The organism is Xanthomonas sp. F14, assembly GCF_014199865.1.
The window spans coordinates 1,163,185-1,393,870 of the sequence record NZ_JACHOM010000001.1; the positions used below are offsets into that span (position 1 = coordinate 1,163,185).

Sequence of the window (230,686 nt, forward strand, 5' to 3'; positions counted from 1 at the left end):
AGCAGCCAGATCACGCCGACCAGCAGATACAGCCCGGTCAGGGTCCACAGACCTTGTTGCAGGCGCTCGGCGAGGCGAAGACGGGACACGGGAGCGGACGAAAACGCGGGCGCGGCGACAGGATGAGGCATGGGTCCGCGGACGACCTTTGGTGCTGGCGATGCAACCATCTTAGCCGCAACTCGTCCCGGTTCGGTCGAGCCCGAAACACACGCCTCAACTAATCGGAGAAACGGCCGTTATCCATTGCGACTCCGAAGGCCGGGGTCGATTCTTCGGAGTGTTCCAGAGTGGACTCAGGCGTCATTGCAAGCATGCTGCAGCACCCGCTGACCTCGGCGGTGGTGTTGTTGGATGCGCATGGTCAGCCTCTGGCGGCCAACCGCGTTGCGCAATCGTTGGGATTGCCGGCCACCCTTGGCGCCTATGCCGAAGTCCTGGAGAGCAGTCGGGCCCAGGTGGCCAACAGCGGCGGCATGACCGCCTGCGTGCTGCCGGGTACCGGTGGCGGGCGTCTGGAGGGCTGGCTGCGCGCGGTCAGCGACGAACACGGCCAGGTCATGGCCTTCACCCTGAGCATTCCCGAGCCGATGGGCGCCGACGGTACCAGCCGCTGGGAAATTGGCCTGGACAGCGCCGATCACGGACTGTGGGACTGGGACATTCCAGCCGATGTGGTCTACCGCTCCGAGCGCTGGACCCGCATGCTCGGATATTCCGAACAGCCGCTGCCGAACAATCTCACCGCGTTGTCCGGGCTGATCCATCCCGACGACCACGCGCTGGTCAGTGCGGCCGTGCAGGCGCACCTGGACGGCCGTACTGATACCTATACCGCCGAATTCCGCCTGCGTCAGCACGACGGCCAATGGCGCTGGATCCTGGATCGCGGCCGCGTGGTGTCGCGAACCGCCGACGGCCGCCCGTTGCGCATGGTCGGCACGCATACCGATGTGCACCACCACAAGTTGCTCGAGCAGCAGCTGCGCGAGCAGCAGGCCCAGCTCGAAGAGGCCCAGCGCATCGCCAGCATGGGCAGCTGGAGCTGGGACACGCTCAAGGACACGCTGTGGGTGTCGCCGGATTTCCTGCAACAGCTCGGCATGACCCAGCAGCGCCTGCAGGGTATTCGCGACATCCTGCGCCTGCTGGGCCGGCCGTCGGTCGCGCATCTGCGCAGTGCCTGGCGCAAGATCAAGCACGAAGGCCTGCCGGTGCATTTCGAGCTGGAGATCAACGGGCTTGCCGGCGTCAATCCGCATCACCTGCGGGTCTGGGCACAGCCGGTGTTCGACGGCAATGGCGGCATGGTGCGTCTGCTCGGCCAGCTGCAGAACGTCACCGAGCAGCGCCAGACCGATGCATTGATTCGCTGGCGCACTGAGCTGCTCAACCGCGTGTCTGCGCTGGGCAAGATCGGCGGCTGCGAGATCGAGGTCGACACCCGGCGCATGCAGTGGACCGAGGAGTGCTACCGCATCCATGGCCTGCGCAAGGAAAACATCACCCTGGAGCAGGCGCTGTCGCTGTACACGCAGGATTCGCGCGACGCCTTCGAGGCGGCGCTGCTGCGTATCTCCGACGGCGGCCTGCCCGAACAGCTGGAGCTGTGCTTCTACCGCAATTCCGGCCAGCGGATCTGGGTACAGGTGCTGATCGAGCTGGACCGTCGTGAAGGCCTGCCGCCGCGCTTCGTCGCCTTGTTCCGCGACGTCACCCGCGAACGCGAAGCCAACGAGCGCATCGAGCTGCTGGCCCACTACGATCGCCTGACCGGTCTGCCGAACCGCTTCCTGCTGCGCGAGCAGGCAGAGAACGCGATCCGCGAAGCGCACGAGCGCGGCCAGGTACTGGCGATGCTGCTGATCGATTTGGATGGCTTCAAGAGCATCAACGATTCGTTCGGTCACGCCACCGGCGACAATCTGCTCAAGCTGGCCTCCGCACGCCTGCACCAGCATCTGCGCAACAGCGACCTGTTCGGCCGCTTCAGCGACGACGAATTCATCGTGCTGCTGCGTGATCTCTCCGAACCGGAAGACGCCGGCCATGTTGCGCGCAAGCTGATCAGCGCGCTGGGCGAACCGCTGCGCAAGGATCACGTCACCCTCAAGCTCGGTGCCAGCATCGGTATCGCGCTGCAAGGTGAAGGCCTGTCGGATTTCGACAGCCTGCTGCGCGCCGCCGATGCGGCGATGTATGCAGCCAAGGAATCGGGCCGCAACACTTTCCATTACTACAGCCAGGACGTGCTGATGCGCGCCCAGCGCCGCCTGGAGCTGGAACACGCGCTGCAAGGTGCGCTGGAACGCGAAGAGTTCACCCTGGTCTATCAGCCGCTGGTCAATACGGTGGGCGAATCCTCGCCGGCGATCGAAGCGCTGATGCGCTGGAATCGCCCCGGCCATGGCCAGTGCAGCCCGGTCGAGTTCATTCCGATTGCCGAGGAGTGTGGCGAGATCGTGCGCCTGGGCGAATGGGTGATCGGCGAGGCCTGCCGTCAGGCCGTGGTCTGGGACCGCGCCGGGCTCAATTTCAGCCGCATCGCGGTCAACGTCTCTGCGGTGCAATTGCGCGAGCGCGGCTTTGCCGAGCGCGTACTGGAAATCTGCCGCGACAACGGCTGGTCGCCATCGCGCCTGGAACTGGAATTGACCGAATCGGCCTTGATCCGCGATTCCGACTCGCTGCGCCGCTGCTTCGAGCTGTTCGAACAGAATGGTGTGCTGTTGGCGGTGGACGACTTCGGTACCGGTTTCTCCAACCTGCATTACCTCAACCGCTTCCCGGTGCAGCGTCTGAAGATCGACCGCAGCTTCGTGCAAGGCATGCTCGACGACGCCAACACCGCCGAAGTGACCCAGGCCATCGTGCATCTGGGCCATGCGCTGGGTATGCAGGTGGTGGCCGAAGGCGTGGAAACGGTGCAGGAAGACGCATTGCTGCGCCAGCAGGGCTGCGACGAAATCCAGGGCTACTTCTACTCGCGGCCGCTGTCGCCGCGCGACATGGCGCAGTGGCTGCGTGAAGCCGAAGCCGGCATGCGCCTCGGCGCACGTCTGGTCCTTGCCAACTGACGCAAGCTGTCGCAGCGGCAGGCGTCGCCCGCCGCCTATTGAAATGCGCCGCTCGAAAGCTCAGCGAGTCGAGGGCGCGATGCCCTCGCCACTTGCGGGACACGCCGTGAATCCATCCCTGGAGGCTCCTCGGGTTCCAGCAACCGGCAGGAGCACCGCACCAGAGAGTTGGTCGGTGGCCAGACAAAAACACACATATTGCAAGGCCTTGAGACTTTGAGAAGTCCATAGCCTGCCTGTCGAAAGCCTGCCTGTTATTCGGCTTGCGTGAGGAAGATTTTCGGACGCAAGGTGATCCGAACAATGCACCTCGTGCTCTGCTTGCAACCACACACACCGACTATCTCGACAGGTCCTTGCCCGCCTACCGTCGCGGGACCTTACGCGGCATGGATGCCGCGTAAGAGCCTACAAGGACGTACTTGCGGCGTGTCCCGCGATGGTGGGCGGACAAGGGCCCTGCAGCCACCTGCAAGCTGGGTGCTCTACACCTGATCCATCACCCGCCAGACGACCGAAAAGGTACACGCCGCGATTCTGAGCAGAAGTAGCGTCGTGCCGGCGCAGCCCGCTCATCATCGCGGGACCTTGTGCGGCATCGATGCCGCAGTAAGAGCATCGAGGGACGGATTCACGGCGTGTCCCGCAACGGTGGGCAGGCAAGGGCCCTGCTGCCAAGCTACAGAGCTAGGCGCTCTACACCCGACATGGTGTCGTGGAAGTCGACAGGCAGGGGAGACCTCACCCTGGTGCTGCAATCGCACGGCATTGCCTGTTCGGCACCACGCCGGGTGGCATGGCCTGATGCACAAGCGCCAAGGGTCGGGCAGTGGATACAGCCAGCGGGGCGCCTGCCGAGGCACGCCCCGCTGTCGCACAGAAACGTCAGCGTCCGGATACGTCCACAGCGGCGCCATCCAGCCCCAGGTCCCAGGCCACGGTCGCGAACAGCAGTTCTTCTTCGCTGCAGCTGCGGCGCGGGTGCTGCATTGCCTGCACTTCCGCACGGGCGGCACGCTCCAGCCGTTCCAGCGCGGCCGGCATGCGCACGCTGCGCAGCGCGGGCCGGGCAGCGTCGCTTTGTGCGATGCGCTGGGCGTGTGCAGCTGCCAGCGCGGCTGATTCCAGCACGGCCGTGGGTGTATCGGTGGGCGGGGCAAGGAGCGTCATCAGCGGAATACCAGGTTGTTGCGGAACGACAAATCCCCGGAAGGCCGGGGAATGTCGGAAATCAGACAGTGCGTGGCATCGGTCTTAGAACAGCTCGACCGTACCGGCGCCCATGCCTTGCTGCGCCACCGGCTTGTGCGGCGGGCGTTCCCATTCCACACGCATGTCGCGCAGGCGGTTGGACACCTTGGCCAGCGCGGCGACCAGATCGCTGTCGTACACGCCGCCATTGCGATGCAGCAGTTCCTGCAGCGCCACCGCTTCGCGGTTGATCGCGGTGAGGCGATCGAGGTGGGTGTGGATACCGCTCAGCGTCTGCGTGGCGATGTCCTCGAACTGCAGAGCACGCACCGCTTCGGCCACGCTACCGTCGATGGAGCGCGCGCATTCGGAGATTTCGCGCATGCCGTCGCCCAGCGAGGCGTTGATCTGCGCGACGTTCTCCAGCATCGCCGCCGATTCGTGACGGGCTTCGCGGGAGCGATCCATGTGACGCGAGGCCAGCTGCGAGACCGTTTCCCGCACCTTGGCGATCGATTCCTTGGAGCTGTGCGCCAGCTTGCGGATCTGTTCGTTGAAGGTGGTGGAACGCTCGGACAGGTTGCGCACCTCGTCGGCGACCACCGCGAAGCCGCGACCGGCTTCACCGGCACGGGCTGCTTCGATGGCGGCATTCAAGGCCAGCAGGTTGGTCTGGTCGGCGATCGACTTGACGTCTTCCAGCAGCGCGAAGATGCCATCCAGGTGCTGGGCCATCTCGTCAATGTGGTGCACCGTGTTGGTACTCTGGCCGCTCACCTGTTCCAGCGCTTCCACCAACTGCTCCATGCGGGAGCTGGCGTGCTGGGCGAAGCGGGCGACGTCGACACCGGCGCTGCCGTCGTCACCGGCACGGTCGACGATGCGGGCCAATGCCTGGCTTTGCTGACGCGACTTGCGATTCATCGCTTCGAAGCTGCCACCAAGACCGGACACGGCCTGGCGGATCAGTTCGCGGGCACGCTCGACTTCCGAGCGTGATCCGTCGACTTCGTTGCTGACGAACGTACGCAGTTCGTTGAGCAGTTGGTCCTGCTCGCGCAGGATGCGGGTCTGGTCCGGATGACGCCGGAACTGGGAGTAGGTCACCCAGGCAGCGAAACCGAGCCAGCTGAGCGTCATGGTCGCCAGGATCGCCCAGCGCACCGAAGCGGGCCAGTCGAATCCGACAGCGAAGGGAAACAGCAAGGTCAGGGCCAAAGGGGCGGCCAGACGGATAAGTGGACGTGAATACATGGGCGTTCTCGGCAGAGTCACGGTTGCTGTATCGGCCGTCCCCCCTGCGTCTTTAGCGACGATCGCCACATCGTCTCGCCCGTTCAAGCTTCGTTGACACGCGCCAGCGACCGCCAGCGCGTGTAGCACACCGGAATCGCCAGTGATTTAGCGCAGCGCGCGGTCCACCGCCTCGATCATTGCGCGCTTGGCGAATAGGAAATCCCACAGGCTGCCGCCCATCTGCCGCCACAACACGGCCGAGCGGACCGCGGCCAGCAGCAGCGCGCGGATTTCCGCGACCACGCCGGCCTGGCCCAGGTAATGCGGATTGCCCTGCACCATGACCTTGGGGCGCAGGTGGCTGATGGTCTGCGCATACAGCCCGCCCAGCGAACTCAGCACATCCGGGTGGCCGCTGTCGCCCAGGCTGTGTGCCTGCCGTGCCGCCGCCTCGATACCATTGGAGACCGTGGCGACGGTGGCGGTGTCGCGCACGAAGCGGCGCTCCAGCTGCAGCACTGCCAGCGCCAGCCGCGGCAGGACCTCGTCCTGGCCCTGGTTGTGGAAATAGTTGTGCAGCACCCGCAGGCCCTGCGCCACATCCGCGGCCGAGCCGTACACGGCCTCCGGCGAGGACGCATCCACCCGGAACACGCTGTCCATGGCGGTACGCACCGTCGCAGCCTCCGAATGCCCGGTTTCGGCGATCCGCCGCACCTGTTGCAGGGCCTGGGCGACGCCGGCAAGCGCCAGCACGCGGTGATCCATGGAAGAACTCATCAAGCCACTACCTCAGGTGAAAAAGAAGATCCCGCCAGTTGGCGTTCCAGCGGCGCATCGGTGGCGGCGATGACCGCGCCGCCCAGGCATTCCTCGCCGTCGTACAGCACCAGCGACTGCCCGGGCGTCACCGCCCGCTGCGGCCGCTCGAAACGTACCTGCACGCTGCCATCGTCCTGCACTTCCACCGTGCACGGCTCGTCGGGCTGCCGGTAACGTGTCTGTGCGGTGCAGCCGAAGCTGCGCGCGGGCGGCGCCCCGGTGACCCAATGGGCCTGCTCGGACTGCAGCCAGCGCGATTGCAGCAGCGGGCTGTCGCGATCCTGGTCCACATACAGCACGTTGCTCGCCACATCCTTGCCGACCACGTACCACGGCGCGGCGGCACGCCCTCGCACGCCACCGATGTTCAGGCCTTCGCGCTGACCCAGGGTGAAATAGAACACCCCCGGATGCTCGGCGATGCGCTGCCCCTGGGGGTCGCGGATCTCGCCGCTGCGCGCGGGCAGGTAACGGCCCAGAAACTCGCGGAAATCGCGATCGCCGATGAAGCAGATGCCGGTGGAATCCTTCTTGGCATGGGTCGGCAGACCGGCGTCCTGGGCGACCCGGCGCAGCGTGCTTTTTTCCATATCGCCGATCGGAAACAGCGTCGCGGCCAGCTGGGTCTGGCCCAGCTGATGCAGGAAATAGCTCTGGTCCTTGCTGCGGTCGGCGCCGCGCAGCAGGCGCCAGTGCCCGCCGCTGTGCGCCACCCGCGCGTAGTGGCCAGTGGCGATGCGCTCGGCGCCCAGCGCCTGGGCCGCATCCAGAAAATGCTTGAACTTGACCTCGCGGTTGCACAGCACGTCCGGGTTCGGCGTGCGTCCGGCCGCGTATTCGGCCAGGAAGTGTTCGAACACGCCGCTCCAGTATTCGCCGGAAAAATCGCGGAAATGGAACGGGATGCCCAGCACCCCGCATACCGCCACCGCATCGCGGCGGTCGTCCTCGGCGCGGCAATCGCCGCTGCCGTCGTCGGCCCAGTTCTGCATGAACAGCCCGGCGATCGACTCACCCTGCTGGGCCAGCCGCCAGGCCGCCACCGACGAATCCACACCGCCGGAGACACCGACAACGATCCGCGGCGTACTCATGCGACGTGCCGCACCAAGGCCAAGGGATGGCGCTGGCCGGCCAGATAGTCGGCCACCACCTCCCACACCAGCGGGCTGCGCAGGCGCTCGCTCGCGCTGCGCAATTCGTCCGGCGTCATCCACAACGCGCGCACCACGCCGGTATCCAGGCTGCGCTCGGGATGGTGGGTCACGGCCTCGGCGACAAACGCAAACCGCAGGAAGCACTGGCCAGTCGGGGCGACCCACTGATAGGTGCCGATGAAATGGGTCAGGCGGACATCCCAGCCGGTCTCTTCCAGCGTCTCGCGCACCGCCGCATCGAGCAGGCTCTCGTCCGGTTCCAGATGCCCGGCAGGCTGGTTCAACAACAGCTTGCCGCCGATGGTCTCTTCCACCTGCAGGAAGCGCCCGTCGCGCACCACCACGGTGGCTACGGTGACATCCGGATGCCAGCGTTGGTCGGAAGCGCTCATCGCTGCGGGTCCTGCGTGATCGGGGCCGCGCTCGCGCTCGCGGCGAACCGTACGGTTTGAAGCCGGGTCAAGCGGCGCTGCGACCCGGCAAGGTGCACGGAGCTGGACAAGTCGGCAGTGAACGACGGCGCCAGCAACCGCGCGGTCAGGGAATCGGTCATCAAGGGCCAGCCATGGAATCGGAGACAAATTGTGCGGGGCGCGGCGTAAATCGTCCAATGCGTGCGGCGATGAACCGTATAATGCCCGGATGCCTCGTAAGACCTCACACGAACACGATCACGGCCTCACCGTCGAAGCCAGCAAGCCTGAAGTGGCGCCACCGCCGCGCTATCAGGTGCTTTTGCTGAACGACGACTACACCCCGATGGACTTCGTGGTGACGGTGCTGCAGCAGTTTTTCAACCTCGATCTGGAGCGGGCCACGCAGGTCATGCTGCATGTCCATACCCGTGGACGCGGCGTCTGCGGGGTCTACAGCCGCGAAGTCGCCGAGTCCAAGGTGGCGCAGGTCAACGAATTCTCGCGCATGAACCAGCACCCGCTGCTGTGCACGATGGAACAGACCTGAGGCGTCAATCTGATCATTCCAGCAGCGCAACACTGTGGCTGCAATCACATGCTAACGCCGTCTGAACATGCCTATCCGATAGGGTTGTGGTAAATCCCAACAAAAGCCGCATATTGTTGGCAACAGCCGTTCGGAGTTACCAATGTTCAGCAAAGACCTAGAGCAAACCATCGGCCAGTGCTACAAGCGAGCACGCGAGGCGCGTCATGAGTTCATGACCGTCGAGCACCTGCTGCTCTCGCTGCTGGACAACCCGTCCGCCCAGGCCGTCCTCAAGGCCTGCGGTGCCGATCAGGTGCGTTTGCACAACGATCTGGAGCAGGCGATCGAGGCCTCGGTCTCGCGCCTGGCCGAAGACGATGGCCGCGACACCCAGCCCACCCTGGGCTTCCAGCGTGTGCTGCAGCGTGCGGTCTATCACGTGCAATCCTCGGGCAAGAAGGAAGTCACCGGCGCCAACGTGCTGGTCGCGATCTTCGGTGAGAAGGATTCGCACGCGGTGTACTTCCTGAACCAGCAGGACATCACCCGTCTGGATATCGTCAATTACCTCTCCCACGGCATCGCCAAGCTGGGTGAAGACGGCGAGCAGCCGTCCGCTTCCGATGGCGAGCCCAAGAGCGAGGGCGGGGAGGGCGAGGCCAAAGGCGATGCGCTGGCCGAGTTCGCCACCAATCTCAACGAGCAGGCCCGCAACGGCAAGATCGACCCGTTGGTCGGCCGTGGCGACGAAATCGAGCGCACCATCCAGGTGCTGTGCCGCCGCCGCAAGAACAACCCGCTCTACGTGGGCGAGGCCGGCGTGGGCAAGACCGCGATCGCCGAAGGTCTGGCCAAGCGCATCGTCGACAACGACGTGCCGGAGGTACTGGCCGATGCAGTGATCTTCTCGCTGGACCTGGGCGCGCTGGTGGCCGGCACCAAGTACCGCGGCGACTTCGAAAAGCGCCTCAAGGGCGTGCTGGCGGCGCTGAAGAAGGTGCCCAACGCGGTGCTGTTCATCGACGAGATCCATACCATCATCGGTGCCGGGTCGGCGTCGGGTGGCACTATGGATGCGTCCAATCTGATCAAGCCGGCGCTGTCGTCGGGCGAGCTGCGCTGCATCGGCTCGACCACGTTCCAGGAATACCGCGGCATCTTCGAAAAGGACCGTGCACTGGCACGTCGCTTCCAGAAGATCGACATCGTCGAGCCGACCGTGGGCGAGACCTTCGAAATCCTGCAGGGCCTCAAGCCCAAGTACGAGGCGCATCACGGCGTGACCTATGCCGATGACGCGCTGCAGGCGGCCGTAGACCTGTCGGTCAAGCACATCGGCGACCGCCTGCTGCCGGACAAGGCGATCGATGTGATCGACGAGGCCGGTGCGCGTCAGCGTCTGCTGCCGGAAGGCAAGCGCAAGGAACTGATCGATATCGAGGAGATCGAGACCATCGTCGCCAAGATGGCGCGGATTCCGGCCAAGCAGGTCAGCGCGACCGACAAGGACGTGCTGCAGCATCTGGAGCGCAACCTGAAGATGGTGATCTTCGGGCAGAACCCGGCGATCGAGACGCTGGCCGGTTCGATCAAGCTGGCGCGCTCGGGCCTGGCCAATCCGGAAAAGCCGATCGGCAACTTCCTGTTTGCCGGCCCTACCGGCGTCGGCAAGACCGAGGTCACCAAGCAGCTTGCGCTGCAGCTGGGGATCGAACTGGTGCGCTTCGACATGTCCGAGTACATGGAAGCGCATTCGATCAGCCGCCTGATCGGTGCGCCTCCAGGTTATGTGGGCTTCGATCAAGGCGGTCTGTTGACCGAGAAAATCGTCAAGACGCCGCACTGCGTGCTGCTGCTGGACGAGGTGGAGAAGGCGCATCCGGACATCTTCAACATCCTGTTGCAGGTCATGGATCGCGGCATCCTGACCGACACCAACGGGCGCGAGGCGAACTTCAAGAACGTGATCCTGGTGATGACGACCAATGCCGGTGCCACCCAGGCGTCGCGGCGGTCGATCGGCTTCACCAAGCAGGATCACTCCACCGATGCGATGGAGTCGATCCGTCGCGGCTTCACGCCCGAGTTCCGCAACCGCCTGGATGCGATCGTGCAGTTCCAGCCACTGGGCTTCGACCACATCCTGCGGGTGGTGGACAAATTCATCATCGAGCTGGAAATGCTGTTGCAGGAAAAGCACGTCTCGCTGTCGGCCACCCCGACTGCGCGCGACTGGCTGGCCCAGCACGGCTTCGATCCATTGATGGGCGCGCGCCCGATGTCGCGCGTGATCCAGGAGAAGATCAAGCGTCCGCTGGCCGACGAACTGTTGTTCGGCAAGCTGGTGGAAGGCGGTCGGGTCAGTATCGACGTCAAGGATGGCGAACTGGTGGTGGAAGCGCACCCGGAACCGGAGCGTCTGCTGCCGGCAACGGTCGACTGATCGCCTTGCGGTCCTGAAACGCAAGAACCGCTCGAAAGAGCGGTTTTTTTATGCCCTCAGAGCTTGTGGCCCGAGTGAGGGGCGCGTAGAAGCCGAGCGGCTGTCGCGGCTCGCGAGGATCAACGACAGCGCGCTCCGGAGCTTGGGCGGGGTAGCGATCGAGGCGCAAGCGCCGGAGGCAAGGTGCAAGCGAAGACAGAAGCAAGCCGACACTGCCGAATCACCGCTGCCAACCCGATACGCAAATCTCAGGCACGACAAAAAGCGGCCATTGGCCGCCTCGCGTCTCACACCAGAACCGCTTACTTCATGCGGTAGGTAATACGACCCTTGGTCAGGTCGTAGGGAGTCATCTCAACTTTGACCCGGTCGCCGGTCAGGATGCGGATGTAGTTCTTGCGCATGCGGCCGGAGATGTGGGCGATGATTTCATGCCCGTTTTCCAGCTTGACCCGGAACGTGGTGTTGGGGAGCGTCTCGCTGACGCTGCCTTCGAATTCAATGGAGTCGTCTTTCGACATGTAATCCTGTGCAATCACGGCTGGCCCGGAAGGGCCGTAAGGGACGGCATTTTACGCCCCATCTCCCCGCGGTGCAAATTTTATGTTAAGCGGACTTCAGCGAGCGCGCTGGCAGGCCGCTCGCCGTAGCGCTCGGACCAACTGCCGGGTGCCGCCGCCTGGACGACCTGCAGCTGAACCTGCTGCAGGAACTCTGCACGTGGCAGGCGTTGCGCACCCAGGCGCATCAGGTGCGGATTCTCTACCTGCGCATCGAGCAACGGCCACCCGCGGGAGTGCAGGTGCGCGGCCAGCGCCGCCAGCGCCACCTTGGAGCCGCCGCTGTCGACACTGAACATGCTCTCGCCGAAGAACATCCGGCCGACCGCCACGCCGTAGATGCCGCCGACCAGGCGCGTGCCATCGAATACTTCCAGCGAATGCGCATGGCCCAGCCGATGCAGTTCGAGATAGGCCTGCTGCATCGGCGTGGTGATCCAGGTGCCATCCTGGCCGGCACGCGGAATCGACGCGCAGGCATCGATCACCTGCGCGAAGGCGGTATCGGCGCGCACGGTCCAGTGGCTGCTACGCAGCTGGCGACGGAAGCGCGAGGACAGGCGCACGCCATCGGTGCGAAACACCGTGCGTGGGTCCGGGCTCCACCACAGGATCGGCTGGCCTTCCGAGAACCACGGGAACACGCCACTGGCATAGGCGTTGAGCAGGCGCTGCGGCGACAGGTCGCCACCGATGGCGAGCAGGCCGTCCGGCTCGCGCAACGCGGACTCGGCCGGCGGAAACGGGGCGGCCGGATCGGCCGCCAGCAGGTAGGGAAGGGCGCGGGACATGCGCGCAGTGTAGAGCGTGTCGTACATGCTGCACCCAGGGCAACGACCATCGCCGGCGCGACGAACCGCGTGTGTGGTCGACACACTTTGCGGCATGCGCCCGCGAGCACCGCGGTGCCGGGCGCGTAGTTCGCACTCGCCAGACGAGTGTTCTCTAGGTGGATTTGGCTGCCTTGCTCCGACGTCCCCAATACGCCCGGCCGGCGATCAGCTGCGACTGTGCCCTGCGTTGCCGCCGCCGGGGTCAGTCGCGAAACGGGCTGTGCTCGGACAGCTCGCGTGCATGCCGTGCCACCGCCTGGCGCTCGTCGGCACACCATTGCGCCAGCGGCTCGCGGAAGCCGGGGTCGGCGATCCAGTGGCGGCTGCGGACCAGGGTCGGCAGAAAGCCGCGCGCGATCTTGTGCTCGCCTTGCGCGCCGGGCTCGAAGCGGGCCAGGCCCTCGCGCAGGCAGTATTCGATGCCCTGGTAGTAGCAGGTTTCAAAATGCAGCCCCGGAAGGGCTTCACCGCCCCAGTAACGCCCGTACAGGGTGTCGCGCCCGCGCAGACAGAGCGCGCCGGCGATCGGTTTCCCGTCCAGCTCGGCCAGAAACATCACCAGCTGGCGCGGCAGGTGCCGGGCCAGGTGATGCAGGAACTCCGGCGTCAGCGCAGGCGAGTTGCCGTATTCGTTGAAGGTCTTGAGATAGAAGCCGTACATCGCTTCCAGGTCGGCGTCGCTGGCTTCATCGCCATGCACCACGCGCAACTGCACGCCGGCTCGCTGCACCTTGGCGCGCTCCTGGCGGATGTTTTTGCGCCGTTTGTGGTCCATCGCCGCCAGGAAGCTTTCGAAATCGCTCCAGCCGCTGGCGTTGTGCCAGTGGTACTGCAGATCGTTGCGCTCCAGCCAGTCGGCGTCGAAGGCGCTGTCTTCGTCGGCCGGATGGAAGTTGACGTGCGCCGACGACAGCCCGCTGCGCTCCACCAGCGTGCGCATCGCCGCGAGCAACTGCGGGCGCCAGCGCGCTGCGCCCAGCAGGCGCGGTCCGGTCACCGGCGAGTAGGGCACCCCGCACAGCCACTTGGGGAAGTACTCCTGCCCGTAGCGCGCGTAGGCGTTCGCCCAGGCGTGGTCGAACACGAACTCGCCATGCGAGTTGTTCTTCAGGTATCCCGGTGCGGCGGCGACCAGCGTGTCGCCATCCCATAGCGTCAGGTGCAGCGGGTTCCAGCCCCAGTCCGGTCGCAGGCAGCCCTCCTGCTCCAGGCCTTCCAGGAACGCATAAGAAATGAATGGGTGCGCGCCGTCGTGCAGCGTGTCCCAGGCACCGGCCGGAAGCTCGTCCAGCCGGCGGCACCAGCGGGCCGTGACGCTCACGCGCACGGTCCGCTGGTTTCGGCACTGCCCGCACGGCGCGGCCGGCGGTCAGCAGCCACCTCAGGCGCTCTTGTCGAGGTAGCGCTCGGCATCCAGCGCAGCCATGCAGCCGAAGCCAGCCGAGGTGATCGCCTGGCGGTAGTGCTGGTCGGCGACGTCGCCGGCGGCGAACACACCGGCCACCGAGGTCTCGGTCGCCGCGCCGTTGAGGCCGGAGCGGATTTCCAGGTAGCCGTTGTTCATCGCCAGCTGGCCGTCGAACAATTGCGTGTTGGGGTGATGGCCGATGGCAACGAAGAAGCCGTGCGCGACGATCTCGCGGGTGCTGCCGTCGAGGGTGGACTTGACCCGCACGCCGGTGACGCCGGCATCGTTGCCCAGCACTTCATCGATGGCGTGGTGCCAGACGGTTTCGATCTTGCCGGCGGCGACCTTGGCGAACAGCTTGTCCTGCATGATCTTTTCGGCGCGCAGCGTGTCGCGGCGATGCACCAGGTAGACCTTGCGGGCGATGTTTGACAGGTACAGCGCTTCTTCGACTGCGGTATTGCCGCCGCCGACCACCACCACGTCCTGGTCCTTGTAGAAGAAGCCGTCGCAGGTGGCGCAGGCGGACACGCCGCGGCCCTTGAAGGCTTCCTCGCTGGGGATGCCCAGGTACTTGGCGGTGGCGCCGGTGGAGATGATCAGTGCGTCGCAGGTGTATTCGGCACCGTCGCCGGTCAGACGGAACGGGCGCTGCGACAGGTCGGCGGTGTGGATGTGGTCGAAGATCACCTCGGTCTCGAAGCGCTCGGCATGCGCCTGCATGCGGCTCATCAGGTCCGGGCCCATCAGGCCGTGGGGGTCGCCCGGCCAGTTGTCGACTTCGGTGGTGGTCATCAGCTGGCCGCCTTGCTGCAGGCCGGTGATCACCACTGGCTTGAGGTTGGCGCGGGCGGCGTAGACCGCGGCGGTCCAGCCGGCCGGGCCGGAGCCCAGGATCAGCAGACGGGAATGCTTGGCGGGACTGGCAGAAGAGGCGCTCATGTATACTCGCGATCTAGGAATTGGCAGGGCAGGCGGGTGAATTCGCGCCCCTGTGGCGGCATAGAGTGGCGGTCCCCACCCGGTGAATCAAGGCGGCGCGATGGAACTGCTTGAACCGCAGATGGCATGGTCCACCCAGTACGCGTAATCAACGCCGCCCCGTGCGGCGTTTTTTGTTGACCATCGCATGCCCGCGCAGGCGATGCGCATGCAACAGCTGAAACCGTGGCCTCAGTCGTTTATTATCAACCACTAACAGCATTTTTCTAAGGTCTGGCTACAGGTGGCAAAGCAGGTTCCCGAACGCAGCAAGCCCGCTGAGGGCAAGACGTCCTCGCGCAAGACAGCGGCGGCGGACAATCCGCGTCGGCAAAAGCTCTGGCGCGATCTGGCATTGATCGCGGTGGCGCCGCTGCTGCTGTATCTGCTGGCCAGCCTGTTCACCTATTCCAGCGCCGATCCCGGCTGGTCGCAGACCGGCAGCGTGGTCGCGCCGGTGCACAACATGGGCGGCCGCGTCGGCGCCTGGACGGCCGACGTGCTGCTGCAGCTGTTCGGTTATGTGGCCTTCCTGCTGCCGGTGGTGCTGGGCGCGGTGGCCTGGATCGCCTTATTCGGCATGGACAAGGAAGGGCAGGCCGAGGCCGACCTGGGGCCGGCATTGCGGCTGGTCGGCATGGTGGGTTTCCTGATCGCCTCGACCGGCTTCCTGCATCTGCGCCTGTTCAACGGCGACGTGGCCGCCGCTGGCGGGATCCTGGGGCGGTTGGTCAGCAATTCGCTGAGCGCCGGGTTCGGAGCCTTGGGCGCCAACCTGTTCGTGCTGGTGCTGCTGCTGGTGTCGATCACCCTGGCCACCGGCCTGTCGTGGTTTGCGGTGATGGAGCGCATCGGCACCTGGGTGCTGGCGCTGGGGCCGCTGATGCAGCGCAAGACCCACCAGGCCACCGAGTGGCAGCAGACCCGCGTGATGCGCGAAGAGCGCGAGGAAGTGCGCAAGGTCGATGCGGTCAAGCAGGCCAAGCGCGAGCCGGTCAAGATCGAGCCGCCGCCGGCACCGGTGGTGGAAAAGAGCGAGCGCGCCAAGCGCGATACCCAGATCCCGATGTTCCAGGGCGTGAGCACCGACGGCTCCGACCTGCCGCCGCTGGCCCTGCTGGACGACCCCAAGCCGCAGGCCAAGGGCTATTCGGAAGAGACGCTGGAGACGCTGTCGCGGCAGATCGAGTTCAAGCTCAAGGATTTCCGCATCGAGGCGCAGGTGGTCGGGGCCTATCCGGGTCCGGTGATCACCCGCTTCGAGATCGAGCCGGCACCGGGCATCAAGGTCAGCCAGATCAGCTCGCTGGACAAGGACATCGCGCGCGGGCTGTCGGTCAAGTCAGTGCGTGTGGTCGACGTGATCCCGGGCAAGTCGGTGATCGGCCTGGAGATCCCCAACGTCAGCCGCGAGATGATCTTCCTGTCCGAGCTGCTGCGCTCCAAGGAATACGACAAGTCGGCCAGCCCGCTGACCCTGGCCCTGGGCAAGGACATTGCCGGGCGCCCGACGGTGGCCGACCTGGCGCGCATGCCGCACTTGTTGGTGGCCGGTACCACCGGCTCGGGCAAGTCGGTGGCGGTCAATGCGATGGTGCTGAGCCTGCTGTTCAAGGCCTCGCACAAGGAACTGCGCATGCTGATGATCGACCCGAAGATGCTCGAATTGAGCGTCTATCAGGGCATCCCGCATCTGCTGGCGCCGGTGGTCACCGACATGAAGGAGGCCGCCAACGGCCTGCGTTGGTGCGTGGCCGAGATGGAGCGCCGCTACAAGCTGATGAGCGCGGTGGGCGTGCGCAACCTGGCCGGCTTCAACAAGAAGATCAAGGACGCCATCGACGCCGGCCAGCCGATGATGGACCCGCTGTTCAAGCCCAACCCCGAGCTGGGCGAGGCGCCGCGGCCGCTGGAGACGCTGCCGTTCATCGTGATCTTCATCGACGAATTCGCCGACATGATGATGATCGTCGGCAAGAAGGTCGAAGAGTTGATCGCGCGCCTGGCGCAGAAGGCGCGTGCGGCCGGCATCCATCTGATCCTGGCCACGCAGCGGCCGTCGGTGGACGTGATCACCGGCCTGATCAAGGCCAATATCCCGACCCGCGTGGCGTTCCAGGTCAGCTCCAAGATCGACTCGCGCACCATCCTGGATCAGTCCGGCGCCGAAGCGCTGCTGGGCAATGGCGACATGCTGTATCTGCCGCCCGGCACCGCGCTGCCGGACCGCGTGCATGGTGCCTTCGTCAGCGACGAGGAAGTGCATCGGGTGGTCGAGCATCTCAAGGCCAGCGGGCCGGTGTCTTATGTCGAAGGCGTGCTGGACGAGGTTCAGACCATGGGCGATGGCACCGTGGTCGGTGCGACCGGTTTGCCGGAAAGCAGCGGCGGTGGCGGCGACGAGTCAGACCCCTTGTACGACGAAGCCTTGCGCATCGTCACCGAAACCCGGCGTGCCTCGATCTCCGGCGTGCAGCGGCGCTTGAAGATCGGCTACAACCGCGCCGCACGCCTGATCGAAGCGATGGAGGCGGCCGGCGTGGTCAGCCCGCCCGAGCACAATGGCGACCGCACCGTGCTGGCACCGCCGCCGCCCAAGTAATCGGCGGCCGGCAACGCGGCGCGTATCGGCCTGGTCGACGCCGCGTTCCGTGCTGATGCGGAGTGTGTGCGCGCATGCACATGCGCATGGATGCGGCAATGTTGGAAGCCGGTGCCTGACGCTGCGGCGCACACCCGCTACCCTGTTGCCCGAGGGCCGCTCCGGCCCGCCGCGATCGAGACCCATGCTGCGTCGTTCCGTGTTGCTGCTCCTGCTGCTGATCTCACTGCCATTGCTGGCCCAGGCCGAGCAACAGGCTGCGCCTGCTGCCGCTGCGGCGCGCATGCAGGCCGACACCAACTACAGCTTCGTGCGCTATCGCGCCGACTACGAAGTGCGTGCCGATGCCAGCAGCGTGGAAACCGACGAGTACGAGATCCTGCTCAAGACCAAGTCGGCGGTGGAACAGTTCAGCCAGGTGCGGCTGAGCTATAGCGAGAAGATGGAAACCCTGGAGGTGCTGCAGGCCTACACCGTCACCGCCGAAGGACTGCGCCAGGACGTGGCGCCCGACAAGATCTACACCCAGGAAAGCTATTCCAGCGCGGCGGCGGCGATGTATGCCGACCGCAAGGTCAAGGTGGTGGTGTTCCCGAATCTGGCCCCGGGCGCGCGCATCGTCTATCGCGTGCGGCGTGCGCAGAACACCCCGTACTTCCCCGGCTACTTCAGTCTGTGGGAGACCTTCAGCGTGTTCGCGCAATACGACGATGCGGTGGTCACGCTGGTGGCGCCGAAGGCATTGCCGATGCATTTGTCGGTGCGCGGCTTGCAGGGCGGGACCAGGCCGGTGGTGCGTGGCGATCAGGCGCGCTGGGAGTGGCGCTATCAGCGCACCACGCCGATGAAGAACCAGAACTGGAGCGCGGCGACCTGGGAGTTCAGCCCCACCTTGATGGCCAGCACCTTCGACAGCTGGGCGCAGATGGGCCTGGCCTATCACGTCAAGGGTGGCCGCGCCGCCGCGGTGACGCCGGCGATCCAGTCGCTGGCCGACGAGGTGACCCGCGGCATCGACGCGCCGCGGGCGCAGGCCGCTGCGCTGTACGCGTGGGTGGCGCGCAATATCCGCTACGTGGCGGTATACCTGGGCAACGGCGGGCTGGAGCCCAACAGCGCCGACAGCATCCTGTCCAACCACTATGGCGACTGCAAGGACCACACCGTGATCCTGGAAGCCTTGCTGGCGGCCAAGGGCATCGCCAGCACACCGGTGCTGATCGGTGCCGAGGGCGGGCCGACGCTGCCGCCGATCCCGGTGCTCGGCCGCTTCAATCACGCCATCACCTACATCCCGGCGTTCGATCTGTATGTCGATTCGACCAATCCGTACGCGCGCTTCGGCCAGTTGCCGGCCGGCGACCTCGGGGCGCCGGTGGTGCATACGCTGGACGGCAAGGTCACGCATACCCCGCCCAACGACCGCAAGGTCAACCGCTACGTCGCGCGTACCGAGTACCGCTTTACCCCGCAGGGCGGGCTGCACGGCCTGACCACGCTCGACAGCGGACAGACCGGCGAGGTGGGGCTGCGTGCGATGTTCGTGCAGCTCAATGCGCAGAACCGCAATCGCATCGAGGAGTCGATCATTGCGCAGTCCGGCTTCGACGGCACCGGCGATCTGTTGATCCAGGGCGACCCGCTGGATCTGGATGCGCCGTTCAACTATCGCTACTCCTTCCAGGCCGAGGATGCGGTGGATTTTTCGGTGGTCGGCGGCATGACCTTGCCCGATATGCCCGGTGCCGAATCCACCCGAGGCATCTATACGACCACCTCGGCCGACGACAACCTGACCCCGTTCTACTGCAACGACAGCGTGCGCGAAGAAACCTATGTGGTGAGCTTCCCGGCGACGGTGCCGATCATCGCGATTCCGCGCAGCAGCCGCTTTCGCAACGCTGCTGGCGAGTACGCGGTCGAGTGGACGCGCCAGGGCCAGACGGTGACGGCGGTGCATCGCTTGCAACGCGCGGCAGTACGTGGGCCGCAGGCGCTGTGTCAGCCGCAGGATTACCGCGCGTTTCGCGAGCTCTACCAGCAGGTGCGGCGCGGCTTTCGCGGGCAGATCGTGTACGGCGATCTGTCCAGGGTACAGACGGCGCAGTGAGATGAATCCACTGGCGGCGGCCGCGATCTGAACGCCTTGTGCGATAGCGCTCGCCCATTCATCCAGGAAGTATCAGAATTCCCGCATTCCCTTTCTGGAACACCGCGATGCATCGCCAGCTCCGTTATGCCGTTCTCGCCAGCGCCCTGTTCGCCGGCACCGCGTTTGCCGGTGCGCGTCAGGAGCTGGACACGTTCACACGCGGCCTGAAAGGCCTGGACGGGCAGTTCAGTCAGCAGGTCTCCGATGCCAACGGCCGGGTCAAGGAACGCGCGAGCGGGCGGGTGGCATTGTCGGCGCCGCGCCAGTTCCGTTGGGAATACGCCAAGCCCTACAAGCAGCTGATCGTGGCCGACGGCAAGAAGGTGTGGGTGTTCGACCCGGACCTGGAGCAGGTGACCGTGCGTGCGCAGGGCAGCGAAGAACAGAACAGCCCACTGGTTGCATTGATCGACCCGGCGCGCCTGGACAAGCAATACGACGTCAGCGAAGAAGCGGCGCCGCGTGACGGACTGCAATGGCTGTCGCTGACGCCCAAGGTCGACACCGAAGCCAGTTTCCAGATGGCCTCGCTGGGGTTCGGCAAGGATGGCCTGGCCAGGATGGAAGTGGTGGATGCCGTCGGCCAGCGCACCGCGATCAGCTTCAGCGGCTGGAAGCGCAATCCGGCATTCGCGGCCGACACCTTCCGCTACACGCCGGGCAAGGGCGTGGACGTGGTCGGCGACGCGCATTAAGCCGTTGCTTGCAGGAGTCGTGCAGCCAACGGCCGTGTTCGCAGAAGGTCGTTGGCTGACGCGATACAATGCCGCGTGGCACGAACCAAGCTCCCCATCACTCCCGAAGCCGATCTGCTTAGCGTAGACGGCGAGCACCTGCGCCCGCTGGCCGAGCGCATGCGTCCACGCACCCTCGACGAGATGGTCGGGCAGAAGCGACTGCTCGCGCCCGACAGCGCATTGCGACGCGCGGTGGAATCCGGCCGCGTGCATTCGATGATCCTGTGGGGCCCGCCCGGTTGCGGCAAGACCACCCTGGCGCTGCTGCTGGCGCATTACGCCGACGCCGAGTTCAAGGCCATCTCGGCAGTGTTGTCGGGTTTGCCCGAGGTGCGCCAGGTGCTGGCCGAGGCTGCGCAGCGCTTTGCCGGCGGGCGCCGCACGGTGTTGTTCGTCGATGAAGTGCACCGCTTCAACAAGGCGCAGCAGGACGCGTTCCTGCCGCATATCGAGCGTGGCACGATCCTGTTCGTCGGTGCGACGACCGAAAATCCCTCGTTCGAACTGAATTCGGCATTGTTGTCGCGCTGCCGCGTGCACGTGCTGGAAGGCGTTTCGCCGCAGGACATCGTCGAGGCCTTGCAACGTGCGCTGCACGATCCGGAGCGTGGGCTGGGGCAGGAGAGCATCCAGGTCAGCGATGCCTCGCTGCTGGAAATTGCCAGCGCGGCCGACGGCGACGTGCGCCGTGCATTGACCCTGCTGGAGATCGCCGCGGAACTGGCAGGCGGTGAGGGTGGCGAGATCACTCCGCAGACGCTGCTGCAGGTGCTGGCCGACCGCACGCGTCGCTTCGACAAGAACGGCGAGCAGTTCTACGACCAGATTTCGGCGCTGCACAAATCGGTGCGCAGCTCCAACCCCGATGCCGCGCTGTACTGGCTCACGCGCATGCTCGACGGCGGCTGCGACCCGGCCTATCTGGCGCGGCGGCTGACCCGCATGGCGATCGAGGATATCGGCCTGGCCGATCCGCGCGCGCAGAGCATGGCGCTGGAAGCCTGGGATATCTACGAGCGTCTGGGCAGCCCGGAGGGCGAGCTGGCGTTCGCGCAACTGGTGCTGTATCTGGCCAGCACCGCCAAGTCCAATGCCGGCTATGCCGCCTTCAACCAGGCCAAGGCCGAGGTGCGCGCCACCGGCACGCAGGAGGTGCCGCTGCATCTGCGCAACGCGCCGACCAAGCTGATGAAGACGCTGGGCTACGGGCAGGACTATCAGTACGACCACGACGCCGAAGGCGGGATCGCGCTGGACCAGACCGGCTTTCCGGATGCGATGGGCGAGCGGGTCTATTACAACCCGGTGCCGCGCGGGCTGGAGATCAAGCTCAAGGAAAAGCTCGACCGCCTGCGCGCCGCGCGCGAACAGGCGCGGGCTGACAAGGGCGGCAAGCCCACGGCATAATCGGCCGCACAGGAGATGGCATTCCTCCTTGAACCGCACGCACCCTGCGCGCTGATGATGCCTGCCCACCCCCGCCGGGGCGGCAGGTCTGTGCCCCGGCATCTTTTCTTGCTCAGAAAACGGATGATGCCGACATGCACGACACCTTGTTGAAACCCCCTTCGGCCGCCTGCGGAGTGCGCGCATGAACGCACCGGTGTGGTGGCAGCAATTGCTGCTGGCGATGACCGGCGGTGCGCTGGGCTCCGGCCTGCGCTTTGCCATCGGTGCCTCGTTGCTGCAGCGCTTCGGTAACGGATTTCCGTGGGGCACGCTGACGGTGAATCTGCTCGGCTCGTTCGTCGCCGGTGTGCTGCTGGTCTGGCTGGATGCGCGCGGCCCGGCGAGCTGGCCGTTGCGGGCCTTGCTGATCGTCGGCGTGATCGGCGGGCTGACCACGTTCTCGTCGTTGATGATGGAATGCCTGGTGTTCGCACGCACGGATCGGTCTGCGATGATCGGCGTGTATCTGGCCATCACGCTGGTGGCCGGACTGGCGCTGGTGTTTGCCGGTGCGCGTGCCGGTCAGTGGCTGGTGGCGCGTTAGGCGCAGCTCTGCCGTGTAATCTCGGCAGTGAAGCCAAGGCCGGGATGCGGCGACGTTGCGAGCGTAGATACACGCCGACGATTGAATGGCTGGCATGTGTTGGCGCCGCCGGGCAACGGTCAACGTGCCATCAGGAGCCATGCTCGGACGCGACGCCTGGCCGCGTGCCTGTCGGGCGCGCCGACGGATGCTTGGTGTCGCTGGCATTCGCTGGCGACCGTTTGCACTGGCGCATAAAAAAGGCGTGCTCGCGCACGCCCTGATTGACTGACAGCCTGGTCGGCGTTGCGGGATCGGCCCGACGGCCGATCCCGCAATGCATGACTTACAGCGCTTCGATGATGCCCGCCGCGCCCATGCCGGTGCCGATGCACATGGTGACCATGCCGTACTTCTGCTGACGACGGCGCAGGCCGTGTACCAGGGTGGCGGCACGGATCGCACCGGTTGCGCCCAGCGGGTGGCCCAGGGCGATGGCGCCGCCGAGCGGGTTGACCTTGGACGGATCCAGCTCGCTGTCGCGGATCACCGCCAACGCCTGTGCGGCGAAGGCTTCGTTGAGCTCGATCCAGTCGATCTGGTCCTTGGTCAGGCCGGCCTGCTTGAGCGCCTTGGGAATCGCCGCGATCGGGCCGATCCCCATCACCTCCGGACGCACGCCGGCCACCGAGAAGCTGACAAAGCGCGCCAGCGGGGTCAGCCCGTAATCCTTGATCGCCTGCTCGGAGGCCAGCAGCACTGCACCGGCGCCGTCGCTCATCTGCGAGGAGTTGCCGGCGGTGACGCTGCCGCCGAACTGGCCGTTGCGGAACACCGGACGCAGCTTGGCCAGGCCTTCGAGCGAGCTGTCGGGGCGCGGGCCTTCATCGGTGTCGACCAGCCGCTTGCGCAGCGCGATGACGTTGCCGGCCAGGTCGGGCTGGTGCGAGAGGATTTCGTAGGGAGTGATCTCGTCGCGGAATTCGCCGGCGGCAATGGCGGCAATCGCCTTCTGGTGCGAAGCGAGCGCGAATGCATCCTGATCCTCGCGCGAGACCTTCCATTCCTCGGCCACTTTCTCGGCGGTGATGCCCATGCCGTAGGCGATCGCGACGTGGTCGTCGGCAAAGACGTTCGGCGACATGGCGACCTTGTTGCCCATCATCGGCACCATCGACATCGACTCGGTACCGCCGGCCAGCATCAGGTCGGCATTGCCCAGACGGATCTGGTCGGCGGCCATCGCCACGGCCTGGATGCCGGACGAACAGAAACGATTGATGGTCTGGCCGGCCACGCTGTTGGGCAGGCCGGCGAGCAGCACGCCGATGCGCGCCACGTTCATGCCTTGCTCGCCCTCGGGCATCGCGCAGCCGATGATGGCATCGTCGATCCGCGACAGATCGATGCCCGGCGCCTGCGCCACCACCGCACGCAGCACGTGCGCCAGCATGTCGTCGGGACGGGTATTGCGGAACACGCCCTTCGGCGCCTTGCCGACCGGCGTACGGGTGGCGGCGACGATGTAGGCTTCTTGAATCTGCTTGCTCATGGCTATCTCCGATAGCCGGGATTGGGGAGTCGGGATTGGGGATTCGCAACTGCGGATCCTGATTCCTGAATGGTCCTGCCCGGCGGATGAATTTGGTGGAAGCGAGAATGTTGGAGGGCAGGGGAGCCGCTGTTACGAATCCCCAATCCCGAATCCCGAATCTCAGTTCCTCAACGGCTTACCCGTCTTGAGCATGTGCCCAATCCGCGCCTGGGTCTTTTCCTGCTGGGCCAGTTCGACGAAGTGCTTGCGCTCCAGCTTGAGCAGCCATTCCTCGTCGACCAGTGCGCCGCGATCGACTTCACCGCCACACATCACCGTGGCGATGCGGGTGGCGATTTCATAGTCGTAGTCGCTGATGAAGCGGCCCTCCAGCATGTTGACCAGCAGCATCTTGAAGGTGGCGATGCCGACGTCGCCGGCGACCTGGATGCGGCGTGCCGGCAGCGGGGCGCGGTAGCCGCCTTCAGCCAATGCGCGCGCTTCGGCCTTGGCGATGTGCAGCGCCTCGAAGCTGTTGAACACCACCTTGTCGGTGGCGCGCAGCAGGCCCAGCTCCTTGGCATTGACCGCCGAATTGGAGACCTTGGCCATCGCGATGGTTTCGAAGGTCTTCTTCAGCTCGGCGAACACATCGCCGCCCGGACCTGCGGCCTGCGAGGCGCGCACGGCGATTTCCTTCAGGCCACCGCCGGCCGGCAGCAGGCCGACGCCAGCTTCGACCAGGCCGATGTAGCTTTCCAGCGAGGCCACGGTCTTGGCGCTGTGCATCTGGAACTCGCAGCCGCCGCCCAGCGCCAGCCCGCGCACGGCCGAAATCACCGGCACCTGCGCGTACTTGATGCGCTGGCTGGTGGCCTGGAAGTTGGCGACCAGCGCTTCGAATGCATCGACCTTGCCGGCCTGCAGCAGACCCAGCGCGCCGGCCAGATCGGCGCCGGCGGAGAAGGGCTCCTTCTGCTGCCAGATCACCAGCCCGGCGAAGTCCTTCTCGGCGCGGCCGACGACCTCCTGCAGGCCATTGAGCACGTGATCGGAGACGGTGTTCATCTTGGTCTTGAAGCTGACCACGGCGATGTCGTCGCCGTCATGCCACATGCGTACGCCGTCGTTTTCGAACACCGTCTCGCCCGGCGAGAACTGCTCGCCCAGCAGCGGATCGGGGAAGCGCTGGCGCTTGTACACCGGCAGTGCCGAGCGCGGCAGCTTGGCATCGCGCGCCGGGCTGTACGAGCCTTCGGCCGCATGCACGCCGTCGCGGCCGTCGAACACCCAGTTCGGCAGTGGCGCGCTGCTCATGCTCTTGCCGTTGGAGATGTCTTCGGCAATCCACTGCGCTACCTGCTTCCAGCCGGCGGCCTGCCAGGTCTCGAACGGGCCGAGCGACCAGCCGTAGCCCCAGCGGATCGCCAGATCCACGTCGCGCGCGGTCTCGGCGATATCGGCCAGATGGTAGGCGCTGTAGTGGAACAGGTCGCGAAAGGTAGCCCACAGGAACTGCGCCTGCGGGTGCTGGCTCTCGCGCAGTTTGGCGAACTTCTCGGCCGGGTTCTTGATCTTGAGGATCTCGACCACTTCCGGCGCCGCGCTGCGATCGGCGGTTCTGTAATCCTGCTTCTCCAGGTCCAGCACCACGATGTCCTTGCCGACCTTGCGGAAGATGCCGGCACCGACCTTCTGGCCGAGCGCGCCCTTGCCGATCAGCGCCTCCAGCCACTTGGGCGACTTGAAGTACTGGTGCCACGGATCGTCGGGCAGGGTGTCGCCCATGGTCTTGATCACGTGCGCCATGGTGTCCAGGCCGACCACGTCCGAGGTGCGGTAGGTCGCCGACTTCGGGCGCCCGACCAGCGGGCCGGTCAGCGCATCGACTTCATCGAAGCCCAGCCCGAACTCGGCGGTGTGGTGGATGGTGGACAGGATCGAGAACACGCCGATGCGGTTGCCGATGAAGTTCGGGGTGTCCTTCGCGTACACCACGCCCTTGCCCAGCGTGGTGACCAGGAAGCTTTCCAGTCCTTCCAGTACGGCCTTGTCGGTGCCCTTGGCGGGAATCAGTTCGGCCAGGTGCATGTAGCGCGGCGGATTGAAGAAATGCACGCCGCAGAAGCGGTGGCGCAACTGCTCGGGCAGCACGTCGGAGAGCTTGTTGATGCCCAGGCCCGAGGTATTGGAGGCCAGCACGGCGTGATCGGCCACGAACGGGGCGATTTTCTTGTACAGGTCCTGCTTCCAGTCCATGCGCTCGGCGATCGCTTCGATGATCAGGTCGCAATCGCGCAGCTGCTCCAGGCCGCTTTCATAGTTGGCCGGCGTGATCGCCTCGGCCAGGGCCTTGCTGGCGAGCGGGGCAGGGCTGAGCTTGCCGAGGTTGGCGATGGCCTTGAGCACGATGCCGTCGGCAGGACCTTCCTTGGCAGGCAGGTCGAACAGCACGGTGTCGACACCGGCATTGGTGAGGTGCGCGGCGATCTGCGCGCCCATGACGCCGGCACCGAGCACGGCAGCACGACGGACTAGCAACGGATTGGACATAGCGATGAGCCTTTGGTGTGAGCGACTACGGTGTGGAATGGGTACGGAAACCGGGTTCCGCAAAACGAATCAGTTCGCGCGCGGCGCGCGCGCGGTGGTCGGCCTCGCTGACCCCGGCCGGGCGCTTGATCAGTCCGAAATCGGCCATCGCATAGGTGAGCGCACCGGCCAGGAAATCCAGGCGCCAGTACAGCTCTTCCTTGCTCAGGCCCGGCACGCAGGCAGCGATGGCCTTGCCGAACTCTCGCAGCACATGCCCGTAGTGATCGGACAGGAACTTGCGCAGGTTGTCGTTCTTTTCGGCGTAGGCGCGCGCAATTACCCGCACGAACGCGCCGCCGCTCTGGCGGTCCTGCGCCATTGCCAGCGCCGGCTCGACGAAGGCCGCCAGCACCGCGGTGAGCTCGCCCGGCTGTGACTTCCTGGCCGCCTCCAGTTGCTGCAGGCGCGCGGCGGTCATCTCGTCCATGCGGCGACGGAACACCTCGTTGACCAGGTTTTCCTTGGAACCGAAGTGGTAATTGACCGCCGCGATATTGACGTCGGCCTGGGTGGTCAGCTGGCGCAGCGAGGTTCCGGCGAAGCCATGCTGGGCGAACAGCTCCTCGGCCGCGCCGAGGATGCGGTCCTTGGTGGAGAAGTGGGCGGGCTTGGGCATGCGCGGGGCGGAACTCAATCAAACGATTGTTTGAGTCTACGGGCTGGACGCTGCAACGGTCATGCGGCAACGCAGCACGATTCAGGGGGCGGTGTGCAAATGCAGCGACGAAGGGATAGAATTGACCATCGCAAAGAAGCCTAAGCCCGCGTTTTGACGCGGGTTTTTTTCATGATAACCTCGGGCCTTCAGTGGCCCGCCCAACGGAGATCCTCCCATGGCGCTGGAGCGCACCCTGTCCATCATCAAGCCCGACGCCGTTGCCAAGAACGTCATCGGCGAAATCTACAGCCGTTTCGAGAAGGCCGGCCTGAAGATCGTGGCGTCCAAGTACAAGCAGCTGTCGCGTCGCGAAGCCGAAGGCTTCTATGCCGTGCACCGCGAGCGTCCGTTCTTCAACGCGCTGGTCGAGTTCATGATCTCCGGCCCGGTGATGATCCAGGCGCTGGAAGGCGAGAACGCCGTTGCCGCACACCGTGACCTGCTGGGCGCGACCAATCCCAAGGACGCTGCGCCGGGCACCATCCGCGCCGACTTCGCCGACTCGATCGATGCCAATGCCGCCCACGGCTCGGATTCGGTCGAGAACGCTGCCAACGAAGTCGCGTATTTCTTTGCCGCCACCGAAGTGGTCTCGCGCTGAGGCCGAGAGAGTCGAATCGTGAATGAGGTCGTGATCCCCTCCGTGCTGCAGGACGTTCCCGTCCGTACCCCGGAACTGCGCAAGCAGAACCTGCTCGACCTCGACCGCGAGGGACTGGAGCGCTTCTTCGCCGACACGCTCGGCGAAGCGCGCTACCGTGCCCATCAGGTGATGAAGTGGATCCACCATCGCTACGTCACCGATTTCGACCAGATGACGGACCTCGGCAAGGCGCTGCGTGCGAAGTTGCACCAGCACGCCGAGGTCCTCGTCCCGAATGTCGTGTTCGACAAGCCGTCCACCGACGGGACCCACAAGTGGCTGCTGGCCATGGGCACCGACGGCAAGAACGCGATCGAAACCGTCTACATCCCCGACAAGGGCCGCGGCACGCTGTGTGTGTCGTCCCAGGTCGGCTGCGGTCTGAACTGCACCTTCTGTTCGACTGCCACCCAGGGCTTCAACCGTAACCTCACCACCGCCGAGATCGTCGGGCAGGTGTGGGTGGCGGCGCGCCATCTGGGCAATGTGCCGCACCAGCAGCGCCGCCTCACCAATGTGGTGATGATGGGCATGGGCGAGCCGCTGATGAATTTTGACAACGTCGTGCGCGCGATGAGCGTGATGCGCGACGACCTGGGCTACGGCCTGGCCAGCAAGCGGGTGACGCTGTCGACCTCGGGCCTGGTGCCGATGATCGACCGGCTCTCAACCGAAAGCGATGTCTCGCTGGCGGTCTCGCTGCATGCGGCCAACGACACGCTGCGCGAAAGCCTGGTGCCGTTGAACAAGAAATACCCGATCGCCGAGCTGATGGAATCCTGCGCGCGCTATCTGCGCGGCAACAAGAAGCGCGATTCGGTCACCTTCGAATACACCTTGATGAAGGGCATCAACGACCAGCCCGAGCATGCGCGCCAGCTGGCCAGGTTGATGCGTCAGTTCGACAATGCGGTGCAGTCCAAGGACGCCGGCAAGGTCAACCTGATTCCGTTCAATCCATTCCCGGGCACGCGTTACGAGCGCTCGGGCGAGACCGAGATCCGCGCGTTTCAGAAGATCCTGCTTGACGCACAAGTGCTGACGATGGTGCGGCGGACCCGTGGCGACGATATCGACGCCGCCTGCGGGCAGCTCAAGGGGCAGGTCATGGACCGCACCCGTCGTCAGGCGGATTTCCTGCGCACCCTGGAAGGGCAGGCCGGTCGAGATGCGGCAGCGTGATCTAGCAGCCATGGCGGCTGTGGCGATCGCACTGTGCGCGGTCGGCTGCGGTGGTCGCAATGCCAAGGCCGGCTCGGTCCAGACGGTCGAGGAGGTCGCGCAGGTGCATTCGTTCCGCGACAGCACCGCGACAAAGAATCGTCTGGCGGTGCAGGAGAAGCTGGGCCTGGCCAATAACCGGCTGCAGACAGGCGACTACGTCGCTGCCGAAGAGCAGGTCCGTGCAGCCTTGAAGAAAGATCCCCAGTCGGTGGATGCCATTGGTCTGCTGGCGCTGATTCAAGGCGCCAAGGGCGATGTTGCCGGCTCCGGTGCGTCATACCGCCGGGCCGCCGAGCTTGCGCCGCAGCGCGGCGATGTCCTGAACAATTACGGCGCGTGGTTGTGCGCGAACGGCTCGCCGGCCGAATCGCTGATCTGGTTCGATCGCGCCCTGACCGACAGAAACTACGCATCGCCAGCCTCCGCGTTGGGCAATGCAGGTGGCTGCGCACTCAAGGCCGGGCAGCCGCAGCGGGCGGTCGGTGACTTGCGCAAGGCGCTGGAACTGGATCCGCGGAATCCATACGCACTCGAGTCGATGGCGCGCTCCGAGGTAACCAATCGCAATTATTTCGAAGCGCGTGCGTTTATTGAACGACGGCTTGCGGCTGCACCGGCAACCGCTTCCGTGTTACAACTCGCCATTCAGATTGAGCAAGGGCTAGGCGACAAGGTAGCTGCCAGCCGTTATCAACAGCGGTTGGTCAAGGAATTTCCTGACGCAGCGACCGCTAACCCCGGGGCCAATGCATTGTGATCAGTGATTCCAATCCGAACCCTTTCGAGCAGGAAAAGGGCTGCGGACAGCATTTGCGCGATGCGCGCGAAGCGGCAGGTCTGAGCGTGGACGAAGTCGCCGGCAAGCTGCGCATGCCGGCGCACGTGGTGCGCTCGCTGGAGCAGGAAGACTGGCAACGCCTGGGTGCGCCGGTCTTCGTGCGCGGTCAGTTGCGCAGCTATGCGCGCTTGCTGCATGTGGACCTGGAGCCGCTGCTGCAGCAGGCGGCGATTGCGCCGATCGAGCCGGTCAAGCTGGTCAGCCACACGCATACGCCGCGGGCGCGGCGCATCCTGGAAAGCACGGCGCGCAAGGCGATGTATGTGGTGATCACCGGTGTGTTCGCGGTTCCGGTGTGGTACGCGACCCGTTCGCATCTGGATGGCAAGGCGCCCAGCACGGTATCGCTGGACAGCATGCCGGAAGCGCCCGGGGCCGGCACCCCGGCCAACGCTGCCACGCAGCCGGCCAGCGCGCCGCGCGAGCAGCCGGCGCCGTACATCGCGTCGATGACGCCGGTGCCACGGGCCACGCCCGAGGTCGAGACCCCTGCAGCCTCGGCCGCCAGTGGTGGCAGTTTGTCGTTGAGTTTCAGCGGCGACAGCTGGGTGCAGATTCTGGCACCGGATGGCAGCGCGGTCGAAAAGGCACTGGTGCGTGCCGGCGAGCGTCGCAGTTATTCGCCAGGGCAGGTGGGCCGCATCGTGCTCGGTAATGCGTCGGCGGTAGAGGTTCAGCAAGGCGGCAGTATCGTCGATGTGAAACCGTTCCAGCGCGCTAACGTGGCCCGTTTTGCGGTATCCTCCGATGGCTCCGTGGTACCTGCTTCCGAGTGAAGCGGACTGCGGTTTTTCATTTTTCCCTATTGATGTTCCGCGCCTCCGGGATGACGGAGCGAGAGTACGCATGGCGATCGACGATCTGCTGGACGAACACGAACAAGGCGAACGCGTTCGTTCCTGGTTGAGAAAGAATGGCGCAGGGCTGGTAGGCGGCGTCGTGGTGGGCCTGGCCCTGATCCTGGGCTGGCAGTGGTGGCAGAAGCACACCGCCACCCAATCGGTGGAAGCCAATACCCGTTACGAAGCGGTGGTCAAGTCCATCCAGGGCAAGGACCTGGACAAGGCGGCCAAGGACATCGTGGCGCTCGATGACGGCAAGGGCGGTGTCTACGCCGAACTGGCTGCATTGCGTCTGGCCAAGGCCCAGGTGGATGCCGGCAAGCATGCCGAAGCGATCAAGACCCTGCGCGACGTGCCGGCCGAAGGCGAGCTCAAGCAGATCGTGCAGCAGCGCCTGGCGCGTGTGTTGACCGAAAGCGGCAAGCCGGACGAAGCGATCAAGCTGCTGGCCGATGCGCAGGACCACACCAGCCTGGAGATCCGCGCCGATGCGCTGGTCGTGCAGGGCAAGCCGGACGAAGCGCGTGCGCTCTACGCCAAGGCCCTGACCACGGTGGACGTGGCCTCGCCGCAGCGCCGTTTGCTGGAAACCAAGCTGATGGATGTGGGCGGCAAGGTGCCCGATCCGGCGGAGCCGATTTGATGAAGCAGGTTGATATGTACAAGCGCATTGCATTGATCGCCCTGATGGGCGTGTCGCTGGCTGGTTGCAGCACCGTCAAGGGCTGGTTTGCCGGTAAGGACGCTGCTGCCAAGAAGGCGCAGGAACCTGCCGAGCTGGTCAAGTTCGAGCCGTCGGTCAAGGTCGACAAGATCTGGTCCACCGGCGTGGGCAAGGGCGAAGGCCATATCGGCGTGCGCCAGCGTCCGGCGGTGGCCGATGGCAAGGTGTACGCCGCGGCGATTACCGGCGGCGTGCAGGCGCTGGACCTGCAGACCGGCAAGCGCGTGTGGGAATACAAGCCCAAGAAGGAAGAGCGTAACGATCGCAAGTTCAAGCAGCGCCTGTCCGGTGGCCCCGGCGTCGGCGAAGGCCTGGTGGTGATCGGCACGCTGTCTGGCGACGTGATTGCCTTGAACCAGGCCGATGGCACCGAAAAATGGCGTGCCAAGGTGCCGAACGAAGTCATCGCCGCACCGGCGATTGCACAGAACCTGGTGTTGGTGCGCAGCAACGATGGTCGCGTCAGCGCCTTCGACGCGGCCACCGGTGAGCGTCGCTGGTTCCATGCCGAAGAAGGCCCGACCCTGTCGGTGCGCGGCAATGCGCCGATCGTGACCGGCCCGGGCGTGCTGTTCGTCGGCAACGACAGCGGCACCTTGAGCGCCCTGGCGCTGCAGGACGGCCGCCCGTTGTGGGAGCAGGCGATCGGCGTGCCGGAAGGCCGCACCGAGCTGGAGCGCATGGCCGACGTGGACGGCGCCCCGGTGCTCGATGGCACCACGCTGTATGCGACCAGCTTCAAGAACGAAACCCTCGCACTGGAAGGCCCGAGCGGCCGTCCGCTGTGGACGCGCGATCACGGCGGCGCCGGTGGCGTTGGCGTGTCTTCGGCGGTGGTGGTGGTCTCCGACAACGCCGGCTCGGTGTGGGGCCTGGACAAGAGCAGCGGTGCGGCAATGTGGTCGCAGGCTGCGCTGGCGCGTCGCTCCCTGACCGGTGTGGCCATCCAGGGCGATTACGCTGTGGTCGGCGATTACAAGGGCTATCTGCACTGGCTGAAACTCAGCGACGGTGCACTGGCCGCGCGCGCTCGCGCTGGACGCGACACGCTGCTGGCGCAGCCGTTCGTCGTGGACGGCATTCTGTTGGTACAAAACACCGATGGCGATATCACCGCCTTCCGGTTGGCACAATAAGGACTTCGCGATGCTGCCCCTGGTCGCCCTGGTCGGACGGCCCAATGTCGGCAAGTCCACCATCTTCAATGCGCTGACGCGCACCCGTGACGCGCTGGTCCACGACCAGCCCGGCGTCACCCGCGACCGTAACTACGGGGTCTGTCGTCTCGACGAGGAACGCCCGTTCATCGTCGTCGATACCGGCGGTATTGCCGGTGACGAGGAAGGCCTGGCCGGCGCCACCGCGCGGCAGGCCCGCGCCGCTGCCGGCGAGGCCGATCTGGTGCTGTTCGTGGTCGACGGCCGCGAAGGCGCCTCCTCGCTGGACGACGAGATCCTGGCCTGGCTGCGCAAGCTGGCGCGGCCGACCGTGCTGGTCATCAACAAGATCGACGGCACCGACGAAGAGACCGTGCGCTCGGAATTCGCGCGCTACGGGTTCTCCGATGTGGTGGCGTTGTCTGCCGCGCATCGGCAGGGCATCGACGAACTGCTCGAGGAAGTCGGCGCACGTCTGCCCGAGGAAGGTGCCGGCGAGCTGCTGGATACCGACCCGGCGCGTGTGCGCATCGCCTTCGTCGGCCGCCCGAACGTGGGCAAGTCGACGCTGGTCAATCGCCTGCTCGGCGAAGAACGCATGATTGCCTCCGAAGTGCCGGGTACCACGCGCGATTCGATCGCCGTGGACATGGACCGTGACGGGCGCCAGTACCGCTTGATCGATACGGCCGGCCTGCGTCGCCGCGGCAAGGTCGAGGAGGCGGTGGAGAAGTTCAGCGCGTTCAAGACGCTGCAGGCGATCGAGCAATGCCAGGTTGCGGTGCTGATGCTCGATGCCGGCGAAGGCGTCACCGACCAGGACGCGACCATTCTGGGCGCCATCCTGGACGCTGGCCGCGCCCTGGTGGTGGCGATCAACAAGTGGGACGGGCAGAGCGACTACCAGCGTGCGCAGGCCGAAGACCTGCTGGCGCGCAAGCTGGGCTTTGTCAGCTGGGCCGAGGCGGTGCGGATTTCCGCGCTGCACGGCTCGGGCATGCGCGAGCTGTTCCAGGCGATTCACCGTGCACACGCGTCGGCCACGCACGAGTTCAGCACCAGCGAAGTCAATCAGGCGCTGGAAATCGCCTACGAGACCAATCCGCCGCCGAGCATCCGTGGCCACGTCTCCAAGCTGCGTTACGTGCATCCGGGTGGCGCAAATCCGCCGACCTTCATCGTGCACGGCACGCGCCTGAAGGTGCTGCCGGAGTCCTACAAGCGCTATCTGGAAAACTTCTTCCGCAAGCGCTTCAAGCTGGTCGGCACGCCGGTGCGTTTCATCTTCCGCGAAGGTGCCAATCCGTACGAGGGCAAGAAGAACACGCTCACCGAACGGCAGGTGGCGCGCAAAAGGCGGTTGATGAAGCACGTCAAGGGCAAGTAAGCAGGTAACGGCCCGTGCCCGGCCAATGATCGTCAGATGGAGTGGCCGCAGCGCCTGCACCTGCCGTGGTCCAGTGCCGCGAGCTACGCCAGGAAGGTGCAGTGATTCCTTCTGGCATCTGCACTGGCAGCGCCTGGCATTCTGAGTCGTCGTGGTGCACTGGTATCCTGCGTGCCATGACCGACTATCCCTCCCGCATTCCCTATGCACAGGCGCTGCAGATCCTGCAGGCCGTCGCCGCCAACAGCCGTCCGCCCGACGAGAACATCGCCACCTCGCGTGCCGACGGGCGGATCAGCGCTGCCGATCTGATCGCACCGATCGCGTTGCCGCCCTTTGCCAACAGCGCAATGGACGGCTTCGCGTTGCGGCATGCCGATGTCGCTGGCGGCGATGCGTCGTTGCAACTGGTCGGCGAACAGTTCGCTGGCGAGCGTTGGACCGGCACGCTGAGCGCCGGCCAATGCCTGCGCATCACCACCGGTGCGCCGCTGCCCGATGGCGCCGATACGGTGATCCCGAAAGAGGATGCGCAGGAACGCGATGGCGTGGTGCGTTTCCATAGCATGCCTGCGCCGGGTGAGGCGGTGCGCCAGGCCGGCAGTGACGTGCGCGCGGGCGATCTGGTGGTACAGAGTGGCCAAGTGTTGACGCCTGCGCGGATCGGACTGGCGGCTGCGCTCGGTCTGTCGCGGCTTGCGGTGGCGCCGCGGCCGACCATTGCGGTGCTGGCCACCGGCGATGAACTGGTGGAGCCGGGCATGCCGTTGGGGCCGGGACAGATCTACAACAGCAACCGCGACATGCTGATGGCGCAGCTGCGGGCACTGGGCTACGCGCCGACCGCATGGCCGACCCTGCCGGACGATCCGCAACGTATCCGCACCATGCTGGAGGACGCGGCTGCGGCCTTCGACGTGGTGATCACCTGCGGCGGCGTCTCGGCGGGGGAAAAGGATTATCTGCCGCAGCTGATCGGCGAACTGGGCCGCATCCACTTCTGGCGCGTGCGCATGCGCCCGGGTATGCCGGCGGTGCTGGGCCAGATCGGCCGCTGCCTGGTGCTGGGTCTGCCGGGCAATCCGGTCTCGGTGCTGGCGACGCTGATCGCCTACGGCGTGCCGCTGCTGGATGGCCTGCAGGGACGTAGCGAGCCGCGCCCGCTGTGGCATGCGGCCCTGGCCAGTCCGTGGGAAAAACGCCACGAGCGCCTGGAGTTCCTGCGCGGGCGGCTGGAGTGCGGCGAAGACGGGCGTCTGACGGCGTTGCCGCATCGGGGCGATGCATCGCACCTGCTGCGTGGCGCGGCCGACAGCAATGCCTTGATCGTGTTGCCCGAGCAGGCACGGCGTTTCGAGGCGGGCGAGAGCGTGCGGGTGATTCCTTACGCGCTTTGAGCGTTTGGTACAGCACGCGCGACAAACAGCAGGGCCGCGCTCGCCGTCAGGCGGGCGCTATCGGATGCAGGCCGGTCCTTCGCGGCTTCGGCACTGAACGCCGGCGGTGCGTGACGTGATGGCAGCCACGGAGGGCGCACGCAGTGGCGCACTGCCCCGTCCACGTCACGCGCAGGAACGTGGCGGCCTGATGCGAAGCGACAACCAGCGCCGATCGGTCGCGCTCAGCCGACGGCGCTGCCGCAGAAGGCGGCGTAATCGGCATATCCGGTGAATGCGACACCGGGAGCACACACCGGGCAATGCGGGTCGGGCGGCAGCCGGATTTCGCGAAAGCGCATTGCCAGCGCATCGAAGCTGAGCAGGCGCCCGGTGAGGGTCTCGCCGATGCCCAGCAGCAACTTGATCGCCTCGGTGGCCTGCAGCAATCCGATCACCCCGGGCAGCACGCCCAGCACGCCGGCCTCGGCGCAGCTTGGCGCAAATTCGGGCGGTGGCGGCTCGGGAAACAGGCAGCGATAGCACGGTGCATGGCCGCGCTTGCGGCCGGCATCGAACACGCTCAATTGCCCTTCGAACTGCTGTACCGCGCCGTAGACCAGCGGTTTGCCGAGTTTGACGCAGGCATCGTTGAGCAGATAGCGCGCAGGAAAATTGTCGGCGCCGTCGACCACGACATCCACGTCCTTCAGCAGGGCTTCGACATTGCCGGCAGTCACGCGTGCCTGCAGCGCCTCGACCTGCACGCGTGGATTGAGCGCAGCAATGCGCTGCGCGGCCGAGCTGACCTTGGCGACGCCGACGCTGTCTTCCACATGCAGGATTTGGCGCTGCAGATTGCTGCGGTCCACCACATCGTCATCGGCGATCCGCAGGTGGCCGACGCCGGCGGCAGCCAGATAGAACGCCGCCGGCGAGCCGAGCCCACCTGCACCGACCAGCAACACGCGCGACTGCGCCAGGCGCTGCTGGCCTTCCAGACCGACCTGCGGCAGGCGCAGATGGCGCGAGTAGCGCTCGAGAAAATCCTGCTCGTCCGGCGGCAGGGTAGGGCGCACCAAGGGAAGGCCGGCGCCGGTCCATGCGGCGGTGCCACCGAGCACCGAAGACACCTGCGTATAGCCGTGCGCGCGCAAGATCTCCGCCGTGTGTGCCGAGCGCTTGCCGCTCTGGCAGATCAGCACGATCTCGCGCGTCTGCTCCGACAGATGCTGTGCGGGTGCGGTTTCCAGATCGTGTTGCGCAATCGCCAACGCGCCTTCGGCCTGGCCGCCGGCACGCTCGTGCAACTGCCGGATGTCGATCAGCAAGGCGCCTTGCAGGGCGCGCAGGCGGGCGTCTGCAGGGGAGATATCGTGGCTGCTCATGGCTCCATTGTCGCGCAAACGCAGGCCGTGCGATGCACAGGACTGCCATGTTGGCATCAGGCTCACCAGCACGGCGGTAGCGTGGGCACACAAGGAGACCCTCAATGACCCCCGATATCGACGCGCAATTGAAACAACTTGCCGATGCACTGCCTGATATTCGTCGCCAGCATCCGGACGATTTCTGGGATGTATTCCACGCACGTGCAGAGAAGATCACCGCTGCCGCAGAGTCGCAGGAGCAGGCGGCGCAAATCGTCAAGCGCATCGACGACATCCTGTCAGCGCATCAGTTGGGCCCTGCGGATCCAGGCGCCTGACCCGGCGGGCCTTGCTACGTGCAGTCTTGCAAGTGCGCATTCGCAGTCCTGAATGCTGGATATTCCAAGGCAGCCGGACGGCTCGAGCCATGTTCCGTGGGAACGGGAGCCGGTTGCTCAGTGTGCCAGCACCGTCCTAAGTCGCCCAACACGGATGCCATGCCACCTTCACTCCATGTGAAGCGCACTGCGGTGCAGCACGGTTTCCTCTCCAGCTTTCGACGCCGGTACGACGATTAGGTCACGCAACCAGGTCCAGCATGCAGGCACACCTTCTGGCTGGAGATCCACATGAAAGTACGTCACCCGATGTTTGCGGCGCTGACCCTGTGTCTAGGTATCGCCACTGCTGCGCATGCGCAGAATGCAACACAGGCCGGCATGCCCGCCACTGCCCAGCAACAGGCGGGCACTAATTCCCCGAGCGCGAAGGAGCGTGAGGCGCTAGGCACCCTGAGCGCCATCAACACCAGTGAAATCGGTGCGGCCAATCTCGCGCTGCAGAAGCAGGTGCAAGGTGGCGTGCGCGACTATGCGATGCAGATGGTCAAGGAGCATACCGACAACAATCAGAAGCTAGCCAAGTGGTCGCCGGACCTGTCTGCTGCCGCTGCCAAGGCGCAGATGAGCAAGGGCAAGACCGAACTGGCGATGTTGCAGAAGCTCGATACCAAGGCCTTCGAGGCTGCGTACGTCACGGCAATGGTCAAGGACCACACCGATGCGCTGGCGGCGCTGGACAAGCAACTGATTCCTGCGGCCAAGACGGCACAGGTGCTGGCGCATCTGCAGACCACGCGCAGCCATGTCGCCGAGCATCTGGCGGCTGCCAAGACGCTGCAGGCCAGCAGCAAGGGTGCTGGGCGCTGAGGCATGTCTGGCTTACCGGCAACACCGGGTGCCGCTGTTGAAGACCCCATGAAGCGGATGCGTCGCCTGATCATCCGGGCCGAGCCGCACCAGATCCTGGATGCGTGGTGCGATGCCAATGTGCAGCGACGCATCCTGCGTGGAGTGGCGGAGCTGGTCGCTGGCGATGGGCATGCATCACGCTGGGCGCTGCAGGCCACCTGGTGTCGGCGCGGCGTTGTCGGGCTGCAGCGTGGTGAGGCGCGCCTGGGTGAATCGGTGCGTTACCAGGTTGATGGCGGTCGCGGCCTGCAGCTGGGCGTGTTGCTGCATGTGCAGACTGCGCCTGGATGCGAGGGCAGTTGTGTCACGTTGAGCCTGCAGGGTGCAGATGAGCGAGAGCGCGCTGGGCCATCGGTCGAGCGCATGCAGCGTGTCGGGCATCTGTGGATGGGCAAGGCGTTACGGCGCCTGCGTGACGGTATGGACGTGTGAGATCGTGTCCGCTCGTCCGCACCTTGTCGATGGACTTCGAATGCCTGGCCTCCCGATTGCAGTTGCTACGGCCGGCCAGGTCTTGAGGGTTCAGTCGGATGGGGTGCTTGCGTCGACCACCCCGGGGAGCGGTTCGGCATTGCCGAAGTGCGGCCGCAAGGCATCCACTCCGTGCTGCGGCCTGGCCAGCGGGGTCAGGTCCTGGCGATTGGCGCGACGTTGCGCGGTAGAGAACGTGGCCAGCTTGTCGCGCTGATCGATCAGCGGTTGCTGGACCTCGCCATCGCGATTGAACGACCAGGCCAGCATCGGCTCGCCCAGCGGCAATGCATCGCCCGCGGCGGTGCCGTTGCGCGAGTGCCAGGTGTGCCAGGTCTTGCCATAACTGTTGAGCTTGCTGCGCATCAGTTCTTTCTCCGCAACCAGCGGCAGGTTGGGCGCGGATAGCTGGCCCGACAGGATTTCGCCATTGTGCGGATGCCAGAAGCTGCGCTCGTGCTCTGGCAACTGTGCGAACAGTTGTTCGGAAATGATGTACTCGATACCGGTGAGGTTGGCCTGATCGGTGTTGCCGTCGTAGAGCGCGCATTGCGCCAGGTCTTCATTGACCTGATGGCAGTAGTGATGCGCTTCCATCTGTACATCCGGTGCGTCTTTCATCGGATGGAAACCCACCAGGTAGATGTCGAGCTTGCCGACCGGCCCGGTCGGTTGCAGGACCCTGGCGCCGGCTTCCAGCACATTGGTCTTGGCGCTTTCAGGCGCGCCCGGCGGGGTAACCGAAGGCGGGCTGCGCGAGCAGCCGGCGCACAGCAGGGCAATCCAGAGCGCGGACTGTCGCATGCGATCTCCAGCAATGAGTGGTGGGGCCAGCCTACGGAGGCTGATGGTTTGCGAGGCGTGAGCGCGTGCGCAGATATCCAACGGAGCTTCACCTCGCTTGAGCATCTGCTTAATGCCATGGCGGCGATGCTGCGCAGCTACGCATGCCTGGTCGCTCACCCATGTCCGCCACCACCCGCAAGATCGCGACATTCAACGTCAATGGCATCACTAGCCGGCTGCCGCATCTGCTGGAATGGTTGCAGCGCGAGCAACCGGATATCGTGGGCCTGCAGGAATTGAAAGCCACGCAGGACGCCTTTCCGGAACAGGCGATCCGCGATGCCGGCTATGGCGTCATCTGGCAAGGCGAGAAGTCGTGGAACGGTGTGGCATTGCTGGCGCACGGCGCCGATCCGGTCGAAATCCGTCGTGGGCTGCCGTGGGACCGCGGCGATACGCAGAGCCGTTATCTGGAAGCTGCAATTCACGGGGTAGTGGTGGCCTGCCTATATCTGCCCAATGGCAACCCGCAGCCCGGGCCGAAGTTCGACTACAAGCTGGCGTGGTTTCAACGTCTGATCCGGCACGCCAAGACGCTGGTGGACCTACCGCACCCGGTAGCACTGATCGGCGATTTCAACGTGGTGCCGACCGATGCCGACATCTACGACCCCAAGGGCTGGCGCAAGGATGCGTTGCTGCAGCCGGAGAGTCGTCAGGCGTACCAGACCCTGCTCGAGCAGGGCTGGACCGACACCCTGCTTGCATTGCATGGCGAAACGCCGATTTACACCTTCTGGGATTATTTTCGCCAGCATTTTGCGCGCGATCGTGGGTTGCGCATCGACCACCTGCTGCTCAACCGCACCCTGGCGCCTGGGCTGCAGGACGCCGGCGTGGACAAGTGGGTACGTGCACTGGAAAAGGCCAGCGATCATGCGCCTACCTGGATCAGCGTGCATGTGCCCGAAGCGGTAGCCGAGCCAGCAACGCAGGCCGAGGCCGTGCCCAGGCCACGAAAGCGTGCCGTGGCGAAGGCAAGCCCGGCACGCACGTCCACGACGAAGAAAACGCCCAAGACCGCGGCGAAAAAGGCCGCAACGCGGTCTGCCGCCAGCAAGTCAATCGTATCCGCCAAGCCGCGCAAGCTGGCGAAGAAAAGCACCAAATAACGCGGCAGCGCTAGCCGATACTGCCCGCGTGACGCTCCATCCGACGCTGCTTGATCCGGTGCAGCACATGCCCGGTGAGGGCGGTCAGCAGGATCAGCACGTTGCTGACGATAAACACGGCATTGCCGACCAGGTAGCTGTAGAGGATGAACAGCACCGAGGCGCTGATCTGGCCGATGAACAGCCAGCGCGAAACGCCCTGTGCCGCATCCGAGCGCCATTGCTTGTAGATCTGGCGGATCAAGGTGGCAATCAGGACTGCACTGGCGAGCCAGCCCACAAGGTCAACGAGTTGCATGCGGCATGAATACCGTGGGGGAACTGGGTGTCACTTTGCGATCTGCCGTGTAGGCGCGGCGTTCTAGCGGCTTCAAGCGACGTGCGCCCTGGTCGAGATGAGGGAATGCGTGCAGCAGGGTGCGGTGATGCCGCGATCGCTGCGCCTGTACCGGCCACGTCGGGGGCCGGTATCCTAGCCAGGTCATCCACCGGTCGACCGTGCCTTGCTCATGATCAGCTACGCCGACGCACTTGCGATTGTCCATCGGCAGATCGCCGTGCTTGCCGGCGAGTGGGTGGACAGTGCCGATGCCGAGGGGCGTGTGCTTGCGCAGGTGTTGTCGAGCCCGGCGGAGTTGCCGGCGTTCGACAACAGCGCGATGGATGGATTTGCGTTGGTCACCGCCGGCCGTGGCGCGATCGCCGGCAGCGAACATGTGATCGGTGGCAGCGTTGCCGCAGGCGAAGATGTAGGTGGCATCACGGCTGGCAGCGCGTGGGAAATCATGACCGGCGCCGGTTTGCCCGCGGGCGCCGATGCCGTGGTGCCGATCGAACAGGTGGACGTGCTGGCGCACGATGGCGCGCGGCCGGGCCGCATCCGGCTGCGCGCCGATATCCGCGCCGGTCAGCATATTCGTCGACGTGGGGAAGATGTGGCCTTGCACGACCGCGTGATCGAGGCCGGCACCGTCTTGCGCGCCGCACACCTGATGCTGCTGGCCGGGCTGGGCTGTGCGCGGGTGCAGGTGGTGCGGCGTCCGCGTGTGGCCTTGATTGCGACCGGCCGCGAGTTGATCGGCGATCCGGCGCAGCCGTTGCGGCCTGGCCAGATTCGCGATGGCACCAGCAGCTATCTGCTCAGCCAGCTGCGGGCAGCCGGTGCCGAACTGGTCTGGCATGGACAGGTGGGCGATGACGATGCCGGTTTCGATCTGGCGCTTGCGCAGGCGCGCGATGCGGGCGCCGAGGTGATTCTGAGCACTGGTGCGGTGTCGCGCGGTCGCTACGATTTCGTGCCCGATGCCTTGGCACGGCATGGCGCGGCGGTGCTGTTCCACAAGGTTGCGGTGCGGCCGGGCAAGCCGGTGCTGCTGGCGCGCTTCGCAGACGGTGCGCTGTATGTCGGTTTGCCGGGCAATCCGATGGCCAGCGCTGCCGGGCTGCGCTTTTTCGTGGAGCCGGCGCTGCGCGGTTTGCTTGGCATGCCGGCCGAGCGCGGCGTGCAGGTTGCGCTGGAAACCCCGATGCAGGCACGACCGCTGTGGCGGCAACACCTGCGCGCACGGTTGACCTGCAGCGCTGCCGGAGTGCTCTGCGTGCAGATCCTGCCCCAGCAGGAGTCGTTCCGCGTGGCGCCGTTGTTGCAGGCCAATGCGTGGGCGGTACTGGAGCCGCAGGACGAAGGCGCCGCGCCCGGTACGACAGCGCAGGTGTTCGGGCTGGGCCATCTGCAGCCGGCTGCACCGGCGATCGCGCCATGAGCCAGCACCTGCACGTCATGCGATGCCGTGCCGGCGAGCAGGCGGCATGAACGCGAGGCCTGCATGGACGGGCGTGGTGCTGGCCGGCGGTCGTTCCTCACGGATGGGGCAGGACAAGGCGCTGCTGCAGTGGCGCGAACGTCCATTGCTGGAGCACATGCAGGCGTTGCTGCGCGACGCCGGCGCGCACAATGTGGTGATCAGTGGCGATCGCCCGGACTACGCCGGGATTGCCGACGCGCAGCCGGACCTGGGGCCGCTTGGTGGCCTGGCCAGCGTGATCGATCAGCTAGCCGATGCAACGACACTGGTGGTGGTGCCGGTCGACATGCCGCTGCTGTCCCGGTCATTGCTGAATCGGCTGCTGGCGCCACCGCATCGGCGCTGCGTTACCTTTGAAGACCAGATGCTGCCGATGCGGCTATACGTAGATGACGTTGTGCGTGAGGCGCTCACTGCGCAGATGGCAGGAACTGGTTCGTCACGCTCGCTGCGCGCCCTGCAGGCTGCGCTGCAATGCCATCGCATCGCTGTCACCGCCAGCGAACGCGCCGCGTTCGTCAATTGCAATACGCCCGAGCAGTGGAGTCAGCTCATTCATGAAAATCCAGATTGAAGCTCAGCAGCTGCGCTTCCGCATCGACGAAGCCGAACTGGCCGACTTGCTTGCCGGGCGCACAATCGAGAATCTGAGCCGCTTGCCGAGCGGGCAGGGCGCGCGACTGCTGCGCCACAGCGTCAGCCTGAGCGATGGTGACGCGGCCTGCAATTGCACTGCCGAGCATTGGCAGTTGTCGGTGCCGCGCGATGCGCTGGAACAGCATGCACGGCAATTGCCCAGCCGCGAGGGGTTGCGCTTCAGCTTCGATGCCGGTGCTGGCCATGCCGAACCGACGGCGTTGCAGGTGACCTTCGATATCGATGTGCGCGACAGTGCGCGCAAGCGCTTTCCGAAAGCCTGACGTGCCGTAGACGCATACGCGCAGCGCTCATGCGTTGATTTCAAGACCCGCAGCAATGCCTGGCACCCGATCGCAGGCCAGGCCACGCGCCTTTAGCGCCGCTTCGATGGCCGCAGCATCGGCATCGCTGTAGCCGGCGCCACTGCGCAACGCGACCACATGCAGGCCTTCTGCGGCCAGTTGCAGCACCAGATGCTGTTGTGCGTCGGCCTGCCGCGGCAAGGCGCGGCGTGCGGCATCGCGTCTTGCCAGTTCCAGTACCGCGTCGGGGATGTCGTCGCCGATCAGCAGGACGTCGGCCAGATTCATCGCACGCAGCGCCTTGATGGTGAGCAGGCCGGGATCGCCCGGCCCGGTGCCGACCAGTTGCACGCTGCCGCGCGCCGGCACCGCGCCGGCATCGTCCAGTGCCGCGATAAAGGCGCCTTCGGCTGCGTCGTCGTTGCCGGCCTGCAGCAGCAGCGGCACGTCGCCGTCGATGACGCGATCGAACCAGCGCCGGCGGCGGTTCATGTCGGGGAACTGGCTGCGGATGCGCTCGCGGTGACGCGCGAACATGCCGGCGAAGCGGCCGACCGAGACATCCAGTTCGCGTTCCAGCCGTTCGCGCAGGCGGCGCGCCAGCATCGGTGCGGCACCGGCGGAGGAAATGGCGATGACCAGCGGGTCGCGATCCACGATGGCGGGCACCTGATAGGTCGACAACTCGGCATCGTCCACCACATTGACCAGGCGCTGACGCGCGCCTGCAGCAGCGGCGACACGTTGATTCAACTCGCCATCGTCGGTGGCGGCGACCACCAGCCACACGTCGTCGATCCAGGCGGGATCGAACTCGCCGTCCAGTTGTTCGAAACGGCCAGCCTGCATCAGTTCCGCCAGTTCGGGCGAGAGCGCATGCGCATACAGGCGGATCTGCGCACCCGCCTTGAGCAGCGCCAGCACCTTGCGCGTGGCGACCTCGCCACCACCGATGACCAGCACGGCGCGTGCTTGCAGGTTTGCGAACAGCGGGAACAACGGCATCAGACGTACTCCGAAAGGATGGCTCGCACCGACGGCATGTTGCATGGCACCATCAGGCCACGTCCACGCCTCGCTGCCGCCAATGCGTGTCTTGCTGGTCAACGATACCGAAAAGCCGATCGGCGAACTGCGTCAGGCACTGACGCGCGCCGGTTATACGGTGCTCGACGATGTGGCCTCGGTCGGTGCATTGCTGCACGCGGTACAGAGCCAGCAGCCGGATGTGGTGGTGATTGATGTCGACTCGCCCTCGCGCGATACCCTGGAGCAACTGTCGATGCTGCATGCACATGCGCCGCGGCCGGTGGTGATGTTTTCCGGCGATGGCGACGATGCGTTGATCCATGCGGCGGTCGGTGCCGGCGTCACCGCCTATGTGGTCGATGGCCTGGCGCCGGCACGGCTGGCGCCGATCGTGCAGGTGGCGCTTGCGCGGTTTGCGCAGGAGAGCAGCATGCGCAAGCGCCTGGACGATGTGCAGCAGGCGCTGCAGGACCGCAAGCTGATTGATCGCGCCAAGGGCCTGCTGATGGAAAAACGCGGCCTGAGCGAGGCCGATGCCTACGCGGCGCTGCGCCAGCAGGCGATGAAGCAGGGCGTCAAACTGGCCGAAGTGGCGCGACGCATCGTGGCCATGGCCGAGTTGCTGGGATGAACACATGAGCCAAGCCGACCTCCCCGTATTGCGCGTGGCCTACATGCCGCTGATCGATTGCGCGCCCCTGGTCGCGGCGCAGCGGCTGGGCCTGGATCGCGTCCATGGGCTGCAGTTGGACTTGCAGCGGCAGGCCTCCTGGGCCGGCGTGCGCGACCGTCTGCTGGCCGGCGAGGTCGATGCGGCACATGCGCTGGCCAGCCTGGTGTATGCGATCGACCTGGGCATTGCCGGGCCGCAATGCCCGATGGCGCTGTTGATGACGCTCAATCACAACGGCCAGGCGATCACGCTGGCACCTGCGCTTGCGCAGGCCCTGGAGGAGGGGCAGAGCTTGCCGCAGGCGCTGGCCAGCCTGGGCCGCCGCGCCGTGTTTGCGCAGACCTTCCCGACCGGCACGCATGCGCTGTGGCTCTATTACTGGCTGGCGGCACGTGGCGTGGACCCGATGCGCGACGTGGAGGTGCTCAGCATCCCGCCACCGCAGATGCCGGACGCCCTGGCCAGTGGACTGGTCGACGGCTATTGCTCCGGCGAGCCATGGGCTGCGGTTGCGCAGGCGCAGGGCAGCGGTCGCCGGGTAATCCGCAGTGGCGAGCTGTGGGCTGGCCATCCGGAAAAGGTGTTGGCCTGCCGACGCGAATTCGCCGCGCTGCAACCCGAGTTGACCGAACGCCTGACCGCCTGCGTACTGGATGCCTGTCGCTGGCTGGATGCGGACCCGGCAAATCGGGCGCAGTGTGCGCAATGGCTGGCCGAGCCGCAGCATATCGGGGTATCGGCCGCGCATCTGGCCGCTTGCCTGGATGCCGATGTCGAAGCAGAGGCACATGCGAAGGATGTGACAGCGCTGGCCTTCCATGGCGATGGCGCGGTCAACATGCCGTGGCTGTCGGACGGTGAGTGGTTCCTGACCCAGTTCCAGCGCTGGGGCTGGCATGACATCCAGGAAGACGACATCGCGCGGCTGCGCGACATCCATCGACTGGACAACTATCGGCGCGCTGCCGCGCGCGTGGGCGTGGTTTCCCCCGAGGACGACCACCGCAGCAATCGGTTGTTCGATACGCCCTGAGCCCGGATGCCGAGCGCATCAGGCGGCAAGTCAGGCTGGGGTGGGTTGGATGAGACTGGATGCATTGGATCTTGCGGACAGAAGCCGAGGCGACGGCAACGGCGCGAGGGATGTGGTCTGCGGCTTGGTTGCAGGGTCCTTGCCTGCCCAGCCTCGAAGGACACGCCGCAAATACGTCCCTGTAGGCTCTTACGCGGCATCCATGCCGCGTAAGGTCTCGCGACGGTGGGCGGGCAAGGACCCGTCGAGATGGTCGGTGTGCGTAGCTCTTCTCAAAGCAACCAGCAAAATCTCTGGTGCGATGTCCTCGCCGATTGCGGGACCGTGTGGCGGCATGGATGCTGCCACCGAGCCTCCACGGACGGATTCACGCCGTGTCCCGCGGGCGGCGAGGGCACCGCGCGCTCGACTGACACGGCTTTTGACCTAGATATTTGATCGGTATGCACGCGTCCTAGATGAGGCTTCCGAGCACAGCCGTGTATTAGCTCTGTTGGGCGCTGTTAGTCATGCCAAGCGACAGAGCCTGCGATACAGGGTGCACGCTGTTGGTGCAAGGCTGCACGAAAGACGGGACTGGTGAGCTGCGCTGGCGTGTCGGTAGGCTGTCGTGAAATCGGACGCGCTGCATCCAAAACGCTATTTTTCAATGACTTGTATCGTCGTGATGCTCAGGTGAGCAAGTTGGCACGTTGATTGCGTAGTGACTCCGTGCAGGTGCAACGGCGTACCTGCCACAACACGAACACGATGCCGCGGATCAACGGCGATCCGCACGCATCCAGGACAACGGCGTCCTTCCGGTTTTACCGGAGGGGCGCCGTTTTTTTTTGGCCATCGCATTCGAAGAGGTCTCTATGCAGCGCTCGTTCTGGCGATCCGGGCACACGCCCACCTTGTTCGCATCCTTCCTGTATTTCGACCTGAGCTTCATGGTGTGGTATCTGCTCGGTCCGCTGCAGGTACCGATTGCGCAGTCGCTGGGGCTCGATACGCAGCAGCGTGCCTTGATGGTGGCGGTGCCGATCCTGTGCGGCGCGGTGCTGCGGCTGGTGCTGGGCATGCTGGCCGACCGTATCGGTGCCAAGCGCGCGGGCGTTGTCGCACAAGTTGCGGTGATCGCTTCGTTGTTTGGTGCCTGGCAGTTCGGCGTGCACAGCATGGGGCAGGTGTTGTTGCTGGGCGTGTTGCTCGGCATTGCCGGCGCTTCGTTCGCGGTTGCGCTGCCGCTGGCCTCGCGCTGGTACCCGCCCGAGCATCAGGGCACCGCGATGGGGATTGCCGGGGCGGGCAATTCCGGCACCGTGCTGGCGGCGTTGTTCGCACCGATGCTGGCGTTGGCGTTCGGTTACCAGAACGTGTTCGGACTGGCATGCATTCCGCTGCTGCTGACGCTGGTCGTATTCGTCCTGATTGCGAAAGAAGCGCCAGTACCGGTCGCGCGCAAGCGCTGGTCCGACTATGGCCGCGTGTTGGTGGCCAACCGCGACGCGTGGCGCTTCATGTTTTTCTATTCGGTGACCTTTGGCGGTTTTTCCGGGTTTGCCAGTGCATTGCCGGGCTACTTCCACGACCAGTTCGGCTTCGATACGCGCACTGCAGGGTGGGCGACGGCTGCCTGCGTATTGGCGGGTTCGGTGATGCGTCCGTTGGGCGGTGTGATTGCGGACCGCATTGGCGGCACGCGCGCCTTGCTCACTGTCTATCTGCTGGTGGCTGCGCTGGTGGGCATCGCAGGCTTCGGCGCAGGCGGGGCAATGGTGACGCTGGCCTTGTTCGTACTGACCCTGCTGTGCCTGGGTGCCGGCAATGGCGCGGTGTTTCAGCTGGTGCCGCAGCGGTTTGCGCAGGACATCGGCGTGATGACCGGCTTGATCGGCATGGCCGGCGGCATCGGCGGGTTTGCGCTGGCTGCGGGTCTGGGCGTGCTCAAGCAGCACACCGGCAGTTATGCGATGGGCATGTGGATGTTCGCTGCGTTCGCACTCGGTGGTTGGGCGCTGCTGGCCGGGGTCAAGACACAGTGGCGTAGCGAATGGTCCAGCGCCGGCGCGGCGCGGGTCTGACATGTCGACAGGAATCCAGGCAATGAAGCAACCCAGACTGGTCGTCATCGGCAATGGCATGGCCGGCATCCGCACCGTGGAGGAACTGCTCAAGCTGATGCCGGGCATGTACCAGATCACCGTGTTCGGGGCCGAGCCGCATCCCAACTACAACCGCATCCTGCTGTCGCCGGTGTTGGCCGGCGAGCAGGAGTTCGACGACATCGTGCTCAATCCGTTGCAGTGGTATCAGGACAACGGCATCCGCTTGCATCTGAACAAGGAAGTCACCCGCATCGATCGGGTACGTCGCCGCGTGATCGCCGCCGATGGCACCGAGGCGGAATACGACCGCTTGTTGATCGCCACTGGTTCGGTGCCGTTCGTGTTGCCGATTCCCGGTAACGAATTGAAGGGCGTGATCGGCTACCGCGATATCCAGGACACCCGCACGATGATCGAGACCGCGCGCAGCAAGCGGCACGCGGTGGTGATCGGTGGCGGTCTGCTGGGGCTGGAAGCGGCCAATGGCCTGAAGCTGCGCGGGATGGACGTGACCGTGGTGCATCTGGCCGGGTGGTTGCTGGAGCGCCAGCTCGATCCGGTAGCCGGCAATCTGCTGCAGCAGGCCCTGCGCGCGCGCGGGCTGGAGTTCAGGCTGAGCACGGCGACCAGTGCAGTGCTGGGCAACGCGCAGGGCGAGGTAATTGGCGTGAAGTTCGCCGACGGCAGCGAGATCCCGGCCGATCTGGTGGTGATGGCAGCGGGCATCCGCCCGAATACGCGGCTGGCCGAAGAAGCCGGCATCCACTGCGCGCGCGGCATCGTGGTCAACGACAGCCTGCAGAGCTTCGACCCACGCGTGTACGCAGTGGGCGAGTGCGCAAACCATCGTGGCATTGCCTACGGCCTGGTGGCGCCGCTGTTCGAGCAGGCCAAGGTGTGCGCGAATCACCTGGCGCAGTTCGGTATCGGCATCTATCGCGGCTCGGTGGCGTCGACCAAGCTCAAGGTCACCGGGATCGATCTGTTTTCCGCCGGCGATTTCATGGGCGGCGATGGCTGCGAGGAGATCGTGCTGTCCGACCCGGCCGGCGGGGTCTACAAGAAGCTGGTGATCCGCGACGATGTGCTGGTCGGCGCCTGCCTGTACGGCGACACCAGCGATGGCGGCTGGTACTTCAAGCTGCTCAAGGACGGCACGCCGATCCGGGCGCAGCGCGATCAACTGATCTTCGGAGAAAGCGCGCTGGGCGATGCCGGCACCGGCGGACAGGACCGTGCCAGTGCGATGGCCGACAGCGACGAGGTCTGCGGCTGCAACGGCGTGTGCAAGGGCACCATCGTCAAAGCCATCAGCGAGCAGGGGTTGTTCACCGTCGACGAGGTGAAGAAGCACACCAAGGCCGCCAGTTCCTGCGGGTCGTGTACCGGCCTGGTCGAGCAGATCCTGATGAACTGCCTGGGCTCCAACTTCCAGGAAACACCGAAAACCAAGGCGGTCTGCGCCTGCACCGATCTGAGCCACGGCGATGTGCGGCGCGCCATTGCCGAACACAAGCTGCTGACCCATGCGCAGGCGTATGCCTTCATGGAATGGCGCACGCCCAACGGCTGCGCCACCTGCCGGCCGGCGATCAACTACTACATGTTGTCGAGCTGGCCGCATGAGGCCATCGACGATCCGCAATCGCGTTTCATCAACGAGCGTGCGCACGCCAACATCCAGAAGGACGGTACCTTCTCGGTGATTCCGCAGATGAAGGGCGGGGTGACCAATGCCGGCGAGCTGCGCCGTATTGCCGATGTCGCCGACAAATACGCGGTGCCGATGGTCAAGGTGACCGGCGGCCAGCGCATCGACCTGCTCGGGGTCAAGAAGGAAGATCTGGTCGATGTCTGGCGCGATCTGGGCATGCAGTCCGGGCATGCGTACGGCAAGTCGATCCGCACGGTGAAGACCTGCGTGGGCAGCGAGTTCTGCCGCTTCGGCACCCAGAACAGCACGCAGATGGGCATCGACCTGGAAACCATGCTGGCCAATATGTGGAGCCCGCACAAGGTCAAGCTGGCGGTGTCCGGCTGCCCGCGCAATTGCGCCGAATCCGGCATCAAGGACGTGGGCATCATTGCGGTGGATTCGGGGTGGGAGCTGCATGTTGGCGGTAATGGCGGCATCAAGACCGAGGTCGCCCGCTTCCTGGTCAAGGTGAGCACCGCCGAGGAAGTGCGCGAATACACCGGTGCGTTTCTGCAGCTGTATCGCGAGCAGGCGTATTACCTGGATCGCACCGTGCACTACATCGCACGGGTGGGGCTGGATTACATCCGCGCACAAGTGGTGGATGACGCGGCCAACCGGCGTGCCTTGTACGAACGCCTGCTGTACTCGCTGGAAGGCCTGGTCGACCCGTGGAAGGCGCGTATCGCCGGCGAACGGAAGCAGGAGTACCAACCCTTGCGCATCGCCGCGCCGGCCGCAACGGTGGAGGAATGAGCATGCAGCAGGCCGCGTGGATTCGCGTGTGTGCGCTGCAGGAGCTGCCTGCATTGGGTGCGCGCGTACTCGAGATCGAGGGCATTGCACCGATCGCCTTGTTCCGCACCGCCAGCGATCAGGTGTTTGCGTTGCGCGACCGTTGCCCGCACAAGGGCGGGCCGTTGTCGCAGGGTATCGTGGCCGGCGACACGGTGACCTGCCCGTTGCATGGCTGGGCGATCGCCTTGCAGAGCGGCCAGGCCTGCGCACCGGATGTGGGCTGCGCGCCGCGTTACCCGGTCAAGGTGGAAGCCGATGCGGTATGGATCGTGTTGCAGCCGGTATCGCTGCCGGATGCAGTCGCCGAGCCGGCCGCATGAGCGACGGCCAGCAGCTACCTTTGATCGCTGCGGCGGTACAGCCGCAGACGTCTGCGCCGATGCATCGCATCACCCGGTCGACCTGCTGCTACTGCGGGGTGGGCTGCGGGGTGCTGATCCACAGCGAGCACGACGCGCATGGCGAACGCATCGTCGGCATCGAAGGCGACCCGCTGCATCCGGCCAATCATGGCCGGTTGTGCAGCAAGGGCCTGGCCTTACCGCAGACCGCCGCCGGTACGCAGGGGCGCGTGCTCGCGCCGGAGCTGCGTCGTCATCGGCAGGCACCGCGGGCGGCGGTGAGCTGGGATCAGGCGCTCGATCACGTCACCGGCAAGCTGGCGGCGATCGTCGAGGAGCACGGCGCGGACGCGGTGGCGTTCTATCTCTCGGGGCAGCTGCTGACCGAGGACTATTACGTCTTCAACAAGCTCGCCAAGGGCTTGCTGGGCACCAACAACATCGACACCAACTCGCGCCTGTGCATGTCCAGCGCGGTTACCGCCTACAAGCTGGCGCTGGGCGCCGATGGCCCGCCCAGCTGTTACGAGGATCTGGAGCTGGCACAGACGGTAGTGTTTGCCGGCAGCAACATGGCGTATGCGCATCCGGTGCTGTTTCGCCGGCTGGAAGAGGCGCGGGCGAAAAATCCCGCCATTCGCTGGGTCGTGATCGATCCGCGCCGCACCGACACCGCGGCTATGGCCGACCTGCACCTGGCGATCGAACCCGGGACCGACGTCGCCCTGTTCAACGGCATGCTGCACCACCTGATCTGGGAGGGTCTGGTGGATGCGCGTTTCGTTGCGGCGCACACCGAGGATTTCGACGCCCTCAAGCACATGCTGCGCGAGTACACCCCGCGCATGAGCGCCGAGATCTGCGGTATCTCGCACGAGGACCTGGTGCAGGCGGCCGAGTGGTTTGGACGCAGCCCGGCGGCATTGTCGCTGTACTGCATGGGCCTGAACCAGTCCGCGCAGGGCACCGACAAGAATCTGGCCCTGATCAATCTGCATCTGGCGACGGGGCAGATCGGCAAGCCGGGCGCAGGGCCGTTTTCGCTGACCGGCCAGCCCAATGCGATGGGCGGGCGCGAGGTCGGCGGCATGGCGACGATGCTGGCAGCGCATCGCGAGATCGGCAATGCCGACGATCGTGCGGAACTGGAACGTCTGTGGCATTTGCCCGCCGGCCGTCTGAGTGCCACGGCCGGCACACCGGCCGTGCAGTTGTTCGAGCGTCTGCGTGCGGGCACGTTGAAGGCGGTGTGGATCGTCTGCACCAACCCCGTGCATTCGATGCCGGAGGTGGAGGGCATTCGCGCCGCACTGGAACAGGCCGAACTGGTGATCGTGCAGGATGCGTTTTCCGGCACCGACACCGTGCCGTATGCCGACGTGCTGTTGCCGGCCGCCAGTTGGGGCGAGAAGGACGGCACCGTGACCAATTCCGAGCGCCGCATCACCCGCGTGCGCAAGGCGGTGGACGCGCCGGGTCAGGCGCGCGCGGACTGGTGGATCGCCCGCGAAGTCGCACGCCGGCTCGAAGCGCGTCTGGCACCTGCCAGCGGGGCGGGGCTGTTCGGGTTCGACAGCACCGTGCAGATCTTCGACGAGCATCGCGCGTTGACGGTGGGGCGCGATCTGGACATCGGCGGGCTGGATTACCCGCTGCTGGATGACGCGCCGCAGCAGTGGCCGTTCCCTGCCGGTGCCGCACACGGGCAGGCGCGGCGCTATACCGATGGCGTGTTCGCCACCGGCAACGGGCGCGCGCGCTTCCACGCCACGCCGTATCGCAAGGTGGCCGAGCCGACTTCGGCCCGCTTTCCGATGCGCTTGCTGACCGGCCGCCTGCGCGATCAATGGCATGGCATGTCGCGCAGCGGACGCGTGCCGGCAGCGTTTGCGCATAGCCCCGAACCCGCGTTGCGCATGCATCCGGACGACGCAGCGCGGCGCGGCCTGGTCGCCGGCGAGCTGGTGCAGATCGCCGGCAAGCGCGGTGCGCTGGTGCTGCCGCTGGAACTGTCCGACGAACTGCGCTCGGGCAGCGTGTTCGCCGCAATGCATTGGAGCGGGCAGCACCTGTCCAGCGGCGGCATCAACGAAGTGAGCAGCCCGGCGGTGGATGCGCGCTCGCAGCAGCCCGAGCTCAAGCATGCGGCGGTGCGGGTGGAGAAGGCGGTGTTCGGCTGGCATCTGCTCGCTGCCCGGCGCGGCGATGCGTTGGCCTTGCAACAGGCACTGCAGCCGCTGTTGCGCGACTGCGGCTATGCATCGCTGCGGCTGCATGCCGAGCCGCTGGCCGAGGCCGGCGGGCACTGGGCGGTCCTGCATGCGGCCTGCGAACGCGCGCCGGATGCGCAATGGCTCGATCGCCTGATCGCCGCATTGCAGTTGCCGGCCGGCGCAGACGTGCTGGAGTACCGCGACCTGCGCCGCGGGCTGCTGCGTCGTGTGGGCTGGCGCATGCAGGACGGCCACAGCCATATCGACGGCCTGCTGCTCAGCGCGGCACAGCCCAGCGAGGCCAATCAGGCGTTGCTGCGCAGCGCATTGGCAGGCCGGCCCTGGCGCGGCCCGCGGCTGGCCGTGTTTGCGCAGACACAGGGCGCACCCTGCGACCCGATCGTCTGCAGCTGCATGCAGGTGTCGACTGCTGCGATCCATGCCGCCATCGACGACGGCGCCGACCTGCACCAGCTCAAGCAACGCCTGGGCTGCGGCACGGTCTGCGGCTCCTGTGTTCCGCAACTCACCCGGCTGTGCCGGCAACCCCGACACGCCTGAGTGCCTGTCCCGACCTCCACATATTGCGAGACCTGCTCATGTCAGTCATTCCGTCCTGCGCGCGTGATGTGGTGTTGTTGTCCGCCGGCCCCGGCGATCTGGATCTGCTCACCATCAAGGCGGTCAAGGCGCTGGCTGCCGCGCAGGTGGTGTTGCTGGACGATCTCGCCAACCCGCAGATCGTCGAACTCGCACCGCAGGCGCGGGTGATCCGGGTCGGCAAGCGCGGTGGCTGCCGCTCGACGCCGCAGGACTTCATCTGCCGGCTGATGCGGCGCTACGCCGTGCAGGGCTTGCGCGTGGTGCGCGTCAAAGGCGGCGAGGCGCTGCTGTTCGGGCGCGCGGGCGAGGAGATCAGCTTCCTGCGCCGCGCCGGTGTGGGCGTGCAGATCATCAACGGCGTCAGTGCCGCATTCGCCGCCGCATCCGCACTGGAAGTGTCGCTGACCCATCGCAGCCATTGCCACGGCATCACCTTCGTCACCGCGCATACGCACGATCACGGCGAGCCGAATTGGGGCGCACTGGCCGCCAGCGGCACCACGCTGGGCATCTACATGGGCCTGCGGCGTGCCGATGCCTTGGCTACCGCGTTGCTGGCGCATCTGCCGGCCAGCACGCCGGCGGCCATCGTGCAGGCCGCCACCCGGCCCGAGCAGCAACGCCGGCTGACCACCCTGGGCGAGCTGGGACTTACCGCCGCCGGCATGCTGCCGGGCTTGCCGACCTTGCTGCTGGTGGGCGCTGCCTTGTCCGAGGCGGCAGCGCAGTGCGACGACCGCTTCGGCATGGCGCTGGAGCAGGCAGCGGGGTGAGCGCGATCTGCTGAGCGCCGCGTGCGGCGATCCGCGCACCATCGTCGGCGCGTCTCAACGGGCAACGCGGTGTGCGAAGCACGCCCGCGCGGGTGTCGCTACGTGATGCGCACGCGCTACAGGCGAGAGGTCACACCGAGCAAGGCCGGCCTGCGGTGAGCAGTGCGCAGCATGTAGCCGCATCGCTTGCCGCTCCCGGTTCCGGTTTGCTGGCGTATTGGACAGCAGTGGACAGGGCAGGACAGTGATCGATCAGACCCATGCTGCATGCCCGGTGGAGCGGCGACGGCTGCACAGTCAGTTCGTCGGTATGGCCGCATTGGTAGCGCTACCGATGGATAAAACGCGGACCCTCTTGCGGCGCGTGGCAGGAGTGCAAGATTTGCACAGCGAGCGCAGCTGTTTTTTCCTGCATTGTGGCGCTTGGCGCCGTCTCGCATGGCTGCACGGCTTGGCACGATAGTTGCGTTACCCCTCCTACCAGTGGCGTGATCGACGCATCGAGAGGAGGCACAGTGGAAGACGGACAAAGCAGTACTCGTAGCCGGCGCGGTTTTGCCGCATTGGATCCTGAAAAGCGCCGCGTGTTGGCGAGCAGCGGCGGCAAGGCAGCACATGCCAGCGGGAACGCACACGAATTCACGAGCGACGAGGCACGCGAAGCTGGCCGCAAGGGCGGCCAGGCCGTGAGCCGCGATCGCGATCATATGTCGCGGATCGGCAGCAAGGGTGGGCGTTCCAAGCAAGCCAAACCTCAGGAAGAGGCCGTCTAGGCGAGCGTGCGGCGCGCATCCGGCGCGCCGTTCTCGCTGCAGCGGACCGCAGGCCCTGCACGTCACGTGCAGGGCCTGCGGCGTTTTTGCGGACACCTCCGCCGCGTCAGCAGATCGGCCTGAACAATCGATTGCAGTTGTGTGTGTTCTGCGAAGCATCTGCGTCTTGCCTTGCTCGGCCAAGCAGTGGCGCAGAGGTTGATGTGCAATGCATCGTCAGGACCTCGGAAGTTTTTTCACTCGTCCTCGCGCGCACGCGATCGATTGCAGGGAAATATCTGCCCATTCCCCGGCGGGCTTACCCAGGCGACTGCAGGATTTGCATCCATTGCAGAATTTTCGTGATCGGCGGCCCGGGCTGGCTCCCTGAGGGTTGATGGAAGGCTCGGGATGCCACTGCATGGCAGCGCGTCTGCGTTGGCCCTTGCGACCGACAAGCGTTGCAGCCGTGTCAGCGCACACGCAGCGTCAAGCCAACGACCGCCTCGTCACGACATTGCGCCTGCCGAAGATGACGCGCCCGTTGTCGCGGGACTTGTCGACGCGCACACTCGCAAAGTCGGCCCTAACCGGACTCGACCTTACGGGCGGTTGCCATCATCGGGTTCGTCGTCGAATGGACCGCCATGCACGGAGCGCTTACGCTGGCCGTCTTTCATTGGACGGCACCGGTAATGACACAGCGCATGGCGTATCCGATCGGCACACCACGGCAGCCCTGGGGCGCGGCAGAGCGCGCTGCATGGCGCGCACGCCAGCTGCGTCAGCGCAGTCATGCTGACGATGTGGTGCAAGTGATCGATGCACTGGATGCCAGTTATGAGCGCGTGCATTACGGAACGATCCCGGCGGCATCCGAGCAATATCCGTTGATCGCGCTGCGCAGCGTGGCGTGGGACGCCGCTTTGCCCTGCGCGCTGGTGACCGGTGGCGTGCATGGCTATGAAACCAGCGGCGTGCAGGGCGCGCTGCAGTTTCTGCAGCAACGCGCGGCGGCCTATGCAGGCAAGCTCAATCTGCTGGTGGTGCCTTGCGTCAATCCATGGGGCTACGAGCGGATCCAGCGCTGGAATGCCGATGCCATCGACCCCAATCGCGCGTTTCGCCAGGACAGCCCGGCCGCCGAGTCGGCGGCATTGATGCAGCTGGTCGCCCCAGTGGCCGGCCAGATGCTGGTGCATATCGATCTGCACGAAACCACCGACAGCGACGAGAGCGAATTTCGTCCGGCCCTGGCTGCGCGTGATGGCGTCGACTTCGTGCCCGGCAGCATTCCGGATGGGTTTTACCTGGTGGGCGATAGCGAAGATCCGCAACCGCAGTTTCAGCAGGCCATCGTTGCCGCTGTCGCCGAGGTCACCCATATCGCACCTGCCGATGCGAACGGCCAGATCATCGGCGCAGCGGTGGTCGCTCCTGGCGTCATCAACTACCCGGTGCGGCGTCTTGGCCTGTGCGCGGGCGTCACCGACGCGCGCTATCGCACCACTACCGAGGTGTATCCGGACAGCCCGCGCGCAACGCCCGCACAGTGCAACGCCGCGCAGGTGGCTGCGATCTGCGCGGCGCTGGACTACGCGCTCGCCCAGCGCTGACAGCATGGACTGGCGCCAGATCGACGCTGGCGTCGCGGCGATGTCAGCCATCTGCAGCACGGCCCACGCATGCATGCCCTGAGCCACCGCACGGCTAGACTATGCAGTTCTTCAAGCGCATGGACGATCCCGAATGACTCACGATGCGATAGACGGTGCACGCAGACGCCTGCTGGGCGGCGCGATGGGAATGGCCATCAGCGGCGACGTGCTTGCCAGGCAACCCAAGACGGAGAACACGATGGCGCAAGACACGCAGTGGCAGGACGGCAGCTGGCTCAATCGGCCACGGACCGTCGCAATCAGCGGCGGCACCTTGGACGTGGTTACCGACAAGGCCACCGACTTCTGGCGCAAGACGCATTACGGGTTCACGCGCGATAGCGGGCATTTTTTCGGTATCACCGCCGCAGCGCGCTTCACTGCGCAGTTGCGGGTGCGCGCGCAGTACGAGTCGCTCTACGATCAGGCCGGCATCATGGTGCGTGTGGACGAGCAGCATTGGGTCAAGGCGGGTATTGAACTGAGCGATGGCCGCGCGATGCTCAGTAGCGTGTTGACCAACCCGGTCTCGGACTGGGCGACCGGCCCTTACGAGGCCGACCCCAAGGACTTCTGGATACGCGCCACCGTTGCCGACGGCGTTCTGCGCCTGCAGGTGTCGGCCGATGGCCGGACCTGGCCGCTGGTGCGGCTTTGCCCGTTTCCTGTTGCCGATACGTACCAGGTCGGCCCGATGTGCTGCACGCCGGAGCGTGCCGGGCTGAAGGTGCGTTTTTCCGACTGGACGCTAGGTCCGCCGCTGGGCAAGGACTTGCACGATCTGAGTTGATGGCCGTGTGGCAACGCAGCGTGCACGCTGCGTTGCCACGCACATCACTGCAGGAGGCGAGGGCGGCGTAGTGTGGGTCGATCAAGGACGATGCACGCGCCGACTGCACGCGGGCAGCTCGGATCACGGCAAGCGCTGTTCTGCCACCGCGCTTGCCACATAGGCCGCCACCAGCTCCGCCTCCATCGGCCGGGCAAGCAGATAGCCCTGCGCTTCATCGCATCCCCAACTGCGCAGCAGCGCGATTTCGTCGGCGTGTTCGATGCCTTCTGCAACGGTGCGATATCCCAGCGCGCTGGCCAGGCGTACCACCGCCTCGGCGCGCAGCTGCATGCCGGTCTTGGTGGCGATGCCGGTCACCAGCGAGCGATCGAGCTTGAGCACGTTGACCGGCAGCTCGGTGAGGTAGCCGAAGTTGCTGTAGCCGGTGCCGAAGTCGTCGATGGCGACATTGACTCCGGCGTCACGCAGGGCGCGCAGCCGTGGCACGGCCTCCACATTGCTGCGCAGCCAGCGGCCCTCGGTGATCTCCAGCTCGATGCGCTGGGTGGGGATGGCCAGCTCCCTGCAGCGATGGATGACGTCTGCGGCGAGATTGCGGTTGCCAAAATCGCGCGAAGACAGATTGATCGACATGGAGAAGTCCAGCCCCTGCGCACGCCAGCTGGCCAACTGCACCAATGCGTTTTCGATCACCCAATTGGTGACGGTGCACATCAAGGCGGTCTTTTCGAACAAGGGGATGAATTCGTCCGGACCGATCGGGCCGAGGCTGGCATGCCGCCAGCGCAATAGTGCCTCGAAGCCGGTCACCGACAAGTCTTCAAGGTTGATCCGTGGCTGGAACACCAGCCGGAAATCGCCTGCTTCCAGCGCCTTTTCGGCATCCAGTGCCAACCGGTACGAACGCTGGATCGCGTCGTCGTGCGAGGCGCTATACCAGCATACGATGGCGTGATTGCTGATCGCATCACCCAGTGCCACCAGCCCCTTGCGCATGACGTCGTTGGTGTCCGGTTGTTGCGGTGCAAAGCGCACGACGCCAGCGTGAAAGGTCAACGACATCGGGATGCCGGCTGCGTCCATCGGCGCATGCAGCATGTCGCGCAGATCGAGCAACAGGTCTTCCATCTCGTCGGGCGCGGAATTCAACAGAAAAAACGCAAAGCGCATCGGTGCCACGTGATAGACGGTGGCCTTGCCGCGCAGCGCGCGCGTCAGTACATAGCTGGCGTGGCGCGCCAGTTCTTCCAGCGGCTGCATGCCCAGTGCCTGACGTGCTTCATTGGCTGCCTGGGTGTCGTAGACCTCGATGAAGGCAGCGATGGTCGGTACGCAGTGGCTGCCGAAGGCGAGGGCATCCAGGTCCGACTGCAACTGGCGTGCATTGAGCAGGCCGCTGTGCGGTTCGCGCCGCCCGGCGCCGAACTGCAGTTCCAGTTGCGCCGCGGCCACATTGGCGAACATCAGCAGCTGTTGGTGTTCCTGGCTGGCCAGGCGACGCTCACGCGTATCGATCACGCACAAGGTGCCGGAGACGCCGGTCTGCGGTGCACCGACCGGGACGCAGGCAATAAAGCGCGCCGGCAAGCCCGGGAAGGCGGCGTCGCCCAGTTGGATCGGGGCAAGGGCGGCAGGTTCGATCAGTTCCGTGACGCCATTGGGCGCCGCAGACGCATGCCGGCACATTTCAATGGCCTGCTCGACATGGGCGGCACTGATGCCGCGCGCCGCCAGCACGCGCACGCGGCCGCCCTCGACGATGGTCAGTGCGGCCGCAGGCGCAACCAGGGCATGGCACAGCAGACGCGCGATCTGATCGAGCGGCTCCATGCCACCCAGGTCGATCGGCACGCCCGACCAGTCGAACTGCTGTTGCTGCCGTTTGGTGTCCAAAGCGAGCGTCATGTCGTCAGTTTCCGTGTTGAAGATCACACACTGCCTGGCTACTACAAACAAACCGAGGTCGTTGACAGGTGACGATCATCGGGCACTAAAACCTTTTCGAATAAGCCGGCCTCTTCAATAAACTCCATCGCAGGATATCGAGCGCGACAATAAACTGGACGGGCGGAGTGGCTGCACACAAATACCGCAATCAATGAATGGCGTCGACAGTTGGTGGTGGTCTTAATGGTAAAAGCGGGCTCATTAAATCAAATGACGGCACTGCATTGATCAGGTTTTAACTCCTGCACCGCAACATTCAACACAAAAGTTGTAGTCGAAATGGTTCGGCTCGCTAATATCCGGGTGGCCGCATCAGATCGCTTTAAATCATTCGGACTCATCCGACCATATTCCGCTTTACCACTGAATTATGCCATGTTTTTATTTGAATTCTGCCGCACATGATCTGTGGCGCCTGCCGCATGAGGTAGGGCGATAACGCTGACGGGCACGAGTAAACCAGTCGACAGTTTGGGCGTGTTTCATGGATAGTTTCCTGGTTAGTGATATTCGGCACAGTTTCAGGCATGGCGCTTTCCCTATTAATCTCCCAATATTATTCACAGGGAATGGTATTAAACGTCCTCATCCGTAGGCGATACCGGTTGGTACGGCACAAGCTGTTTTAAACCGACTCGACAGTAAATCAACTTTCTGCTGTTGGAGAGCGCGTGTGTGTGTGCGTGAGTCTCTGCACGGCGATACAGGGGGAATAAAATGAATCGTGCATTTGCGCTGGTCTGGAACGCGGCGATTGGTAATTGGGTGGTGACGCACGAGCTGGTACGTCGGCGGCGCAAGCCCGGGGCAACCCGCCGCAGCGTGTCGAGCCTAGTCGTGCTGGCGGTGGGAGCCGCCGCACCGATGCTGGCCTGGGGGGCGTGCACACCTGCACTTCCAGCAGCGGGCGCCACCGTCACCTGCACGGGGTTGCCAATCACCAGCAACAGCTTCGCAAGCAGCGCAAACAACCTGACCATCAACGTTGCGGCAGGCACGCAGATGACCGCCGGGCTGCTGGGCGGCACCGCCATTGCGCTCACCGGCACCAATGCCACGCTCAACAACAGCGGTACGATCGACCCCTCGGCGCTCGGCCTGTTGTCGGTGTTGAGCACCGGCGTCAGCATGGGCAATGCCAGCTCCACCGCGGTGACCGCCAATAATCTCGCCACCGGCGCGATTTACGGCACCGGCGGCCTACTGGGGGCGAACCTGCTCAATCTCGATGGCATGGCGCTTGGCATCACCTCGGCCAGCAATGGCGTCGTGCAGATCAACAATGCCGGGCTGATCGATAGCCGTGCATTGTTGAACCTGTCGGTGCTGAGTGCGGATACGCCGGTGATAGCAGTCAGCGGCGGCGGTACCGTCAATGCGGTCAACACCGGCACCATCAACGGGCGCGTCGGCTTCCAGAGTTCGGCCACCGGCAACAGCTTCGTCAACGCCGGCACCATCAACGGCAGCGTGTCGATGGGGGCGGGCAGCACCAACAGCTTCACGGCGGTGACTGGCGGCAGCGTCAACAGCGGCGGCGGGCTGGCGCTGGAACTGCTTGGGCCGGGGGGCTTGCTGAGCTTCGCGCAGACCGGTGTGGTGGATGGCGGCGCAGGCGGCATCAATACGCTGATCCTGCAGAATTCGGCCACCGGCACTGGCAGCGGCAGCACCGGCGTCGGGACGCTCAGCACCGCGCAATACATCAATTTCGGCAGCCTGCGCGTCAATAGCGGCACCTGGTCGGTCGGGGGCGGAAGCAACTTCGGCAGCAGCGCGCTCAATGGCGGCGTACTGCAGTTCGCCAATCCTGCGCAGCTAGGCACTGCCATCACGGCCAATGGCGGTGCGCTGGAGGCGACAGCCGCCGGCCTGAGCCTGTCGCCTGCCGGCGGCATCACCTTGGGAGCAGGTGGCTTGACCCTGCAGGGCGCCAATGCCCTGACCATTGCCAGCCCCATCGTCGGCACCGGTGCGCTGACCAAGACCGGGACCGGTGCGTTGGGCCTGACCGGCAGCAATACCTTCAGCGGAGGCGTCAACCTGCTCGGCGGCTCAGTGACGGTGGGAACCAATGGCGCACTGGGAACGGGCGCCGTCAACGTGTCCGCCGGCAGCGTGCTTTCCAGTGCGGCGGTCGACTTGCCGAACGCGTTCGTGCTCAACGATTTCATCGGCATCGGCGGCGCCAACACCTTGCGGATTGGCGGCGGCATCAGCGGCGCCGGCGCGTTGAACAAGATCGGCACCGGCACGCTCACCCTGGGCGGCAGCAATACCTATGCAGGCGGCACGACGCTGGGCGCGGGGACGCTGCGGATCGAAACCAATACCGCGCTCGGAGCGGGCACGGTGACAGCCGCCGGTGGGCAGCTGGATACCAGCGCTCCACTGACCCTGGCCAACAATGTTGCCTTGACCAATACGCTGGGCCTGGGCGCCAGCGGCAACGCGCTGACCCTGACCGGCACGCTTGCCGGCGCGGGTGGTGTCAACAAGACCGGCACTGGCACGCTCGCGCTCAACGGCGCCAACACCTTCGCTGGCGGAACCACGCTGGCATCGGGCACCTTGCAACTGGGCAGTGCCTCGGCACTGGGAACCGGCGGCTTGAACGTCACCGGCGCGTCCAACCTCAGCAGCAGTGCGCCACTGACGGTGGCCAACGGCATCAGCCTTGGCGGACCCTTGAACTGGACCGGCGCGCAGGCGCTGACATTGAGCGGTGCCATCAACGGTGGCGGCAGCCTGATCAAGAGCGGTGCGGGCGACCTCACCCTAACCGCTAACAACGCCTACACCGGTGGCACCAGCTTGAGTACCGGGCGCCTGGTGGTGGGCTCGAACGCGGCCCTGGGCACCGGCACCCTGACCGCAAGCGGCGGCGAGCTGGATGCCACCGCTGCGGCAACCCTGGGCAACACGATTGCACTCACCGGTAGCTTGGGCGTGGGCAGCAGCGGCAATGCCTTGAACCTGACCGGCGCCATTGGCGGCACCGGTGCGTTGACCAAGCTCGGCACCGGCAGCTTGACCCTGGGCGGCCTGAACACCTATGCCGGCGGCACCAACCTCACTGCCGGCACCTTGCAGGTGGCCAGCGGCACCGCGCTGGGCACGGGTGCGTTGAACGTCACCGGCAATGCGGCCCTGCAAAACACGGCGGCCACCTCGTTGAGCAACGCGATCGCGTTGACTCCAGGTGCGCTGACACTGAGTGGGGCGCAAGCACTGACACTGAGTGGCGCGATCAGCGGCACCGGGAGCCTGATCAAATCCGGCAGTGGCGACCTCACGCTGAGCGGCAACAATCTGTACAGCGGCGGCACCACGCTCAGCGCCGGCACACTGACGGTGGGCAGTGACACCGCGCTCGGTGTTGGCGCGCTCAGCGCAGCAGCCGGTACCACCCTGGACAATGCAACCGTCAGCACGCTGGCCAATGCCATTGCCTTGGCCGGCCTGGTCAATCTGGGTGGCAGCAACGCGCTCACGCTTACCGGCGCCATCACCGGCGTGGGCAGCCTGGACAAGCTGGGCCCCGCCAGCCTGACCCTGGCCGGTAACAATAGTTACACCGGCGGCACGCGCCTGAGTGCAGGCAGCCTGATCCTGGACAGCGACACCGCCTTGGGTCTTGGCACCCTGACCGTCGGCGGCGGACTGCTCGACAGCACCGCCGCACGCGTGCTCGCCAACAACGTGGCGCTGGAAGCGGACCTGCAGCTCGGCGGCAGCCAGGATCTCACCCTCACCGGTGCGGTCAGTGGCGTGGGTGGCGTGGTCAAGGACGGCAATGCTGCATTGACGCTGGCTGGACCCAACAGTTTTGCCGGTGGCGTGGATCTCAATGCAGGCGCGCTGCTGATCGGCGACGGCGCAGCACTGGGCACCGGGGCGCTGACCGCTGCCGATGGCACGCAGCTGCAGGCCACTGCCGCGACCACGATCGGCAACGCTGTGGTGCTCAACGGTGCGCTTTCGCTCACCGGCAACAACGATCTGGGCGTCACCGGCATCGTCAGTGGCGCAGGCAGCCTGCTTAAGCAGGGCGCCGGTGCGTTGACCCTCACCGGCAACAATGCCTATACCGGCGGCACCTTGCTCGACACCGGCATCCTGTCGGTCGGTAGCGACAGCGCACTCGGCACCGGCGCGCTCACCGCTGCCGATGGCACGCAGCTCACTGCCAGCACGGCGGTGACCTTGCAGAACGCGGTCAATGTCGCCGGCCAACTCGCCATCGATGGCCAGAACCTCACCCTCGATGGCGTGGTCGACGGCGCCGGTCGCCTGATCAAGAACGGCACGCAAACGCTCACGCTCAATGGCAACAACACCTGGGCGGGCGGACTGCAACTGCAGGGCGGCGCAGTGGTGGTCGGTAGCGACACGGCACTGGGCTTGGGCACACTGAGCGCCGCCGCGGGCACCACACTGGATGCCAGCAGCGCGGTGACGCTGGGCAATGCACTTGCGTTGAATGGCGCACTCACCTTGCCTGGCACGCAGGACATCACGCTCAATGGCGTCGTCAGCGGCAGCGGCAGTCTCGACAAGCAAGGCGCTGCCACGCTGACCTTGGCCAATGCCAATACCTTCAGCGGCGGCGTTGCGCTGGATGCGGGGCGTGTGGTGCTCGGCAACGACGCCGCGCTGGGCGTGGGTGCGCTGCTGGTCGGCGGCCTTGCCGAACTGGATGCCGCTGCCGCGCTGACGCTGGGCAATGCGGTGCAGTTGAACGATCAGCTCACGCTGGTCGGCAGCAACGATCTCGGCTTGAACGGTGCCATCACCGGCAGCGGCAGCCTGATCAAGAATGGCGCCACCACGTTGTCGCTCAACGCGGGCAACAGCTATAGCGGTGGCACCACGTTGACGGCCGGCACCATTGCCGTCGGCGCCAACGACGCACTCGGCACTGGCAGCCTGTCGGTGGTCGGTAATGCAGCGCTGAGCAATGCGATTGCGGTGGCGCTGGGCAACGACATCGCGCTTGGCGCAGCGCTCACCGTGGATAACGGTGCGGACATGCTGGTCAGCGGCAGCATCAGCGGTACAGGCGACTTGATCAAGACCGGTGCCGGCACCCTGACCTTGAATGGCAGCAACACCTACACCGGCCCGCTGGCGATCCAGGCCGGCACGCTGGTTGCGAGCACCGCTGCGTCGCTTGGCAACGCCAGCAATGTCGATGTCGCTGCAGGTGCGGTGCTGAATCTCAGCAACGGCGGCCTGATCAGCGCGCTCAGCGGCGCCGGCAATGTCAACACCGATGCCGGCGGCACGCTGCAGTTGGGCGGTGGCGATTTTGGCGGCAGCCTTGGCGGTGGCGGTAATCTGGACAAGGTCGGCGCCGGCACGGTGCGCCTGCTCGGCAACAGCGCGATCGGCGGTGCCACCCAGGTCAGTGGCGGCACCCTGGATGTGATCGGCACCCTGGGCACCAGCGCATTGAATGTGGCGCTGGGCGGCACGCTGACCGGCACCGGCACCACCGGCAACGTGGGAAGCAATGTGACCATCGCCGACGGTGGCCGGCTTGCATTGACCAGTGGCTCCTCGCTCAGCGTGGGTGGCCTGACCCTGGCACCGGGTGCGTTTTTGGACGTCGCATTGGCAGCGCCGAGCAATACGCGGCTGCTCGCGGTCAATGGCGACCTCACCTTGGACGGCACGCTCAACATCACCGACATCGGTGGGTTCGGCACGGGTGTGTACCGGCTGATCGACTACACCGGCCTGCTCACCAACAACGGTCTGGCGATCGGCCTGTTTCCGGGCAGCGTGGATCTCAGCCAGCTCGCACTGCAGACCGCCATCGGCCAGCAACTCAACCTGGTGGTGACGGCACCGGGCAGCATCGTGCAGTTCTGGGATGGTGTCCAAACCACCGCCAACGGCACCGTCGACGGCGGTGCAGGAACCTGGGGTGCGGCGACCAACTGGACCAATCAGGACGGCAGCGCCAACAGCACCTGGCAAGGCGATTTTGCGGTCTTTGCCGGCAACGCAGCCGCCGTCGGCGTGGTGGGCACGCAGAGCATCGGCGGCCTGCAGTTCGTCACCGATGGCTATCAGCTGACCGATGCCGGCGCGGGTGGACTGGCTGTGACTGCGCCGTTGACCGCGATCCGTGTGGATCCGGGTGCAACCGCCAGCATCGATGTCGCCATTTCCGGCAGCGGTGGCGTGGAAAAGCTCGACACCGGCACGCTGGTGCTCGATGCGGCCAACAGCTATACCGGCGGCACCGCCCTCAGCGGCGGCACCCTGGTGTTGGGCGACGCGCAGGCGTTGGGCACCGGCACCCTGACCGCAGCAACCGGCACCAACCTCGATAGCAACCAGGCATTGGCGGTCGGCAATGCAGTGGTACTCGATGGCGCGCTCAACCTGGTCGGCAGCAACGACCTGCGCCTGTCCGGCCCGATCAGCGGCGCGGGCAGTGTGATCAAGAACGGCGCGTCCACGCTCACGCTCGACGGCGCCAACAGCTACGTCGGCGGCAGCGTGTTGAACGCAGGCACCCTGGCGGTTGGCAGCAACACCGCGCTCGGTGTCGGCAGCCTGTCGGTGCTGGGCAATGCCACCTTGAGCAACGCGATTGCGCTGGCACTGGGCAATGCGGTCAATCTCGGTGCCGATCTGACCATTGCCAGCGCGGACGATCTGGGCCTGACCGGGGTGCTGAGTGGCGCGGGTGCCTTGACCAAGACGGGCCTGGGCACCTTGACCTTGTCCGGCGGCAACACGTTTAGCGGCCCGGTGTCAGTGCAGGCCGGCGTGCTCGCCACCGCCGCCCCCGGCGCGTTGGGCAACACCAGCGTCGTGGATGTGGCCGCAGGTGCCGGGCTCTCGCTCGGCAGCAATGCGGCCCTGGGTGCAGTGACCGGGCAGGGCAATGTCGCCGTGCTGGGCGGCACCACGCTACAGCTTGGCGCCAACAACGTCGGCAGTACGTTTGCCGGCAGCCTGAGCGATGCAGGCAATCTGGACAAGGTCGGCACCGGCACCTTGCAGCTCACCGGCACCAGCGCGCTCGGCGGCACCACCCAGGTCACCGCCGGCACGCTGGACGTGGATGGCACGCTGGCCAGTGCAGGTGGCCTGACCGTGGGCAGCGGTGCCAGCTTGAGCGGCAGCGGCGTGGTCGATGCGGCGGTCACGGTGAATGACGGCGGCCGCCTGGTGGTGACCAGTGGCGTAGTGTTGACCACCGGCAGCCTGAGCCTGGCTCCCACTGCCACGCTGGACGCGTTCCTGGGCATCCCCAGCCAGACCGGCGTGTTGGCGGTCAATGGCGATCTCACCCTGGACGGCACGCTCAACATCACCGACATCGGCGGCTTCGGCACCGGTGTGTATCGCCTGATCGACTACACCGGTGGCTTGACCGACAACGGCCTGGGCATCGGCACGCTGCCAGGTACGATCGATCCCACCCAGCTGACGTTGCAGACCGCGCTGGCACAGCAGGTCAACGTGGTGCTGCTGGCGCCCGGCAGCAACGTGCAGTTCTGGGATGGTGCGCAGACCATTGCCAATGGCAGCATCGATGGCGGCGCAGGCGTCTGGGCCGCAGGCCCCACCAACTGGACCTCGATCGATGGGCTGAGCAACAGCGACTGGCAGAACAGTTTTGCCGTGTTCGCCGGCACCGCAGGCAATGTAGGCGTGCAGGGCACGCAAGGCATTACCGGCATGCAGTTCATCAGCGACGGGTATGTGCTGAGCGATGCCGGCGGCGGTGCATTGAGCGCCAATGCGGCCACCACCATCATCCGTGTCGACCCTGGCGTCACCGGCACCATCGATGTGGGCATCGGCGGCACCGGCACGCTGCAGAAACTCGACACCGGCACGCTGGTGCTGAGCGCCGCCAACACCTACACCGGCGGCACCGCGCTCGGCGGCGGCACGCTGGTGTTGGGCGATGCGCAGGCATTGGGCACCGGCACGCTGACCGCGGCAGCCGGCACCAGCCTCGATACCGATCAGGCATTGGCCGTGGGCAATGCGGTGGTGCTCGACGGTGCGGTGACGCTGCTAGGCAGCAACGATCTCGCCCTGACTGGCGCCATCAGCGGTGCCGGCAGCGTGATCAAGACCGGTGCATCCACGCTCACGCTCAGTGGCAACAACAGCTATGCCGGCGGGACCGCGCTGAGCGATGGCACCTTGTCGATCGGCAGCAACAACGCGCTGGGCACCGGCAGCCTGTCGGTGGTCGGCGCTGCGGTGCTGACCAACCCTGTTGCCGCAACCGTGGGCAATGCGGTCGTCCTCGGCGCTGCGCTGAGCGTCGACAATCCGGCAGACCTCACGCTTGCCGGCGATATCAGCGGCAGTGGCGCCTTGATCAAGACCAACACCGGCACGCTGACACTGGACGGCAGCAACAGCTACACCGGTGGCACGACGGTCAACGCTGGCACGCTGGTCGGCGAAAGCGCCAGCCTGCAGGGAGCCATCGTCGACAACGCGACGCTGGTGTTCAACCAGGTGGCCGATGGCGTGTTCACCGGCTCGATCACCGGCACCGGCAGCGTGATCAAGGATGGCGTCGGCGCACTATCGCTCAACGGTGCGAACGGGTACACCGGCGGCACCACGATCACGGCCGGTACCTTGATCGGCGACACCAGCAGCCTGCAGGGCGATATCGCCAACAACGCGGCACTGGTGTTCAACCAGAACACCGGCGGCGTGTATGCCGGCACGCTCAGCGGCACCGGCTCGCTGCAGAAGGCCGGCACCGGCGCGCTGCAACTGCTCGGACCCAACACCTATACCGGCGGTACCGTGATCAGCGCCGGCAGCCTGATCGGCAACACCACCAGCCTGCAAGGCAATATCGTCGACAACGCCACGCTGGTGTTCGATCAGGCCAGCGATGGTGTGTTCGCCGGCGCAGTCAGCGGCACCGGCAGTGTGGTCAAGCAGGGGACGGGTGCGTTGACGCTTGCCGAAGCCGGCAACTACAGCGGCGGTACCGTACTTGCCAGCGGTAGCTTGGTGCTGGGTGATGCACAGGCGCTGGGCACCGGAACGTTGACCGCCGCGACCGGCACCACGTTGGATACCGATCAGGCACTGACAGTGACCAACGCAGTCGAGCTGGCAGGTGCAGTCGCGTTTGCGGGCAGCAACGATCTCACCTTGACCGGTGCTGTGACCGGCACCGGTGGATTGATCAAGAATGGGGTTTCCACGCTGACACTGGACGGCAGCAACAGCTACACCGGTGGCACGACGGTCAACGCCGGCACGCTGGTCGGCGACAGCGCTAGCCTGCAGGGAGCCATCGTCGACAATGCGACGCTGGTGTTCAACCAGGTGGCCGATGGCGTGTTCACCGGCTCGATCACCGGCACCGGCAACGTGATCAAGGATGGCGCCGGCGCACTAGTGCTCAACGGTGCGAACGGGTACACCGGCGGCACCACGATCACGGCCGGTACCTTGATCGGCGATACCACCAGCCTGCAGGGCGATATCGCCAACAACGCGGCACTGGTGTTCAACCAGAACACCGGCGGCGTGTATGCCGGCACGCTCAGCGGCACCGGCTCGCTGCAGAAGGCCGGCACCGGCGCGCTGCAACTGCTCGGGCCCAACACCTATACCGGCGGCACCGTGATCAGCGCCGGCAGCCTGATCGGCAATACCACCAGCCTGCAAGGCAATATCGTCGACAACGCCACGTTGGTGTTCGATCAGGCCAGCGATGGTGTGTTCGCCGGCGCGGTCAGCGGCACCGGCAGTGTGGTCAAGCAGGGAGCGGGGGCGTTGACGCTGGTTGCGCCCAATACCTATAGCGGTGGCACCACCATTGCCAGCGGCAGCCTGATCGGCAACACCACCAGCCTGCAAGGCAACATCGTCGACAACGCGACACTGGTGTTCGACCAGGCAGGCGATGGCACGTTTGCCGGCAACATCACCGGCAGCGGTACGTTGATCAAGAACGGCGCGGGCGCGTTGACGCTGGATGGTGTCAACGCCTATCTCGGTGGCACCACGATCAATGCGGGCACATTGATTGGCGATACCGACAGCTTGCAAGGCAATATCGCCAATGCCGGCGCACTGGTGTTCCAGCAGACCGCCAATGGCACCTACGCAGGGATCCTGTCGGGTACCGGCAGTCTGCTCAAGGATGGTGTGGGCACCTTGCTGGTCACCGCAAACAGCAGTGGCTTCACCGGCCCGACCACCATCGTCGCGGGCACCCTGAGCGTGGGTAACCCGGCCAATCCGGGCGCCACGTTGGGCGGGCCGGTCACGGTGGGCCCGGGCGGCACGCTCACCGGCAGCGGCAGCATCGGCGGCCTGACCTCCGGTGGCACCGTGGCGATCGGCGGCAGTACGGGCACGATCAGCGTCGGCGGCAATGTCGCGCTTGCAAATGGCTCCACCCTGCAGGTCACGCCGGGTGCGGGCGGCACGGTGACACCGATCAGCGTGGGCGGGGCGGCCACGCTGGCACCTGGCAGCACCCTGCAACTGGTACGTGCGACGGACCTGCCGTTGTTCACCGAGATCCCGGTCATCAGCGCCGCTGGCGGGCTGACCGGGCAATTCACCAACGTCGTTTCCGACTACGCCTTCGTCACGCCGAATGTCAGCGCCAGTGCCACGGCGTTGTCGGTATCGTTTGGTCGCAACACCGTGGCCATGGTCGATGCAGTCACCGCGCCCAACCAGCAGGCCGCCGCAGCTGCGGTGGATGGCTTGCCGACCACCAGCCCGGTCTACCAAGCGGTAGTGCGTCTGCCCGACGACCCGCAAGCGATCAGCACGGCGTTTGCCTCGCTGTCGGGCGAAAGCCATGCCAGCACGGCGACCGCTTTGCTGGATAGCCGCTTCCTGCTGAGTGGCGTCGGCAATCATCTGCGTGGCGACAGTCAGGACGCGCAGGTAGGCGACACCACGGTCTGGATCACCGGCCGTAGCCTGCCCAATCGTGTCGATGGGGATGCCAACACCGCTTCGGTGCGGCGCGAGGACAACGGCGTCATGGCCGGTGCAGAACGGCGCATCGGCGAGCGCAGCGTGGTCGGTGTCGCGGTCGGTAATCAGGACATCGAAACCCTCTCGCGCGAATCCTTGGATCGTTCCGACATCGATGGCACCCATGCCGGCATCTACGCGCAGGCCGATTGGTCCGCGTTCGCTTTGCAGGCTGCGGTCGACTATGCGGACTACAGCGTGGACAGCAGCCGTCGGGTGATGCTGCCCGGCGTGCTCGAAGAGCGGCTGACCAGCAATTACGATGCAAAGGCCGTCACCGTGTCGCTGGAAGCGGCCTGGAACCTGCGCACCGGCAATGCGGTGTACAGCCCCTTCGTTGCGGCGGACTACACGCACCTGAAGACCGACGGCTTCGACGAGCGCGGCGGCATTGCCGGGCTGTCGGTGGACAGTGCCAAGGACGAGTACACCACCAGCACGGTGGGCGTACGCGGGCGTTGGCAGCTGGGTGCGGCGGCCGGGGTGTACGCCTCGGTGGGTTGGCGGCATGCGTTCGGCGACCGCGCCGTGGAGCGGTCGGCCGGCTTTGTCGGCAGCGGCTCGCAGTTCTCGGTGCAGAGCGTCACGCTGGCCAAGAACGCGGTGGTCGGCGAACTGGGCGTCAGCCTGATCACATCGCCCAACAGCCGCATGGCGTTGTCGTTGCAGGGACTCAACGGTGATGGCCAGACCGCATACGGCGGCCAGGTCACCTGGGGCTGGAGCTTCTGATTCACCGCAGACCAAAAAGCCCCGGCATTGCCGGGGCTTTTTTTTGCCTGATGCACAGTGCTGCATGGCATCGGTGGTTGCAGTGACCAAGTGCGGTCGGGTGCCGGTCGCGATCAGAACTGCCAGCGCAAGCCGACATTGGCATTGATGCTGTTGGCATCGGAACGACCGCGCTCGGCGCCCACGTTGCCGTAGATGGAGAAGGCATCGTTGAGCTGGTAGCGCACGCCCACCGAGGCACGTGCCGACTGCTTGGACACCGGCTCGCCGGCCACGTTGAAGCGCGCTTCCGGAAGACCGGTGAACCAGGCGGTGAAGTCCGAGTTCGGATTGCCGAGCAGCGAGCGGTAGGCGATCAAGCCATCAAAGCCCCACTTGCCGCGTACCAGATGACCGCGCACACCCACCTCGCCATAGCCGGCGCGCAGCGTGTCGCTGTTGGCGCTCAACCCCAGCCCGGTGGCCGAGGCTTCGCTGAAGGCATCCTGGGTCTGGCTGACCACACCTGCGGCAATGAACGGCGACAACCCTGCCTGCGGCATCAGGCCGACTTCGGCACGCAGCGACCAGTTGGTGTCGTGGCGGCGATCCTGCAGGCGTTCGCCGATGCTGCCGGCCTGCACCGTGCGTTCGGTGTCCACATTGCTCATGCCGTAGGAACCGATCCCGGACACATACGCCTGGCCGATCGGCTGATACAGATATGCGGTCATCGCGTAACGGTCCGAGCGCAGGCGGCTGGCCGATGCATCGATGTGCGCACGGTCCTGCCCTGAACTCAGCGCCGCACCCACGATGGTGCCGGCGTTGCCCATCGGCAGATCCACGCCGACGGTGGTGGCCTGCTGGGTGTAGTCGGCCGAGTCGAAACCCTTGCCGCCCAGCTCGCCGTCCAGATAGCTGCCCTGCATCCAGGTGGTCAGCGTGGTGGTGTCGGCCAGGTAGGGCAGGCGATCGGCCGCCACACGTGCATCGTTGAGTGCGGACTGGAAGCCCAGCGTGCGCTCGATGCCGTGTACCTGGCCGGCCAGGGTCGGCAGCGATGCGGCAACCTGCGCGTCGTTGGCCGCCAGCAGCGCGCCGGTAGCGCTGATCAGGCCACCCAGGTTATCCGTATCGCCGGAGGCCACACGCGTATCCAGCACCTTGACCAGCGTATCGGCCTGCGTGGCACCGTTGACCACCGACTGCGGCGCACCGGCCGCCTGCGCGCTGGCAGCGGAGGCATTGCGGGTCAACGTGGCGGTGACGGTGGTGGGGTCGTAGGCGAGCGAAGCAGTCCAGAAGAAGTTGTTGGCGTACTGCACGCGGTCGAAGCTGCCCTGCAGCGCGCCGGCCTTGACGATCTTCTCGCTGCTGCCGACGTTGTAGCCAGCCGCTTCCGGCAGCAACAGCAGGTTGCCCTTCAGGCTGGCCTGGCCGGTGACGGTCAAGCCCTTGCCCAATTCGATGGCGGTGGTGCCGGTGTTGTTGGCCAGGCTGTAGCCGCCGTTGATGACACCGCCGCGCGATTCGAACGTGGCCGAGTTGAGCACAATGACATCCGAACGCAGGCTGCCCGACAGTGCGAGCACGCCGTCGCTGACGCTGGTGCCGCCGGTGTAGGTGTTGTTGCCGCTGAGCGTGAGCCTGCCGGCGCCGTTCTTGGTCAGGCCGCCGGCGCCGGAGATGTCATTGCTGAAGGTGCTGTCGTAGCCGGAGGTCACATTTGCCGCCCAGTTGCTGGCGAACTGGCTCGGGCCCTTGATCGCCTTGGCCGCATTGACCAGGCCGAAGCCGTACAGCGCATCCACGCCGGGGGCGCCCAGGTCAGTGGCGGTGGTCAGCAGGGTCTGCTGCAGGTTGGAAGCGCTCATCCACGGATACACGCCCAGCACCTGCGCCGCGATGCCGCTTACAGCGGCCGTGGAGAACGAGGTGCCGGCGATCTGGCCCTGCAGCTCGGTGCCGGCCAGCGCGGGTGCGAAGTAGCTGCCCGGCGCCACCAGGCACCACTGTGCGGCGGCGCCGCAATGGTTGGAATAGCTGGTCAGGCCGGCGGCATTGCCGGCGCTGTCGATGTTGACCGCGCCCACGGCCAGCCAGTTGTTGCGCAGACTGGCTTCCTGCACCGGCGTCGCCGCCGGGTAGGAGGCTTCTGCCGCGCCTTCGTTGCCGGTGGCGGCCACGATCAGCGCATCGGCCTGCACCAGCGGGGTCAGCGCATACTTCCAGGCCAGTGCGGCATTGGCACTGCTGGCTGCATCTGCATACGAGGCGCCGATCGACAGATTGGCGATGCGCACGCCGGCTGCCGCCAGGTCCACCGCCGCGCGGCGGGTCTGCTGGGTACCGCAGGAGTTTTCGGCGCAGATGCGCGCATAGAACAGGTCCGCATCCGGCGCGACACCGCCGGCGAAGCCGTCCTGGGCGGTGCCCAGCACCAATGCCGAGACGACGGTGCCGTGGCCGCGCAACGCGTTCGATGCGGATTCCGGGGTGCCGGGGGTGTCGGTGTAATCGTTGGAGGTATCGACCTTGCCGCTGATCGGCGCGTAGCTGCCATAGAGGTTGTCGTCCAGCACCGCCAGCTTGACGCCCTGACCCTTGGCGCCGGCCTGTTGTGCCAGATCCGCATTGGTCGGCACCAGCAGGTTGCTGGCCAGGCCCTGGTAGCGGGCGGGGGCAGGTGCCGGCGTCGGCGCGGTGTTCGGCAGCGGGTCGGCCGCGGTGGTGTCCGGCGTCGTTGGAGTCGTTGGAGTCGTGGGCGTGGGCGTGGTGGGCGCTGGGGGAGTGGACGGCGTCGGGGCGACCACCGTGGTCTGCGGTGGGTCACTGCGGACATTGCCGCCACCGCCACCGCCGCCACAGGCAGTCAGGACAAGGCAGGAGGCGATCGTGGTTGCGAGTAGCGAGCGATTCATGGGTTGGTCGATTCCGGTAATTAGCGCGCCGCAACTGCAAAGATTCTAAAATTTGGCGCAGACGATTCCAGCACCGGGAAAAGCCGGTGTGGCGTTGGATTTCACGCGTTATTCACTTTATCCGCCGCGAATCTGTCCCCTCAGATAAGCGCTCCGGATAACACGGTGATGCGCCGATGCATCGAACCATGTGCTTGCGAGATTGTTTAACGGCGCTACCGGCAAACTCTAAAACATGAACGGACAGTTGCTATTCAGAGAAAAATGTCCTGCATAGGACTTCACGATTTAATCCATAGCCAAAACAGATTAAAAAGCGCCTTATCAGGCTCGACTGCAAGGAAATGTCAGAGCGAACGCGACAATAAGTCGTCACGAATCTCCGGGGGCGGCAATCCTAAATGCGATGACTATCGCAGGTAATCAGGAAATGCGTCGAAGATGTCGGTAAATTGCCCACACGGTGTAGCGGATTCGACTGTAAGTTAGCAACTCTAACGGACTCTTCTGTATCAGGCCTGATCGGATGAGTTTTATCGCAGCGACATCGAAGTTATATTAAATTTTCTGCTGCAGAACGAATATATCCACCGCATTTATATTGACCAAAAGCGAGCGAACCCTGCCGTTGTGCCCAATTCCCCGCTTTTCCTGCATGAAATGCGCAAAGGGACATGCTCGAAGAAACGCTGGATATTCAGTGCGCCGAGTGAAACATCGAGACAGGCACATCCTCGCTTCAGGCCATCAAGCTGAATGCTGGGAGCATATTCAAGCCGATCTTTTGGGGGAAGAACCCAACGTTCGGCGTTCCCCTAGAGCCGATTATTCTGATGCTGTTCTTATTGGCGCCGCTGCGTGTGCCGCGCAAGGTGCGACATCGGTGTCATCGCGGCATGGCCGAGCCTGTTCAGGCCGCAGCGGTTCTGTCGGGAGTGCGCCGCTGACGCTGCGCTAGCGTCTGCATAAATTGTTCAAGTTGCCGCGCCGCCAAATTTGGGCATCACAGCTATGCTCGAGCCCGATGAGTACCCACTGCACCGAAAGAATGTCCACGGAAGGCACCGACCAGGGCCTGCCGTACCGCGTGGTCGCTCGACAGCTCGGGCATCGGCGCATCGTGTTGGAGACCTTGCAGGTCTGTGGGCATCCCGTACCGCTGCCGGCCGCGCCCACCTTCGGCTCGCTGCAGACCGCGCTGGAGATCGGCACCAGGCTGGCCGAGCAATACATCGGCCAGTTGATCGTCAAGCAGGCCGGTGGGCGGCCGGGGCTGGCGGCTGGCCCGGCGCCGCTTTAGCGGGGCCCGATCGGTTTCGACGTGCTGCCGTGGGCAGCCGCATTCGCGCCGGCAGCACGCGCTGCGGTTGTCGAACCCCGCCGCAGGCTCATTGGGCCCTGGCTTTGGCCAGTGCCGCCTTGGCGCGTGTGCCGGCGGCCGCACCGACGCGCTTGTCCAGCACCTTGGCCAGTTCGTGCAGCTGCGCCTCGGTCACGCCGATGTTCAAGCCGATCTTCAAATGCGACTGCAGTTGCGCCTCCACGCCTTCCAGGGCGGCGAGCACGCTGATCGTGGCCAGTTCACGGCTCACCCAATCCAGGTTGTCGCGGGCAAAGATGTCGCCGAACAGATGCGTCTTGAGGTACTGATCGATTGCCGGCGCAAACGCAAACAACGGCCCGGTCACCGGCGCACCGGCCAGACGGGTCTGGTTGGCGGTGCCCAGCGCCAGCAGCGCATCGCCGCTCGGTACCGGGCCGGGCTCGTGTCCCGGCGCATCGGCGATGCCGCGCTGCTTGCGTGCATCGACGACCTGCATCAGCGCGGCCAGTGCATTGAGGCTGCGCGGAAACCCGGCATATGCATACAGTTGGACCAGTACCTCCTTGCAGTCGCTGATGCTCAAGCCAGCATCGAGGCCCGCCTCCAATGCGGTGTTCAAGCGGTCGATATCGCCGGTGGCCGCAAACGCGGCAATTGGCGCAATGGCCTGCTGGCTGGGCGACAAGGTGGCGTGTGTCGTCATGGACGTGATCTCCGAAGGATGTGCTGCCGCGGGGGAGGGGGCAACAGAGAGCAGGGCAACTGCGCCCAACAACAGCGCAGCCATGGAGGGGAGCGCGCGGCGCAGCGCGCTCGCGCATGGCATCGCATCTCTCCACCGATCTAGGGGCAAGGCAACGCGAATCCAAGCATCAACTGCCGGACCGTGCGATGCAGATGGCGCCCCAGCTGCGCGCACACCATGTCGAATCGAACGCACCACGCTTGCGTTTTTCATCGCCGTCTCCTTGCCATACGTACCGACAAGCAGCATGAGGCAGATGCAATGCCGCTCCATCCATCCAGCTTGCATGGTCCTATGAATGGCGCTCATCACTGCAAACGCGCATTGGAATTCAAGCCATCCTGGATGCGTACTGCTGACGAAACCGCCGGGGCAGGGAATCAGTGCTAGTCCTGGCCATGCAGCTCGTGCAATCGCATCGGTACGGTCCTATTCTGTGTCCCTGTTTGAAGCGGCGCTGGCCGGGCATGCTGGTCGTGTCGGTCATGGTCAACGCGGTTGCCAGCAACATCATTGCGAATGCTTTCATCTGCCTGCTCCTCCAGTGGATGGAGCCCAGCGTAGAGAGCGGCCTGGAGCACGCACATCTTTCTATGACCTGTGGTCATGGCAGCGGTCCAGCGGTCGCTCGGCAGGATGAGTGGTTTCGGTTTTGCTTGAGCAGCGCAGCCTTGGAAGGGGCTGGATGTCTCCATGCCCGCCACGCCAGAGCGCCTACATTCCACTATTCTGTCGTCGGCTTTTGCAGCGACAAATCCAGCAGGTTGAGAAGCCACATCAGCTGCCTGTGTCAAAGAGCGGGTGATTGCCTGCTCGGTTTGAGTTACAACCGTTCTTCTACCGGTAGTTGATTGATGAAAAATTCACGCGGCGATGGTGATGGGATTGGCCGCACCTTCCATGGCTGTCCAAGTGCGCAGTTTTGCGGCTGCTGCAGCACGACATTTGAGAGGCAACATGACAAGTAGCGGCAGGGAGCTCCTGAAATGGATTGCGCTTGTTTTTATGACCTTCGATCATGTAGTCAAGGCACTGCTGGATGGCTATGTACCGGTTCTATCTGAACTCGGACGCATAGCCTTCCCAGTTTTCGCTTTGATCATGGCCTTCAATCTCGCGCAACCTGGAACCGACTACGCGAAGTCGGTAAAGCGGCTGGCTGGCTGGGGGCTCATTGCACAGCCGTTCCACGTATGGGCATTTGGTTTCCTGCTGCCGGTCAACATCCTTTTCACCTTCGCACTTGCGACTTGTCTCGTCTGGTCAATACAAGATCGCCGCTGGCTGCTGGCCTCGTTTCTTGGACTGCTTGCGCCGCTGGCCGTCGACTATCAATGGATCGGAGTTTGGCTTGTAGGGGCGGCATGGAGCTGGTTTCGCACTGGCGGAACGCTGCAGTCACTTGTCGGCCTGGCTTCTACAAAACCGACTTTAGCCAAATTGCCGTGGAGGTTGTGGATCTGCATGGGACTGTTGTGTTGGAACAACGGCAATGGTTGGGCCTTGTTGGCACTTCCGCTGATGCAGCTCGGCAGGCTGCAATTACCGCTACCCCGGCTACGTTGGGCGTTTTATGGTTATTACGTTGCGCACTTGGCCGTGATCGGCCTCATCTGGACAGTAAGTTAGCCGCGCCCCGCGCTGTGGATGCTGTTTTGGACCGATAGTCTTGGGCCACGAGGTCTGAACCCGGGGCATGACGGATTCCGCGTCAGAGCAGCCATCGCGCAGAGAAGACCCAGCATCACCGCGCTCATCACGTGGCAGCTGGCAGCATCGGGGCACGTTTCACCAACGCGCCCAATGAGTCCGCCATGAATTCAACTGCCATGCCCGCCCGATCCTGGGCCATCCATCCGTTCCATGCAGCCGTGCTCGGCGGTGTGTGGCCGCTGTTTCTCGGTGCCTTGCTGAGCGACTACGCTTACTGGAGCAGTCATCAGATCCAGTGGGCCAACTTTGCTGCGTGGCTGCTGATCGGCGCGATGGTATTGACCACCATCGCCTTGCTGTGCGCGATCGTCGGCTTCGTTCGCGGAAGCCGCAACCTGATCTATGTGATTGCGCTCGGTGCCGCATGGATTGTCGGCTTCTTCGACGCCCTGCATCATGCACGCGATGCCTGGGCCATCATGCCGGCGGCACTGGTATTTTCTGCGATTGCGACCGCATTCGCGCTTGTTGCAACCTGGTCGGGGCTATCCAGCCTGCGCGTGGGAGGTGCCCGATGAAGCGTCATATCGTTACCGTCCTGTCGGTGTCCATTCTCGCCGCCGCACTCGCTTCCTGCGGCAAGGCGCCCGAGCTCAAACAACACGGCGCCAGTCCCGAGCTGCCTGCGCCGGATCGCGGCCTGCTGCCCGACATGACCATCGCCGAGCCGGCAGCCTGGGGCGAGCGCAAGCCCACCGTGCCCGCGGGTTACCGCATCGCTGCGATCGCCACCGGTCTGGGCATCCCGCGCCAGACGCTGGTGTTGCCCAATGGCGACATCCTGGTCGCCGAAGGCCGCGGCGGCAATGCACCCAACCTCAAGCCCAAGGACGTGATTGCCGGTGCGATCAAGGCCAAGGGCAACACCTCGGTCAAGAGCGGCAACCGGCTGACACTGTTGCGCGATGCCGATGGCGACGGCACCTATGAACTGAAGACCGTGTTTGCCGACAAGCTCAATGCGCCCTATGGCCTGGCGCTGATCGGCAACGCGCTGTACGTGGCAAATCAGGACGCGCTGGTGCGTTTTGATTATCAGCAAGGGCAGACCAAGGCCAGCGCTGCGCCCAGCAAGGTCACCGACTTGCCGTCGGCCATCAACCACCACTGGACCAAGGCCCTCACCGCCAGTGCCGATGGACGCTATCTGTATGTTGCGATCGGCTCCAACAGCAACATCACCGAGCGCGGCATGATTGCCGAAGTCGACCGCGCCCAGGTCTGGCAGGTGGATCCGGCAACCGGCGCCCACAAGAGCTATGCCACCGGGCTGCGCAATCCCACGGCACTGGCGATCCAGCCAGGTAGCGGTGCACTGTGGGCGGTGGTCAACGAGCGCGACGAGATCGGCCCGAATCTGGTGCCCGACTACCTCACCTCGGTACGTGAAGGCGGCTTCTACGGCTGGCCCTACAGCTACTGGGGCAAGAACGTGGACACGCGGGTCATGCCGCAGGATCCGCAGAAGGTCGCCTCGGCCATCGTGCCCGACTACGCGCTGGGCTCGCATGTCGCCGCACTCGGTGTCGCGTTTTCGGCGGCCACGATGGGAACGCAGTTTGCCGACGGTGTGTTCGTCGGTGAGCACGGCAGCTGGAATCGCGACCCGCCGGTGGGCTACAAGGTGGTGTTCGTGCCGTTCCGCGATGGCCGCCCGGCGGGCGACCCGATCGACTTCGTCTCCGGTTTCCATGGCGACGATGGCCTGACCCGCGGCCGCCCGGTCGGTGTCACGCTCGATCCACGTGGTGCGTTGATCGTCGCGGACGACCTGGCCAATACGATCTGGCGAGTGACACCCGATACAGCGCCTGTCGCGCCGCAAGCGGCTGCACAGTAAGCCTGCCTGTCTGCCCGGTTCTGCAAAGAACCGGGCAGTATTTGATGTGTTACCTGCGCCGGAGTGCGGGGCAGGGCTACCTGCAGGCCTTACCGGGAACAACCCAACTTTTCAGAGGCGCCGGTCTTCAAGGCACGAGCCTCTGTTGGCCGTCTATGAGCATCGCGATTGATCGGCCTCGAATGCAACTGTTAGGGATGTGCGTCAATGAATACCAAGCGCGGCACCGTCTTGGCGGACCAGCACAAGGGATAGGCATCGCCGTCCCGTTGACATACAGTGCCGGCCCCCCGCGTCGACCTGGACGACACAGGCATCAGTGCGATGGACCTCTGGTGAGCCAACCGGCTAGACGCAATCACCAAGGCAAGAACAGACGGACCACGCTCTGCCGATCACCCGAGGCTTGTTGTTGATGTTGTTCAGATGTTCGGTGGTTGTTGTCGTAGCGCTCTTCGCTTCACCTCTTATCGCAGCGGAGCTGGTCGGCCGGGCAACCGTGACGGATGGCGACACCATCACTGTCGCGCAGAAACGTATCCGCCTGTGGGGCATCGATGCACCGGAAAGCGCGCAGCAATGCACCAGCAACGCTGGCAGCGCATGGCCTTGCGGCCGACGTTCGGCTGCCGCACTGGATGGCTACCTGCTCGACAAGACGGTTCGCTGCCAACCCAAGGACACCGATCGCTATGGACGGATCGTGGCCGAATGCTATGTGCAGGGGCAGTCGGTCAACCGCTGGATGGTGCAAGCCGGTTGGGCGGTGGCCTACCGCGAGTACGCCACCGCGTTCGTTGCCGACGAGCGCAACGCGCAGCAACAACGGCGCAACCTCTGGGCCGGCAGCTTTCAGATGCCTGCTGATTACCGACGCGGCAAGCGCAGGCAATCGGCACAGCGGGCTCAGGCCGCAGTGCAGACGCAAACGCCTGCGCACTGCGCCATCAAGGGCAATATTTCCAGCAAGGGCAGCAAGATCTTCCATATGCCCGGGCAACGCGATTACACGCGGACCAGCATCTCACCTGCCAAGGGCGAGCGTTTTTTCTGCACAAGCCAGGAAGCAATCAATGCAGGCTGGCGACGCGCGGCGCGCTGATGGCTGGCAAGGTGTGCGATCCAGCGTCGAGCAGCTGATCGCGACGCCTGTCGATCCTGCTGGGGCATTTTGGTCAATCAACCCAGCGCGGCGCAATCACCACACCTGAAACATGCACATGCGCCGCAAGGTGTGAGCTGTGCTGACCGTCACGCCAAGAGCAGCTGACAAAACATAGCCAACGTTCGTCGGTGCTATGGACGAGGGACTCGGAACCCCAAGCGTAGGAGTGATGCCGATTCCGAGCACCGGGCGCGCCCGCCTGACGGCCGCGCAGTAGTTCTGTTGGCCGCTCTAATGCCCGACAAAAGCCTCGATATTCTGCACCAGGCTGCGGCGTGTGTAGGGCTTGCTTAAAAACGTCGTCCGGCTGGGTAACCCATTGGGGGAATGCCCCAGACCCGATGTCAGGATCGCCGGCAGATTGTTGCCATCCGCGCGCAGATACGAAATCAGGCCGTATCCATCCAATAGCCCCGGCATCTGCAGATCGGTAAAAACCAGCGCGATCGCCGGGTGCTTATCGATATGCTCCAGCGCGCCCTGCGCATCGGTTGCGGTGACGACCGCATAACCGCTCTCGGTCAGCAGCAGCGTGGCCAACTCGAGCGTGTCAGCATCGTCCTCGACGACAAGAATCAGTTTTTCGTTTGTAGAGCCCATAAAGCAGGTTTTCTGAGGATGCATGCATCACACTACGTTTCCCACGCGAAAAACACGTGATCGATTTGAGAACCATGAACAGCACGCAGGACTTTCCCGACCATCGCTACCGACAGGTCGTCGAGCTGTCACTGGATTCCATCAAGGAAATTGCCTTGGACGGACGCGTCAGGTTCGTCAACGCGCATGGTCTGGCGCGTGTGGCGTCTGTCGATGCCGCCTCTGTGGTGGGTCTGCCCTGGGTGTCGTTATGGCCGAAGCGATTCAGGCCGCGCGTGCGGCGGGCGCTCGCTGCTGCCGAGCGCGGCGAGTCGCAGCAGTTCGAAACCGAATGTACGAATGCAGACGGGCAGCTCCAGAGCTGGTTGGTGTCGACAAGCCCGCTGCGTAACGCGGATGGCCGGATCGAGGGCGTGCTGGCGGTCAATCGCGACATCACCGAACGCCGGCAGTCGCAACTGGCACTACGCACGCTCAACCAGACGCTGCAGGCCCGCACCGAGTCTGCAATCCATCACGTTGAGCCTGCTGCAGCGGCGACGCACGACCAAGTACGTGCAGAGGCGCAGTCTCCAAGCATCGAGGTCGAGCTGGATATTGCACGTGCTGCGCAGCGCCTGGCCGAGCGCGTGGCCGAGCGAGCGCAGGAGGGCGAGGCTGTGGGGCAACTGTTGGCCGGTGTCGTTCACGACCTGAACAACGTGCTGCAAACTGCGGGCGCTGCCATCGATGTGGTTCAGTCGCGCGGCGCCCTTGGCGAAGCGGATCAGAAGATTTTGCGCATGGCAGAGACCGCTCTGCAGCAGGGCTCGGTCATGGCGCAACGCCTGCTGGGCTTCGCGCGCAAGCATCCTTATGCTCCCGAACGCGTCGAGCTCAATGCGCTGGTCGCACGCCTGCTGCCCCTGCTTCAACAGGCGGCAGGCGCTGCGGTATCGGTCGAGTGGGAAACCACGACTTGCGACAGTGCCGTACTGGCGGATCCACACACGCTGGAACGGGCCTTGTTGAACCTGGTGATCAATGCGCGCGATGTCTGCGCGGTGCGTGGCAGGGTCTGCATCACGGTGGCGACGCGGACGCTAGCAGATGTGGATGCTGCCGGTCGTCGCGCCGGCGATTATGTCACCCTCTCTGTCCAGGACAATGGCAGCGGCATTGCACCGGAGATCCGCGATCAGCTGTTCGACGCCTACTTCACCACCAAACCGGCAGGCAAGGGCACCGGGCTGGGCTTGGCACAAGTGGATGGGGCGGTCAGGCAGGCCGACGGCTATATTGAAGTGCAGTCGATGCCAGGGCAGGGCGCCTGTTTCACGCTTGGCTTCCCGGCAGCGGAGCCGACTGGTTGCTGACATCAGAGATGCCGGCGACGCCTAGATACTTTCGAGAATACCTAGCGGCGTCACGGTGCATCTGCCCATCCATTGTCTGGCGTAGTGGTGCGCGGCAAGTTGCGTGTCGAATCGCATCTCGCGCCTGTGCCCATACAAGGTGATCCCATCGTCGAACGACACCAGAATCTCCGGGAAGAAGACGCCGTCCAACGGAACCGTATGTGCAGTCAATCGATAACGACCAATCTGCCGGAACATCGTGGAGTCCATCATGACCTCGGTAGCGGTAATGGCCGGCGTGAAGCGATTGCATGAAGTCGAGGAGCAATTGCACCTTGATCGCTATGTTTTCGATTTGCAAGCAGCGCGGATAATGATCTGCAGGTAGCCTTGAATCGGAAGAGCACAATCGCGGTGGTTTATGCACAGCCCGCTTATGCAAATAAATGCGAGCTCGAATGTCGTGATTGCTTGTCGCGCCGAAACGATCGAGCAACGGCAGTGGTGGGGTTATCTGCGATGTTTCCACGGGGCGTTCGTCTCCAGCACCGGCCATCACTACGTGTGCTTGTTGCTGGACACATCTGACGATGTACCCGATGGCTAGACCTGACGCTCCAGTACCGGCTCGCCAGCCAGGACGGTCATTTCCAGGCGGGCCAGATGATCGCTGAATCCGCCGCTCGCGCGGGCGATACGGCGAGCGCTGGTATTGACGACCGGCTTGACCAGGCGGGCAATCTGCATACCTGCGCGCTCCAGCGCCGAAACCAGCGCCACGTCTTCGCTGCACTTGAGCGCAGAAAAACCACCGGCGGCCACGTACGCAGCCACACTCATGCCGAGATTGGCACCATGCACATGCGGATGCCCGTCGCGGCGGATTTCCTTGGCCAGGAAGGCCTGCCGTGTTTCGGGACGGAAATCGTGCCAGTCGGTCACCTCCACCGCGCCGCAGAACACATCCGCCGCGCAATCGAGCTGTGCCGAAAGCCAGTCCGGCGGCACGCAGGTGTCGGCATCGGTAAACGCAAGCCAGCGTGCCCCGCGCGCAATCGCGGCCGATGCCGCCGCTGCACGGGCAATGCCGACACCGCCTGCGGTAGTGACGGTTCTTGCGCCGTGCGCGCGTGCAATTGCGCCGGTGCCGTCACTGCAGCGGTCGAGCGCGACATGGATTTCCACGCGCTCTCCCGCCAAATGCGGGTGCGCGGCTGCCACCAGAATGGACTGCAGGCACTTGCCGATCAGATCCGCTTCGTTATGCGCCGGAATGGTGACCGCGATCATCGCAGCTGCTCCTGTTGCGCAATCGACGGCCCGGACATCCAGGCCTGCAACACGAAGTCCGCATCCTGGTAACAGCACAGCGTGTCCATCGCCAATGCCTGGTTCAGCGCGCTGTGGACCTGCTCGGCGCTGCGCAACGCGCCATCGAAGTCGTGCCGCCAGTGACATGCCACAAGGCAGCCGTTGGCGGTGAGCGAGCGGGCGAACAACGCCACGGTTTTTTCGAAAGCCGCGGCGTCCAGGTAATAACCCACCTCACTGAAGACGATCAGGTCGAACAGCCCTTCCGGCCAGTCCGACGGATGCGCGGCCTGCTGCAGCGTGACCGCAGGCAGTGCCTGCAGCCGCACGCTCGCCAGCTCGACCGCCTGCTGCGACAGATCCGTCGCCAGCAGCGTGTCACAGCGCTGCGCCAGCTGCGCGGTTAGCTCGCCATTGGAACAGCCAAATTCCCAGCCACGCGCGAACCTCGGATAGGGCAGGGCACCGAGCAGGATGTCGCGCTTGCGCTGCTCGTACCAGCGCGAGCGATAACCGAACGGGTCTGCATCGGCGTACATCTGCTCAAAGTGCTCAACGCTCAGCGCGGTCATCGGATGAAGACCTCGAACGGCCGCGCAAAGCGCTCCAGCACCGGCGGCGGCAGAATCGGCTCTGCAACGGGTGGCGTGCAGTGGCCCAACTGGGTGGCAAAGCACGCAATGGCGCGCTGCTTGGCACTCAGCACCGCAGGCGATAGATCGAAGCGCACGGCAGTGCCATCGGCAAATACCCCGTCTTCCGGACGCGACCAATGCCACGCCCAGACCGGATATTGCAGACGCCGCGCCGACTGCGCCTTGCACGCGACATGGGTCGCGCGCGACGCCGCCTCATGATCCGGATGGCCATCGCGCTCCCAGGTCACCAGCACCGTGTCCTGCGCAGTGATCAGATCACCGAGGGCCTGTGCCATGCGCGCTTCGCATGCCGCCAGCGCGCCATCGCCCAGTGCGAGATGGGTCAATGCGCCAGGCACTACACCCAACTGCTGCACGGCGGCATCCAGTTCCAGGCGCCGCGCCGGGCCCAGCACCTGTGGCTGCCAGCCGGGTTCGTCGGGGTAGGCCTGCTCCCCATCGGTCAGCGCGACGATCAACACCGGTACGCCTGCGGCACGCGCGGCGGCAATCAACCCGCCACATCCAAGCACCTCGTCGTCCGGGTGCGGTGCCACCACCACCAGGCGCTGGCTACCTTGCATCAGTTGCGACAGCGTGACGCGTGGCAGCTCGCTCAGGTACGGCGCGTAGCGCCATGCTGTTTCCGGCGTGCCTGTGCCCTCGATGGGCTGCCCGGCTAGATCTTCCAAGGCAATGTCTCCTGTTGGCATAACTCGCCCAGGGCCTGCAGGTCGCGTTCTGCGTGATGCTGCCGAATAAACACCGACAGGTCGGCGCAACGCTGCGCATGTGCGCGGTTGCCGCACAGCGGGCCTGGCCCCAACGCACGCGCGACCCGATCCAGCGTGTCGCGCGCCACCGCTTCGACCACACTGCGTACCTGCAGGACGCCACGCAGATGTGCCTGTTCCGGCTGCGCGTCGATGCGCGTTGCCAGCTGACGCAACAACGCAGCTGCAGATGCCAGGCCTGTATCGATGGCGCCCAGATGCGCGGCGGCATGCGGATCCTTGCTCACACGCGCAGAGGCACGCAGCACATCGGCAACCGCAACGGTGGCGCCGAACCAGCACGCGGCGATGCCGGCACCGCCGTGCCAGAATCCAGGTCGGGTCAGGTACGCATCACCTGCGCCAATCTGCCGCGCTGGCGTATCGGAGAAGCGAACATTGGCCGTCTCGATGCCTTGCATGCCGACTGCCTGCCACGCACTGTTGTCGATCTGAATGCCGGGCTGATCCAGCGCCACGGCAAACAGGCAACTGGCGCCTGCATGGCGCGTCGTTACCAGCGCATGCGTCACTTGCGCCGCACCCGAACACCACGCCTTGGTGCCGTTGAGCACTTGTCCGGAAAAACGCATATCCGAGCCGGGCGGCTCGGCCGCCCACACCGCCCAACGCTGGGTCGGCGTGATGAGGTCCACCCCCAGATCGGCACAGATGGCTTGCGCGTCGTAATGCGCTTCCAGGAACTTGGCCGCGCACAGGTCGTCTGCCGCGATATCGGCAAGCGTCTGCCAGCGCCCCAGGGTGCGACCACGCCCGGGAAGTGGCAGCGTCGGATGTATGTGTAGCCACTTGTCCGCAATCGACTGCTTGAGTCCGTCGGTGCGGGCTGAGTCCGTGTGCGATGCAAAGGCAAGGGTGTGCGATGAAATACGTGCGCTCATCGGGCCACGCTAAGCAGCGCACGGTGCAAGGGGTGTGACGCGTGACAACGGTTCTCGACGTGAGAAGCGAACAGAAGCGCAAGGAAACCACTGCAACTTGCTGCGCAAATCGATATTCAGAAGGCAGCCGCGGCCCTGCCGCAGCCCGACGACGCGAGCGCATTCTCGGATCTGGATGGCGCTGCGCCCACCGCCGATTGGACGGTGCATGCCGGCGCGTCGATCCTGGTGCGGCCCGACGGCCGCATCGCCTTTTGCAGCCATGCCGATGCGCCGGAACGTCTGCACGCGGACTGCAGGCATGTCTTCGGCCAGGCGACAGAGGGCGCCGCATGTTGCGCCTGCCGTGATCGGTTTCTCCCACCGCACGATGGCGCTGCGCAGGCCGGCACACCGGGAACGCTGCTCCCGCTTTGCTAGGATGCGCGCACATGCTATCCAGGAGGCCAAGCGCATGACGCCCACAGTGTTTCCCGAGCCCGAGCTGTTCCTGCCGCAGCGCGGCGAGCCCGCGTTGCGGTGGGGAGTGCTGGGGCCTGGAGCGATCGCCTCCGCGTTCGTGAGCGCGCTGCGCCGCCATACCGGACAACAACCATTTGCAGTGGCCTCGCGCACGCGTGCGCGTGCCGAGGCCTTTGCGAGCACCTGGGCGATGCAGCGCGCCTATGACAGCTACGAGGCGCTGGTCGAAGACCACGATGTCGACATCGTCTATATCGCCACCCCGCACAGCGAACATCTGCAGCAGGGCTTGCTGGCGCTGCGCGCGGGCAAGCATGTGTTGATCGAAAAGCCCATGACCACCTGCGCCGACGATGCACGCGTGCTGGTGCAGGAGGCGCGGCAGCGCGGTCTGTTCCTGATGGAAGCCATGTGGAGCCGCTACCTGCCGCATACCTCGGTGCTGCGGAAACTGCTGGCCGATGGCGCGTTGGGCGAGCTTCGCCATGTGTTCGCCGATCTGAGCCAACGCGGCCCTGACGATGCGACGCACCGCCAGCGCAATCCTGCGCTCGGCGGCGGCGCGCTGCTGGACCTGGGCGTGTATGCGGTGCAGTTCTCTTCGATGATCCTGGGCGCACCGACCGCGATCACGACCACCGGCGCGCTGACCGACACCGGCGTGGATGCCTTCTCGACCATGGTGCTGTCGCATGGCGGCACCGCGCAATCCACACTGATCAGTTCCATCGTGGCCCGCAGCAGTTCCACCGCCTATGTCACCGGCAGCCAGGGCCGCATCGACCTTGCCGGCGAGTTCCACAACCCGACCGCGCTGAGCCTGGTCGGCAACGACCACGCCGGCACGCCCGTGGTGTGGATGGATCCGACCGGAATCAGCGGCTACGCGGGCCTGTCGTGGCAAGCGACAGCCGCGGCGCGTTACATCGGGGAAGGGCGCAAGGAATCTCCACTCCATCCGCTGGATGAAGTGATCCAGATCATGACCACCCTGGATGCGGCGCGGGCACAGCTGGGGTAGCGGGCGGGGCGTCTGCAGCAGCCAAGGCGCGTTGGCAGAAGCGGCGTACGATCATGCACCCTGTTCACCGCCGCATCGCCAATGCAGCAGGTATTGCAGCTGATGCGAGCCCGCCTGTCTGCCAAGCTGCGCAGGCGAGCGACGATCAACGCGTAGCGCGCAGCAATGCGGTTTTTCACTAACAGGAAGGGATCGACGCTCTTCAAGCGCCGCCCGACGCGCAGGGCCGGCCGCAGCAAAAACAAAACCCCGCGTCTGCGGGGCCTTGTGGTGATCTATGTGCTCGATGCGCGATGGACGCGCTCCGGCACTGCCAGGCGCATTTTGTTCGCCGCGCTTAGGGCAGATCGCATTTGATTTTCGCGTCCACATAATAGGGCTTTGGGACGTCCGGGTTCTTGCTGGTCCTCTCGAACACCACCTCGAACGAATCCAGATCCACGGTACCGTTGCGCGACTTGCAGGCGTCCTGCAATTTCTGCTTTACCGCCGCGATACCCGCGTCGCGATTGGCGCCATCGGCGCTATTGGTCAGATTGGCGATCTCGGCAAATGCAGGCGAACTCAGACCCAGCAGGCAACCGACAGCCATAAGCGTGTGCAGCTTCTTCATACAGTCTCCTTTGCGATGTCTATGATCTTCCGGGGGCATGGACGACAACGGCGATCGATATTCAGCGCAACAGAGCGCCGCGTGCGGTCCAGCCCGGCGCAGCATAGGCCGGGCGGGTTAAGGCCTCGTGCACGTGCTCGTACCTGCGGTAATGGAGCGCTTTGGCGCATGGGTCGGTTGCAGATGCGCTCAGCGCTCAAACGCAAACGGCCCGGACGAGCCGGGCCGTTTGCGATGCCGCAGATCAGAACTCCTGCCAGTCGCTTGCATCGTGCGAGGTACCTGCAGCCACTGCGCGTTTCGCTGCAGGTGCCTGGCGTGGCAAGCTTTTGACGGCGGCGGGCCGGCCGGCAATCTCGCTGAGCTTGGCCGCAACCGGCGGTGCCGGCCGCGTGGTGCGCGTGCTGCCCTCGCTGATCTTGAACACCGATACCGCCTGCGTCAGCTGCACGGCCTGCTCTTCCATCGAGCGTGCGGCGGCGGTGGCTTCTTCCACCAGTGCGGCGTTCTGCTGCGTGGTTTCGTCCATCTGCGTCACGGTGGTATTGACCTGCTCGATACCGGCCGACTGTTCCTGCGACGCTGCGGAAATCTCGCCCATGATGTCGGTCACGCGCTGCACGCTGGCTACGATCTCGGCCATCGTGGCGCCTGCGGTATGCACCAAGGTCGAGCCTTCGGCGACCCGCTCGACCGAATCGTCGATCAGGCTCTTGATCTCCTTCGCCGCAGCGGTGGAGCGCTGGGCCAGGGTGCGGACTTCCGATGCCACCACCGCAAAGCCGCGGCCCTGTTCGCCGGCACGTGCCGCTTCCACCGCCGCATTCAAGGCCAGGATGTTGGTCTGGAACGAGATCCCGTCGATGACGGAGATGATGTCGGCAATCTTCTTGGACGAGGCCTCGATACCGGCCATGGTGCCCACCACCTTGCTCACGATCTCGCCGCCCTGCGATGCCACGCCTGCCGCACCGATCGCCAGTTGATTGGCCTGACGGGCGTGTTCGGCATTCTGGCGCACGGTGGAGGTCAGCTCTTCCATCGACGCGGCGGTTTCTTCCAGATTGGCGGCCTGCTGTTCGGTACGCTGCGACAGGTCCTGATTGCCTGCAGCGATTTCGCTGGCGGCAGAATTGATCGACACGGCCGAGTGCTGGATACGGCCGACAATCTCGGCCAACTGCGCGGCAGTGGCGTTGGCATCATCACGCATCTGCGCGAACACGCCCTTGAAGTCGCCGGTCATCCGCGCGGTGAGGTCGCCTGCGGCGATGGACTGCAGCAGCGACGACAGCGATTGCAGGTTGCCGTCGGCAGTGGCCATCAACTGGTTGAGGCTATCGACCATCACATGGAAGTCGTACTGGAAACGCTCGGCATCGCCGCGTGCGCTGAAGTCGCCGTTGGCTGCGGATTGCGCCAGCTGCTTGATCTCGCGGTTCATCGCAGACAGGTTGGCCTTTACCTCGTCCATGGTCTGCGTCAGCACCGCTTTCTCGCCGGGCAGGCGGTCCATGCTCTCGCTGAGGTCGCCGATGGCGTAGCGCCCCATGATGCGTGCCAGGTTGGTCTGCACCGCCAGATGCGACGCCACCAGCGTATTGGTGTCCTTGGCCATGCGGCCGTAGTCGCCAGGAAACGCCGCAGCATCGATGCGGAAACTGGTCTGGCCATCATCGTGGCGCCTGGCCATGTCGCTCTGCGCGTCGAGCAAGGATTGCAACTGCTTCTGCATGCCACGCATGGCACGCAACAGGCGGCCGGTTTCATCCTTGGCGTCGCTTTCCACGTCGTTGTCCAGCTGGCCGTTGGCAATCGCCTCTGCGGCGTTGGTGGCGCGTGCAAGCGGCTGGGTCAGGCTGCGGGTGATGAGCCAGGCGAGCAGGCTGCTGATCACCACCACGGCAATGCCACCGAAGATGATCAGCAGCTTGCCGCGATTCATCGACGCCACCGCATCGGCATAGGCTTGCTGGCTCTGGCCTTCCTGACGGGTCACCAGTTCGCGGATCTTGTCCTGCCACGCCATCGTCGCCGGGCGTGCCTTTTCGCTGAGCAAGGCTTGCGCAGGCGCGTTGTCGTTTTGAGCGGCAAGCGCCATGACCTGGTCGTTGATCTTGCCCGAGATGGCGCGTCGCGCGTCCATCTCGGCGCGAATCTTGCGACCTTCCTCGGAGCTGGGCAGCGTATCGAGCTTGGCCCGCAGGTCGTTGTAGCGCTGGCGCTGCGCCTTGATGGTGGCCAGCGCTTCGTTGTTGAGTTCGTCGCTGGTGGCCATGGCATAGGTGCCCAGCGCGATCAGGATCGATGAGTTGGCATCCAGCATGCCGTTGCCGATCTGGATCTTGGCCATGCGGTCAAGCACGATGAAATCGAATTGCTGTCGTGCTTTGGCCATGGTGACCAGGCCGGTTGCCACCAGCAGGCTTGACAACAGAATCAGGATGCCGAAGGCGACGCCGAGACGGCGCCCGACGTTATAGCGTTGCAAATAGGCGGTCATGCGGGTCGTCCTGATGTCCAGTAGGTGGCACCGGCGGCAGGTCGCGTGATGTTCGCGTGAATGCCTCGGCAACGTGATAACGACGCAAGAATCGGAAACTTGAACCAATCATCTCGGCCCGTATTTAGCGTGCGTTTTTATTCACGCCGGTCAGGAAAAAACCGACTGGCAGCGCGACGACGTCAGCACGACACTGAAGACGTTGCTCACATCCGCGCCGCTCTTGATGTCTGCTCTGTGCCGATTGACAGGCAGCCGCTGCATGAATGACCCATCCAATCATTCCGTCGTCGGCGGCGCGCGATGCAGCGTCCAGCGCAAGCGTTGCTGGCGCGATGCGCATCGATCTGCCGCTGCGTCGCCTGGCCGCCATCTTGTGTCTGCACGCAGTGTCGGCAAAGGCGAACTCGCAAGGACGTCGGCAACGTTGCCGGCACGTCGGAAGAAACGTGCCAGTGCGGTTGCAACGGTTGGCACCATCGTCGCTGGTGTCAGGCATGCGCGCTGGCCGGTGTCTCGATACGTTGGTCAGTCGGCGCTTCCGCTCCGGATGTCATGTGGTGCCATCACCGGCTCACTCCGCCACCACGTCCCAAGCGCGATCATGGTCGGCATGAACAGCAGTCAGATCACCGCGCGAACGATCACGGTCACCCCGGCAAGCACCGCATCAGCCGGCAGCGAGGTGGTAGTGCAGTTGTCGGCCAGCCCGGACCCGCGCTGGCAGGCGTGTTTCCATTTCGTCGTGCAAGGCCGCGATGGCTTCTTCCTGCAGGGCAGGCCGGTGTTCGACAACGCAAGCTTTCACGGGATCTTGCAGGCCGGGCAAGCCGAGGCCTTCCGCCAGGAACTGCCGGATCTGCTGGTATCGGCCAGCGCGCTCGCACGCGCGCAGGTGAACAAGGACGCAGCGCGATAAGCGTGCTGCTCCAGCAGTAGGACGTGTCCAGAGAATCGTGTCCGGTGGCGGGCACTGGTGACCAGCCCGAAAAAGTGATGGGACGGCAAGGCTGCTTGTCTGCACGACCGCTCGCGCATCCATATGCCGTGAACAACATCGTCACTGCGCAGGTCAGCATCGCCCGCAGATAGCATGCAGCACTACAACTCGAGCGCCATATCCCATCGTTCCAGACCCGGCGCATAGCCATCCACCGTCACTTGCTGCACCACAAAGCCGAAGCGGGCATAGAACTGCCGGGTGTGTTGACTGGTATCCAAGATGACATGCCGGACATCCGGCATCTGGCGCAATGCTTCAAGCCGGGCCAGGAGCAACTGCGTCCCCACGCCGCAGCGGTGCAGGCGCGGGTGGACCATGCCCCAGCACAAGCTCGCCGTTGTGCCATCGGCGCCGATCGCGTAGCCGGCGCAGCCAGCGACAGCGTTGCCGCGCTCCAGTAGTTGGTAGTGCCACGCCGCGGCGTGATGGCTCAGGAAGCCGGCAAAGTCGGCACGTTCACCGGCGCTGAAGAACATCGGCACATTCGCATCGAAGAGCGCCATGCAGGCGTCGAAGTCCCGAGATTGATACGGCCGAATCGTGTCCATCTGCAAAGTCTGCCTCAGACGCGCAGGTGCCATGCAGCGGCATGACATCCTGCCCCGTGATCGCCACGCCTGCCGCGCCACCTGCGCTCAGGCCCGAGCCGTCGCCTCGCGCACAAAGTCTTCGTAGGTGCGCAGCGGACGCCCCAGCATGGCCTGCAGTTTTTCTACCGCGCCGTCGGCCGCCCGCATGCCGTGGGTCTGGATGCCGGCCATCATCAGGCGCATGTCATAGGCCAGCCAGGAGGGGCCGTAGGCTGCCATCTGCGCTTCGAAGGCAGCCACGTCATCGCCCGCATAGGCGATCTCGCGCCCAAGCGCCGCACTCCAGACCTTCGCGGCGGAGGGGCCTGTCACTGCATGCGGGCCGACCAGTTCGAGCGTGACACGCTCAAGTGCGGCGGGTGCGCGGTCGCGGCGCAGCAACTCGGCAACCGCGATGTCGGCGATGTCGCGCGCATCGATCATGGCCACACCTGCCGAGCCGATCGGCATCGGGTAGACAGCGTACTGTTGAATCGTCTGCTGGATCATCGCTTCGTTCTGCATGAAATACGCCGGGCGCAGAATCGTGGCAGCAATGTCGAGGCTTTCGATCATGCGCTCGACCGTGTGCTTGCCGGTGAAGTGCGGCACGTTGGTGAACCTGTCGGCATGGATCACCGACAGGTACACGATGCGCTCGATCCCTGCTTCCTTGGCAAGATTCAAGGCGATCAGCGCCTGCGTCACTTCGTCGGGAGTGACCGCATTCAACAGGAACAGTGTGCGCGCCGACGACAACGCGGCGCGCATCGACGCGACGTCGGTGAGGTCTGCGACCACCTCGGTGACACCGGTCGGGAAAGTGCGCTTGCCGGGTTGGCGAACCAGTGCCTTGACCTTGGCGCCTGCGTCGGCCAAGCCCTGGGTGATCAGAGAACCGATGGTGCCGGTGGCACCGGTAACGAGAATGCTCATGTGAATCTCCTGCTATGGATGGAAAGAGGCGTCATTGCGACATGTCCGCTGCGCTTGGCGTTGCGGTGACGAGACGATAGGCCGTTGCACCCACAATACGAAGACGCCAAGATGTAGACGCCTGGTTTCAAATCTGGAACACCATGGATCTCAATGCATTGATCGATTTCGCGCTGGTCGCAGCGAACCAAGGCCTGGGAAAGGCGAGCCGTGCCAGCGGTAGATCCAAGGCGACCCTGTCGCGTCGCGTCGCCGAGCTGGAGGAGCAGTTGGGAGTGCGACTGGTCGAGCGCAGCGCACGTGGCCTCAGGCTCACCGAGGCCGGGCAGCTGCTGATGGAGCGCACCGAAGTGCCGTTGAGCGAGGTGGCCGAGGCCATGGCAGCCGCACGCGAGGGGCTCTCGAGCCCGCGCGGACGCTTGCGGGTGGCATCGCCGGTGCTGTTCTCGCAACTGGCGATGGGGCGCATCGGCGCAGAGTTCTGCGCCGCCTATCCGGAGATCACGCTGGAGGTGGTGGCCGAGGACCGCACGGTCGATCTGGTGGAAGAGCAGTTCGATGTGGCCATCCGCATCAATCCCAGCCCGGACAGCAGCCTGGTCGGGCGCTGCTTCGCCAGGGATCGGCTGGTGGTCGTGGCTGCCCCCGGCATCGCCATGCCGACCGGCGGCGCGGTCACATCCATGCCCGCTGTGGTGATGTCGAGCTTCCAGCCGACCACGTGGACGCTCGATGACGGGCGTCTGGTCCTGGAACCCATTCCACGACTGCGGTTTTCCTCGTTCCTGATGGTCCGCGACGCGGCGATGGCAGGCGGTGGCATCGCGCTCATTCCGCAGTCGATCGCCTGGAACCAGCTCGCGCGTGGCGAACTGGTGCAGTGGGGCACCATCGCTGGCGCGGAGCCGGCGCTGTGGGTGTTGCACACGTCCAGGCGCCTGGCTGCCCCGAAGGTGCGCGCCTTCGTGGACTTCATGTGCGAGAGGTATCCGGACGCCTCGCTTGTGCTCAAGGGGTAGGGCGCTGCCTCCAGCTTGCGCGCGGCAGCCTGCGCGCCGGCCAGCGTGGACGCGTTATCGCCTGGAAAGATCCATCACCGAGGTGCAGACAGCGCTGCGAAAGTGCTGATCGATAAACCGATCAACACATGGATGGCAGGCGCGGTTGCGCGTCCTGGAACACGCCGGTGCGGGCACGCGCCGCCGCGTCATGACGTCGGCAGAACCGCCCCGCGCTCAGGGATGCATGCCGCGATGAGGCAAGCCCTCCCTTGCACAGCTGACGACTGCAGATGCCCAGCCAGCCGCGCGCCGAGCACCCGGTTCCCTCACACGCGCAAGAGCCGCCTGGCCAGGCTGCGGCCGGGCGCGGCGTCGGCGTGGTTGCCGCCAGCGCCCAGGATCGGGCGGCGCAGATGGGGCGGCGGCAGGCAGATCAGCACGCACGGCGTCTTTGCCAGTGCCGACTGCAGCGAGGAACGCCAGACGCCACGGCGGACGACGGCATCGTGTTCGACCACCAGCACATCGGCGCAGGCGCGTTTGAGCAGGCCGGCGATCTCGCGCCGCGGATTGCCGACGGCCACGTGGACGCGCACGCGCAGGTCCTCGTCGGGCAGTTGCTGGACCAGGTCGCCGAGCCAGCTGGCAGCCGCGTCTTCGCTCAGCGGCTTGTCGTTGAACAGGCTGTCCACCAGCAGGCCTTCGCTGACTTCCGGCACGACGTGCAGCAGATGCAGGTCGGCGCCGCGGCGACGCGCCAGGGCGGCAGCATCGCGCAGCGATTCCAGGCTGGTTTCGCGGCCGGTGATCCAGCAGGCGACGTGGCCGCCGACGGCGCCATCGCGCGGGATCGCATCGGCGTAGGGCAGGGTGAGCATGGGCGTGGCCACGCGCTGCAGCACGCGCGCGCGCAGCGACACATGCAGCGGGCGCGGCAGGCCGGTGCGCTCGGACGGCGGCATGATCAACAGCGCGTCGTCGTGGCTGCGGCAGAACGAGACGATGCCGGCGGCGGCCGGGCCGCCGGCAAGTGCACGCTCGCAGCCCGGGTAATTGGAAGCCTCGGCAAAGAACGCATCCAGCGACTGCTGGGCCTGCGCACGCTTGCCCTTGGCATGCACGTGCAGGATCGTCAGGCGCGCGCGCAGGCGGTCCACCAGTTGCGCCACGGTCGGGATGGCGGCATGGCAGGTCTCGGAAAAATTGGTGGCAAAGATCAGGTGGGTGGGGGTGGTCTGCATGGCTGGCTCCGTGGTCAGTAGATGAAACCGTCGATGGCGCGCACTTCGCGCAGCGGTACGCGCTGGCCCAGCATTTCGCGCAGGGTGAGTTCGATGCCGCGCGACAGCGCGGTCATCGGGGTGTCGTGCACGGTGTTCTCGAACGGGTCTTCGATGGCGCTGCTGGCGCTGTCGATGGCGATCAGGGTGAAGCTGATCAGCACCGAGGCGATCGGCATGGCCAGGCCCATGCCGGCGATCAGGCCCAGCGGCACCAGCCAGCAATACATGTTCACCAGCGTGCGCGGCAGCGAGGAGAACTGCCGCGGCAGCGGGGTGTTCTTGATGCGTTCGCAGGCGCCCTGGATATTGGCCAGCGTGGTGAGGTTGGCGTCCAGCGACGACCAGCGCAGGCTGTCGAGCATGCCCCAGTCGCGCGCCTGCTGCAGTTGCTGGCCCAGCCGCAGGGTCAGCGCGTTGGGGATGTTGGCGTAGCCGCGCAGGTCGTCGGCGCGTGCCTGGCCGAGCAGCCCGGCCAGCTCGGGAAACGGGTTCTGCCGGCGCAGATGGCAGCGCAAGGCGTGCACGAAGGCGACCTGGTGCACCACGATATCGTCGCGCAGTGCGGCCTGGCGCGGGTCGGCCGGATCCACATCCAGCGCGGTCAGGGCCTGGCGTGCGATGGCGCGCGAGGTGTTCACCAGCGCGCCCCAGAGTTGGCGCGCTTCCCACCAGCGGCCATAGGCCGCATTGGCGCGGAACGCCAGGAAGATGGTGAGCGCCGAGCCGAGCTGGGCCAGCGGCAAGGCTTCGATCGACAGCCACTGCCAGCCGAAGAAGGTGTAGAGCACGGCCACGGCGCAGTCGAACGCCAGCAACACCAGCAGGCGCTTGTAGGTCTTGGGCCAGATGCGTCGCAACGGAAACGTATCGCGGGTGATCATGGGAGAGGCAACATCGACGTGGGGTGGATGCATTACACCCAGCCTCCACGGTCGTGTCTGCCATCCTTGCGCCAGCGTTGGACAGTGCGCGCACCGTCCGAACGATGCGGCCGGCCTATCTTTCGATAGGTGAAATCCGCAGCCCTGGCCACGATGCTGTGGCATCAACCACCGCAACAGAGGAGCGGCATTGCAGCGCAGGGGCATGGGTAGGCAATGGACAGACTGAGACTGCCATTCAAGTGGCGCGGACAGGTGGTCAAGCTCAATCGCGGCCCGACGCTATGGGCGTCGCTGGCGATGCTGGCCTCGCTGGTGTGGGCGGAGTGGTACTCGCACCTGGGCGTATCGCTGGGGCTGCTGTACATCCTGCCGGTGGTGCTGGCGGCCACGGTGCTATCGCGGCGCGACATCGTCATCGCGGCGATTGCCTGTGCGGTGCTGCGCGGCCTGTTCGTCACCGACGAAACCCTGGTCGAACAGGCACTGCGCTTTTTCATGGCGACGGTTGCCTATGCCGGCTGCGGGTTGCTCGTGGCTGAAATCAGCCGCACCCGCCGGGTGATCCTGGCCCATTACGTGCAGCTGCGCGCCGAACAGCGGCTGCGCCGGCGGCTGGAGCGGCAATTGCGGCTGCTTGCCGAGAGCAGCCCGGCGGCGTTGCTGACCGTGGCCGGCGACGGCCGCATCGTGGCGGCCAACCGCGCCGCGCACGAGATCCTGGACATGGCCGAGGAGGGCGGGCTGGAAGGCCGCGCGGTGCGCGAGTTCCTGCCGCTGCTGGACGACGCGCTGAGCATGAGCGCCAACCTGGATGGCATGCGCACCTCCGCCAGCACCTGGGGCTGCCGCAGCGACGGCACCCGCTTCCCGGCCACCACCTGGTTCTCGGTCTACGAAGACAGCGCCGAGCGCCACCTGGCCGCGATCCTGGTCGACACCAGCGAGGAAGTGCGCGCGCGCGAATCGGCGCACTTCGACGATGTGCTGAAGAACAATCGCCTGCTGGCCGGCGCGGTGTCGCACGAGATCCGCAACCTGTGTTCGGCGGCGGGCGTGGTCACTTCCAACCTGGCGCGGCATCCTGCGATTGGCGCTGATCCGGATCTGGCCGCGTTGCGAAGCCTGGTGGCGGCACTGATGGAGCTGGCGTCCTTCAACCTGCGGCGGCAGCTGCCCGACGACGCGCATGAAACGCGGCTGCAGACGCTGTGCAGCGAGCTGGATGTGATCATCCGTTCGGACTGGGAGGATGTCGAGGGCCAACTGGTGATCCAGATCGCGGCCGACTTCCCCTCGGTGCACGGCGACCGCCACGCGCTGTTGCAGGTATTGCTCAATCTGGCGCGCAATTCGCTGCGCGCGGTGCAGGCGCTGCCACCGCAACGCCGCCAGTTGATCGTCAGTGCGCGCCTGGAGCAGGAGCGTGCGGTGCTGAGCGTGCGCGACACCGGGCCCGGCATCGCCGAGCCGGGCCGCCTGTTCCAGCCGTTCCGCAGCGACAGCGACGGCTCCGGGCTGGGGCTGTACATCTCGCGTGCGCTGATGGCCAACCAGGGTGGTCTGCTGCGTTACGCGCCTGGCGGCGAAGGCGCCTGTTTCGAGCTGCATCTGCCGCTGGCGCACGCAGCATATGCGGAGGCGCTGGATGGATGAGTCGCGGCGCGCACCGGTGCGCCTCTATCTGCTGGACGACCACACGCTGTTCCGCGAGGGCCTGCTGCGCCTGCTCGGTGCCGACGCCCGCTTCGAGGTGGTCGGGCAGTCCGGCGCATTGGCGCAGGCCATCGTACAGATCGCCTCGCTGACGCCGGACGTGGTCATCCTCGACTACGACATGGGCGAGTACAACGCGCTGGACTACATGCGGCGCCAAGCCGAGCAGGCGCGCCGTCCGGCCACGCTGGTCGTCACCGCCGGCCTGCCCGAGCGCGACGCACTGGCCTTGATCCGGCTCGGGGTGTCCGGCATCTGCCGCAAGGATGTTTCCACCGATGAACTGATCGACAGCATCCATGCGGTGGCGATGGGCCGGGTGCTGATCGACCAGCGTTATCTGCAATCGCTGGTCGCCCAGGGCACCCAGGAAAGCCGGCCCAGTTTTACCGACCGTGAGCGCGAAGTGCTGCGTGGCCTGCTGCGCGGGCAGTCCAACAAGTTGATCGCACGCCAGCTCGGCAGTTCGGAAAGCGCGATCAAGGCCACCTTCCAGCAGCTGTTCAATAAGCTCGACGTGCGCTCGCGCAGCCAGTTGGTGATGGTGATCCTGCAGGATTATCGCGACCTGGTATGAGGTGTCGTGGTCCATTGAAGCCATCGGGCGAGCGATGCAGATGCTTATCCGTTGACCCCAATGCAGTTGCAACGGCACGCTGACAGATAGGGCATGCGACAAGGCCGCATGTGTGACGCTGATCTGCCGCCTTGCAGGCATGCCGATCGGGATGCAACAGACGTTGTTCGCGGACAAGCGCCAAGCCTCACGTCATCACACGATGTCGGACTCATCTGCACGAGGCATGGACAAAGCGCCGGTCATCATGCGCGCCTGATGGAGAGAGGTGTTACATGGCGAAGCCGACGCTGTTCTTCCTGCACGCGCTTGGGTCCAGCAGCAACGAGTGGTCTGGGGTGATCCAGCGACTGGAGGCGCGCTTCGATTGTGTGGCGCTCGATATTCCCGGCTTTGGAGACGCGCCGCCGCTGCAGCATATCGACACCGCCGCACTGGTTGCCTGGTTTGTCGATGAGGTGATCCGGCGGCAACCGACCTGCTGGTTTGTGATCGGACACAGCATGGGCGGAAAGATCGCCACCCTGGCAGCGGCGCAGGCACGCGAGGGCGTAGCCGGGCTTGCCGGCCTGGCCGGCGTGACCCTGGTCGCGGCGTCGCCGCCGGCGCCCGAGCCGATGGAGGAGTCACGACGGCAGACCATGCTGGCCTGGTTCGAAAAGGGCCATCCCACCCGGCAAGAGGCCGAGCAGTTTATCGACGACAACTGTGCGGCGAGGTTGCCTGCGCCTGTGAGGGACGCGGCTGTAAACGATGTGCTGCGAACCAATGCAAAAGCATGGATTGCCTGGCTTGCGCATGCCAGTCGTGAGGACTGCAGCGCGCAGGCCGGCTGCATGCACGTGCCGGCGTTGATCCTCGCCGGCAGTGAGGATGGCGACCTCGGCGAAGCCGCGCAAAGCACGTTGAACGCGCCGCATTATCACGCTGCGCGGCTCGCCGTCGTGGCCGATGCCGCGCACCTGATCCCCTACGAACAACCGCAACACCTGGCGCAGCTGATCGCAGCGCATGTGGAGCGCAGCATGGACACGTGCCTGCCCGATGACTTCGTCAGGCTGCTCAATGCAGACCGGGTTGCCCCGCGCATGCGCAAGCTGCTGCTCAGCCGGCACGCCGGCCCACCCGCAGATGCGCAAGGCGTGCTGAGCCAGCATCAACTGGAGATACTCGGCGCAGTCGTTGCGCGCGTATTGGATGGGGAAAGCGATGCGCGCGCGATTGCACGGCGGATCGACGTCCAGCTTGCCGAAGGCGCAGGAGATGGTTGGCGCCATGCCGCGTTGCCACCCGATCGGCTGGCGATGCCGCTGGGGCTCGACACGCTCGACGCGCTGAGCAACGGCTTCGCTGGCCTGCCTGCGGAAACCCAGGACCATTGGCTGCGCGAGGTGTCGCGCGCGACGGCTGGCGATTCCTCGGCACATGGGCTGGATGCAGCGCAGCTGGCGCACTGGTTCGAGGATGTGCGCGCCGAAGCCGTGCGGACCTGGGTCAGCCATCCCGCCACGATGGCCGCATTGGGCTACGACGGCTTTGCGGTTGGCGGTGTCGGTATCGACAGCCTGGGCTATCAGCACACCGCAGCCGACCGGCAGGAAGCCTGGCAGCTTCCTGCCGAAGGCCTGCGATGAGCCCGGGCATTCACGACGCTGCAGTCGATGTGGTGGTGGTAGGCAGCGGCGCAGGCGGCGGCCCGCTGGCCGCACGGCTTGCACAGGCAGGTCTGTCGGTGGTGGTGCTGGAAGCGGGTGCGGCCTTCAGCCCCGCCTCCCATCTGCCCGATGAGTTGACCACCGGCATCTACTGGATGGAGGAGCGCCTGAGCGGCGGGCAGACGCCCACCGCATTCGGCGCCAACAATTCCGGTTCGGGCCTGGGTGGTTCGACACTGCATTGGGGCGCCTTCTGCCCGCGTCCGGACAAGCGCGATCTGAGCCTGTCGACGCACACCGGGCAGCGCAGCATGGACTGGCCGATCGCGCATGAAGAGCTGCTGTCCTATATCCGCCGCGTGGAGGAATTCATCGGCGTGTCCGGGCCGTCGCACTATCCGTGGGATCCCAAGCGCAACTACGCCTATGCGCCGCCGCAGCGCAATGCGTCGGCCAACGCGATGGAGCGTGGTTGCCGCACGCTCGGCATCACCGCCACCGACGCGCCTGCCGCGTTGGTGACCAGGGCGCATGCGCAGCCGCACCACGGCATGCGCGCGGCCTGCAACAACTGCGGCGCCTGTCATCAAGGTTGCAGCAATGGCGCCAAGGTGAGCGTCGATACCACCTGGCTACCGCTGGCGCGCGCGCACGGTGCCCAGTTGCGACCCGGCTGCCGGGTCATCGATATCGAGCGCGATGCGCGTGGCATGGTCAGCGCGGTGGTCTACCAGCAGGACGGACGCGAACTGCGCCAGCGTTGCACAAGCCTGTTCCTGTGCGCAGGCGGCGTGGAAACACCGCGCTTGCTGCTCAACCTGGGGCTGGCCAACTCCAGCGGTCAGGTCGGGCGCAATTTCATGGCGCATGTGGCCACTCAGGTGTGGGGAGAGTTCGATGCGGACATGCGGATGAACCGCGGCTACCCCTCGTCGCTGATCACCGAGGACATGCTGCGCCCGGCCAATGCCGATTTCATCGGCGGCTATCTGGTGCAGAGCCTGGGCGTGCAGCCGATCACCCTGGCCAACACCCTGGCACGTGGTGCAGGCCTGTGGGGGAGGGAGCTCGTCTCGACCATGGCGCGCTACAATCGCCTGGCCGGCATCGGCATCAATGGCGAATGCCTGCCGCAGGACGCCAACGTGCTGACCCTGTCTGATGAGCACGATGCCTTCGGCCAGCGCAAGGCGCGTATCGACTTCAGCTACGGACCCAACGAACGTGCGATCGATGCCCACGCACGCGCATCGCTGCACGCAATCTGGGAGGCGGCAGGTGCACAACGCATCTTCGCCGCCGCCCGCTCCGCACACACATTGGGTACCTGCCGCATGGGCACCGATCCGGAGCAGGCCGTGGTCGACCCGGACGGCCGCGCATTCGATATCGCCAACCTCTACATCTGCGACAACTCGATTTTTCCAAGTGCGCTGGCAGCCAATCCTGCGCTGACGCAGATGGCACTTGGCCTGCGCACGGCGGAGCGTTTTCTCGCCCGCTAGTTGCGTGCATACCACCACCTCTCTCTACCACCAGGAGTTCAGCATGGATCTCGGAATCAACAATCGGATCGCCCTCATTAGTGGCGGCGACTCGGGAATGGGCAAGGAGACTGCGCGGCAGCTGCTCGAAGCCGGCGTGCGCGTGGCGATCACCGATCTTCCGGACGGTACGCTCGACCAGGCAGTGGCCGAGCTGTCGGGCCTGGGGCAGATCATCGCCATCGAGGGCGACGTCACCCGCGAGCAGGACGTCGCCGCCATCTGGACACAGGTGCGCGAACAACTGGGCGACCCCGACATCTACATCAACGCAGCGGGCGTCACCGGCGCAACCGGCGACTTCCTGGAGGTCAGCGACGCCGGCTGGCTCGAAACGCTAGACATCAACCTGATGGGCGCAGTGCGCATGTGCCGCCAGGCCATCCCCGCGATGCGCCGCAATCAATGGGGCCGGATCGTGCTGTTCGCCTCGGAAGACGCCGTGCAGCCTTACGTGGACGAGCTGGCCTACTGCGCATCGAAGGCAGGAATCCTCAGCCTGGCCAAGGGCATGTCCAAGGCCTACGGACCGGACAACGTGCTGGTCAATACGGTGTCGCCCGCCTTCATCGCAACCCCGATGACCGACAAGATGATGCAAAAGCGCGCCAGCGAAAACGGAACCACGTTCGAGCAGGCGATCGAATCGTTCCTGGACGAAGAGCGTCCCGGCATGGTGCTCAAGCGACGCGGCCGCCCGGAAGAAGTGGCCTCGGCGGTTGCCTTCCTGTGCTCCGAGCGCGCCAGCTTCATCAACGGCGCCGGGATCCGGGTGGATTCGGGATCGGTCTTCACCATCGCGGGTTGAGGCGGGCGTCGTTCCGAGATGCGGTGAGCCCATAAGCTGCCGCGTCCTGTCTCTGCACCCGGTACCAGGTGCGGATAAGTAAGCGCATGTGTAATCGGCTGCAGGAATACTGCAGCCGCGTTGCCCAGGAAACCAGCTCGTTCAGCGGAGTGGGGCGCCCATGTTTACGGCGACGCACTTACCACGGGCTTGGCAACCGCCTGCGGTGCACGGGCCGCGCAACTCCCCTCGATACCCATCCCACGCCGCATCGCAGGCATTGTCTTCGGCAGGATAGGAGACGCTACCTTCTGCTTCTCGCTGCGGCATCGCTGTTACCGGCCGCCGCCAACGCTTTCGGCGCGAACTGATACCCCATCAAGCGCCAGGACGATGCGATGCCCAGGTCATAGCCATAGACCAGCGTGACGTGGATGGCCGACATGGCGGCTGCCTTCTTGTCGTTGGCGAGGACGACCTTGGCAAGGTGCTCCGCCAACGCTTTGTCGTCGATGCGCCGTTCGGACAGGTTGACCTGCACAACCACAGATTCGACATTCGGCGTGCCAAACACCGTGTTGTGCACGACGCGCGCGGACTGCACGCCCGGCTCGGCACTGACGGCTTCATGTGCCGCCAGCAAGTCCTTGAAGTAGTCACTCTGCGCAAGTTGCCCAGTAAAAGCCGGGACCGCTGCGGCTGCAATCATCAACACAGCGACCACCACCAAGTGCACACGCCACACCGGCATCGGCCTGACAGCGGCGAGCGGTGTCTGCGCGGTGACCACCGTGCTTCCCACCGCAAGGTCGTGCAACGACCGGCGACCGCGGCGATTGAACAGATACAGATAAAGGATCGAGAGCGTCCCGCCGAAGATCAGCAGCGTCAACACATACTGCAGCGGCGAGAGCAACACATCGCGATCGAACTGTGCGCCGTTGAGGAAGAACGGGACACCCAATACCGAGTAACGCAGCAGCGATTGCGGAAGTGCCAGCAGGGCATCGTCCTTGCCAGCAACGCGCACGCCCAGCAGGCGCTTGCCCAGGGTCTGCCCCTTGCAAAGCACGCTGTTCATGACACCAAAGTAAGTCAGTGCAACGAAGAATCCGAACAAACGCCCATAACCGCCCATCCGCACGAACACATCCAGCAACGCCCAGCCAGCCAACGCGCCGGCCATGCCAAGCACCAGGCAATCGACCAAGAACGCAGCAGACCGCCGCCAAAAACCCGCCGCGCCAGGCGCAGTATCAACTTCCATGTAGTTCCCCGTAAGGTGTTCTCCCGGACGGGATGATGCCATGCTGCAGTCAAGGAGACCACGCGTCGGCGGCTTTACCCGGGGATTCGCGGCAATTTGGTGGCAGATAAAATCTCAGTTTCTGGTCGACAACGGGCATGGCTGGGGAGGACAGCTTGGGGGAATATGGCTATCGATTAGGGAGCGTTATCGGGGCTATGGGAAATGTCCAATTTCACATCATAAAGAAAACTTGGCATTGTCGCGGCGGCGCCGTGTGGTCACCAAACTTGCTCGTTTAGGTGAGGCATGAGCACGATGCGCACAAGGCCGTTGTGCCGTTTAATCTGGCTGCATTGAAGCGGACGTAAATATGGCAGATATTCTGAGCTTAACAATTCGATCTTCGCCCATAACTATCTACGTTCTAGAGCTTGAGAACGGTTGCTACTATGTTGGGCAGTCATGCAAGTTCGTCGAGCGGATTGCTGCTCACTTTCAGGGAAAAGGATCTGCCTGGACGCGGCGACATTCACCCATTGCTGTCTTGTGCGCCAAGACGGTTAGAACACGCGATTGGAAGGTGGCTGAGCGAATTGAGAACAGGCTTACTTTGTTCTTGATGTCTAAACACGGTTGGCAGAAGGTGCGTGGTGGTTTTTGGTCGAATGTCGGCGAGCGATCTACTAGTGGCGCCCTAGTGCACCACCGGAAGGCGCACCTCCTCAAACATAGCCCTTAGTGCCAAAAAAGCATATAGAGCTTCTGGATTAGGGATGTTTATCGCGGGTAGTCCGCATGGCGGTATCTGACTGAAAGTCGTGCATCTATTTGCGGGCGGACTAATGCCTAACAACGTCTTCAGCATTACTTCTAGGCTAGGTTAAACCCAGACTTGCTGGACGGGCCGCGCCGCCCTAAGATCGAGCTCTTTCAACGAGGACGCCACCATATGGCGCCCTTTGGATGTGTCGCATAGGCGCACCCATGGGTCCGTCCATTATGCAGTTGGGTCTTATAGGAATGGTCAGCAAATGTTGCAAAAGGACATCAAGCTTCTGTGGGGTCGTGCAGGTAACCGTTGCTCGAAATGCCGCTGCGAACTATCGCAAGATGCGGTTGCCACTAGCTCTGCATTCACGCTCGGTGAACAGGCTCACATTGTCGGTGAGAAGGAGGGTGCTGCTCGCTGGTCAGACGCACTCACTCTGGATGAGCGCAATAGCTATCACAACCTCATTTTGATGTGCCCAACACATCACACGGAGATCGACAAGAACGAGGCGGATTGGCCGGTCGAGAAGCTTCACTATCTGAAATCGACCCACGAGCTTTGGGTGCGAGAGACGCTGGCTGACTCGGCAGACCTGAAGGTCGTCGCAAAGCAAGTTGCCGTAACCTCAATTATTGATGCCGCGGTTGAGCTTTGTGACCTAGAAAACTGGCGGAACTGGACTAGCTTCGCACTCGCACCAGACCCATCGTGGCGACACGAACTTCCTGGCGCGATTTTCGAGTTTCGTCAACGAGTGGCGGCAGCCATATGGCCAGTTGAATTTGAGGAGCTGAAGAGAGCCGCCACCACCTTGGCAATTCTCCTGCATAAAGCGGCAACGACGTTTATGCAGCACTCTGTAAGCTCCACGGATCGCTATCTCCCCTCTAAGTTTTACAAAGGGGCGGGGCACAACCCCAACTACGCCGCTGACCTGGAAAAATACAAGGCGTGGTTAAAAGAGTGCTGGACCCTCGTTGGAGAGGCTACGCGTGCGGCAAACTGGTTCGCTGATGTCGTCCGGCGAGACATAAATCCAATGTTCTTTGCAGAGCGCGGTAAGTTCGTCATCCTGGAAGGTCCATTCGAGGACTTGCAGTACTACGCGAGCATTCCGGAGTTTACCGACGAGCAGAAGGCCTCCATGCCAGCTGTGCTCGCGGGTAAAACGCCCTAGCACTTTATTCAAGCCAGCCCTGTTCGACTATCAAATTTTATTCCATTCTCGCTTGACCGGTAACGGGCTGTTGCGCGGCTATCGATTGGGAAGATTTATCGGGGGTAGGGGCATGGCAACTGTCGATCCAAAGCGGACCTCGAAGCAGGATCTTAGTAAGTTCGGTTGGGCCTGTTGCGGCTGCGGGGACTAAATCGGCGTCGCGGCTCGCCACAGATCGTCGTATATCCTCAACTTCTCTGTAACCAGATCTTCTGCCAACGGAGCTAGGTATGTGGGCTTTTTTGCGGCTGCGTCTTTGATAGATGCGCCGAGCACCCAGCACTGGGCTTCGTCGATGAAGATCAGGCGATCATGCAGTTCGGCACTGCGACGTATTTCGATCTGCCCGCCGTTCTGGGCGTGGAAGGCCGTGACTGCGACCTTGACGCTGTCGAGGTAACGGTGCATTAGCAACCGCGTGGCGATCGGTCGTCTCAGGTTGGCGAGGTAACCGTCGAAGACCATGCTGTCCATGTATGGGTCGACGACAAACAATGACTGCGTTGCACTGCCCACAAGCTCATTGAGGGTCCGGAAGAAGTCATAGGTTGCGCCAGGTCCAAACACCTGTCCAACATCCGCCGGCAGGCTGTGCTCAAGAGCCGCGATCGCCTCGTGGATAGTCGTCAGGACCGAGCCGAAATTGGCCTGGCGATTGATGTTTGCCGCCATGTTTCGGGCTTCGACGCGAAATCCGATAGCTTGCGCCCGGTCCCATTCGGACACTAGCGCGCTCGCTCGACCAAGCCATTGGCGCTGTTCATCACCGTAGTCGCCGCGGCCTTTCAATGGTGGTTGAATTCGCAGGAGTCCACGGAGACCATCTAGCAAAACTTGAGGCGTCATGACGGGCGCGCTTACGTTGAGAGTAGTCATTTGTCAGGCCGCCGAAAGGCAAATCGTAGCGGACAAGGGGCGTTGCCATGGCAAATTGGGCAAGCCCAGAGTACTAGACGTTGGTGCCTACTGCACAATAAGCGGACATCGCGCCAGCGAGTGGATTAGGAGGTCTGATCGGGGCAGGACACCCAGAGCAGTGGCGATTCGTCCGTTGAAGACAAGAGCGTGGCCTCGGTCCGGGTCCGGGTCCGGGTCCGGGTCCGGGTCCGATGAAAGTATGGCGCTATGATGAGCGCAAGAGGTAATCAGCTACTATGCTCGAAGATAAGCGGTCAGCCGAACCGGTGACTCATGCTCCAGTCTTGGATCAAGTAAGGTTAATAGCGCTGTAGCTGGTGGCTGCCATTTCGAGGGTGTATAGAGATCGGGGAGAGCAGTACTCGATGTGGACAGATAACGAAACCGAACGGGATTTCCTGAACTTTTCCGGCGTGGCGGACACCATTGCCGAAATCATCGCGCAGGCTCAGGGCAAGCCGATTTCAATCGGCGTATCGGGGCAGTGGGGCAGGGGTAAGTCTTCGCTGATCAAACTGACACGAGCATCGTTGGCGGGCCGTTCTAAGAAGAACGGTGATCGGGACTTTGTTTTCGTGGAGTTCAATGCGTGGCTCTACCAGGGCTACGACGATGCACGTGCGGCACTGATGGACGTCATTGCCGAAAAGTTGCAGGACGAGGCTGAAAAGCGAGGCAAGGGCAAGAGCAAGGTCCTGGAGTTCATCAAACGTATCAAGTGGTTTCGCGCAGCCAAGCTGGTAACTGGAGACGCCATTGCCTTGGCCTTGGGGCTGGCTCCAACCGGCCTGCTGGGCGGGCTCTGGCGCACGGCCAAAGGCATGGCCGATGGCGTGAGTCAGAAGGAGTTCGAGCAGGGTAAGGAGCAAGCCAAGGCAGCAGCCGACGAGGCAGGCTCTCTACTGGGGCCCAAACTCGACGACTCACCTCCTAAGGAAATTCAGGCGCTTCGCGATAGCTTTGAGGAAGCCCTGGAAGAGCTCGGTATCACGCTCGTCGTATTGATCGACGACTTGGACCGTTGCTTGCCGCCCACCACCATCTCGACGCTTGAGGCTATCCGGCTCTTCCTGTTCTTGAAGAACACGGCGTTTGTGATCGCTGCCGATGATGGAATGATCAAGCACGCGGTGCGTAAGCATTTCGAGGGTCTTGAAGACGATACGCTGGTCACCAACTACTTCGACAAGCTGATTCAGGTGCCCATTCGTGTGCCCGCACTGGGGACGCAGGAAGTTCGGGCATACATGATGATGTTGTTCGTGGACAACAGCGAGCTCGAAGCATCGGTCAAGGAGACTGTCCACCAGAAGGTCGGAGAGCGTCTGCGCCAGAGCTGGCTCGGAAAGCGCGTGGATCGTGCTTTCATCCAATCGCTGGAACTTGACCTTCCCCCTAGTTTGCTCGGTCAGCTGGACACAGCGGATCGGTTGGCGCCTTTGATGGTTGCCGCGTCGGACATTTCGGGCAACCCGCGACTCATTAAGCGGTTTCTCAACGCGCTTTCGATACGAATGACGATTTCGAAGGCTCAAGGAGTCGGCGTCGATGAGGCCGTTCTCGCTAAGTTGCTGCTGTTTGAGCGCCTGGGCGATCCAAAGGCTTATGGCCAACTCATTGCTTCGGTGAGCTCGCATGACAGCGGTCACCCAACGATCCTCGCGGAATGGGAGGAGAAGGCTGCCAGTGGTATTGCTGTTGAATTGGCTGCACCTTGGCAAGGGTCTTTCGTGCAAGAGTGGTTGACGTTGCCGCCTGCGTTGGCCAAAGAAGATCTTCGTGGCGCGCTATACGTTGGCCGGGAGCATGCGCCTCTGATCACGCCCGAAGACAGGCTGTCGTCAGACGCTGCGGACGTGTTGACTGGATTGCTGGCGAGCCCAGACATGGCGGGTGCACTGAAACCACGCTTGGCGGCCATCAGCCGTCCCGAGATTGCCATCATGATGGATCGCCTTTTGGATCGGGCTCGGCAGGAGCAACAGTGGGGCGTTCCAGAAATCTTGGAAGCTTGCTTGGTCGTTGGGGAGCACGATCCTGCCCAGGGGCTGCGTCTGGCGTCCTTCCTTCGTGATCGGCCGATCGCGCAAATCCAAGCCAGCATCGTGCCGAAGATCGATGGCCAACGGTGGGCGGATAGTCTTTTCGAGCACTGGCTCAAACAAGGCGTCGGTGGTCCGGCGAAGAAAGCAATCCAGCAAAGGACGAGCTGATGGGAACCTCTCAGAGCAGTAAAGGGCCTGGGTCGGGCGTGCCGATGATTCCACCGTGGGCGGACGGCTCGGCGCCAAGCGATCCACCTGGGGATGACCCAGGACAGGACGGACAGCCGGGTGAAACTCCCACGCCCACTCTCACCCCGACGGCACCACCGGGTAGGTGGGGGACAACCCGCAGGAACTTGGGGGACTACGCGCAAACCGGCGACAGCAGGTCGATGCGTAGGGCGCTGAAAGGGTATGTGCGCAGCGGGTATGGAGGATCCGGCACAGCGTCTCGCCGGATGGGCAGCACCGCAACAACCGCAGGGGCCCTGTCCACAGCTCTCAGCAGCTTGGCCGGAGGGGCGACGCCCGATCCCACTGCGATGTTGGATCGCACGTTGCTGGTCGGACGCAACGCCGACGAGATCATGGATGCGATCGTCGAAGCCGTGCGGCCGGTAGACGGCACCCAGGATGCGGAAGCCTCACGAGCAGCGATTCGAGACGCTTTGTCCGAGCTCTTGGCGCGCTACGAAAACGCCAACCTGCTGCAGCTGACGGACGAGCAACGGGAATTCGCGATTGAGCGTTTCACGGCAAACGACGTCGTGCGTCGGTTCGAGCTCGATACGGGCCAAGTCATCATCGAAAAGGCGCCTACCACCACCATGGGTTTGGCGAGGCTGAAGGAGATTCGCAGCTACATCAAGCAGACGGTGTCCGCTTCTTTTCGGACGTTAAAGCAGGCAGGACGCCAACTGAATTCCGGCAGGGTCACCCAAGTGGTGAGGGACGCGCTGCGGGAGACATTCACGGTGTTCGAGGAGTATGTGTCTTGAAGATCTTCTGTGCACCGAAAGACTGTCCGGTCCCGCAAGGCCGCGATTTAGAGGTCCTTCTTTACGGCCAGCGCAACCGGTCTAACGATCACCAGGGCAGTGCGGGAGAAGCCGTCCAACGGGAAATTTACCGCGCTGGACTACTGCCGGATCAACGCGCCTGGGACTTTCTCTCGCTGGCATTGGCGGTGGTGACTGCAGACGTCTCGGTGACGCGCAGTGACAGCCCCGATGGGTGGACGCGCCAGATAGAGCTGGTCGTTGCCGTTTCGGATCCTGGCTTCTGGTCCACCCAATCCGACGCCATCCAAGCAATGCTGGGCTTTCTGTCCACGGATCGCTGGAACATCAGTTTTGTTGAAGGTGGGCACACGCCCAAAGCGCCATCGAAGTTGGTTCGGCCCAAGGAAGATTGCGTAGTGTTGCTTTCTGGGGGGCTGGACAGCTTGGTCGGTGCGATCGACTTGGTGAAGAAGGGCTATTCGCCCATGGCGGTGAGCAATGTGGTCCGAGGCGATGCGGACAATCAGAGCGTGTTCGCCGAGCGTATCGGTGGAGGTCTTAAGCGCTTAGCTCTCAATCACAACGCTACCCCACCGTGGGACAAGGAAGATTCACAGCGTGCTCGATCCATCATCTTTTTGGCATTCGCCGTTGTCGCGGCGACCACGCTCGAGCTTTATCACGAAGGCGAGGAAGTCCCCGTGTTTGTCTGCGAGAACGGATTCATCGCCCTTAATCCATCTCTCACTCATACGCGACTGGGTAGCCTGAGCACCCGCACGGCGCATCCGGAGTTCTTGAACAGGCTGCGTGATCTTCTGGCCGCAGCGGGGCTGAGGATTCGGCTGGAGAACCCTTACGAAGACAAGACCAAGGGTCAGATGTTGAATGAATGCAAGGATCAAGCCTTGCTCGAAGAACTTGCTCTCTCTTCCGTCAGTTGTGGCCGTTACCGCGTGTTTGGCTACCAGCATTGCGGGCGCTGCGTTCCTTGTCAGGTCCGTCGGGCGGCCATCAATGCCTGGGAGCATGTGGACGGCACGGGCTACAAATTCAAGAACCTGGGCAAGAAGGACACCGATCACGCGAAGTTCGATGACGTAAGATCCGTCGCCATGGCCATTGCTGAAGTGAAGGCGGATGGGATCGATGCTTGGCTCTCTTCCTCCTTGTCGTATCCGCGGATGGGGGACAGGGCACCACGCCGAGCGCTCGTGCAACGTGGGCTCGCTGAGCTTGAGAACCTGCACAACGAGCTTGGTGTGACGTGATCGACTTTCACTGCCACTTGGATCTATATCCAGATCCGCACGCGGTCGCTGCGGCGTGCCAGGAGCGGGGCCTCTACGTCCTGTCGGTCACCACCACGCCATCGGCTTGGAATGGCACCTCGGCCTTGGCGTTGGGCAAGAGCCGTATCAGAACTGCCCTCGGGCTTCATCCCCAAGTGGCCCATCTGCGCAAATCGGAGCTGCCGCTCTTCGAACAGTTGGTGGGGCAGACGCGATACGTGGGCGAGATTGGGTTGGATGGGGCGCCTGAGTTCCAGCCGCACTGGAATGACCAAGTGGAAGTCTTCGAGCGAATCCTTGCAGCCTGCTCCAGCGCGGGCGGCAAGATCCTCTCGTTACACAGCCGCCGCGCTAGCAAAGATGTACTGAATCGGCTAGCAAAGCATCCGCGGGCTGGAATTCCTGTCCTTCATTGGTTCAGCGGCACGGTGAAAGAGGTCGACAAGGCGGTGGAGCAGGGATGTTGGTTCAGTGTGGGCCCAGCGATGCTAAGTAGCTCGAAGGGCCGTGCTCTAGTGGATCACATGCCTCGAGAAAAAGTGCTTACCGAATCTGACGGCCCATTTGTGCAAATCGAAGGCAGATCTATCCTGCCGTGGGAGGCTTCGCGTGCGGTGCTCGCCCTCAGTGACTTGTGGCAAGTACCTTCTGCCGAGGTAACGCAGCAGCTTTCTTTAAACCTAAAGAGGTTGGGTTCGGTTCACTTCTGACGCGTTCTACAAAAGAAAGAACATGGAGTCTCTTTAGTCTTCCAGAAGACGAGCAGCTGGATTAGCTGTTGATCCACCTGCTTGAAAGTACCCCACCACGCTCGACACCGACCGGTGCTCTGTCAGTTGCATGATGGCCGGCAGCGCCACTCCTTGGCGACTGGCCTCGGTGACGAATCCCGACCGCAGACTATGCCCGCCAAAATCCCCCTCCAGCCCGGCCAGTCGCGCCCGTCGCTGCACGATCTCGCCGACGGCCGCCGGGGACAGGGAAGGGCCCACGCGCTGCTTCCAGAGCCTCCGGAAAATCGCCCCTTCGCTAATCCCAGCTGCGTTTAGCCAGTCCTGCAGAGCGAGCGCGGCCCGATCCAGCACCGGCTTGTCGGGTGTCGAGGCGGCCGTGACGCCGGCCTGCTGGGTCTTGCTGTGCTCGAGCCGGTAGATGTAACCCGCCTCGCCGATCCGGCGCAGGTCGCGCAAGTCGGCGGCGGCGATCTCACTACGCCGGCGCCCACCGCTGGCAAACCCGAAGCAGAGTAGGGCGCGATCCCGTATTCCTTCCAGGCTGTCGTCGCAGGTGGCCAGCAAGGCTTCCAGCTCGGGCAGGGTGATGGCGGTCTTCTTGCGCGGCCGGTCGCCACGTTTGACTGCGGCTCGGGCGGCGCGGCTGAGCACGGTGCGGATCGCTGGCTGTTCGCAGGGATTGGTCGCCTGTTTGAGCCTGTGCGCGGTGGACAGCACAGCGACCCGATGCCGCACGGTGGCCAAGGTCCAGGGCCCAAGCTTGGCCTTCAGGCCGGCCGCTACCAAGGCCTGGTCCACGATCGGCGGCAGCTCCCACGCCAGCTCACCGTCAGTCGAGCGGCGCTGCACGTGGTCGACCACAAACTGCAGCACGGTGGCTTCGGGCACCGGCAATACGAGCTCGATGCCGTAGCGCGCCGCATGCCAGCCGGCCCAGTAGCGCAGGGCACTGCTGTAGCTGCGGGTGGTGTTCTCGGCCGCCGCTTCGGCCAGCAGCTCGCGCACCGCGTGCGCCGCCTGTTGCGCCAGCTGTTCGGGCAGTACCAGCTGGTGGACGGTCTGGACGAGGGCGGCACGTGCCGAGCGCGACACTTTGAGCCAACACATACGCACCACTGAAGACCGGGCACATGCTGAGATCGACCGTGCGCGTCAGGAGTCCAAGCAGGCCAAGCAGCGCTAGCTACGAGCCGGCGAGAAGCAGCGCTGACTGAGCGCCAACTTGAGGAAGCGCTAGAGCGCGTATAAGGCAATGTTTCCGACCAAGCATCCAGAACCTGTGCGGTCCAAGCGAAGTCGCGGCAAAGCGGCTCCCTGATGCCAAGCAAGGCATGGTGTCGTGCTAACTGCGCGGGGAGCACCCCTGCGTCACATAGGATCATGTCCCGCATGGGAAAAAGCACTTTAAAATCAATGAAGGGATGATCCAAGCAAAAAGGACACGAATAACCGGGCTCGGTAAACCTGTGACCACACTTCTTTTGTCTCGCTTCATATAAAACAATCACTTATTCGGTGGGCGAGGATTGGGTTTGGATTCGGTATCACTGTAACAAGGGGAACGGTAAAGCTGTGACTATTTTGGGGTGAACGCTAAAGCTGTGACTTTCCCGATCCCCTGAATCTTTGGGAAAAGCGATCAACAATTCCCCAAGTCTTGCTTGGAGAAGGGTCTTGAGCGATGAAAAGTTCGAGCCGTACATACCTTGGGTGCGCGACGCCTTGCTGCCAGGAGAATCAACATATGCATTTCTGAACAAATTGGGTTGGTTCGCTGCAAGGGGTCCACTTCAGCTGATGCGTGATCTTCGTATCACTGAGCAAAACCAGTATCCCCGCGAGCCACGCCGGATCGACTACGCGGAAGTAGTCAATGAATGGAGCAGTAAGGCGCACAGGTATCTGTGGCCAATCCAGCAGGGGAGGCTAAGGGAGTACTTCAATGAGTCGGATTTCCTAATGCTGAGGGACTACTCAGATTGGGCATGGGAAGACGAGTGTCTCCGCTTTTGCACAGAATGCATCGCCGTTGGAATGCACTTCACGGTGTGCCAACTGCAGTTTGTTGAGTTCTGTCCTTACCACCAACGACGACTGATCTCTCACTGCCCAGTCTGCGGAGACCAAATGAATTACATCGCCGCCATGTCCCGCCCAGCATTTGGCTGCGACGGCTGCGGTGGCTCTCTGTTGGCTGCCGATGTGACCAATGTGTGTGCGAACCGACGCGTCCGATGGCAGATTTCACGCGCCCATCAGGAGCTGTTTAGGGCAATGGATACTTGCGCACCGATTTATTCCATGGCGACGGGACGGTCTGGCAGGAAAGGCTATTTTCCCGGAGTCAAGGCGGCTGCCACAGCGATGTTGGAGCCCAATAGACAACGTTCCGAGGAGCTTTCTTTTGTACCAACGTTCGCCGCTATCAAAGTCACTCCCAATCATCGGGGACAGCCATCTATCCATCGGATCTTGAAAAGCCCGCGTGCCGAGGAACCATGCTCGATCAACGAGGAGAATCGTACCGTCGTCCATCGTACTGCCCAATTGCGAGTGGGTGCCTGGCTGCTTCAACGGTATTCCGATCACCTTACCTGTATCGCAACCTCGCGAGAGGTGATCAAACGCAAAAAAGTGGGGCAGTTTCCTGCTCGGACCGCGCATAAGCTTTGTTGCATAGGGAACGGGTTTGTGGCGTGGGAGATGTGCCGCATTGACCGCGTACATGAGACGCTTCCCTATGAACTCTGGGACGCGTGGGGGCTTAAGAGCACGGCCGAGCGGTCATTCGGTTCCTACGTTCTTGAGAAGGCATGCCTGATGAGTTCCATCTCGACCTTCCTGAGAAGTGATCCGGATGAACTGTCAGGTTGGCTAGCAAATAAATTGCCCACGAGCTTTGAGCGTTGGCAAGCATCGAGGATAAATGAGGACACACCGGCGATACTATGGCAGGACATAAGCGACGTCGATTTTTCCGAGGTGTGTGAAGCTTCAAATCTTGATGAAGAAGCGAGATGGCAGTTGGTTTCGGCTTACTGCACGGAAAGCTATGACGCATTGCAAGAGCCGGCACTAGCTAAGATACTTGCGGAGTATGAAGCTAAGAATCTGGAGCGTGAATACGGATCGCGCGAGCGTGCGGCGATCTCTATGCAGATTGTGCACGCGAGGATAAACGGGGCGAACGGGTGTTCCTACTAGCCCGTGAATCGCCGGACAACCTTTCATATGCGACGTGGTCAGTGGCTGTCGTGATCAAAAGCGACTGGTTGTATTCGAGCGAGATATCCCCGTGCGTTTTGAGTAACTCCAATCGCAGCGCAATGAGTGCCGCTTCGATGCTCGCATGGGCGGGTGTATATGAGGTCAAGCCCTCAGTGGTCACCTCAAGGGCGCCGTCCCGGTAGCGCTCAGGCAACGGATGATCGATTCGTTCGTACCATGCTTCACCGGCCGCATGTAGGCAAGCGCAGGCATCGAGCATGTCCTGGTTCTTCCTCACCAGGAAAGGCAGTACCCAAAGGTCTCCCAGTGCCCGAGGGAGCTTTGAAGGCGCGGATCGGTCACCCCATACCGAGACATTGGCCACGGCGTCTTGCAAGTAAGGTTGAAGTTGTTCGCCCAGTCGCTGGCCGTCTTCGAAGGCGCGTTCGTGCATTGAGGCGGAGAATGCGGTAACCGCGTTGTCAGCTAATTCCCTTGCCGCTTGTGTCCCCTGGTGCCTGCGCCAGGCGACCTCATGCAGAAAGGCGATGACAAAGAGCAGCGTGCTGGGGGTAGCCGCTTTAATCAGAGCGCTGGTGCATCGGTGCTCAAGATCGGCGTATAGGGCCGGATCCAGGTGCTTCACGGCGGCCATGACGCGCCCAGGTACCAGCAGAAGACCTCGCGAGTTGGTGTAGACCAGCAACTGCTCGCGTGAGTCCAACAATGAGGGCGGATCAAGCTGCATGTAGCGGTTGAAATCGCGCAGCAACCAAGCGCGTGACGCCGGCACACGTTCACATACCCGTTCAAGCAGGTTGAACTTCTTGGTCCTGTCCTTGATCTCTTTCCAATAGGCGCCGTCGGGGTTCTTGCCTACGTTGTGGATCTCTTCGAAGACCCGAGGTGTCAGCCCCTCATAGATCGCTCCAGTGAAGCCCTCGCAGGGCAGAAGCAGGGTCCGATTCAACCATTGAACGTCGCATTCCAACGACTTCAACAGGTATCGGGTCCATACCCGTGCGCCTATCTGACGAAATTCGCTAGCACAGTCCAGCACCATGATCGGGGCTCTTCGGGCGAGGATTGAAAATCAAACCACGGCAGGAGATTGGATTTGACGACCTTCCCTGCGGGTAGTCTGTACGCCAGCACTACTGGAATTAAAAACTAATTCACAAAAAAGAGCCCGCCACGCCAATGGTCGGACTCTTGAGGCCAGGTCGTTCGGAGGACCTGTTAATGCCAAACACACTATACACCCCTTCCCGCCACGCGGGTCAAGGTCGCACCCGCTTGCCTGCCGCCGCTGGTCTGCGCGGGCAAACTAATGGGTAAGACCCCGGCGCAAAAGAAGCGCAACCAGTACTTGGCCTCCGTGCGTGCCAGAGGGGCCAGCGGCCACAACCTGTGGTTTGTCAGCCCCCCCCAGGACACGCAGGCACTCCCGCTAACGCTGAGTTCGGACATCGAGTTGGAGGCCTTCTTCTACCTGGAAGGTTCACCGGATGTGGCGTACGTCGACTATTCCCCCCTGCGCCACGGGCGAGCGCACCCGCACCCGGGGCGGCGGCACTTCGCTACCGTCACCACGCTGGAGGGTACCGAGCTCGACGTCGACCTGGCCCTTGAGGCCAATAAGACATCGGTGGCGGGCCGGCGATTGGTCAGCCTGGCGGTGCTCAATGCAGCCAAGGTACGTGTCCAGAGCTGGCGGGCGATCGTTCCCACGATCAACCGGTGCCGATCGCATTCCTTGGGCCCGCTGATCATTCGCTGCCGGCATCTGCTGGAAGAGCATGGCGACTTAGCTGTTCGGGATCTGTGCCGGCAGCTAACCAACGAAAATACCGCGCTTGTCACAGGCGCAGTGGCCACGCTGCTGCGTTCGCGCGAAATTGAAAGCGATGTAGATACCCACCTGTGGGGTCCCGGTACTGTGCTGCGGACACATCGTCATGGGTAGCCGCCTGACTCTGAAGACGACGCCTCCCGAGCGTTTGGTTCTCGCCAGCTGGGCCATGCCATCACTGGAAGGCCTGGATGCGGCGCAGACGAAGCGGTTCTATTCGCTCAAGGAGGCCATTACCGACTACGTGCACGGCTCACGGATCACGCAACTGTTGCAGGCCAAATCGATCTGGAGAGAGGTGTTCTATCGAGCCTATGACAAATGTGTCGCGCTTGATGGGCAAGGCATGCCGATCGGTTGGGTAGGGTTGCTGCCTTATTTGGAGATCCAGCCGCGGCAGCGAAGGAAGCCCCTGCCGAAGCATCAAAGCAAAGGGCTAGCGGGGGCACTTGCGCAGTTCCTACGCCAGAACAGCGACATTGCCGCAGCATTGGAGTCGTACTTGCTGCTCAACGCCAAACGAAAGCCCGGCGGAGAGGCGGGCGTGCGGCACAAGTCGGTCCACATGGAATTCTTGCGTCTATGCGAAGCCAAGGATCCCGACATGCAGTCCTGGCCTTTTACCTCCCGTCGGCGTGGAGCGGGGGCCGTGCGGGAGTTCACCAAGGCCTTTCTGATCCAGCACTACGACGCAATCGTGGCTACCCAGTATGGGGACAAAGCCGCGACCAAAGCCAAGGCCGGCAATGGCCATGGCTCTCGCCTCGTGGCCTGTATGCCAATGGATATCGTCGAGATGGACGAGCATGCCATGGGTTGCATCGGCACCGTCAGGATCGAAACGCCTGAGGGTTTCCGGTTTCTGGATGCAGGCCGAATGACGCTCTTGCTGCTGGTTGATCGCCACAAGGGTTGGATCATGGCCTTCAAGGTGATCTTCCGCGAGGCGGCCAACGCCGGCGATGCAATGGACGTGCTTCACGCGGGCGTACTCGGAGAACCGGACTGGGCCCACCGCAAAGACAGTCAGCTGGCCACGCGCCCTTTGGCCGACCTGGACGACCGCTTCGGCTGGTGTGGATTCAACTGCCTATTGCTGGACAACGCGCTCATCCATCTCGCTGACGAACTGGTCTCACGTGTGATGTCGCTAAGCGGATGCGCGGTGAACTTTGGCCCAATAAAGACTCCAGCCAGGCGCCAGTTGGTGGAGCGCATTTTCAACGAACTGGAACGCGCAGGCTTTAAACGGCTTCCTCAAACCACCGGTGCTGGACCACAGGATCCTAGGCGGCAGAAAGCGGAAGAGGCTGCCCGCGCGTGCATCCTGTCAGAGCGCGAGATTGTGACCCTGGTGTCGAATCTGTTGCGCAACTTCAACGGGAAAATGGGCAAAGCCAACTTGGCGGCCAGCCCGGCCCAGCGCATGCATGCGCTCATTTGCGGACCCGAACGCGATCAGTACCAGTTTCCATTTCTACCTCCGCTGCGAGAAGGCGAGGCAGATCTGTCCAAGTCGATCATCACCGTGCCAATTCGGGGCAACAAAGCCACTGGTCGTCGCCCTTACTTTTCTTTTCTGGAGGTCGACTACACGAACCCGGCTATGGCGAAGGATTGGGCGCTGTTGGATGAACAGGTCGACCTACAACTGCATGTCGCCCGGACCAATATTCGATTCATTGAGGCTTTCTGCCGTCAGCGTCCCTTGGGCATCTGCCAGGCCGGTGGCCGCTGGCGCTGGAGCGATCACTCGATCGATCTGCGGCGCCAAATCAATCAACTTCTGCGCGAGGGCTACATCGAGAACGACAGGAACGACGATGTCGTGGCAGCGTTCTTGAAAAAGGTGGCGGACGAATATGTCAGGGCCAAGAGTAAATCCAAGCCGACCAAGGCGGCCATGCGACATCTGGGCGATCACAACGCCCGCCGCGATGTGCCCGATGACGTACCCAACACCGCCGATCAGGTGAAGCAGGTCGGAGTCGCGGTGACGGACCTCTTGGATCGGGCCAGCGAATCAACAACGTCCAACTACATGCAGTGGGATGACATAGGTGCCTTCAACGGAGATCGTCATGACGATTGAGGAGATTCTACGCTTGCGTGATCAAGTATGGGATGAGCATCCGCTAATCATTGAGCGAGCGGTGCTGCCAACGCTTGCTGCCAAGGACGTTCTGGCCCGTGTTTGGGCGCTTGGCCGCAAGGGCAGGGGATCCATTGCCTTCTTCGCCCAGCCGCTGTCGGGCAAGAGTTCATGTGCCGAGTTGCTATTGGTGGAAATGAAGCGAAAAAAGCCTGGCTGCGGCGTGCTGATCTTTGAGGTGGTCGAAGACACCAATCCGGCCGAGGGTCGTTTACTTTCGGAAATCCTCAACCAGATCGACTATGCGCCCAAGATCGCCAGAGACTTGGCCGGCAAGCGCACCCAAGTGCATCGCGCCTTGCTGTCCCTATCAGGGGAAGCCCGACACCTGTTTCTGATCTTCGATGAAGCCCAGGAGCTGAGTTGTGACGAGTTTGCCTGGCTCAAGTCGGTCATCAATCGCCTGGTGCGAGACCGCGTGAAGGTCACGGTCGTCTTGTTCGGGCAGATCGAGCTCAAAGAGAAACGGCAACAATTGAAGGCCGCACGCTCAGATCTGGAAAAGCGCTTCATGTCCACGTTGAACGAATTCAGGGGGATTCAGAACGCAGCAGAACTGGAACCGCTGCTGGCGGCAATTGACGCCGGTTCTGAGTTTCCTGTGGGTTCGGGCATGAGTTACCTGCAACTACTACTGCCCAGATTTTATGAGGGCGGGGGGCGGCTTATCAGCAGTAGTGCGCTGTTCTGGCGCGAACTGAAACAGCAACGCTTGCCTGGCGTGGGGACCGTCGTGGCCATGTCCAGTGTGGCAGGGTTCTTGGCATCGTTCTTCATGCACCTTCGTGGTGCAGACAGTGCGGAGCTGAAGATCACATCTGAACTGCTTCAGAAGATTGATGTCATCTAGGGCGTCGGCACCGTCGGGTTTTGTCGCCCATCTCCCAGAGCATTGGGAAGATAACTCCCTTTTTGGGGCATACGCGGCGATCGGCAGATTTAACCTGTGCCGCGCATACGATATTACCAAACTCATAGAGCGGCCCTTACGCATATTCCAGCCGTACCGTCCGCCTTCGACCACCCACCTAATCGAATTCATGAAATGGGTAGCGGAACTGAAGGTGGCGAACGACGAAATCACGCATCCGCTACTTCGTCGCGTGATCACCAAGACGCGGCAAGACCTCACTGAAGTACCCTTGGAATGGTATCGATCCACGGTGTTCTGGTGCCCGCAGTGTATGAAGCGAAATCATCACAAGGCGATCCATCAGCATCGCTCACTCTGGTTCTGCCCTGAGCATCAAGTCCGCCTCGAACAGTTCTGCAACTACTGTGGCCAGCACATTGGCTATCGTATCTTCTTTAATAGGGAGCCGCTGCAATGCGACGGATGCGGATGTCGTCTGGATGGCTTGGATGACGGCGCCTCATCGCAGACCGCCGCACCCAAAGCCTCATCGGTCGGGGATCAACTGACTTGCCGGGTAGCTGAGGAGGTCTGGGTTGCCGGTCTGCCATGGTTACCCGTATCGCCTCGTCCGTTGGGTATTTCGCCCCACGATGTGCGCATTCATGCGGCAGAGAGGATTCGCGAAGCAGCGCCTTGCCCACAAAGCCGGGTGGTTAGCCAGTACTTCCGCCTCATCCCGCCTAGTGAGGTAACCAAGACTCTTGTTAGTAGCCACGCAGAAGCCATTTCTCGCATTGCCGCCCAGGCGCGCGCCTTAGCGCGAAAGTCTGGCCATGCGTGCATGCAAGGCATAGGCGATGGATCAGTCGAACATCAGCTTCAGTGCCCCTGCAGCATCGGTTTCTCCCTGTGGTGCTTGCGCAGCCAGCTCGGGCAAGTTAACACTGCAGCCTGGTCGGACAGTGTCAACCTGTTAGCGTATGAAGGGTCGCATCTGGGCTTGTGTTTGTCGGTGAGCTGGCTAGCACACGTGCAGGCACCGCTTATGGGGAAGACATCCGCCAGCGAGATGTTGCTTGCGTTCTGGGATCTTCCCTCAGAGAGCCGATCACCCAGTCGGCCTAGCGGGCAGATCCCCGACACGAGTGCATTTGTCTCCCACACCTTTCAATGGTCTGCCGTTCACTGCTGTCATGTCGGCAATCAGGTGATGCGCCTAGGGGAAAGCTTATCGATCTCGGGACGCCGATCATTGCGTCATGTCCAAAGCGATGTGATTGCAGATGCGCGCTGGATCATGGATCAGTTAGGTATCTGCGCAAGGCGCTGCCCCCCTTACGCGGTGTGACGCATGGACCCCACTAAGTCCAGGGGCTCACCGGCTCAACGACGCAGCAGTCAAAGCCGAACGAGCAGGGCAATGCCTAGGACAGTGCTATTTCAAATACCAAACTGGCCAAGATGGGGTTGCTGACAAAGTCGTGTTACCCACCTTCGAGGAGCTATGTTAGGCCACGGGCGAACCTGGCCGGCATGCCAAGGTGCCCTGGCCGATATAGATGAGGTCTCGGTGGCAGCGGCAGGCTATAGCAGGAAGTTTTGGCAGAGCCGGCGCAAAAAAGCCCGCCTGGCAAGTCCTGTCTGACAACCCCGGGCGGTCGGCTATCAGACCTATGCCTGCATGTGGGACCAAAATTCTAGACGCTGGCAAATCGTGCGGGACACGAGTGAATATCCGAAGCTGCTAAATCAGATCGAGGGTGGGGGGCGACATCCAGTACTGATCGCCCAGTCGCGTGGCGACGGTTGAAAACGCGGACGTCAGTGCACAGTCTGGTAGCGAATGGGAAGGGGAAAAGCAAAGCTTTCCTTCCAAGCTTCCCTGGGTAAGCCTTAGCCGCCGCGGGAGTTCGTTGCTCAGCGTGAACTTCAGTATCTCAACGTTGCCGGGGTATTGCAGGGAGATCGATGCCATGCTACGGACCGCTGCCCAGCACGCATAGCGCCAATGGCCCAGGCTGTATCGCGAGTCGTACGGGATGAGTAGCCGAGCCAGCTCCACAAGGAAAACGTCGGGAAACTGGTGAATGCGCAATTGATGCCGAAGATAAGCGGTCACCTCCATCGGAACCAGCTCCTGCCAAACCCTTAACCACATCTCCGCATAAGGGGGCTCTTGAGCCTCACTTTGCAGGTAGTCCTTGAGCCGCGATTCCAGCTCTCCGAAAGGGACGTGTGGCCATGTGTAGGACCAGGCAATCTTGTCGCCGGCAATCGCATGGATATCTGGGCCGACCTCCAGCTCGATTCGGATGACTCCCAGGGCATCTAATACCGAAAGAACACTGTGAGTTCCCTCCAGGGTGGGAGCCAAGCGGGTTCGCGCCTGGAAAGCTTGTACCAGAGCCAGAAGATACAGGGCGCCACGGCCGCCTAGATGACGGACGTCGCTAATGGTTGGGGCGTCAAGACGCCCGGACCAGAGGTGTCCTGCTTGCGTGCCGAGCAGGGCGCCTTTAGCTGTAATGCACCCACGGGGATACATCGTGAGTACGAGACGGGGTTGGGGGTTGATACCGCCGCATAAAGGCGAAGTGGTTGATGAGGGACGGAGCCCGCTGGGATCGCCGCGCACCGCATATGACAGGGACGTGTGGACTCGCTTGGAGCATCCGTAATGCGTGGGGGGCAGAGTCCCCAATGAAAAATTGGTGTGGACGTTCGTGTGGCGGCGACTAGGGCGGGCGAATGACTGCGTCAAGGGGGCGATCACGTTCTCATGGGTAAGAACAGCGCGTGGCTAGGAAGGCTCTTTGCAAACCCAACGCCCCCCTCCGCGGCATTTCGGGGGAAATTTGTAATCTAGGCAGGGCATCCGGCGAGATAGGCATAGGACGTCATCCGACGGCCATTTCAAAAATTGCCATAAAATCAATTGGTTATGGCATTAATCTTCTGTGAGGCCTGTGGTGGCTGGCGACGGTTGCCAGCAGCAACTTTGAACTGGTGGGTGTCGCCAGTAGACTCCCCTCTATGACCTCGATCTTGCTTCCAACCCCTGTTCAGTTTTCAGGCCACGAAACCTTCCCTCTGCGTCAACTATGGCTGCGAAAGGCCTACGATGCTGCCGCCGACGGCGTGGGGCGGCCCGCCAAGGAAGTCTTTGCGCCAGAAGTAGGCATTCGCCGCTTTGGAGTGGGAAAAAACATGGTCGCAGCCATTCGCCATTGGGCGATGGCGTGCGACATCATCTCGGAGTCCCGCGATGGACGCATTTCCATCGCTCCTACCGGCGAGGCCCTGTTCGGCAATGGACTAGACCCATTCCTCGAGCGTCCTGCATCCGCTTGGTGGATTCATTGGTTGCTAGCAGGGAGAGCGCGACGCTCGACTTCGTGGTGGTGGGTCTTCAACCAGGGTGCTCAACAGTCATTTGACGTGGAACTGCTGACGGACTCGCTCAAAGCCGCCGTTGAGCAGGCTGGGCACAAAACGTCCAGAGTGACCTTGAAGCGTGATGTTGAGGTCTGCGTCCGTTGCTACGCGGCCAAGCGTGATGGCCGAGGTGGAGATGATGCGGCTGAGCCGCTTTTGTCTGAATTGGGTCTTCTGAACGAAGGGAGCGGAGCGACATTTTCCTTCTTGCGAGGCCCTCAGAGCTCACTACCTGAAGGAATCTTCGCGATGGCTCTGATGGAGTTCTGGACGGAGCGTGAGGCTCGCCTAAGCACCGGGCAAGCCACACTTTCATTTGAGGCGATTGCGCACGAATACGGATCTCCTGGAAGAGTATTCAAGCTCGATGAAAGGGGGGTCGAGGATCGACTCTCTGGGCTTGAATCGCTGACAGATGGTCAGCTTCGGTGGACTGATACCGCCGGCGTACGACAGGTCAGCCGGCAGATTCGAGGAGCTCAAGACGAGCTTCATGTCGACCTTTTCAGGAAGGCTTATGGCAAGTAATGTGCGTCCGTTGGTTCAGGTTGCCTCGCGCTTCCAGCGCTCTGTGCAGCTGGAGTCCGATCTAGGCCGAGAGGATGCTCTGGACGGATATGTACTTCATGGCAGCGGTCAGCTCGCTCTTGAGACGACAGCGCGCTATGTGGGCACATCTCAGCAGCGCGCTTTCACTTGGACCGGGCCATATGGCGGGGGTAAGTCGACTCTTGCATTGGCGCTGGCACAACTTGCTGGTGGTTCACCAAGCGCACGTAAGCGCGCGAAGGCGGTGCTCAGGCTCGATGGAGCCGGTGACGTTGCTCGCACATTCGGCGGCCGCAAGCCTTGGACCGTGATTCCCCTTGTGGGAAGGCGGCAGTCGCTAGAGTCTGCTCTGAGCCAGGCAATCGACAAATACGCTCCCATGCGCGGAGCTAAGCGTATGCGCGACGGCGTGCGTGACGTCATTGGCGAGCTAACAAAGCGTGCCGAGAACCCTGACGTTGGCGGGGTCTTGGTCCTGCTTGATGAAATGGGCAAATTGCTCGAAGCCGCTGCCGCTGCCGGCGAGGACATCTATCTTTTGCAGGAGCTCGCCGAGGCTGCGAGTCGCTGTGAAGGGCGTCTGGTCATTGTGGGCGTACTGCATCAGGCCTTTGAGCAGTACGTAGGCAGGTCGCACCGAGGCATTCAAGCCGAATGGGCCAAGGTGCAGGGCCGCTTTGTTGACATCCCGGTCGTCGCTGGTACGGACGAAGTGATTGGGCTGATTGGTGGCGCAATCGAGTCCGCACAGGAGCATCCCAAGTCCCTCAAAGTCAGTCGACTAATCGCAGATCAGATCCGGCTGCGGCGCCCCTCCTCCCCCCCGACACTTGCCGCCTCCCTGGATGCGTGCTGGCCGCTTCATCCCGTGACTGCGGCCCTGCTCGGTCCCTGCTCGCGTAGGCGTTTCGGCCAGAACGAGCGCAGCGTGTTTGGCTTCCTGAGCTCGGCTGAGCCGATGGGATTTCAGGAGTTCTTGCGAGGCCAGGCGGGCGAGATCTCTGCGGTATACAGCCCTGCTCGCTTCTGGGACTATCTGCGAGTTAACTTTGAGCCGGCGATTCTTGCTTCGGCTGATGGCCATCGGTGGGCGGTCGCCAGCGATGCAATTGAACGGGTGGAGGCGCGCTTCCAGGAGCTCCACGTTGCTCTGATCAAGACGATCGCATTGATCGACATGTTCAGAAACGGGTCTGGCGTTGCGGCAACCAATGATGTTCTGCAGCAGAGCGTTCCGGGCCACGGTGCCAAAGAGATCGCGGTAGCTCTGTCTGATCTTGTGAAATCGAGCGTCGCTGTCTATCGGAAGCACCTTTCGGCTTGGGCGGTCTATGCCGGTAGCGACTTCGACATTGAGGCGGCAGTTGAGCTTGCTAAAGCCAAGCGCACGCTATCCATCGATCAGCAGTTTAAGCAGGTCGGCGCACTGCCCGCACTGAGTGCGCGCAAGCACTACTTTCTCACCGGCACGCTGCGCTGGTTTGAGCGTGTTGTCTCCACTCCCAAGGCCGCCGAAGCGTTGCTGGATGCATCCAGGGAGACGACCGCCGGACGCTTCATCCTTCTTGTTCCCGACGACGACACATCACCGCAAGCTCTTCGCGAGGCAGCAGTAGCCCTGGCTGCGAGGTGCCCGGACTCGCTTAATGCCATTGGCGTACCGAAGCTTCATCTCGGCTTGGCTGAGCAAGCTACCGAGCTTGCTGCACTGGAACAAGTCGCAAAGGCAACCCCGAAGCTTGATGGCGATACTGTGGCCAGGCGCGAAGTGTCGGCGCGATTGGAGCACGCACGCCATACGCTGGATGCAAATCTGCGCGAAGCATTCTCCACAGCGACCTGGCATATCGGGACCGAGGTACTGACCAGCACTTTAGATGATGGACTCGCACCTATCGCGAGCGATATCTGCGACAAGGCATTCTTCAAGTCGCCTCTTGTGTTTAGTGAGCTGGTGAACCGTGACACTCTTTCGTCAAACGCTGCGAAGGCCCAGCGCCTACTGATGCATCGCATGCTCTCGCATGCGGGCCAAGCTGAGCTCGGCTTTGAAGGCTACCCAGCTGAAGCTGGCCTGTATCACACCATCGTGGCTCCGCTTCAGCTTCATGGAGTCAGTGATGGTGCGGCGGGCTTCCGAACGCTAGATCAGCTAGAGGAGATGGGTAGCTCAAGCATCGTGGCACTATGGCAGGAGTGGAAGGCCCAACTGGTCCAGTCGCGATCGGAGGTCCCTCTTTCGTCCCTATTCGATACGGCTCGGCGCGCACCTTACGGCGTACGTAATGGATTGCTTCCAATTTTCGCTCTGGCCTTCTTCTTAGCTCATCGCAGTGAGATTACTCTGTATATCGATGGCATGTTCACGCCTGAGATGAGCGACGCCGACTCGGATGCATGGCTCCAAGATGCCTCGCGAATTGGTTGGAAGTGGCTTCACATCGACGATAGTTCCCGGAAGATGCTCCGGCAGCTCGCTCGTCGCATGGAACCCATTGCTGGTAGGCCTGTGCAGGCTGATCCCCTCGATTCGGCTAGGGCATTGGTAGCCTGGGCATTCTCTCTCCCGACCTGGAGTCGAAAGACAACGTCCGTCAGCGACGCTGCGCGAAGCGTGCGCTCGGTGCTGCTACGTGCATCGGACCCGCTGAAGACAATCTTCGTGGATCTCCCCGAGGCGCTTGATCTCAAGCCTGGAAAGGAGGTCGTCGAGGTGATCATCAGCGTCGTCCAAGAGCTTGACTCTGCCTATGAGCAAGTGCTCAAAAGGCTTGGGGATCAGCTGCTGATTGCGCTGGCTCACAGTGGGCCCCTGTCGCGAATCCGATCTCGCGCTAAAGCAATCGCAGGCAGGACCGGTGACTTCCGAATCGACGCATTCGTATCCCGATTAGCTGAGTACGAAGGGCTCACAACGCAGAATGAGAGCCTGGCGTCCTTGGCAACAAATCGCGCCGCCCGTGACTTCACGGATCAAGATGTTGAGCGTGCGGGAATTCAGCTGGCCGACTGGGCATTCCAGTTCCGCCGGCTGGAGCTGTTGGCATCGGTCCAAGGGCGCCCCTCGGGTCGTCATGCGCTCGCTGTTGCCTTTGGCAGCCAGAGAACGGTCAGCGCTACGATCGATGTGGGGGATGAAGATCGAGACGTGATCTCACAGGTTCGCGATGTGATCCTAGCTGCAGCCAAGCGAGAGGGTCTCTCAAAAGAGCTCTATCTCGCAGCTTTGGCTGAGGCAGGAGCAATAATTCTGGAGGATGGAATGGAGTCGGAGAGTCACAATGGCTGAGCATCACGTTCTAGGGATTTCCGGCGGCAAGGATAGCGCTGCGCTTGCTGTGTATATGCGGCTCAATCACCCGGAGCTGGACCTCAAGTACTTCTTCACCGACACCGGCAAAGAGCTGCCAGAGGTCTACGACTTCTTGGGAAGCCTTGAAGGATTTCTTGGAAAGGAGATTCTGAGGCTCAATCCACAGCGCGATTTTGACTTCTGGCTGCGGGAGTACAACAACTTCCTGCCGTCTCCAAGGAGCCGTTGGTGCACTCGGCAGCTGAAGCTCACGCCATTCCGGAACTGGATCAAGCCCTGGCTGGAGGCCGGCGACAAAGTCCACAGTTACGTCGCCATCCGATCGGATGAGAACCACCGGGAGGGCTATGACTCAGGCCATCGAAACTTGACCGTTCATCTCCCTTTTCGTGAGGCGGGTATCGATCACTCCGGGGTGATGGAGCTGCTTGACGGTGCTGGTGTCGGTCTGCCCAAGTACTACCAGTGGCGATCGCGCAGTGGATGCACCTTCTGCTTCTTCCAGCAGAAGATCGAGTGGGTTCGACTCAAGCAGCAGCATCCAGAGCGGTTTGAGGAGGCAAAGCAGTATGAGAAGACAGCTTTGGAACACGGGTCGCCCTTCACCTGGAGCGATCGAGAGTCATTGACCGACCTTGAGCAGCCGGAGCGAATGGACGCCATTGAGCGCGATTTCGAGCGGCGAAAGGAGAAATCTGTCAGCCGTGGCAGGATTAATCCACTGCGACAGGGTATTGACCTGCCAGCAGGCGTTGAGATGGAGGAGGTCTTTGGCGAGACCACTGCTTGCGTCATCTGCCAGAAGTAAGAAGGATTTTCAATGAAGTTCTCTCCGCCAATCTACGCCGACTATTCCTCTTCTGCGCCTCCGCTCCCTGAGGTGGTAGAGGCAATGATGGAATGGTTGGGCAGCTCCCATGCGAATCCTCATGCCGATCACTTGCCTGGGCATAGGGCCGCAAGAGCGATTGAAGATGCTCGGCAGCAAATCGGTGATCTTCTCGGCGCCGACCCGGATGGAGTGATCTTCACCTCCGGTGCAACTGAGTCGAACAATCTGGCGCTGAAGGGCCTGGCCGGAACCTGCATTGGAGGGCTATACGTCAGCGCTCTCGACCACAGCTCCATCGTTGAGGTGGCCCGTTACCTCAACGATAAAGGAGAATGTCGAGGTGGGCAGTTGCAGCACGACCTGTACGGGAGTGTCTCTCCAGACACGGTGAAGGCGTCCTTGCCTTCCGGGGAGGGGCGAGCGCTCGTGGCGCTTGCGCACGGAAACAACGAGATCGGTACGATTCAAGAAGTCGCCGCGATTGGGCGAGCTATCTCGGATGGAGGTCACCTGTTTCATGTAGACGCATCCCAGACAGCGGCGCATGTCCCGATATCTGTGCACGAAATGCGGATCAGCACTCTTAGCATATCCGGCCATAAGCTCTACGGACCCGCGGGCGTCGGAGCGCTTTGGATGGACTCTCAACTCAATGATGAGCTGCTCCCAATGCTACATGGGGGAGGGCAACAAGGGGGCGCTCGCTCGGGCACCGTCCCTGCCTATCTAGCCGTCGGGCTCGGTACAGCAGCTAAGCTTGCGCTGGGCAGAATGGAGGAGTCCCGGGCGCATCTTGCATCGATGACAACTCTGTTCTTGGAGGCACTTCACGGGAACGGGATAGATCCAGTCATCATTGGCCATCCAACAAAGCGATTGCCAGGGCACCTCAGCCTTCGTTTCCCTGGGGCCAATGCGCCCGATTTGCTATTAAGACTGACTCCACATGTCGCACTGTCCACGGGGGCTGCGTGCTCGTCTGGCGAGCTTCGAGCCTCAAGGGTCCTTCGAGCCCTAGGCATGGATGAAGAAAGCGCTGGGGAGGGGGTGAGGGTGAGCTTTGGTCGCTCGACCACTCGACGAGAAGCACAACAGGCAGCTGGATACATAGCCAGTGCGGTCCGTGATGTCCTGGATCTCAATTGACCAGGGCATCGAAAGGACTGCGATTGAGAGGCCGATTCGGCTCCTAAAGTGGCGAGAAGTCCATACGGCTTCGCGATCTAAGCGCGGAGCATTGTCTACGGCTACCTGCGCAACTGCACGCCCTCGCCGGGCACCAGCCCCCTATAGCCCGCAACAACGGACCTTGTCAAAACGGTGACTCGTCCCAGCGCATGTCGGCACAGCAAAGGTGTCTAGCGAAGGTTGCGGCAACCTGCACGGTACGTGCGCAAAGGGGCGGTGGGTTGCGTCGAACCTGTGCGACTACTCGCAGTATCCGCCCGCAATTCCACACGCCTCTTTGGGACATTGAGCCTTGATCGCCTAAGGCGCCGCCGGGGGTACAAGGTGCAATTGTCAATTATTTGGCGGGCGCTCGGAAGGCGTATCGCCAAACGGCGCTCCTCTGTCGCCACCGGATGGCATTTACAATAAGCTGTGCAAATAGCTTAACAAAGGGCGGATTCGATATGGCGAAGGGATTCAGGATCGCAGCAAGAGCTCTACGGCAGCTAGGGGCTGAGCTGATAACGTCGGATGACGTCGCGCTAAACGAACTTATTAAGAATGCATTCGACGCCCGCTCTCCTCGTGTGGCTGTGCACATCAATGCGATGGTAGATGTCCAAGTTCTTGCTGTGATCGAGCAGCGCCTGCGTGCCGGCGAGATCACCTCTGGCAATGCAAGGGAGATGTTTGTGCGGGTATTCGCCACCGAACTTGGCCCAGATGATCGCAGCGCAGTCCTCTCAAAGTTTGATAGGGCGACATCGCTTGGAAAACAGAAGCTTCTTGAATACATCGAAAGCTTGCGCGTAGCTCAGTCCATCTCGGTCATCGACACGGGCAAAGGGATGTCGAGAACCGATCTCTCGGATCGATTCCTAGTGATTGGAACTCCTGGAAAGCTGAAAGAGCGCGAAGACGGTGATGATGATGGTAAGCCCCTGCTAGGCGATAAGGGAATTGGGCGTCTCTCAATGATGCGGCTCGGGAATCAGGCAACGGTTAGGTCAACGCAGCTAGGATCCGTTCGGTGGAACGAGATCCACTTCATATGGAGCAAGTTCAACGATCCGTCCCTATTCTTGGACGACATTGATGTCGACGTCGAACGCGCGGGCGCCTCTTCAGAAAATGAGAGCGGAACCCGAATTGAGATCAAAGAGTTAACAGCAAACTGGAACACCGAGAAGGTTCAGTCGTTCATCCACCGATATATGCGCCGACTTCAGGATCCCTTCGCGAAGAAGCGGCACCCTTATCCCGTAGACATCTATCTCAACGCAAAGCGGTTGTCGATCACAGCGCTTCCGAAATGGATGACGCAGACGGCGCAGTTTCGTGCTGATATCCAATTTAATCCCGACGGAATTGATGGGAGCGACCAAGTCTTCCGCCGTAGCATCAAGTGGCGGACTAGCAGTACGTCCGAAGTCCGCAGTTGGTCGATGAAGGAACTAGTTAGCCAACTTGAAGTTGCCCCCGCGATCTTCAAGGGCCTCGGACCTTTTACAGCGACGTGCCTGTGGTTCAATCGAAGCATGCTCGCCGTCAACGAGGTGGACCGAACGCGAGCCGAGATTGCTGAGGAGCTCAATCAGTGGTGCGGCGGTTTCGCGGTTTATCGAGACAATTTTCGCGTCGGCAAGACTGGTGGGATGGAGGATGATTGGCTCGAGTGGGACAGTGGCGCTCTGAAGAACAAAGGCTATGCACTAAATCGCTATCAGACTATCGGAAGCGTGAGCATTTCTTCCAGAACAAATCCTCGCCTGGTTGACTCTGCAAATCGCGAGCGGCTCATTGCCTGTCCGGAGCAGGAGCTTCTCAAGAAATTGCTCGGTGAAGTGCTGGTGGGGGATCTGCGAATGCATATCAACACTGTCAGAGAGGCGGAGGCGAAAATTGGAATCGCTGAAGAGTCCACGACGGCGTCGCTGAAAGCGTCCGAAGATGCCCTCAAGAGGACACTGGCGGAAGTTGATCGGATTGGAAAGCTGCTGCCAAAAGAGCAGCGTCAGGGGCTTACCGATATCCGCGCAACGCTCCAGGGTCAAGTCGAATACGTAAAGACAATCAAGAACTCGCTCAACATGGCGCGCGAGACCAGGGTTGAGCTTCTTGAGCTGGCCAACATTGGCCTAGTGGTCGAAATTGTCATACATGAGTTGACCCGCCTGACCGAGCGTACGGGAGAGTTGCTCGCGGACCTTCAGCGCGACGGAAATAGTAACGTGGTCGACGTCGTGGACAACTTGCGAGCGCAGATCGTGGCCACGAACAAGCGCATACGCACGGTTGACGCAATGAGTCCATCGGGGCGTCAACGTAAAGAGCAATACGATGCCGTGTCACAGACGAGAGGCATTGTAAGTGGCTTCAAGAATAGATTCGCTCGACACGACATATATCACTTTGTAACGGTAGATGACGAGCCTGCTGAGAATTGGAGTGTAGAGGTTTACATGGTGAAGGGGCTGATTGCGCAAGCCCTGGAGAACCTTCTCGCCAATTCCGTGTATTGGTTGCAACAGGGACTAAAGCCGGGGTCTAACAAGCGCGAGATCCGGATCAACTTGGACTCTAAGGCCTTGACGCTGTACATATCAGACAACGGCCCTGGTATCGACCCCCACTATGCGAAGGAAATCTTCAGGCCATACTACTCAACGAGAAAGAAGGGTAAGGGGCTGGGCTTATACATTGCATCGGAGCTCGTCGAATATCACGGTGGTCGCCTGTATCTAGATTCCCTTCCCGAAGACGACGGCCGTCTTAGGACTTTCGTACTCGAACTACCCAAGGATGGAGCCTAATGAATAATTGCAAATCCTCCCAAGATGCTGAGCACGCGGTGGTATCGGCAGATCTCGCCTCTGCTAGGGAGGGCGGCGCAGAGGAGTCCGGAAGTACTGCAGCCCTCGCCGGTGAGTCGGTGCCAACGACAGATGAGAAGCTCTCGTCTCCGGTCGCGGTCGCTGGGGCAGCAGGTGCGGGCGTGGCGGCAGCAATTCAGCCTCGAAGAGTGCTAGTCATTGACGATGAGTTGCATGGGATGTCGTTTGCTCATCTTCGCGAGTCAGCTGCAGACTTCGTGGCGGACATCGAGGATCTCACAAGTCCGACGACTGAAGCAGTTTGGTCGTACATGCATAAACATTGCGGCGTGAAGGCCTTTGAAGACAACGATGTCGACTTCATCCAGGAGTATCTCTCTTCTGACCCATTTGTTCATGAGGTGATTCTTTCTCAGAATTTTCGAAGCGCTAACGTCGCCGGAACAGAGGGTTTGAAAGGTTTTTATGAGCGATCTGATTCGGTAGGCGTGCTCAGGGCGCATATCGAAGCCGCCTACCCGTCGCCAGGCTTCTCGATTGAGTTTAGAAACACTCGTCCTGCGGCGCACAGGGAGCTGCTTGCGTACGATCTGGTCTTGTTGGATCTGGTTTTGACCAATAGTGCAGATGCAGTCGACGAGCTCGTCAGATACTTACACAATCTCGGTAACTCAGCCTATCCTGAAAAGCTGCCACTTCTCATCGTGCTTTCTAGCAGAGAGGAGATGGTTGACCAGCGCCTTAGGTTTAGCACTGAGTCATTCATCAGCGCAGCGGGCTTGCTATTGCTAGAGAAGCGCCACGTGCGTCTCGCAGAGTTTGGCGCGGCTGGCTTGCGGCTGTGCTACCAGCAGCTGAACAAACAGCGCGATGTAGCGCAAGGGATGCGCGTCTTCATTCGCGAATGGACGTCCGCTCTTGATGCTGCAAAGATTCAGGCCAGTAGAACTCTCTGGAATCTTGATGCGGCAGCAATGCAGGAGATCCACTTGAGTGCTTCAAGGGACGATGACCCTTACGATGAGCATCTGACTGAACTGGTGGCAAGGGAATACATCTGGCACGTTGAGGGTACCGCGAGAGTTGTCGAAGCAATTGAAGCCTTGGATGATTCATTCAGATCCTGCCTACATTCCCCAGGCGGCAAGCTCGTCATTCGCGATCGATTTATGACCCCTCATGTTGACTCCAAGCCAGGTCGCGACGTTGTATCACACTATAATTGGACTGGGTTTGCGATCTCCACGGTTTTTTCTGAAGTCAGCAAAGAGACTCTAAGAAATAGCTTTAACCGACTCGTGCCTTTTGGCGCCGTGTTGTCGCCTGATGAGATTACAAACGGGACGCAGTGTTGGATTCACATTACGCAGCAGTGCGATCTGAACGGTGCAGTCCGAGTAAAACAAGCCGGTCAGTCACTCGATTCCACCCAGTCCGCGACGTTCTGCATAGCGAAGGCTGTTGAGGTGCATGATCGATCAGTACCTAAGCATGACAACGGCGACCTTGTTGCCCGAGGCCTTGCATTCGGTGGAAAGGAGTACGATTTGAAGTGGGAGAAGGGTACTCTGATATCGATGCCCGTCTCCGATTTTGTCGATTTTGCTGTTAAATCAGGACGGCGTGTCGTCGGTCGATTGCGCCACGATATTGCCAGTCAGTTCTTGACTGCGACGTCCAATCATATGACTAGACCTGCCTCACTAAAGACAACCAGGCTTGAAGTATGGCCGGCGCAGTTCTATCTTTGGGGAGCGGGCGCTCCTGACAACAAGCCGATCGCTTTCCTTGATAGGGATGGAAAAAAAGTCCGTCAGGTCATGGTAAGTCGTCATAACGGGGAGAATGTTTTTCTGCAAGACGACAACTGTGTCTGGCTCGGGCTCTGGATCGGCGAGAAATTGAAGGCCCACTTCAATCAGTCTGTTGATCTGGAAAAGGTATGCAACACACTTAGCGTTGGAATTGGAAAGGGGCAGCCTATTGTCGGAAATGTCACTCTTGCGATTGAAGAGTGCATGTTCGATAGCGTTCCGGGGTTCTGGAAGGGCAGAGCTGCACCGAAGGGCAAAGTCTGCCTGTACATGATTTCGGAGCCGGCCAGCTAGCGCTTGCGTTTTGGCGGCTAGGCCTAGGGGGCCAGTGACACACCTCCGATAGCAGGGCCATCAGTCGGTAGAGATTTCGACCTCTTTCGGCGCCTGGGAATTCGCTTGAGACCCGTGTTCTCGGGCGAATTCCGCAAGGGTTTTCCATGCCAGTGCACTGTGGGGTCGCTCCTCGTTATAGAAGCGCCGCCACGTTTCGATCTTGCTCCGTGCGGCGGCTAGGGACAAGAACCAATGCTCGTTCAGACACTCCTGTCGCAGCCGGCCGTTGAAGCTTTTCACCATCGCGTTGTCCGTCGGCGTGCCACGTCGGGAAAGTCCAGCTCTACGCCGTTTTCATAGGCCCAGCGGTCCATCACCTTGCCGGCAAACTCACTGCCGTTATCCACTTTGATCGCTTCCGGCTTGCCTCGTTGAACGGTAATCCCCCCACAGGTTAGCTGACGCCAGAAGTGGAATTTTCTCGTACCCTTTTCCGAGGAGGTTCCATGAAGACATCCCGCTTCACCGACAGCCAGATCATTGCCGTCCTCAAGCAGGCCGAGGCCGGCACGCCCGTGCCGGAGTTGTGCCGGGAACACGGCATCAGCTCGGCGACGTTCTACAAGTGGCGCAGCAAGTTCGGCGGCATGGACGCATCGCTGATGTCCCAGCTCAGGGAGCTGCAGGACGAGAACCGGCGCCTGAAGAAGATGTACGCCGATGCCCAGCTCAGCGCCGACCTGCTGAAGGAGGCGATGGCAAAAAAATGGTGAGGCCATCTCAACGCCGGGAGATGGCCCGATGGGCCGTAGATGGTGGCCACACGAACATCCGGCATGCCTGCCGGACCTTTGCGGTGAGCGAGACCTGCTTTCGCTATCAAGCCAAGGCCAGCGAGGAGAACGCCCGGATTGCCGATTGGCTGGTGCGGTTGACCACAACCTATCGTGATTGGGGGTTCGGCCTGTGCTTTCTGCACCAGCGCAACGTGAAGGGCTTTGGCTGGAATCACAAGCGGGTGTACCGCATCTATCGGGAGCTGGAGTTGAACCTGCGGATCAAGCCGAAGAAGCGGCTGGTGCGCGAGCGGCCAGAGCCGTTGGCGGTGCCGGAGACGATCAACCAGGTCTGGTCGATGGATTTCATGCACGACCAGCTGGCCGACGGCCGCAGCTTCCGGTTGTTCAATGTGCTCGATGACTTCAACCGTGAGGGTCTGGGCATCGAGGTCGACTTATCGCTGCCATCGGCCCGGGTGATCCGCTCGTTGGAACAGATCATTGACTGGCGCGGCAAGCCAAACGCCATTCGCTGCGACAACGGCCCGGAGTACATCAGCGGCGCGCTGCTAGCTTGGGCACAGCAGCGCGGGATTCGGATCGAGCACATCCAGCCAGGCAAGCCGCAGCAGAATGCCTATGTCGAACGTTACAACCGCACCGTCCGCTACGCCTGGCTGGCCACAACGTTGTTCGACACCATCGAGCAGGTTCAGGACAAGGCCACGCGCTGGCTATGGACGTACAACCATGAGCGCCCCAACATGGCGCTCGGCGGTATCACGCCAGCAATGAAATTGGCGATGGCCGCCTAGCTCCACTTTTGGCGAACGCTCAAAGCGGGGGGATTACCCTAGCGAACGCCAGAAGAAGGATCTGCTCAAAAGTCTTGAGAAAACTCCGGCGAAGCGGGAGCCGCGCAAAGGCCGGTGACGCATTGGCCGCGCGCTAGAGATCAAGCAGTCGAGCCGCGGGGTTGCTTGACGCGTCACCGGCCTGAAAGTAGCCGATCGCCTGCGCGACGGAGCGATGGTCAGTCAGCGCCATGAGGGCGGGCAGGGCAATGCCCTGGCGAGCGCCCTCGGTGATAAAGCCCGAGCGCAAGCTGTGGCCACCAAAGTCCCCGGTTAACTCTGCCTGCAAGGCCCGCCGCTGTACGATCGCTGAAACCGCCTTCGGCGAGAGGGCAGGGCCCACGCGTTCACCCCATAGGCGGCGGAAGAGGGGCCCCTCGGTAATGTCGGCCGCGGTCAGCCACGCAGCCAGGGCGCTCCCTGCGCGGCCCAGCACGGGCTTGTCGGGTGTGGCCGTGGCGTTCGGGCCAGCCTGCTGAGTTTTGCTGTGCTCCAGCCGATAAATGAAAGCGTCATCGCCGATGCGGCGCAGGTCCTGCCAATCCGCTGCCGCGATCTCGCTACGCCGGCGCCCACCACTAGCAAAACCAAACAGCAACAGTGCCTTATCTCGAAGCCCCTCCAATGAGTCGTCACAGACAGACAGCAGGGCCTCGAGCTCGTCACGGGTGATGGCGGTCTTCTTGTGTGGCCGCTCGCCGCGTTTGACCGCGGCGCGGCGGCCGCGCTTGAGCAGCTGGCGCACGGCAGGCGCCTCGCACGGGTTAGCGGCCTTGTGCACCTGGTGGGCCGCCGAGAGCACGGCCACGCGATGCACCACGGTGCTGAGCTTGAAGGCGCCTGATTTCTGCTTAAGCCCGGCGGCGACCAAGTGCGCATCCAATGCCGGCGGCAGCTCCCATGTCAGGCCAGCCTTGCCGCGCCGGGCCAGATGGTCGACCACGAACTGGACCACGGCAGGCTCGGGCACCGGCAGCGTGATCGGCTGCCCGAAGCGCCCCTGGAACCAGCCCGCCCAGTAGCGCAGCGCAGTGGCATAACTGCGGGTGGTGTTGGCGGCGGCGGCCTCAGCCAGCAGTTCGCGCATGGCGTCGGCCGCCTGCGCTGCGAGACGGTCGGGGGCGAGGATGGCCGACACAGAGGGGTTAGGAACAACCATGTTAGATTTCATATGTCGTACGTATCAAATACAACCTGTAGGGCGCTTACGTCCGATAACTATCTGTTATCGGATGTGGTTTGGCAATGGGGCAGGGCACGTGTGTCGGAGACAGCAGATGGCTAGAGGAATCCAGGAAAACGCGGTATTTGAGGCGGCCGACGCGCTGCTTGGCGCCGGCGAACGGCCGACCGTCGAGCGCGTACGCCTGCACCTTGGGCGTGGCTCGCCGAATACGATTGGGCCGTTGTTGGATGCGTGGTGGACTCAGCTCTCGCAGCGGCTCAAGCATCGGCTGGCGCTGCCTGGAGTGCCTGATAATGTCGGCGTGGCCTTGGCGCAGGTCTGGGAACTAGCGCTGGCAGCCGGGCGTGGACAAGCCGAAGCCGCTCTGGCGCCGGAGCGTGTCCTTTTGGCAAACGCCCAGGCCGACATCGAAACTCGCGTAAGCACCGAGCGCGAGCGTGTGACAGCAATCGAGACGCAACGTCAGCAGGCGCTCGCTGCAGCTCAAGTCGCCGAGGCAGCCTTGTCGGTCTGCGAGCAGCGAGCCGGTGACCTCGCCAGTCAGGTGGGCGCGCTGCTGCAGCAACTGGAGGAACTACGTGGGCGCAGCGACTCTCTGGAAGCGCAGGTGCATAGCGCCCAATCCCGTTTGGAGCAGGAGCGCAATGCGGCTGCAGCCGAACGTGAGACGTTGCAGACACACCTGCGGCAGGTCGAGGACCGGGCCTATACCGAGATCGATCGGCTGCGCCAGGAAGCCAAGGCGCACAAGGCCCAACTGGCGACGCAGGCCCGCGAACATGCCGCGGCACTGCGCGACGCCGAGCAAGCCCGGCGTGCAGCCGAACGCGCGCAGCACAGCGCCGAGAGAGAAAGCGCCGCAGCTCAGGCGCGCGCCCAGGCGCTCGCACAACCTCGTCCAACCAAGGCACCGACTGCCGTCAAAAAAATGGTAGCAAGTACCACGCGCCGGGTGACCAAGCGGTAGGCCGCGTTTTGGCTACTGGCACGCGCGCGGGCCGAAGCGCTACGCTAAGAATTCCTTAGCCTTGGTGAGCTGTCGCATGACCCTGCCTGACGAGCGTACGCGCAACCTGCTGCAAGCCGGCGCATTTCTCAAGGAACTCGCCGGCAGCCAAGCGGTACCCAAGTCCGTACGCGAGGAAGCCTATCGACTGTTGCGTCACTACCCGACACTCAGTGATGTGGAAGCCATCGCCCAGCATGAGGAGCGGTTGCGGGAACTCACCCAATCGGCCTTCGTGCGGCCGTATCTGACATCGCAGTTCGAGCAAGAGTGGTTTAGCAGTTATCCCAAAGGTCCTCATCGGATCTGAGCGATGCCGCGTATGATTTGAGCCCAGCTAGGAGGGGGAACTTCTGAGGAGCAGCGATCTAGCCGTCTCGCTGAACCGGTGCGCCGCCGTCCCGCCGCGTCCAGTCCCGGAACCGCCTTGAGTTGGGCAAGCTCCAGCTGGTCCGAGAAGGTGATACCAGGGCCTGGACCTCTGCCGTTTAGCTGACTTCCGTCGATCTGCGGCGGCCTTTGACCTGGCGACCAGCATCTCCTTTCGGAAGTGGCCCGCAAGTACCACAGCCTCCTAGGACTCCAAACGTCCCGATAAGAAACGACGCGTTTCGTCTTTTGCGGGAATTTTTAACACTCAAGAGTGCGCAAGCGGGAAAACCAGACACCTGTTAGTGCGTCCCCGGAGCGATAGACACCCATGACTGCGTCAAATGGATACTCAGAGTGCGTCGGTGGACCATCAAAGAGTGCGGTGCCCGGGGGTTTGTACCCAGCGTGCGTCGATGGACCGTTAAAGAATGCGGTGCTCATTTCTCGTGCCGGGCCGCAACCGGTGTGCCTAGGTAAACCGGTGACTTCCCCGAACTGCACGCAAAACTTGTTACTTGGCGCGGAGCAGGGTGAAAAGTCACAGCTTTACCGAGCCCGGTTCGAATTAAAAAACTGACATTCCTGTGGAGGGACTAGCATTGGAGCGTCAACACCACATTTCGCATAATGTATATTATGTCAGAACCAACTTAGCAGCCGACTACCTCACAGCCCCATTGTCTTGCTGCAGCTCCCGCTTGAACGGCACATCCGGCGGCGGTCTGGCTGTTGCGGGTTGATCGTTGAGATTCGGGTCGCTCAGGCCGCAGCCGCCGCCGAACTGCAGCAACGACACCACGCAACTGATCTTGGTGGTCGTTCCCGGGATCGGGATCTCGATCTTCTTCAGGCCGCGCCGCACCCATTCCTGCAGCAGCGACTGGTTCGGCATCCAGTACTTGTCCAGCGAGGTCGGCGTGTAGCCGTACGGCGGACGTTTGAGCCAGGTGCCGCCCTGGGCGATCTGGTCGCGGGTCCAGGTATCGGTTTCGCTGCCTGGCGGTCCGCGATCACCGGCGCCGGCGGCGACGTGAACGCCGCCGTCTGCGTTGAACATGCCGTTGCGTGCTCCATTGGCGCCTGTGGTTTCGCCGGCGCGACGACGGTCGGATTTGCTCCAGTCGTCTGCATTGGCCGCAACATCCCAGCCGCCGCTGCGATCTGCTGGCGCCGGGCCGGCATTGTTGGTCGCCGCCTTGGCTGCGGATGAGGCTGCCGCCGTGGTGCTGCTGGGTTGCGCCGATCGCGCCGAATTCGCCTGTGCCTGATTGGGCTGCGTGGAGGCCGCCGATGGCTGGGTTGCTGCAGCTACCGACGTCGACGACGTCGACGCTGGAGTCGTCGGCGTCTGCTGGGCTGGCGCGGCCGATGCCGGTTGGGGCGTCGGGTCCGGCACGCTTGGCAACTCGGCCGTTCGAATGGCCACCTCGGGCATGCGCACCGTCGGTGTGATCTCGCGGCTGCGCACGGACGGCGCAACGACCTGGGGCCGGTCCGGCACGACGATTTCCCGCTCGCGCACCGTCGGTGCGTTGGCAGTGCGCATCGCGACGGTCGAAGCGGGACGCTGCAATTCGCGTAGCTGCGGTTGCTCGGTCACGGTCTGGACATCGCGCTGACGCACCTCGATCTGCGGTGCGGCCGGCGCGACCGGACGCGGCGCCACCGTGATCGTCGGCGGTGGCGGCACGACAAAGTCGTTCGTGGCCACCGGTGTCTCGGTGACCTGTAGCGGCGATTCGATCGTCACCGGCGGCACCTGTACGGTCACGCGTGGCACCTCCGGCGCCACCGGTTCGCTGGCGGCGGCAGCCACCGGTTCCGGCGCAATGTCCTGGGCCTGGGCAGCGCTTGAAGGAGGACCGACGGACTCGACAGGCGCAGGCACCGACGGCGCTGCGCTTGACCCGTTCGGCCTGCCGGTCGCAGCGGACTCACTGGATTGTGACGCCGAAGCCGCATCGCCCGAGGCGGCCTGCGCAGCGTCAGCGGGCTGCCCTTGCCCACCGCCCTGCTCTGCCGCACCGTCGCCGATGAAGGTCATGCGCACCCGTGATTCGTCGCCGGTCTGGGTGTCATCCGGCGCCCAGCGCACCGTGACGACCCAGATCAGCAGTGCGATGAAGCCAAGATGGATCAACAGGCTGCCGAGCAGCGCCAGCCAGTGCTGTGGTCGCTGGTCTTTCGGTCGCGGCTCCCAGTGCTGCCACCACAGGCTGCGAAATGCCTGGAACGGCGACAACAACGCCACGCCAGCGCCTGCATGCGGCGCTGGCCGTGCCAGCAGCACGCCCAACACCTGGTCGTCGTCGAACGCAGCCGCCGGCCCGAGGCGGCTGCTCATCCAGGTTGCCCAGCCGTAAGGCAAACCGGTGCGCCGATCCAGGATGAGCTTGCCCGGCATGCGCGCGCGCAGTGCCTGCAGCAGATCGGCGGCCGTGGTCACCGGTGGCGCGGAATCAGGCCGCGCTGTCGCGCGGGATATACGGCGCGTCGCCGGTGGCGTGGTCGGTCGCGTCGCGCACCGCAATCACGCCGGGCACGCGCCCCATCAGGGTCTTCTCGATGCCCTGCTTCAAGGTCACATCGGCCATGCCGCAGCCGTGGCAACCGCCGCCGAAGCGCAGCAGCACGACACCCTCTGCCGAGACCTCCTGTACCGCCACACGGCCGCCATGCGACGCCAGCTGCGGGTTGATCTCGTTCTCCACCACCCAGCGCACGCGCTCCACCATCGATGCGGACTCGGCCGGCGCTTCGCCCTTGATCTTGGGTGCCTTGATGGTGAGCTGCTGGTTGCCGGTGGACTGGGTGACGTAGTCGATCTCGGCGCCATCCACCCAGGGCACGCTGGCGGCGACGATATATAAGGTGAAGCCGTCGCAGTCGATCGCCCATTCGTCGCCGCTCAGGTCCGCCGGTTCGGCGAACTCCAGCCGGGCGTCGGCGCGCGGGGTACCCGCATCCACCGCGCTCAGGCGCACGCCCATGCCGGGCACGCCCTCGCGTTCGATGAGCTTGCGGAAATAGGTTTGGGCTTTGTCGGATATCTGGATCATGCGGGTTATTCTACCGCTCAATGCGCCTGCGCTCATGGAACACCGTGATCCTGAGTGAACGCGCTGTCCGCCACCCCTGCGAGACTGTCATGACCGATCTGATTCCCCTGGAACAGGCCCATTGCCTGCCGCGCAAGGGCAGCGACCACAAGCTTGGCGAAGCGCGTCTGGCTGAACTGCTGCCGCAGGTGCCGGGCTGGGAGCTGGCCGAACTGGGCACGGCAATTACCCGCACCTTCCGCTTTGCCGACTACTACCGCACGCTGGCCTTCGTCAACGCGCTGGCCTGGATCGCTCACCGCGAGGACCACCACCCCGACCTGGGCGTGCATTACGACCGCGTGGTGGTGCGCTATTCCACCCACGACGTCGGCGGATTGAGCGAAAACGACTTCATCTGTGCGGCCAAGGCCGCCCAGCTTTACGATCAAGGAGCCACCCCATGACCCTGTCTCGCGCCGCCCTCGCCGGCCTGTTCCTTGCCGTCGGCATCAGCGGGTGCGGCAAGTCGTCGCAGCAGCCCGCCGCACCGGCGGTTGCACCGACCGAACTGGCCGCCTTGAAGACCCCGCCGCCGGAATACTCGCCGCAGCTGGCCTGTGCCGGCATCGGCGGCACCGCCGTGCTCCGGGTCGTGGTCGGTGTCGAAGGCACCCCGACCGACGTCTCGGTATCGCAAAGCAGCGGTCAGCCGGTGCTGGACGAAGCCGCGCAAAGCCGCGTGCGCGAATGGAAATTCCGGGCCGCCACGCGCAATGGCCAGGCAGTGCCGCAGACGATCCAGGTACCGGTCGCGTTCAAGCCGCCGGTGCCGCGCCCCGACGAATGCTTCGCCATCGAAGAGCGTGCGCGTCGAGGCGGCTAAGCCGCGTTCGATGTAACACGCGCACAAGCGCGGCCGCGCCGGCGCGCAGCACGCAAGGCTGAGCACGGCGAACGGCCCGCATCAGCTCCAGCTAGCCACGGTGCACGCCTGATGCCAGCGTGCACGCGTCAGGGTTATCGCGCCAGACACCACGCCTTCGTCATCCAGGCACGGCCATCCTGCAGCCGCAGTGTGGTCATGCGCAAAGTGCGCAGCAGCAGTCGCCACGCTCCCCGCCGAGTACGTTCTATTCCACGAGGTCGTGCGTCACATGCTCGAAGTGTCATCCCACAATGTCTGGACCGCATTTGCGGTCACGCTGGCCGCTGGCCTGGCGACCGGACTCGGCAGCCTGATGGTCGTGTTCTCCAAGAAGCCCAACCCGCGCCTGCTGGCATTCGGGCTGGCATTCGCCGGAGGTGCGATGGTGTATGTGTCGCTGTCGGAGATTCTCAACAAGTCGATCGCCTCGTTCTCCAACGCCTACAACGACAAGCTCGGCTTCACCTTCGGCACGCTGGCGTTTCTGGCCGGCATGCTGCTGATCATGGTGATCGACCGCCTGGTGCCCAACCCGCACCAGAGCCTGTCCAGCGACGATCCGCTGTTCCGCGACGATAACCGTGCCTATATCCGCCGGGTCGGCTTGATGACCGCCATCGCCATCACCGCGCACAACTTCCCCGAAGGCCTGGCGACCTTTTTCGCCACGCTGGAAAGCCCCGCGGTCGGCATGCCGCTCGCGTTCGCCATCGCGATCCACAACATTCCCGAGGGCATCGCCATTGCGGTGCCGGTGTACTTCGCCACCCGCAACAAGTTCTACGCCTTCGGCGCCAGCCTGCTCAGCGGATTGGCCGAACCGATCGGCGCCGGCATCGGCTATCTGGCCTTGTCCAGCGTGCTGTCCGAAGCGGTGTTCGGCACGGTCTTCGGCCTGATTTCCGGGGTGATGGTGTTCCTGGCGCTGGACGAATTGTTGCCGGCGGCCAAGCGCTACGCGCAGGGCCACGAGACGGTCTACGGCCTGGTGGCCGGCATGGGCACACTCGCGATCAGCCTGGTGTTGTTCCGCTTCGCCACGCCTTAACGCCCGGCCGAACCGCAGCCGCAGTGCCGGCACGACCATCGGCTCGACCGCCAGGACACATCGGCGACGCGCTGGCGGCCACGACCGGGACGGATGCGTCGCCGCGGCGCAATGGCGGCCTCAGCGCCCCAGCCGGTCCAATGCCTCGGCAAGTTCCGGCGCCAGCGGCGCGCTCAACACATAGGGCGTCTTGCCGGCATCCAGCGCAAATTCCAGCGAAGCGGCGTGCAGGAACAGGCGCTTCAGGCCGAGCTGGTCGCGCAGGCGCTTGTTGACCTCCGCTTCGCCGTACTTGTCGTCGCCGGCCACCGGGTGCCCCAGGTGCTGAGCGTGCACGCGGATCTGGTGGGTGCGGCCGGTTTCGATACGGACTTCGCAATAGGAGTGCCCGCCACGTCGCTCCAGCAGCTTGAAATGGCTCAGCGAGGGCTTGCCGATCGCATTGACCTGCACATGCCGCTCGCCGCCCTGGCGCAGCCCGATGTGCAGCGGCGCATCGACCGTCATCACCCCGTCGGGCATGCGGCCGACCAGCAAGGTCAGATAGCGCTTGGTGATGCCGCGGCCTTCGACACGGTCGTCCTCGCGCATCAAGGCCTGCAGCTCGGTCAGCGCTGAACGCTTTTTCGCCACGATCAGCAGGCCGGAGGTGTCGCGGTCGAGCCGGTGCACCAGCTCCAGGGTCTGGTTGGGCCGCAGGGCGCGCAGGGTTTCGATGGCGCCGAAGCTGATCCCGCTGCCGCCATGGCTGGCGACCCCGGAGGGCTTGTTGAGCGCCAGCAGCCGCGCGTCCTCGAACACGATCGCCGCTTCCAGCCGCGCCAGGAACGATGCCGGTGGCGCCGCCTTGTCGCCCTCCTCGGCCACGCGCACCGGCGGGATCCGCACTTCCTCGCCACCCTCGAGCTTGCGCTCGGCCTTGGCCCGCCCGCCGTTCACCCGCACCTGTCCGCTGCGCACCAGCTTGTAGATCAAGCTGCGTGGCGCGCCCTTGAGCTGGCCGAGCAGGAAATTGTCCAGCCGCTGCCCAGCACGGTCTTCCGGAACTTTGAGAATGCGCACGCCCACACGGTCGGTGGGCGGCTTGGGGGTCTGGGGGTCGGTCATCCGGCTCTTTATTCTGTTACACTCGGCGAGCGAGATAAGGGTTTGATTTCGTTGGAAGTTGATTGGCCAGAAGCCTGCCTTCCGATGATTCCGGCACAGTGCGCGACCACCGCCCCCGGGGCGGCCATGTTAGCGGCTCACCGGCCTGCCCGGCCATCGCCGGCGGTTTTTGACCGTCGCGCTGAACATGTCCCGTGCGCTGCCCCGGTTCGTCCGGACGCGGCTGCCGGCCCTGAAACACCTATAAAACTTAAGACAAGCGCTCCCGCGGCCTGCCGTGGTGTTGCAGCGCTGGAAACCCTGGTCAGGCCTGTCCGCGCGTTGCGCGAAGGGCCGACAAGCTGTTCCAGAGGCGAAACGTCACGGCGTTCCGCGCGGTAGAGCGCGAGAGGAACGCAACAATGAAGCGAATGCTGATCAACGCAACGCAGGCCGAAGAGCTGCGCGTGGCGATTGTGGACGGCCAGACCCTGTACGACATCGACATCGAACAGCCGTCCAAGGAACAAAAGAAGTCCAACATCTACAAGGGCCGTATCACCCGGCTCGAGCCCTCGCTGGAGGCGGCGTTCGTGGACTATGGCGCCGAGCGCCATGGCTTCCTGCCGCTGAAGGAAATCTCCCGCGACTATTTCCAGGCTGGTGTCGACCACAACAAGTCGACCATTCGCGAGTTGTTGCGCGAGGGCCAGGAAATCGTGGTGCAGGTCGACAAGGAAGAGCGTGGCAACAAGGGCGCCGCCCTGACCACGTTCATCTCGCTGGCCGGCCGCTACATGGTGCTGATGCCCAATTCGCCCAGCGCCGGTGGCGTCTCGCGTCGGATCGAGGGCGAAGACCGCGCCGCGCTGAAGGAAGCGCTGGACAAGCTCGACATCCCCGACGACATGGGCGTGATCATCCGCACCGCCGGTGTCGGCCGTGACGCCGAAGAACTGCAGTGGGATCTGGATTACCTGCTGCAGACCTGGAAGGCGATCGCCGAGGCGGCGCTGAGCAAGCCGGCCGCGTTCCTGATCTACCAGGAATCGCGCCTGATCATCCGCGCCCTGCGCGACTACCTGCGCGCCGACATCGGCGAAATCCTGGTCGACACGCCGGAGCTGTATGCCGACGCCCAGGAATTCATGCAGCAGGTGATGCCGCAGAGCCTGCGCAAGCTCAAGCACTACACCGACGACATTCCGCTGTTCAACCGCTTCCAGATCGAATCGCAGATCGAAGGCGCCTACGAGCGCAACGTGCGCCTGCCGTCGGGCGGCTCGATCGTGGTCGACCAGACCGAAGCGCTGACCGCCGTCGACGTTAACTCCTCGCGCGCCACCAAGGGCAGCGACATCGAAGAAACCGCCTTCCAGACCAATCTGGAAGCGGCCGAGGAAGTGGCCCGCCAGTTGCGCCTGCGCGACCTGGGCGGTCTGGTGGTGATCGACTTCATCGACATGTCCTCGACCAAGCACCAGCGCGAAGTGGAAAACAAGCTGCAGAACGCGCTCAAGTACGACCGCGCACGCGTGCAGCTGGGCCGCATCTCGCGCTTCGGCCTGATGGAAATGAGCCGCCAGCGTCTGCGTCCGAGCCTGGGCGAATCCAGCCAGATCGTGTGCCCGCGCTGCGACGGCCATGGCCGCATGCGCAGCGTCGAGTCGCTGTCGCTGTCGATCATCCGCGTGGCCGAAGAGCACGCCATGAAGGAAAACACCGGACAGGTGCTGGTCCAGGCCCCGGTGGAGATCGCCAACTACCTGCTCAACGAAAAGCGCAGCGCGCTGCGCGAGATCGAGCAGCGCCACGAGTCGCCGATCATCATCGTCGCCGACGAACAGCTGCACACCCCGCACTACGAAGTCACGCGGTTGCGTGAGAACGAGCTGGGCGAAGACAGCGGCAAGCCGAGCTACCAGCGCGGCACCCCGCGCAAGCTGCCGGTGCATGCGCTGACCAAGGCACAGTTGAATATCCCGGCTGCGCCGGCAGTGACCTCGATCAAGCCGAGCCAGCCGGCTCCGCTACGTGAAGAGGCCCCTGCCCCGGTTGCCGCTGCACCTGCACCGGTTCCGGTCGCACCACTGCCGCTTCCCGCGCCGGTCACCGGTGTGGTCGGCTGGCTGAAGCGCATCTTCGGCGGCGTCGAGCCGGTTGCGCCTGCGCCCGAGTCGACCCAGCGTCCGCGTCAGAACGATGCCGGCCGCAGCAGCCGCAACGAGCGCGGCGATCGTGGCGGCCAGCGTCGCGACGGCCGCGATGCCCGCAACGGTGGCAACGGTGGCAACGGTGGCAATCAGCACCGCGGCAATGGCGGCAACGGCAATGGCGCCAACAAGGAGCGTCGTGACGAGCGTCGCCAGCCGGCCAACGGCCAGGCTGCGCAAAACGGCGGTCAGGCGCAGCAGGGGCAGGTGCCCAAGCCGCCGCGCAACGAGGCACAGCAACAGCCCAAGCAGCCGCAGCAGGCCCAGCAGCAGAAGCAGAAGCCGCAGAACCAGGCACCGCGCCCGCCGCGTGCAGCTGCGCAGCAGCAGGACGGCGCGCCGTCCGAGCGGCAGCAGCGCCCTGCGCGTCAGGAAGAAGGCACTGCCTCGGCGCAGACGCTGACCTCCACCGCTGCAACCGCAACGACTGCCACCGTGGTCGCGGCGATTGCCGATACCGCAGCACCCACAACGCCGGCAGTGGCAGCTGCGGCCACCCCGGCGCATCCGGTCGAGGTCATCGTGACCGAGTCGCAGGCCGATCGCGGTACCGACGCAAATGCGGAGGGCCAGGCACCGGAGGCAGCGGGCGATGATGCGGCAAATGGCGAAGGCGGCAGCCGTCGTCGTCGCGGTCGTCGCGGTGGCCGTCGTCGCCGCCGTGGCGCTGGCGCAAACGGTGAAGGCGGTACCGGCGTCGATGGTCTGGAGACGGACGATCTGGACGGCGACGCCGAAGGCGATCTCGATGGCGACAACGAGAACGACGAAGCCGGTGCGCAGGTCCACACCTCGGCTGCCCCGCGCGCCGGTCAACCGGAGTTCGACTTCGACGACGACGCGAGCACGCCTGCGGTATCGGCACGCGCCAAGCCGGAATCCAGCACTCCGGCCGCAGTGAAGCCGCGTCCGGTTCCGAAGGAGCGTGCGGAAGCACCGCTGGCGGCCGACACGACGTCGACCACGGCGCCGGTTTCCAATGCCACGCCGTCGTTCGAGCAGCAGGCTGCAACGCCGTCAATCACCGCAGCCGAGCAGGCAGGTGGCGATGCATCGGCGGCCTCCGCGGCACCGGCTGCAACCGCCTCGGCCAGCAATACGGCGTCGGCTGCATCGGCACCGGCTGCGCAGGCTTCTGCCGTTGCATCGACGACCCCGCAAGCGCCTCAGGCTTCGGTTGTTGCGCAGGAATCGGCGACCTCGCCGGCTCAGGCTCCGGTTGTCGCTTCGGCTCCGTCCGCTGCCTCGACGCAGGTTGACACCTCGGCTCCGGTCGCGACGCCAGCTGCGGCTCCTGCTGCTCAGCCGGTCGAGCGTGCGGCTCCTTCGGTCGTGCGTTCGCCCGAGCCGGCTGTGCAGTCAACGTCGGTGCCGTCGGCATCGTCGGCATCCGCCGACGCTGCAGCGCCTGCGGTTGCTCGGCAGGAACAGGCAGCACCGGCTGCAACTGCGGCAGCAACGCAAGCGGAGCCGGCGAAAACCGACGCAGCGCCGGCAGCCGTCAGTGTGCCCAAGCCGGTCGCTGCTGCGCCTTCCAGCGCGCAGGCAGACGTCGTGACATCCAGGCCGCCGCATGCCGAGCCGTCAACGGCGGCAAGCCCGGCTGCCGATGTTGCTGCGACGTCCACCGCCACGGTGCCGCAGACCTCGCCGGCTGCCGATGCTGCGCCGGCACGCAAGCCGTACGCTCCGGTGCAGACCACGCTGCTTGACGCATTGGCTCCGGCCGACGCAACAGCAGCAGAGACCGCGACATCGACGCAGGCCGAAACGCCGGTGCCGTACAAGGCGCCTGAGCGGCCTGCAGCGGTCACGCCCGTGCTGTCTGCAGACGCCAACGAGCACACTGCCGACAAGCCGAAGCCGACGGTCGTCGTGTCCGAGGCAGCAGAGCCGGCAGATGCAGCGCGCAATGGCGATGACGCGCAGGAGCAGCAGGACGACGCCAACAAGCCGCGTGGCGATCACTGATCGTTTCCCAGCCGGTTGAACCCGCCTGCATGAATCCAGGCGGGCAGTGTCAAACAAGGCGGCCTTCGGGCCGCCTTGTTTTTGCGTGCGGCAGTGTCATGCCGATGCTAGATGACCAGGCTTTGCAGGGATCGCAACGAAACGGTTGCCGCGCTCGTAGTCGTGCTTGTCCCAGGCGTTGTTCCCGCCGCATCAACGAACGACGGGGCGATTGCCGCCAAAGTCAGGACTCAGGCAGAAGCCAGCGCCATCGTGGCCCTGCGCCGTAACTGCATCCACGCCAGCAGACCGAAATGTCCGCTGCTGCGCATCGGCAACCACTCGCCATCGGATGCAGCGGCATCCAGACCGATTCGATCGCCCTGCTCCAATGGCGCGGCGCACTGCGCTGTAGCGACACGTCGTCATCGGCAGCCGTCGCAAGCGAAGCGCCTCTCGGGCAGTGAATGCCGAAGTGAGCACGCGCGTTCGCTTGCACGCCGGAGTGCCGCTCCTGCGCAAAACAGCGTATGCCTGTTTTCATCGACGCGTTGTGCAGCAGCATCTGGCGGCTGTGTCTGCGAGCGCGAAAATCCGAAGGCGCGGTTTACAAGGTCCGCGCCGGATCGGTCAGGCCGTACTGATTGGCCAGACGTGCCAGGGCGATGTTGTCCTGGATACCGACCTTCTCGAACAGGCGCGCCTTGTGCGTGTTGATGGTCTTGGCGCTGAGGTTCAAGCGCTTGGCGATGTCTTCCTGGCGCAGACCCTGGGTCAGCAACAGGGCGACCTCCAGTTCGCGCGGCGATAGCGCGTCGAAGGGTGAGCCGCCCCCTTCCAGGTTGGACAGGGCTAGATTCTGCGCAATGGTATTGCCGAGATAGCGCCGGCCCAGGGCGACTTCGCGCACCGCACGCAGCAACTCCTGCGCATCGCCGCCCTTGCCGACATACCCCGATGCGCCGGCTTCGAGCAGACGCTTGGGCAGTGGGCCGTCTTCCAGCACCGAGACGATGATGACGCGGGTGCCGTAATCGCCCTTGACGATGCGCTCGGTGATTTCCAGGCCGCTGACACCGGGCAGGTGCAGGTCGCACAGCACGATCTCGGGCTTGAGCTGGCGGATTTGCGGCAAGGCCGCCTCCCCGCTCTCCGCCTCTCCCACCACATCGATGTCCACTTCCTTGGACAGGATCATCTTCATGCCGGTACGCACGAGTGCATGATCGTCGATCAGAAAAACTCTGATGGTCATCCTTGTTGTCCTCGCTGTGCGGCTGGCTGGTGCAGCCTATCTCCGTGAATAATTCAGGGCAAGCTAGATGCAACGTATTACGCTCGAGTCAGAACGCGAAGTACTCTGCCGCCACGCGTCATGGTAGGCGTTGCGTGCACTATCGCGGCGTGATCGGATGATGCGAGCGAGCCCAATGCGCGAACATCGGGCATTTCACTCGCGCTCGGTCAGATTTTTCCTGCTTCGGTGCTGCGCTCGGCATCCACCAATGGGCGCAATTGCGCATCGAGTGCAACGCGTTCGTCGAACACGAAGCAGCGGCCGTCATAGCCTTCGCCACCGACTTCTTCGAAATAGCCGAGGATGCCGCCTTCGAGCTGCAGTACGTTGTCCATGCCGTCGGCCTGCATCCACAACGCCGCCTTCTCGCAACGAATGCCGCCGGTGCAGAAGCTGACCACGGTGGCGTCGGCCAATGCAGCGCGATGCGCTTCCAACGCCGCCGGCAGGTCGGTGAACTTGTCGATCGGCAACGTCAGCGCGCCCTGGAACGTGCCGTACGCCACTTCCTGGGCATTGCGCGTATCCAGCAGCACCAGCGGGCGGCCGCGATCGTCGCGCCCTGCCCGCATCCACTCGCGCAGCGTGGCGGGCGTCACCGCAGGCGCACGGCCCTGCAGCGGCGAGGCATCGTCGCGGCGAAAGCTGATGATCTCCGGCTTGACCTTCACCTTGAGCCGCGCGAACGGCTGCAACGCGCTCAGGCTGTACTTGATGCGCATCTGCGCAAAGCGCGCATCGGCCTGCAGCCACGCATAGAACGTGTCGATCTGCTCGGCTTCGCCGGCCAGAAACAGGTTGATCCCTTCTTCGGCCACCAGTACCGATCCCTTCAAGGCCTGCTGCCCGGCGTGTGCCAGGATGCTGTCGGCGAGCGACTGCGGGTCCTGGATGGTGACGAATTGGTAGGCAGCGGTATTGGTGATCATGCGGCCATTTTAAGCCGATGCGGCCGCAGGTGCGATCAGCCGCGCAACAGCAGGAACGGCAGCAGGACCAGCGAGGCGACAACCAGCATGCCGATCAACGTGGCGATCACGAACAACGGCCGCTTGCGCAGCAGCGCGCCGAAGGTTTCGGCCGTGCCGGCAGCGAGCGCATCCTGGCGCTGCGCACGCGCCACGGCGCCGCGCTGGGCCTGATACGCATCCATCAGCGCCTTGGCGCGCGGGTGATCGGCATCGTCACTGAGCCAGATGCCGCCGGCGGAGATGCCCCAGTTGCTGGGCCGGGTTTCGTAGATCTGCAACAGATGCTCGCGCATCAGTGCCCGTACCTCGTCGGCTTCGTCATCGGGAACATTGCGCAGATTGAGCAGCAGCTTGGCCATGGGCGAGATGATACCGGGAGCCAGGTGCGATAATGACGCACTCCCTTTGCTGGACCATCCCATGCGCCTTCTGTTGACGCTTTGTGCTGCCCTGCTGCTCGCGGGCTGTGCGCCTGCCCTGCCGCCGTCCGGCGGCACCATCGCCACGTTCGAGCGGATCGACCGCAACATCGGCACCGGTGCCGAAGCCACACCGGGCGCGATGGTCACCGTGCATTACACCGGCTGGCTGTACGACGAAAAAGCCGCCGACAAGCATGGCAAGAAGTTCGACAGCTCGCTCGACCGCGCCGAGCCGTTCCAGTTCGTGCTGGGAGGCCATCAGGTGATTCGCGGCTGGGACGAGGGCGTGGCCGGCATGCGTGTGGGCGGCAAGCGCAGCTTGATGATTCCGCCCGAGTACGGCTATGGCGACAACGGCGCTGGCGGCGTGATCCCGCCCGGCGCATCGCTGGTGTTCGATGTGGAATTGCTCGGCGTGCAGCCGCGCTGAAGGGCTGAGCAATGACGGATGCGAGCAAGCGGCGGCTGGCCATCATCGGTGGTGGGCCGGCCGGCCTGATGGCGGCAGAGGTGGCATGTGCGGCAGGCCTTGCGGTCGACCTGTACGAAGCCAAGGGTTCGGTCGGGCGCAAGTTCCTGATCGCCGGCAAGGGCGGCTTGAACCTCACCCACTCCGATCCGATGCCGTTGTTTGCGCAACGCTATCGCGAGCGCAGCGAGGCCGTCGCATTGTGGCTGCAGCAGTTCGATGCGGATGCGCTGCGCGCCTGGGCGCGCGACCTGGGTGTGGAGACCTATGTCGGCAGCTCGGGGCGCGTGTTCCCGATGGATCGCAAGGCCGCGCCGCTACTGCGTGGCTGGGTGCGCCGACTCAAGGAACAAGGCGTTGTGTTTCATGTGCAGCATCGTTGGCTTGGCTGGGGCGATGACGGTTCGCTGCATTTCCACTCGTCCACCGGTGATGTCGAACGCACCGCAGATGCGGTGGTGCTGGCGCTTGGTGGCGGCAGCTGGCCGCAGCTCGGCTCCGATGGTCTCTGGCAAGGCGTGCTGCAGGATCGCGGCATTGCGGTGGCGCCGCTGGTGCCGGCCAACTGCGGCTTCGACATCGCCTGGAGCGCGCACTTTGTGCAGCGGCATGCCGGTGCGCCGCTCAAGCCCGTGGTCGCACACTGGCAGGATCGCAGCGGCACACCGCAGCAGTTGCAGGGCGAGTGCGTTGCGACGTCCACCGGCATCGAGGGCAGCCTGATCTATGCGCTGGCTGCGGATCTGCGCGCGCAGATCGATGCCGATGGCGTCGCCGAGCTTGGCCTGGACCTACTCCCGGGACGCTCGCTGGAACGCATCAGCGCCGAACTGGAAAAACCGCGCAAGGGACGCAGTTTCAGCGAGCATCTGCGCCGGCAGGTCGGCATCGACGGCGTCAAGGCCGCCTTGCTCTACGAACATCTGGGCAAACAGGCGGGCGACGATCCGGCGCTGGTGGCGCGTACGCTCAAACGCCTGCCGTTACGCCTGTTGCGACCGCGACCGCTTGCCGAGGCGATCAGCTCGGCCGGTGGCGTGCAACTGGAGGCGTTGGATACGCAGCTGATGGCGCGCGCGCAGCCTGGCGTGTTCTGCGCCGGCGAGATGCTCGACTGGGAAGCACCGACCGGCGGCTATCTGCTGACTGCCTGCTTCGCCAGCGGATTACGTGCCGCGCATGGCGCGGTGCAATGGCTGCAGCAGACCGACCGCGCTACAGACGATCGCTGACCGCCTCGCGCGGCCACACTGATTTGACGTCGTAAATCACCGCACCCGGTTTGCCTAGTACGGCAATACGCTGGGTGTCGTAGTCGCGGTATTGCGCATGCGCGACTGCCAGCACGACGGCGTCGTACGCACCCTCGTCCGCAAGCTCGCACAACTGCACGCCGGCGTGTTGCAGCGCTTCTGCGGGGTCGGCCCACGGGTCGCAGGTGTCGACCTGCACGCCCGCGGCTTGCAGCAGCTGCACCAGCTCCAGCGCGCGGCTGTTGCGCAGGTCCGGGCAGTTCTCCTTGAAGGTGGCGCCCAGCACCAGCACCCTCGCCTGCGCAAGCACCACGCCACGCGTGGCCAGCATGCCGCAGACGCGCTCGGCCACGTGCCGGCCGACGCGGTTGTTGACCTGGCGCGCGGTGTGGATCAGGTCCGGGTGATAGCCCACGCTTTCGGATTTGTGCATCAGGTAATACGGATCCACACCGATGCAGTGACCACCCACCAGGCCGGGACGGAACGGCAGGAAATTCCACTTGGTTCCGGCGGCTTCCAGCACGTCCAACGTATCGATACCCAGCTTGTCGAAGATCAAGGCCAGCTCGTTAACCAGCGCGATATTGACGTCGCGCTGGATGTTTTCCACCACCTTGGCCGCCTCGGCCACGCGCATCGACGGCGCCCGCCAGGTGCCGGCAGTGATGATGCTGGCGTACAGCGCGTCGACCGCATCGGCGGCTTCTGCGGTGGAGCCGGAGGTGATCTTGCGGATATCGCGCAGACGCCGCTGGCGATCTCCCGGGTTGACGCGCTCGGGGCTGTAGCCACAGAAGAAGTCGTCATTGAAACGCAGCCCCGATGCGGCTTCGAGCAAGGGCACGCAGACTTCTTCGGTAGTGCCCGGGTAGACGGTGGATTCGTAGATCACCAGGTCGCCGGGTTTGAGCGCAGCGGCGATCAAGGTGGTGGCACTGCGCAGCGGTTCCAGGTCGGGCTGCTCGAAGCTGTCGATCGGCGTCGGCACGGTGACGATGAAGATGCTGCACGCAGACAGGTCCACAGCGTTCGCGGTGTAGCGCAACCGGGTGGCGGCGGCCAGCTCGGTGTCGTCCAGCTCCAGCGTGGCATCGTGGCCGTCGCGCAGCTGCGCGACCCGCTGCGCATCGATGTCGAAGCCCAACGTATCGCGTTGCTCGCCGAACGCGACGGCCAACGGCAGGCCGACATAGCCCAATCCAATCACCGCGATGCGGGCCTGCTGCGGAGCGAGTAGCGTGGTGCTGGACATGCGGTTCCTTCGATCGTGCGCAGCCGGTTGCTGCGCGCCTGCGCGGTGGGAGCATAGCGCAGGCAACCATCGGACCATGAGTGCGGCGAACTGGCGACGCGGCGATTCACAATCGGCGCGCAATCAGGCACGCTATCGCAATGCCCGGGTGGCGAAACTGGTAGACGCAAGGGACTTAAAATCCCTCAGCTGCAAGGCTATGCGGGTTCGATTCCCGCCCCGGGCACGCTCTCGTGGCACTGCAAAGTGCGCAACGCCATCGACGCGTCGACAAACCTTGCCTGCTGCGATGTCGCATCGCTCTCGCATTGAGCAGTCCAGCCTCTGCGTTGCGCTTACAAGTGCATGACGCGCCCTCAGCCCGCTCCCCTGTCTCGGATATCACCGCAATCCTCAGCGCAGCGCAGGCTGAGGTGGAACAGCGCGAGCAGATTGGTGATCACGGCTGCGATAGACGTGGACAGCGATGCCCGACGAGATGGAACGGCGCGCCATTGCATAGCATGCAGGCCGCAGTGCCCTTCCGTGCGCCTGGAGAGCACCAACCGCATCTATGCAGCGCCACGCACAACGATGCGATCTTGTTTACGACAGAAGTCCGGGCGCCAGCGGAGCACCAGGCGCAATGCGCATCTGGCATCAAGCACGCCGCGCTACGTCAGCGAGAAGAAGGCCAAGAGTTGCCCTCCTCAAGTGCTAGCCCGACCAGCATCGGCCAATAAAAAAACCCCGTATATCGTTCGATATACGGGGTTTGAATTTGGAGCGGGAAACGAGACTCGAACTCGCGACCTCAACCTTGGCAAGGTTGCGCTCTACCAACTGAGCTATTCCCGCGTGGAGCAAAATTGTACAGCTTGTTACTTCGTTGCGCCAGTCCTGTCGTCGTTGCCGACGCATGAAACAACGCATGCAATGTGGAGGCCTGGGCCGGAATTGAACCGGCGTACGCGGATTTGCAGTCCGCTGCATAACCACTCTACCACCAGGCCGAAACATCAAACCCAAGGCATCCTGCCTTGAAACAACGAGACCTCCGGCAAGGGGCCTTGTCTACATCTGGAGCGGGAAACGAGACTCGAACTCGCGACCTCAACCTTGGCAAGGTTGCGCTCTACCAACTGAGCTATTCCCGCTTGGGAGGCGAAATTCTACAGCGAACAGCATCGCTGTCAACTATTGCTTTCGACTTTTTTCGGTTTGCTGGTGATCGCGGCTTTTTCGTCGGCGCGCAGGCTCGGCCAGGCGGCCTGCAGGTACTGGAATCCGGACCACAGCGTCAGCAATGCGGCGATCGCCAGCGTCCAGTATCCGGCGCGGAAAATCAGGTTGCCGAACCAGATTCCGTGCGTGGGCATCTGCCCCGGCGTCACCGAGTACAGCAAACACAGCAGCGCGACCATCTGTGCGGTGGTCTTGACCTTGCCGATCACCGCCACCCGTACCTTGGCGCGCTGGCCGATTTCGGCCATCCATTCCCGCAGGGCGGAGACTGCGATTTCACGGCCGACGATGACCGCCGCCCAGAATGCCATCCATGGTGTGGGGTGGCCCTGCACGATCAGGAACAATGCCACTGCGACCATCAACTTGTCGGCCACCGGGTCCAGGAACGCGCCAAAAGCCGAATACTGGTGATAACGTCGCGCGACCCAGCCATCCAACCAGTCGGTGATGGCGGCCAGCGCGAACACGCCGGCGGAGGCGAAATTGGTCCAGGTGTACGGCAGGTAGAACACCACGACCAGCACCGGGATCATCACGATCCTCAGCAGTGTCAGCCACGTGGGGATGGTCAACTTCATTACGGACTCGACTCGCCTGCCGCATCGGGAAGCGCCAGCCCGTGCAGGTTAGCGTAGATTCGCGCGGCAAGTGCGGCATTGACGCCCTCCACCCGTGCAATCTCGGCTTCGCCGGCGGCCTTGAGCCCGACCAGGCCACCGAAATGCTTGAGCAGGCTCGCGCGTCGGCGCGGACCGATGCCGGGGATATCCTCGAGTTTGCTGGTCATGCGCGCCTTCTGGCGGCGGCCGCGGTGACCGGTGATCGCAAAGCGGTGCGCCTCGTCGCGCACCTGCTGGATGAACTGCAGTGCCGGCGATGCCGCACCCGGCCGCAGTTCGCGGCCGTCGGCCATGATCAGCGCCTCGTGCCCTGCCCTGCGCTCCTCGCCCTTGGCCACGCCGACCAGCAGCACATTCTCGATGCCCAGATCGGCCAGCGCGCCCTTCGCCTGTGCGAGCTGACCGGCGCCACCGTCGATCAGCAGCACATCCGGCAGCACGCCGTTTTCTTCCACCGCGCGTCGAAAACGCCGTTCGATGGCCTGACGCATCGCCGCATAGTCGTCGCCCGGCGTGATTCCGGAAATATTGAAGCGCCGGTATTGGCCGCGCACCGGGCCGCTGGCATCGAACACCACGCACGAGGCCACCGTCGCCTCGCCCATGGTGTGACTGATGTCGAAGCACTCCACCCGCCTGACCTGCTCGGCCAGCCCCAGCATCTCGCGCAATGCCTCGCTGCGTGCATGCTGCGCGCTCTGGCTGGTGAGTTCGGTGACCAGGGTCAGCTGTGCGTTGCGTGTCGCCAGCAGCAGATAGCCGGCACGCTCGCCGCGCACGTTCCACTTCAACGTCACCTTGTATTCGGCGGCGGCGCTGAGTGCGGCCTCGATCAGCTCGGCATCGGGAATTTCTCGATCGAGCAGGATCTCGCGCGGCGGCGAATGTTCGGCGTAGTACTGCGACACGAACGCAGCCAGGATTTCGTCCGCGCTGTCTTCGCCATTGGTCTTGGGAAAGAACGAGCGCGTGCCCAGGTTGCGGCCGTCGCGAAAACTCAGCAGCAGCACACAAGCCTGGCTGGCTTGCGTGGCGCAGGCCAGCACGTCCAGATCCGCCGCGCGGCCGTCCACGTACTGGCGGTTCTGCATGCTGCGCAGCGAGGAGAGCAGATCGCGCAGGCGTGCGGCACGCTCGAACTCCAGCGCCTCGCTGGCCTGCTGCATCGACTGCATGATCTCTTCGCCGAGCTGATCGCTCTTGCCCTCCAGAAACATGGTGGCGCGGCGTACCGATTCGGCGTAATCGGGCGCGGCGACCAGCTCCACGCAGGGCGCGCTGCAGCGACCGATCTGGTATTGCAGGCACGGCCGCGAGCGGTTGCGGAACACGCTGTCTTCGCAACTGCGCAGCTTGAACAGCTTGTGCATCAGGCTCAGCGTTTCGCGCACGCCGGTAACGCCGGTGTACGGGCCGAAGTAACGCCCCTGCACGGCACGCGGGCCACGATGCAGGGCGATGCGCGGCCACTGCTCGCGGGTCAGCAGCACGTAGGGATAACTCTTGTCGTCGCGCAGCGATACGTTGTAGCGCGGCGACAGCGACTTGATCAGCTGGTTTTCCAGCAGCAGCGCTTCGGCTTCGCTGCGGGTCACGGTGACGTCCATCCGCGCGACCTGCGACAGCATCGAGGTCAGCCGCGCATTCTTCGGCGTGCCGTTGAAATAGCTGCCCACGCGCTTGCGCAATGCACCGGCCTTGCCGACATACAGCAAGGTGTCGTCGCCCGCGTACATGCGGTAGACGCCGGGCGCAGTGCTCAGTTGCGCAGCAAACGCCTTTCCATCGAAATCGGATTGGGGCCTTGCGTTCATTCTTCTATCGAAACATCGCGCAGTTCGCCGCTCGCCAGGTCGTAGCGCAACACGGCATGGGCATCGGTCTCGGCAATCCACACCGCGCCGGCGGCGGCCGCCAGCCCGGCCGGGCCATGCAGGCGGCGTGGCAGCGCGACCGTGGTCAGTTCGCCGCCACCCAGACGCAGGCAGCGCAGGCGGCCGTTGCCGGTGTCGGCGATCCACAGCATCGGCGAATCGGCCGCCAGCGCGATGGCTTGCGGAAACTGCAGCCGCGCAGTGCCGCGCGGGCCGTCCTCGTCGCCGAACTGCCAGGTGCCCTGCCCGCCGACCAGGGTCTGCACCAGATCGCCACGCAATTGCATGGTGCGGATCGACGAGCCCAGCCCATCGCAGATGTAGGCCACCTGCTGCACTGCGGCCAGGCCGGCCGGCTGTGCGAATGCGGCCAGGTGCCCGCTGCCATCGCGAATCTCGAGCGCACCGGTACCGGCGCGTGCGCTCAGTGCGGCCCGGCCCAGGTCATAGCTCCAGATGCGGTTGTCGCCCGCCATGGCGATCAACACCTGATTGTCGGCAACAGCCAGGCCTTGCGGGTAGTTCAGCGCCGAGGCACCGGCGAACGTCAGCGGCCCCTCGACCGGCTCGCCGGAGCGCCCGGTGCCGCACAAGGTGTCGACCTGCCCGCTGCGCAGGTTGATGCGACGCAGGGCGTGATTGCCGGTGTCGGCGACATACAGCTGGTCGCGCTCCAGCGCCAGGCCTTGCGGACGCCGGAACGCCGCCTCACCGACGCCTCCATCGATGAAGTCCGCGTTGCCGTGGCCGAACTGGCGCAGCACGCGGCCGCCATGCGTGCATTCGAGCACGCGGTGATGGCCGGTGTCGGCGATGTACAGGCGGTCCTCGGTGGCGGCCAGACCGGTTGGAAACCGCAGCTCCAGGCGCGGCTCGGGATCGCGCTCGGCCACCCCATGCAGGTCGGCATCCGATGGCGGCTGCTGGCCTTCGCACAGGGCGACCAGCGCCTTGTCGAGATCGCCGGTCACGCCGACCAGGCGCTGACGCTCGCGGCCGTAGGCATCGAGCAGCACCAGCGTCGGCCAAGAGTCGATGCCGAAACGGCGCCAGGTCTCCCAGTCCCTGTCGAGCAAAATGGGCGCACTGACACCATGGCCGCGCAGCTGCTTGAGCGCGCGTTGCGGCTCGCGTTCGCTGTCGAAGCGCGGCACCTGCACCACGATCACCTGCAGCCGGCCGGGGCTGCGCGCCTGGAACTGCGCCAGCTCGGCCAGGCGCTCGGCGCACCACACCGAGCTGGCATTGACGAATGCCAGCACCAGCGCCCGCCCGCGATGCTCCTGCAGGGTGGATGGCCTGGCATTGAGCCAGGTAGGAAATTCCGGCAATTCCTGGGTAAGCTGGGCAGTCATACCGTAATTATGCCCAAGCCCGATTAGCTGCGGGTGAGTCTGGCCACGGTCTGGCGCGCAGCGGTATCGACCAGTTGCCAGGCACGCTCGAAATCGTCCATGTCACCGGTGTAGGGGTCGGGGATATCGTCACGCTCTTCCACACCGGCCCAGGGCAGCCAGAGCGCGACCTTGTCGCGCAGCGGCGCCGGGGCAAGGCGTTGCAGATCGCGCAGATTGCTGCCATCGGCGCACAGCAACCAGTCGAAGTGTTCGAAGTCGGCGCCGCGCACCTGGCGCGCGCGCAACCCGGAGATGTCCACGCCATGGCCGCGTGCGCAGCGAATCGCGCGTGGGTCCGGCCGATCGCCGGCATGCCAGTCGCCGGTGCCGGCCGAATCGACCTCGATCCGCCGCGACAGCCGCGCCTCGTCCAGCCGTGCACGCAGGGCACCCTCGCCCATCGGCGAGCGGCAGATATTCCCCAGACACACGATCAGCACCCTCATGCCGCTGCCACGCGGGTTTGCGCGCGCGCCAGATCGTCAGGGGTATCGATGCCGGCCGGAAACTGCTCCGGCGTCAACGCCACCGCGATACGGTAGCCGGCCTCCATCACGCGCAATTGTTCCAGCGATTCGATGCGCTCCAGCATGCCGGACGGCATTGCCGCGAAGCGCTGCAGAAATCCTGCGCGGTAGGCGTAGATCCCGATATGGCGCAGCCATTGCCCGTCACCGGGCAAGCTGTCGCGCTGACTGGCGAAGCTGTCGCGATGCCAGGGAATCGGCGCGCGACTGAAGTACAAGGCGTCGCCACCTGCGTTACGCACCAGCTTGACCACGTTCGGATCGAACAGTTCGTGCGCGCCGTCGACCTGCGCGGCCAGCGTGGCCATTTCGGCGCCGGAGTGCAGCAGCAGCTCGGCCACCGCACGGATGCCGGCGGCCGGCGCGAACGGCTCGTCGCCCTGCAGGTTCACCACGCAGGTCTCGGCTTCCCATCCGGCGATCCGCGCGCATTCGGCAAGCCGGTCGGTACCCGATGCGTGCGCGTCGCCGGTCATCGCCACATGCACGCCGGACAGGCCTTCGACTACCTCGGCAATGCGTGCATCGTCGGTGGCCACCCAGACCTCGCGCGCGCCGGCCAGCAGCGCCCGCTCGGCCACATGCTGGATCATCGGGCGATCGCCGATCAACTGCAGCGGCTTGCCCGGCAAGCGCGTGGAAGCGTAGCGTGCGGGAATGGCGACGACGAAATCTGCAGGCGTTGAGTTAGTCATGCGTGCGCGCTCTGGAAAACAGGAAGAGTGGAAGAAACGAGATAACCGAATCGCATGATGTCGTGGTGTGAGCGAAGTCACGGTGGTCAGTTGGGCGGCGGTGCCCGACATCGGCACTACGCGCCGCTGCCCGTACTGCCGGCACAGGCACACCGACCATCTTGATTGGTCATTGCCCGCCCACCGTCGCGGGACCTTAATGTTCTTGCGGCGTGTCCCACGACGGTGGGTCGGCAAGGACCCTGCAACCAAGCCGCAGATCGCCCTGCCGGCGCAGCGTTCACACGCCCTGCCGGCTGGCCAACTTGTCCAGTCGATCCAGCAGGCTCACCCAGAACGCCGCCGGCAGCTCCGCCTTGAGCGGCACGCTGTACAGCCATTCGTCGGCAAATGGCCTGCATTTCACCGCATCCTTTTCGGTCATCAGCACTGGCAAACGGCTGCCGAAACTGAAATCCGCCGCGCGATACACGTGATGATCAGGGAAGGCATGCGGCACTACACCGATGCCGCGCGCACGCAGCATCGCGAAGAAGCGTTCCGGGTGCGCGATCCCGGCCACGGCATGCACGCGCTGGCCGGCCAGCCGGCTCAATGGCTGAGCGCGCTTGCCATCCATCGGCTGCACGCTGTCGATGCTCAGGCGCATCTGCCATTCGCCGAATCCGGTGTCATCAGGCGCGGGTGCGGTCGCTGCTGCGCTGGCCTGGCCCAGATTGACCACGCGGAAATCGCAGTCGCGTGCACGTGCAGCTGGCTCGCGCAGCGGCCCGGCCGGCAGCAGACGCCCATTGCCGTAGCGGCGCTGGCCATCGACCACTTCGATCTCGACATCGCGGGCCAGCCGGTAGTGCTGCAGCCCGTCGTCGCAGACGACGATGTCGCAGCCCGCTTCGACCAGGGCGCGCGCCGCAGCCAGGCGATCGCTGTCCACGCGTACGCGGGCACCGGTCTTCCAGGCGATCAGGACCGGCTCGTCGCCGCCGAGCGCGACCGGCGTGTCCGCCTCGACCCAGCGCGCCGTGCCCGATTCGTCACGGCCATACCCGCGGCTGGCCACGCCGGGCGTCCAGCCGGCCTCCTGCAACTTGGCGACCAGAGCAATCGTCAACGGCGTCTTGCCGGTGCCGCCGGCAGTGACGTTGCCCACCACGATCACCGGCACCGGCACGCCGTGGCGCTTGCGCCAGCCGCGGCGATACAGGGCGCGTCGCAGCGTGATGGCAGCGCCGTAGACCGGCGCCAGCAGGCGCGCCGACAGCGGGATCGGCGCATTGTCGTACCAGTAACCCGGCGTGCGGGTGCCGCGCTTGCTCATGCCTGACGTTCGCGGAACTGCATGCCGTGCAGGTGCGAGTACAAGCCGCCCTGCTCCAGCAATTGGTGATGGGTGCCGCGCTCGACGATACGGCCCTGGTCCATCACCAGCACCTGGTCGGCATGCTCGATGGTAGACAGGCGGTGCGCGATCACCAGCGTGGTGCGGTCCGGCATCAGCTTGTGCAAGGCGTCCTGCACCAGGCGTTCGGATTCGTTGTCCAGCGCCGCGGTGGCTTCGTCCAGGATCAGGATCGGCGCGTCCTTGAGCATTGCGCGCGCGATCGCCAGACGCTGGCGCTGGCCGCCGGACAGGCGCCCGCCCTTGGTGCCCACATGCGACTGCAGGCCTTCGGGCAATTGCGCGACGAACTCCATCGCGTTGGCGCCCAGGATGGCGCGTTCCAGCTGGCCGGCATCGGCACTGCGCATTTCGCCGTAGGCGACGTTGTCGGCGATGCTGCCGTCGAACAGCATGACCTGCTGGCCGACCAGCGCGATCTGCCGCCGCAGATCGGCCAGCGCATACGCCTGCACCGGGTGCCCGTCGAGCAGGATCTGCCCGGACTCTGCTTCGTAGAAGCGCGGGATCAACTTGATCAGGCTGGACTTGCCGCTGCCGGAACGTCCGACGATCGCTGTCACCGTGCCCGGTTGCGCCACGAAACTGACCTCGGCCAGGGCCGGGTTCACCTGGCCCGGATAGCGTGCAGTGACATTGCGGAATTCGATCAGGCCCTTGGCGCGCGTCAGCGGCACCGCGCCCTGGTCCGGCTCGTCGGGACTGTCGAGCACCGAGAACAGGCGCTCGGCCGAGGCCAGGCCGCGCTGCACCATGTTCTGCACATTGGTGAGCTGCTTGAGGCCCGGGATGATCGTCAGCATCGAGGTCATCAGCACCACGAAGTCGCCGGCGGTCAGCCGCCCGGCCAGTGCCTGGGCCCCGGCCACGAACAACAGCGCCGACAGGCCGATCGCACCGATCATCTGCACCGTGGCGGTGGAAATGCCACGCGTGGATTCGACCTTCATCGCCAGACGCAGATTGCGGTCGGCCAGCGCGCCATAGCGCTCCATTTCGGTCTGCTGGGCACCGTAGATCTTGACCTCCTGATGGCTGGACAAGGTCTGGTCGGCCGCCTGCAGCAGATGCGCGCCGCTTTCCTGGATGCTGTGGCTGATGCGCCGATAGCGCCGCGCCACCTTGTCCATCACCCAGGCCAGCACCGGCGCCAGCACCAGGATGGTCAGCGTGACCTGCCAGCTATGCCACAGCATCAGCGCCAGCGCGCCGATCACCTGCAGCGATTGCTGGATCATCACCTTGACCGCATCCACCGCCGCCTGCGCTACCTGGTCCGAGTCCGAGCCCAGCCGGATCAGCATCGACGGTACCGGTTCGGAATCGAAGCGCGATCCCGGCAGGCGCAGATATTTGGACATCACCTTGACGCGCAGGTCGCGCGCGATGCTGCGTGCGGATTTGCCCATCGCCATATCGGTGATGTAGCCGGCGACCCCGCGCACCACGAACAACAGGATGATCTGCACCGGCAGCCAGCGACTGACTTCGGCATTCTTGTAGATGAAGGTCTCGTCGGTGATCGGCTTCATCAACGCCAGGAAGCCGGTCGTGCCCGCCGCCTCGATCAGCGCGGCAATCAGCGCAGCGACCAGCAACAGGCGATACGGCTTGGCGAAGGCCAGCAGGCGACGGTACGTGCGCCAGGACGAAACTGGCGCCGGGCGGTCGTTGGAGGTGGTCACTGGCGGGTTCCGTTAGTGCGGGTCTGGCCGGTCGTGGATGTCGCCCCGGCTTGAGGCGCTGTGGCGATCGCGATGCGGCGGAAGCCGAGTTGCCCCAATGCATCCTGCGCGGTCACCACCGCTTGATACGGCGTGCGTGCATCGGCGCGCAGCAACACCGTCTGCTCGCGGTCGTCGCCGGCGAGCTGGGCGATGGTCTGCTTGAGCGAGTCCACGTCCGAGCGCAGCACTTCCTGGTCGTTGATGAAATAACGCCCATCGGCATTGACCAGCACGCTCAGCGAACGTGGCGGTGTGCTGCTGTGCTGGTCGCTGGCGGTCGGCAGCTGCAATTGCAGCGTGGAGCGTGCGTCGAAAGTCGTGGTCACCACGAAAAAGATGATGAGGACAAGGATCACGTCAATCAATGGCACCAGATCGATATGCGGCTCGTCCTGGCCTCGGTCACTGCCGATGCGCATCCGTCAGCCCTTTGCCATGACAGGTTTGCCAGCTGCCGCGACCGGCGCCGTGGCGCCTGGCACCACGCGGCCGTCCATCGTGTCCAGCAACAACGTGGCTTCCTGCTCCATCTCGATGATGTAGCCGGCGATGCGGCCCTTGAAGAAGCGATGCGCCATCAGTGCCGGTACCGCGATGATCATGCCGGTGGCCGTGCACACCAGCGCCTTGCCGATGCCGCCGGCCAGCTGGTTCACATCGCCCACGCCGTGATCGAGGATGCCCAGGAACATCTGGATCATGCCGACCACCGTGCCCAGCAGTCCCAGCAGCGGCCCGGCCGAAGCGATCGTACCCAAGGCATTCAGATAGCGCTCCATGCGGTGCACCACATGCCGGCCGGTGTCCTCGATACGCTCGCGAATCAACTCACGCGGACGACCGCGCACGTCCAGCGCTGCGGCCAGCAAGGCGCCCAGCGGCGAATTGCGCCGCAGCGACTCGATGTGGCTGGGATCCAGTTTGCCGCGCGCGGCCCAGTTGCGGACCTCCTCGCCCAGACCTGGCGGGGTCACCTCGTTGCGGCGCAGGCTCCACAGACGCTCCAGCACGATCGCCAGCGCGATCACGCCCAGCAACAGCAACGGCACCATCGGCCAACCGCCTGCCTTGACCAGCTCCAACACGATTCGATTCCTCCGGCAACGCGGCCGCCTATTCGCTGGTCGATAGGATAGCAGCCGACCGCCGCCGTTCCGCAGCATCCCAGAGCCGTGGCTGCCAGCGCCGCCGCTCGCGTACCTGCAGGCCCTCCGCGCCGAGCCAGACCCGGATTGCCCCGGCCCGGGCCGTGTCGAGCAACTCGGCGCCACTGCCCTGCCAGCGCTGCACCACCTCGGCACGCGGGTGACCGAAGCGATTGCCGTGCCCGGAGGACACCAGCGCCAGCCGCGCGCCGGTGGCGGCGATGAAATCGGCATGCGAGCCGTCGGCGCTGCCGTGATGCGGGACCACCACCAAATCGGCACGTAACTCCGCGGCATGTTCCCGCAGCAGGCGGCGCTCGACGAGCTCGCCGATATCGCCCGGCAACAAGGCGCTTCCATACCGTGTTTCGATGCGCAGCACGCAACTGGACTGATTGCGCAGATACGGAAAGCCGGCGCTGGGGTGCAGGAAGCCAAAGCGCACCCCGTCCCATGCCCATTGCTGGCCGGCACGGCAGCGGGTGCTGACGTCCAGTGGCGCCTGTGGCGGTGCCGCCGTCATCGCCACGGGCAATCCAGCACGCACCGCTGCATAGCCGCCAGCATGGTCGGCGTCGGCGTGACTGAGCACGATGGCATCCAGGCGGCGCACCCCGAGCGCGCGCAAGGCCGGCAGCACTACCCGCTCGCCCGCATCGAAGCCATCGCGTACCGCCGGGCCGGTGTCGAACAGCAATGCATGCCGTTGCGTGCGTACCAGCACGGCCAGACCCTGCCCCACGTCCAGCACCTGCACGTCGGCTTCGCCGGCCGCGGGCAGCTCGCGGTCCGGCCACAGCAGCGGCAACCACAACAACAGCGCCATGGATTTGCCGGGCGTGCCGCGCGGCAGCAGCAACCAGAACGCGCCGAACAAGGCCGCGACCAACGCAAGCGCATCGGACTCGGGCACCCACCACAACGCCACCGAGGTCTGCCCGAGCCAGACCAGGCCTGGCCAGGTCAGCTCGAAGCACCAACCGGCCAATCGCCATGCCCACACGCCCGCTCCCGGCAGCACTGCTTCCAGCCCGGTGCCCAGCAAGGCGAGCGGCACCACCACAAAAGTCCACCAGGGAATGGCGAGCAGATTGGCCAGTGGCCCCACCAGCGATGCCTGTCCGAACAGGCTGACGGTCAACGGCAGCAGGCCGACAGTGGCGACGGTCTGGGCGGACAGGAAGCCGCGCACGATCGCGCGATCGTCCGCTGGCAGGCACCACACCAGCCAGGCCACCCCGGCAAAGCTGAGCCAGAAGCCCGCCACCAGCACGCTCAGCGGGTCCCACAGCAGTACTGCCAACAAGGCCAGCGCGAGGATCTGCACGGTGCTGGCACGCCGCCGCAGCACCCGCGCCAACGCGACCACGGCAATCATCAGCACGGTGCGCACCGTGGGCAGCGCCAGGCCCGCCAGCACTGCATACCCTGCGGCACCGAGCAAGGCGGCGACCGCCGCCGCGTGGGACCGCGGAATCCGCGTTCCAAGCACCGGCCAGGCTCGCCAGAGTCCGGCGACCAGCAGGGCGACGAATGCAGCGACCAGCCCCACATGAAATCCCGAGATCGCAATCAGATGGCTGAGCCCGGTCGCACGCAGCGTGGCCCAGGCTGCGTCGTCCAGCCCGCGCGTGTCGCCCAGGGCGAGCGCGCGCAGGTAAGGCGCCGATGATCCAGGCACGCGGTCGGCAATGCGCTGCGACATCGCTTCGCGCCAGGCATCCACGCCGCGCGGTGCAGCGGTCTGCCGCGCCGCAGCCGGCACCCGCACATAGCCGCTGGCGGCAATGCGCTGCGCCAGCGCCTGCCGCTCGGCATCGAAGCCACCGGGATTGCGCAAGCCGCGCGGCGCACGCAGCTTGAGGCGCAGCTGCCAGGCGGCGCCCGCGCGCAGCGTGGCACGCGGCCCGATGCGCTCGGCACCGAAGTCGTCATACCAGGCCAACTGCAGCAGCTTGCCGCGCAGCGCGGCAGGCTGTGCGGGATCGTCATCCACGCGCAGCTGAAAGCGCGTGCGTCGTGGCTCGGCGACCGGCAGTTCGACAATCTGCCCGCGCACCGTCAGTTCCCGCGCTTCATCCTGCGGGTGCAGTTGTGCCTGCAGGACGCCGGCGACCTGCCAGCCCATCAGGCCGAAACCGAACAGCGCGCTGGCCAGCGTCCCCACCAACACGATCCGCCGCGGACGCAGCCATGTGCCGAGGCCGATGCCCAGCACCGCTGCAGCAAGGCATGCCGCATAGACCGCACGCGACAGCAGCGCAGGCGACCACGCGCACACCACGATGCCCAGCAACAAGGCCGCTGCCGCGGTCATCGTCGGTATCCGCCGCGGTGTAGGCGGTGCCTGTGCTGGCGCATCCATGCTGTCGGTCGCCATCCCGGCCGTGGTCCATCCACCGACTCAAGTTAGACCAGCGTCTGCGTCGGGCACAGCAGCGAGCGGCGCATTGCGCGGTAGGAATAAGACTGCGCCTGCCGTGGTACATCCAGCCGGTGGAAGGTGCTGCCGCACGCGTGCAATGCGCCGGGCAGGACAGCGTTTGCTGGCCGCACAGCAACCGTATCAGCCTGCATTCGCCTCGATTTCATGACTGCCGCGTTATGTTCGCCACTGTTTCTGAGGAGCTTCCCCCATGCGTAAAGGCACTGCACTGATTGTCGGCGTGACCGGCATTTCCGGTTACAACCTCGCCAATGTCCTGGTGGCCGATGGCTGGACCGTCTATGGCCTGGCACGGCGCCCGATGCCTCAGGACGGCGTGATCCCGCTTGCGGCCGATCTGCTGGATGCCGACAGCACCAGCACCGCGCTGCGTGGCCTGCCGATCACCCACGTGTTCTTCTGCACCTGGACACGGCGCGACACCGAGCGCGAGAACGTAGAAGCCAACGGCGCGATGATGCGGCATCTGTGCGAAGCGCTGAGCGATGCGCCGCTGCAGCACATGGCGCTGGTCACCGGTACCAAGCATTACCTGGGCGCGTTCGAGAACTACGGCAGCGGCAAGGCGGAAACGCCGTTCCGCGAAAGCGAGCCGCGCCAGCCCGGCGAGAATTTCTACTACACGCTGGAAGACCTGTTGTTCGCACACGCCGAGCAGCATGGCTTTGGCTGGAGCGTGCATCGCTCGCACACCATGATCGGCATGGCCAATGGCAGCAATGCGATGAACATGGGCGTGACGCTGGCGGTGTATGCATCGCTGTGCAAGCACACCGGCCAGCCGTTCGTGTTTCCCGGCTCGCAGGCGCAGTGGAACAGCCTCACCGACCTGACCGATGCCGGCCTGCTCGGCAAGCAGCTGGCCTGGGCCGGCCTGAGCCCGGCCGCACGCAATCAGGCCTTCAACACCGTCAACGGCGACGTGTTCCGCTGGCGCTGGATGTGGAGCCAGATTGCCGACTTCTTCGGGCTCGACGCTGCGCCCTGCCCCGAGACCCCGCAGCCGCTGGAGGCACGCCTGAGCGAGACCGCGCCGGCAATATGGAGCGAGATCGCGAGCCAGCATGGCCTGGTGGAGGCCGACGTCAATCGATTAGCATCCTGGTGGCACACCGATGCCGACCTGGGCCGCGAGATCGAGTGCGTCAACGACATGACCAAGAGCCGCGAACTGGGCTTTACGGATTTCTACGACAGCCGTGCATCGTTCCTGGAACTGTTCACGCGCCTGCGCGCGCTGCGCATCATTCCCTGATGCGTTGGGTCGTCGCCACACACGTGGCGGCGACCGTTCTTCCTGTCAACGCGCGTCCTGTCACCGCGAGCATCGGCGCGATGCTACGCGCGGGCATTGCGTGCTGAACGCGCATGTGTGGCGAACGCCGGTCGATGCATCACGCGAATGCACCCGCCACCAGCCCCAGGATCTTCAATCTGAGATCGCGGGTTCACCGCCGCCCAGCCGCCAGGAACTCCGGCGGCCAGGCAGTGCTTCTCACACCGCAGAAGGTGCCAGTTCGCGCAGCTTGCCCTGATGCAGCTCGAGCACGCGGTCCAGGCGCCGCGCCAGGCTGCGATCGTGCGTCACCAGGACCAGACTGGTGCGTTGCGCACGATTGAGTTCCAGCATCAGTTCGAACACGGTCTCGGCGGTCTTGTCGTCCAGGTTGCCGGTGGGCTCATCGCCCAGCACGCAGCCCGGCTTGTTCACCAGTGCGCGCGCCACCGCCGCACGCTGACGCTCGCCGCCGGACAATTCGCTGGGCTTGTGCTCGATGCGATGTCCGAGCCCGACCGATTCCAGCAACTGCAAGGCCTGCGCCCGCGCCACTGACACTTCTTTCCCGGACAACAGTACCGGCATCATCACGTTTTCCAGCGCGGTGAATTCCGGCAGCAGATGATGGAACTGGTACACAAAACCCAGGGCCTGATTGCGCAGCTTGCCGCGCTCGCCATCGGACAACGCCGACATGCGCCGTCCGGCCACGTACACCTCGCCCGAGGTCGGAATGTCCAAGCCGCCGAGCAGATGCAGCAGCGTGCTCTTGCCCGCCCCCGAGGCGCCGACAATGGCCACGGTTTCGCCGGTCGCCACGGTCAGATCCAGGCCGTCGAATACCGGCGTGCGCATCTTGCCCTCGGCGTAGGTCTTGCCCAGACCCTCGGCGCGGATCACCGCCTCTGCTTGGTTTGGCGTTTGCACGGCCGATTCCCTGATCTCATTCATAACGCAGCGCCTCCGCCGGCTGCGTGCGCGAGGCGCGCCATGCCGGATACAAGGTCGCCAGGAAACTCATCACCAGCGCGACGACGGTGATCACCACCACGTCCTGGGTCTGCATGTCGGTCGGCAAGCCGGTGATGTAATACACATCCTCGGGCAGCAGCTTGACGCTGAAGATGGTCTCGATCACGCCCAGGATGCGTTCCAGGTTGAGCGTCAGCACGATGCCGCCGATCACGCCCATGATCGTACCCATGAAACCGATCAACGAACCCTGCACCATGAACACCTGCATCACCCCCGCAGGCGACAGGCCCAGGGTGCGCAGGATGGCGATATCGGCCTGCTTGTCGGTGACCAGCATGACCTGCGAGGACACCAGGTTGAACGCGCCCATCGCCACGATCAGCGACAGCAGGATGCCCATCACGGTCTTTTCCATCTTCAACGAGTGGTAGAGATTTGCGTTCTCCTGGGTCCAGTCGCTGACCCGGTACGGGCCATGCAACTTCACCGCCAGATCGCGCGCCACCGGCCAGGCCTGATCCATGTCGTGCAGGCGCAGCCGCACGCCGGTGACGCCGTCCATGCGCAACACGCGCGCCAGGTCCTGCATGTTGACCACGGCCAGGCCGCGGTCGATCTCGTTGTAGCCCGCCTCGAAGATTCCGCTGACGGTGAAGCGCTTGAGCCGCGGCATCGCGCCCAGCGGCGTGGCCTGGGTATCGCTGAGCAGCACCACGATGCTGTCGCCCATGTCCACGCCCAGCCACAGCGCCAGCTCCTTGCCGATGACGATGTTGTAGGAGCCCGGGGTCAGGCTGTCGACCGACCCCTGCTGCATCTTCTTGGCCAGTACCGATACCTTGCCCTCTTCGGCAGGAACAATGCCGCGCACGATCGCCGGCTGCTTGCGCGGGCCCTGCAGCAGCGATTCGGTTTCGATGTAGGGCGCGGCACCGGCGATGCGCGGATCGGCCATGGCGACCTCGACTGCATGTTGCCAGTCGTGCATCGGCGCGCCATCCGCACTGACCGTGGCATGCGCGGCCATCTGCAGCAGGCGGTCGCGGATTTCCTTCTGGAAACCGCTCATCACCGCCAGCGTGGTGATCAGCACGGTCACGCCCAGGGCAATGCCCAGGATCGATGCCATCGAGATAAACGAGATGAAGCCATTGCGCCGCTTGGCACGCAGGTAGCGCAAGCCGATGGCAACCGGGATAGGTTTGAACATGCGGTTCAACCAGGAAAGGGACGCTATGGTGCCACTTGCGGCCGCCGGGACGAAATGGCGTGTGCCTGAGCGGCCAGACGCAGTTCACGTCGCTGCGCTGCGGGCAAGGTATCCGGCCAGAAAAGCAGGCGTTGGCGACGTGCATCCAGGCCGGTCCACGCCACCACCGCGATCGGCCCGCGCCACGCCACCTGCAGGCCCTGCACCTGCACACCGTCAACGCTGGCAGGCGTTTCGCTCCAGGGCACGATCACTTCCCGTGCTGACGAGCGCAACAGCAGGCGCAGCGATCGTCCACCGGTCAACACCGTATAGACGGACAACAGCATCGCCAGCCATGGCGGTGCCCCGCTCCGCCAGAGCGCCCCCAACGCGAGCGCGCTCAGCACGCCCAGCGCGCAAGCAAGTCCGCGCGAGGGCCGCCATTCAAGCCGGCATGGCGCGAATATCGGCGATGAGTGCGGCGTTGACGGCATCGGGGCAGGCCTCGTATCCCATGAACCAGCGCCACAACTTATCGTCTTCGCAATCCAGCAGCTGTAGGAAAACCGCGCGCTCGGATTCGGAAGCCTGCGCCCAGCGTTGATCCAGATAGCGCCCGAACAATTGATCGAGCTCGCGCATGCCGCGCCGGCAACGCCAGCGCAGTTTCTTCAACAGGGTTTCTTCATCCATCTCACTCTCCAGCTCGCCTTGCCGGCGCCGAAAACGACAGCGGCACCAGACCAAGGGCCGGTGCCGCTGTGAACCATCTCCCCGCCAACGCGGGCCGCATTGCCCTGCGATCAGGCGCGACGCGCCATCATCAGCTTCTTGATTTCGGCAATCGCCAGCGCCGGGTTCAGGCCCTTGGGGCAGGTCCGCGCGCAGTTCATGATGGTGTGGCAGCGATACAGCTTGAACGGGTCTTCCAGGTCGTCCAGACGCGCACCGGTGTCCTCGTCGCGCGAATCGATGATCCAGCGATACGCCTGCAGCAGGATCGCCGGGCCCAGATAGCGCTCGCCATTCCACCAGTAGCTCGGGCAGCTGGTCGAGCAGCAGGCGCACAGGATGCACTCGTACAGGCCATCGAGCTTGCGGCGGTCTTCCGGCGACTGCAGGCGCTCGCGATCCGGCGGCGGCGGGGTCTGGGTACGGATCCACGGCTTGATCGACGCGTACTGCGCGTAAAAGTGCGTCAGATCCGGCACCAGGTCCTTGATCACGCTCATGTGCGGCAGCGGATAGATCGGCACCTCGGCCTTGCCGCAGGCGGCAATCGCCTTGGTGCAGGCCAGCGTATTGGTGCCGTCGATGTTCATCGCGCACGAGCCGCAGATGCCCTCGCGGCAGGAGCGGCGGAACGCCAGTGTCGGGTCGATCTCGTTCTTGATCTTGATCAGCGCGTCCAACACCATCGGGCCGCACTTGTCGAGATCGATCTCATAGCTGTCGGTACGCGGGTTGGCTTCGCCATCCGGATCCCAGCGGTAGACCTTGAAGGTGCGCGTGTTCTTGGCGCCCTGTGCAGGGTAATGCTTGCCCTTGCCGATCTTTGAATTCTTGGGGAGGGTGAACTCTGCCATAGCTGCTCTCGTTGGCTCAGGCGATGCGCGGTGCGAACGACAACCGCACCGTGCGCATGAAGGTAAAGATGACGGATGCCACCGCCGAGGCGGTGGCGCAACCGCCGGCGGCGTGCCGGCGTTGCCCCTGCGTCATGGGGCGATCCGGCTGTCGCGGTGCACGGCTGCGGTACCCGGACAGGCCGGCCAGCAGAGGCAATGCGAAAGCGGATCGATCCATGCGCATCGATCAGTAAACGCGCGGCTTCGGCGGGACCACGTCCACGTCCTTGCTCAGCGTATACATGTGCACTGGACGATATTCGAACTCGCACTTGCCCTTGTCGTCGACGGTGACCAGCGTATGCTTCTGCCAGTTGACATCGTCGCGGTCCGGGAAGTCTTCATGCGAATGCGCGCCGCGGCTTTCATGCCGCTGCTCGGCCGAGTTGATCGTCGCCACTGCATTGAGCAGCAGGTTGTTCAACTCGTAGGTCTCGATCAGGTCCGAATTCCACACCAGCGAGCGGTCCGAGACCTTGACGTCCTCGAAGCTGGCGAAGATCTCGGCCATCTTGTCGACACCCTCTTTCAGGGTCTTGCTGGTACGGAACACGGCTGCGTCCGACTGCATGGTGCGCTGCATGTTGTCGCGGATCACCGAAGTCGGCGTGGAGCCGTTGGCGTAGCGCAGCTTGTCCAGCAGGCCCAGCGCCTTGTCGCAGGCATCGGACGGCAGCGTCTTGTGCGGCTGGTTGGGCTTGACCGTCTCGGCGCAGCGGTTTGCCACCGCACGGCCGAACACCACCAGATCCAGCAGCGAGTTGGAACCCAGGCGGTTGGCACCGTGCACCGACACGCAGGCCGCTTCGCCGATCGCGTACAGGCCCGGCACGACCGCATCCGGGTTGTCGCCCTGCTTGCGCACGACTTCGCCGTAGAAGTTGGTCGGAATGCCGCCCATGTTGTAGTGCACGGTCGGCAACACCGGAATCGGCTGCTTGGTCACGTCCACACCGGCAAAGATGTGCGCGCTCTCGGCGATGCCGGGCAGCTTCTCGTTGATGACTTCCGGGCCGAGGTGGGTCAGGTCGAGCAGGATGTGATCCTTGTGCTCGCCGACGCCACGGCCTTCGCGGATCTCCACGGTCATCGAACGCGATACCACGTCGCGCGACGCCAGATCCTTGTAATGCGGCGCGTAGCGCTCCATGAAGCGCTCGCCGTTGCTGTTGCGCAGGATGCCGCCTTCGCCACGCACGCCCTCGGTGATCAGGCAGCCCGCACCGTAGATACCGGTGGGATGGAACTGCACGAACTCCATGTCCTGCACCGGCAGGCCGGCACGCATCACCAGGCCGCCGCCGTCACCGGTACAGGTGTGGGCGGAGGTGGCGCTGAAGTAGGCACGGCCATAGCCGCCGGTGGCCAGCACCACGCCGTGGGCGCGGAACAGATGCAAGCTGCCATCGGCCATGTCCAGCGCCAGCACACCACGGCAGACGCCCTCCTCGTCGAAGATCAGGTCGAGTGCGAAGTACTCGATCATGAAGCGTGCGTTATGCGCCAGCGACTGCTGATACAGCGTGTGCAACATTGCGTGACCGGTACGGTCGGCCGCCGCGCAGGTGCGCTGTGCGGACGGGCCTTCGCCGTACTTGGTGGTCATGCCGCCGAACGGGCGCTGGTAGATCTTGCCCTCTTCGGTCCGCGAGAACGGCACGCCGTAGTGCTCGAGCTCGATAATGGCCGGAATCGCCTCGCGGCACATGTACTCGATCGCGTCCTGGTCGCCCAGCCAGTCCGAGCCCTTGATGGTGTCGTAGAAGTGGTAGCGCCAGTCGTCTTCGCCCATGTTGCCGAGCGCGGCCGAGATGCCACCCTGCGCCGCCACGGTATGCGAGCGGGTCGGGAAGACCTTGGTCAGGCAGACCGTCTGCAGGCCCTTCTGGGCCAGGCCGAACGTGGCGCGCAGGCCAGCGCCGCCGGCGCCCACCACGACCATGTCGTACTTGTGTTCAGTGATCTTGTAAGCGGACATCTAATCTGGATTCCTGTTCTGTGTGCCCGATGACTCAGGCACCGCCCAGCGCGATGCGCGCCACTGCGAAAATGCTGACGATCGCGCCAAGCACGGCGACGAACTTCACTGTCGTCTGCAACGCCAGCGCCAGCAACGAATTGTGGATGTAGTCCTCGAGCACGACCTGCAGGCCAAGCTGCGCATGCCAGAACATCGCCACCAGGAAACCGACCAGCAGCACGGCGTTCCACGGTTTGGACACGGCAGCGACTGCAGTCATGTAGTCGGAACCGAGCAGGCTCAGCACGAACGCCACGAACCAGATCGCCAGCACGACCAGGGCTGTGGCGGTCAGCCGCTGCATCACGAAATGTTCGGTGCCTGTCTTGGCCGCGCCCAGACCGCGCACATTCTTCAATGGGGTGCGATAGCGGCTCATGCAGAAACTCCGGTCAGGACATAGGCCCAGATCGCAGCGGTCAGCACCAGGCTGGCGATCACCGATGTCCAGCTGCTGCGGATGAAGGCGGGAATGCTGAAGCCGTGGCCGAAATCCTGGACGATGTGGCGGATGCCGTTGGCCAGGTGATAGGTAAATGCCCAGGACCAGGCGAACAGGAACAACTGGCCGTACCAGGCGCCCAGCTGCTGGGTGAGGCAATTCCAGTGGTCCTCGCCGAGCATCAGCAACAGCAGCGAGACGGCGATGACCAGCGCGCCTCCGGAAAGGATGACGCCGGTGGCTCGATGCAGGATCGAGGTCGCCATCTGGATCTGCCAGCGATATACCTGCAGATGTGGAGAAGTGGGACGTTCGCGGATCGCCATTCGCTGGGCTCGTTTTCTCGGCTGGGCGGCACTAGGCCGCTGTGGCTAGAAGCTGCTCAAAAATCGATGCAGCGTCCATTTTTTTCCCAGTCGCCGTAGCGCGTTGGCTCGGGGCCGTCGCGTCCACCAATTTCCTTCGGCAGTGGCTTCTTCTCGGGAATCGTCTCCTGAGGGGAAGGCTGCGTCTCGGAATCCTGCGCTGGGGTGGGGGTTGGATGGCCTATCATAGTGGTCTCACAACGTTGCGATTTTAGTCCTCCCCTTCCATGGCTGACAACCTGAATCTTATTCCACAGGGTTTTGGCTCCCTGCACGACATGCAATACGTCCGCTTGATCGGGACGGATGCAGTGGCGTTCGCGCATGCGCAATTTGCCAACGACGTACAGGCGCTGGCGATCGGGCAGTGGCAGTGGAATGCGTGGTTGACGGCAAAGGGGCGCGTGATCGCCATCTTCGCACTCCTGCGTGAGGACGACACACACCTGCTGATGCTGTTGCCCGATGGCAATGCGGCCGAGATCGCAACGCAACTCGGCCGCTTTGTGTTCCGACGCAAGCTCAAGATCGGCGTGGCGGCGCTTTCGGCGTTTGGCGGCCTTGCCGCGCCCGCGCGCGCCCAGGGCGCGCAGGCCGATATCGGAACGCAGCGTATCGAATTGGACCTGGGCAGCCCTGACCTGCCGCGCACGCTGATGTTGCTGGCGAACGATGAGGCATTGGCCACGCCTATCGAAGTACCGCGCATCGACGCCGAGTGGCGCCGTACGGACCTGCAACTGGGGCTGGCGCGCCTGCCCGATGCGCAACGCGAGCAGTGGACGCCGCAGCAGCTGGCGCTGGATCGCCTGCAGGCCTTCAGCGTCAAAAAGGGCTGCTACCCGGGCCAGGAGATCGTGGCGCGTACGCATTTTCTGGGCAAGGCCAAGCGTGCGCTGCAGCTGCTGCAGGTTGATGCCGTTGGCAGCGATGCGCTGGCCGAGGCGGGCCAGGCCGTGCTGCTGGGGGATGCCACCGTTGGCACGCTGGTCAGCGTGGCGGGCGATCTTGCACTGGCGGTGCTGCCGCTGGAGCTGACCCTGGAGGCCGACGCCGTGCTGCAGGCGGGCGCGCATGCCGCCCGCCCGCTTGCGTTCGTGCAGGGACTGGCGCGTTAGGCCAGCGCCAGCCGTTCGCCGCTGGCCGGGTCGAAGAAGTGCAGCGCCTCGCTGCGCAGTGCCAGGCGCAGCTGCTCTCCCACCGCCGGCAGGGCCTGCGGTGCGACCCGGATCACCAGCGGCTGGCCGCCACGGTCGAGGTTGAGGAAGATCTCGTTGCCGACCGGCTCGATCACGTCGATACGCGCGTCAAAGCCCAGCGCGGCATCGTTTGACGGCTGCAGGTGCTCCGGACGCACGCCGACGATCACCTCGCGACCGAACCAGCTGCGCTCGACCCGCGCCGCACCCAGCGGCACACGCCAGCCATCGGCCATGACCAGATGCAGGCCGTCCTGCTCATCCAGGCGCCCCTGCAGCACGTTCATCGCCGGGCTGCCGAGGAATCCGGCCACGAACAGATTGGCCGGGCGGTCGTACAGCGCCATCGGGCTGTCGATCTGTTGGATCACCCCATCCTTGAGCACCACAATGCGCTGGCCCAGCGTCATCGCCTCGACCTGATCGTGGGTGACGTAGATCATCGTGGTGCCGAGCTTGCGATGCAGCTGCGCGATCTCGGTACGCACGCTGTGGCGCAGCTTGGCATCCAGATTGGACAGCGGCTCGTCGAGCAGGAACACCGACGACTCGCGCACCATCGCCCGCCCCAGCGCCACGCGCTGACGCTGGCCGCCGGACATCGCCTTGGGCAGCTTGTCGAGCATCGGGGTCAGCCCCAGCAGCTCGGCGGCGTTGTTGACGCGCTCGGCGATGACCTGCTTGGGGTGGCCGCGCAGCTTGAGCCCGAAGGCCAGGTTCTCAGCCACGGTCATGTGCGGGTAGAGCGCATAGCTCTGGAACACCATGGCGATGTCGCGGTCCTTGGGAGCCACATCGTTGACCACGCGCTCGCCGATCTTCAGCGTGCCGGCACTGATGTCCTCGAGCCCGGCGATCATGCGCAACAGGGTCGACTTGCCGCAGCCGGACGGACCGACCAGCACCATCAATTCGCCATCGGCGACCTCGAAGCTCGCACCCTGCACCGCGACCTGGCCGTTCTCGTAGACCTTGCGGACACCTTCCAACTGCACTTTCGCCATCTTCGGCCTCAACGTAAGTTGTGCGCCCTGCCCTCGGCCCTCCCGACGGCGGTGACGCCGCATGCGCCTGCAAGGAAATTTCCTGCAAACGAATGCATTGGTTTATTCTGACATGTAATCGTTTTCACATGGCAACATCGATCTCGGGAGGGACCATGCCGCCACCGACCCAAGCCGCTGCCTCAAGCGGTGCAGCCTACCGTGCAAGGCCCGCCATTCGGCCACGCATGTGCAGGTCAACCGCCGCGGCGCTAACTGCTGACGGCCACTTGCTGCAACAATCGGGGATTGGGCGTACGCGTCCATCCCCCGCTGCGCGCACGCCAGTGTCGCTCAGGAACAGACATACCGACCGCCGGCTGTCCGGCGCCTTTCCGACCAGCTGCTGATCACGATGTCTCCAGAATCTGAAATTCGGTCCATGCACAACACCCTGATCCTGTTCGGCGCCACCGGCGATCTCGCCCAGCGCTATCTCTTTCCCTCCCTGCTGCGATTGTTCGTCGATGGCCTGCTGCCGGAGGATTTCCGTATCCGTGCGCTGGCGTTGTCGCCGCACGACACCGACGCATTCCGTGAGGTCCTGCGCCCGCGCCTGGCCGCCGCGCTGCCGATCGCCACGCCCGAGCAGATCGAAACGCTGCTGCAGCGGGTCGACTATCGCTCGGTGGATCTGCGCGATGCCGAGTCGGTGGCCAATGCCGTACGCGAGCTGGCCAGCCGCCAGTGCGTGAGCTACCTGGCGATTCCGCCGGGCCTGTACATCAGCACCTGCCAGGGCCTGGCCCTGGGCGGCGCGCTGGCCGCGCCGCACCGGCTGATGCTGGAAAAGCCGATCGGCCACGACTCGGACAGCGCCCGCGAGATCCTGCAGTCGATCGGCGCGCTGATCGACGAAGACCGCGTGTTCCGCCTGGACCATTACCTGGGCAAGGCGGCGGTGCAGAACCTGATCGCCCTGCGCTTCGGCAATACGTTGCTGGAAGCGGTGTGGAACCGTACCTACATCGAGTCGGTGCAGATCCTGGTGGCCGAAAGCGAAGGCGTGGATGGGCGCGACGCCTACTACGCACGCTCCGGCGCGCTGCGCGACATGGTGCAGAGTCACATCCTGCAGTTGCTGTGCCTGGTGGCGATGGAGCCGCCGGCCTCGCTCGAAGCCGATCGCATCCGCGACGAGAAGGTCAAGGTGCTGCGCGCGCTGCGCCCGATGACCGCCGAGCATGCCGCCCACGACAGCGTGCGTGGCCGCTACACCGCCGGCAGCATCAACGGCCAGCCGGCGCAGGCCTATCACCCGCCGGAAGGCAGCGACGTGGAAACCTTCGTCGCGGTGACCGCGCATATCGACAACTGGCGCTGGGCCGGGGTGCCGTTCCACCTGTGCACCGGCAAGCGTCTGGCCGAGCGTTCCACCCGCATCGTGGTCACGCTCAAGCCGGTGACGCATTGGCTGTTCGAGCGCCCGGACCGGCAAAACGCGGTGCCCAACCGCCTGACCTTCCAGCTGCAGCCGCAGGAAAACATCGAGCTCGGCCTGATGAGCAGCCTGGCCGGCCCGGAATGGGGTGCGATCGAACTGCAGCCGCTGGAACTGGAACTGTCGGTGCCGACCGGCCTGCACCGCCGCATCGCCTACGAGCGCCTGTTCGTGGATGCCTTCAACGGCAACCCGGCGCTGTTCGTACGCGACGACGAGGTCAAGGCCGCCTGGTCGTGGATCGACAGCGTCAGCGATGCGTGGAAAGACGCGCAGCTGCCGCTGCAGCCCTACCCGGCCGGCAGCTGGGGCCCCGATGCCGCGGCGCCCTTCCTGCCCCCGGCCACCGACGCACAGGGACACACCGCATGACCGCTCCTTCCAAGCCGGTGCTGGTTGCCGATATCGGCGGAACCAATGCGCGCTTCGCGCTGGCCGACGTCGACGCCTCGGTGCCGCTGCTGGATGACACCTCGCGCGAATTTGCGGTGGTCGATTTCGGCTCGCTCGGCGAAGCCGCGCGCTATTACCTCGACCAGATCGGTGTGCAGGCCACCCAGGGCGTGTTCGCCGTGGCCGGCCGCGTGGACGGCGACGAGGCGCGCATCACCAACCATCCGTGGGTGATCTCGCGCTCGCGCACCGCGGCGATGCTGGGCTTCAGCACCCTGCACCTGATCAACGACTTCGCCGCGCAGGCCATGGCGATCAGCCTGCTGCGCCCGCAGGACGTGGTGCAGGTCGGCGGCGCCAGCTGGCGGCCGGCGCCGATCGATCAGCCGCGCAACTACGGCGTGATCGGCCCGGGCACCGGGTTGGGCGTGGGTGGGCTGATCATCCGCAACGGGCGTTGCTTTCCGCTGGAAACCGAAGGTGGCCACGTCAGCTTTCCGCCCGGCACGCCGGAGGAGATCCGCATCCTGGAGATCCTTTCCGAGCAGTTCGGCCGGGTCTCCAACGAGCGCCTGATCTGCGGCCCGGGCCTGGTCAACATCCATCGCGCGCTCAGCGAGATCGCCGGGGTCGACCCGGGCCCGCTGCAGCCCAAGGACATCACCGCGCGTGCGGCGGCGGGCGACCCGCGCTCGTCGCGCACCATCGATCTGTTCTGCGCCATCTTCGGTGCGATCGCCGGCGATATGGTGTTGATGCAGGGCGCCTGGGACGGCGTATTCCTCACCGGCGGGCTGGTGCCCAAGGTGCTGGATTCGCTGCAGCATTCCGGCTTCCGCCAGCGCTTCGAACACAAGGGACGCTTCTCCGCGATCATGTCGCGGGTGCCGTCGCTGGCGGTCATGCACCCGCATGCCGGCCTGCTCGGCGCCGCCGCCTATGCGGTGGATGCGCAGCGTCAGCATCCAGGGGAGCAGCGATGAACCTGCAGGACAATCCGCGCATCACACTGGTGCGCTACGAAGACCCCGCCGAATGGACCGAGGCGGTGGCCAGCGAAATGGCCGACCTGCTGGAACAGGAGATTTCGCGCCGCGGCCAGGCGCGCATGCTGCTGTCCGGCGGCACCACCCCGGCGCCGGTGTACGAATCGCTCGCCCACCGCCCGCTGGACTGGTCGCGGGTGGAAGTGGGCCTGGTCGATGAGCGCTGGCTCTCGCCGCAGGATCAGGACAGCAACGCCTGGCTGGTCAATCACAGCTTTCTGACTCACGCATCGGCGGCGACCTTCATCCCGCTGGTGCGCCCGGGCAAGCAGTTGCCCGAGTGCGTGCACACCGCGAACCTGCAGGCCAGGCACGCCGAGCCTGCGTGCCTGGCGGTGCTGGGCATGGGCGGCGACGGACACACCGCCTCGCTGTTTCCGGGCTCGACCGACCTGAGCAAGGCACTGTCCAGCCCGCAGCCCTACGCGTCGCTGGATGCCACCGGCTGCCCCGGCGCGAATCAGTGGCCGCTGCGGATCACGCTGACACCGGCCGGGTTGGCCACCATCCCGACCCGCCTGCTGCTGTTGCGCGGCAAGCAGAAGCTGGACGTGCTGCAGGCTGCATTGGCCGGTGACGATGTCAGCGAGTATCCGATCCGCGTGGCGCTGCAGCCCCCGGGCCCGAAATTGCGGGTTCATTGGTGTGCTTAGGTGCCAGTCCCTCGCAACAGCCGATGTTGTGCGAGTCCCTCGCAAGAGCCCGCACATCCTTGTGCGGGTATCAAAAAGAGCGTGCTTACTTTCTTCCCCCCGTTTCTCATAGCCGGTAGCCAATGAGCCTGCATCCGAACATCCAAGCTGTCACCGACCGTATCCGCAAGCGCAGCGCGCCGTCGCGCGCGGCGTATCTGGCCGGTCTTGATGCCGCCCTGCGCGAGGGTCCGTTCCGTAGCCGTTTGAGCTGCGGCAACCTGGCGCATGGTTTCGCCGCGTCCGAGCCGACCGACAAGTCGCGCCTGCGCGGTGCGGCCACGCCCAACCTGGGCATCATCACCGCCTACAACGACATGCTGTCGGCACATCAGCCGTTCGAGCATTACCCGCAGCTGATCCGCGACACCGCGCGTACGCTCGGTGCCACCGCGCAGGTGGCCGGCGGCGTGCCGGCGATGTGCGACGGCGTGACCCAGGGCCGCGCCGGCATGGAGCTGTCGCTGTTCTCGCGCGACAATATCGCCCAGGCCGCGGCGATCGGCCTCAGCCACGACATGTTCGACAGCGTGGTGTACCTGGGCGTGTGCGACAAGATCGTGCCAGGCCTGCTGATCGGCGCGCTGGCGTTCGGGCATCTGCCGGCGCTGTTCATGCCGGCCGGCCCGATGACGCCCGGCATTCCGAACAAGCAGAAGGCCGAAGTGCGCGAGCGCTACGCCGCCGGCGAAGCCACCCGCGCCGAACTGCTGGAAGCCGAGTCGTCCTCGTATCACTCGCCCGGCACCTGCACCTTCTACGGCACCGCCAATTCCAACCAGGTGTTGCTCGAGGCGATGGGCGTGCAGCTGCCCGGTGCCTCGTTCGTCAACCCGGAGCTGCAGTTGCGCGATGCGCTGACCCGTGAGGGCACCGCGCGTGCGCTGGCAATTTCTGCGCTGGGCCAGGACTTCCGTCCGTTCGGTCGCCTGATCGACGAGCGTGCCATCGTCAATGCCGTGGTCGCGCTGATGGCCACCGGTGGTTCGACCAATCACACCATCCACTGGATTGCGGTGGCGCGTGCGGCCGGCATCGTGCTGACCTGGGACGACATGGATCTGATCTCGCAGACCGTGCCGCTGCTGACCCGCATCTACCCCAACGGCGAAGCCGACGTGAACCGCTTCCAGGCCGCGGGCGGCACTGCCTTCGTGTTCCGCGAGCTGATGGACGCCGGGCTGATGCACGACGACCTGCCCACCGTGGTCGAAGGCGGCATGCGCGCCTACGCCAACGAGCCGCGCCTGCAGGACGGCAAGGTCGTCTACGTGCCCGGCACTGCAACCACCGCCGACGACAGCGTGGCGCGGCCGGTCAGCGCCGCATTCGAATCGCAGGGGGGCCTGCGCCTGCTGCGCGGCAACCTGGGCCGTTCGCTGATCAAGTTGTCGGCGGTCAAGCCGCAGCACCGTACGATCGAAGCGCCGGCAGTGGTGATCGATACACCGCAGGTGCTCAACAAGCTGCATGCCGCCGGCGTGCTGCCGCACGATTTCGTGGTGGTGCTGCGTTACCAGGGCCCGCGTGCCAACGGCATGCCGGAACTGCATTCGATGGCGCCGTTGCTGGGCCTGTTGCAGAACCAGGGCCGACGCGTGGCCTTGGTCACCGACGGCCGTCTGTCCGGTGCGTCGGGCAAGTTCCCGGCGGCGATCCATATGACGCCAGAGGCCGCACGCGGCGGTCCGATCGGGCGCGTGCGCGAAGGCGACATCGTGCGCCTGGACGGCGAAGCCGGCACGCTGGAAGTGCTGGTCTCGGCCGAAGAGTGGGCATCGCGCGAGGTCGCACCCAACACCTCGGTGGCGGGCAACGATCTGGGGCGCAACCTGTTCGCCATCAACCGCCAGGTGGTTGGCCCGGCCGACCAGGGCGCCATCTCGATTTCCTGCGGCCCGACCCGTCCGGACGGTGCGCTGTGGAGCTACGACGCCGAGTACGAACTGGGTGCCGATGCAGCCGCCGCCGCCGCACCGCACGAGTCCAAGGACGCCTGATTCCCCTTCCCTCTGCGCGACCGCCCCGCGGTCGCCGTCTAACGGAGTTGCAATGACGATTGCCCAGACCCAGAACACCGCCGAACAGCTGCTGCGCGATGCCGGCATCCTGCCGGTGGTCACCGTGGACACGCTGGACCAGGCGCGCCGCGTGGCCGATGCGCTGCTCGAAGGCGGCCTGCCCGCGATCGAACTGACCCTGCGCACCCCGATTGCGATCGAAGCGCTGGCGATGCTCAAGCGCGAGCTGCCCAACATCGTGATCGGCGCCGGCACCGTGCTGAGCGAGCTGCAACTGCGTCAGTCGGTGGATGCCGGTGCCGACTTCCTGGTCACCCCCGGCACGCCGGCGCCGCTGGCGCGCCTGCTTGCCGACGCGCCGATCCCCGCCGTGCCCGGCGCGGCCACGCCGACCGAGCTGCTGACCCTGATGGGCCTGGGCTTCCGCGTGTGCAAGCTGTTCCCGGCCACCGCCGTGGGCGGCTTGCAGATGCTCAAGGGCCTGGCCGGCCCGCTGTCCGAACTCAAGCTATGCCCCACCGGCGGCATCAGCGAGGCCAACGCGGCCGAGTTCCTGTCGCAGCCGAACGTGCTGTGCATCGGCGGCTCGTGGATGGTGCCCAAGGACTGGCTGGCGCAGGGCCAGTGGGACAAGGTCAAGGAGAGCTCGGCCAAGGCGGCGGCGATCGTGCGGCAGGTGCGTGCGGCCTGATTCTCTGGCCGCTGTCTCCAGCGGCTTGGAAGCCAGGTTGCCGGGAAAGCTGAATAGCTGAGGACAGCTGATCAGTTGGCGCTTTGGTTTTTAATGAGGAAAGCCCGGTTTGCTGGCGCTTTCACTTTGGTTGAGGAAAGGCTGCTGGCAGGCGCCTTGTTTCATGCGTGCCAGCGGCCCGCGGGCGCCGAGGCAGGACACGCCGTGAACCCAGCCATGGGGACTCTTACCCGCGCCCTGTCGTGTAAGGTCCTGCCCCGGCGCCCGCGGACCACTCTCGAATGTTCCTGTGTTGGCGGAACGGAGAGCAGCCACTGCCGCATGGCATGCCCGACCTAGCTTTGGTCGTTGCCCCGCCTAATGAGGCAGGGGCCTCTTCGCATCCCTCTTGAAGGCAGCGGATTGAGAGCACTAGAAACCGCGCACTTCTGAGTAGTTGGCATCTGGGCGGTGTGTCTGGGAGCTACGAAGTCGAAGGTCCAGAAGACGTGCGGCGACCTTGGCGGATGATTTGCACCAAAAATCGACCACTGAATCGGCTGTCGTTTTTCGTCGATCAACGTCACGGAAACGACTCGCCGAGGCGGCAGCGTGGCCGGGGATTGGCGGAGAGCGGCACAGGGATGTGCCGCGGCGGCGAGTCAGACAGGATGTCTGACCGAGCCGAGGAGCCAGTCCGCGGACGCGCTGTCGCCCTCACCGAAGCCAGCGAATGGCAGCCGTGTACTGAGCAGTACCCAGACAACCCGTACCCTCTCACCCCAACCCCGCGCCCCGCGCCCGGCCCACGCTTGCGGCGCGGGCGCTCCAAGGCACGCGCGCCCATGGCGCGCAAGCCGTGCCGCCTCGCCCCGGCGGGAGAGAGGCTTCAGGCGGCTAATAAAATTCAAAACTCGAGCGCTACGTGGCGATGGCGTCTTCGGCGCACCACACCATGACACGTCAACAGATCCCGGCTCTGCTGGTGTCATCGAGAATCGTGCAGGTCGCTGGAAAACAAAATGACGAATCGGCTTGCTTGACTAGGTCATGGCAACGACTCGCCGAGGCGGCAGCGTGGCCGGGGATTGGCGGAGAGCGGCACAGGGATGTGCCGCGGCGGCGAGTCAGACAGGATGTCTGACCGAGCCGAGGAGCCAGTCCACGGATGCGCTGTCGCCCTCACCGAAGCCAGCGAATGGCAGCCGTGTACTGAGCAGTACCCAGACAACCCGTACCCTCTCACCCCAACCCCGCGCCCCGCGCCCCGCGCCCGGCCCACGCTTGCGGCGCGGGCGCTCCAACGCGCGCCCATGGCGCGCAAGCCGTGCCGCCTCGCCCCACCGGGAGAGGGCCTTTGCGCCTTGCCACTCAGGGCCTCAGTGCGCTGGTGAATGCCTTACGCCGGGAAAACTTCAGCAGGGTTGGCGGCTCACGATTCCAGCGCAACGCTTGTCGGCGGCGTCTTCGGCACGCCGCGCGCACGTCGTACCAGCGCGGCTGCGCCGTTGCTCATGTCATCGAGAATTGCGTAGATCGTCGGCAGGAACAGCAGGCTCACCACCGTCGAGAACGCCAGTCCGCCGGCGATCGCGCGGGCCATCGGGAAGTACGGCGGGCCATCGCTGAACATCGTGGTGCTGGTCAGCGAGATCGGCACCATCGCCAGGATGGCGGTGCCCATCGTCATCATGATCGGCCGCAAGCGCTCGCGTGAGCCTTCGATCAAGGCCTGCGTGCGGCCCATGCCGCGGCGGCGCAGGTTGTTGATGTGCTCGATCATCACGATGCCGTTGTTCACCACCACGCCCATCAACACCAGGATGCCGATGAAGGACATGATCCCGAACGAGGTGCCGGTGATCCAGAACAGCCAGAACACCCCGAAGATCGAAAACACCACGCCGCTCATGATCGCCGCAGGAAACAGCAGCGATTCGAATACCGCCGCCATCACCACATAGATCATCACCAGCGCGATCACCAGGTTGAACACCATCTGGCCCATCGCTTCGCCGTCGTCCTGGTAATCGCCGCCGTCGAAGGTATAGCTGTAGCCGGCGGGAAAACTCATCGCCTTGAGCGGCTTTTCCATTGCCGCGCGTGCTTCCGGCACGGTGACCTTGCTGGCCAGATTGGCCTTGATGGTCAGCGTGGTCTGGCGATTGGTGCGGCCGATCTGGGTGGCGGCCGGGCGAATCTGCACATCGACCAGACTGAGCAACGGCACGCTGCGGCCATCCTTGGTACGCACCGTGAAGCTGGCCAGGTCTTCCGGCTTGCTCTGTTCGGCGCCGGCAAAGCGCACCCACACCGGTACCTCGTTGTCGCCGCGGCGAAACTCGCGCAACGGCGTGCCACGCAACGCCAGACCGACGAAACTTGCCACCTGCTCGGCACTGAACCCGAAGGCTGCCGCACGCTCGCGGTCGACCCGGATCGCCAACTCGCTGGTGCGGTCGCCGGTGTCCACGTGCACGTCGCGCAATTCCTTGCGCTGCGCCAGCAGCGGCATCACATCGTCGGCCAGGGCCTGCAAGGCCTGGGTCGAATCGCCGACCAACTGCACCTGCACGCCTTGATTGCCGCTGCCGCCATCGCCCTGGTTGCCGATGCTGTAGTCCGCACGTGCCGAGCGCGGCAAGGCCTTGCGGATCTGTTCCAGCAACGCCGGCAGCTCCTTGACCTTGCCCGCGTCGAAAGTCACGGTGGTGCTGCCGCCTTCCGCTTCGCTGAACCACGAATAGATCTGGGTGATGTGGTACTTGTCGCGATTGGCTTGCAGGTAACGCTCGACCCGCCCCACTTCCTCACCCATCTGCTCATGCGTGTACGAGCCTTTCCATTGATACTGGATGAAAGCCTCGTTGCCGCCATCGCCGCCGAACATGTCGACCTTGGTCAACTTCATCGGCACCAGGCTGATCGCACTGACCAACACGATGCCGGCCACGCTCCAGCCGCGATGGGCCAGCGTCCATGCCAGCACTTTGGCATAACGGCGCTGCAACCGCGCGATCACGCCGCGCTCGGAGCTCACCATCGGCGGTGTCTTCATACGCGCCGACAACATCGGAATCAGGCTGATCGCCACCAGCCACGAGGCCAGCAGCGACACCGAAATGGTGATTGCGATCTGCGCCATGAAGATGCTGATGTTGTTGGTCTCGCCGAACAGGTTCGGCACGAACACGATGCAATGGCACAAGGTGCCGGCGCTGAGCGCGATCGCCACGCTGCGCGTGCCGAGCAGGGCCGCCAGCTGCGGTTGACCGGGCATGCGCTCGCGTTCCTGGTAGATGCTTTCCACTACCACCACCGCGTTGTCGACCAGCATGCCGACCGCCAGCAGCAGGCCCATCATGGTCAGGATGTTGAGCGTGACGCCGACGAAGTACATGAAGCCCAGCGTGATCGCAAAGCAGATCGGAATCGCCAGCGTCACCATCAGCGTCGATGGCCAGTGGCGCAGGAAGAAGAACAGCACCGTGATCGACAACAACAGGCCCACCGCGCCGGCTTCTGCCAGTTCCGCCAGCGACGAGGTCACCGCCTTGCCCTGGTTGTCGATCACCTTGATCTGCACATCGCGCATCGCAGGTTCGGCGCGGATGTCCTCGACCTCCTTCAACGCCGCCTTGGACACATCCACCAGGTTGGCGCTGCGCTCCTTGTAGATGTCGAGCCCGATCGCCGGGCGCCCATCCAGGCGACGGCCGTAATTCATCCGCGTCGGCTTCAACCGCACCTGCGCGATATCGGCCAGCCGCAGCCCCTTGGCATTGAGCACCAGGTCGCGCAGTTCCTGCAGGTCGCGCAATTCGCCGATCGGCTGTACCCGAATGCGCTGGCCGTTGTCGTCGATCTGGCCTGCCGACACCGAAAAATTGAGCTTGCCCAGGCGCTCGCTCAAATCATTGAGGCTGAGGTCGTGCGCGGTGAGCCGATCCGGCGCGATGGCAATCTCCACTTCGTTCGGCGGTGCGCCGGAGATCTCCACCTTGGCCACGCCGGGAATCCGTTCGATGCGCCGCTTGAACTCGCGGTCGAGCATGTCGTACGCGCCGGTCAGATCGGTCTGGCTGGCCAGGCGCACCTTCAGCACCGGCTCGTCGCTGCTGGACCATTTGTAGATGTGGAAGCGCTGCAGATCTTCCGGAAAATCGTCGCGGATGGCATCCAGCCGCTCGCGCGCATCCGATGCGGCGATGGCGATGTCGCGGTCCCAGTCGGAGAACTCGATGAAGATGTTGGCGCCGTCGGCGGTGGCGGTCGAGCGCATGCGCTTGATGCCGGTCATCGTCGCCAGCGCCTCTTCGGCCGGCCGCACCAGGTTGCGTTCCACCTCGTCCGGGGTGGAACCGGTGTACGGCAGTTGCACGAACAGGAACGGTGCGGAAATGTCCGGCAGCGCTTCCAGCGGCAACCGGAACGCGGCAATCAGCCCCACCACCACCAGCGAGACGAAGCACATGATGGTGGTGACCGGCCGACGGATGCTGAAGGCGGCAACGCTCATAGCGCCTCCAGCCCGTCGGAGTTACCGGTCGCCTGCGCACGTTGCCCGGCCGTGCGCCGGCCACGCTCCAGGTAGTACGCATCGGCGCGACGGTCCAGCAGGTCGTACACCACCGGGATCACCAGCAGGGTCAGCAGCGTGGACACCAGCAACCCACCGATCACGGTGATCGCCATCGGCGCGCGCACCTCGGCGCCCTCGCCCATCGCCACCGCCAACGGCAGGAAGCCGAACAAGGTGCACAGCGTGGTCATCACGATCGGCCGCAAGCGCGAGCGAGCGCCCTCGATCAAGGCCTCGCGCTTGGGCACGCCCTCCTCGCGCAGCTGGTTGACCTTGTCGATCAGGATGATCGCGTTCTTGGTCACCAGCCCCACCAGCAGGATCAAGCCGATGAACACCACCACCGACACCGGCTTGCCGGTCATCAGCAAGGCCAGCACCGCGCCGACCATCGCCAGCGGAATGGTGAACAGGATGACGAACGGATGCAGCAGCGATTCGAACTGCGAGGCCATCACCAGATAGACCAGAAAGATCGCCAGACCGAAGGCGAACAACAGCGACTTCACCGATTGCGCCAGTTCCTCGCCCTGCCCGCCGATATGCATGCCCACGCCGGCGGCCAGCGGATCGTTGCGCACCATCGACTCGACCTCGCGCACCGCGCCGCCCAGATCCATGTCATGCAGGCTGGCCGAGACGATCGCCACGCGGGTCTGATCGGCGCGGTGGATCTCGCTCGGCCCGGTCGTCGCCACCACCTCGGCCACCGCCGCCAGACGCACCGGTCGGCTGCTGCCCGGGTTGACGATCAACTGCCGGATCGCATCCACACTGGCGCGGTCGCTGTGTTGCGCACGCACCAGCACATCGATCTTGCGATCGCGAAAGCTGTAGCGCGTGGCCACATCGCCGCGCACCTTCTTGACGATCACGTCGGCGATCTGGCGGGTGGTCAGCCCCAACGCAGCGGCGCGTTCCTGATCGAAACGGATCTGGATTTCCGGGAAGCCCTCTTCCACCGTCGACTTGACGTCGGCGTAATGGCCATTGGCCCGCAGCATCGCCGCCAGCTTCTGCCCGGCACGTTCCAGCTCGCCCAGATCCTGCCCGCGCAGCTCCACTTCCAGCGGCGTGGAGAAGCTGAACAATGCCGGCCGTGCAAAATCCACCTGCGCTCCGGGATGCCCGAGCATGCTGCTGCGCAGCCGCCTGGTGGCCGCCGCTTCCACTTCCGGGCTGCCGCCGCCGGCCATCACCACGGTGAGCTTGCCGATGTTCTCGCCGCTCTCGGTGGGGTTGGCGTCCAGCCGCGTACCGCTGCCGCTCACCCCATACAACGAGGCGATGCCCGGATCCTTGTCGTGCGCCAGCTGCAACTCGCGCACCAGGGCGTCGGTCTGCGCCAGCGGTGTGCCGGAAGGCAGCTTCACCGTCATTTCGAAGCGGTCCTGTGCCAGCTGCGGAATTAAATCCGCACCCAGCATCGGCACCAGCAACACGGTGCCGATGAACGCGGCGGCCGCCAGTCCCAGCACCAGGCCGGGCCGCCGCAATGCCGCCGGCAGCATCGCCAGATAACCACGCTCGGCGCGGCCATACGGCGCCATCGCCAGGTCGCTGGCCTTGCGCATCACCGGCGATACCACCCGTGCGATGCCGCGCCACAGCCTGACCACCGCCCACGCCACCGCGAAGAACGCGTAGCGCACGCTCGCGCCGGCCCCGCGCCGGCCGGCAGCCACCGGCTTGAGCCAGCGCTGCTGCGGCTGCCACTGCGGGTGGCTGGGCTCGTCCGGGAATGCCATCGGCGGCGCACCCTTGAGCGAACTCAGCATCGGGATCAGCGTCATCGACACCACCAGGGAGATCGCGATCGCGATCGCCACGGTCAGCGCCTGGTCGCGGAACAGCTGCCCGGCGATGCCCTCGACGAACACCAGCGGCAGGAACACCGCGATCGTGGTCAATGTGGACGCCATCACCGCCATGCTGACTTCGCGGGTGCCGGCGATTGCCGCATCCAGCACGCTCAGGCCACGTTCGCGCGCCTTGGCGATGCTTTCCAGCACCACGATCGAATCGTCCACCACCAGCCCGGTGGCCAGTGCCAGCCCGCCCAGCGACATCACGTTGAGGCTCAGGCCCAACTGGCCCATGAAGAAGAACGTGGTGATGATCGACACCGGCAACGACAGGCTGATCACGAAGGTGCTCCAGCCATCGCGCAGGAACAGGAAGATGATCAGGATCGCCAGCACGCCGCCGATCACCGCATCCTTCTTGACGTCGCTGATCGCGTGCTCGATGAAGTGCGACTGGTCCTCGATGGTGGTGATCTCCACATCGCCGGGCACGGTCGCCTTCAACTGCTCCAGCCGCTTGCGCAGCGCTGCGGCGGTGGACACGGTATTGGCATCGCCTTCCTTGTAGATCGCCAGCTCCACCGCTTCCTTGCCGCCCAGGCGGATGATCGCCTCGCGTTCCTTGTAGCCCTGGCGGACCTCGGCCACATCCTTCAATCGCACCGGCATGCCGCCGGCGATGCTGCTGCTGGACGCCGACGAGGTGCTCTGCACCTCGGCCGCCGCCGCCAGCGCCGCCTGCGACCCGGTGGATGCGGCGATCGCATACATCTGCTGCATCGCCGCTTCCGCGGCGCTACCGCTGCTACTTTGCGTGGTCACCAGCATGTTGCGGATCTCGTCCAGATCCACGAACTGGTTGACCGTGCGCACCAGATACCGCTGCGAGCCTTCCTCCAGCCGGCCGCCGGAGATATTGACGTTCTCCTCCTTGAGCCGGGTGATCACGTTGTCGATCGGCAGGTTGAGCTGCGCCAGTTTCTGCTGATCGATATCAACCTGGATCTCGTCTTCCAGCCCGCCGCCGACCTTGACCGCGGCCACGCCGGCCACCGGTTCAAGTTTCTTTTTCAGATCTTCATCGGCGTAGCGACGCAGCCCGGTGAGCTGGCGGATCGCATCGTTATCGGAGGCCGGCGCCTGTTTGGGCGACAGCGCCAGCCGCATGATCGGCTCGGTGGATGGATTGAAGCGCAGCAGCACCGGCGGCTTGGTTTCCAGCGGCAGCGACAGGGCTTCCATCTTGTCGCGCACCTCCAGGCTGGCCTGGTCCATGTTGGTGCCCCAGGCGAACTCCAGCACCACATCGCTCTGCCCGGTGCGCGAGATCGACTTGAGCTTGCGCAGGTTCTTGACCACGCCGACGGCTTCTTCCACCGGCTCGGTCACCAGCGTTTCGATTTCCGCCGGCGCCGCGCCGGTGTATTCGGTGCGCACGGTCAGCGTGGGGTAGCTCAGGTCCGGCAACAGGTTGACCTTGAGACTGCGCAGCGCGATCAGCCCGAACAGCAGCATGGTCACGGTGATCATCGCGATGGTCACCCGCCGCCGCGTGGCGAAGGCCACCAGACCGCCGCCGGGCAAGGGGGCATGCGGGTCGTGCACGGGTGCGTGCGGGTTGCCGTGATCGCTCATGAGCGTTTCCCGTCGCTGCCGGCTGCCGGTGCCGCAGCGGCAACCGGCTTGCGGTCGGGCTGGCCGATGACCTGCACCGCAGTGCCATCACGCAGTGCCACCTTGCCGGCGGTCACCACCTGGTCGCCTTCCTTCAGCCCTTGCCGCACTTCCAGCCACGGGCCTTCGGCATAACCGAGTTTCACCGGCACCCGGCTGGCCTTGCCCTTACGCACCACGAACACCGCCGGCTCGCCATCGTCCAGCAACGCCAGGCGCGGGATCACCAACGCGTCCTTGCGCTGGTCGTAGTCGATGCGGATGCGCCCGAACATGCCCGGCTGCAGCGCTTCGGCGCCCTGGCCGAACGCACAGATCACCCGGAAGGTACCGCTGCCCGAATCCACCACCGGCGCAATGCGGTCGACCTTGCCGATGAACTGCTGACCGGGCAAGGCATCGGCCAGCAAGGTCACCGGCTGGCCGGACTTGAGCGTGGCTAGCTCGCGCTCGGGCACGTTGAGCGTGGCCTCCAGTTGCGAATCGTCGACGATGCGGAAGATCGGCGTATTGATCTGCACGAAGTTGCCGGTCTTGATCGAGCGCGAGGCGATCACCCCGGAAATCGGCGCCTGCACCGTGGTGTAGGACAGCTCCAGCGATGCCAGGCGATGCTGCGCGCGGCTGTTTTCGACATCGAACTTGAGCTGGTCGACATCGGCGGCACTGACCAGCTGCTGCCCCACCAACTGGGTGGCACGGCGGTAACTGTTCTCCAGTTTGCGCAGCTGCGCTTCGCTTTGCGCCACCGCCAGATGCGCACGGTCCGGATCCAGGCGAACCAGGGCCTGACCCGAGGACACCTTCTGGCCCTCTTCCACCATCACCGCCAATGCAACGCCGGAGGTCTTGGCCACTACCTGCGCTTCGGCACGCGGCTCCAGGGCGGCGGTGCCGGTATAGCTGGCCGCCACCGCACGGCGTGCGGCCTTGGCAATTTCCACCGGCACCGCATCGACGGTTTTCTTCTCCTCGGCGGCCTTGGCCTCGCCATCTCCCGCCTTGCAGCCGCCCAGCAACAGGCTCGTGGTGATCAACAATGCAGCGGCGCAGGTTCCGCTGCGGCCGGGCAGGAAGGAGAGTGGCGACATCGTCGTGTCCTAGTGGATGCGTGAACAGGTGTTGTAGGCAAGTAGACCACCAGAACGATCATGTCGCCAATGCGCCAAAGGTCATGGTCTGTTCAAGTTCGCGTATTCACCCCGTTTGCGCGGCGCCAAATCGCAGGCATACTCGGACCGGTTCCGCCACGCCCCCACGTGCGGACGTTCAATCAGTCTTCCGGATACGAAACCATGCGCCCGCAGCCGCTCGCCGCTTGTCTCGCTCTGGTCGTCTTCCTGCCGTTTGGGGGCGTATCAGCGACACCGTCAGTCACGCCAGCCGCACCCGCCACGCCTGCGCCCGCCGCGGCAGTGGCCACACCCGCAGCGCCCACCGGCAACCCGTCCAACGGCCGCTTGCTGGCCTATACCTGCCAGGGCTGCCATGGCGTCACCGGCTACAAGAACGCCTATCCCAGTTATCGCGTGCCCAAGATCGGCGGCCAATCCAGCCAGTATCTGACCCAGGCGCTGACCGAGTACCGCCAGGGCAAACGCAAGCATCCCACCATGCAAGCGCAGGCGCAGAGCTTTTCCGAGCAGGACATCGCCGATATCTCCGCCTACCTGTCCACCCTTAAATAAGCGCCCACATGCCGAACGCCCTGCACGCTTCGCGTCTAGCCATCGCCCTGGTCGCTGCCCTGATGTTGGCGGCCTGCTCCCAATCCCAGGTTGAGTCCACCGATCATTCCGCCGGCGATGCCGGCCACGCCAGCGGCGAACATGGCTCCGGCTCGTCTGCCGGCCTGCCGACCGGGCGCGCCGACGCCGGCGACAAGCTGGCGCACGCGAAAGGCAAGGCCACCGGCCAGAGCTGCGTCGATTGCCACGGCGCCGACGGCAATGCCCCCATCGACCCCAGCTATCCCAAGCTCGGCGGCCAATACGGCGATTATCTTGCGCACGCCTTGCAGGCCTACCGCAGCGGCGATCGCCAGCACCCGTTGATGACGGCGCAGGCCACTGCCCTGAGCGATCAGGACATCGCCGACCTGGCCGCATACTTCGGTGCTCGACAGACGCAGCTGCGCGACCTGCACGGCGTCAACTGAGTTGCCGATGCGCAGCGTGCCCCGCGCACGCTGCGTCTCATGCGAAATGAAAAAGCACTTGCGCGAACATTAACAGGCCGCTATCATTTCGTTCTCAGTTTCGTGGGGCCATAGCTCAGCTGGGAGAGCGCCTGCATGGCATGCAGGAGGTCGGCGGTTCGATCCCGCCTGGCTCCACCACTCCTGGCTTAGGCCGTCAGGGTGACAACTCAGGTTTTGATACGCGTCCCCATCGTCTAGAGGCCTAGGACACCACCCTTTCACGGTGGACACCGGGGTTCGAATCCCCGTGGGGACGCCAATCATCTGAAAGCCCCGGCACTGCCGGGGCTTTTTTTTGTGTGTTTTTCAGCATCGATTGCATGCGCGGTCATCTGCACGCGGTGCTCGTGGTGGCATCTCGATCTTCTGAGACGATGACGCAGCGGCTTCGCATCATTGCAATGCGGCCCGACCCCAACCTGCCGTTGCCGGCACAGCCGCACACATGTCGATGGTGGAGAACGCACACGCTTGCAATGTCGGTCGATCGTTGTGCGCAGACCGCTGCACCATCCCGACTGCCGAAAGAAGCCACTGCCACGACGCCGTCATGCTCTGCGCGATCAGACAATCGTCCGTACAGACGACATCGCATCCGGTCGACCTACGACGCGCGCACTCATCAACTGCTCGCGAACGCATGCGCTACGCTGCTCCCGCTACTGGCGAATCGGTCGCGCAAACTTTTTTGCACACACCACTTCCCAAGTGTCATCGATGTCGCTATGATTGCCGGCTAGCAGCATCGTGGGGCCATAGCTCAGCTGGGAGAGCGCCTGCATGGCATGCAGGAGGTCGGCGGTTCGATCCCGCCTGGCTCCACCAAATTCCCGACATAGGCCGTCTGGAATCTACAACCAGGTTTTGATACGCGTCCCCATCGTCTAGAGGCCTAGGACACCACCCTTTCACGGTGGACACCGGGGTTCGAATCCCCGTGGGGACGCCAATCATCTGAAAGCCCCGGCACTGCCGGGGCTTTTTTTTGCATCTAACTCAGAGCGCCCTGTTCCACCGCATGCAGTCGGTGGCGGCACGATACGAGCGCATCGTGTCACTCCATCCACACTCACGCATACGCGGATCGACGGTGTAATGCACTCCGCGATGAAGCCCCTGCCGCACTCGCGCGTCGAACGAATCCGCACAACGACGGATCAGGTCTGGCCGACATCCAGTGCCTTGCGGCCTTCGTGGGTGAGATCGATGTCGCCGTCTTCGGCCTGGGTCGCATAGCCGGCACGCACTGCCCAGTTGGCCTCTTCGTCGGCGACCGGCGTGGTGTCATGGATGTCGCGCAAGATGCGCAGTTGCTGCGAAGAATCGAAATCCATGGGAAGCCACCTGCTTGAAAAGAGCTTTCCAAGGTACGCATCGCGCGTGATGGTTGCGTGCCTGCAGGCGCCTGGCGGGAATCCACGCTCATTTCGCCGGAATTTTCAGCGACCACGCATCATCGATGCGCGGCAATGGAACACGCCGCCATACAACGAAGAACGTGACGTCGCTGCACCAGCTGCTGCACCACGTCGACCACAAATCGCTCTATTTCTGACCGCAATGATGCTCGGCGCGACGGGGCAACAGCCGCCAACATTCGCAGGTTCCGACGATTATCGAGCGCACAAAAGAAAAGCCCCTCTGACCGTCGCCAGAAGGGCTTTGCTTGTACCGCTACATCCTGGTGCCGAAGGTGGGACTCGAACCCACACGCTTTTAAGGGCGGCGGATTTTGAATCCGCTGCGTCTACCGATTCCGCCACTTCGGCGTGGCCGCGCAGTATAGCGACTTGCGCATGAAACGAACAGTGTCAGAACGCGCCTGACGAATTCAGCTGCAAGCAATGGGGTCAGCGCTGCGGTGGAGCAGTGTCGATATACTGGCCGACTTAGGTGAAGGAGTAAGCAATGTCGGTGTTGCGTGGAGTTCGGGTGCTGGTGGTCGAGAACGACCAGATGAATGCCATGCTGCTCGATCTGCAGCTCGTCCAGGCTGGCGCGGTGGTGCTGGGTCCGGTCGGGGAAGTTGCGCAAGCGCTGACCCTGATTCAGGCCGATGCGCCGGAGATCGCAGTGCTCGACTACCGCCTCGGCAATGGCGAGACCAGCGAGCCGGTCGCCCGGTTGCTGTCGGAGCTCGGGATTCCGTTCGTGCTGGCGACCGGTGTTGCCAGTGGCACCATCCCCAGCGGCTTCGAGCGCGGCGTGATCCTGACCAAGCCCTATTTGTCAGACGAACTGATCAGCGCTTTGGCCAGGGCACGGCAACTGAGCGGCGCCGCCAGCTGAAAGCTCCGACCAGCCCCTGGGTCGCCAGCATGCGGGCCCGGCCGATGCCCTCATTCATCGCCAGCCACACCTGCAGACCGCCCGCCTGCTGCGCTTAACGTAGGCTCATCGCGCGGTCGCGCCGGCTGCCACACCCCCTCGATCACGGCCCGCTTGCCACTAGAATCGTGCATCCAGGCATGATGGGCAGGTCACCAATGGATATCGCCGTGTCGCCGTTTGCCGGTCTGTTGCCGGAGACGTGCGAGACAGCCGGGCTGTTGCTGGCATCGTCCGCATGCGCCGCCGACCCGCTGCTACGCGACAGCCCAGCGCTGCGCACGACGCTTTCGCTGTGCCTGCATGCACAGGCGCCAATGTTGCTGGTCTGGGGCGAGCAGTCGCGCTGCATATACAACGATGCCTGCGCCGCGCTGTTGGGTGAACGCCACCCGGCAGCATTCGGCCAACCCTTGGCGGAACTTGCAGACGGCGCTGAAGCCAACCACAGCGATGCCGATGCGCGTGCAGCATTGACGCTGTCGACGTGGTCCTGCAGCCCGGTGCTGCAGGCCGGCAAACCTCTGGGCATGCTGTATGTCGCCGGCACGCCCGCCCCTGCTGCAGGGCCGCCCCGTCGCGAGTCCGCGCCCGCAGCGGTGTCGCCTTCGCTCGACCAGTCGCCGGCCTTCATGGCGGTGCTGCGGGGACCCGGCTACATCATCGAAAGCGCGAACCAACGCTTCCACGAGCTGGTCGGCCAGCGACCATTGCTCGGCCGTCCGTTGCTCGAGGCGATGCCGGAAGTCGCAGACCAGGGCTATCTTGAGCTGCTCGATGAGGTGCGGCGCAGCGGCCGCCCCTTCATCGGCGAGTCGATGTCCGCCTATCTGCAGCGCACGCCCGGCAATGCGCTCGATCAGACCTTCGTGGATTTCCTGTATCAGCCGATGCGCGAGCGCGACGGCCGCATTGACGCGATCCTGGTGCACGGATTCGATGTCACCCAGCAACGCAGCATGGCAAGTCGCGACAGTTTCCTGCTGATGCTCGAAGACGCGCTGCAAAACGTTTCCGATCCGCGTCAGATCATCGACACCAGCGTGCGCTTGCTGGGCGAGCATCTGCAGGTCAATCGCTGCGCGTTCGGCCTGGCGGCGGCCGACGGCAGAACCATGCACGTGATCAGCGACCATGTGCAGGACATGCCTAGCCTGCAGGGCGATTTTCCGCTGGAAGTGGCGCAGGGCCTGCGCGACGCCCTGCTGGAGAATCGCCCCTGGTTCACCACCGATGCGATGGCGCCCGGCGCACCGGACTACGTGGCGCAGCAGTACCGCCGCTCCGGCCTGCGCGCGTCGCTGGCGATTCCGCTGCACAAACACGGCCGCCTGGTCGCGGCCATCGGCGTGCATCAGCGCGCACCGCGGCGCTGGCTGTCCGCCGAGATCGAGCTGGTCCGCCTGGTTGCGGCGCGCTGCTGGGAATCCATGCAACGCGCCAAGGCGCAGCAGCAACTGGCCGCCAACGAGGCGCGGCTGCGCCGACTGGCCGACACGCTGCCACAGATCATCTTCATTGCCGACCCGGAGGGTGAGCCGCATTACTTCAACCGGCGCTGGTACGAATACACCGGACTGGATCCTGCCGACCACCAGACTGCCGCGTGGCATCAGGCACACACCGCCGATGGCCTGCAGCTGTCTGCGCAGGCCTGGGCGTTGGCCATCGAGGGCGAACGCGCCTACGAAATGGAGTGCGAGCTGCAACGCCACGATGGCCAGCGGCGCTGGCATCTGGCGCGTGCCCTGCCCGTGCGCGGCGACGACGGCAGCATCAGCGAGTGGATCGGCACCTACACCGATATCCATGACCGCCGTGCGTTCGAGCAACAGCTGCGCGAAAGCGAAGTGCGCTTCCGCGCCTTGTGCGAGACGGTGCCGGCAATGATCTGGATGGCCGATGCGCAGGGCGACTGCGTGTACTGGAATCCGCGCTGGTACCACTTCACCGGGCAGGCCGAAGACCAGGCAATGGACCAGGGCTGGTGGGATGTGATGCATCCGGACGACGCCGAACGCGTGCGCCACGCATTCGGCCAGGCCTTGGAGCAGCGAGGCGAGTTCCTGGCCGAGTACCGCGTACGTCGCCACGACGGGCAATACCGTTGGTGCATCGATACCGCGTCGCCGCATTTCGCCAGCGACGGACGCTTCCTCGGCCATATCGGCTCGCTGACCGATATCTCCGAACGCAAGCTGATCGAGGATGAAACCGCCTCCGATCGCGCCATCCTGAGCCTGATCACCACCGGCGCGCCGCTGCCGGTAGTGCTGGACGCCATCGCAGCGAGCGTGGAAGCGCGTGGCGAGATTGCGCTGTATTGCGCGGTGATGGTGCTGGATGACATACGCAAGACGCTGAGCTTCGGCTCGGCGCCGCATTTTCCGGTCGAGTACCGCGGGCATTTCGAAGCCTCGCCGATCGGGCCGAACGGGCCGCCGTGCGCGCGCTCGGCCTATCTCGGTCAGCAGGTGATCTGCGAGGACATCCAGGCCGACCCCAGCTTCAGCGACCACCACGCGATTTCGGCGGCGCTGGGCATCGTCGCCTGCTGCGTGACGCCCATCCTGGACAGCAACGGCCAGGTGCTGGGCACGCTCAACATCTACTACGACCGCGTCCACCTGCCCTCGCTGCGCGAACAGGCGATGGCGCGCTCTGCATCGCATCTGGCCGGCATCGTCATCGAGCGTACGCGCGTGGATGCCAAGCTCAAGCAATCGCTGCAGGCCGAGACTGTCGCACGCAGTCAGGCCGAGCATGCCAACCGGGTCAAGGACGAGTTCCTGGCCACGCTCAGCCACGAATTGCGCACGCCGCTCAATGCCATCCTGGGCTGGTCGCGGTTGATGCAGTCGGAGGTGTTCGAGCCGGCCAATCTGGGCAAGGGGCTGGTCATCATCGAACGCAGTGCGCGTGCGCAGACGCAGATCATCGACGACCTGCTCGACATGAGTGCGATCCTGTCCGGCAAGATCCGCCTGCAGGCAGAGCACTTCGATATCGCAGGACTGATGCGCAGTACGGTGGAGTTGATGCAGCCGTCTGCACTGGCGCGCGACATCGCGCTGGAACTGGATGCACCCGGCGAGGGCGAGCTGTGGTTCTTCGGCGATGCCGGGCGGCTGCAGCAGGTGCTGTCCAACCTGCTCAGCAATGCGCTCAAATTCACCTCACCCGGCGGAACGGTGCGGGTGGCGCTGGACATCGAGGACGAACGGCTGCGACTGTGCGTGCAGGACACCGGCATCGGGATTGCGGCCGAGTTCCTGCCGCATGTGTTCGACCGCTTTCGCCAGGCCGATGCCGGCACCACGCGGCGCGTGGGCGGGCTGGGGCTGGGCTTGTCGATCTCGCGCCAGTTGGTCGATCTGCACGGCGGCAGCCTGGGTGCCTCCAGTGCGGGCGAAGGCAAGGGGTCGACCTTCACCATCGTGCTGCCGTTCCAGCACGGGGTCAGCGATCTGCGTCCCGCGTCGGCCGGGTCGCTGCAGGTCGGTCCGCTGCCGAGTGATTGTCTCGGGCGCCTGGATGGCGTGCGCCTGCTGCTGGTCGACGACGACCAGGATTCGCGCGAGGCGGTGGTGCAGTTCCTGATGCTTGCCGGCGCGCAGGTGCAGGCGGCCGGCTCGGTGGAAGCGGCCGAACAATGCCTGGCAGAGACGCCCTTCGATGTGCTGGTCAGCGATATCGCCATGCCGGTGCGCGACGGCTACGACTTGATCCGCACCGTGCGCTCCGGCCGCGCCGACCTGCCGCGGCACATCCCCGCGATCGCCCTCACCGCCTATGTGCGCGAAGAAGACCGCGACCGCGCAGTGGTCGCCGGATTCGATGCGCATATGGGCAAGCCGGTGGAACCACCCGGCCTGGTCGACCTGATCGAACGCCTGATCTTGCCGACGCGCGCGGTACGCAGCGAGGCGTGAGATCGCCTGGAAACGCAATAAAACAGCGTGGTCAACCACGTGCTGCTTGCAGCACACACACCGACCATCCCAACAGGTCCTTGCCCGCCCACCGTCGCGGGACCTTACGCGGCATGGATGCCGCGTAACAGCCTACATGGACGTACTTGCAGCGTGTCCTGCGATGGTGGGCGGGGCAAGGGCCCCGCAGCCAGACCGCAGGTCAGCCGCCTTACGGCTGATCGTATCTGCATAGGCGCACCGCGGTGGTCGGAGTGCACGGACCCGCAGCCAAGTTGCAGATCAGCCTGCCCAAGCGCGATCCAATCGCAGCCGGACCCGCCGCTTTGCGAGCGGGTCTATCTACACGGCCCAGCCACGCCAGGACAGCCGCCGGGCACGCTGGCTCAGCCGCGCTTGGCGCGCGCGAATGCCGCGGCCAGCGCGTTGTCGGCCGGCGGCGCAGTGGTGCGCGGCTTGCTGTTGCCCTGCGCCGGGCCACGCCCACCGCCACCCTCGCGCCGGCCCTGCCCCGCGCCGCCGTTGCCGCGCTGATCGCGCGATTGGGCTGCAGCATCGGCCGGCGGTGGCGTATCGGACAGACGGCAGGTCAGCGCGATGCGTTTGCGCGCCACGTCCACTTCCAGCACCTTGACCTTGACGATGTCGCCGGCCTTGACCACATCGCGCGGATCCTTGACAAAGGTGTCCGACAACGCGGAGATGTGCACCAGGCCATCCTGATGCACGCCGATGTCGACAAACGCACCGAATGCGGCCACGTTGCTGACCACGCCTTCGAGCACCATGCCGGGCTTGAGATGCTTGATGTCCTCGATGCCTTCGGCGAACTGTGCCGCCTTGAACTCGGGGCGCGGATCGCGGCCGGGTTTTTCCAGCTCCTTGAGGATGTCGCGCACGGTCGGTACGCCGAACTGCTCGTCGGTGAACAGCTCCGGCTTGAGCCCACGCAGGAAGCTGCCATCGCCCAGCAAGGCCTTGATCGGCTTGCCGGTGCTGCCAACGATGCGCTCGACCACCGGATAGGCTTCCGGATGCACCGCTGACACGTCCAGCGGCTCGTCGCCATCGGCGATGCGCAGGAAACCGGCGCATTGTTCGAAGGTCTTGTCGCCCAGACGCGGCACCTTGAGCAGGTCCTTGCGGCGTTTGAACGGCCCGTTGTCGTCGCGATGGCGCACGATATTTTCCGCCACCGTGCTCGACAGCCCGGACACGCGCGACAGCAGCGCCGCCGACGCGGTATTGACGTACACGCCGACCGCATTGACGCAGTCTTCCACGCGCGCCTCCAGCGCCTTGGCCAGACGATACTGGTCCACGTCGTGCTGATACTGGCCCACGCCGATCGCCTTGGGCTCGATCTTGACCAGCTCGGCCAGCGGATCCTGCAGGCGCCGCGCAATCGACACCGCACCGCGCAGCGACACGTCCAGATTGGGGAACTCCTTGGCAGCAAACTCGGACGCCGAATACACCGACGCACCGGCTTCGCTGACCACGATCTTCTGCAGCTTGCTCGCCCCGCACAGCGCGATCGCCTCACCGGCGAGCTTGTCGGTCTCGCGGCTGGCGGTGCCATTGCCGATCGCAATCAGCTCCACGTTGTGCTGCATGCACAGCTTCTTGATCGTCTGCAGCGACTGCTCCCATTGCCGCTTGGGCTCGTGCGGGTAGATCGTCTCGGTGGCCACCAGCTTGCCGGTGGCATCGACCACGGCGATCTTGCAACCGGTACGGATACCCGGGTCCAGCCCCAGCACCACGCGCGGGCCGGCCGGCGCGGCCAGCATCAGGTCCTTGAGGTTGTCGCCGAACACGGCGATCGCCTCGGCCTCGGCCTTCTCCCGCGCCTGGTTGAACAGGTCCAGCAGCAGATGCATGTGCAGCTTGGCGCGCCAGGTCAGCCGGCAGGCATCCAGCAACCAGCGATCGGCCGGACGGTTCTGGTTGGAGATGCCGGCATTGCGCGCCACACGGCCCTCGGCGTACTGATGGCCGGCCTCGGCATCGTTGCCCGGCTCCAGATCCAGGTACAAGAACTCCTCGCGGCGCGCACGAAACAGCGCCAGCAAGCGGTGCGAGGGAATCTTGGACAGCGATTCGGCATGATCGAAGTAATCGCGGTACTTGGCACCGGCCTCTTCCTTGCCCTCGGCAACGCGCGCGCGGATCACGCCGTTGTCGTTCAACCAGCTGCGCAGCTCGCCCACCAGGGCGGCATCTTCGCCCCAGCGCTCCATCAGGATGGCGCGTGCGCCTTCCAGTGCTGCCTTGATATCGGCCACGCCCTTTTCCGCGTCGATGTAGGCCGCAGCAGCGACTTCCGGCGCCTGGTTCGGGTCGGCCAGCAGGCCATCGGCCAGCGGCTCCAGACCGGCTTCGCGCGCAATCTGCGCACGCGTGCGGCGCTTGGGCTTGTAGGGCAGATACAGGTCTTCCAGCCGCGACTTGCTGTCGGCCGCCACGATCTCGGCGCGCAATTCGTCGCTGAGTTTGCCCTGCTCGCCGATGCTGGACAGGATCGCCGCGCGGCGCTCTTCCAGCTCGCGCAGATAGGTCAGGCGCGTTTCCAGATTGCGCAGCTGGGTATCGTCCAGCCCGCCGGTGACTTCCTTGCGGTAGCGCGCGATGAACGGAACGCTGGCGCCTTCGTCGAGAAGGGCAATGGCGGCGCGCGCCTGGGCGGGTTGGGCACCGATCTCGTCGGCGATGGTGCGAGCGATCTGCTGGGCAAGCTGGCTGTCGTGCATGGCGGCGCGGCCGGAGCCGCTTCACTGAAAAAAGCATTTTCGCAGTGCTGGCCCGCCGCGGGAACCCGTTGACAGGATCGCCATAACCCTGTGCCGGCGCGCCCGTCGATGGCTGACAAGCGCTAGCGGGCGATCGTCAGGTGGTTACCGATGGTGTGGAAGCGCTGAAGTACCGTTGCGATACCTGCAGCAGTGAGCACTTGGCGCCCACTGACGGTGGGCGCACTCGTCCGGTCGGCTGCGCTTAGCTGGCGCGACCTGCGTAATGCGTGGCCGCGCGCTCGACCAGGATGCTTTCGTGCAGCGATTCCAGTGCCATCACGCGGATCTTGCCGACGTCCTTCAACGGCACCATGCGCTCGACATAGATCTCCGGGCCAGCGTCGGTCATCGCGCGCGACTTGCTGAACCCGTAAGGCACAACTCCCTTGTCGCCATCTTTGCTGCCACCGACGTACAGAACGATCGACATGCCCACACCCTCATTAACAACTGTGACTACGTTAGTGGCGCGAGCATAACGACCGTGCCGTGAGGAGCTTTCCACGCACGTTAACGCCGGCTGTTTGCGGTTTGGTGACGGCGGGGTCCCCTCGCCTGTCTGCACAACCGCTTCACCCGGCCTGCCGGTCCAATTGCGCTCCGCCCGCACGTACGACACCGCATGGACCTCAAGAGTGGCTACCCGTTCTGGTCGATCCGCAATGGGTTGATGCGCGCCTATCCGCGTCTGGAGCGGGACACCGATTGCGAGGTGGCCATCATCGGCGGCGGGGTTACTGCCGCGCTGATCGCGCACGAACTGCTCAAGCACGGGCACGAGGTGGTAGTGGTCGAGCAGCGCGAGATCGGCTGGGGCAGTACCTCGGCCAGTACCGCCTTGCTGCAGTACGAAATCGACACACCGATGATCGAGTTGGCCAGGCATTACGGCATGCCGGCGGCAGCGTCGGCATACGCTGCGTGCGCGCAAGCCATCGTCGACCTGCAAGGCCTCTGCAATACGCTGGGCGGTTGCGACTTCAGCCGTCAGGACAGCCTGTACTACGCCAGCCGGTCGCGGGATCTCGACGACCTACGCAGCGAACTGCAGGTGCGAAAAACCCACACTCTTCCGGTCGAATGGATCGAGCGCGCGCCGTTGTGGCACAACTACGGCGTACGCTCCGAGGGTGCGATCCTCAGCCGCCTGGCCGCCAGCGTCGATCCGTATCGTCTGTGCTACCGCCTGTTTGCAGAAGGCGAGCATTACGGCGCGCGCATCTACGACCGCACCGCGATCGCCACCCTCACACCCCACGACCGGCATGTCGCGTTGCGCACCCGCGACGGGGTCACGCTGCGTGCCCGGCACGTCATCATGGCCGCAGGCTACGCAAACCAGCAGTGGCTGTCGCAGCGCGTGGCACGCAACCGCAGCAGCTACGCATTCGTGACCGATCCGCTGCACGACGGCGAGATGGGCGCGCTCAAGCACACCATGATGTGGGAAACCGCGCGTCCCTATCTCTACCTGCGCAGCACGCCGGATGGACGCGTGGTGGCCGGCGGCGAAGACGACAACATCGATCTGCCCGCACGTCGCGACGCACGTGTAATGCGCAAGCTGAAGACGCTGCTGAAGAAGATCCACCAGACGATGCCGGACATCAGCCTGCGCCCGGTGTTCGCCTGGGGAGGCACCTTCGCCGAAACCGCCGATGGGCTGCCGTTCTTCGGCCCGCATCCGCAACATGGGCCGCGGGTGTCGTTCGCGATGGCGTACGGCGGCAACGGCATCACCTACAGCGCGATCGGCGCAGGCTTATTGCGCGCGCAACTGGAAGGCAGGCCTCACCCGTTATCGGACCTGTTCGGTTTCTCGCGGTTGCGCTGAGATCCCCACGGCCACCAGCCGTGGCCATACAGCGCATACGCGTCGGCGGCCCGTTCCAGCGGATTGCGTACGTGGATGCCGCCGCACAGCAGATACACCGGCAAAAACAGCGGGCCGAGCAGCATGTACTGGTAGACATGCGCACGTTCGTGGTCGCCCAGGCGCACCGGCGGGTGCTGACAACGCCCGGCCGCATGCGCATACGTGCTGCACTGCAGATCCAGCGAGGCGCCCTTGAGCAGGATCACATTGCCCAGCGTCATCGCCCCGCCCGGTCCCCATGGCCAGGCATGGAACACCACGGCCAGTTCCTGCCCGGACCAGCGCGGACGCGCGCCGAAACAGCTGCCGGCGGCACCGATGGCAAGGCCGAGCAAGGTATTGGGCAGCGTCCACAACGCGCCCAGCACCTGCACGGACGACCACCGGCGCCGGGCGGGCGTCAGTCGGCCTGGTTGGGGATCAGCAGCCACAGGATCAGATAGACCAGGATGCCGGGGAACGCCGCCGAGGCGATCGACACGATCACGAACAGCACCCGCAACAGCGTGGAGCTCCAGCCGAAGCGGCGGGCGATGCCGCCGACCACGCCGGCGATCATGCGGTCGTTGAGTGAACGGGACAATGCGTGGGTCGTGGCCATGGAAGGCTCCTTCGAACGTGTCGCCCAGTCTAAAAAGCGCAGCGGCAGCGCGTCGTGACGGCTGCGGCTGCTCGCTGCAGGTACAGCGTAACCCCAAGCCGCATCACGCGTTGCCGCCACGCTCCTGCAACCAGCGGTGGATCGCCACCGGCACCTCGCGCTGCGCACGTCCGGAGACGTAGATGCCGATATGCCCGCCGCGGAAACTCAGCTCGGTGTAATCGTCGCTGCCGACCAGGCCGCGCAATGCACGCGAGGCGTCGGGCGGCACCAGGTGATCGTGTTCGGCATAGATGTTGAGCACCGGCATGTCCACCGCCTGCAGGTCGACCGCCTCCCCGCCGATGCGCACCTGCCCGGTCACCAGCCCATTGCGCTGATAGAACTGGGTGACGAACTCGCGGAACGCCTCGCCGGCCAGATCGGGCGAATCGAAGATCCACTTTTCCATGCGCAGGAAATCTTCCAGCGCCTGCTTGTCGTCGAGGATGTCGAGCAAGCCGACGTATTTCTGCAGGTTCAGCCGGAACGGCTTGAGCATCAGGTAACTGGCGTTCATCAGATCCGCCGGCACGTTGCCCATGGTGTCCACGAACAGATCCACATCGACCATGCGCGCCCAGTTGGAGAGCATGTTGTCGGGGGTGTGGAAATCCACCGGCGTGACCATGGTGATCAGGTTGCGCACCTTCGGCCGCTGCAGCGCCGCGTAGCACAGCGCAAACGTGCCGCCCTGGCAGATGCCGAGCACATCGACCGCCTCCAGCCCCGACTGCGCGCGCAGGTGGTCCACCGCGCCGTCGATAAAGCGCAGCAGATAGTCCTCCAGGGTGAGGTAACGCTCGGAGCGGTCCGGGTAGCCCCAGTCCAGCACGTAGACGTCCTGACCGTGGCCCAGCAGGCCCTTGACCAGCGAGCGGTCGGCCTGCAGATCGACCATGTAGGGGCGGTTGACCAGCGCGTAGACGATCAGCAGCGGCGTCCTGGCCACCGGCGCCTGCTCGCCGACAAAGCGGTACAACACCACCTTGCCGTCGCGCCAGATTTCCTCGCGCTCGGTCACGCCGTAATCCACGTCTTCCACGCCGGGCAGCAGTTTGAGCCCCTCGCGCAGCTTGCGCTGCATCGACAGGGTTTCCTGCATCAGGTCTTCGGCGCTGAATCCCAACGGGCCTTTCATGTCTGCGCTCCACGTGGCTTGCGTGCGGTCGACTTACCGGAAGCTGTGCCGGCCGATGGCCTGGCGGCGCTTTTGGCCGCCTTCGTGTTCTTGGCTGGGGCGGTTTTCGCTGGTGGTTTCTTGGCCGGGCTGGTCGCCGCTGCCGGCTTGGGCGCAGTGTCCGCCCTGGCTGCCGGCGCGCGCCTGGCCGTGGCCGGCGCAACCGGGTTAGCCGCCGCTGCAGCGGGCTTGTCGGCCGGGCTGGCCGCAGTGCGCAGCATGCGCCGCACCGCACGTTCCAGCTCGGCGATGCGACGGTGCGCGGCGTCCATCTCAGAACGCGTCGGCATCCCGAAACGCTCGCTCAACTGCTCCACTTCTTCCTGCAACGCGGCGCGCAGGCGCATATGCGCATTGGCAAAGCCGCCGTAGACCTCGCGAAACTGGTCGGACAAGGCGACGTCGGCATACGACTCTTCGGCGGCCTCGATCCACAGATCGAACAAGGCACGCGCACTGGTCAGCTGACTGCCGCTGCTTTCGTGCTCACCCAGCTTGGAGGCGAACCGGCCGAACGCCTGCTCGATGGCCGACTTGAGTTGTTCGCCGTAGGCCTGCGATTGCGCCTGGTACTCCTGCTGCGCACGGGCCAGCGTCTGCAGGCGGGCCTGGTGATTGCGGCTCACGCCGAATGCCGGCATGTCCAGCCAGGGCGCGTTTTCTTCCCGCCACTTCGCCAGCGCCTGCGCGGCGTCCTGCAGCCACGGGTCGAAGCCGCCCGGGCTGCCGCCACGCAGCGAGCCCAGCGTCCACTGCATCAGTTGCTCGCCCTGCCCCTGCACGGCGCGTTGCCAGGCTTCGGAGACTTCGTTGGCCGAGGTGTCGCGCCCGGCGAACTGCGCGGCCACCTGCTGCATGGTGCCGAACCAGTCGCCGGCCTGATGACGGAAGCGGTCGATGGCCTCCTGCGCCTGCGGTGCGGCCTGGGTGGGCAGCAGTTGCGACCACCAGTCCATCGCCTTGCGCCAATCCTGCGGTGCGTCGCTGCCCGGCCCCGCCCCGGGAACGGCACCGGGCTGTGCAGCGGCGCCGGACTGGCCGTGGCGCATGGCATCTCCCCAGGCGCTCCAGTACTGGCGCGCCTTGTCTTCGAAGTTGCCGTTGTCCGAACCGCTGGTTGCCATGATCCCTTCCCGTGACTGTCCACCAGCCATCCTACCGTGTGTGCCCGGCCGTACCGGTCAGGGTTTGGGGATGCGCAGCGTCTTGCTGATCATCAACGAGCCGGACACCGCAAACAGCAGCACCAGCGGGTGGAATTGCCACGGCCCGAGCTGCCACTGGCCCCACCACAAGGTCTGGCCGATATGGCCGCTGCTGGCAGCCACCGCCAGCAGGATCACCAGCAGCAGGCTGGTGGGGATCGGGGTGCCTTCGAAGTACGGCACCTTGTCGGCCTCGCCGGCGATCTCTTCGGCAGTCACGTTGTAGCGCGCCAGCCGGCTCACGCCGCAGCAGACGAAATAGCTCAGCACCAACCAATCCCAGCCGCCGCGCATGCCGCAGGCATAGCCCAGCGCTGCCGGCGCCACCCCGAACGAGATCACGTCGGCCAGTGAGTCCAGCTCGCGGCCCAGGGTCGAGGACGCCTTGCGCCAGCGCGCCACATGCCCGTCCAGCGCATCGAACACGAACGCCAGCGGGATCAGCGCCATGCCCAGCAGCAGGTCGCCGCGATGGCCTTCCTGCAGGAAGCGCATCGACGCGAACACCGCGCCGGTACCGCAGAAGGCGTTGGCCAGGGTGAACCAGTCCGCGAGTTGGAAATCGCGCAGCATCGAGAAATGGCGTTTCATGCGGAACCTGAGAAGAGCAAGGCGCAAAGGGTAACGCGCGCACGCCATGCAGGCGACCGTTTCACGCTATCGGCTAGGCTGGCGATCAGCGTGGCCGCTCCGGCCGGGCACGATCGACACCGAGGACAGCATGAAGCGCAGCATCCTGATCACCGGCGCAGGCAGCGGCATCGGCGCCGGCATCGCAACCGAGCTGGCCGCCGGCGGCCACCATCTGATCGTCAGCGATATGGACCTGGCGGCAGCCGAACGCACCGCGCAGCGCCTGCGCGACACCGGCGGCTCGGCCGAAGCACTGGCGCTAGACGTGACCGATGACCACGGCATCGCGCAGGCCTTGGCGCGCGTGACGCGCGCGCCGCAGGTGCTGGTCAACAATGCCGGCCTGCAGCAGGTTGCCGCGCTGGAAGACTTTCCGATGCAGCGCTGGGCCTTGCTGGTGGATGTGATGCTGACCGGCGCCGCACGGCTCAGCCGCGCGCTCCTGCCCGGCATGCGCGCGGCCGGCTACGGGCGCATCGTCAACATCGGCAGCATCCACTCGCTGGTCGCCAGCCCCTACAAGAGCGCGTATGTCGCCGCCAAGCACGGCCTGGTCGGCCTGGCCAAGGTCATCGCCCTGGAAACCGCCGACTGCGACATCACCGTCAACACGCTGTGCCCGAGCTATGTGCGCACCCCGCTGGTGGAGCGCCAGATCGCCGACCAGGCGCGCACGCGCGGCATCGCCGAAGACGCAGTGATTCGCGATGTGATGCTCAAGCCGATGCCCAAGGGCGCCTTCATCGACTACGACGAACTCGCCGGCACGGTCGCGTTCCTGATGTCGCATGCCGCGCGCAACATCACCGGGCAGGCGATCGCCATCGATGGCGGCTGGACCGCGCAGTAAGCGCGGCTGGCGAAATTTTCACCAGCTTCCGTGGCCGCCTTGCGCCGCAAGGCGCGCGCGCAGTTGTCCACAGACTTGCGCAGACTTCATCCACAACCGGTGTTGAGAAGTGCGTAGAGGCGGAATGCGGCCGGTATGTCGCCACAGCATGCAGCGCCGGCTTGCGCTTGCGCTCGCCAGGTCGATCGCATACACATTGGCGCCAGCAGATCGAAGTCCATTAAGGACGGCGGAGGCTTAACTTCGGCACTGCGTTGACCGCGCCAGCCAGCAGTAACAGCCGCGCTCGCCTGGGCGGCGGCGCACTCCCTCAATCTCGCTCAGATGCGCGAATACGTCCACGACTGCATGCGCCCGTCGCGATACGGCATCACGCCGTGAAACGGACGCGGGTCGCCATCGAAGACCAGCGGCAGGAAATTGCGGTCGCCTTCCCACATCGGTACCTGGTCCATGCGGTCGATCGCCACCCATTCCAGCGTGCCTTCCGGGTTGGAAGCCTGCGGCTCGCCTTCGAAGCTGCGGATCAGGAACACGAAGCCCAGCCAGTCCTCGCCCTGCTTGCCGAAGCCCGGCCAGCTGATGGTGCCGCGCAGCTGCATGTCGCCGCACTCCACGCCGGCCTCTTCGCGGATCTCGCGGCGCATGCCGGCCAGTACGTCCTCGTCCGGCTCCACTTTGCCACCGAGCCCGTTGTATTTGCCCAGGTGCTGATCGCCGGGGCGGGCATTGCGATGGATCATCAACACCTGTGTGCCGTCGGGCGACAACAGGTAGCCGAGCGTGGCGACGATGGGGGTATAGGGCATGGCGGGCGAGCTGGAATCGAGCGCATCAGTATGACCGATGCTGTGCAAGCGGCGTGGCGCAGCCTCAGCCGACCGCAGCCTGCGAGCCCGGGCGCGGTGGCGCAACGTAGTCGGTATCCAGACGCAAGGTAGCCACGCCATGGCCGCGCTCGGCCAGATAGTCCAGCCACTTGCCCAGGAACGTATTCATCCGCATACGGTGGCTGATCAGCTCGGCCGGCGGCGGGAACATGCCCATCACGTCCTGCCAGCGACGGCCGACGTAGCAATGGGTGGTCTCGGCCTGGCGCGCATCGCGGTACAGGCGCACGTAGGCCGACGGGTCAGGCTCGCCGGTGACGGGATCGCACAGGTCGTAGGTCAGCCGCAGCTCGACCGTGTAGCGGTGGCACTCGATCACGTCCAGACGCAGGTCCAGCCCATCGCCGATCGACGAGACATAGGAGCCGGGAGCGAGGTCGGCCGGTGCGAACAGCCGGGTCAGATGCTGGAAGTTTTCTGCGTACAAGCCCATCAGCCAGCCGAACCGGCTCAACTTGGGGATGCGTTCGAGTTTACTCAGTGCTTGCGCCATGAACCGATCCTACACGCTGCGCTGCCGCACGGGCAGCATTGACGACCTGCCACCGGCAGGCCTACCTTGGCGGAGCCCTGCCCCGCCCGCTTGATTTGCTTGACGCTCGCCGACCGACCGTGACACGTCACGGCAGCTCCGGATCGTGAATACGCTACGCGCGGCCCAATCCCCAATCCCGCCAACCAATTCCTGCCTCAAAACATCTCGCGCTGCAGCCCCAGCGTGGACAACACCTTGCTGGAAATTTCCTCGATCGAGGTATTGGTGGTGCTCAAGGTCGGAATGCGCTCCATCTGGAACATGCGCTCGGCGGTGGCCACCTCACGCCGGCAGGTCTCTGCCGCGCTGTAGCGTGAATTGGCGCGCCGCTCCTGGCGGATCTGCTGCAACCGCTCCGGGTCGATGGTCAGGCCGAACAACTTGCTGCGGTAGTTGCGCAGGCGCGGCGGCAGGCGCTCGTTTTCCAGATCTTCCTCGGTCAACGGGTAGTTGGCGGCACGGATGCCGTAATGCAATGCCAGGTAGATGCAGGTCGGCGTCTTGCCGGCGCGCGACACCGCCACCAGGATCACGTCGGCCTCGTCGTAATTGAGTGCGATACCGTCATCATGGCTCAACGCGAAGTTCATCGCGTTGATGCGGCGGTGATAAGTCTCGAAGTCCACCATGCCGTGCGCACGCCCCACGCGTGAATGCCGCGGCGCATTGAGTTCGCGTTCCAGCGGCTCGATGAAGGGCGCGAACACGTCCAGCATCAAGGCGCCGCTTTCGGCCAGGATCATGCTCAGCTGGGGATCGACGCAGGAATTGACCACCACCGGGCGCACCTGGTACCGCTCACCTGCCGCGCGCACCCGCAGCGCCGCATCGCGCGCTTTTTCTGCATCATCAATGAACGACATGCGGTCGGTGACGAAGTTGAATCCACTGAACTGCGTGAGCAGGCTATGCCCAATCGTTTCAGCGGTGATACCGGTTCCATCGGAGACGTAGAACACCGGTCGAATTGTTGACATCAAGACCACCTCTTTGAACTGGTGTCCGAAACTTACGGGTTCATGCTTGTGCAGATTCCGCTGTGCACTGCATCATAGCGGCTTCTTCCTACGGACGCGGCCATCCAGCCCGCTCGGGCGATGGCCATACGGAGCATCGCGCTTGAACGAGAATATCCTGTGGTTGCATGAGCTACGCCTGGCCGATCTGGCCCGCGTAGGTGGTAAGAATTCCTCGCTCGGCGAGATGATCGGCAACCTGGCCGGGCTTGGCGTTTCGGTTCCCGGTGGATATGCGACCACTGCCGAGGCTTTCAAGGACTTCATCGCGCATAACGATCTGTCCAAGCGCATCTTCGACAAGCTGGCGACGCTGGATGTCGAGGACGTTGGCGCCCTCACCGTTGCCGGCAAGGAAATCCGCGGCTGGGTGATCGATGCTCCGCTGCAGCCGGAACTGGACCGCGATATCCGCACCGCATACGCACAGCTGTGTGCGGAAAACGGCGGTGGCGAAGTGGCCGTGGCGGTGCGTTCGTCGGCCACTGCCGAAGATCTGCCCGATGCCTCGTTCGCCGGCCAGCAGGAGACCTTCCTCAACGTGACCGGTGCCGACGATGTCGTGCACAAGGTCAAGGAAGTGTTCGCCAGCCTCTATAACGATCGCGCAATCGCTTACCGCGTGCATCATGGCTTCAAGCACGAAGACGTGTTCCTGTCGGCCGGCGTGCAGTTGATGGTGCGCTCGGGCGTCGGTGCGGCCGGCGTGCTGTTCACGCTGGACACCGAATCGGGCTTCCGCGACGTGGTGTTTGTCACCTCCAGCTTCGGTCTGGGCGAGATGGTGGTGCAAGGCGCGGTCAACCCGGACGAGTTCTACGTCTACAAGCCCACGCTGACCGCAGGCAAGCCGGCGATCCTGCGCCGCTCGCTCGGCAGCAAGGCGATCCGGATGGTCTACTCGGATGTGCCCGGCGAACGCGTGCGTACCGAAGACACGCCGGTGGAACTGCGCAGCACCTTCTCGATCAGCGACGAAGACGTGCAGGAGCTTTCCAAGCAGGCGCTGGTGATCGAAAAGCATTACGGCCGCCCGATGGACATCGAGTGGGCCAAGGACGGTGTCAGCGGCAAGCTGTTCATCGTGCAGGCGCGTCCGGAAACCGTGAAGTCGCGCAGCCACGCCACCCAGATCGAGCGTTTCTCGCTGGAAGCCAAGGACGCCAAGATCCTGGTCGAAGGCCGTGCGGTGGGCGCCAAGATCGGCAGCGGCGTGGCACGCGTGGTGCGCTCGCTGGACGACATGAATCGCGTGCAGGCCGGCGACGTCTTGATCGCCGACATGACCGATCCCGATTGGGAGCCGGTGATGAAGCGTGCATCGGCCATCGTCACCAACCGCGGCGGCCGCACCTGCCATGCGGCGATCATCGCGCGCGAACTCGGCGTGCCGGCCGTGGTCGGCTCGGGCAACGCCACCGATGTGATCAGCGACGGTCAGGAAGTGACGGTGAGCTGCGCCGAAGGCGATACCGGCTTCATCTACGACGGCCAGCTGCCGTTCGAGCGCACCACCACCGACCTGGGCAACATGCCGCCTGCCCCGCTCAAGATCATGATGAACGTGGCCAACCCGGAGCGTGCGTTCGACTTCGGCCAGCTGCCCAATGCCGGCATCGGCCTGGCGCGTCTGGAAATGATCATTGCCGCGCACATCGGCATCCATCCCAACGCGCTGCTGGAATACGACAAGCAGGACGCTGACGTCCGCAAGAAGATCGACGCCAAGACCGCCGGCTACGGCGACCCGGTGAGCTTCTACGTCAATCGCCTGGCCGAGGGCATCGCAACGCTGACCGCCTCGGTGGCACCGAACACGGTGATCGTGCGCCTGTCGGACTTCAAGTCCAATGAGTACGCCAACCTGATCGGCGGCTCGCGTTACGAACCGCATGAAGAAAATCCGATGATCGGCTTCCGTGGCGCCAGCCGCTACGTCGATCCGTCCTTCACCAAGGCCTTCTCGCTGGAGTGCAAGGCGGTGCTGAAGGTGCGCAACGAGATGGGCCTGGACAACCTCTGGGTGATGATCCCGTTCGTGCGCACGCTGGAAGAAGGCCGCAAGGTGATCGAGGTGCTGGAGCAGAACGGGCTCAAGCAGGGCGAGAACGGCCTGAAGATCATCATGATGTGCGAGCTGCCGTCCAACGCGCTGCTGGCCGACGAGTTCCTGGACATCTTCGACGGTTTCTCGATCGGCTCCAACGACCTGACCCAGCTGACCCTGGGCCTGGACCGCGACTCGTCGATCGTGGCGCATCTGTTCGACGAGCGGAACCCGGCGGTCAAGAAGCTGCTGTCGATGGCGATCAAGTCGGCGCGCGCCAAGGGCAAGTATGTGGGCATCTGCGGCCAGGGGCCGTCGGATCATCCGGAGCTGGCGGAGTGGCTGATGCAGGAAGGGATCGAGTCGGTATCGCTGAATCCTGACACCGTGGTCGACACCTGGCTGCGTCTGGCCAAGTTGAAGAGCGAGAGCTGATGGGTATGTTGGGTGCGGTGTTGGCGGCGGCTGCGGGAGCAGTCGCCGCAAGGCCGGTGGCGGCCAGGACGGTGGAGCCGGCGTTCAACTGGGCCAATATCCCGTGGGCGCAATACGCGCTCAACTGGGGGCTGGCCCTGCTGATCGTGGTGGTCGGCATGTGGCTGGCCAAGCAGCTCAGCCAGTGGCTGCACCGTGCGCTGACCCGCGCGCGCGTCGAGATCACGCTGACCAACTTCCTGCGCAACGTGCTGTACGCGTTGCTGCTGGTGCTGGTCTTCGTCAGTGCGCTGAGCAAGATCGGCGTGCCGCCGACCTCGCTGATCGCGGTGCTGGGTGCGGCCGGCCTGGCGGTCGGCCTGGCGTTGAAGGACTCGCTGTCCAATATCGCTGCAGGCGTGATGCTGATCGTGCTGCGGCCGATGCGCGATGGCGACCATGTGGTGATTGCCGGCCAGGAAGGCATCGTCGACGAGATCCGGATCTTCCAGACCCGGATCCGCTCGTTCGACGAGCGCATGATCACCCTGCCCAACAGCACCATCACCACCTCGCCGATCGTCAACTACAGCACCCTGCCCAACCGGCGCCTGGAAGTGACCGTGGGCGTGGGCTACGGCGACGATCTGAAGAAAGCCCAGCAGCTGTTGCTGCAGATCGCCAAGGACAATCCGAACCTCCTGGAGTCGCCGGCACCGTTCGTGCAGGTCACCAATCTGGGCGAAAGCACGGTGGATCTGATGTTGTTCGCGTATGCGACCAACGGCAATTTCGGCGCGGCCAAGAGCACCACGCTGGAACAGATCCGCAACCAGTTGCTGGAAAACGGGCTCAACATCCCGTATCCGCAGCGCGACCTGCACGTGTATCACCACGATGCCGACGGCAAGCCGATCTCCGACCTGCTGCTGAAAGGCATCGCCGACGACGGCGACCTGAGCAAGGGTCCGCCGCTGGCGCGCTGATGCATTCAGTGGCGTGATGGAAAAGCAGAAAGGCCGCATCGAACGATGCGGCCTTTTTTGTTGGATGCGCTGCCACTGTGCGGCTTCTGGCCTGCCTGGTCGGCAGCAAACGTTGCCGAACGTACGCCTGCGCGTGGTCCGCAACTAGGCGCCGTCAATCAACACGCCAACAGCGCGCAACGCCGCCGTCGCCAGCGCTCAGGCCGGCACGTCGGCCTGGGAATCGCCGCCCAGCGCGCCCATGAACTGGCGGTAGTGGCGCAGCTCGTCGATCGAATCGCGCACATCGCTCAGGGCGGTGTGGGCCGAGCTCTTGGCAAAGCCATTGGCCACCGTCGGCGCCCAACGCCGTGCCAGCTCCTTGATGGTGGACACGTCCAGGTTGCGGTAGTGGAAGTAGCGCTCCAGGCGCGACATCTGGCGGTGCAGGAAGCGGCGGTCCTGGCAGATCGAATTGCCACACATCGGCGAGGCGCCGGCGCGGATCCATTCACTCAGGAAGGCCACCGTCTGCGCCTCGGCCTGGGCATGGGTGACCTGGCTGTCGAGCACGCGCTGCCACAGCCCCGAACGGCGGTGCTGATTGCGGTTCCACTCGTCCATGGCTTCCAGCGTCGCCAGCGGGTGGGCGATGGCCAGCTCCGGTCCTTCGGCAAGCACGTTCAACTGCGCATCGGTCACGATGGTGGCGATCTCGATGATGGAATCGCGATCGGTATCCAGGCCGGTCATTTCCAGATCGATCCAGATCAGTCGGTCGTTGCCTGCAAGGGTGTCTGCCATATCGCCGTCCTGTGGAGGGCCGTCGCCGGCCGGATGCTGAAGGGCGCGCATCATACCGCGGCCGCGCCGCTCAGGGCGCGAGGGGCGGCTTGCCGCGCTTGGCCCTGAAGTAATTGGTCAGCCGCAGACCGGCCTCGGCGGCCAGCACGCCACCGCTGACCTGCACGCGGTGGTTATGGCGCGGGTCGGCGGGCAGATCGAACACGCTGCCGCAGGCGCCGGTCTTGGGGTCGCTGGCGGCGAATACCACCCGCGCGATGCGCGCGTGGATCATCGCCATCGCGCACATCGCGCACGGCTCCAGCGTGACATACAGCGTGCAGCCGATCAGCCGGTGGTTGGCCAGGCGGCGGCCGCCTTCGCGCAGGGCCATGATCTCGGCATGCGCGCTGGGATCGTGGCTGGCGATATTGAAGTTCCAGCCCTCGCCCAGCACGGTGCCCCCGGCATCGATCAGCAGCGCACCGACCGGGATCTCGTCAAAGTCGCGTTCGGCACGCTCGGCCAGTTGCAGGGCGCGTTGCATCCACTGCTGGTCGATCAGCGTCTGCGCCGCGTCTACCGACGTTTCCACCGGCATGCTCACGCGGCGCTGCCGCCCTGGCGATCCAGGAAGGCGGCGAACGCGGCCACGGTGGCTTCGCTGACATGGTGCTCGATGCCTTCGGCGTCACGGCGCGCGGTGGCCTCGTCGATGCCCAGGGCGAGCAGGAAACGTTCGACGATCTGATGGCGCTGCCGGCTGGACGCCGCCAGCGCCTCGCCGGCCGGGGTCAGGAACACCCCTCGGTACGGGCGCTGCACCACCCAGCCGTCGCGCACCAGCCGCTTGAGCATCTTGGCCACGGTCGGCTGCGCCACGCCCAGGCGCGCGGCGATATCGACCTGACGCGCCTCGCCACCGTCGACCAGCAGATCGGAGATCAGCTCCACATAGTCCTCGACCAGCTCGGCGCGGCGCGCTTCGCGCACCTGACGGAAGCTTTCCATATGCACCTGCGCGTCGATCAGCGCCGGCGCGGCTGCTTCCAGCTTTTCGCTCTTGCCCACCCTCATCCCCGTCATCACGTCCGGCGCCAGTGCCGGGACGCGTAGTTTGAAGCACGCAGCCGATCATTACGATTTAAATTGCCAATGCTCAATAGCATAGCCCTTGCTATATCATCGGGGTGACTCCCAGCCTGCCTGCTCCGCATGTCCGTCGATCTCCGTCCTCAACCAGCCTCGCCCCTCCCCCTGCCTGCCGCGGCCAATGGCGGGTTGGGCGATCACCACGCCAGTGTCGCCGTACCCAAGGGCGGCCACTGGTGGTTCCGGCTGCTGGCATTCCTGGGCCCGGGCTATATGGTGTCGGTCGGGTACATGGACCCGGGCAACTGGGCCACCGACCTGGCCGGCGGCTCGCAGTTCGGCTATCTGCTGCTGTCGGTGATCCTGCTGTCCAACCTGATGGCGATCGTGCTGCAGAGCCTGTCGGCACGGCTGGGCATCGCGACCGGACTGGACCTGGCGCAGGCCTGCCGGGCGCGCTACCCGCGCGGAGTGAACCTGGCGCTGTGGGGCATCTGCGAACTGGCGATCATCGCCTGCGATCTGGCCGAGGTGATCGGCAACGCCATTGCGTTGAAGCTGTTGTTCGGCATTCCGCTGACCGTGGGCGCCATCATCACCGCGGTGGATGTGGTGCTGGTGCTGTTGCTGATGAACCGCGGTTTCCGCGCGCTGGAAGCGTTCGTGATCGCGCTGCTGTTGATCATCTTCGTCTGCTTCGGCATCCAGATCGCGCTGGCGGCACCGCCGATCGCCGCCGTGCTGGGCGGCTTCATCCCGCATGCGCAGGTGGTCACCGACCCGCGTGCGCTGTATCTGGCGATCGGCATCATCGGTGCGACGGTGATGCCGCACAACCTGTACCTGCATTCGTCGATCGTGCAGACACGTGCGTATCCGCGCACCGATGCGGGCCGCAAGTCGGCGCTGCGCTGGGCGGTGACCGACAGCACCGTGGCGTTGATGTTCGCGCTGTTCATCAACGCCTCGATCCTGATCCTGGCGGCGGCGGTGTTCCATGCGCAGGGCCGCACCGATGTGCAGGAAATCGAACAGGCTCACGCCCTGCTCGCGCCGATGCTGGGCGTGGGTCTGGCCTCGACGCTGTTCGCAGTGGCGTTGCTGGCCTCCGGCGTCAATTCCACCGTCACCGCCACGCTGGCCGGGCAGATCGTGATGGAAGGCTTCCTGCAACTGCGCTTGCCGCCGTGGCTGCGCCGCCTGCTGACGCGCGGCATCGCCATCGTGCCGGTGGTGATCGTGACCTGGTTGTATGGCGAGGCCGGTACCGCGCGGCTCCTGGTGCTCAGCCAGGTGGTGCTGTCGATGCAGCTGCCGTTTGCGGTGATCCCGCTGGTGCGCTTCGTATCGGATCGTGAGTTGATGGGCGCGCTGGTGGCACCGCCGTGGCTGGTGCGCATCGCCTGGGTCATTGCGGCGGTGATCGTCGGCTTGAACCTGAAGCTGCTGTGGGACACCGCGCTGCAGTGAGTGGCGAGCACAACCGGCGTGGTCGATGCGATGCGGCAGCTGCGTGCGCTGCAGAGCCAGGCAGCGATGCACGGAGGGGCGTTGATCGGCACTGCATTGCGTCGTGCGAGCTGGATGCCCGGATGATCCATCACGGCGCATCGACTGCAGCGAACGAGCTGATCCGCAACGCTGGGGATAACCGCTGTAGAGCGCACGCAGATGCAATCTGCGCTGCGACGCAGGCGGTCTACTGCTCGCATGCACCGGCACGCCCGTGGCCTGCGTCGCACCGCGTGGCGCGGGCCCATGCAAGCACGATGCGTATCGCATCGTGCCATCGCCGGGCTGCATGCCCCTCGCCCCAGGAGTGTTTATGGATCCGTTAGAGGCGCATCCGGCCGATGCCGGACGCCGCAGCTTTCTCATCACCGGCACGGTCGCCGTAGCAGCGTTGTCGCTGCCCGCGTTCGCCACTGCCGCACCTCCCGCACGCGCCCGCGCCACCACCCCACCCCACTCGTCCACTCACGGAGTCAACCCGATGTCCAATTTCGTCAAACGCCCCGACGGCGCCAATATCTTCTACAAGGATTGGGGCAAGGGCCAGCCGGTCGTCTTCGCACATGGTTGGCCGCTCAGCGGCGATGCCTGGGACCCGCAAATGCTGTTCATGGGCCAGCACGGCTACCGCGTGATCGCACACGATCGCCGCAGCCATGGCCGCTCGTCGCAGACCTGGGACGGTAACGACATGGACACCTATGCGGACGATCTGGCTGCAGTGATCGACGCGCTGGACCTGAAGGACGCGATCCTGGTCGGCCATTCCACCGGCGGTGGCGAAGTGGCGCATTACGTTGGCCGCCATGGCAGCAAGCGAGTGGCCAAGGTGGTACTGGTCGGCGCGGTGCCGCCGCAGATGGTCAAGAGCCCAACCAATCCGGGCGGCCTGCCGATGAGCGTGTTCGACGGCATCCGCGATGGCGTTGCCAAGGACCGTTCGCAGTTCTATCAGGACCTGACCACGCCGTTCTTCGGTGCCAACCGTGACGGCAACAAGGTCACCCAGGGCATGCGCGATGCGTTCTGGCTGCAGGGCATGCTGGGCGGTCACAAGGGTCAGTACGACTGCATCAAGGAATTCTCCGAGGTCGATTACACCGCCGACCTGAAGAAGATCGACGTGCCGGCGCTGGTGGTGCATGGCGACGACGACCAGATCGTGCCGATCGATGCATCGGGCAAGTTGTCGGCCAAGATCATCAGCAACGCCGAACTGAAGATCTACCCCGGCGCGCCGCACGGGTTGACCATTACCCATGCCGATCAGTTCAACAAGGATCTGCTGGCCTTCGCCAAGCGCTGATTCTTGCTTCACTGCGTAAGACAAAGGCCGGCTCGTGAGAGCCGGTCTTTTTTTGGTGCGCGTTGCTTTGCTGCGCGCAGATCCGTTGTGATCAGGCTGGCGGCCTCAGCGTCGATAGGCCTGTTGCCAGTGGCGCCCCAATGCGCCCCCTGCAGGCGAGCTTGCGGACCCACGACGTGCGCGCAAAGATGCCGAAACAGCAAGCGGGATGGCGACGGTGCAACTTCGCAGCGTGGTCGCAACACCGCGCAACGGACCAGCTTCGGGCATGGACCGGCCAGCCACAGGTGAGCACAGCAACCAGTGCCCGCAAGAAACCGCCACGCAGCACGACCACCGGCAACGCGATGCTCAGCCATGGCGGTGCCAGCAATGGCAGGTCAGGCAGTCGCAGCCAATGTCGATCGGCAGCGCGAGCGATACGCCGACCGCTGAAGGACACGTGCGCTGCCCTGGCTGACCGTATGGCCGATCGGGCGCAGCCAGCAGGCGGGTTGCGCCCGCTCCGCTTGGCCAAAAGGCGCTCCGGCCCTGGGTCTGCGCAGGCCGGTTACCAGCGCCGGCAACCGGCCTCACGCACGGCAGGCGCAGCCGACCTGGCAGCAGAAAGCGACATCGATTTCAGCGCCGGGCCGATCGGGAGCGTCGTGCTGATGAAGTTCTCAGATATCGGCATGGGCGTGCGGCGGCACCGCCACACCCCCGCCACCGACGAAGTGGCGGACCACCGGCGCGCGCTCGCCTTGATGCAGGGCGCGGATCTGCTCCTGCAGCTGGCGGTCGTCGCCGGTGACGCGCTCGTGCTGACGCAGATGTTCCAGCCACGAAGCGACGATGAAGTATTCCAGTTGCACGCCGGGTGTTGCCGCGTCTTCGGCGATACCCCAGACCACCGCACCATCACGACGCCGCGCGTTGCCCAGTTGCGTCATCAGCTGCAGGAAAGTTACGCGCGCATCGGCAGCGATGCGGTATTCGACCGTCACCAGCACTGGGCCGCGATCGTGTTCGACCGCATCCGATTGCGCCGGCACAGGCCAATGTCCGCCAGGGGCGAGGTCCAGCTGTTCGGTGCCGGCAATGCGCGCGCGCTTGACCAGCAGCGCCGCGATCACCGCGCCAACGGCGGCAATCTGCAGGGCTGTCGCGATCGAGGTGCGTTGCGCCAACGCGCCCCAGACCAGCGAGCCGGTCTCCATACCCGCAGAAAACACCACGATGTACAGCGACAATGCGCGTGCGCGCACCCAGGCAGGCACCGCCGTTTGCGCGGCGATCTGCAAGGACGACAGCACGGTGATCCAGGCCAGGCCGTTGACCACCATCACCACGCACAGCACTCCGATCTGACGCGACAATGCCAGCCCCAGCAATGAGGCTGCGCACACGATGGTGGCCACGAACACCAGTAGGTCGCGGTCGTAGCGCGCACGCAGGCGTGGCAACAGCAGCGCGCCACTGATCGCACCGATGCCGATGCAGCCCAGCAACACGCCATAACTGCCGGCACCCAACTGCATGTCGCGACGGACCACCAACGGCAGCAATGCGGTCAACGCGCTGGCGAACAGGAAGAACCCGGCGGCCTTGATCAGCACCGCCTGCAAGCGCCCGGCGCGTGCGGCGTAGCGCAGACCGGCACGCAGGCCCGCGCCGAAGCTCTCCGGCGGCAATGCAGAGACATGCGCATCGCGACGCCAACACCACAACACCAGCAGCATCAGCCCGAAGGTCACGCCATTGAGCAAAAATGCCCACGGCGGCCCGAATTGCGCCACGATCAAACCGCCAACCGCTGGGCCGATCGAGCGGGCGATGTTCATGCCGATCGAATTGAGCGCTACCGCCGAGGCCAGCATCGGCCGCGGCACCAGCTCCGACACGATTGCCGCCTGCGCAGGCATCGCCATTGCCGCGCCCATGCCCATTGCAAAGGTCAGTGCCACCAGTACCCACGGGGTTAGCAACTGCAGATGCGATAGCAAGGCCAAGGCTGCGGCCACCAGCAACATCCAGCCCTGGGTAAGCATCAGGTAGCGGCGGCGGTCGACGATGTCCGCCAGCGTGCCGGCCACCAGTGCGAACAACACCACCGGCAAGGTGGTGGCCGACTGCACCGCCGCCACCATCAACGGCGAGCCCGTCCGTTCGGCCATCACCCAGGACGCGGCGACATCGTTGATCCAGGTGCCGATGTTGCTGCCTAAGATGGCCAGCCATAAGGCACGAAAGATCGGCTCGCGCAGCGGCGCCCAGGCACCGCTATCGGCGGGTGCGGCAGAAGAAGTCATCGCGGCAAGGCTCCAGTGGACGGGGTGAGACAAACAAGGTGACGGGCCTGGATGCGCCGGCAGGCGCATCGCTGTGGTGCCGATCTCAGAACGCGAAACACGCGCAACCCAATGCGCCCCAGAAGCCGCGCAGGTCATCGCTGGGCGCAGCATGCTGCGCTGCATGTCCATGCGGCCCGTGCGCGCGACAGCCATGGCCATGCGTGTGCGTGGTGCTGGCAAGCCCGCTGACCGCACCACCCACGTGATAGCCGCCGAACCGGTTGACCGGCGACCAGTCCGGCATCGCCGGCGGCAAGGTGGGCGCCAGTGCGGCGAAGTCGCCGTCGCCATGGACGACGCGCCCACCCAGCACGGTCAGCACGCTGGTGATGTCGGCAATGGCGGCATCGTCGACGCGGAAGTAATCGTCGGACAACACGATGAAATCGGCCAGTTGCCCCGCCGCCAGCGTGCCCTTGTGGCCCTCATCGCCGGAGAACCACGCGCTGCCCTGCGTCCACAGCCGCAACGCCTGCTCACGGTCGAGCAGGTTCTCTTCGCCGTACAACGCCAGACCGCCCACCGTGCGTCCGGTGACCAGCCACGACAGCGCCACCCACGGGTTGTAACTGGCCACGCGCGTCGCATCGGTACCGGCGCCCACCGGCACGCCGGCGGCCAACATGCGACGCACCGGTGGCGTGTGCCGCGCAGCCTGTACGCCGTAGCGCTCGACAAACGCTTCGCCCTGATACGCCATGCGGTGCTGCACGGCGATGCCGCCGTTCAAGGCGCGAATGCGGTCGATATTGCGTGGCGTGATGGTTTCGGCGTGATCGACGAACCAATGCAGGCCATCGAACGGAATGTCGGCATTGACCTTTTCGTACACATCGAGAATGCGTCCGATGCTTTCGTCGTAGGTGGCATGGATACGGAATGGCCAACGCTTTTCGACCAGCAACCTCACCACCTGCTCCAGCTCGGGCTCCAGTTCCGGCGGCAGCTCCGGGCGCGGCTCGCTGAACTGCTCGAAATCCGCCGCCGAAAACACCAGCATTTCGCCGGCGCCGTTGTGCCGCAGCAGATCGTCGCCCTTGCGCACCGGCAGCATCTCGGTCCAGCCGCGGAAGTCGTCGACTTCCTTGCCCTTGTTCTGGGTGAACAGGTTGTAGGCGATGCGCACGCTCAACTGGTCGGCCGCGTGCAACTGTTCGATGACTTGGTAGTCCTCCGGATAATTCTGGAAACCGCCGCCGGCATCGATCACCGAGGTGATCCCCAGCCGGTTGAGTTCGCGCATGAAATGGCGTGTGGAATTGGCCTGATACTCCAACGGCAGTCGCGGGCCCTTGGCCAGGCTGGTGTAGAGAATCAGGGCATTGGGCTTGGCCAGCAGCAAGCCTGTGGGATTACCCAGCTTGTCGCGCTCGATGCGCCCGCCGGGCGGATCGGCAGTGGCCTTGTCGTAGCCACAGGCGCGCAAGGCCGCGCGGTTCAGCAGGGCGCGGTCGTACAGATGCAGCAAAAATACCGGTGTATCCGCTGCGATGGCATTGATCTCGTCCAGGGTCGGCAAGCGTTTTTCGACGAACTGATGCGCGGTGAATCCGCCGACCACACGCACCCATTGCGGCGCTGGGGTGCGGTCGACCTGCGCCTTCAACATCGCCATCGCATCGGCAAGCGAGCGCACGCCATCCCAGCGCAGCTCCAGGTTGTAGTTGAGCCCGCCGCGAATCAGATGGGTGTGGCTGTCATTGAGGCCGGGCAACAGGCGTCGGCCTTGCGCATCGATGCTGCGGGCGCCAGCTGCCAGCGCCATGATCTGCGCATCGTCGCCCACCGCCACGATGCGTCCATCGGTCACTGCAATGGCGGTGGCGCTGGGCTGACGTGGATCGAGGGTAGTGATGCGTGCGTTGCGAACGACCAGATCGACCATCGGAGACTTCCCTGAAGCAGACCAGGCGCCGGGCAAGGCGCCCAACGCAAGACCGGCGGCGGCGGCCTGCATCCACAAGCGCCGCCCGGCATGGTGATCATTCGGTACGCCGCTCATGCCGCACCACGCCTGCGCAGCCCATCCAGCGACCATGCGCCACCGCCAGCGGCAACCAGCCCCAGCAACACCAGCAGCCACATCAGCGGGTATTCCATCCCGCCGTGCATCCAGAACCAGCCCTTGGGCACGGCCACCACGACGGTGGTGGCGATGAACACCGCCGCCAGTGCAGCACTGACGCGCGTCCACAGACCCAGTAACACCGCCAGCCCCGAGAGCGTCTGCACCAAAGCCAGCAGCAACGGCAACGGTTGCGCAGACGGAAAGCCGAATTGCTGTAATTCAGCGGCAAATCCAGCCAGCCCCGGCCCACCAAACCATCCCAGCAACTTGCCCAGGCCATGCGGCAACAGGAAACCGCCGCCGGCAATGCGCAGCATCAGCAATGCCGCTGCAAGGCCGGCGTTGCCACGTGGTGCCGATGCGTTCAATGCCCGCCTTCCTGCGCGCCGAACATGGTTTTGGCGTACTGAATGCCGATGCCGTAGCCGCCCGCATGCGCACGCGCGATGCCGGTGGTGAGGTCGTAGGTGTCGCTGCGTGCCCAGTCGCGCTGTAGTTCCAGCAGGTACTGCACGCTGGTGATGGGCGCGGCGCCGGCCTGCACCATCCGCGTCACCGCGCGCTCGTGCGCTTCGTCGCTGACATCACCGCAGGCATCGGTGATGACGTAGACCTCGAACCCCTGCTCGACCGCCGACAGCGTCGGGCCGACGATGCAGACGCTGGTCCACAGCCCGGCAATCACCAGACGCTGCTTGCCGATGGCGTTGACGCGATCGATCACACCCTGGTCTTCCCAGGCATTCATGCTGGTGCGATCGAACACCGGTTCGCCGGCAAAGATCTCCGGCAGCTCGGGAAACAGCGGGCCGGAGAACGACTTCTCTGCAACGGTGGTCAAGATCACCGGCACCTTGAAGCCTTTGGCGCCCTTGGCAATCAGCGACACGTTGTTGCGCAGCGCCGAGATGTCGATGGTATGCGTGGCGAACGCCATCTGCGATTGATGGTCGATCAGGATCAGCGCGTGATCACCGGGCGACAACAGGGACTTACCGGGGACGGCGGTGGCGGTGGTCATGCGTGATGCTCCAGGGAGGATGAAAAAGAACCAGCGATGTGCCGTTGCGCACGCGGCTGGGGGCGCGCGGCGCAGGGATCGTTCGCCACTTGCGCGGCAAAGCGCGCCGGCGTGCAGCCGGTGGCGTTGCGGAAGCTGCGGACGAAATGGCTTTGATCGAAGAAGCACAGATCGGTGGCGATCTGGCTGATGGTGTGGCCGCCCTCGCGCAGCATGGCCTGGGCGCGTTCGAGGCGACGACGACGCAGATACTCCATCGGGCTGGCGCCCAGCGCATCGCGAAACACGCGCGCAAAATGGAAGCGGCTCATGCAGGCGGCGCCGGCCAGTTGCGTCACGCCGATGGGCTCATACAGATGCGTGTCGATGTACTGCAGCGCTCTGGCCACGGCGCGTGCGCGCGGGGCGTACAGTGCGTTGGTGTTGCCTGCATGCAGATCGGGGCGGCCGGCGGCAGTCAGACGTGCCATGTGGCGTCTCCGGCGGGGAATGGCGCCATGGTGGGGCGAACCTGCCGATCGCCCCACCCCTGATGGTGAGGCCGATCGCTCACTCTTTCGGGTGAGCAGCCCGCGTGCTGCCACAAGCACGCATGGGATCGCATGGGTGCATCGCCATGGCATGCACCGCGCATGCACGCCGATGCAGCGGCGATACCGCGCCGTTGTTTCTGTCGCGCTTTGCAGTGTCCAAGCCGACACCCGCACCACACGCAAATCAAGCGGACGCCAGCGCACGACTGGCACGCTACGAGGCGGCGTCATCACTGCTGCAGCCAACCGCTGGCATCCGGCTCGGCGCACATTGCATCGCAGCGACACGCACGCACCCCACGCAACATGCCGGTCCATGCGTAGCCGATTTCCTGCCCGACCTGCCTCCCCCGAAAGAGGTAGTGGTGCTTGGCCCCGATCTCGCCCGACAATGCTGCAATGCCGCGCGAGCCCCCCATCCGATTCCACCTGCTCTGGCGCCTGTGCGCGGCGGTGATCGTTGTGATGTGCAGTTGCGGGTGGCCGTGCAACTCCGTGTACGCCCAAGGCATCGCCGCAACGCGTGCGGGGCTGCTGCAATTCCACCACACCGCCTGGAGCACCGAGCGCGGCGCACCGGCCGATATCTGGGATATCCAGCAAGCCGAGACCGGGCCATTGTGGCTGGCGACCGGATTTGGCCTGTTTCAGTTCGATGGCGACCGTTTCGCGCGGCAGGCGGCGCCGGATGGCGAGGCCTATGCATCGCACAACATGACCACGCTTGCGCTGGCGCCGGACGATACCGCCTGGATCGGCTACTTCAACGCCGGCATCGATCGCGTTGCCGACGGTCACCTGACGCACTTCAGCCCGGGCAAGGACGTGCCCGCCGGCATGGTGTTCCGCATTGAGCACGATGGCAGTGGGCGCTGGTGGGCCGCCATCGATGGCGGTTTGTGCTGGTTCGATGGGCAACGCTGGCAGCGTGCAGGCGCCGACTGGGGCTACACCGCCGAGCGCGCGCATTGGCTGCTGCGCGATGTGCGCGGCACGCTCTGGGTCAGCGACGGTACCCAGATTCTGTCGTTGCGGCCTGGCGCCAAACGCTTCGAACCCAGCGGCCAGCAGGTGGGTCTCTACGTCACCATGGCCGAAAGTCCGGGCGGAGCGATCTGGGTCGCAGACCCGTACCGCGGCGTGTTTGCGTTGACCGATGCGCAGGGCCACGTGCTGCCCGCCACGGCCCGTGCCCGGCCGCAATTTCCCGGGCTGTTCGCGCGGCGCATCCGGTTCATGCGCGATGGCGCGCTATGGGGCAGCGACTACGCGGCGCATGGCCTGTTCCGGATCGCCTTGCCCACATCGCCCACGCCGGTGCTGGAACGCTTCGGAACCGTACAAGGCCTGACCTCGGCCACTGCCGGCCCCTTGCTCGAGGACCGCGAAGGCAATCTGTGGGCCGGCACCAATCTGGGCCTCAACCGGTTCCGACATCGCGCATTGCTGCCGTTGGCGTCCTTGCTGCCGGGCCAGGCGATGGCCGTGGCGACCTTCAATCCCGCCCCGGGCACCGCCGCACGCCCGCTCCTGGCCAGCCTGCGCGATGGCCGGCTGCTGGCCTTGAGCCGCGATCGGGTGGAAGGTTTGCAGCGTGGTGCGTCCCACCACATCCTGGATGTGCCGGCGACCGCCAATGGCTGGGTGCTTGGCGAGCACGCCTTGCTACGTCTGCAGGTCGGCCGCGTGCAACCGGTGGCGCTGCCGCTCGGCCTGGCGACCGGCGCCATCCGCGCCTTCGTCGTGGACAACCGCAACCATCCCCGGATCTGCCCGGATGCCGGCGGCCCCTACGCTTTCGACGGCAACGTCTGGCAGCCGCTGCCCGATCTGCAGGATAGCCCGTGCACGGTGCTCGCCAATACGCGCGATGGCGGCCTATGGGTGGGCACCATCAAGGGCGATGCGCGCCTGCTGCAGGGCCGGCAGGTGACGCGTTACAGCGCAGAAAATGGCCTGTCGGTGGGGCCGATCACCGCCATCTGGCAAGGCCCGTCGCTCACGCTGGTCGCCGGCGAAACCGGGCTGGCAGCGCTGGGCGCCGACGGCCGGTTCCGGCAAGTGGCCGATCAGACCAATCCGCTCCTGCAGGGCATCACCGGCATCGTGCAGGACCGGCACGGCACGCTGTGGTTGAACGGCAACCGCGGCGTGGTGCAGATCGCTCAACGTGCGCTGCTACAGAGCGTGCAATCGGGCTTGGTCAGCCCGGCGCTGCGCCTGTACGACATCATGGACGGGTTGCCCGGTGTCGCCCAGCAGGCCACACCGGTCCCCACGGCCATCGCCGCCGACGACGGCCTGTTGTGGTTCACCACCAACCAGGGCCTGGCCTGGCTGGACCCGGAACAGACCTACCGCAACCCCACCGCGCCGGAGGTCTTCATCACCGACGTGGTCGCCGACGACCGTCCCTACCCGCGCACCGCCGGGCTGCGCCTGCCCAAGTGGACGCACCGCCTGCGCATCGGCTACGACGCTGTGAGCCTGACCCGGCCCGAACGCGTGCGCTTCCGCTACCGGCTGGAGGGCGTGGACGCGCAATGGCAGGACGCCGGCAACCGTAACGAGGCGTTCTATACCAACCTCGCGCCCGGCCGTTACCGCTTCCGCATTGCCGCCGCCAACAACGATGGCGTGTGGAACGCGCGCGGCGACACGCTGGATTTCGTCATCGAAGCGGCCTTCGTGCAAACCTGGCAATTCAAGGTGTGCGTTGCGCTCGCCCTGCTGCTGACGCTTGCGATGCTGTGGCGCATGCGCACCCGGCGTATTGCCGGACGCCTGCGTGCACGCCTGGAAGAGCGCTACCGCGAACGCGAACGCATCGCGCGCGAGTTACACGACACCTTGTTGCAGGGCACGCAAGGCCTGATCCTGCGGCTGCATGCCGCCAGCCGCTCGTTGCCGCAGGACGACCCGCGGCGGCTGGAGCTCGAACAGGCGGTCGACCTGGCCGAGAATGCGCTGGTCGAAGGCCGCGACCGCGTCAACGGCCTGCGCGACAGTTATTCGCTGCGCCAGGATCTGGCCGCCGCACTGCAGCGCGCACGCGAGGCCACCATGCCACCGCCGTCTGCCGAACTGCAGGTGTCGGTCGAAGGACGCCCGGTGGCGCTGCGTCCGATGGTGGCCGACGAAGTGTTCCAGCTTGGCCGCGAAGCATTGGCCAATGCCGATCGCCATGCAGGCGCCGCGCGCATCGCGCTGGAACTGCGTTACGGTTCACGTGACTTCGTGCTGCGCATCCGCGACGATGGCTGCGGCCTGGATCCGGACGTGCTGCATGGGCATGCACGCACCGGCCACTGGGGGCTGACCGGCATGCAGGAACGCGCCAAACGCATCGGCGCCAAGATGCAGTTGTGGTCGCGTCCAGGCAGCGGCACCGCAATCCAGATCACGCTTCCGGCCCGCACCGCCTATGCGACGCCACCGCGCTGGTGGTGGCGATTTCGACCTGCACGATCCACGGAGAGCTCCAATGGCTGAGATGGTCAAACCGACCGACGTGCTGGTGGTAGACGATCATCCGCTGCTGCGCGACGGTCTCAGTGCCATGCTCGCCGCCGAACACGACATGCGTGTGGTCGGCGAAGCCGAAGACGGCGAACAGGCCGTGGCCTGCTACGCCAGCCTGCGCCCGGACGTGGTGCTGATGGATCTGCAGATGCCGCGCGTGGATGGCGTCGAAGCCATCCAGCGCATCCGCCGTGTCGACCCCGCCGCCAAGGTCATCGTGTTGACCACCTATACAGGCGATGTGCGTGCGGTGCGCGCACTGCAGGCCGGCGCCTGCGGCTATCTGCTCAAAAGCGCGCTGCGCCGCGAGCTGGTCGACACCATTCGCGACGTGCGCCGCGGCCAGCGGCGGCATGTTCCGGCGTCGGTGGCCGAAAACATCGCCGCCCACGTGCTCGACGACGCGCTATCCGCCCGCGAGACGGAGGTACTGAGCCTGGTGGCCACCGGATGCTCCAACAAGCAGATCGGCAATGCCTTGAGCATCTCCGAAGAGACGGTCAAGGCGCATATGAAGAACATCCTGGCCAAGCTCGGCGTGCGCGATCGCACCCATGCGGTCACCGTTGCCCTGCGCCGGGGAATCCTGTCGCTGGAAACCTGAGCCGCCTGCGACCAGGCAGATCGCAAGCGCAGGTCGCTCTTCAAACACCGCTACATCCGGTCATCGCGGTAGCGCGGCAACGGCAGGCGTGACAGAAAGACGCCACCCTGCGCATCGGCCGGCTCACCGACGGCGCCGCGATGGATCGCCCCTGGAGGGCTAGCCGATCTTGCCGCCCACCGCGCCCGCCAGCCCGAACTCTGTAACCCGGTCCACCATTCTTGAACACAGGGCGCACGATGCGATCGACGCGCACTGTCAAATCGATCGGCTTGAGCTATCGTATGCACCGCCAGCGGCGTGGGGGCCGCTTCAGCATCATGCGCAACAGCCGATAACGGCTAGGTCCGACCGCTGCCGGGGGGCTGCGACGGCGTTCGATCCAATCACTAAACGC

Annotated in this window: 181 protein-coding genes, 9 tRNA genes, 4 pseudogenes and 1 riboswitch (1 of these 195 cut by a window edge); of the genes and pseudogenes, 100 read left to right on the forward strand and 94 right to left on the reverse strand. The window is 64.5% G+C overall.

The features are described 5' to 3' along the window. A protein-coding gene (locus GGR73_RS05090; RefSeq protein WP_081008513.1) for a sensor histidine kinase crosses the window boundary here: on the reverse strand, nt 1–170 show its 5' portion. It extends 1,963 nt beyond the left edge of the window; 170 of the gene's 2,133 nt are visible here — the first part of the coding sequence; it begins with the start codon at nt 168–170; its stop codon lies off the left edge, out of view. A gap of 120 nt (nt 171–290) precedes the next feature. On the opposite strand from GGR73_RS05090, the gene GGR73_RS05095 reads away from it, so the two are divergent. Continuing rightward, on the forward strand, nt 291–3,077 hold the full coding sequence (locus GGR73_RS05095; protein WP_179465880.1) for a sensor domain-containing protein: 2,787 nt from the start codon (nt 291–293) through the stop codon (nt 3,075–3,077). Between the two features lie 885 nt (nt 3,078–3,962). Here GGR73_RS05095 and GGR73_RS05100 read toward each other — a convergent pair. From GGR73_RS05100 to GGR73_RS05125, 6 genes are all read right to left on the reverse strand, one after another. Further along, a complete protein-coding gene (locus tag GGR73_RS05100) occupies nt 3,963–4,247 on the reverse strand; it encodes a hypothetical protein (protein WP_104553478.1) in 285 nt (94 codons plus the stop codon). A gap of 84 nt (nt 4,248–4,331) precedes the next feature. After that, nucleotides 4,332–5,609, reverse strand: a complete 1,278-nt coding sequence (locus GGR73_RS05105; protein WP_184455874.1) for a methyl-accepting chemotaxis protein — start codon at nt 5,607–5,609, stop codon at nt 4,332–4,334. 60 nt (nt 5,610–5,669) lie between these two features. Beyond that, nucleotides 5,670–6,284: a high frequency lysogenization protein HflD gene (hflD, locus tag GGR73_RS05110; protein WP_046342701.1), complete on the reverse strand. Its 615-nt coding sequence runs from the start codon at nt 6,282–6,284 to the stop codon at nt 5,670–5,672. Beyond that, nucleotides 6,284–7,420, reverse strand: a complete 1,137-nt coding sequence (gene mnmA / locus GGR73_RS05115) for a tRNA 2-thiouridine(34) synthase MnmA (RefSeq protein ID WP_184455876.1) — start codon at nt 7,418–7,420, stop codon at nt 6,284–6,286. The genes hflD and mnmA overlap by 1 nt, the downstream gene beginning before the upstream one ends. Further along, nucleotides 7,417–7,875, reverse strand: coding sequence for an NUDIX hydrolase (locus GGR73_RS05120; protein WP_024940110.1), 459 nt, complete (start codon nt 7,873–7,875; stop codon nt 7,417–7,419). Before GGR73_RS05120 ends, mnmA begins: the two co-directional genes overlap by 4 nt. Further along, nucleotides 7,872–8,036, reverse strand: coding sequence for a hypothetical protein (locus GGR73_RS05125; protein ID WP_016901747.1), 165 nt, complete (start codon nt 8,034–8,036; stop codon nt 7,872–7,874). The genes GGR73_RS05120 and GGR73_RS05125 overlap by 4 nt, the downstream gene beginning before the upstream one ends. 89 nt (nt 8,037–8,125) lie before the next feature. Here GGR73_RS05125 and clpS point away from each other — a divergent pair, with 89 nt between their 5' ends. After that, nucleotides 8,126–8,446 carry an ATP-dependent Clp protease adapter ClpS gene (gene clpS, locus GGR73_RS05130; RefSeq protein WP_016901748.1) on the forward strand — a complete coding sequence of 107 codons (321 nt, stop codon included), beginning with the start codon at nt 8,126–8,128 and terminating at the stop codon, nt 8,444–8,446. 142 nt (nt 8,447–8,588) lie between these two features. Beyond that, complete coding sequence (gene clpA / locus GGR73_RS05135) at nt 8,589–10,871, forward strand: ATP-dependent Clp protease ATP-binding subunit ClpA (RefSeq protein WP_039527343.1); 2,283 nt, start codon at nt 8,589–8,591, stop codon at nt 10,869–10,871. Nucleotides 10,872–11,173: 302 nt separating this feature from the next. On the opposite strand, the gene infA is transcribed toward clpA, so the two are convergent. The 4 genes from infA to trxB all read right to left on the reverse strand — a co-directional run bounded on the left by infA (nt 11,174) and on the right by trxB (nt 14,614). Beyond that, entirely contained in the window at nt 11,174–11,392 is a 219-nt protein-coding gene (gene infA / locus GGR73_RS05140) for a translation initiation factor IF-1 (RefSeq protein ID WP_002813418.1), read from the reverse strand. Nucleotides 11,393–11,472: 80 nt separating this feature from the next. After that, nucleotides 11,473–12,222: a leucyl/phenylalanyl-tRNA--protein transferase gene (gene aat / locus GGR73_RS05145; RefSeq protein WP_184455894.1), complete on the reverse strand. Its 750-nt coding sequence runs from the start codon at nt 12,220–12,222 to the stop codon at nt 11,473–11,475. A gap of 244 nt (nt 12,223–12,466) precedes the next feature. Further along, a complete protein-coding gene (locus tag GGR73_RS05150) occupies nt 12,467–13,585 on the reverse strand; it encodes a GNAT family N-acetyltransferase (protein WP_184455896.1) in 1,119 nt (372 codons plus the stop codon). Nucleotides 13,586–13,645: 60 nt separating this feature from the next. Then, the gene (trxB, locus tag GGR73_RS05155) at nt 13,646–14,614 is read right to left on the reverse strand and encodes a thioredoxin-disulfide reductase (protein ID WP_016901755.1); all 969 of its coding nucleotides are present in this window, start codon (nt 14,612–14,614) and stop codon (nt 13,646–13,648) included. 283 nt (nt 14,615–14,897) lie between these two features. Here trxB and GGR73_RS05160 point away from each other — a divergent pair, with 283 nt between their 5' ends. The 5 genes from GGR73_RS05160 to crcB all read left to right on the forward strand — a co-directional run bounded on the left by GGR73_RS05160 (nt 14,898) and on the right by crcB (nt 22,137). Continuing rightward, on the forward strand, nt 14,898–17,255 hold the full coding sequence (locus tag GGR73_RS05160; RefSeq protein ID WP_065031398.1) for a DNA translocase FtsK: 2,358 nt from the start codon (nt 14,898–14,900) through the stop codon (nt 17,253–17,255). 184 nt (nt 17,256–17,439) lie between these two features. Continuing rightward, nucleotides 17,440–19,365, forward strand: a complete 1,926-nt coding sequence (locus GGR73_RS05165; RefSeq protein ID WP_184455898.1) for a DUF3857 and transglutaminase domain-containing protein — start codon at nt 17,440–17,442, stop codon at nt 19,363–19,365. A 107-nt stretch (nt 19,366–19,472) separates the two neighbouring features. Further along, nucleotides 19,473–20,102, forward strand: a complete 630-nt coding sequence (gene lolA, locus GGR73_RS05170) for an outer membrane lipoprotein chaperone LolA (RefSeq protein WP_184455899.1) — start codon at nt 19,473–19,475, stop codon at nt 20,100–20,102. Nucleotides 20,103–20,261: 159 nt separating this feature from the next. After that, on the forward strand, nt 20,262–21,551 hold the full coding sequence (locus tag GGR73_RS05175; protein ID WP_230582134.1) for a replication-associated recombination protein A: 1,290 nt from the start codon (nt 20,262–20,264) through the stop codon (nt 21,549–21,551). A gap of 2 nt (nt 21,552–21,553) precedes the next feature. After that, a riboswitch (Fluoride riboswitch) is annotated at nt 21,554–21,622 on the forward strand. A gap of 113 nt (nt 21,623–21,735) precedes the next feature. Then, complete coding sequence (gene crcB, locus GGR73_RS05180) at nt 21,736–22,137, forward strand: fluoride efflux transporter CrcB (RefSeq protein WP_065031396.1); 402 nt, start codon at nt 21,736–21,738, stop codon at nt 22,135–22,137. Between the two features lie 325 nt (nt 22,138–22,462). Here crcB and GGR73_RS05185 read toward each other — a convergent pair whose 3' ends face one another. The 3 genes from GGR73_RS05185 to GGR73_RS05195 form a co-directional block, all read right to left on the reverse strand. Then, the gene (locus tag GGR73_RS05185; protein WP_024940117.1) at nt 22,463–23,668 is read right to left on the reverse strand and encodes an acetyl-CoA C-acyltransferase; all 1,206 of its coding nucleotides are present in this window, start codon (nt 23,666–23,668) and stop codon (nt 22,463–22,465) included. Nucleotides 23,669–23,830: 162 nt separating this feature from the next. Then, nucleotides 23,831–26,203 (reverse strand): 3-hydroxyacyl-CoA dehydrogenase/enoyl-CoA hydratase family protein, encoded by a 2,373-nt coding sequence (locus GGR73_RS05190; RefSeq protein WP_024940118.1) that lies wholly within the window; start codon nt 26,201–26,203, stop codon nt 23,831–23,833. Between the two features lie 25 nt (nt 26,204–26,228). Then, nucleotides 26,229–26,861 (reverse strand): TetR/AcrR family transcriptional regulator, encoded by a 633-nt coding sequence (locus tag GGR73_RS05195; RefSeq protein ID WP_024940119.1) that lies wholly within the window; start codon nt 26,859–26,861, stop codon nt 26,229–26,231. Between the two features lie 217 nt (nt 26,862–27,078). Here GGR73_RS05195 and ndk point away from each other — a divergent pair, with 217 nt between their 5' ends. From ndk to GGR73_RS05235, 8 genes are all read left to right on the forward strand, one after another. Further along, nucleotides 27,079–27,504, forward strand: coding sequence for a nucleoside-diphosphate kinase (gene ndk, locus GGR73_RS05200; RefSeq protein WP_024940120.1), 426 nt, complete (start codon nt 27,079–27,081; stop codon nt 27,502–27,504). Between the two features lie 18 nt (nt 27,505–27,522). Further along, nucleotides 27,523–28,728, forward strand: coding sequence for a 23S rRNA (adenine(2503)-C(2))-methyltransferase RlmN (gene rlmN, locus GGR73_RS05205; protein ID WP_039527310.1), 1,206 nt, complete (start codon nt 27,523–27,525; stop codon nt 28,726–28,728). A 10-nt stretch (nt 28,729–28,738) separates the two neighbouring features. Continuing rightward, a complete protein-coding gene (gene pilW, locus GGR73_RS05210; RefSeq protein WP_065031392.1) occupies nt 28,739–29,527 on the forward strand; it encodes a type IV pilus biogenesis/stability protein PilW in 789 nt (262 codons plus the stop codon). Further along, a complete protein-coding gene (locus tag GGR73_RS05215; protein WP_184455901.1) occupies nt 29,524–30,384 on the forward strand; it encodes a RodZ domain-containing protein in 861 nt (286 codons plus the stop codon). Before pilW ends, GGR73_RS05215 begins: the two co-directional genes overlap by 4 nt. Before the next feature lie 70 nt (nt 30,385–30,454). Beyond that, a complete protein-coding gene (locus tag GGR73_RS05220) occupies nt 30,455–31,093 on the forward strand; it encodes a YfgM family protein (protein ID WP_024940124.1) in 639 nt (212 codons plus the stop codon). Beyond that, complete coding sequence (gene bamB, locus GGR73_RS05225; protein WP_184455903.1) at nt 31,093–32,310, forward strand: outer membrane protein assembly factor BamB; 1,218 nt, start codon at nt 31,093–31,095, stop codon at nt 32,308–32,310. The genes GGR73_RS05220 and bamB overlap by 1 nt, the downstream gene beginning before the upstream one ends. Nucleotides 32,311–32,320: 10 nt before the next feature. Continuing rightward, on the forward strand, nt 32,321–33,718 hold the full coding sequence (gene der / locus GGR73_RS05230; RefSeq protein WP_024940126.1) for a ribosome biogenesis GTPase Der: 1,398 nt from the start codon (nt 32,321–32,323) through the stop codon (nt 33,716–33,718). A gap of 176 nt (nt 33,719–33,894) precedes the next feature. Beyond that, entirely contained in the window at nt 33,895–35,115 is a 1,221-nt protein-coding gene (locus tag GGR73_RS05235) for a molybdopterin molybdotransferase MoeA (RefSeq protein WP_184455905.1), read from the forward strand. 224 nt (nt 35,116–35,339) lie between these two features. Here the strand turns inward: GGR73_RS05235 and moeB are convergent, their stop codons facing one another. Further along, entirely contained in the window at nt 35,340–36,482 is a 1,143-nt protein-coding gene (gene moeB, locus GGR73_RS05240; RefSeq protein ID WP_184455907.1) for a molybdopterin-synthase adenylyltransferase MoeB, read from the reverse strand. Between the two features lie 104 nt (nt 36,483–36,586). Here moeB and GGR73_RS05245 point away from each other — a divergent pair, with 104 nt between their 5' ends. The 3 genes from GGR73_RS05245 (at nt 36,587) to GGR73_RS05255 (ending at nt 38,146) form a co-directional block, all read left to right on the forward strand. Continuing rightward, complete coding sequence (locus tag GGR73_RS05245) at nt 36,587–36,802, forward strand: hypothetical protein (RefSeq protein WP_154831983.1); 216 nt, start codon at nt 36,587–36,589, stop codon at nt 36,800–36,802. A 291-nt stretch (nt 36,803–37,093) separates the two neighbouring features. After that, entirely contained in the window at nt 37,094–37,672 is a 579-nt protein-coding gene (locus tag GGR73_RS05250) for a DUF4142 domain-containing protein (protein WP_102252109.1), read from the forward strand. A 48-nt stretch (nt 37,673–37,720) separates the two neighbouring features. Further along, on the forward strand, nt 37,721–38,146 hold the full coding sequence (locus GGR73_RS05255; RefSeq protein WP_184455909.1) for a hypothetical protein: 426 nt from the start codon (nt 37,721–37,723) through the stop codon (nt 38,144–38,146). Nucleotides 38,147–38,236: 90 nt separating this feature from the next. On the opposite strand, the gene GGR73_RS05260 is transcribed toward GGR73_RS05255, so the two are convergent. After that, on the reverse strand, nt 38,237–38,989 hold the full coding sequence (locus GGR73_RS05260) for an OBAP family protein (protein ID WP_046342728.1): 753 nt from the start codon (nt 38,987–38,989) through the stop codon (nt 38,237–38,239). A gap of 161 nt (nt 38,990–39,150) precedes the next feature. On the opposite strand from GGR73_RS05260, the gene xth reads away from it, so the two are divergent. After that, nucleotides 39,151–40,143 carry an exodeoxyribonuclease III gene (gene xth, locus GGR73_RS05265; RefSeq protein WP_184455911.1) on the forward strand — a complete coding sequence of 331 codons (993 nt, stop codon included), beginning with the start codon at nt 39,151–39,153 and terminating at the stop codon, nt 40,141–40,143. 10 nt (nt 40,144–40,153) lie between these two features. Here the strand turns inward: xth and GGR73_RS05270 are convergent, their stop codons facing one another. Next, nucleotides 40,154–40,441, reverse strand: coding sequence for a PQ-loop domain-containing transporter (locus GGR73_RS05270; protein WP_024940800.1), 288 nt, complete (start codon nt 40,439–40,441; stop codon nt 40,154–40,156). Nucleotides 40,442–40,652: 211 nt separating this feature from the next. On the opposite strand from GGR73_RS05270, the gene GGR73_RS05275 reads away from it, so the two are divergent. The 3 genes from GGR73_RS05275 to GGR73_RS05285 are packed head-to-tail and all read left to right on the forward strand — an operon-like array spanning nt 40,653 to nt 42,868. Next, nucleotides 40,653–41,906, forward strand: a complete 1,254-nt coding sequence (locus GGR73_RS05275; protein ID WP_184455913.1) for a molybdopterin molybdotransferase MoeA — start codon at nt 40,653–40,655, stop codon at nt 41,904–41,906. A gap of 46 nt (nt 41,907–41,952) precedes the next feature. After that, entirely contained in the window at nt 41,953–42,522 is a 570-nt protein-coding gene (locus tag GGR73_RS05280; protein WP_102256761.1) for a molybdenum cofactor guanylyltransferase, read from the forward strand. Further along, nucleotides 42,506–42,868, forward strand: coding sequence for a hypothetical protein (locus GGR73_RS05285; protein ID WP_184455915.1), 363 nt, complete (start codon nt 42,506–42,508; stop codon nt 42,866–42,868). The genes GGR73_RS05280 and GGR73_RS05285 overlap by 17 nt, the downstream gene beginning before the upstream one ends. 27 nt (nt 42,869–42,895) lie before the next feature. Here GGR73_RS05285 and GGR73_RS05290 read toward each other — a convergent pair whose 3' ends face one another. Then, nucleotides 42,896–43,894 (reverse strand): NAD(P)-dependent oxidoreductase, encoded by a 999-nt coding sequence (locus GGR73_RS05290; RefSeq protein WP_184434510.1) that lies wholly within the window; start codon nt 43,892–43,894, stop codon nt 42,896–42,898. Nucleotides 43,895–43,976: 82 nt separating this feature from the next. On the opposite strand from GGR73_RS05290, the gene GGR73_RS05295 reads away from it, so the two are divergent. The 10 genes from GGR73_RS05295 (at nt 43,977) to GGR73_RS05340 (ending at nt 57,338) form a co-directional block, all read left to right on the forward strand. Next, nucleotides 43,977–44,549 carry an ANTAR domain-containing response regulator gene (locus GGR73_RS05295; protein WP_024940396.1) on the forward strand — a complete coding sequence of 191 codons (573 nt, stop codon included), beginning with the start codon at nt 43,977–43,979 and terminating at the stop codon, nt 44,547–44,549. Between the two features lie 4 nt (nt 44,550–44,553). Further along, the gene (locus tag GGR73_RS05300; RefSeq protein ID WP_184455917.1) at nt 44,554–45,624 is read left to right on the forward strand and encodes a CmpA/NrtA family ABC transporter substrate-binding protein; all 1,071 of its coding nucleotides are present in this window, start codon (nt 44,554–44,556) and stop codon (nt 45,622–45,624) included. Nucleotides 45,625–46,520: 896 nt separating this feature from the next. Continuing rightward, nucleotides 46,521–47,690 (forward strand): nitrate/nitrite transporter, encoded by a 1,170-nt coding sequence (locus GGR73_RS05305; protein ID WP_184456502.1) that lies wholly within the window; start codon nt 46,521–46,523, stop codon nt 47,688–47,690. 58 nt (nt 47,691–47,748) lie between these two features. Next, entirely contained in the window at nt 47,749–50,166 is a 2,418-nt protein-coding gene (gene nirB / locus GGR73_RS05310; RefSeq protein ID WP_228911806.1) for a nitrite reductase large subunit NirB, read from the forward strand. Further along, the gene (gene nirD / locus GGR73_RS05315; RefSeq protein WP_024940392.1) at nt 50,163–50,528 is read left to right on the forward strand and encodes a nitrite reductase small subunit NirD; all 366 of its coding nucleotides are present in this window, start codon (nt 50,163–50,165) and stop codon (nt 50,526–50,528) included. The genes nirB and nirD overlap by 4 nt, the downstream gene beginning before the upstream one ends. Beyond that, nucleotides 50,525–53,323, forward strand: coding sequence for a nitrate reductase (locus tag GGR73_RS05320; protein WP_184455919.1), 2,799 nt, complete (start codon nt 50,525–50,527; stop codon nt 53,321–53,323). The genes nirD and GGR73_RS05320 overlap by 4 nt, the downstream gene beginning before the upstream one ends. Before the next feature lie 68 nt (nt 53,324–53,391). Continuing rightward, nucleotides 53,392–54,138, forward strand: coding sequence for a uroporphyrinogen-III C-methyltransferase (gene cobA, locus GGR73_RS05325; protein ID WP_181142323.1), 747 nt, complete (start codon nt 53,392–53,394; stop codon nt 54,136–54,138). Between the two features lie 515 nt (nt 54,139–54,653). After that, entirely contained in the window at nt 54,654–54,911 is a 258-nt protein-coding gene (locus tag GGR73_RS05330; protein WP_024940389.1) for a KGG domain-containing protein, read from the forward strand. A 674-nt stretch (nt 54,912–55,585) separates the two neighbouring features. Next, entirely contained in the window at nt 55,586–56,506 is a 921-nt protein-coding gene (locus GGR73_RS05335) for a M14 family metallopeptidase (RefSeq protein WP_054592689.1), read from the forward strand. A 133-nt stretch (nt 56,507–56,639) separates the two neighbouring features. Beyond that, nucleotides 56,640–57,338 (forward strand): DUF1349 domain-containing protein, encoded by a 699-nt coding sequence (locus GGR73_RS05340; protein ID WP_184455921.1) that lies wholly within the window; start codon nt 56,640–56,642, stop codon nt 57,336–57,338. A 123-nt stretch (nt 57,339–57,461) separates the two neighbouring features. On the opposite strand, the gene GGR73_RS05345 is transcribed toward GGR73_RS05340, so the two are convergent. Next, nucleotides 57,462–59,273, reverse strand: coding sequence for a GGDEF domain-containing phosphodiesterase (locus GGR73_RS05345; protein ID WP_184455923.1), 1,812 nt, complete (start codon nt 59,271–59,273; stop codon nt 57,462–57,464). A gap of 732 nt (nt 59,274–60,005) precedes the next feature. Between GGR73_RS05345 and GGR73_RS05350 the strand changes: the two genes are divergently transcribed. Next, on the forward strand, nt 60,006–71,036 hold the full coding sequence (locus GGR73_RS05350) for an autotransporter-associated beta strand repeat-containing protein (protein ID WP_184455925.1): 11,031 nt from the start codon (nt 60,006–60,008) through the stop codon (nt 71,034–71,036). A gap of 113 nt (nt 71,037–71,149) precedes the next feature. Here the strand turns inward: GGR73_RS05350 and GGR73_RS05355 are convergent, their stop codons facing one another. Then, entirely contained in the window at nt 71,150–73,939 is a 2,790-nt protein-coding gene (locus GGR73_RS05355) for a S8 family serine peptidase (protein WP_184455927.1), read from the reverse strand. A 1,024-nt stretch (nt 73,940–74,963) separates the two neighbouring features. Between GGR73_RS05355 and GGR73_RS05360 the strand changes: the two genes are divergently transcribed. Next, nucleotides 74,964–75,239: a hypothetical protein gene (locus GGR73_RS05360; RefSeq protein ID WP_024940668.1), complete on the forward strand. Its 276-nt coding sequence runs from the start codon at nt 74,964–74,966 to the stop codon at nt 75,237–75,239. An 88-nt stretch (nt 75,240–75,327) separates the two neighbouring features. Here GGR73_RS05360 and GGR73_RS05365 read toward each other — a convergent pair whose 3' ends face one another. Next, entirely contained in the window at nt 75,328–75,966 is a 639-nt protein-coding gene (locus GGR73_RS05365) for a carboxymuconolactone decarboxylase family protein (RefSeq protein WP_080689558.1), read from the reverse strand. 999 nt (nt 75,967–76,965) lie between these two features. Here GGR73_RS05365 and GGR73_RS05370 point away from each other — a divergent pair. From GGR73_RS05370 to GGR73_RS05385, 4 genes are all read left to right on the forward strand, one after another. Next, the gene (locus tag GGR73_RS05370) at nt 76,966–77,637 is read left to right on the forward strand and encodes a TraX family protein (protein WP_065031373.1); all 672 of its coding nucleotides are present in this window, start codon (nt 76,966–76,968) and stop codon (nt 77,635–77,637) included. A gap of 185 nt (nt 77,638–77,822) precedes the next feature. After that, the gene (locus GGR73_RS05375) at nt 77,823–78,239 is read left to right on the forward strand and encodes a hypothetical protein (protein WP_046345946.1); all 417 of its coding nucleotides are present in this window, start codon (nt 77,823–77,825) and stop codon (nt 78,237–78,239) included. Next, nucleotides 78,236–79,561: a PQQ-dependent sugar dehydrogenase gene (locus GGR73_RS05380; protein ID WP_184455929.1), complete on the forward strand. Its 1,326-nt coding sequence runs from the start codon at nt 78,236–78,238 to the stop codon at nt 79,559–79,561. The genes GGR73_RS05375 and GGR73_RS05380 overlap by 4 nt, the downstream gene beginning before the upstream one ends. 415 nt (nt 79,562–79,976) lie before the next feature. Beyond that, nucleotides 79,977–80,663: a thermonuclease family protein gene (locus GGR73_RS05385; RefSeq protein WP_184455931.1), complete on the forward strand. Its 687-nt coding sequence runs from the start codon at nt 79,977–79,979 to the stop codon at nt 80,661–80,663. A 294-nt stretch (nt 80,664–80,957) separates the two neighbouring features. On the opposite strand, the gene GGR73_RS05390 is transcribed toward GGR73_RS05385, so the two are convergent. Further along, a complete protein-coding gene (locus GGR73_RS05390) occupies nt 80,958–81,350 on the reverse strand; it encodes a response regulator (protein ID WP_372358761.1) in 393 nt (130 codons plus the stop codon). A gap of 50 nt (nt 81,351–81,400) precedes the next feature. Between GGR73_RS05390 and GGR73_RS05395 the strand changes: the two genes are divergently transcribed. Then, complete coding sequence (locus GGR73_RS05395) at nt 81,401–82,681, forward strand: two-component system sensor histidine kinase NtrB (protein WP_184455933.1); 1,281 nt, start codon at nt 81,401–81,403, stop codon at nt 82,679–82,681. A gap of 21 nt (nt 82,682–82,702) precedes the next feature. Here the strand turns inward: GGR73_RS05395 and GGR73_RS05400 are convergent, their stop codons facing one another. The 5 genes from GGR73_RS05400 to GGR73_RS05420 all read right to left on the reverse strand — a co-directional run bounded on the left by GGR73_RS05400 (nt 82,703) and on the right by GGR73_RS05420 (nt 86,287). After that, entirely contained in the window at nt 82,703–82,921 is a 219-nt protein-coding gene (locus GGR73_RS05400; RefSeq protein WP_226427841.1) for a hypothetical protein, read from the reverse strand. Nucleotides 82,922–83,266: 345 nt separating this feature from the next. After that, nucleotides 83,267–83,953 carry a glycosyltransferase gene (locus GGR73_RS05405; protein ID WP_184455935.1) on the reverse strand — a complete coding sequence of 229 codons (687 nt, stop codon included), beginning with the start codon at nt 83,951–83,953 and terminating at the stop codon, nt 83,267–83,269. Then, a complete protein-coding gene (locus GGR73_RS05410; protein WP_065031368.1) occupies nt 83,950–84,546 on the reverse strand; it encodes a class I SAM-dependent DNA methyltransferase in 597 nt (198 codons plus the stop codon). The genes GGR73_RS05405 and GGR73_RS05410 overlap by 4 nt, the downstream gene beginning before the upstream one ends. Continuing rightward, on the reverse strand, nt 84,543–85,304 hold the full coding sequence (locus tag GGR73_RS05415) for a PIG-L deacetylase family protein (protein ID WP_081008623.1): 762 nt from the start codon (nt 85,302–85,304) through the stop codon (nt 84,543–84,545). The genes GGR73_RS05410 and GGR73_RS05415 overlap by 4 nt, the downstream gene beginning before the upstream one ends. Continuing rightward, nucleotides 85,292–86,287 (reverse strand): acyl-CoA dehydrogenase family protein, encoded by a 996-nt coding sequence (locus GGR73_RS05420; protein ID WP_181123451.1) that lies wholly within the window; start codon nt 86,285–86,287, stop codon nt 85,292–85,294. The genes GGR73_RS05415 and GGR73_RS05420 overlap by 13 nt, the downstream gene beginning before the upstream one ends. A 108-nt stretch (nt 86,288–86,395) precedes the next feature. Between GGR73_RS05420 and GGR73_RS20270 the strand changes: the two genes are divergently transcribed. Both GGR73_RS20270 and GGR73_RS05425 read left to right on the forward strand, forming a co-directional pair. Further along, entirely contained in the window at nt 86,396–86,707 is a 312-nt protein-coding gene (locus GGR73_RS20270; protein ID WP_456362936.1) for a hypothetical protein, read from the forward strand. 34 nt (nt 86,708–86,741) lie between these two features. Then, nucleotides 86,742–87,770 (forward strand): Gfo/Idh/MocA family protein, encoded by a 1,029-nt coding sequence (locus GGR73_RS05425; RefSeq protein WP_184455937.1) that lies wholly within the window; start codon nt 86,742–86,744, stop codon nt 87,768–87,770. A gap of 337 nt (nt 87,771–88,107) precedes the next feature. Here the strand turns inward: GGR73_RS05425 and GGR73_RS05430 are convergent, their stop codons facing one another. Both GGR73_RS05430 and GGR73_RS05435 read right to left on the reverse strand, forming a co-directional pair. Then, nucleotides 88,108–88,383, reverse strand: a complete 276-nt coding sequence (locus GGR73_RS05430) for a hypothetical protein (protein WP_024939953.1) — start codon at nt 88,381–88,383, stop codon at nt 88,108–88,110. A 244-nt stretch (nt 88,384–88,627) separates the two neighbouring features. After that, nucleotides 88,628–90,886, reverse strand: a complete 2,259-nt coding sequence (locus GGR73_RS05435) for a methyl-accepting chemotaxis protein (RefSeq protein ID WP_102256747.1) — start codon at nt 90,884–90,886, stop codon at nt 88,628–88,630. Between the two features lie 613 nt (nt 90,887–91,499). Between GGR73_RS05435 and GGR73_RS05440 the strand changes: the two genes are divergently transcribed. Next, nucleotides 91,500–91,805: a hypothetical protein gene (locus GGR73_RS05440; protein WP_065031404.1), complete on the forward strand. Its 306-nt coding sequence runs from the start codon at nt 91,500–91,502 to the stop codon at nt 91,803–91,805. A gap of 182 nt (nt 91,806–91,987) precedes the next feature. Here GGR73_RS05440 and GGR73_RS05445 read toward each other — a convergent pair whose 3' ends face one another. Further along, the gene (locus tag GGR73_RS05445) at nt 91,988–92,437 is read right to left on the reverse strand and encodes a GNAT family N-acetyltransferase (RefSeq protein WP_456362920.1); all 450 of its coding nucleotides are present in this window, start codon (nt 92,435–92,437) and stop codon (nt 91,988–91,990) included. A gap of 87 nt (nt 92,438–92,524) precedes the next feature. Then, on the reverse strand, nt 92,525–93,394 hold the full coding sequence (locus GGR73_RS05450) for an NmrA family NAD(P)-binding protein (protein WP_184455939.1): 870 nt from the start codon (nt 93,392–93,394) through the stop codon (nt 92,525–92,527). Nucleotides 93,395–93,537: 143 nt separating this feature from the next. On the opposite strand from GGR73_RS05450, the gene GGR73_RS05455 reads away from it, so the two are divergent. Further along, a complete protein-coding gene (locus tag GGR73_RS05455; RefSeq protein ID WP_184455941.1) occupies nt 93,538–94,413 on the forward strand; it encodes a LysR family transcriptional regulator in 876 nt (291 codons plus the stop codon). A 308-nt stretch (nt 94,414–94,721) separates the two neighbouring features. On the opposite strand, the gene GGR73_RS05460 is transcribed toward GGR73_RS05455, so the two are convergent. Both GGR73_RS05460 and GGR73_RS05465 read right to left on the reverse strand, forming a co-directional pair. Beyond that, entirely contained in the window at nt 94,722–95,636 is a 915-nt protein-coding gene (locus GGR73_RS05460; protein ID WP_184455943.1) for a universal stress protein, read from the reverse strand. A gap of 14 nt (nt 95,637–95,650) precedes the next feature. Further along, nucleotides 95,651–96,592 carry a bestrophin family protein gene (locus tag GGR73_RS05465; protein ID WP_226427848.1) on the reverse strand — a complete coding sequence of 314 codons (942 nt, stop codon included), beginning with the start codon at nt 96,590–96,592 and terminating at the stop codon, nt 95,651–95,653. A gap of 183 nt (nt 96,593–96,775) precedes the next feature. Between GGR73_RS05465 and GGR73_RS05470 the strand changes: the two genes are divergently transcribed. The 5 genes from GGR73_RS05470 to GGR73_RS05490 all read left to right on the forward strand — a co-directional run bounded on the left by GGR73_RS05470 (nt 96,776) and on the right by GGR73_RS05490 (nt 102,859). After that, complete coding sequence (locus GGR73_RS05470) at nt 96,776–98,215, forward strand: ATP-binding protein (protein ID WP_184455945.1); 1,440 nt, start codon at nt 96,776–96,778, stop codon at nt 98,213–98,215. After that, entirely contained in the window at nt 98,208–98,852 is a 645-nt protein-coding gene (locus GGR73_RS05475; protein WP_024939961.1) for a LuxR C-terminal-related transcriptional regulator, read from the forward strand. The genes GGR73_RS05470 and GGR73_RS05475 overlap by 8 nt, the downstream gene beginning before the upstream one ends. Before the next feature lie 275 nt (nt 98,853–99,127). Continuing rightward, on the forward strand, nt 99,128–100,486 hold the full coding sequence (locus GGR73_RS05480) for an alpha/beta hydrolase (protein ID WP_184456506.1): 1,359 nt from the start codon (nt 99,128–99,130) through the stop codon (nt 100,484–100,486). Further along, entirely contained in the window at nt 100,483–102,012 is a 1,530-nt protein-coding gene (locus GGR73_RS05485; protein ID WP_184455947.1) for a GMC family oxidoreductase, read from the forward strand. Before GGR73_RS05480 ends, GGR73_RS05485 begins: the two co-directional genes overlap by 4 nt. A 43-nt stretch (nt 102,013–102,055) precedes the next feature. Next, complete coding sequence (locus tag GGR73_RS05490) at nt 102,056–102,859, forward strand: SDR family oxidoreductase (protein WP_184455949.1); 804 nt, start codon at nt 102,056–102,058, stop codon at nt 102,857–102,859. Between the two features lie 283 nt (nt 102,860–103,142). Here GGR73_RS05490 and GGR73_RS05495 read toward each other — a convergent pair whose 3' ends face one another. Beyond that, the gene (locus GGR73_RS05495; protein WP_184455951.1) at nt 103,143–104,105 is read right to left on the reverse strand and encodes an RDD family protein; all 963 of its coding nucleotides are present in this window, start codon (nt 104,103–104,105) and stop codon (nt 103,143–103,145) included. Between the two features lie 352 nt (nt 104,106–104,457). On the opposite strand from GGR73_RS05495, the gene GGR73_RS05500 reads away from it, so the two are divergent. Beyond that, nucleotides 104,458–104,826 (forward strand): GIY-YIG nuclease family protein, encoded by a 369-nt coding sequence (locus tag GGR73_RS05500; RefSeq protein WP_167764200.1) that lies wholly within the window; start codon nt 104,458–104,460, stop codon nt 104,824–104,826. Between the two features lie 292 nt (nt 104,827–105,118). Next, the gene (locus GGR73_RS05505; RefSeq protein WP_104553448.1) at nt 105,119–106,036 is read left to right on the forward strand and encodes an HNH endonuclease; all 918 of its coding nucleotides are present in this window, start codon (nt 105,119–105,121) and stop codon (nt 106,034–106,036) included. Nucleotides 106,037–106,225: 189 nt separating this feature from the next. On the opposite strand, the gene GGR73_RS05510 is transcribed toward GGR73_RS05505, so the two are convergent. Further along, complete coding sequence (locus GGR73_RS05510; RefSeq protein WP_184455952.1) at nt 106,226–106,954, reverse strand: hypothetical protein; 729 nt, start codon at nt 106,952–106,954, stop codon at nt 106,226–106,228. A 407-nt stretch (nt 106,955–107,361) separates the two neighbouring features. Between GGR73_RS05510 and GGR73_RS05515 the strand changes: the two genes are divergently transcribed. The 4 genes from GGR73_RS05515 to qatD all read left to right on the forward strand — a co-directional run bounded on the left by GGR73_RS05515 (nt 107,362) and on the right by qatD (nt 112,044). Further along, nucleotides 107,362–109,209, forward strand: coding sequence for a P-loop NTPase fold protein (locus GGR73_RS05515; RefSeq protein ID WP_184455954.1), 1,848 nt, complete (start codon nt 107,362–107,364; stop codon nt 109,207–109,209). Nucleotides 109,210–109,433: 224 nt separating this feature from the next. After that, nucleotides 109,434–110,039 (forward strand): Qat anti-phage system associated protein QatB, encoded by a 606-nt coding sequence (qatB, locus tag GGR73_RS20275; RefSeq protein ID WP_456362921.1) that lies wholly within the window; start codon nt 109,434–109,436, stop codon nt 110,037–110,039. Beyond that, entirely contained in the window at nt 110,036–111,313 is a 1,278-nt protein-coding gene (qatC, locus tag GGR73_RS05525) for a Qat anti-phage system QueC-like protein QatC (RefSeq protein ID WP_104553444.1), read from the forward strand. The genes qatB and qatC overlap by 4 nt, the downstream gene beginning before the upstream one ends. Further along, nucleotides 111,310–112,044, forward strand: a complete 735-nt coding sequence (qatD, locus tag GGR73_RS05530; RefSeq protein WP_167764196.1) for a Qat anti-phage system TatD family nuclease QatD — start codon at nt 111,310–111,312, stop codon at nt 112,042–112,044. The genes qatC and qatD overlap by 4 nt, the downstream gene beginning before the upstream one ends. A gap of 33 nt (nt 112,045–112,077) precedes the next feature. Here qatD and GGR73_RS05535 read toward each other — a convergent pair whose 3' ends face one another. Next, nucleotides 112,078–113,175 (reverse strand): site-specific integrase, encoded by a 1,098-nt coding sequence (locus GGR73_RS05535; protein ID WP_456362922.1) that lies wholly within the window; start codon nt 113,173–113,175, stop codon nt 112,078–112,080. Between the two features lie 1,020 nt (nt 113,176–114,195). Here GGR73_RS05535 and GGR73_RS05540 point away from each other — a divergent pair. Beyond that, entirely contained in the window at nt 114,196–115,272 is a 1,077-nt protein-coding gene (locus GGR73_RS05540; protein WP_184455958.1) for a hypothetical protein, read from the forward strand. On the opposite strand, the gene GGR73_RS05545 is transcribed toward GGR73_RS05540, so the two are convergent. Next, nucleotides 115,220–116,275, reverse strand: a complete 1,056-nt coding sequence (locus GGR73_RS05545; protein WP_184455960.1) for a hypothetical protein — start codon at nt 116,273–116,275, stop codon at nt 115,220–115,222. The two genes, GGR73_RS05540 and GGR73_RS05545, sit on opposite strands and share 53 nt — an antisense overlap. Nucleotides 116,276–116,605: 330 nt before the next feature. Between GGR73_RS05545 and GGR73_RS05550 the strand changes: the two genes are divergently transcribed. The 4 genes from GGR73_RS05550 to GGR73_RS05565 all read left to right on the forward strand — a co-directional run bounded on the left by GGR73_RS05550 (nt 116,606) and on the right by GGR73_RS05565 (nt 121,483). Next, complete coding sequence (locus GGR73_RS05550; RefSeq protein ID WP_184455962.1) at nt 116,606–117,241, forward strand: hypothetical protein; 636 nt, start codon at nt 116,606–116,608, stop codon at nt 117,239–117,241. After that, a complete protein-coding gene (locus GGR73_RS05555; protein WP_184455964.1) occupies nt 117,234–119,219 on the forward strand; it encodes a hypothetical protein in 1,986 nt (661 codons plus the stop codon). Before GGR73_RS05550 ends, GGR73_RS05555 begins: the two co-directional genes overlap by 8 nt. Further along, nucleotides 119,209–120,129 (forward strand): ATP-binding protein, encoded by a 921-nt coding sequence (locus GGR73_RS05560; protein WP_184455966.1) that lies wholly within the window; start codon nt 119,209–119,211, stop codon nt 120,127–120,129. The genes GGR73_RS05555 and GGR73_RS05560 overlap by 11 nt, the downstream gene beginning before the upstream one ends. Before the next feature lie 190 nt (nt 120,130–120,319). Next, nucleotides 120,320–121,483, forward strand: a complete 1,164-nt coding sequence (locus tag GGR73_RS05565; protein ID WP_184455968.1) for a hypothetical protein — start codon at nt 120,320–120,322, stop codon at nt 121,481–121,483. A gap of 396 nt (nt 121,484–121,879) precedes the next feature. Here GGR73_RS05565 and GGR73_RS05570 read toward each other — a convergent pair whose 3' ends face one another. Continuing rightward, on the reverse strand, nt 121,880–122,509 hold the full coding sequence (locus GGR73_RS05570; protein WP_456362923.1) for a hypothetical protein: 630 nt from the start codon (nt 122,507–122,509) through the stop codon (nt 121,880–121,882). A 659-nt stretch (nt 122,510–123,168) separates the two neighbouring features. Between GGR73_RS05570 and GGR73_RS05575 the strand changes: the two genes are divergently transcribed. The 6 genes from GGR73_RS05575 to GGR73_RS05600 all read left to right on the forward strand — a co-directional run bounded on the left by GGR73_RS05575 (nt 123,169) and on the right by GGR73_RS05600 (nt 134,376). Next, nucleotides 123,169–124,098, forward strand: a complete 930-nt coding sequence (locus GGR73_RS05575) for a DUF4007 family protein (protein ID WP_184455970.1) — start codon at nt 123,169–123,171, stop codon at nt 124,096–124,098. Further along, nucleotides 124,064–127,408 (forward strand): ATP-binding protein, encoded by a 3,345-nt coding sequence (locus GGR73_RS05580; protein ID WP_184455972.1) that lies wholly within the window; start codon nt 124,064–124,066, stop codon nt 127,406–127,408. The genes GGR73_RS05575 and GGR73_RS05580 overlap by 35 nt, the downstream gene beginning before the upstream one ends. Next, nucleotides 127,401–128,240: a phosphoadenosine phosphosulfate reductase family protein gene (locus GGR73_RS05585; RefSeq protein WP_184455974.1), complete on the forward strand. Its 840-nt coding sequence runs from the start codon at nt 127,401–127,403 to the stop codon at nt 128,238–128,240. The genes GGR73_RS05580 and GGR73_RS05585 overlap by 8 nt, the downstream gene beginning before the upstream one ends. A 12-nt stretch (nt 128,241–128,252) precedes the next feature. Next, the gene (locus tag GGR73_RS05590) at nt 128,253–129,410 is read left to right on the forward strand and encodes a cysteine desulfurase family protein (RefSeq protein ID WP_184455976.1); all 1,158 of its coding nucleotides are present in this window, start codon (nt 128,253–128,255) and stop codon (nt 129,408–129,410) included. A 488-nt stretch (nt 129,411–129,898) separates the two neighbouring features. After that, nucleotides 129,899–132,247 carry an ATP-binding protein gene (locus tag GGR73_RS05595; RefSeq protein ID WP_184455978.1) on the forward strand — a complete coding sequence of 783 codons (2,349 nt, stop codon included), beginning with the start codon at nt 129,899–129,901 and terminating at the stop codon, nt 132,245–132,247. Continuing rightward, the gene (locus GGR73_RS05600; protein WP_184455980.1) at nt 132,247–134,376 is read left to right on the forward strand and encodes a hypothetical protein; all 2,130 of its coding nucleotides are present in this window, start codon (nt 132,247–132,249) and stop codon (nt 134,374–134,376) included. Before GGR73_RS05595 ends, GGR73_RS05600 begins: the two co-directional genes overlap by 1 nt. A gap of 60 nt (nt 134,377–134,436) precedes the next feature. Here the strand turns inward: GGR73_RS05600 and GGR73_RS05605 are convergent. Next, nucleotides 134,437–134,789: pseudogene (locus GGR73_RS05605) on the reverse strand (integrase core domain-containing protein); the annotation flags it as partial. Between the two features lie 75 nt (nt 134,790–134,864). Between GGR73_RS05605 and GGR73_RS05610 the strand changes: the two are divergent. Further along, nucleotides 134,865–135,952, forward strand: a protein-coding gene (locus GGR73_RS05610; protein ID WP_456362924.1) for an IS3-like element ISXcd1 family transposase whose coding sequence is annotated in 2 segments (ribosomal slippage) — nt 134,865–135,117 and nt 135,117–135,952 — 1,089 coding nt in all. Because the reading frame shifts where the segments join, the coding sequence is not laid out codon by codon here. A gap of 133 nt (nt 135,953–136,085) precedes the next feature. Here GGR73_RS05610 and GGR73_RS05615 read toward each other — a convergent pair. Then, nucleotides 136,086–137,078 carry a site-specific integrase gene (locus tag GGR73_RS05615; RefSeq protein ID WP_456362925.1) on the reverse strand — a complete coding sequence of 331 codons (993 nt, stop codon included), beginning with the start codon at nt 137,076–137,078 and terminating at the stop codon, nt 136,086–136,088. A gap of 190 nt (nt 137,079–137,268) precedes the next feature. Here GGR73_RS05615 and GGR73_RS05620 point away from each other — a divergent pair, with 190 nt between their 5' ends. Together GGR73_RS05620 and GGR73_RS05625 are read left to right on the forward strand one after the other, a co-directional pair. After that, the gene (locus tag GGR73_RS05620; RefSeq protein ID WP_184455984.1) at nt 137,269–138,144 is read left to right on the forward strand and encodes a DNA-binding protein; all 876 of its coding nucleotides are present in this window, start codon (nt 137,269–137,271) and stop codon (nt 138,142–138,144) included. Between the two features lie 76 nt (nt 138,145–138,220). After that, nucleotides 138,221–138,493 (forward strand): BPSL0761 family protein, encoded by a 273-nt coding sequence (locus tag GGR73_RS05625; protein WP_184455986.1) that lies wholly within the window; start codon nt 138,221–138,223, stop codon nt 138,491–138,493. 723 nt (nt 138,494–139,216) lie between these two features. On the opposite strand, the gene GGR73_RS05630 is transcribed toward GGR73_RS05625, so the two are convergent. Both GGR73_RS05630 and GGR73_RS05635 read right to left on the reverse strand, forming a co-directional pair. After that, nucleotides 139,217–141,001 (reverse strand): transmembrane repetitive protein, encoded by a 1,785-nt coding sequence (locus tag GGR73_RS05630; protein ID WP_184455988.1) that lies wholly within the window; start codon nt 140,999–141,001, stop codon nt 139,217–139,219. A gap of 13 nt (nt 141,002–141,014) precedes the next feature. After that, nucleotides 141,015–141,614, reverse strand: a complete 600-nt coding sequence (locus GGR73_RS05635; RefSeq protein WP_024938663.1) for an NfuA family Fe-S biogenesis protein — start codon at nt 141,612–141,614, stop codon at nt 141,015–141,017. A gap of 89 nt (nt 141,615–141,703) precedes the next feature. Between GGR73_RS05635 and GGR73_RS05640 the strand changes: the two genes are divergently transcribed. The 3 genes from GGR73_RS05640 to zupT all read left to right on the forward strand — a co-directional run bounded on the left by GGR73_RS05640 (nt 141,704) and on the right by zupT (nt 143,569). Further along, on the forward strand, nt 141,704–142,060 hold the full coding sequence (locus GGR73_RS05640; RefSeq protein WP_046342783.1) for a 4a-hydroxytetrahydrobiopterin dehydratase: 357 nt from the start codon (nt 141,704–141,706) through the stop codon (nt 142,058–142,060). Beyond that, a complete protein-coding gene (locus tag GGR73_RS05645) occupies nt 142,057–142,479 on the forward strand; it encodes an energy transducer TonB (protein ID WP_184455991.1) in 423 nt (140 codons plus the stop codon). Before GGR73_RS05640 ends, GGR73_RS05645 begins: the two co-directional genes overlap by 4 nt. Before the next feature lie 271 nt (nt 142,480–142,750). Further along, complete coding sequence (gene zupT, locus GGR73_RS05650; RefSeq protein ID WP_016904561.1) at nt 142,751–143,569, forward strand: zinc transporter ZupT; 819 nt, start codon at nt 142,751–142,753, stop codon at nt 143,567–143,569. Between the two features lie 120 nt (nt 143,570–143,689). Here the strand turns inward: zupT and GGR73_RS05655 are convergent, their stop codons facing one another. Beyond that, nucleotides 143,690–144,676, reverse strand: coding sequence for an RluA family pseudouridine synthase (locus tag GGR73_RS05655; protein WP_016904562.1), 987 nt, complete (start codon nt 144,674–144,676; stop codon nt 143,690–143,692). 410 nt (nt 144,677–145,086) lie between these two features. On the opposite strand from GGR73_RS05655, the gene GGR73_RS05660 reads away from it, so the two are divergent. Next, entirely contained in the window at nt 145,087–148,839 is a 3,753-nt protein-coding gene (locus GGR73_RS05660) for an Rne/Rng family ribonuclease (protein ID WP_184456512.1), read from the forward strand. A 586-nt stretch (nt 148,840–149,425) separates the two neighbouring features. Here GGR73_RS05660 and GGR73_RS05665 read toward each other — a convergent pair. From GGR73_RS05665 to GGR73_RS05675, 3 genes are all read right to left on the reverse strand, one after another. Beyond that, complete coding sequence (locus GGR73_RS05665; protein WP_024938667.1) at nt 149,426–150,073, reverse strand: response regulator; 648 nt, start codon at nt 150,071–150,073, stop codon at nt 149,426–149,428. Between the two features lie 209 nt (nt 150,074–150,282). Beyond that, entirely contained in the window at nt 150,283–151,044 is a 762-nt protein-coding gene (locus tag GGR73_RS05670; protein ID WP_184455993.1) for a sulfurtransferase, read from the reverse strand. Nucleotides 151,045–151,079: 35 nt separating this feature from the next. Further along, complete coding sequence (locus tag GGR73_RS05675; protein ID WP_126966126.1) at nt 151,080–151,445, reverse strand: DUF6164 family protein; 366 nt, start codon at nt 151,443–151,445, stop codon at nt 151,080–151,082. A gap of 61 nt (nt 151,446–151,506) precedes the next feature. On the opposite strand from GGR73_RS05675, the gene GGR73_RS05680 reads away from it, so the two are divergent. Together GGR73_RS05680 and GGR73_RS05685 are read left to right on the forward strand one after the other, a co-directional pair. Then, nucleotides 151,507–151,938 (forward strand): FKBP-type peptidyl-prolyl cis-trans isomerase, encoded by a 432-nt coding sequence (locus tag GGR73_RS05680; protein WP_181142676.1) that lies wholly within the window; start codon nt 151,507–151,509, stop codon nt 151,936–151,938. Between the two features lie 11 nt (nt 151,939–151,949). Then, nucleotides 151,950–153,209 (forward strand): TIGR03862 family flavoprotein, encoded by a 1,260-nt coding sequence (locus tag GGR73_RS05685; protein ID WP_184455995.1) that lies wholly within the window; start codon nt 151,950–151,952, stop codon nt 153,207–153,209. Here GGR73_RS05685 and GGR73_RS05690 read toward each other — a convergent pair. Next, nucleotides 153,193–154,485: a nucleotide sugar dehydrogenase gene (locus GGR73_RS05690; protein ID WP_184455997.1), complete on the reverse strand. Its 1,293-nt coding sequence runs from the start codon at nt 154,483–154,485 to the stop codon at nt 153,193–153,195. The two genes, GGR73_RS05685 and GGR73_RS05690, sit on opposite strands and share 17 nt — an antisense overlap. A 142-nt stretch (nt 154,486–154,627) precedes the next feature. Here GGR73_RS05690 and GGR73_RS05695 point away from each other — a divergent pair. Further along, nucleotides 154,628–154,711 (forward strand) — tRNA-Leu (locus GGR73_RS05695). A gap of 535 nt (nt 154,712–155,246) precedes the next feature. Here the strand turns inward: GGR73_RS05695 and GGR73_RS05700 are convergent. The 13 genes and pseudogenes from GGR73_RS05700 to GGR73_RS05760 form a co-directional block, all read right to left on the reverse strand. Beyond that, nucleotides 155,247–155,322: transfer RNA gene (locus tag GGR73_RS05700), tRNA-Gly, on the reverse strand. Between the two features lie 81 nt (nt 155,323–155,403). Beyond that, nucleotides 155,404–155,477, reverse strand: a tRNA-Cys gene (locus tag GGR73_RS05705). A gap of 68 nt (nt 155,478–155,545) precedes the next feature. Then, nucleotides 155,546–155,621 (reverse strand) — tRNA-Gly (locus tag GGR73_RS05710). Between the two features lie 36 nt (nt 155,622–155,657). Further along, a complete protein-coding gene (pgsA, locus tag GGR73_RS05715) occupies nt 155,658–156,290 on the reverse strand; it encodes a CDP-diacylglycerol--glycerol-3-phosphate 3-phosphatidyltransferase (RefSeq protein ID WP_024938673.1) in 633 nt (210 codons plus the stop codon). Then, the gene (uvrC, locus tag GGR73_RS05720) at nt 156,290–158,146 is read right to left on the reverse strand and encodes an excinuclease ABC subunit UvrC (protein ID WP_054592960.1); all 1,857 of its coding nucleotides are present in this window, start codon (nt 158,144–158,146) and stop codon (nt 156,290–156,292) included. Before uvrC ends, pgsA begins: the two co-directional genes overlap by 1 nt. Further along, complete coding sequence (locus GGR73_RS05725) at nt 158,143–159,561, reverse strand: hypothetical protein (protein ID WP_184455999.1); 1,419 nt, start codon at nt 159,559–159,561, stop codon at nt 158,143–158,145. Before GGR73_RS05725 ends, uvrC begins: the two co-directional genes overlap by 4 nt. Nucleotides 159,562–159,584: 23 nt before the next feature. After that, nucleotides 159,585–160,049: a low molecular weight protein-tyrosine-phosphatase gene (locus GGR73_RS05730; RefSeq protein ID WP_184456001.1), complete on the reverse strand. Its 465-nt coding sequence runs from the start codon at nt 160,047–160,049 to the stop codon at nt 159,585–159,587. After that, the gene (gene kdsB / locus GGR73_RS05735; RefSeq protein ID WP_184456003.1) at nt 160,046–160,825 is read right to left on the reverse strand and encodes a 3-deoxy-manno-octulosonate cytidylyltransferase; all 780 of its coding nucleotides are present in this window, start codon (nt 160,823–160,825) and stop codon (nt 160,046–160,048) included. The genes GGR73_RS05730 and kdsB overlap by 4 nt, the downstream gene beginning before the upstream one ends. Before the next feature lie 280 nt (nt 160,826–161,105). After that, on the reverse strand, nt 161,106–162,143 hold the full coding sequence (gene lpxK / locus GGR73_RS05740; protein WP_184456005.1) for a tetraacyldisaccharide 4'-kinase: 1,038 nt from the start codon (nt 162,141–162,143) through the stop codon (nt 161,106–161,108). Then, entirely contained in the window at nt 162,140–163,909 is a 1,770-nt protein-coding gene (gene msbA, locus GGR73_RS05745; protein ID WP_016902580.1) for a lipid A export permease/ATP-binding protein MsbA, read from the reverse strand. The genes lpxK and msbA overlap by 4 nt, the downstream gene beginning before the upstream one ends. After that, on the reverse strand, nt 163,906–164,370 hold the full coding sequence (locus tag GGR73_RS05750) for an ExbD/TolR family protein (RefSeq protein ID WP_024938679.1): 465 nt from the start codon (nt 164,368–164,370) through the stop codon (nt 163,906–163,908). Before GGR73_RS05750 ends, msbA begins: the two co-directional genes overlap by 4 nt. A gap of 3 nt (nt 164,371–164,373) precedes the next feature. Then, nucleotides 164,374–165,036 carry a MotA/TolQ/ExbB proton channel family protein gene (locus GGR73_RS05755; RefSeq protein WP_054592956.1) on the reverse strand — a complete coding sequence of 221 codons (663 nt, stop codon included), beginning with the start codon at nt 165,034–165,036 and terminating at the stop codon, nt 164,374–164,376. Next, a pseudogene (locus GGR73_RS05760) lies at nt 164,930–167,476 on the reverse strand (DNA internalization-related competence protein ComEC/Rec2); the annotation flags it as partial. The pseudogene GGR73_RS05760 and the gene GGR73_RS05755, both read right to left, overlap by 107 nt. A 256-nt stretch (nt 167,477–167,732) precedes the next feature. On the opposite strand from GGR73_RS05760, the gene GGR73_RS05765 reads away from it, so the two are divergent. Beyond that, complete coding sequence (locus tag GGR73_RS05765) at nt 167,733–168,797, forward strand: SDR family oxidoreductase (protein ID WP_184456008.1); 1,065 nt, start codon at nt 167,733–167,735, stop codon at nt 168,795–168,797. A gap of 240 nt (nt 168,798–169,037) precedes the next feature. On the opposite strand, the gene lolD is transcribed toward GGR73_RS05765, so the two are convergent. The 10 genes from lolD to GGR73_RS05810 all read right to left on the reverse strand — a co-directional run bounded on the left by lolD (nt 169,038) and on the right by GGR73_RS05810 (nt 175,769). Then, complete coding sequence (lolD, locus tag GGR73_RS05770; RefSeq protein ID WP_065031458.1) at nt 169,038–169,772, reverse strand: lipoprotein-releasing ABC transporter ATP-binding protein LolD; 735 nt, start codon at nt 169,770–169,772, stop codon at nt 169,038–169,040. After that, nucleotides 169,765–171,006 carry a lipoprotein-releasing ABC transporter permease subunit gene (locus tag GGR73_RS05775; protein WP_054592953.1) on the reverse strand — a complete coding sequence of 414 codons (1,242 nt, stop codon included), beginning with the start codon at nt 171,004–171,006 and terminating at the stop codon, nt 169,765–169,767. The genes lolD and GGR73_RS05775 overlap by 8 nt, the downstream gene beginning before the upstream one ends. Before the next feature lie 23 nt (nt 171,007–171,029). Continuing rightward, nucleotides 171,030–171,482, reverse strand: coding sequence for a hypothetical protein (locus tag GGR73_RS05780; RefSeq protein WP_065047439.1), 453 nt, complete (start codon nt 171,480–171,482; stop codon nt 171,030–171,032). Further along, the gene (locus GGR73_RS05785; RefSeq protein ID WP_016902588.1) at nt 171,433–171,681 is read right to left on the reverse strand and encodes an FAD assembly factor SdhE; all 249 of its coding nucleotides are present in this window, start codon (nt 171,679–171,681) and stop codon (nt 171,433–171,435) included. The genes GGR73_RS05780 and GGR73_RS05785 overlap by 50 nt, the downstream gene beginning before the upstream one ends. 110 nt (nt 171,682–171,791) lie before the next feature. Beyond that, nucleotides 171,792–172,574, reverse strand: a complete 783-nt coding sequence (locus GGR73_RS05790) for a succinate dehydrogenase iron-sulfur subunit (protein ID WP_024938686.1) — start codon at nt 172,572–172,574, stop codon at nt 171,792–171,794. Between the two features lie 16 nt (nt 172,575–172,590). Then, nucleotides 172,591–172,800: a hypothetical protein gene (locus GGR73_RS20200; RefSeq protein ID WP_211920119.1), complete on the reverse strand. Its 210-nt coding sequence runs from the start codon at nt 172,798–172,800 to the stop codon at nt 172,591–172,593. A gap of 3 nt (nt 172,801–172,803) precedes the next feature. Then, entirely contained in the window at nt 172,804–174,594 is a 1,791-nt protein-coding gene (gene sdhA, locus GGR73_RS05795; RefSeq protein WP_016902591.1) for a succinate dehydrogenase flavoprotein subunit, read from the reverse strand. A 34-nt stretch (nt 174,595–174,628) separates the two neighbouring features. After that, on the reverse strand, nt 174,629–175,015 hold the full coding sequence (gene sdhD / locus GGR73_RS05800; protein ID WP_046964082.1) for a succinate dehydrogenase, hydrophobic membrane anchor protein: 387 nt from the start codon (nt 175,013–175,015) through the stop codon (nt 174,629–174,631). Then, nucleotides 175,012–175,404, reverse strand: a complete 393-nt coding sequence (gene sdhC / locus GGR73_RS05805) for a succinate dehydrogenase, cytochrome b556 subunit (RefSeq protein WP_024938689.1) — start codon at nt 175,402–175,404, stop codon at nt 175,012–175,014. The genes sdhD and sdhC overlap by 4 nt, the downstream gene beginning before the upstream one ends. A gap of 56 nt (nt 175,405–175,460) precedes the next feature. After that, nucleotides 175,461–175,769, reverse strand: coding sequence for a DUF1674 domain-containing protein (locus GGR73_RS05810; RefSeq protein WP_231110611.1), 309 nt, complete (start codon nt 175,767–175,769; stop codon nt 175,461–175,463). Here GGR73_RS05810 and ygfZ point away from each other — a divergent pair. Then, a complete protein-coding gene (ygfZ, locus tag GGR73_RS05815) occupies nt 175,671–176,561 on the forward strand; it encodes a CAF17-like 4Fe-4S cluster assembly/insertion protein YgfZ (protein WP_184456010.1) in 891 nt (296 codons plus the stop codon). The two genes, GGR73_RS05810 and ygfZ, sit on opposite strands and share 99 nt — an antisense overlap. Here the strand turns inward: ygfZ and GGR73_RS05820 are convergent. Next, nucleotides 176,558–177,646 carry an ABC transporter ATP-binding protein gene (locus tag GGR73_RS05820; protein WP_024938691.1) on the reverse strand — a complete coding sequence of 363 codons (1,089 nt, stop codon included), beginning with the start codon at nt 177,644–177,646 and terminating at the stop codon, nt 176,558–176,560. The genes ygfZ and GGR73_RS05820 overlap by 4 nt on opposite strands. A 421-nt stretch (nt 177,647–178,067) precedes the next feature. Between GGR73_RS05820 and zwf the strand changes: the two genes are divergently transcribed. The 5 genes from zwf to GGR73_RS05845 all read left to right on the forward strand — a co-directional run bounded on the left by zwf (nt 178,068) and on the right by GGR73_RS05845 (nt 183,969). Then, nucleotides 178,068–179,498: a glucose-6-phosphate dehydrogenase gene (gene zwf, locus GGR73_RS05825; protein WP_104644413.1), complete on the forward strand. Its 1,431-nt coding sequence runs from the start codon at nt 178,068–178,070 to the stop codon at nt 179,496–179,498. Then, complete coding sequence (gene glk / locus GGR73_RS05830; RefSeq protein WP_016902597.1) at nt 179,495–180,502, forward strand: glucokinase; 1,008 nt, start codon at nt 179,495–179,497, stop codon at nt 180,500–180,502. Before zwf ends, glk begins: the two co-directional genes overlap by 4 nt. Then, nucleotides 180,499–181,218 (forward strand): 6-phosphogluconolactonase, encoded by a 720-nt coding sequence (gene pgl / locus GGR73_RS05835; RefSeq protein ID WP_184456011.1) that lies wholly within the window; start codon nt 180,499–180,501, stop codon nt 181,216–181,218. The genes glk and pgl overlap by 4 nt, the downstream gene beginning before the upstream one ends. 122 nt (nt 181,219–181,340) lie before the next feature. Beyond that, nucleotides 181,341–183,257 (forward strand): phosphogluconate dehydratase, encoded by a 1,917-nt coding sequence (gene edd / locus GGR73_RS05840; protein WP_024938694.1) that lies wholly within the window; start codon nt 181,341–181,343, stop codon nt 183,255–183,257. A 52-nt stretch (nt 183,258–183,309) separates the two neighbouring features. After that, a complete protein-coding gene (locus tag GGR73_RS05845) occupies nt 183,310–183,969 on the forward strand; it encodes a bifunctional 4-hydroxy-2-oxoglutarate aldolase/2-dehydro-3-deoxy-phosphogluconate aldolase (RefSeq protein WP_102256618.1) in 660 nt (219 codons plus the stop codon). 1,411 nt (nt 183,970–185,380) lie between these two features. On the opposite strand, the gene GGR73_RS05850 is transcribed toward GGR73_RS05845, so the two are convergent. Genes GGR73_RS05850 through GGR73_RS05860 form a run of 3 tightly spaced genes read right to left on the reverse strand, consistent with a single transcriptional unit; the run spans nt 185,381 to nt 193,100 of the window. Next, nucleotides 185,381–188,467 carry an efflux RND transporter permease subunit gene (locus tag GGR73_RS05850; RefSeq protein WP_104645779.1) on the reverse strand — a complete coding sequence of 1,029 codons (3,087 nt, stop codon included), beginning with the start codon at nt 188,465–188,467 and terminating at the stop codon, nt 185,381–185,383. Further along, on the reverse strand, nt 188,464–191,970 hold the full coding sequence (locus GGR73_RS05855; RefSeq protein ID WP_184456014.1) for an efflux RND transporter permease subunit: 3,507 nt from the start codon (nt 191,968–191,970) through the stop codon (nt 188,464–188,466). Before GGR73_RS05855 ends, GGR73_RS05850 begins: the two co-directional genes overlap by 4 nt. Then, the gene (locus tag GGR73_RS05860) at nt 191,967–193,100 is read right to left on the reverse strand and encodes an efflux RND transporter periplasmic adaptor subunit (RefSeq protein WP_184456016.1); all 1,134 of its coding nucleotides are present in this window, start codon (nt 193,098–193,100) and stop codon (nt 191,967–191,969) included. Before GGR73_RS05860 ends, GGR73_RS05855 begins: the two co-directional genes overlap by 4 nt. 204 nt (nt 193,101–193,304) lie before the next feature. On the opposite strand from GGR73_RS05860, the gene GGR73_RS05865 reads away from it, so the two are divergent. From GGR73_RS05865 to GGR73_RS05890, 6 genes are all read left to right on the forward strand, one after another. Next, nucleotides 193,305–193,697 (forward strand): c-type cytochrome, encoded by a 393-nt coding sequence (locus tag GGR73_RS05865; protein WP_039521742.1) that lies wholly within the window; start codon nt 193,305–193,307, stop codon nt 193,695–193,697. 8 nt (nt 193,698–193,705) lie between these two features. Beyond that, nucleotides 193,706–194,167 carry a c-type cytochrome gene (locus tag GGR73_RS05870; RefSeq protein WP_167708994.1) on the forward strand — a complete coding sequence of 154 codons (462 nt, stop codon included), beginning with the start codon at nt 193,706–193,708 and terminating at the stop codon, nt 194,165–194,167. Between the two features lie 104 nt (nt 194,168–194,271). Further along, nucleotides 194,272–194,347: transfer RNA gene (locus GGR73_RS05875), tRNA-Ala, on the forward strand. A gap of 45 nt (nt 194,348–194,392) precedes the next feature. Next, nucleotides 194,393–194,468: transfer RNA gene (locus GGR73_RS05880), tRNA-Glu, on the forward strand. Nucleotides 194,469–194,958: 490 nt separating this feature from the next. Continuing rightward, nucleotides 194,959–195,034, forward strand: a tRNA-Ala gene (locus tag GGR73_RS05885). 48 nt (nt 195,035–195,082) lie between these two features. Continuing rightward, nucleotides 195,083–195,158, forward strand: a tRNA-Glu gene (locus GGR73_RS05890). A gap of 208 nt (nt 195,159–195,366) precedes the next feature. Here the strand turns inward: GGR73_RS05890 and GGR73_RS05895 are convergent. Together GGR73_RS05895 and GGR73_RS05900 are read right to left on the reverse strand one after the other, a co-directional pair. Continuing rightward, nucleotides 195,367–195,543 (reverse strand): hypothetical protein, encoded by a 177-nt coding sequence (locus GGR73_RS05895; protein WP_039521745.1) that lies wholly within the window; start codon nt 195,541–195,543, stop codon nt 195,367–195,369. A gap of 348 nt (nt 195,544–195,891) precedes the next feature. Further along, nucleotides 195,892–195,978, reverse strand: a tRNA-Leu gene (locus GGR73_RS05900). Nucleotides 195,979–196,117: 139 nt separating this feature from the next. On the opposite strand from GGR73_RS05900, the gene GGR73_RS05905 reads away from it, so the two are divergent. From GGR73_RS05905 to GGR73_RS05910, 3 genes and pseudogenes are all read left to right on the forward strand, one after another. Next, nucleotides 196,118–196,498, forward strand: coding sequence for a response regulator (locus GGR73_RS05905; RefSeq protein ID WP_046342825.1), 381 nt, complete (start codon nt 196,118–196,120; stop codon nt 196,496–196,498). A gap of 569 nt (nt 196,499–197,067) precedes the next feature. After that, nucleotides 197,068–197,481 (forward strand): annotated as a pseudogene (locus GGR73_RS20280) (PAS domain-containing protein); the annotation flags it as partial. Nucleotides 197,482–197,487: 6 nt separating this feature from the next. Further along, nucleotides 197,488–200,469 (forward strand): annotated as a pseudogene (locus GGR73_RS05910) (PAS domain S-box protein); the annotation flags it as partial. A gap of 386 nt (nt 200,470–200,855) precedes the next feature. Here GGR73_RS05910 and GGR73_RS05915 read toward each other — a convergent pair. Next, complete coding sequence (locus GGR73_RS05915) at nt 200,856–203,222, reverse strand: Tex family protein (RefSeq protein WP_024938700.1); 2,367 nt, start codon at nt 203,220–203,222, stop codon at nt 200,856–200,858. 244 nt (nt 203,223–203,466) lie between these two features. Further along, nucleotides 203,467–203,694 (reverse strand): hypothetical protein, encoded by a 228-nt coding sequence (locus GGR73_RS05920; RefSeq protein WP_016904406.1) that lies wholly within the window; start codon nt 203,692–203,694, stop codon nt 203,467–203,469. Nucleotides 203,695–203,886: 192 nt separating this feature from the next. Between GGR73_RS05920 and GGR73_RS05925 the strand changes: the two genes are divergently transcribed. Further along, on the forward strand, nt 203,887–205,098 hold the full coding sequence (locus GGR73_RS05925; RefSeq protein WP_104552639.1) for an NAD(P)/FAD-dependent oxidoreductase: 1,212 nt from the start codon (nt 203,887–203,889) through the stop codon (nt 205,096–205,098). On the opposite strand, the gene GGR73_RS05930 is transcribed toward GGR73_RS05925, so the two are convergent. The 5 genes from GGR73_RS05930 to GGR73_RS05950 form a co-directional block, all read right to left on the reverse strand. Continuing rightward, the gene (locus GGR73_RS05930; protein ID WP_155758221.1) at nt 205,056–205,571 is read right to left on the reverse strand and encodes a hypothetical protein; all 516 of its coding nucleotides are present in this window, start codon (nt 205,569–205,571) and stop codon (nt 205,056–205,058) included. The genes GGR73_RS05925 and GGR73_RS05930 overlap by 43 nt on opposite strands. Beyond that, nucleotides 205,541–205,741 (reverse strand): PspC domain-containing protein, encoded by a 201-nt coding sequence (locus tag GGR73_RS05935; RefSeq protein ID WP_184456020.1) that lies wholly within the window; start codon nt 205,739–205,741, stop codon nt 205,541–205,543. The genes GGR73_RS05930 and GGR73_RS05935 overlap by 31 nt, the downstream gene beginning before the upstream one ends. A 103-nt stretch (nt 205,742–205,844) precedes the next feature. Then, the gene (locus tag GGR73_RS05940; protein WP_104552637.1) at nt 205,845–206,921 is read right to left on the reverse strand and encodes a class III poly(R)-hydroxyalkanoic acid synthase subunit PhaC; all 1,077 of its coding nucleotides are present in this window, start codon (nt 206,919–206,921) and stop codon (nt 205,845–205,847) included. Next, complete coding sequence (gene phaE, locus GGR73_RS05945) at nt 206,918–208,087, reverse strand: class III poly(R)-hydroxyalkanoic acid synthase subunit PhaE (RefSeq protein ID WP_184456514.1); 1,170 nt, start codon at nt 208,085–208,087, stop codon at nt 206,918–206,920. The genes GGR73_RS05940 and phaE overlap by 4 nt, the downstream gene beginning before the upstream one ends. 54 nt (nt 208,088–208,141) lie before the next feature. Continuing rightward, complete coding sequence (locus tag GGR73_RS05950; protein ID WP_180497015.1) at nt 208,142–208,804, reverse strand: CDP-alcohol phosphatidyltransferase family protein; 663 nt, start codon at nt 208,802–208,804, stop codon at nt 208,142–208,144. Nucleotides 208,805–208,886: 82 nt separating this feature from the next. Between GGR73_RS05950 and GGR73_RS05955 the strand changes: the two genes are divergently transcribed. Further along, the gene (locus GGR73_RS05955; protein ID WP_046345955.1) at nt 208,887–209,648 is read left to right on the forward strand and encodes a 3-hydroxybutyrate dehydrogenase; all 762 of its coding nucleotides are present in this window, start codon (nt 208,887–208,889) and stop codon (nt 209,646–209,648) included. A gap of 320 nt (nt 209,649–209,968) precedes the next feature. Here the strand turns inward: GGR73_RS05955 and GGR73_RS05960 are convergent, their stop codons facing one another. From GGR73_RS05960 to ppsR, 3 genes are all read right to left on the reverse strand, one after another. Next, the gene (locus GGR73_RS05960; protein WP_065031556.1) at nt 209,969–210,457 is read right to left on the reverse strand and encodes an NUDIX hydrolase; all 489 of its coding nucleotides are present in this window, start codon (nt 210,455–210,457) and stop codon (nt 209,969–209,971) included. Between the two features lie 64 nt (nt 210,458–210,521). Beyond that, nucleotides 210,522–211,031, reverse strand: a complete 510-nt coding sequence (locus GGR73_RS05965; RefSeq protein ID WP_016904415.1) for a DUF1249 domain-containing protein — start codon at nt 211,029–211,031, stop codon at nt 210,522–210,524. Between the two features lie 197 nt (nt 211,032–211,228). Further along, nucleotides 211,229–212,050 (reverse strand): posphoenolpyruvate synthetase regulatory kinase/phosphorylase PpsR, encoded by an 822-nt coding sequence (ppsR, locus tag GGR73_RS05970; RefSeq protein ID WP_024939184.1) that lies wholly within the window; start codon nt 212,048–212,050, stop codon nt 211,229–211,231. A gap of 142 nt (nt 212,051–212,192) precedes the next feature. Here ppsR and ppsA point away from each other — a divergent pair, with 142 nt between their 5' ends. Both ppsA and GGR73_RS05980 read left to right on the forward strand, forming a co-directional pair. After that, entirely contained in the window at nt 212,193–214,571 is a 2,379-nt protein-coding gene (gene ppsA, locus GGR73_RS05975) for a phosphoenolpyruvate synthase (RefSeq protein ID WP_184456022.1), read from the forward strand. Next, nucleotides 214,571–215,536, forward strand: coding sequence for a mechanosensitive ion channel family protein (locus GGR73_RS05980; RefSeq protein WP_126966110.1), 966 nt, complete (start codon nt 214,571–214,573; stop codon nt 215,534–215,536). The genes ppsA and GGR73_RS05980 overlap by 1 nt, the downstream gene beginning before the upstream one ends. Before the next feature lie 198 nt (nt 215,537–215,734). Here the strand turns inward: GGR73_RS05980 and orn are convergent, their stop codons facing one another. The 3 genes from orn to mntR all read right to left on the reverse strand — a co-directional run bounded on the left by orn (nt 215,735) and on the right by mntR (nt 217,369). Next, the gene (orn, locus tag GGR73_RS05985) at nt 215,735–216,319 is read right to left on the reverse strand and encodes an oligoribonuclease (RefSeq protein ID WP_024939185.1); all 585 of its coding nucleotides are present in this window, start codon (nt 216,317–216,319) and stop codon (nt 215,735–215,737) included. 70 nt (nt 216,320–216,389) lie between these two features. Then, nucleotides 216,390–216,899, reverse strand: a complete 510-nt coding sequence (gene tadA / locus GGR73_RS05990) for a tRNA adenosine(34) deaminase TadA (protein WP_102256631.1) — start codon at nt 216,897–216,899, stop codon at nt 216,390–216,392. Between the two features lie 2 nt (nt 216,900–216,901). Then, nucleotides 216,902–217,369 carry a manganese-binding transcriptional regulator MntR gene (gene mntR, locus GGR73_RS05995; RefSeq protein ID WP_024939187.1) on the reverse strand — a complete coding sequence of 156 codons (468 nt, stop codon included), beginning with the start codon at nt 217,367–217,369 and terminating at the stop codon, nt 216,902–216,904. 144 nt (nt 217,370–217,513) lie between these two features. Between mntR and GGR73_RS06000 the strand changes: the two genes are divergently transcribed. After that, nucleotides 217,514–218,860, forward strand: a complete 1,347-nt coding sequence (locus GGR73_RS06000; protein ID WP_184456024.1) for an Nramp family divalent metal transporter — start codon at nt 217,514–217,516, stop codon at nt 218,858–218,860. A 523-nt stretch (nt 218,861–219,383) separates the two neighbouring features. Further along, nucleotides 219,384–220,208 (forward strand): alpha/beta fold hydrolase, encoded by an 825-nt coding sequence (locus GGR73_RS06005; RefSeq protein ID WP_024939189.1) that lies wholly within the window; start codon nt 219,384–219,386, stop codon nt 220,206–220,208. Nucleotides 220,209–220,870: 662 nt separating this feature from the next. Here the strand turns inward: GGR73_RS06005 and GGR73_RS06010 are convergent. From GGR73_RS06010 to GGR73_RS06030, 5 genes are all read right to left on the reverse strand, one after another. Continuing rightward, on the reverse strand, nt 220,871–222,499 hold the full coding sequence (locus tag GGR73_RS06010; protein ID WP_184456026.1) for an MFS transporter: 1,629 nt from the start codon (nt 222,497–222,499) through the stop codon (nt 220,871–220,873). Nucleotides 222,500–222,584: 85 nt separating this feature from the next. Next, entirely contained in the window at nt 222,585–224,426 is a 1,842-nt protein-coding gene (locus GGR73_RS06015) for an amidohydrolase (RefSeq protein ID WP_184456516.1), read from the reverse strand. 113 nt (nt 224,427–224,539) lie between these two features. After that, the gene (locus tag GGR73_RS06020) at nt 224,540–224,977 is read right to left on the reverse strand and encodes a DoxX family protein (protein WP_024939192.1); all 438 of its coding nucleotides are present in this window, start codon (nt 224,975–224,977) and stop codon (nt 224,540–224,542) included. After that, nucleotides 224,974–225,630: a hydrolase gene (locus tag GGR73_RS06025; protein WP_104552631.1), complete on the reverse strand. Its 657-nt coding sequence runs from the start codon at nt 225,628–225,630 to the stop codon at nt 224,974–224,976. The genes GGR73_RS06020 and GGR73_RS06025 overlap by 4 nt, the downstream gene beginning before the upstream one ends. Beyond that, nucleotides 225,627–226,067: a helix-turn-helix transcriptional regulator gene (locus GGR73_RS06030; RefSeq protein ID WP_372358781.1), complete on the reverse strand. Its 441-nt coding sequence runs from the start codon at nt 226,065–226,067 to the stop codon at nt 225,627–225,629. The genes GGR73_RS06025 and GGR73_RS06030 overlap by 4 nt, the downstream gene beginning before the upstream one ends. Before the next feature lie 495 nt (nt 226,068–226,562). Between GGR73_RS06030 and GGR73_RS06035 the strand changes: the two genes are divergently transcribed. Further along, nucleotides 226,563–229,655, forward strand: a complete 3,093-nt coding sequence (locus GGR73_RS06035; protein WP_184456028.1) for a sensor histidine kinase — start codon at nt 226,563–226,565, stop codon at nt 229,653–229,655. Continuing rightward, the gene (locus tag GGR73_RS06040) at nt 229,648–230,289 is read left to right on the forward strand and encodes a response regulator (RefSeq protein ID WP_024939195.1); all 642 of its coding nucleotides are present in this window, start codon (nt 229,648–229,650) and stop codon (nt 230,287–230,289) included. The genes GGR73_RS06035 and GGR73_RS06040 overlap by 8 nt, the downstream gene beginning before the upstream one ends. Nucleotides 230,290–230,686 lie beyond the last annotated feature (397 nt).

Bases quoted from the DNA above. Each gene is read 5' to 3' on its own strand.
- GGR73_RS05360 (WP_024940668.1), top strand. From the start codon at position 74,964: ATGAGTACCCACTGCACCGAAAGAATGTCCACGGAAGGCACCGACCAG.
- GGR73_RS05385 (WP_184455931.1), top strand. From the start codon at position 79,977: ATGTTGTTCAGATGTTCGGTGGTTGTTGTCGTAGCGCTCTTCGCTTCA.
- GGR73_RS05370 (WP_065031373.1), top strand. From the start codon at position 76,966: ATGACAAGTAGCGGCAGGGAGCTCCTGAAATGGATTGCGCTTGTTTTT.
- GGR73_RS05365 (WP_080689558.1), bottom strand. From the start codon at position 75,966: ATGACGACACACGCCACCTTGTCGCCCAGCCAGCAGGCCATTGCGCCA.
- nirB (WP_228911806.1), top strand. From the start codon at position 47,749: ATGGCCGGCATCCGCACCGTGGAGGAACTGCTCAAGCTGATGCCGGGC.
- GGR73_RS06005 (WP_024939189.1), top strand. From the start codon at position 219,384: ATGTCCAATTTCGTCAAACGCCCCGACGGCGCCAATATCTTCTACAAG.
- GGR73_RS05625 (WP_184455986.1), top strand. From the start codon at position 138,221: ATGACCCTGCCTGACGAGCGTACGCGCAACCTGCTGCAAGCCGGCGCA.
- GGR73_RS05195 (WP_024940119.1), bottom strand. From the start codon at position 26,861: ATGCCCAAGCCCGCCCACTTCTCCACCAAGGACCGCATCCTCGGCGCG.
- pgl (WP_184456011.1), top strand. From the start codon at position 180,499: ATGAACCTGCAGGACAATCCGCGCATCACACTGGTGCGCTACGAAGAC.
- GGR73_RS05460 (WP_184455943.1), bottom strand. From the start codon at position 95,636: ATGCAGACCACCCCCACCCACCTGATCTTTGCCACCAATTTTTCCGAG.
- GGR73_RS05480 (WP_184456506.1), top strand. From the start codon at position 99,128: ATGGCGAAGCCGACGCTGTTCTTCCTGCACGCGCTTGGGTCCAGCAGC.
- GGR73_RS05620 (WP_184455984.1), top strand. From the start codon at position 137,269: ATGGCTAGAGGAATCCAGGAAAACGCGGTATTTGAGGCGGCCGACGCG.
- trxB (WP_016901755.1), bottom strand. From the start codon at position 14,614: ATGAGCGCCTCTTCTGCCAGTCCCGCCAAGCATTCCCGTCTGCTGATC.
- GGR73_RS05430 (WP_024939953.1), bottom strand. From the start codon at position 88,383: ATGAAGAAGCTGCACACGCTTATGGCTGTCGGTTGCCTGCTGGGTCTG.
- GGR73_RS05595 (WP_184455978.1), top strand. From the start codon at position 129,899: ATGGCGAAGGGATTCAGGATCGCAGCAAGAGCTCTACGGCAGCTAGGG.
- GGR73_RS05175 (WP_230582134.1), top strand. From the start codon at position 20,262: ATGCGTCCACGCACCCTCGACGAGATGGTCGGGCAGAAGCGACTGCTC.
- GGR73_RS05790 (WP_024938686.1), bottom strand. From the start codon at position 172,574: ATGGCAGAGTTCACCCTCCCCAAGAATTCAAAGATCGGCAAGGGCAAG.
- orn (WP_024939185.1), bottom strand. From the start codon at position 216,319: ATGGCAGACACCCTTGCAGGCAACGACCGACTGATCTGGATCGATCTG.
- pgsA (WP_024938673.1), bottom strand. From the start codon at position 156,290: ATGAAGTTGACCATCCCCACGTGGCTGACACTGCTGAGGATCGTGATG.
- GGR73_RS05820 (WP_024938691.1), bottom strand. From the start codon at position 177,646: ATGGCGAAAGTGCAGTTGGAAGGTGTCCGCAAGGTCTACGAGAACGGC.
- GGR73_RS05845 (WP_102256618.1), top strand. From the start codon at position 183,310: ATGACGATTGCCCAGACCCAGAACACCGCCGAACAGCTGCTGCGCGAT.
- GGR73_RS05600 (WP_184455980.1), top strand. From the start codon at position 132,247: ATGAATAATTGCAAATCCTCCCAAGATGCTGAGCACGCGGTGGTATCG.
- GGR73_RS05655 (WP_016904562.1), bottom strand. From the start codon at position 144,676: ATGACCGACCCCCAGACCCCCAAGCCGCCCACCGACCGTGTGGGCGTG.
- GGR73_RS05730 (WP_184456001.1), bottom strand. From the start codon at position 160,049: ATGAGGGTGCTGATCGTGTGTCTGGGGAATATCTGCCGCTCGCCGATG.
- GGR73_RS05575 (WP_184455970.1), top strand. From the start codon at position 123,169: ATGACCTCGATCTTGCTTCCAACCCCTGTTCAGTTTTCAGGCCACGAA.
- GGR73_RS05640 (WP_046342783.1), top strand. From the start codon at position 141,704: ATGACCGATCTGATTCCCCTGGAACAGGCCCATTGCCTGCCGCGCAAG.
- GGR73_RS05810 (WP_231110611.1), bottom strand. From the start codon at position 175,769: ATGCGCGAACGCCACTGCATCCGTCCCGATCAAGCGGACGTATTGCAT.
- GGR73_RS05505 (WP_104553448.1), top strand. From the start codon at position 105,119: ATGTTGCAAAAGGACATCAAGCTTCTGTGGGGTCGTGCAGGTAACCGT.
- clpS (WP_016901748.1), top strand. From the start codon at position 8,126: ATGCCTCGTAAGACCTCACACGAACACGATCACGGCCTCACCGTCGAA.
- lolA (WP_184455899.1), top strand. From the start codon at position 19,473: ATGCATCGCCAGCTCCGTTATGCCGTTCTCGCCAGCGCCCTGTTCGCC.
- GGR73_RS05865 (WP_039521742.1), top strand. From the start codon at position 193,305: ATGCGCCCGCAGCCGCTCGCCGCTTGTCTCGCTCTGGTCGTCTTCCTG.
- GGR73_RS05425 (WP_184455937.1), top strand. From the start codon at position 86,742: ATGACGCCCACAGTGTTTCCCGAGCCCGAGCTGTTCCTGCCGCAGCGC.
- GGR73_RS05390 (WP_372358761.1), bottom strand. From the start codon at position 81,350: ATGCATCCTCAGAAAACCTGCTTTATGGGCTCTACAAACGAAAAACTG.
- GGR73_RS05540 (WP_184455958.1), top strand. From the start codon at position 114,196: ATGAATTACATCGCCGCCATGTCCCGCCCAGCATTTGGCTGCGACGGC.
- GGR73_RS05445 (WP_456362920.1), bottom strand. From the start codon at position 92,437: ATGGACACGATTCGGCCGTATCAATCTCGGGACTTCGACGCCTGCATG.
- GGR73_RS05780 (WP_065047439.1), bottom strand. From the start codon at position 171,482: ATGCCGTCAACGCCGCACTCATCGCCGATATTCGCGCCATGCCGGCTT.
- GGR73_RS05950 (WP_180497015.1), bottom strand. From the start codon at position 208,804: ATGGCGTGCGCGCGTTACCCTTTGCGCCTTGCTCTTCTCAGGTTCCGC.
- GGR73_RS05100 (WP_104553478.1), bottom strand. From the start codon at position 4,247: ATGACGCTCCTTGCCCCGCCCACCGATACACCCACGGCCGTGCTGGAA.
- GGR73_RS05515 (WP_184455954.1), top strand. From the start codon at position 107,362: ATGTGGACAGATAACGAAACCGAACGGGATTTCCTGAACTTTTCCGGC.
- GGR73_RS05120 (WP_024940110.1), bottom strand. From the start codon at position 7,875: ATGAGCGCTTCCGACCAACGCTGGCATCCGGATGTCACCGTAGCCACC.
- ppsR (WP_024939184.1), bottom strand. From the start codon at position 212,050: ATGTCAACAATTCGACCGGTGTTCTACGTCTCCGATGGAACCGGTATC.
- GGR73_RS05965 (WP_016904415.1), bottom strand. From the start codon at position 211,031: ATGGCGCAAGCACTGAGTAAACTCGAACGCATCCCCAAGTTGAGCCGG.
- GGR73_RS05300 (WP_184455917.1), top strand. From the start codon at position 44,554: ATGAGCCAAGCCGACCTCCCCGTATTGCGCGTGGCCTACATGCCGCTG.
- GGR73_RS05405 (WP_184455935.1), bottom strand. From the start codon at position 83,953: ATGATCGCGGTCACCATTCCGGCGCATAACGAAGCGGATCTGATCGGC.
- GGR73_RS05765 (WP_184456008.1), top strand. From the start codon at position 167,733: ATGCGTAAAGGCACTGCACTGATTGTCGGCGTGACCGGCATTTCCGGT.
- GGR73_RS05685 (WP_184455995.1), top strand. From the start codon at position 151,950: ATGACGGATGCGAGCAAGCGGCGGCTGGCCATCATCGGTGGTGGGCCG.
- GGR73_RS05940 (WP_104552637.1), bottom strand. From the start codon at position 206,921: ATGAAAGGCCCGTTGGGATTCAGCGCCGAAGACCTGATGCAGGAAACC.
- GGR73_RS05960 (WP_065031556.1), bottom strand. From the start codon at position 210,457: ATGCCCTATACCCCCATCGTCGCCACGCTCGGCTACCTGTTGTCGCCC.
- GGR73_RS05320 (WP_184455919.1), top strand. From the start codon at position 50,525: ATGAGCGACGGCCAGCAGCTACCTTTGATCGCTGCGGCGGTACAGCCG.
- GGR73_RS05275 (WP_184455913.1), top strand. From the start codon at position 40,653: ATGATCAGCTACGCCGACGCACTTGCGATTGTCCATCGGCAGATCGCC.
- zwf (WP_104644413.1), top strand. From the start codon at position 178,068: ATGCACAACACCCTGATCCTGTTCGGCGCCACCGGCGATCTCGCCCAG.
- GGR73_RS05670 (WP_184455993.1), bottom strand. From the start codon at position 151,044: ATGATCACCAATACCGCTGCCTACCAATTCGTCACCATCCAGGACCCG.
- GGR73_RS05410 (WP_065031368.1), bottom strand. From the start codon at position 84,546: ATGACCGCGCTGAGCGTTGAGCACTTTGAGCAGATGTACGCCGATGCA.
- GGR73_RS05340 (WP_184455921.1), top strand. From the start codon at position 56,640: ATGACTCACGATGCGATAGACGGTGCACGCAGACGCCTGCTGGGCGGC.
- moeB (WP_184455907.1), bottom strand. From the start codon at position 36,482: ATGAGCAGCCACGATATCTCCCCTGCAGACGCCCGCCTGCGCGCCCTG.
- GGR73_RS06025 (WP_104552631.1), bottom strand. From the start codon at position 225,630: ATGACCACCGCCACCGCCGTCCCCGGTAAGTCCCTGTTGTCGCCCGGT.
- GGR73_RS05475 (WP_024939961.1), top strand. From the start codon at position 98,208: ATGGATGAGTCGCGGCGCGCACCGGTGCGCCTCTATCTGCTGGACGAC.
- GGR73_RS05350 (WP_184455925.1), top strand. From the start codon at position 60,006: ATGAATCGTGCATTTGCGCTGGTCTGGAACGCGGCGATTGGTAATTGG.
- tadA (WP_102256631.1), bottom strand. From the start codon at position 216,899: ATGCCGGTGGAAACGTCGGTAGACGCGGCGCAGACGCTGATCGACCAG.
- GGR73_RS05125 (WP_016901747.1), bottom strand. From the start codon at position 8,036: ATGACCGATTCCCTGACCGCGCGGTTGCTGGCGCCGTCGTTCACTGCC.
- GGR73_RS05450 (WP_184455939.1), bottom strand. From the start codon at position 93,394: ATGAGCATTCTCGTTACCGGTGCCACCGGCACCATCGGTTCTCTGATC.
- GGR73_RS05260 (WP_046342728.1), bottom strand. From the start codon at position 38,989: ATGCGACAGTCCGCGCTCTGGATTGCCCTGCTGTGCGCCGGCTGCTCG.
- kdsB (WP_184456003.1), bottom strand. From the start codon at position 160,825: ATGACTAACTCAACGCCTGCAGATTTCGTCGTCGCCATTCCCGCACGC.
- GGR73_RS05675 (WP_126966126.1), bottom strand. From the start codon at position 151,445: ATGGCCAAGCTGCTGCTCAATCTGCGCAATGTTCCCGATGACGAAGCC.
- GGR73_RS05335 (WP_054592689.1), top strand. From the start codon at position 55,586: ATGACACAGCGCATGGCGTATCCGATCGGCACACCACGGCAGCCCTGG.
- GGR73_RS05580 (WP_184455972.1), top strand. From the start codon at position 124,064: ATGTCGACCTTTTCAGGAAGGCTTATGGCAAGTAATGTGCGTCCGTTG.
- sdhD (WP_046964082.1), bottom strand. From the start codon at position 175,015: ATGAGCCGCTATCGCACCCCATTGAAGAATGTGCGCGGTCTGGGCGCG.
- GGR73_RS05255 (WP_184455909.1), top strand. From the start codon at position 37,721: ATGAAGCGGATGCGTCGCCTGATCATCCGGGCCGAGCCGCACCAGATC.
- der (WP_024940126.1), top strand. From the start codon at position 32,321: ATGCTGCCCCTGGTCGCCCTGGTCGGACGGCCCAATGTCGGCAAGTCC.
- GGR73_RS05295 (WP_024940396.1), top strand. From the start codon at position 43,977: ATGCGTGTCTTGCTGGTCAACGATACCGAAAAGCCGATCGGCGAACTG.
- GGR73_RS05560 (WP_184455966.1), top strand. From the start codon at position 119,209: ATGACGATTGAGGAGATTCTACGCTTGCGTGATCAAGTATGGGATGAG.
- hflD (WP_046342701.1), bottom strand. From the start codon at position 6,284: ATGAGTTCTTCCATGGATCACCGCGTGCTGGCGCTTGCCGGCGTCGCC.
- GGR73_RS05750 (WP_024938679.1), bottom strand. From the start codon at position 164,370: ATGCGCATCGGCAGTGACCGAGGCCAGGACGAGCCGCATATCGATCTG.
- GGR73_RS05490 (WP_184455949.1), top strand. From the start codon at position 102,056: ATGGATCTCGGAATCAACAATCGGATCGCCCTCATTAGTGGCGGCGAC.
- GGR73_RS05635 (WP_024938663.1), bottom strand. From the start codon at position 141,614: ATGATCCAGATATCCGACAAAGCCCAAACCTATTTCCGCAAGCTCATC.
- xth (WP_184455911.1), top strand. From the start codon at position 39,151: ATGTCCGCCACCACCCGCAAGATCGCGACATTCAACGTCAATGGCATC.
- GGR73_RS05250 (WP_102252109.1), top strand. From the start codon at position 37,094: ATGAAAGTACGTCACCCGATGTTTGCGGCGCTGACCCTGTGTCTAGGT.
- GGR73_RS05895 (WP_039521745.1), bottom strand. From the start codon at position 195,543: ATGGATTTCGATTCTTCGCAGCAACTGCGCATCTTGCGCGACATCCAT.
- GGR73_RS05935 (WP_184456020.1), bottom strand. From the start codon at position 205,741: ATGGCCACGACCCACGCATTGTCCCGTTCACTCAACGACCGCATGATC.
- pilW (WP_065031392.1), top strand. From the start codon at position 28,739: ATGGCGGCTGTGGCGATCGCACTGTGCGCGGTCGGCTGCGGTGGTCGC.
- GGR73_RS05870 (WP_167708994.1), top strand. From the start codon at position 193,706: ATGCCGAACGCCCTGCACGCTTCGCGTCTAGCCATCGCCCTGGTCGCT.
- GGR73_RS05785 (WP_016902588.1), bottom strand. From the start codon at position 171,681: ATGGATGAAGAAACCCTGTTGAAGAAACTGCGCTGGCGTTGCCGGCGC.
- edd (WP_024938694.1), top strand. From the start codon at position 181,341: ATGAGCCTGCATCCGAACATCCAAGCTGTCACCGACCGTATCCGCAAG.
- mnmA (WP_184455876.1), bottom strand. From the start codon at position 7,420: ATGAGTACGCCGCGGATCGTTGTCGGTGTCTCCGGCGGTGTGGATTCG.
- nirD (WP_024940392.1), top strand. From the start codon at position 50,163: ATGAGCATGCAGCAGGCCGCGTGGATTCGCGTGTGTGCGCTGCAGGAG.
- GGR73_RS05270 (WP_024940800.1), bottom strand. From the start codon at position 40,441: ATGCAACTCGTTGACCTTGTGGGCTGGCTCGCCAGTGCAGTCCTGATT.
- GGR73_RS20200 (WP_211920119.1), bottom strand. From the start codon at position 172,800: ATGCGCATGGATCGATCCGCTTTCGCATTGCCTCTGCTGGCCGGCCTG.
- GGR73_RS05435 (WP_102256747.1), bottom strand. From the start codon at position 90,886: ATGACCGCCTATTTGCAACGCTATAACGTCGGGCGCCGTCTCGGCGTC.
- GGR73_RS05925 (WP_104552639.1), top strand. From the start codon at position 203,887: ATGGACCTCAAGAGTGGCTACCCGTTCTGGTCGATCCGCAATGGGTTG.
- GGR73_RS05980 (WP_126966110.1), top strand. From the start codon at position 214,571: ATGGGTATGTTGGGTGCGGTGTTGGCGGCGGCTGCGGGAGCAGTCGCC.
- GGR73_RS05660 (WP_184456512.1), top strand. From the start codon at position 145,087: ATGCTGATCAACGCAACGCAGGCCGAAGAGCTGCGCGTGGCGATTGTG.
- GGR73_RS05590 (WP_184455976.1), top strand. From the start codon at position 128,253: ATGAAGTTCTCTCCGCCAATCTACGCCGACTATTCCTCTTCTGCGCCT.
- ygfZ (WP_184456010.1), top strand. From the start codon at position 175,671: ATGGCTGACAACCTGAATCTTATTCCACAGGGTTTTGGCTCCCTGCAC.
- GGR73_RS06040 (WP_024939195.1), top strand. From the start codon at position 229,648: ATGGCTGAGATGGTCAAACCGACCGACGTGCTGGTGGTAGACGATCAT.
- GGR73_RS05485 (WP_184455947.1), top strand. From the start codon at position 100,483: ATGAGCCCGGGCATTCACGACGCTGCAGTCGATGTGGTGGTGGTAGGC.
- GGR73_RS05220 (WP_024940124.1), top strand. From the start codon at position 30,455: ATGGCGATCGACGATCTGCTGGACGAACACGAACAAGGCGAACGCGTT.
- GGR73_RS05400 (WP_226427841.1), bottom strand. From the start codon at position 82,921: ATGTTCCGGCAGATTGGTCGTTATCGATTGACTGCACATACGGTTCCG.
- GGR73_RS05455 (WP_184455941.1), top strand. From the start codon at position 93,538: ATGGATCTCAATGCATTGATCGATTTCGCGCTGGTCGCAGCGAACCAA.
- zupT (WP_016904561.1), top strand. From the start codon at position 142,751: ATGCTCGAAGTGTCATCCCACAATGTCTGGACCGCATTTGCGGTCACG.
- GGR73_RS05465 (WP_226427848.1), bottom strand. From the start codon at position 96,592: ATGCATCCACCCCACGTCGATGTTGCCTCTCCCATGATCACCCGCGAT.
- GGR73_RS05375 (WP_046345946.1), top strand. From the start codon at position 77,823: ATGAATTCAACTGCCATGCCCGCCCGATCCTGGGCCATCCATCCGTTC.
- sdhC (WP_024938689.1), bottom strand. From the start codon at position 175,404: ATGGCGATCCGCGAACGTCCCACTTCTCCACATCTGCAGGTATATCGC.
- GGR73_RS05555 (WP_184455964.1), top strand. From the start codon at position 117,234: ATGGGTAGCCGCCTGACTCTGAAGACGACGCCTCCCGAGCGTTTGGTT.
- qatB (WP_456362921.1), top strand. From the start codon at position 109,434: ATGCGTAGGGCGCTGAAAGGGTATGTGCGCAGCGGGTATGGAGGATCC.
- GGR73_RS05510 (WP_184455952.1), bottom strand. From the start codon at position 106,954: ATGACTACTCTCAACGTAAGCGCGCCCGTCATGACGCCTCAAGTTTTG.
- GGR73_RS05615 (WP_456362925.1), bottom strand. From the start codon at position 137,078: ATGCGCGAACTGCTGGCTGAGGCCGCCGCCGCCAACACCACCCGCAGT.
- GGR73_RS05440 (WP_065031404.1), top strand. From the start codon at position 91,500: ATGAACAGCAGTCAGATCACCGCGCGAACGATCACGGTCACCCCGGCA.
- GGR73_RS05285 (WP_184455915.1), top strand. From the start codon at position 42,506: ATGAAAATCCAGATTGAAGCTCAGCAGCTGCGCTTCCGCATCGACGAA.
- GGR73_RS05290 (WP_184434510.1), bottom strand. From the start codon at position 43,894: ATGCCGTTGTTCCCGCTGTTCGCAAACCTGCAAGCACGCGCCGTGCTG.
- GGR73_RS05955 (WP_046345955.1), top strand. From the start codon at position 208,887: ATGAAGCGCAGCATCCTGATCACCGGCGCAGGCAGCGGCATCGGCGCC.
- lpxK (WP_184456005.1), bottom strand. From the start codon at position 162,143: ATGAGCAAGCGCGGCACCCGCACGCCGGGTTACTGGTACGACAATGCG.
- GGR73_RS05535 (WP_456362922.1), bottom strand. From the start codon at position 113,175: ATGTGTTGGCTCAAAGTGTCGCGCTCGGCACGTGCCGCCCTCGTCCAG.
- GGR73_RS05395 (WP_184455933.1), top strand. From the start codon at position 81,401: ATGAACAGCACGCAGGACTTTCCCGACCATCGCTACCGACAGGTCGTC.
- clpA (WP_039527343.1), top strand. From the start codon at position 8,589: ATGTTCAGCAAAGACCTAGAGCAAACCATCGGCCAGTGCTACAAGCGA.
- uvrC (WP_054592960.1), bottom strand. From the start codon at position 158,146: ATGAACGCAAGGCCCCAATCCGATTTCGATGGAAAGGCGTTTGCTGCG.
- GGR73_RS05355 (WP_184455927.1), bottom strand. From the start codon at position 73,939: ATGAATCGCTCGCTACTCGCAACCACGATCGCCTCCTGCCTTGTCCTG.
- GGR73_RS06000 (WP_184456024.1), top strand. From the start codon at position 217,514: ATGTCCGTCGATCTCCGTCCTCAACCAGCCTCGCCCCTCCCCCTGCCT.
- GGR73_RS05850 (WP_104645779.1), bottom strand. From the start codon at position 188,467: ATGAGCGTTGCCGCCTTCAGCATCCGTCGGCCGGTCACCACCATCATG.
- aat (WP_184455894.1), bottom strand. From the start codon at position 12,222: ATGTCCCGCGCCCTTCCCTACCTGCTGGCGGCCGATCCGGCCGCCCCG.
- GGR73_RS05245 (WP_154831983.1), top strand. From the start codon at position 36,587: ATGACCCCCGATATCGACGCGCAATTGAAACAACTTGCCGATGCACTG.
- infA (WP_002813418.1), bottom strand. From the start codon at position 11,392: ATGTCGAAAGACGACTCCATTGAATTCGAAGGCAGCGTCAGCGAGACG.
- crcB (WP_065031396.1), top strand. From the start codon at position 21,736: ATGAACGCACCGGTGTGGTGGCAGCAATTGCTGCTGGCGATGACCGGC.
- GGR73_RS05380 (WP_184455929.1), top strand. From the start codon at position 78,236: ATGAAGCGTCATATCGTTACCGTCCTGTCGGTGTCCATTCTCGCCGCC.
- GGR73_RS06010 (WP_184456026.1), bottom strand. From the start codon at position 222,499: ATGACTTCTTCTGCCGCACCCGCCGATAGCGGTGCCTGGGCGCCGCTG.
- GGR73_RS06035 (WP_184456028.1), top strand. From the start codon at position 226,563: ATGCCGCGCGAGCCCCCCATCCGATTCCACCTGCTCTGGCGCCTGTGC.
- GGR73_RS05470 (WP_184455945.1), top strand. From the start codon at position 96,776: ATGGACAGACTGAGACTGCCATTCAAGTGGCGCGGACAGGTGGTCAAG.
- ndk (WP_024940120.1), top strand. From the start codon at position 27,079: ATGGCGCTGGAGCGCACCCTGTCCATCATCAAGCCCGACGCCGTTGCC.
- GGR73_RS05550 (WP_184455962.1), top strand. From the start codon at position 116,606: ATGGGTAAGACCCCGGCGCAAAAGAAGCGCAACCAGTACTTGGCCTCC.
- sdhA (WP_016902591.1), bottom strand. From the start codon at position 174,594: ATGTCCGCTTACAAGATCACTGAACACAAGTACGACATGGTCGTGGTG.
- GGR73_RS05565 (WP_184455968.1), top strand. From the start codon at position 120,320: ATGAAATGGGTAGCGGAACTGAAGGTGGCGAACGACGAAATCACGCAT.
- GGR73_RS05860 (WP_184456016.1), bottom strand. From the start codon at position 193,100: ATGTCGCCACTCTCCTTCCTGCCCGGCCGCAGCGGAACCTGCGCCGCT.
- GGR73_RS05645 (WP_184455991.1), top strand. From the start codon at position 142,057: ATGACCCTGTCTCGCGCCGCCCTCGCCGGCCTGTTCCTTGCCGTCGGC.
- GGR73_RS05775 (WP_054592953.1), bottom strand. From the start codon at position 171,006: ATGTTCAAACCTATCCCGGTTGCCATCGGCTTGCGCTACCTGCGTGCC.
- GGR73_RS05495 (WP_184455951.1), bottom strand. From the start codon at position 104,105: ATGGAAGTTGATACTGCGCCTGGCGCGGCGGGTTTTTGGCGGCGGTCT.
- lolD (WP_065031458.1), bottom strand. From the start codon at position 169,772: ATGAATGAGATCAGGGAATCGGCCGTGCAAACGCCAAACCAAGCAGAG.
- GGR73_RS05165 (WP_184455898.1), top strand. From the start codon at position 17,440: ATGCTGCGTCGTTCCGTGTTGCTGCTCCTGCTGCTGATCTCACTGCCA.
- GGR73_RS05905 (WP_046342825.1), top strand. From the start codon at position 196,118: ATGTCGGTGTTGCGTGGAGTTCGGGTGCTGGTGGTCGAGAACGACCAG.
- GGR73_RS05690 (WP_184455997.1), bottom strand. From the start codon at position 154,485: ATGTCCAGCACCACGCTACTCGCTCCGCAGCAGGCCCGCATCGCGGTG.
- GGR73_RS05915 (WP_024938700.1), bottom strand. From the start codon at position 203,222: ATGCACGACAGCCAGCTTGCCCAGCAGATCGCTCGCACCATCGCCGAC.
- GGR73_RS05420 (WP_181123451.1), bottom strand. From the start codon at position 86,287: ATGAGCGCACGTATTTCATCGCACACCCTTGCCTTTGCATCGCACACG.
- GGR73_RS05680 (WP_181142676.1), top strand. From the start codon at position 151,507: ATGCGCCTTCTGTTGACGCTTTGTGCTGCCCTGCTGCTCGCGGGCTGT.
- GGR73_RS05665 (WP_024938667.1), bottom strand. From the start codon at position 150,073: ATGACCATCAGAGTTTTTCTGATCGACGATCATGCACTCGTGCGTACC.
- GGR73_RS06015 (WP_184456516.1), bottom strand. From the start codon at position 224,426: ATGGTCGATCTGGTCGTTCGCAACGCACGCATCACTACCCTCGATCCA.
- GGR73_RS05855 (WP_184456014.1), bottom strand. From the start codon at position 191,970: ATGAGCGATCACGGCAACCCGCACGCACCCGTGCACGACCCGCATGCC.
- GGR73_RS05280 (WP_102256761.1), top strand. From the start codon at position 41,953: ATGAACGCGAGGCCTGCATGGACGGGCGTGGTGCTGGCCGGCGGTCGT.
- GGR73_RS05190 (WP_024940118.1), bottom strand. From the start codon at position 26,203: ATGTCCAATCCGTTGCTAGTCCGTCGTGCTGCCGTGCTCGGTGCCGGC.
- GGR73_RS05920 (WP_016904406.1), bottom strand. From the start codon at position 203,694: ATGTCGATCGTTCTGTACGTCGGTGGCAGCAAAGATGGCGACAAGGGA.
- GGR73_RS05725 (WP_184455999.1), bottom strand. From the start codon at position 159,561: ATGACTGCCCAGCTTACCCAGGAATTGCCGGAATTTCCTACCTGGCTC.
- bamB (WP_184455903.1), top strand. From the start codon at position 31,093: ATGAAGCAGGTTGATATGTACAAGCGCATTGCATTGATCGCCCTGATG.
- GGR73_RS05185 (WP_024940117.1), bottom strand. From the start codon at position 23,668: ATGAGCAAGCAGATTCAAGAAGCCTACATCGTCGCCGCCACCCGTACG.
- GGR73_RS05500 (WP_167764200.1), top strand. From the start codon at position 104,458: ATGGCAGATATTCTGAGCTTAACAATTCGATCTTCGCCCATAACTATC.
- GGR73_RS05235 (WP_184455905.1), top strand. From the start codon at position 33,895: ATGACCGACTATCCCTCCCGCATTCCCTATGCACAGGCGCTGCAGATC.
- GGR73_RS05585 (WP_184455974.1), top strand. From the start codon at position 127,401: ATGGCTGAGCATCACGTTCTAGGGATTTCCGGCGGCAAGGATAGCGCT.
- glk (WP_016902597.1), top strand. From the start codon at position 179,495: ATGACCGCTCCTTCCAAGCCGGTGCTGGTTGCCGATATCGGCGGAACC.